The organism is Streptomyces sp. bgisy130, from assembly GCF_057708345.1.
Window position 1 is genome coordinate 54,886 of sequence record NZ_JBYISA010000008.1, and the last position, 229,337, is coordinate 284,222.

203 protein-coding genes, 8 tRNA genes, 2 pseudogenes and 1 riboswitch (2 of these 214 only partly in view) are annotated in these 229,337 nt (G+C 71.2%); of the genes and pseudogenes, 133 read left to right on the forward strand and 80 right to left on the reverse strand.

All coding sequences use genetic code 11. The features are described from left to right. The 4 genes in view from AC3EUV_RS13360 to AC3EUV_RS13375 are tightly spaced (at most 32 nt apart) and all read right to left on the reverse strand, a layout consistent with a single transcriptional unit that may run on beyond the window. Positions 1-547 carry the 5' portion of a hypothetical protein gene (locus AC3EUV_RS13360; RefSeq protein ID WP_435602978.1) on the reverse strand. 851 nt of this gene lie to the left of the window's left edge, so the window shows 547 of its 1,398 coding nt (coding positions 1-547); it begins with the start codon at positions 545-547; its stop codon lies off the left edge, out of view. Beyond that, positions 544-1,353 carry an ABC transporter ATP-binding protein gene (locus AC3EUV_RS13365; protein ID WP_435602979.1) on the reverse strand — a complete coding sequence of 270 codons (810 nt, stop codon included), beginning with the start codon at positions 1,351-1,353 and terminating at the stop codon, positions 544-546. The genes AC3EUV_RS13360 and AC3EUV_RS13365 overlap by 4 nt, the downstream gene beginning before the upstream one ends. A gap of 32 nt (positions 1,354-1,385) precedes the next feature. Then, complete coding sequence (locus AC3EUV_RS13370) at positions 1,386-2,210, reverse strand: zf-HC2 domain-containing protein (RefSeq protein WP_432144916.1); 825 nt, start codon at positions 2,208-2,210, stop codon at positions 1,386-1,388. Next, positions 2,207-2,767 (reverse strand): RNA polymerase sigma factor, encoded by a 561-nt coding sequence (locus AC3EUV_RS13375; protein ID WP_432144917.1) that lies wholly within the window; start codon positions 2,765-2,767, stop codon positions 2,207-2,209. The genes AC3EUV_RS13370 and AC3EUV_RS13375 overlap by 4 nt, the downstream gene beginning before the upstream one ends. Positions 2,768-2,906: 139 nt before the next feature. Between AC3EUV_RS13375 and argC the strand changes: the two genes are divergently transcribed. From argC to AC3EUV_RS13410, 7 genes are all read left to right on the forward strand, one after another. Further along, positions 2,907-3,935, forward strand: coding sequence for an N-acetyl-gamma-glutamyl-phosphate reductase (gene argC / locus AC3EUV_RS13380; protein ID WP_432144918.1), 1,029 nt, complete (start codon positions 2,907-2,909; stop codon positions 3,933-3,935). Positions 3,936-3,999: 64 nt separating this feature from the next. Next, positions 4,000-5,172 carry a bifunctional glutamate N-acetyltransferase/amino-acid acetyltransferase ArgJ gene (gene argJ / locus AC3EUV_RS13385; RefSeq protein WP_435602980.1) on the forward strand — a complete coding sequence of 391 codons (1,173 nt, stop codon included), beginning with the start codon at positions 4,000-4,002 and terminating at the stop codon, positions 5,170-5,172. A 73-nt stretch (positions 5,173-5,245) separates the two neighbouring features. Continuing rightward, positions 5,246-6,184: an acetylglutamate kinase gene (gene argB / locus AC3EUV_RS13390; RefSeq protein WP_432144920.1), complete on the forward strand. Its 939-nt coding sequence runs from the start codon at positions 5,246-5,248 to the stop codon at positions 6,182-6,184. Next, complete coding sequence (locus AC3EUV_RS13395; RefSeq protein WP_435602981.1) at positions 6,181-7,416, forward strand: acetylornithine transaminase; 1,236 nt, start codon at positions 6,181-6,183, stop codon at positions 7,414-7,416. Before argB ends, AC3EUV_RS13395 begins: the two co-directional genes overlap by 4 nt. 8 nt (positions 7,417-7,424) lie before the next feature. Continuing rightward, the gene (locus tag AC3EUV_RS13400; RefSeq protein WP_432144922.1) at positions 7,425-7,967 is read left to right on the forward strand and encodes an arginine repressor; all 543 of its coding nucleotides are present in this window, start codon (positions 7,425-7,427) and stop codon (positions 7,965-7,967) included. A gap of 262 nt (positions 7,968-8,229) precedes the next feature. Beyond that, positions 8,230-9,351, forward strand: coding sequence for a mechanosensitive ion channel family protein (locus AC3EUV_RS13405; RefSeq protein WP_435602982.1), 1,122 nt, complete (start codon positions 8,230-8,232; stop codon positions 9,349-9,351). 144 nt (positions 9,352-9,495) lie between these two features. After that, positions 9,496-9,978, forward strand: coding sequence for an SAM-dependent methyltransferase (locus AC3EUV_RS13410; RefSeq protein ID WP_432144924.1), 483 nt, complete (start codon positions 9,496-9,498; stop codon positions 9,976-9,978). A 105-nt stretch (positions 9,979-10,083) separates the two neighbouring features. On the opposite strand, the gene AC3EUV_RS13415 is transcribed toward AC3EUV_RS13410, so the two are convergent. Next, a tRNA-Pro gene (locus AC3EUV_RS13415) sits at positions 10,084-10,157 on the reverse strand. Between the two features lie 142 nt (positions 10,158-10,299). Between AC3EUV_RS13415 and AC3EUV_RS13420 the strand changes: the two genes are divergently transcribed. The 6 genes from AC3EUV_RS13420 to AC3EUV_RS13445 all read left to right on the forward strand — a co-directional run bounded on the left by AC3EUV_RS13420 (position 10,300) and on the right by AC3EUV_RS13445 (position 18,039). Beyond that, positions 10,300-10,677 (forward strand): DUF488 domain-containing protein, encoded by a 378-nt coding sequence (locus AC3EUV_RS13420; protein ID WP_432144925.1) that lies wholly within the window; start codon positions 10,300-10,302, stop codon positions 10,675-10,677. A gap of 138 nt (positions 10,678-10,815) precedes the next feature. Further along, positions 10,816-12,009 (forward strand): argininosuccinate synthase, encoded by a 1,194-nt coding sequence (locus AC3EUV_RS13425; protein ID WP_432144926.1) that lies wholly within the window; start codon positions 10,816-10,818, stop codon positions 12,007-12,009. 89 nt (positions 12,010-12,098) lie between these two features. Beyond that, positions 12,099-13,541 carry an argininosuccinate lyase gene (argH, locus tag AC3EUV_RS13430; protein ID WP_435602983.1) on the forward strand — a complete coding sequence of 481 codons (1,443 nt, stop codon included), beginning with the start codon at positions 12,099-12,101 and terminating at the stop codon, positions 13,539-13,541. A gap of 117 nt (positions 13,542-13,658) precedes the next feature. Further along, the gene (locus AC3EUV_RS13435) at positions 13,659-14,210 is read left to right on the forward strand and encodes a TetR/AcrR family transcriptional regulator (RefSeq protein WP_387249729.1); all 552 of its coding nucleotides are present in this window, start codon (positions 13,659-13,661) and stop codon (positions 14,208-14,210) included. Then, positions 14,207-15,844 (forward strand): MFS transporter, encoded by a 1,638-nt coding sequence (locus AC3EUV_RS13440; protein ID WP_432144928.1) that lies wholly within the window; start codon positions 14,207-14,209, stop codon positions 15,842-15,844. The genes AC3EUV_RS13435 and AC3EUV_RS13440 overlap by 4 nt, the downstream gene beginning before the upstream one ends. A gap of 224 nt (positions 15,845-16,068) precedes the next feature. Next, a complete protein-coding gene (locus AC3EUV_RS13445) occupies positions 16,069-18,039 on the forward strand; it encodes a bifunctional metallophosphatase/5'-nucleotidase (RefSeq protein ID WP_435602984.1) in 1,971 nt (656 codons plus the stop codon). A 74-nt stretch (positions 18,040-18,113) separates the two neighbouring features. Here the strand turns inward: AC3EUV_RS13445 and AC3EUV_RS13450 are convergent, their stop codons facing one another. Next, the gene (locus AC3EUV_RS13450; RefSeq protein ID WP_086720378.1) at positions 18,114-18,782 is read right to left on the reverse strand and encodes a lysophospholipid acyltransferase family protein; all 669 of its coding nucleotides are present in this window, start codon (positions 18,780-18,782) and stop codon (positions 18,114-18,116) included. A 298-nt stretch (positions 18,783-19,080) separates the two neighbouring features. Between AC3EUV_RS13450 and AC3EUV_RS13455 the strand changes: the two genes are divergently transcribed. After that, positions 19,081-20,217 carry a glycerophosphodiester phosphodiesterase gene (locus AC3EUV_RS13455; RefSeq protein WP_432144930.1) on the forward strand — a complete coding sequence of 379 codons (1,137 nt, stop codon included), beginning with the start codon at positions 19,081-19,083 and terminating at the stop codon, positions 20,215-20,217. Positions 20,218-20,537: 320 nt separating this feature from the next. Further along, positions 20,538-21,053: a GNAT family N-acetyltransferase gene (locus AC3EUV_RS13460; RefSeq protein ID WP_432144931.1), complete on the forward strand. Its 516-nt coding sequence runs from the start codon at positions 20,538-20,540 to the stop codon at positions 21,051-21,053. A gap of 65 nt (positions 21,054-21,118) precedes the next feature. On the opposite strand, the gene AC3EUV_RS13465 is transcribed toward AC3EUV_RS13460, so the two are convergent. From AC3EUV_RS13465 to AC3EUV_RS13475, 3 genes are all read right to left on the reverse strand, one after another. After that, on the reverse strand, positions 21,119-21,850 hold the full coding sequence (locus tag AC3EUV_RS13465; protein ID WP_432144932.1) for an IPT/TIG domain-containing protein: 732 nt from the start codon (positions 21,848-21,850) through the stop codon (positions 21,119-21,121). Positions 21,851-21,980: 130 nt separating this feature from the next. Further along, the gene (locus AC3EUV_RS13470; protein ID WP_432144933.1) at positions 21,981-22,430 is read right to left on the reverse strand and encodes a hypothetical protein; all 450 of its coding nucleotides are present in this window, start codon (positions 22,428-22,430) and stop codon (positions 21,981-21,983) included. Then, positions 22,423-22,791 (reverse strand): hypothetical protein, encoded by a 369-nt coding sequence (locus AC3EUV_RS13475; protein WP_432144934.1) that lies wholly within the window; start codon positions 22,789-22,791, stop codon positions 22,423-22,425. Before AC3EUV_RS13475 ends, AC3EUV_RS13470 begins: the two co-directional genes overlap by 8 nt. A 673-nt stretch (positions 22,792-23,464) precedes the next feature. Between AC3EUV_RS13475 and AC3EUV_RS13480 the strand changes: the two genes are divergently transcribed. The 8 genes from AC3EUV_RS13480 (at position 23,465) to AC3EUV_RS13515 (ending at position 35,272) form a co-directional block, all read left to right on the forward strand. Continuing rightward, positions 23,465-24,559: a methionine ABC transporter ATP-binding protein gene (locus AC3EUV_RS13480; RefSeq protein WP_432144935.1), complete on the forward strand. Its 1,095-nt coding sequence runs from the start codon at positions 23,465-23,467 to the stop codon at positions 24,557-24,559. Continuing rightward, complete coding sequence (locus AC3EUV_RS13485; protein WP_435602985.1) at positions 24,556-25,278, forward strand: methionine ABC transporter permease; 723 nt, start codon at positions 24,556-24,558, stop codon at positions 25,276-25,278. Before AC3EUV_RS13480 ends, AC3EUV_RS13485 begins: the two co-directional genes overlap by 4 nt. A gap of 70 nt (positions 25,279-25,348) precedes the next feature. Beyond that, the gene (locus AC3EUV_RS13490) at positions 25,349-26,230 is read left to right on the forward strand and encodes a MetQ/NlpA family ABC transporter substrate-binding protein (RefSeq protein ID WP_432144937.1); all 882 of its coding nucleotides are present in this window, start codon (positions 25,349-25,351) and stop codon (positions 26,228-26,230) included. Between the two features lie 367 nt (positions 26,231-26,597). Further along, positions 26,598-27,233, forward strand: coding sequence for a GNAT family N-acetyltransferase (locus tag AC3EUV_RS13495; RefSeq protein ID WP_432144938.1), 636 nt, complete (start codon positions 26,598-26,600; stop codon positions 27,231-27,233). A 165-nt stretch (positions 27,234-27,398) separates the two neighbouring features. Beyond that, on the forward strand, positions 27,399-28,619 hold the full coding sequence (gene cbiE, locus AC3EUV_RS13500; RefSeq protein WP_435602986.1) for a precorrin-6y C5,15-methyltransferase (decarboxylating) subunit CbiE: 1,221 nt from the start codon (positions 27,399-27,401) through the stop codon (positions 28,617-28,619). A gap of 236 nt (positions 28,620-28,855) precedes the next feature. Continuing rightward, positions 28,856-33,010: a nicotinate-nucleotide--dimethylbenzimidazole phosphoribosyltransferase gene (cobT, locus tag AC3EUV_RS13505; protein ID WP_435602987.1), complete on the forward strand. Its 4,155-nt coding sequence runs from the start codon at positions 28,856-28,858 to the stop codon at positions 33,008-33,010. A gap of 159 nt (positions 33,011-33,169) precedes the next feature. Then, entirely contained in the window at positions 33,170-34,402 is a 1,233-nt protein-coding gene (cobA, locus tag AC3EUV_RS13510) for a uroporphyrinogen-III C-methyltransferase (RefSeq protein ID WP_435602988.1), read from the forward strand. Positions 34,403-34,456: 54 nt separating this feature from the next. After that, positions 34,457-35,272 carry a TrmH family RNA methyltransferase gene (locus tag AC3EUV_RS13515; protein ID WP_435602989.1) on the forward strand — a complete coding sequence of 272 codons (816 nt, stop codon included), beginning with the start codon at positions 34,457-34,459 and terminating at the stop codon, positions 35,270-35,272. A gap of 178 nt (positions 35,273-35,450) precedes the next feature. Here AC3EUV_RS13515 and AC3EUV_RS13520 read toward each other — a convergent pair whose 3' ends face one another. Next, positions 35,451-36,794 (reverse strand): serine/threonine-protein kinase, encoded by a 1,344-nt coding sequence (locus tag AC3EUV_RS13520; RefSeq protein ID WP_435602990.1) that lies wholly within the window; start codon positions 36,792-36,794, stop codon positions 35,451-35,453. 612 nt (positions 36,795-37,406) lie between these two features. On the opposite strand from AC3EUV_RS13520, the gene AC3EUV_RS13525 reads away from it, so the two are divergent. The 3 genes from AC3EUV_RS13525 to AC3EUV_RS13535 all read left to right on the forward strand — a co-directional run bounded on the left by AC3EUV_RS13525 (position 37,407) and on the right by AC3EUV_RS13535 (position 39,224). Continuing rightward, on the forward strand, positions 37,407-37,616 hold the full coding sequence (locus AC3EUV_RS13525; RefSeq protein WP_042156975.1) for a hypothetical protein: 210 nt from the start codon (positions 37,407-37,409) through the stop codon (positions 37,614-37,616). A gap of 237 nt (positions 37,617-37,853) precedes the next feature. Next, positions 37,854-38,864 (forward strand): phosphotransferase family protein, encoded by a 1,011-nt coding sequence (locus tag AC3EUV_RS13530; RefSeq protein WP_435603069.1) that lies wholly within the window; start codon positions 37,854-37,856, stop codon positions 38,862-38,864. Positions 38,865-38,936: 72 nt separating this feature from the next. Then, the gene (locus AC3EUV_RS13535) at positions 38,937-39,224 is read left to right on the forward strand and encodes a TFIIB-type zinc ribbon-containing protein (protein ID WP_432144945.1); all 288 of its coding nucleotides are present in this window, start codon (positions 38,937-38,939) and stop codon (positions 39,222-39,224) included. A 49-nt stretch (positions 39,225-39,273) separates the two neighbouring features. On the opposite strand, the gene AC3EUV_RS13540 is transcribed toward AC3EUV_RS13535, so the two are convergent. The 5 genes from AC3EUV_RS13540 to AC3EUV_RS13560 form a co-directional block, all read right to left on the reverse strand. Next, positions 39,274-39,345: transfer RNA gene (locus AC3EUV_RS13540), tRNA-Val, on the reverse strand. Positions 39,346-39,380: 35 nt separating this feature from the next. Then, positions 39,381-39,452 (reverse strand) — tRNA-Val (locus AC3EUV_RS13545). Positions 39,453-39,482: 30 nt separating this feature from the next. Then, positions 39,483-39,554: transfer RNA gene (locus tag AC3EUV_RS13550), tRNA-Val, on the reverse strand. 1 nt (position 39,555) lies between these two features. Continuing rightward, positions 39,556-39,629: transfer RNA gene (locus tag AC3EUV_RS13555), tRNA-Cys, on the reverse strand. A 35-nt stretch (positions 39,630-39,664) separates the two neighbouring features. Next, positions 39,665-39,737, reverse strand: a tRNA-Gly gene (locus AC3EUV_RS13560). A 177-nt stretch (positions 39,738-39,914) separates the two neighbouring features. Between AC3EUV_RS13560 and AC3EUV_RS13565 the strand changes: the two genes are divergently transcribed. From AC3EUV_RS13565 to AC3EUV_RS13575, 3 genes are read left to right on the forward strand one after another with little or no spacing between them, the layout of a single operon-like run. Then, the gene (locus AC3EUV_RS13565; RefSeq protein WP_432144946.1) at positions 39,915-40,982 is read left to right on the forward strand and encodes a chorismate-binding protein; all 1,068 of its coding nucleotides are present in this window, start codon (positions 39,915-39,917) and stop codon (positions 40,980-40,982) included. Then, complete coding sequence (locus AC3EUV_RS13570; protein WP_435602991.1) at positions 40,979-41,803, forward strand: aminotransferase class IV; 825 nt, start codon at positions 40,979-40,981, stop codon at positions 41,801-41,803. The genes AC3EUV_RS13565 and AC3EUV_RS13570 overlap by 4 nt, the downstream gene beginning before the upstream one ends. Positions 41,804-41,838: 35 nt before the next feature. After that, positions 41,839-42,669, forward strand: coding sequence for a GNAT family N-acetyltransferase (locus AC3EUV_RS13575; protein ID WP_435602992.1), 831 nt, complete (start codon positions 41,839-41,841; stop codon positions 42,667-42,669). A 32-nt stretch (positions 42,670-42,701) separates the two neighbouring features. Here the strand turns inward: AC3EUV_RS13575 and AC3EUV_RS13580 are convergent, their stop codons facing one another. Then, positions 42,702-43,232, reverse strand: a complete 531-nt coding sequence (locus AC3EUV_RS13580) for a DsbA family protein (RefSeq protein ID WP_432144949.1) — start codon at positions 43,230-43,232, stop codon at positions 42,702-42,704. Between the two features lie 196 nt (positions 43,233-43,428). Here AC3EUV_RS13580 and AC3EUV_RS13585 point away from each other — a divergent pair, with 196 nt between their 5' ends. Continuing rightward, positions 43,429-43,890 (forward strand): hypothetical protein, encoded by a 462-nt coding sequence (locus AC3EUV_RS13585; RefSeq protein ID WP_435602993.1) that lies wholly within the window; start codon positions 43,429-43,431, stop codon positions 43,888-43,890. Positions 43,891-43,958: 68 nt separating this feature from the next. Then, positions 43,959-44,114 carry a hypothetical protein gene (locus AC3EUV_RS13590; protein ID WP_432144951.1) on the forward strand — a complete coding sequence of 52 codons (156 nt, stop codon included), beginning with the start codon at positions 43,959-43,961 and terminating at the stop codon, positions 44,112-44,114. A 21-nt stretch (positions 44,115-44,135) separates the two neighbouring features. Here AC3EUV_RS13590 and AC3EUV_RS13595 read toward each other — a convergent pair whose 3' ends face one another. Then, the gene (locus AC3EUV_RS13595) at positions 44,136-44,702 is read right to left on the reverse strand and encodes a CGNR zinc finger domain-containing protein (protein WP_432144952.1); all 567 of its coding nucleotides are present in this window, start codon (positions 44,700-44,702) and stop codon (positions 44,136-44,138) included. 225 nt (positions 44,703-44,927) lie between these two features. Continuing rightward, positions 44,928-45,341: an SsgA family sporulation/cell division regulator gene (locus tag AC3EUV_RS13600; RefSeq protein ID WP_003959770.1), complete on the reverse strand. Its 414-nt coding sequence runs from the start codon at positions 45,339-45,341 to the stop codon at positions 44,928-44,930. A gap of 189 nt (positions 45,342-45,530) precedes the next feature. Between AC3EUV_RS13600 and AC3EUV_RS13605 the strand changes: the two genes are divergently transcribed. The 4 genes from AC3EUV_RS13605 to AC3EUV_RS13620 all read left to right on the forward strand — a co-directional run bounded on the left by AC3EUV_RS13605 (position 45,531) and on the right by AC3EUV_RS13620 (position 46,849). After that, positions 45,531-45,986 (forward strand): TIGR02611 family protein, encoded by a 456-nt coding sequence (locus AC3EUV_RS13605; RefSeq protein WP_432144953.1) that lies wholly within the window; start codon positions 45,531-45,533, stop codon positions 45,984-45,986. A gap of 54 nt (positions 45,987-46,040) precedes the next feature. Continuing rightward, positions 46,041-46,112: transfer RNA gene (locus tag AC3EUV_RS13610), tRNA-Val, on the forward strand. An 86-nt stretch (positions 46,113-46,198) separates the two neighbouring features. After that, the gene (locus AC3EUV_RS13615) at positions 46,199-46,660 is read left to right on the forward strand and encodes an SRPBCC family protein (RefSeq protein WP_432144954.1); all 462 of its coding nucleotides are present in this window, start codon (positions 46,199-46,201) and stop codon (positions 46,658-46,660) included. 117 nt (positions 46,661-46,777) lie between these two features. Beyond that, positions 46,778-46,849: transfer RNA gene (locus AC3EUV_RS13620), tRNA-Val, on the forward strand. Between the two features lie 114 nt (positions 46,850-46,963). Here the strand turns inward: AC3EUV_RS13620 and AC3EUV_RS13625 are convergent. Further along, positions 46,964-47,689 (reverse strand): exonuclease domain-containing protein, encoded by a 726-nt coding sequence (locus AC3EUV_RS13625; protein ID WP_432144966.1) that lies wholly within the window; start codon positions 47,687-47,689, stop codon positions 46,964-46,966. A 199-nt stretch (positions 47,690-47,888) separates the two neighbouring features. On the opposite strand from AC3EUV_RS13625, the gene AC3EUV_RS13630 reads away from it, so the two are divergent. From AC3EUV_RS13630 to thrS, 3 genes are all read left to right on the forward strand, one after another. Next, on the forward strand, positions 47,889-48,455 hold the full coding sequence (locus tag AC3EUV_RS13630; RefSeq protein WP_435602994.1) for a DUF4365 domain-containing protein: 567 nt from the start codon (positions 47,889-47,891) through the stop codon (positions 48,453-48,455). Continuing rightward, positions 48,455-49,633 carry a hypothetical protein gene (locus AC3EUV_RS13635; RefSeq protein ID WP_435602995.1) on the forward strand — a complete coding sequence of 393 codons (1,179 nt, stop codon included), beginning with the start codon at positions 48,455-48,457 and terminating at the stop codon, positions 49,631-49,633. Before AC3EUV_RS13630 ends, AC3EUV_RS13635 begins: the two co-directional genes overlap by 1 nt. A gap of 112 nt (positions 49,634-49,745) precedes the next feature. Beyond that, complete coding sequence (thrS, locus tag AC3EUV_RS13640) at positions 49,746-51,725, forward strand: threonine--tRNA ligase (RefSeq protein ID WP_435602996.1); 1,980 nt, start codon at positions 49,746-49,748, stop codon at positions 51,723-51,725. A 48-nt stretch (positions 51,726-51,773) separates the two neighbouring features. On the opposite strand, the gene AC3EUV_RS13645 is transcribed toward thrS, so the two are convergent. Beyond that, a complete protein-coding gene (locus AC3EUV_RS13645; protein WP_432144957.1) occupies positions 51,774-52,415 on the reverse strand; it encodes a potassium channel family protein in 642 nt (213 codons plus the stop codon). 67 nt (positions 52,416-52,482) lie between these two features. On the opposite strand from AC3EUV_RS13645, the gene AC3EUV_RS13650 reads away from it, so the two are divergent. The 3 genes from AC3EUV_RS13650 to AC3EUV_RS13660 all read left to right on the forward strand — a co-directional run bounded on the left by AC3EUV_RS13650 (position 52,483) and on the right by AC3EUV_RS13660 (position 55,149). Next, a complete protein-coding gene (locus AC3EUV_RS13650; RefSeq protein ID WP_432144958.1) occupies positions 52,483-53,040 on the forward strand; it encodes an HIT family protein in 558 nt (185 codons plus the stop codon). 103 nt (positions 53,041-53,143) lie between these two features. Further along, positions 53,144-53,944 carry a polysaccharide deacetylase family protein gene (locus AC3EUV_RS13655; RefSeq protein ID WP_432144959.1) on the forward strand — a complete coding sequence of 267 codons (801 nt, stop codon included), beginning with the start codon at positions 53,144-53,146 and terminating at the stop codon, positions 53,942-53,944. Then, the gene (locus AC3EUV_RS13660; RefSeq protein WP_435602997.1) at positions 53,944-55,149 is read left to right on the forward strand and encodes a YncE family protein; all 1,206 of its coding nucleotides are present in this window, start codon (positions 53,944-53,946) and stop codon (positions 55,147-55,149) included. The genes AC3EUV_RS13655 and AC3EUV_RS13660 overlap by 1 nt, the downstream gene beginning before the upstream one ends. A gap of 17 nt (positions 55,150-55,166) precedes the next feature. Here AC3EUV_RS13660 and AC3EUV_RS13665 read toward each other — a convergent pair whose 3' ends face one another. Both AC3EUV_RS13665 and AC3EUV_RS13670 read right to left on the reverse strand, forming a co-directional pair. Next, on the reverse strand, positions 55,167-56,846 hold the full coding sequence (locus tag AC3EUV_RS13665; protein WP_432144961.1) for a hypothetical protein: 1,680 nt from the start codon (positions 56,844-56,846) through the stop codon (positions 55,167-55,169). Positions 56,847-57,030: 184 nt separating this feature from the next. Further along, positions 57,031-59,229 (reverse strand): elongation factor G-like protein EF-G2, encoded by a 2,199-nt coding sequence (locus AC3EUV_RS13670; RefSeq protein ID WP_432144962.1) that lies wholly within the window; start codon positions 59,227-59,229, stop codon positions 57,031-57,033. Between the two features lie 273 nt (positions 59,230-59,502). On the opposite strand from AC3EUV_RS13670, the gene pgsA reads away from it, so the two are divergent. The 15 genes from pgsA to AC3EUV_RS13745 all read left to right on the forward strand — a co-directional run bounded on the left by pgsA (position 59,503) and on the right by AC3EUV_RS13745 (position 75,464). After that, positions 59,503-60,159: a phosphatidylinositol phosphate synthase gene (gene pgsA, locus AC3EUV_RS13675; RefSeq protein WP_168478224.1), complete on the forward strand. Its 657-nt coding sequence runs from the start codon at positions 59,503-59,505 to the stop codon at positions 60,157-60,159. Further along, entirely contained in the window at positions 60,156-61,139 is a 984-nt protein-coding gene (locus AC3EUV_RS13680) for a phosphatidylinositol mannoside acyltransferase (RefSeq protein ID WP_435602998.1), read from the forward strand. Before pgsA ends, AC3EUV_RS13680 begins: the two co-directional genes overlap by 4 nt. After that, on the forward strand, positions 61,136-62,296 hold the full coding sequence (locus tag AC3EUV_RS13685; protein WP_432144964.1) for a glycosyltransferase family 4 protein: 1,161 nt from the start codon (positions 61,136-61,138) through the stop codon (positions 62,294-62,296). Before AC3EUV_RS13680 ends, AC3EUV_RS13685 begins: the two co-directional genes overlap by 4 nt. Positions 62,297-62,756: 460 nt before the next feature. Continuing rightward, on the forward strand, positions 62,757-63,302 hold the full coding sequence (locus AC3EUV_RS13690) for a LemA family protein (protein WP_432141814.1): 546 nt from the start codon (positions 62,757-62,759) through the stop codon (positions 63,300-63,302). A gap of 150 nt (positions 63,303-63,452) precedes the next feature. Beyond that, positions 63,453-64,364, forward strand: a complete 912-nt coding sequence (gene pdxS, locus AC3EUV_RS13695) for a pyridoxal 5'-phosphate synthase lyase subunit PdxS (protein ID WP_042156921.1) — start codon at positions 63,453-63,455, stop codon at positions 64,362-64,364. A gap of 8 nt (positions 64,365-64,372) precedes the next feature. Next, a complete protein-coding gene (gene pdxT, locus AC3EUV_RS13700; RefSeq protein ID WP_042156918.1) occupies positions 64,373-64,966 on the forward strand; it encodes a pyridoxal 5'-phosphate synthase glutaminase subunit PdxT in 594 nt (197 codons plus the stop codon). A gap of 131 nt (positions 64,967-65,097) precedes the next feature. Then, entirely contained in the window at positions 65,098-65,850 is a 753-nt protein-coding gene (locus AC3EUV_RS13705; protein ID WP_042156915.1) for a YebC/PmpR family DNA-binding transcriptional regulator, read from the forward strand. 151 nt (positions 65,851-66,001) lie between these two features. Then, positions 66,002-66,574 carry a crossover junction endodeoxyribonuclease RuvC gene (ruvC, locus tag AC3EUV_RS13710; RefSeq protein WP_085924555.1) on the forward strand — a complete coding sequence of 191 codons (573 nt, stop codon included), beginning with the start codon at positions 66,002-66,004 and terminating at the stop codon, positions 66,572-66,574. After that, positions 66,571-67,191: a Holliday junction branch migration protein RuvA gene (gene ruvA / locus AC3EUV_RS13715; RefSeq protein WP_435602999.1), complete on the forward strand. Its 621-nt coding sequence runs from the start codon at positions 66,571-66,573 to the stop codon at positions 67,189-67,191. The genes ruvC and ruvA overlap by 4 nt, the downstream gene beginning before the upstream one ends. 82 nt (positions 67,192-67,273) lie before the next feature. Then, positions 67,274-68,365 carry a Holliday junction branch migration DNA helicase RuvB gene (gene ruvB / locus AC3EUV_RS13720; protein WP_432141816.1) on the forward strand — a complete coding sequence of 364 codons (1,092 nt, stop codon included), beginning with the start codon at positions 67,274-67,276 and terminating at the stop codon, positions 68,363-68,365. A gap of 162 nt (positions 68,366-68,527) precedes the next feature. Next, entirely contained in the window at positions 68,528-69,064 is a 537-nt protein-coding gene (gene yajC / locus AC3EUV_RS13725; RefSeq protein ID WP_432141817.1) for a preprotein translocase subunit YajC, read from the forward strand. 153 nt (positions 69,065-69,217) lie between these two features. Further along, positions 69,218-71,002, forward strand: coding sequence for a protein translocase subunit SecD (gene secD / locus AC3EUV_RS13730; RefSeq protein ID WP_432141818.1), 1,785 nt, complete (start codon positions 69,218-69,220; stop codon positions 71,000-71,002). A 1-nt stretch (position 71,003) separates the two neighbouring features. Continuing rightward, a complete protein-coding gene (gene secF / locus AC3EUV_RS13735) occupies positions 71,004-72,116 on the forward strand; it encodes a protein translocase subunit SecF (protein ID WP_432141819.1) in 1,113 nt (370 codons plus the stop codon). Further along, the gene (locus tag AC3EUV_RS13740) at positions 72,113-72,661 is read left to right on the forward strand and encodes an adenine phosphoribosyltransferase (protein WP_432141820.1); all 549 of its coding nucleotides are present in this window, start codon (positions 72,113-72,115) and stop codon (positions 72,659-72,661) included. The genes secF and AC3EUV_RS13740 overlap by 4 nt, the downstream gene beginning before the upstream one ends. A gap of 172 nt (positions 72,662-72,833) precedes the next feature. Next, positions 72,834-75,464 carry a RelA/SpoT family protein gene (locus tag AC3EUV_RS13745; protein WP_432141821.1) on the forward strand — a complete coding sequence of 877 codons (2,631 nt, stop codon included), beginning with the start codon at positions 72,834-72,836 and terminating at the stop codon, positions 75,462-75,464. A 75-nt stretch (positions 75,465-75,539) separates the two neighbouring features. Here the strand turns inward: AC3EUV_RS13745 and AC3EUV_RS13750 are convergent, their stop codons facing one another. Both AC3EUV_RS13750 and AC3EUV_RS13755 read right to left on the reverse strand, forming a co-directional pair. Further along, positions 75,540-76,769, reverse strand: coding sequence for a DUF349 domain-containing protein (locus AC3EUV_RS13750; protein WP_435603000.1), 1,230 nt, complete (start codon positions 76,767-76,769; stop codon positions 75,540-75,542). Positions 76,770-77,019: 250 nt separating this feature from the next. Next, positions 77,020-77,847 (reverse strand): peptidylprolyl isomerase, encoded by an 828-nt coding sequence (locus tag AC3EUV_RS13755; protein ID WP_432141823.1) that lies wholly within the window; start codon positions 77,845-77,847, stop codon positions 77,020-77,022. 162 nt (positions 77,848-78,009) lie between these two features. Between AC3EUV_RS13755 and AC3EUV_RS13760 the strand changes: the two genes are divergently transcribed. The 4 genes from AC3EUV_RS13760 to AC3EUV_RS13775 all read left to right on the forward strand — a co-directional run bounded on the left by AC3EUV_RS13760 (position 78,010) and on the right by AC3EUV_RS13775 (position 82,456). Continuing rightward, positions 78,010-78,723, forward strand: coding sequence for an MBL fold metallo-hydrolase (locus AC3EUV_RS13760; protein WP_435603001.1), 714 nt, complete (start codon positions 78,010-78,012; stop codon positions 78,721-78,723). A gap of 11 nt (positions 78,724-78,734) precedes the next feature. After that, entirely contained in the window at positions 78,735-79,997 is a 1,263-nt protein-coding gene (gene hisS, locus AC3EUV_RS13765) for a histidine--tRNA ligase (RefSeq protein WP_435603002.1), read from the forward strand. 359 nt (positions 79,998-80,356) lie between these two features. Next, complete coding sequence (locus AC3EUV_RS13770; RefSeq protein WP_432141826.1) at positions 80,357-80,998, forward strand: vitamin K epoxide reductase family protein; 642 nt, start codon at positions 80,357-80,359, stop codon at positions 80,996-80,998. A gap of 87 nt (positions 80,999-81,085) precedes the next feature. Then, positions 81,086-82,456, forward strand: a complete 1,371-nt coding sequence (locus AC3EUV_RS13775; protein ID WP_432141827.1) for a replication-associated recombination protein A — start codon at positions 81,086-81,088, stop codon at positions 82,454-82,456. 24 nt (positions 82,457-82,480) lie between these two features. Here AC3EUV_RS13775 and AC3EUV_RS13780 read toward each other — a convergent pair whose 3' ends face one another. Then, entirely contained in the window at positions 82,481-83,233 is a 753-nt protein-coding gene (locus tag AC3EUV_RS13780) for a DUF2470 domain-containing protein (protein WP_432141954.1), read from the reverse strand. Between the two features lie 182 nt (positions 83,234-83,415). Here AC3EUV_RS13780 and rpsD point away from each other — a divergent pair, with 182 nt between their 5' ends. Continuing rightward, positions 83,416-84,027: a 30S ribosomal protein S4 gene (rpsD, locus tag AC3EUV_RS13785; protein WP_030987289.1), complete on the forward strand. Its 612-nt coding sequence runs from the start codon at positions 83,416-83,418 to the stop codon at positions 84,025-84,027. Between the two features lie 26 nt (positions 84,028-84,053). Here the strand turns inward: rpsD and AC3EUV_RS13790 are convergent, their stop codons facing one another. Then, the gene (locus AC3EUV_RS13790; RefSeq protein WP_435603003.1) at positions 84,054-86,252 is read right to left on the reverse strand and encodes an ATP-binding protein; all 2,199 of its coding nucleotides are present in this window, start codon (positions 86,250-86,252) and stop codon (positions 84,054-84,056) included. A 179-nt stretch (positions 86,253-86,431) separates the two neighbouring features. Between AC3EUV_RS13790 and AC3EUV_RS13795 the strand changes: the two genes are divergently transcribed. The 14 genes from AC3EUV_RS13795 to nusB all read left to right on the forward strand — a co-directional run bounded on the left by AC3EUV_RS13795 (position 86,432) and on the right by nusB (position 99,818). Further along, positions 86,432-86,866, forward strand: a complete 435-nt coding sequence (locus AC3EUV_RS13795) for a DUF948 domain-containing protein (protein ID WP_432141829.1) — start codon at positions 86,432-86,434, stop codon at positions 86,864-86,866. Between the two features lie 8 nt (positions 86,867-86,874). Further along, entirely contained in the window at positions 86,875-87,219 is a 345-nt protein-coding gene (locus tag AC3EUV_RS13800; RefSeq protein WP_432141830.1) for a DUF6167 family protein, read from the forward strand. After that, positions 87,219-89,888, forward strand: a complete 2,670-nt coding sequence (gene alaS, locus AC3EUV_RS13805; RefSeq protein WP_435603004.1) for an alanine--tRNA ligase — start codon at positions 87,219-87,221, stop codon at positions 89,886-89,888. Before AC3EUV_RS13800 ends, alaS begins: the two co-directional genes overlap by 1 nt. A 14-nt stretch (positions 89,889-89,902) precedes the next feature. Then, positions 89,903-90,367 (forward strand): Holliday junction resolvase RuvX, encoded by a 465-nt coding sequence (gene ruvX, locus AC3EUV_RS13810; RefSeq protein ID WP_018087616.1) that lies wholly within the window; start codon positions 89,903-89,905, stop codon positions 90,365-90,367. A gap of 128 nt (positions 90,368-90,495) precedes the next feature. Beyond that, entirely contained in the window at positions 90,496-92,169 is a 1,674-nt protein-coding gene (gene mltG, locus AC3EUV_RS13815) for an endolytic transglycosylase MltG (RefSeq protein WP_432141832.1), read from the forward strand. Beyond that, on the forward strand, positions 92,166-92,993 hold the full coding sequence (locus AC3EUV_RS13820; RefSeq protein ID WP_432141833.1) for a shikimate dehydrogenase: 828 nt from the start codon (positions 92,166-92,168) through the stop codon (positions 92,991-92,993). Before mltG ends, AC3EUV_RS13820 begins: the two co-directional genes overlap by 4 nt. 147 nt (positions 92,994-93,140) lie before the next feature. After that, positions 93,141-94,325 carry a chorismate synthase gene (gene aroC / locus AC3EUV_RS13825; protein ID WP_432141834.1) on the forward strand — a complete coding sequence of 395 codons (1,185 nt, stop codon included), beginning with the start codon at positions 93,141-93,143 and terminating at the stop codon, positions 94,323-94,325. Continuing rightward, positions 94,322-94,879 carry a shikimate kinase gene (locus tag AC3EUV_RS13830; protein WP_432141835.1) on the forward strand — a complete coding sequence of 186 codons (558 nt, stop codon included), beginning with the start codon at positions 94,322-94,324 and terminating at the stop codon, positions 94,877-94,879. The genes aroC and AC3EUV_RS13830 overlap by 4 nt, the downstream gene beginning before the upstream one ends. After that, positions 94,876-95,967, forward strand: coding sequence for a 3-dehydroquinate synthase (aroB, locus tag AC3EUV_RS13835; protein WP_435603005.1), 1,092 nt, complete (start codon positions 94,876-94,878; stop codon positions 95,965-95,967). Before AC3EUV_RS13830 ends, aroB begins: the two co-directional genes overlap by 4 nt. Then, positions 95,964-96,404, forward strand: a complete 441-nt coding sequence (gene aroQ / locus AC3EUV_RS13840) for a type II 3-dehydroquinate dehydratase (RefSeq protein WP_432141837.1) — start codon at positions 95,964-95,966, stop codon at positions 96,402-96,404. Before aroB ends, aroQ begins: the two co-directional genes overlap by 4 nt. A gap of 253 nt (positions 96,405-96,657) precedes the next feature. Then, positions 96,658-97,575, forward strand: a complete 918-nt coding sequence (locus AC3EUV_RS13845; protein ID WP_435603006.1) for a Pro-rich N-terminal domain-containing protein — start codon at positions 96,658-96,660, stop codon at positions 97,573-97,575. A 69-nt stretch (positions 97,576-97,644) separates the two neighbouring features. Beyond that, positions 97,645-98,751, forward strand: coding sequence for an aminopeptidase P family protein (locus AC3EUV_RS13850; protein WP_432141839.1), 1,107 nt, complete (start codon positions 97,645-97,647; stop codon positions 98,749-98,751). A 66-nt stretch (positions 98,752-98,817) separates the two neighbouring features. Beyond that, entirely contained in the window at positions 98,818-99,384 is a 567-nt protein-coding gene (efp, locus tag AC3EUV_RS13855; RefSeq protein ID WP_006607461.1) for an elongation factor P, read from the forward strand. A gap of 2 nt (positions 99,385-99,386) precedes the next feature. Beyond that, the gene (nusB, locus tag AC3EUV_RS13860) at positions 99,387-99,818 is read left to right on the forward strand and encodes a transcription antitermination factor NusB (RefSeq protein ID WP_432141840.1); all 432 of its coding nucleotides are present in this window, start codon (positions 99,387-99,389) and stop codon (positions 99,816-99,818) included. Between the two features lie 196 nt (positions 99,819-100,014). Here nusB and bldD read toward each other — a convergent pair whose 3' ends face one another. Continuing rightward, positions 100,015-100,515, reverse strand: coding sequence for a transcriptional regulator BldD (gene bldD, locus AC3EUV_RS13865; protein ID WP_018087605.1), 501 nt, complete (start codon positions 100,513-100,515; stop codon positions 100,015-100,017). Positions 100,516-100,736: 221 nt separating this feature from the next. On the opposite strand from bldD, the gene pyrR reads away from it, so the two are divergent. The 14 genes from pyrR to AC3EUV_RS13935 all read left to right on the forward strand — a co-directional run bounded on the left by pyrR (position 100,737) and on the right by AC3EUV_RS13935 (position 117,382). Next, positions 100,737-101,327 (forward strand): bifunctional pyr operon transcriptional regulator/uracil phosphoribosyltransferase PyrR, encoded by a 591-nt coding sequence (gene pyrR, locus AC3EUV_RS13870; protein WP_042156858.1) that lies wholly within the window; start codon positions 100,737-100,739, stop codon positions 101,325-101,327. A gap of 93 nt (positions 101,328-101,420) precedes the next feature. Further along, positions 101,421-102,398, forward strand: coding sequence for an aspartate carbamoyltransferase catalytic subunit (locus AC3EUV_RS13875; RefSeq protein WP_432141841.1), 978 nt, complete (start codon positions 101,421-101,423; stop codon positions 102,396-102,398). A gap of 4 nt (positions 102,399-102,402) precedes the next feature. Then, positions 102,403-103,689: a dihydroorotase gene (locus AC3EUV_RS13880; protein WP_435603007.1), complete on the forward strand. Its 1,287-nt coding sequence runs from the start codon at positions 102,403-102,405 to the stop codon at positions 103,687-103,689. Continuing rightward, positions 103,686-104,297, forward strand: coding sequence for a PH-like domain-containing protein (locus AC3EUV_RS13885; RefSeq protein WP_435603008.1), 612 nt, complete (start codon positions 103,686-103,688; stop codon positions 104,295-104,297). Before AC3EUV_RS13880 ends, AC3EUV_RS13885 begins: the two co-directional genes overlap by 4 nt. Beyond that, positions 104,294-105,436 (forward strand): glutamine-hydrolyzing carbamoyl-phosphate synthase small subunit, encoded by a 1,143-nt coding sequence (gene carA, locus AC3EUV_RS13890; protein ID WP_432141844.1) that lies wholly within the window; start codon positions 104,294-104,296, stop codon positions 105,434-105,436. Before AC3EUV_RS13885 ends, carA begins: the two co-directional genes overlap by 4 nt. Further along, positions 105,429-108,740 (forward strand): carbamoyl-phosphate synthase large subunit, encoded by a 3,312-nt coding sequence (gene carB / locus AC3EUV_RS13895; protein ID WP_435603009.1) that lies wholly within the window; start codon positions 105,429-105,431, stop codon positions 108,738-108,740. The genes carA and carB overlap by 8 nt, the downstream gene beginning before the upstream one ends. Positions 108,741-108,821: 81 nt before the next feature. Continuing rightward, positions 108,822-109,931, forward strand: a complete 1,110-nt coding sequence (locus AC3EUV_RS13900; protein WP_432141955.1) for a quinone-dependent dihydroorotate dehydrogenase — start codon at positions 108,822-108,824, stop codon at positions 109,929-109,931. Continuing rightward, a complete protein-coding gene (pyrF, locus tag AC3EUV_RS13905; RefSeq protein WP_435603010.1) occupies positions 109,928-110,788 on the forward strand; it encodes an orotidine-5'-phosphate decarboxylase in 861 nt (286 codons plus the stop codon). Before AC3EUV_RS13900 ends, pyrF begins: the two co-directional genes overlap by 4 nt. Positions 110,789-111,003: 215 nt before the next feature. Then, the gene (locus AC3EUV_RS13910) at positions 111,004-111,327 is read left to right on the forward strand and encodes an integration host factor (protein WP_006607450.1); all 324 of its coding nucleotides are present in this window, start codon (positions 111,004-111,006) and stop codon (positions 111,325-111,327) included. Between the two features lie 38 nt (positions 111,328-111,365). Further along, complete coding sequence (gene gmk / locus AC3EUV_RS13915; RefSeq protein WP_432141847.1) at positions 111,366-111,986, forward strand: guanylate kinase; 621 nt, start codon at positions 111,366-111,368, stop codon at positions 111,984-111,986. 71 nt (positions 111,987-112,057) lie between these two features. Continuing rightward, positions 112,058-112,330 (forward strand): DNA-directed RNA polymerase subunit omega, encoded by a 273-nt coding sequence (gene rpoZ / locus AC3EUV_RS13920; RefSeq protein ID WP_005319902.1) that lies wholly within the window; start codon positions 112,058-112,060, stop codon positions 112,328-112,330. 104 nt (positions 112,331-112,434) lie between these two features. Further along, on the forward strand, positions 112,435-113,670 hold the full coding sequence (coaBC, locus tag AC3EUV_RS13925; protein ID WP_435603011.1) for a bifunctional phosphopantothenoylcysteine decarboxylase/phosphopantothenate--cysteine ligase CoaBC: 1,236 nt from the start codon (positions 112,435-112,437) through the stop codon (positions 113,668-113,670). Between the two features lie 252 nt (positions 113,671-113,922). Continuing rightward, positions 113,923-115,131, forward strand: coding sequence for a methionine adenosyltransferase (metK, locus tag AC3EUV_RS13930; protein WP_042156834.1), 1,209 nt, complete (start codon positions 113,923-113,925; stop codon positions 115,129-115,131). Positions 115,132-115,243: 112 nt separating this feature from the next. Further along, positions 115,244-117,382: a primosomal protein N' gene (locus AC3EUV_RS13935; RefSeq protein ID WP_432141849.1), complete on the forward strand. Its 2,139-nt coding sequence runs from the start codon at positions 115,244-115,246 to the stop codon at positions 117,380-117,382. A 124-nt stretch (positions 117,383-117,506) separates the two neighbouring features. Here AC3EUV_RS13935 and AC3EUV_RS13940 read toward each other — a convergent pair whose 3' ends face one another. Continuing rightward, positions 117,507-118,061: a hypothetical protein gene (locus tag AC3EUV_RS13940; protein WP_387242838.1), complete on the reverse strand. Its 555-nt coding sequence runs from the start codon at positions 118,059-118,061 to the stop codon at positions 117,507-117,509. 251 nt (positions 118,062-118,312) lie between these two features. Between AC3EUV_RS13940 and fmt the strand changes: the two genes are divergently transcribed. The 9 genes from fmt to AC3EUV_RS13985 all read left to right on the forward strand — a co-directional run bounded on the left by fmt (position 118,313) and on the right by AC3EUV_RS13985 (position 127,954). Further along, the gene (fmt, locus tag AC3EUV_RS13945; RefSeq protein ID WP_432141850.1) at positions 118,313-119,257 is read left to right on the forward strand and encodes a methionyl-tRNA formyltransferase; all 945 of its coding nucleotides are present in this window, start codon (positions 118,313-118,315) and stop codon (positions 119,255-119,257) included. 248 nt (positions 119,258-119,505) lie between these two features. Beyond that, positions 119,506-120,939 carry an RsmB/NOP family class I SAM-dependent RNA methyltransferase gene (locus AC3EUV_RS13950; protein ID WP_432141851.1) on the forward strand — a complete coding sequence of 478 codons (1,434 nt, stop codon included), beginning with the start codon at positions 119,506-119,508 and terminating at the stop codon, positions 120,937-120,939. Between the two features lie 54 nt (positions 120,940-120,993). After that, positions 120,994-121,677, forward strand: coding sequence for a ribulose-phosphate 3-epimerase (gene rpe / locus AC3EUV_RS13955; RefSeq protein ID WP_432141852.1), 684 nt, complete (start codon positions 120,994-120,996; stop codon positions 121,675-121,677). Between the two features lie 219 nt (positions 121,678-121,896). Beyond that, positions 121,897-122,913: a sugar-binding transcriptional regulator gene (locus tag AC3EUV_RS13960; protein WP_432141956.1), complete on the forward strand. Its 1,017-nt coding sequence runs from the start codon at positions 121,897-121,899 to the stop codon at positions 122,911-122,913. A gap of 172 nt (positions 122,914-123,085) precedes the next feature. After that, the gene (locus AC3EUV_RS13965) at positions 123,086-123,553 is read left to right on the forward strand and encodes a guanyl-specific ribonuclease (protein ID WP_432141853.1); all 468 of its coding nucleotides are present in this window, start codon (positions 123,086-123,088) and stop codon (positions 123,551-123,553) included. Further along, positions 123,550-123,993, forward strand: coding sequence for a barstar family protein (locus AC3EUV_RS13970; RefSeq protein ID WP_432141854.1), 444 nt, complete (start codon positions 123,550-123,552; stop codon positions 123,991-123,993). The genes AC3EUV_RS13965 and AC3EUV_RS13970 overlap by 4 nt, the downstream gene beginning before the upstream one ends. 177 nt (positions 123,994-124,170) lie before the next feature. Further along, complete coding sequence (locus AC3EUV_RS13975) at positions 124,171-125,634, forward strand: GuaB1 family IMP dehydrogenase-related protein (RefSeq protein ID WP_432141855.1); 1,464 nt, start codon at positions 124,171-124,173, stop codon at positions 125,632-125,634. A 381-nt stretch (positions 125,635-126,015) separates the two neighbouring features. Then, complete coding sequence (locus AC3EUV_RS13980) at positions 126,016-127,488, forward strand: amino acid permease (protein ID WP_432141957.1); 1,473 nt, start codon at positions 126,016-126,018, stop codon at positions 127,486-127,488. A 10-nt stretch (positions 127,489-127,498) separates the two neighbouring features. Beyond that, a complete protein-coding gene (locus AC3EUV_RS13985; protein WP_432141856.1) occupies positions 127,499-127,954 on the forward strand; it encodes an Lrp/AsnC family transcriptional regulator in 456 nt (151 codons plus the stop codon). Between the two features lie 23 nt (positions 127,955-127,977). On the opposite strand, the gene AC3EUV_RS13990 is transcribed toward AC3EUV_RS13985, so the two are convergent. Further along, positions 127,978-129,138 carry an MFS transporter gene (locus tag AC3EUV_RS13990; protein ID WP_435603012.1) on the reverse strand — a complete coding sequence of 387 codons (1,161 nt, stop codon included), beginning with the start codon at positions 129,136-129,138 and terminating at the stop codon, positions 127,978-127,980. Continuing rightward, positions 129,047-129,427, reverse strand: a pseudogene (locus AC3EUV_RS13995) (MFS transporter); the annotation flags it as partial. The pseudogene AC3EUV_RS13995 and the gene AC3EUV_RS13990, both read right to left, overlap by 92 nt. A gap of 54 nt (positions 129,428-129,481) precedes the next feature. On the opposite strand from AC3EUV_RS13995, the gene AC3EUV_RS14000 reads away from it, so the two are divergent. From AC3EUV_RS14000 to AC3EUV_RS14010, 3 genes are all read left to right on the forward strand, one after another. After that, positions 129,482-130,417, forward strand: coding sequence for a LysR family transcriptional regulator (locus AC3EUV_RS14000; RefSeq protein WP_432141858.1), 936 nt, complete (start codon positions 129,482-129,484; stop codon positions 130,415-130,417). A gap of 300 nt (positions 130,418-130,717) precedes the next feature. Next, positions 130,718-131,533: a carbon-nitrogen hydrolase family protein gene (locus tag AC3EUV_RS14005; RefSeq protein ID WP_432141859.1), complete on the forward strand. Its 816-nt coding sequence runs from the start codon at positions 130,718-130,720 to the stop codon at positions 131,531-131,533. Between the two features lie 93 nt (positions 131,534-131,626). After that, positions 131,627-133,327, forward strand: a complete 1,701-nt coding sequence (locus AC3EUV_RS14010) for a flavin monoamine oxidase family protein (protein WP_432141860.1) — start codon at positions 131,627-131,629, stop codon at positions 133,325-133,327. Between the two features lie 135 nt (positions 133,328-133,462). On the opposite strand, the gene AC3EUV_RS14015 is transcribed toward AC3EUV_RS14010, so the two are convergent. Next, positions 133,463-134,212, reverse strand: a complete 750-nt coding sequence (locus AC3EUV_RS14015) for a DUF5995 family protein (RefSeq protein WP_432141861.1) — start codon at positions 134,210-134,212, stop codon at positions 133,463-133,465. Between the two features lie 195 nt (positions 134,213-134,407). Between AC3EUV_RS14015 and AC3EUV_RS14020 the strand changes: the two genes are divergently transcribed. Further along, positions 134,408-135,793 carry a uracil-xanthine permease family protein gene (locus AC3EUV_RS14020; RefSeq protein WP_435603013.1) on the forward strand — a complete coding sequence of 462 codons (1,386 nt, stop codon included), beginning with the start codon at positions 134,408-134,410 and terminating at the stop codon, positions 135,791-135,793. A 282-nt stretch (positions 135,794-136,075) separates the two neighbouring features. Then, a complete protein-coding gene (locus AC3EUV_RS14025) occupies positions 136,076-137,329 on the forward strand; it encodes an erythromycin esterase family protein (RefSeq protein ID WP_435603014.1) in 1,254 nt (417 codons plus the stop codon). 75 nt (positions 137,330-137,404) lie between these two features. Here the strand turns inward: AC3EUV_RS14025 and AC3EUV_RS14030 are convergent, their stop codons facing one another. Together AC3EUV_RS14030 and AC3EUV_RS14035 are read right to left on the reverse strand one after the other, a co-directional pair. Beyond that, positions 137,405-137,815 (reverse strand): RidA family protein, encoded by a 411-nt coding sequence (locus AC3EUV_RS14030; RefSeq protein ID WP_235464658.1) that lies wholly within the window; start codon positions 137,813-137,815, stop codon positions 137,405-137,407. A gap of 170 nt (positions 137,816-137,985) precedes the next feature. After that, positions 137,986-138,546 (reverse strand): cysteine hydrolase family protein, encoded by a 561-nt coding sequence (locus tag AC3EUV_RS14035; RefSeq protein ID WP_432141864.1) that lies wholly within the window; start codon positions 138,544-138,546, stop codon positions 137,986-137,988. A 229-nt stretch (positions 138,547-138,775) separates the two neighbouring features. Between AC3EUV_RS14035 and AC3EUV_RS14040 the strand changes: the two genes are divergently transcribed. Beyond that, on the forward strand, positions 138,776-139,279 hold the full coding sequence (locus tag AC3EUV_RS14040; RefSeq protein WP_432141865.1) for an acyl-CoA thioesterase: 504 nt from the start codon (positions 138,776-138,778) through the stop codon (positions 139,277-139,279). 105 nt (positions 139,280-139,384) lie between these two features. Here the strand turns inward: AC3EUV_RS14040 and AC3EUV_RS14045 are convergent, their stop codons facing one another. Beyond that, complete coding sequence (locus AC3EUV_RS14045) at positions 139,385-140,614, reverse strand: MFS transporter (protein WP_435603015.1); 1,230 nt, start codon at positions 140,612-140,614, stop codon at positions 139,385-139,387. Positions 140,615-140,684: 70 nt separating this feature from the next. Between AC3EUV_RS14045 and AC3EUV_RS14050 the strand changes: the two genes are divergently transcribed. Beyond that, positions 140,685-142,058 carry an ROK family transcriptional regulator gene (locus AC3EUV_RS14050; RefSeq protein ID WP_432141867.1) on the forward strand — a complete coding sequence of 458 codons (1,374 nt, stop codon included), beginning with the start codon at positions 140,685-140,687 and terminating at the stop codon, positions 142,056-142,058. A 268-nt stretch (positions 142,059-142,326) separates the two neighbouring features. Here AC3EUV_RS14050 and AC3EUV_RS14055 read toward each other — a convergent pair whose 3' ends face one another. After that, positions 142,327-143,097 carry an SDR family oxidoreductase gene (locus AC3EUV_RS14055; RefSeq protein ID WP_432141868.1) on the reverse strand — a complete coding sequence of 257 codons (771 nt, stop codon included), beginning with the start codon at positions 143,095-143,097 and terminating at the stop codon, positions 142,327-142,329. A gap of 173 nt (positions 143,098-143,270) precedes the next feature. Next, positions 143,271-143,401, forward strand: a riboswitch (FMN riboswitch). Between the two features lie 153 nt (positions 143,402-143,554). Here AC3EUV_RS14055 and ribD point away from each other — a divergent pair. From ribD to AC3EUV_RS14105, 10 genes are all read left to right on the forward strand, one after another. Further along, a complete protein-coding gene (ribD, locus tag AC3EUV_RS14060) occupies positions 143,555-144,682 on the forward strand; it encodes a bifunctional diaminohydroxyphosphoribosylaminopyrimidine deaminase/5-amino-6-(5-phosphoribosylamino)uracil reductase RibD (protein WP_432141869.1) in 1,128 nt (375 codons plus the stop codon). Position 144,683: 1 nt separating this feature from the next. Then, on the forward strand, positions 144,684-145,328 hold the full coding sequence (locus tag AC3EUV_RS14065) for a riboflavin synthase (protein ID WP_432141870.1): 645 nt from the start codon (positions 144,684-144,686) through the stop codon (positions 145,326-145,328). After that, positions 145,325-145,978 (forward strand): nicotinamide mononucleotide transporter family protein, encoded by a 654-nt coding sequence (locus AC3EUV_RS14070; RefSeq protein ID WP_387242908.1) that lies wholly within the window; start codon positions 145,325-145,327, stop codon positions 145,976-145,978. The genes AC3EUV_RS14065 and AC3EUV_RS14070 overlap by 4 nt, the downstream gene beginning before the upstream one ends. Next, entirely contained in the window at positions 145,975-147,291 is a 1,317-nt protein-coding gene (locus AC3EUV_RS14075; protein ID WP_432141871.1) for a bifunctional 3,4-dihydroxy-2-butanone-4-phosphate synthase/GTP cyclohydrolase II, read from the forward strand. The genes AC3EUV_RS14070 and AC3EUV_RS14075 overlap by 4 nt, the downstream gene beginning before the upstream one ends. 54 nt (positions 147,292-147,345) lie before the next feature. After that, complete coding sequence (gene ribH, locus AC3EUV_RS14080; protein WP_018087562.1) at positions 147,346-147,831, forward strand: 6,7-dimethyl-8-ribityllumazine synthase; 486 nt, start codon at positions 147,346-147,348, stop codon at positions 147,829-147,831. Between the two features lie 34 nt (positions 147,832-147,865). Further along, complete coding sequence (locus tag AC3EUV_RS14085; protein WP_042157533.1) at positions 147,866-148,138, forward strand: phosphoribosyl-ATP diphosphatase; 273 nt, start codon at positions 147,866-147,868, stop codon at positions 148,136-148,138. Between the two features lie 50 nt (positions 148,139-148,188). Beyond that, the gene (gene hisG, locus AC3EUV_RS14090; RefSeq protein ID WP_435603016.1) at positions 148,189-149,037 is read left to right on the forward strand and encodes an ATP phosphoribosyltransferase; all 849 of its coding nucleotides are present in this window, start codon (positions 148,189-148,191) and stop codon (positions 149,035-149,037) included. 64 nt (positions 149,038-149,101) lie between these two features. Further along, positions 149,102-149,554, forward strand: coding sequence for a PH domain-containing protein (locus AC3EUV_RS14095; protein ID WP_042156779.1), 453 nt, complete (start codon positions 149,102-149,104; stop codon positions 149,552-149,554). Positions 149,555-149,728: 174 nt separating this feature from the next. Continuing rightward, positions 149,729-151,102 carry a hemolysin family protein gene (locus tag AC3EUV_RS14100; protein WP_435603017.1) on the forward strand — a complete coding sequence of 458 codons (1,374 nt, stop codon included), beginning with the start codon at positions 149,729-149,731 and terminating at the stop codon, positions 151,100-151,102. Continuing rightward, positions 151,099-152,229: a hemolysin family protein gene (locus AC3EUV_RS14105; RefSeq protein WP_432141875.1), complete on the forward strand. Its 1,131-nt coding sequence runs from the start codon at positions 151,099-151,101 to the stop codon at positions 152,227-152,229. Before AC3EUV_RS14100 ends, AC3EUV_RS14105 begins: the two co-directional genes overlap by 4 nt. Positions 152,230-152,313: 84 nt before the next feature. On the opposite strand, the gene AC3EUV_RS14110 is transcribed toward AC3EUV_RS14105, so the two are convergent. Beyond that, on the reverse strand, positions 152,314-154,206 hold the full coding sequence (locus AC3EUV_RS14110; RefSeq protein WP_435603018.1) for an AAA family ATPase: 1,893 nt from the start codon (positions 154,204-154,206) through the stop codon (positions 152,314-152,316). A 474-nt stretch (positions 154,207-154,680) separates the two neighbouring features. Then, a complete protein-coding gene (locus AC3EUV_RS14115; RefSeq protein ID WP_435603019.1) occupies positions 154,681-155,265 on the reverse strand; it encodes a uridine kinase family protein in 585 nt (194 codons plus the stop codon). Positions 155,266-155,456: 191 nt separating this feature from the next. Here AC3EUV_RS14115 and AC3EUV_RS14120 point away from each other — a divergent pair, with 191 nt between their 5' ends. The 3 genes from AC3EUV_RS14120 (at position 155,457) to AC3EUV_RS14130 (ending at position 157,934) form a co-directional block, all read left to right on the forward strand. Beyond that, a complete protein-coding gene (locus AC3EUV_RS14120) occupies positions 155,457-156,845 on the forward strand; it encodes a C39 family peptidase (RefSeq protein WP_432141878.1) in 1,389 nt (462 codons plus the stop codon). A gap of 314 nt (positions 156,846-157,159) precedes the next feature. Next, complete coding sequence (locus AC3EUV_RS14125) at positions 157,160-157,429, forward strand: hypothetical protein (RefSeq protein ID WP_435603020.1); 270 nt, start codon at positions 157,160-157,162, stop codon at positions 157,427-157,429. Between the two features lie 307 nt (positions 157,430-157,736). Beyond that, the gene (locus AC3EUV_RS14130) at positions 157,737-157,934 is read left to right on the forward strand and encodes a hypothetical protein (protein WP_435603021.1); all 198 of its coding nucleotides are present in this window, start codon (positions 157,737-157,739) and stop codon (positions 157,932-157,934) included. Positions 157,935-158,149: 215 nt separating this feature from the next. On the opposite strand, the gene AC3EUV_RS14135 is transcribed toward AC3EUV_RS14130, so the two are convergent. The 15 genes and pseudogenes from AC3EUV_RS14135 to AC3EUV_RS14205 form a co-directional block, all read right to left on the reverse strand. Then, positions 158,150-158,380 carry a hypothetical protein gene (locus AC3EUV_RS14135; RefSeq protein WP_435603022.1) on the reverse strand — a complete coding sequence of 77 codons (231 nt, stop codon included), beginning with the start codon at positions 158,378-158,380 and terminating at the stop codon, positions 158,150-158,152. 19 nt (positions 158,381-158,399) lie between these two features. Next, the gene (locus AC3EUV_RS14140) at positions 158,400-158,663 is read right to left on the reverse strand and encodes an Imm49 family immunity protein (RefSeq protein WP_435603070.1); all 264 of its coding nucleotides are present in this window, start codon (positions 158,661-158,663) and stop codon (positions 158,400-158,402) included. Beyond that, a complete protein-coding gene (locus AC3EUV_RS14145) occupies positions 158,660-159,640 on the reverse strand; it encodes a hypothetical protein (RefSeq protein ID WP_435603023.1) in 981 nt (326 codons plus the stop codon). Before AC3EUV_RS14145 ends, AC3EUV_RS14140 begins: the two co-directional genes overlap by 4 nt. Continuing rightward, positions 159,637-162,186 (reverse strand): dermokine domain-containing protein, encoded by a 2,550-nt coding sequence (locus tag AC3EUV_RS14150; RefSeq protein ID WP_435603024.1) that lies wholly within the window; start codon positions 162,184-162,186, stop codon positions 159,637-159,639. The genes AC3EUV_RS14145 and AC3EUV_RS14150 overlap by 4 nt, the downstream gene beginning before the upstream one ends. Beyond that, positions 162,183-162,638 (reverse strand): DUF6507 family protein, encoded by a 456-nt coding sequence (locus AC3EUV_RS14155; RefSeq protein ID WP_435603025.1) that lies wholly within the window; start codon positions 162,636-162,638, stop codon positions 162,183-162,185. The genes AC3EUV_RS14150 and AC3EUV_RS14155 overlap by 4 nt, the downstream gene beginning before the upstream one ends. 126 nt (positions 162,639-162,764) lie before the next feature. Next, positions 162,765-163,076 (reverse strand): pore-forming ESAT-6 family protein, encoded by a 312-nt coding sequence (locus tag AC3EUV_RS14160; RefSeq protein WP_432141884.1) that lies wholly within the window; start codon positions 163,074-163,076, stop codon positions 162,765-162,767. A 48-nt stretch (positions 163,077-163,124) separates the two neighbouring features. Next, positions 163,125-163,457: a hypothetical protein gene (locus AC3EUV_RS14165; protein ID WP_432141885.1), complete on the reverse strand. Its 333-nt coding sequence runs from the start codon at positions 163,455-163,457 to the stop codon at positions 163,125-163,127. A gap of 192 nt (positions 163,458-163,649) precedes the next feature. Beyond that, a complete protein-coding gene (locus tag AC3EUV_RS14170; RefSeq protein ID WP_435603026.1) occupies positions 163,650-165,068 on the reverse strand; it encodes a DUF6177 family protein in 1,419 nt (472 codons plus the stop codon). An 82-nt stretch (positions 165,069-165,150) separates the two neighbouring features. Next, entirely contained in the window at positions 165,151-169,125 is a 3,975-nt protein-coding gene (gene eccCa, locus AC3EUV_RS14175) for a type VII secretion protein EccCa (RefSeq protein ID WP_435603027.1), read from the reverse strand. A 37-nt stretch (positions 169,126-169,162) separates the two neighbouring features. Continuing rightward, positions 169,163-170,401 (reverse strand): MinD/ParA family ATP-binding protein, encoded by a 1,239-nt coding sequence (locus AC3EUV_RS14180; protein WP_435603028.1) that lies wholly within the window; start codon positions 170,399-170,401, stop codon positions 169,163-169,165. A 60-nt stretch (positions 170,402-170,461) separates the two neighbouring features. Continuing rightward, a complete protein-coding gene (gene eccD / locus AC3EUV_RS14185) occupies positions 170,462-171,775 on the reverse strand; it encodes a type VII secretion integral membrane protein EccD (RefSeq protein WP_435603029.1) in 1,314 nt (437 codons plus the stop codon). Between the two features lie 234 nt (positions 171,776-172,009). Next, positions 172,010-172,276: a hypothetical protein gene (locus AC3EUV_RS14190; RefSeq protein ID WP_435603030.1), complete on the reverse strand. Its 267-nt coding sequence runs from the start codon at positions 172,274-172,276 to the stop codon at positions 172,010-172,012. Between the two features lie 591 nt (positions 172,277-172,867). Next, positions 172,868-173,623 (reverse strand): ATP-binding domain-containing protein, encoded by a 756-nt coding sequence (locus AC3EUV_RS14195; RefSeq protein WP_435603071.1) that lies wholly within the window; start codon positions 173,621-173,623, stop codon positions 172,868-172,870. Between the two features lie 3 nt (positions 173,624-173,626). Continuing rightward, positions 173,627-174,025 (reverse strand): annotated as a pseudogene (locus AC3EUV_RS14200) (AAA family ATPase); the annotation flags it as partial. Between the two features lie 80 nt (positions 174,026-174,105). After that, positions 174,106-174,273 (reverse strand): hypothetical protein, encoded by a 168-nt coding sequence (locus AC3EUV_RS14205; protein WP_435603031.1) that lies wholly within the window; start codon positions 174,271-174,273, stop codon positions 174,106-174,108. Positions 174,274-174,376: 103 nt separating this feature from the next. Between AC3EUV_RS14205 and AC3EUV_RS14210 the strand changes: the two genes are divergently transcribed. The 4 genes from AC3EUV_RS14210 to AC3EUV_RS14225 all read left to right on the forward strand — a co-directional run bounded on the left by AC3EUV_RS14210 (position 174,377) and on the right by AC3EUV_RS14225 (position 179,807). Then, positions 174,377-176,527: an ATP-binding protein gene (locus AC3EUV_RS14210; protein WP_435603032.1), complete on the forward strand. Its 2,151-nt coding sequence runs from the start codon at positions 174,377-174,379 to the stop codon at positions 176,525-176,527. Positions 176,528-176,701: 174 nt separating this feature from the next. Next, the gene (locus AC3EUV_RS14215) at positions 176,702-178,021 is read left to right on the forward strand and encodes an SUKH-4 family immunity protein (RefSeq protein WP_435603033.1); all 1,320 of its coding nucleotides are present in this window, start codon (positions 176,702-176,704) and stop codon (positions 178,019-178,021) included. Positions 178,022-178,138: 117 nt separating this feature from the next. Further along, positions 178,139-178,978 (forward strand): hypothetical protein, encoded by an 840-nt coding sequence (locus tag AC3EUV_RS14220; RefSeq protein ID WP_435603034.1) that lies wholly within the window; start codon positions 178,139-178,141, stop codon positions 178,976-178,978. Between the two features lie 412 nt (positions 178,979-179,390). Further along, entirely contained in the window at positions 179,391-179,807 is a 417-nt protein-coding gene (locus AC3EUV_RS14225) for a hypothetical protein (RefSeq protein WP_435603035.1), read from the forward strand. 6 nt (positions 179,808-179,813) lie between these two features. Here the strand turns inward: AC3EUV_RS14225 and AC3EUV_RS14230 are convergent, their stop codons facing one another. From AC3EUV_RS14230 to AC3EUV_RS14265, 8 genes are all read right to left on the reverse strand, one after another. Next, entirely contained in the window at positions 179,814-182,039 is a 2,226-nt protein-coding gene (locus AC3EUV_RS14230) for an SUKH-4 family immunity protein (RefSeq protein ID WP_435603036.1), read from the reverse strand. Positions 182,040-182,097: 58 nt separating this feature from the next. Continuing rightward, positions 182,098-182,367, reverse strand: a complete 270-nt coding sequence (locus AC3EUV_RS14235; protein WP_435603037.1) for a DUF6406 domain-containing protein — start codon at positions 182,365-182,367, stop codon at positions 182,098-182,100. After that, a complete protein-coding gene (locus tag AC3EUV_RS14240; RefSeq protein ID WP_488187965.1) occupies positions 182,364-189,503 on the reverse strand; it encodes a toxin glutamine deamidase domain-containing protein in 7,140 nt (2,379 codons plus the stop codon). Before AC3EUV_RS14240 ends, AC3EUV_RS14235 begins: the two co-directional genes overlap by 4 nt. A 289-nt stretch (positions 189,504-189,792) precedes the next feature. Continuing rightward, a complete protein-coding gene (locus AC3EUV_RS14245) occupies positions 189,793-190,104 on the reverse strand; it encodes a hypothetical protein (protein WP_435603039.1) in 312 nt (103 codons plus the stop codon). A 154-nt stretch (positions 190,105-190,258) separates the two neighbouring features. Continuing rightward, positions 190,259-190,726 carry a hypothetical protein gene (locus AC3EUV_RS14250; protein WP_432141900.1) on the reverse strand — a complete coding sequence of 156 codons (468 nt, stop codon included), beginning with the start codon at positions 190,724-190,726 and terminating at the stop codon, positions 190,259-190,261. 713 nt (positions 190,727-191,439) lie between these two features. Next, a complete protein-coding gene (locus tag AC3EUV_RS14255) occupies positions 191,440-192,612 on the reverse strand; it encodes an FAD-dependent oxidoreductase (RefSeq protein WP_432141901.1) in 1,173 nt (390 codons plus the stop codon). 154 nt (positions 192,613-192,766) lie between these two features. Continuing rightward, complete coding sequence (locus AC3EUV_RS14260) at positions 192,767-193,726, reverse strand: NAD(P)H-dependent flavin oxidoreductase (RefSeq protein WP_435603041.1); 960 nt, start codon at positions 193,724-193,726, stop codon at positions 192,767-192,769. 100 nt (positions 193,727-193,826) lie between these two features. Then, positions 193,827-194,447, reverse strand: a complete 621-nt coding sequence (locus tag AC3EUV_RS14265; RefSeq protein ID WP_435603043.1) for a TetR/AcrR family transcriptional regulator — start codon at positions 194,445-194,447, stop codon at positions 193,827-193,829. A gap of 127 nt (positions 194,448-194,574) precedes the next feature. On the opposite strand from AC3EUV_RS14265, the gene AC3EUV_RS14270 reads away from it, so the two are divergent. Both AC3EUV_RS14270 and AC3EUV_RS14275 read left to right on the forward strand, forming a co-directional pair. Further along, a complete protein-coding gene (locus tag AC3EUV_RS14270) occupies positions 194,575-195,210 on the forward strand; it encodes a DUF2867 domain-containing protein (protein WP_435603044.1) in 636 nt (211 codons plus the stop codon). A 123-nt stretch (positions 195,211-195,333) separates the two neighbouring features. Further along, positions 195,334-195,750, forward strand: a complete 417-nt coding sequence (locus AC3EUV_RS14275) for a DUF6463 family protein (protein ID WP_435603045.1) — start codon at positions 195,334-195,336, stop codon at positions 195,748-195,750. Here AC3EUV_RS14275 and AC3EUV_RS14280 read toward each other — a convergent pair. Then, positions 195,747-196,241 carry a cupin domain-containing protein gene (locus tag AC3EUV_RS14280; RefSeq protein ID WP_432141906.1) on the reverse strand — a complete coding sequence of 165 codons (495 nt, stop codon included), beginning with the start codon at positions 196,239-196,241 and terminating at the stop codon, positions 195,747-195,749. The two genes, AC3EUV_RS14275 and AC3EUV_RS14280, sit on opposite strands and share 4 nt — an antisense overlap. Before the next feature lie 80 nt (positions 196,242-196,321). Between AC3EUV_RS14280 and AC3EUV_RS14285 the strand changes: the two genes are divergently transcribed. Next, a complete protein-coding gene (locus tag AC3EUV_RS14285) occupies positions 196,322-197,176 on the forward strand; it encodes a LysR family transcriptional regulator (RefSeq protein WP_432141907.1) in 855 nt (284 codons plus the stop codon). A 205-nt stretch (positions 197,177-197,381) separates the two neighbouring features. Here the strand turns inward: AC3EUV_RS14285 and AC3EUV_RS14290 are convergent, their stop codons facing one another. Further along, positions 197,382-198,107, reverse strand: coding sequence for an SDR family oxidoreductase (locus AC3EUV_RS14290; RefSeq protein WP_435603046.1), 726 nt, complete (start codon positions 198,105-198,107; stop codon positions 197,382-197,384). A gap of 102 nt (positions 198,108-198,209) precedes the next feature. Here AC3EUV_RS14290 and AC3EUV_RS14295 point away from each other — a divergent pair, with 102 nt between their 5' ends. Next, positions 198,210-199,076, forward strand: a complete 867-nt coding sequence (locus AC3EUV_RS14295) for a LysR family transcriptional regulator (protein WP_435603047.1) — start codon at positions 198,210-198,212, stop codon at positions 199,074-199,076. 78 nt (positions 199,077-199,154) lie between these two features. Then, complete coding sequence (locus tag AC3EUV_RS14300) at positions 199,155-199,883, forward strand: FG-GAP repeat domain-containing protein (protein WP_435603048.1); 729 nt, start codon at positions 199,155-199,157, stop codon at positions 199,881-199,883. 98 nt (positions 199,884-199,981) lie between these two features. Here AC3EUV_RS14300 and AC3EUV_RS14305 read toward each other — a convergent pair whose 3' ends face one another. Next, positions 199,982-200,629 carry a TetR/AcrR family transcriptional regulator gene (locus tag AC3EUV_RS14305; protein WP_432141911.1) on the reverse strand — a complete coding sequence of 216 codons (648 nt, stop codon included), beginning with the start codon at positions 200,627-200,629 and terminating at the stop codon, positions 199,982-199,984. A gap of 145 nt (positions 200,630-200,774) precedes the next feature. Here AC3EUV_RS14305 and AC3EUV_RS14310 point away from each other — a divergent pair, with 145 nt between their 5' ends. From AC3EUV_RS14310 to AC3EUV_RS14320, 3 genes are all read left to right on the forward strand, one after another. Then, positions 200,775-201,404: an MSMEG_1061 family FMN-dependent PPOX-type flavoprotein gene (locus AC3EUV_RS14310; RefSeq protein WP_432141912.1), complete on the forward strand. Its 630-nt coding sequence runs from the start codon at positions 200,775-200,777 to the stop codon at positions 201,402-201,404. Positions 201,405-201,501: 97 nt separating this feature from the next. Next, positions 201,502-202,410, forward strand: coding sequence for a PDR/VanB family oxidoreductase (locus tag AC3EUV_RS14315; protein ID WP_435603049.1), 909 nt, complete (start codon positions 201,502-201,504; stop codon positions 202,408-202,410). 196 nt (positions 202,411-202,606) lie between these two features. Further along, entirely contained in the window at positions 202,607-203,785 is a 1,179-nt protein-coding gene (locus AC3EUV_RS14320) for an acyltransferase family protein (protein WP_435603050.1), read from the forward strand. Positions 203,786-203,938: 153 nt separating this feature from the next. On the opposite strand, the gene AC3EUV_RS14325 is transcribed toward AC3EUV_RS14320, so the two are convergent. From AC3EUV_RS14325 to AC3EUV_RS14360, 8 genes are all read right to left on the reverse strand, one after another. After that, positions 203,939-205,285: an NADase-type glycan-binding domain-containing protein gene (locus AC3EUV_RS14325; protein WP_435603051.1), complete on the reverse strand. Its 1,347-nt coding sequence runs from the start codon at positions 205,283-205,285 to the stop codon at positions 203,939-203,941. Positions 205,286-205,287: 2 nt separating this feature from the next. Further along, a complete protein-coding gene (locus tag AC3EUV_RS14330; protein WP_387246084.1) occupies positions 205,288-205,845 on the reverse strand; it encodes a phage tail protein in 558 nt (185 codons plus the stop codon). Then, positions 205,842-207,851 (reverse strand): putative baseplate assembly protein, encoded by a 2,010-nt coding sequence (locus AC3EUV_RS14335; protein ID WP_432141917.1) that lies wholly within the window; start codon positions 207,849-207,851, stop codon positions 205,842-205,844. Before AC3EUV_RS14335 ends, AC3EUV_RS14330 begins: the two co-directional genes overlap by 4 nt. After that, entirely contained in the window at positions 207,851-208,273 is a 423-nt protein-coding gene (locus AC3EUV_RS14340) for a GPW/gp25 family protein (RefSeq protein ID WP_406474257.1), read from the reverse strand. Before AC3EUV_RS14340 ends, AC3EUV_RS14335 begins: the two co-directional genes overlap by 1 nt. Positions 208,274-208,321: 48 nt before the next feature. Next, complete coding sequence (locus tag AC3EUV_RS14345; protein WP_432141918.1) at positions 208,322-210,241, reverse strand: VgrG-related protein; 1,920 nt, start codon at positions 210,239-210,241, stop codon at positions 208,322-208,324. A 16-nt stretch (positions 210,242-210,257) separates the two neighbouring features. Continuing rightward, positions 210,258-211,040, reverse strand: coding sequence for a CIS tube protein (locus tag AC3EUV_RS14350; RefSeq protein ID WP_432141919.1), 783 nt, complete (start codon positions 211,038-211,040; stop codon positions 210,258-210,260). A 1-nt stretch (position 211,041) separates the two neighbouring features. Beyond that, a complete protein-coding gene (locus tag AC3EUV_RS14355) occupies positions 211,042-211,479 on the reverse strand; it encodes a phage tail protein (protein ID WP_327227577.1) in 438 nt (145 codons plus the stop codon). 117 nt (positions 211,480-211,596) lie between these two features. Continuing rightward, a complete protein-coding gene (locus AC3EUV_RS14360) occupies positions 211,597-211,980 on the reverse strand; it encodes a hypothetical protein (RefSeq protein WP_432141920.1) in 384 nt (127 codons plus the stop codon). Between the two features lie 2,065 nt (positions 211,981-214,045). Between AC3EUV_RS14360 and AC3EUV_RS14365 the strand changes: the two genes are divergently transcribed. Further along, entirely contained in the window at positions 214,046-214,252 is a 207-nt protein-coding gene (locus tag AC3EUV_RS14365) for a hypothetical protein (protein ID WP_432141921.1), read from the forward strand. Between the two features lie 1,004 nt (positions 214,253-215,256). Here AC3EUV_RS14365 and AC3EUV_RS14370 read toward each other — a convergent pair. The 6 genes from AC3EUV_RS14370 to AC3EUV_RS14395 all read right to left on the reverse strand — a co-directional run bounded on the left by AC3EUV_RS14370 (position 215,257) and on the right by AC3EUV_RS14395 (position 221,096). Further along, a complete protein-coding gene (locus AC3EUV_RS14370) occupies positions 215,257-215,415 on the reverse strand; it encodes a DUF6760 family protein (protein ID WP_085927347.1) in 159 nt (52 codons plus the stop codon). Then, on the reverse strand, positions 215,412-215,825 hold the full coding sequence (locus AC3EUV_RS14375; protein WP_362923096.1) for a hypothetical protein: 414 nt from the start codon (positions 215,823-215,825) through the stop codon (positions 215,412-215,414). Before AC3EUV_RS14375 ends, AC3EUV_RS14370 begins: the two co-directional genes overlap by 4 nt. Beyond that, positions 215,825-216,268: a phage tail protein gene (locus AC3EUV_RS14380; RefSeq protein WP_018087540.1), complete on the reverse strand. Its 444-nt coding sequence runs from the start codon at positions 216,266-216,268 to the stop codon at positions 215,825-215,827. Before AC3EUV_RS14380 ends, AC3EUV_RS14375 begins: the two co-directional genes overlap by 1 nt. A gap of 91 nt (positions 216,269-216,359) precedes the next feature. Further along, positions 216,360-217,934: a phage tail sheath family protein gene (locus AC3EUV_RS14385; RefSeq protein ID WP_435603052.1), complete on the reverse strand. Its 1,575-nt coding sequence runs from the start codon at positions 217,932-217,934 to the stop codon at positions 216,360-216,362. 105 nt (positions 217,935-218,039) lie between these two features. After that, positions 218,040-219,764: an eCIS core domain-containing protein gene (locus tag AC3EUV_RS14390; RefSeq protein ID WP_435603053.1), complete on the reverse strand. Its 1,725-nt coding sequence runs from the start codon at positions 219,762-219,764 to the stop codon at positions 218,040-218,042. A 135-nt stretch (positions 219,765-219,899) separates the two neighbouring features. Then, positions 219,900-221,096: a hypothetical protein gene (locus tag AC3EUV_RS14395; RefSeq protein WP_435603054.1), complete on the reverse strand. Its 1,197-nt coding sequence runs from the start codon at positions 221,094-221,096 to the stop codon at positions 219,900-219,902. A 331-nt stretch (positions 221,097-221,427) separates the two neighbouring features. Between AC3EUV_RS14395 and AC3EUV_RS14400 the strand changes: the two genes are divergently transcribed. Continuing rightward, complete coding sequence (locus AC3EUV_RS14400; RefSeq protein ID WP_435603055.1) at positions 221,428-224,397, forward strand: AfsR/SARP family transcriptional regulator; 2,970 nt, start codon at positions 221,428-221,430, stop codon at positions 224,395-224,397. 81 nt (positions 224,398-224,478) lie between these two features. After that, positions 224,479-225,831 carry an RICIN domain-containing protein gene (locus AC3EUV_RS14405; protein ID WP_432141926.1) on the forward strand — a complete coding sequence of 451 codons (1,353 nt, stop codon included), beginning with the start codon at positions 224,479-224,481 and terminating at the stop codon, positions 225,829-225,831. A gap of 52 nt (positions 225,832-225,883) precedes the next feature. Here AC3EUV_RS14405 and AC3EUV_RS14410 read toward each other — a convergent pair whose 3' ends face one another. The 3 genes from AC3EUV_RS14410 to AC3EUV_RS14420 form a co-directional block, all read right to left on the reverse strand. Continuing rightward, positions 225,884-227,944 carry an ATP-binding protein gene (locus AC3EUV_RS14410; RefSeq protein WP_435603056.1) on the reverse strand — a complete coding sequence of 687 codons (2,061 nt, stop codon included), beginning with the start codon at positions 227,942-227,944 and terminating at the stop codon, positions 225,884-225,886. Continuing rightward, the gene (locus AC3EUV_RS14415; RefSeq protein WP_432141928.1) at positions 227,941-228,597 is read right to left on the reverse strand and encodes a Pvc16 family protein; all 657 of its coding nucleotides are present in this window, start codon (positions 228,595-228,597) and stop codon (positions 227,941-227,943) included. Before AC3EUV_RS14415 ends, AC3EUV_RS14410 begins: the two co-directional genes overlap by 4 nt. A gap of 124 nt (positions 228,598-228,721) precedes the next feature. Then, positions 228,722-229,337, reverse strand: partial view of a response regulator transcription factor gene (locus tag AC3EUV_RS14420; protein WP_432141929.1) — the 3' portion only. The gene runs 86 nt beyond the window's last position; 616 of the gene's 702 nt are visible here — the last part of the coding sequence; its start codon lies off the right edge, out of view; it ends in the stop codon at positions 228,722-228,724.

Genomic DNA, 229,337 nt, shown 5'->3' on the forward strand with positions numbered 1-229,337 from the left:
TCTGCTGGAGAAGGGCCGTCAGCAGGAGGAAGGACAAGACCAGGCCCGGCGGGGTGAGCACGGAGGGCAGGGCGCGCGCGACGCCCATGCCGAACACGGCCCCCGCGACGAGGGCCAGCGCCGCCACGAGCGAGATCGGCAGCCAGTCGAGCGGCGTGTAGGTGGTCCGGCCGAGGGCCACCTGGACCCCGCCCACGAGGACCAGGAGGCCGAAGCCCGACGCCAGCGCGAGCGCCATCGCACCGGCCGGCAGCGCCGCACGGCGCCAGGCCGGCCGCGGCACGGTCGTCAGCAGTTCGGCCATCCGCGAGCGGGGTTCGCGCAGCCCGTACACCGCTCCCATACCCACCGCGAGCGGCCACAAGAAGGTCAGCAGGGACCGGGTCCACAGGGCCATGGAGGTCCACTGGGCCGTCCACCCCGCGGTGCCCCTCCACCAGAGCCCGTCGTACAGACAGAAGATCGCCAGGCTGCCGCCCAGGACGACGATGCCGGGCCACGGGGCGACGGAGCGCTTCAGCTCGATGCGCAGCACACGTCCGGTCACCAGGTGCCTCCCCGCTGCCCGGAGTTGCGGAGCAGCGCCGAGTAGCCGCGCTCCAGGGGGCTGTCGCCCGGGAAATCGGTGCTGCCCGCCGCGGCCAGGTCCTCCGGCGTGCCCTGGAAGACGAGCCGGCCGTCGGCGAAGAGCACCACGTCGGAGCAGGCGGCCGCGACGTCCTCGACCAGGTGGGTGGAGACGACCACACAGGTGTCCCGGCCCAGTTCCTGGAGCAGCTCGCGAAAGCGCAGTCGCTGCGCCGGGTCCAGGCCGGCCGTCGGCTCGTCCAGCAGCAGCACCGCGGGGTCGTTGACGATGGCCTGGGCGATGCCGGCCCGCCGCACCATGCCGCCGGACAGGGTCTTCATCCGATGGTCGGCGCGGTCCGCCAGGCCCACCCGTTCCACGGCCCGCTGGACGGCCGCGGGGACGTCCGCCTTCGGGACCTCCTTCAACCAGGCCATGTACTCGACGAACTCGCGCACCGTGAAGCGCTTGTAGTAGCCGAAGTCCTGCGGCAGGTAGCCGATCCGGCGACGCAGGGGCCGGTGGTCGACCATCCTGCCCAGGGAGGTGCCGAGCAGCTCCAGTTCGCCCTCGGTGGGGCGCAGCACGGTGGCCAGCGTCCGGATCAGGGTGGTCTTTCCCGCGCCGTTGGGCCCCAGGAGGCCGTGGGTGCCGATGTCCAGGGAGAGGTCGAGCCCGTCGACGGCCATCTTCTTCCGTCCGACGCGTACTCTCAGGCCACTGGCCCGGATCTGCCAGGCGTAGGTTGTGGGCGCGGTGTCGGCCGCGCTCGTGGTGGGCGTCATGCGGTAGTCCCTTGCGAGGGTCGACGATGGTTTCACAGCGTGGAGTACGCGTTTCTGCGGGCGATCACGGCGCCGGTGCCGAGCGCCAAGAACAGCCCCCACGCGGGCAGTTGGTCCGGCTGGAGGACACGCTCCAGGTCAACGGGGCCGTGGTCGGTGGCCCACGCGAGTACCACGACGACGCCCCAGGCGCCCACCAGCCCGGTGGCGGCGCGGGTCACGCCGACCACGCTGCCCAGCGCCAGGGCGGTGGAGGTGAAGGCCAGGGAGGGCAGCAGCCACTGCGCGGCCGTCATCGTTCCGGTCAGCCATCCCTCCACCAGGAGCGCGGGCAGGACCACCACGAGAACCGCCGCGGTGCGCCGGAGGAGCAGGGGCAGGCCGGCCCGGGCGGTCGAGGCCGTCAGTTCGTGCGCCGGGTCCAGGCCGCGCGACCACGATGCGGCGACACCGCACAGCGGCAGCACGGGCGCGATCGCCAACACGGGAGAGACGCCGCCGAAGAACATCGGCCGCGCGACCGCGTCCAGCAGCAGCGCCATCAGGGCGACGAGGACGGTCATGGCCAACCACGGGGCCATGACCGGCGTCAGCCAGGCAGCGACCCACCTCGGGCGGTGTCGCCGCGAGGGCGCCCTGACGGCCGCGTCCAACTGCGGTTCCAGACCGGCCCGGACGGTGTCGACGAGCGCGGCGATGCCGGGCGCCTCGGTGGCCACCGAGGCCGCCAGGTGGCTCCGGCACGACGCGCAGGTCTCCAGATGGGCCTCCAACGCCCATACCGTGTCCGCGGCCATCGTCGCGTCACCCCGTGCATAGTCGTCGATCAACTGCCTCGACGCGTGTTCCCCGCTCATGTCAGCGCCTCCCGCATCGCGATCCGGGCCCGGCGGGCGCGGGTCTTGACCGTGCCTTCGGGCAGTCTGAGCAGGACGGCGGTCTCCCGGACGGAGAGCCCGTCGAGCACCGTGGCCCGTAGCACTTCCCGGAGTTCCGGTGCCAGCCGCCGCAGGGCGTCGCCGACGTCGCCGCCGACGGTCCCGGCGAGTGCTTCTTCCTCCGCCGCGGGCACCACCGCCCGCTCGGCGGCGGCGACCGGCGGTTCGGCGTGGTGGGCACGGCGCCGGAACGCGTCGACGAGGCGGCGCGCCGCGATCGTCCACAGCCACCCGACGGCCGTCCCGCCGACCGCGCTCCCGGCGAACGCGCCGGCCGCGCGCCACACCGCCAGATAGGTCTCCTGCATGACCTCGGCGACGATCTGTTCGTCCGCGCAGCGGCGGCGCAACCGCACCGCCAGCCACGGCGAGGTGCGCCGGTACAGCTCGTCGAACGCCCCGCGGTCACCTCTGGCCACCAGCCGGACGAGGCGTTCCTCGTCCAGCTCGTCCAGTGCTCTCCTGCGTGATCTCACACCAGCCAGACGCCCGGTGCGGCGCGCAGGTTCTGGATCTACTGTGAGCTGAGTCACAGTTCCCTGCAGGGGACCCGCACCCGGCCATTGCATAAAACTGCTGGATTCCGTATAGTCATGCCATCAAGGAGGAGGGCCCATGACGGTACGAGCGGCAGTGGCCGGTGCGAGCGGATACGCCGGGGGTGAGGTGCTGCGCCTGCTTCTGGGGCACCCGGAGGTGGAGATCGGCGCGCTGACCGGGCACTCCAACGCCGGGCAGCGGCTGGGGGCGCTCCAGCCGCATCTGGCGCCGCTGGCCGACCGGGAGCTCCAGGCGACCACCGCCGAGGTCCTGGCCGGGCACGACGTCGTCTTTCTCGCGCTGCCGCACGGCCAGTCCGCCGCCGTCGCCGAGGAGCTCGGGCCCGGTGTCCTCGTCGTGGACTGCGGTGCCGACTTCCGGCTGAGCGACGCCACGGACTGGGAGGCGTTCTACGGCTCGGACCACGCGGGCACCTGGCCGTACGGGCTGCCGGAGCTGCCCGGGGGGCGCGCCGCGCTCCAGGGGACCCGGCGCATCGCGGTCCCGGGCTGCTACCCCACCGCCGTCTCGCTCGCCCTGTTCCCCGCCTACGCGGACCGGCTCGCCGAGCCCGAGGCCGTGATCGTCGCGGCCACCGGCACCTCCGGCGCGGGCAAGGCCCTCAAGCCGCATCTGCTGGGCTCCGAGGTCATGGGCTCGATGAGCCCGTACGGCGTCGGCGGCGGCCACCGGCACACCCCCGAGATGATCCAGAACCTCAGCGCGGTGGCCGGCGAGCGCATCGGCGTCTCCTTCACCCCGACCCTGGCGCCCATGTCCCGCGGCATCCTCGCCACCTGCTCGGCGAAGGCGAAGCCCGGTGTGGACGCCGCCGCCGTACGGGCCGCGTACGAGAAGGCGCTGGCCGACGAGCCGTTCGTCCAGCTGCTGCCCGAGGGGCAGTGGCCGTCGACCGCCGCCGTGTACGGATCCAACACCGCGCAGATCCAGGTGACCCTCGATGCGGCGGCCGGCCGGATCATCGCGATCAGCGCCCTCGACAACCTCACCAAGGGGACCGCGGGCGGCGCGGTGCAGAGCATGAACATCGCCCTGGGCCTGCCCGAGGGCACGGGGCTCCCGACGACCGGGGTCGCGCCGTGACCCGGGCCGGCACAGGACAGCACGGCGGGACCGGCGGGGCCGGAGAAGCGACGGAGGACGAGCAGTGAGCGTGACGGCAGCACAGGGATTCACGGCGGCGGGCATCGCGGCCGGGATCAAAGCCCCTCTTGCCAATGGCAGCGGCGGGAATCCGGACCTCGCCCTCGTGGTGAACAACGGGCCCCGCCGCGCCGCCGCCGGCGTCTTCACCTCCAACCGCGTCAAGGCGGCGCCGGTCGTCTGGTCCGAGCAGGTCCTCAAGGGCGGCACGGTCTCCGCCGTCATCCTCAACTCCGGCGGCGCCAACGCCTGCACAGGGCCGCTCGGCTTCCAGGACACCCACGCCACCGCGGAGAAGGTCGCCGAGGTGCTCGACGGACACAGCGCCGGCGAGGTGGCGGTCGCCTCCACCGGGCTGATCGGCCTGCGGCTCCCGATGGACAAGCTGCTGCCCGGCGTCGAGCGGGCCGCGGCCCAACTGACCGAGCACGGCGGTGAGAAGGCCGCCATCGCCATCATGACCACCGACAGCGTGCACAAGACCGCGGTCGTCACCAAGGACGGCTGGACCGTCGGCGGTATGGCCAAGGGCGCCGGCATGCTCGCCCCGGGCCTGGCCACCATGCTCGTGGTCCTGACCACCGACGCCGATGTGCCGGCCGCCGGGCTCGACACGGCGCTGCGGGCCGCGACCCGCACCACCTTCGACCGGGTCGACTCCGACGGCTGTATGTCCACCAACGACACGGTGCTGCTGCTCGCCTCCGGCGCCTCCGGCGTCGTCCCGGCCGCCGACGACTTCGCCGAGGCGGTGCGTACGGTCTGCGACGACCTCGCCCGGCAGCTGATCGGGGACGCCGAGGGCGCCAGCAAGGACATCCGCATCGAGGTGATCAACGCCGCGAGCGAGGACGACGCCGTCGAGGTCGGCCGCTCCATCGCCCGTAACAACCTCCTCAAGTGCGCCATCCACGGTGAGGACCCCAACTGGGGCCGGGTGCTCTCCGCCATCGGCACCACGTCCGCCGTCTTCGAGCCCGACCAGCTGAACGTCGCCATCAACGGCGTCTGGGTCTGCAAGAACGGCTCCGTGGGGGAGGACCGCGAGCTGGTCGACATGCGCTACCGGGAGGTCCGCATCACCGCCGACCTCGCCGCCGGCACCGAGTCCGCGGTCATCTGGGCCAACGACCTCACCGCCGACTACGTCCACGAGAACAGCGCGTACTCGTCATGAGTGAGCGGAGCGAGCGAATGATCCAGAGGTGCGTGCTGTGCTCACAGCAGGGCGAGCGAAGCGAGGCCGGCGCATGAGTGCACGGAAGCACACCGCGCTGCCCAAGGCCCGCACCCTCATCGAGGCGCTGCCCTGGCTGACCCGTCACCACGGCAAGACCGTCGTCATCAAGTTCGGCGGAAACGCCATGGTCGACGAGGAGCTCAAGCGCGCCTTCGCCCAGGACGTGGTCTTCCTGCGGCACGCCGGGCTGCGCCCCGTCGTCGTGCACGGCGGCGGCCCGCAGATCAGCGCCCAGCTGGACCTGCTCGGCCTGGAGTCGGAGTTCAAGGGCGGCCTGCGGGTCACCACCCCCGAGGCGATGAACGTCGTACGGATGGTGCTGGCCGGCCAGGTGCAGCGCGAGCTGGTCGGCCTGCTCAACGAGCACGGCCCGCTCGCCGTCGGCATGACCGGCGAGGACGCCCATCTGATGACCGCGACCAAGCACTTCGCCCAGATCGACGGCGAGCGGGTGGACATCGGCCGGGTCGGCGAGATCACCGCCATCGATCCCGGCGCGGTCCAGGCGCTGCTGGACGACGGCCGCATCCCGGTCATCTCCTCCATCGCCCGCAGCAGCGACGAGGAGGACGCCGCCCCCGGGGCCTCGGGGGCCTCCGGTGTCTTCAACGTCAACGCCGACACCGCCGCGGCCGCCCTGGCCGCCGCGCTCGACGCCGAGACGCTGATGGTGCTCACCGACGTCGAGGGCCTCTACGAGGACTGGCCGAACAGCGACGAGGTGATCTCCCGCCTCACCGCCACCGAACTGGAGAAGCTGCTGCCCGACCTGGCCAGCGGCATGGTCCCCAAGATGCGGGGCTGTCTGCACGCCGTCCGCAACGGGGTGCACACCGCCCGGGTCATCGACGGGCGGGTCCAGCACTCGATCCTGCTGGAGATCTTCACCGACGAGGGAATCGGCACGATGGTCGTGCCGGACGCGAACACCATCGAGGGGGCGACATGAGCGACACGGCACACACCCACGGCCCGGCGACCAACGCCGGGCTCACCGGGCGCTGGCAGGGCGCCATGATGGACAACTTCGGCACCCCCCGTATCCCGCTGGTCCGCGGTGAGGGCGTCACCGTGTGGGACGCCGACGGCAAGGAGTACCTCGACTTCCTCGGCGGTATCGCGGTCAACGCCCTCGGGCACGCCCACCCGGCGGTGGTCCGCGCGGTCTCCGACCAGGTCGCCACCCTCGGCCATGTCTCGAACTTCTTCGTCGCCGAGCCCACCGTGGCCCTCGCCGAGCGCCTGCTCGCGCTGGCCGGACGCCCCGGCCGGGTCTACTTCTCCAACTCCGGCGCCGAGGCCAACGAGGCCGCCTTCAAGATCGGCCGGCTGACCGGACGCACCCATATGGTCTCCACCGCCGGCGGCTTCCATGGCCGCACCATGGGCGCCCTCGCGCTCACCGGCCAGCCCGCCAAGCAGGCCCCGTTCGCCCCGCTGCCCGGCGATGTCGACTACGTGCCGTACGGGGACGTGGAGGCCCTGCGCGCCGCCGTCACCACCGACACCGCCTTCGTCATCCTGGAGCCCGTCCAGGGCGAGAACGGCGTCATCGTCCCGCCGCCCGGCTACCTCCAGGCCGCCCGCGAGATCACCGCGGCCACCGGCACCCTGCTCGTCCTCGACGAGATCCAGACCGGCATCGGCCGGACCGGGAACTGGCTGGAATCCCGTGCCCAGGGCGTCGAGGCCGACATCATCACCCTGGCCAAGGGCCTCGGCGGCGGACTGCCGATCGGCGCGACGCTGGCCTTCGGCCGGGCCGCCGAGCTGCTCACGCCCGGTTCGCACGGCTCGACGTTCAGCGGCAACCCGGTCGTCTGCGCCGGCGCGCTCGCCGTCCTGGACACCATCGAGGCGGACGGCATCCTGGAGAACGTCAAGCGCGTCGGCGAGCGGCTGCGTACCGGGACCGAGGCGCTGGGCCACCCTTTGGTCAGCCAGGTCCGCGGCGTGGGGCTGCTCCTGGGTATCGTCTTGACGGAGTCGCTCGCGCCGCAGGTGCAGCAGGCGGCTCAGGACGCGGGCCTCCTGGTGAACGCGGTCGCGCCGGACGTCGTCCGGCTCGCCCCGCCGCTGATCGTCTCCGACGAGGAGGCGGAGGAGTTCCTCCGGAAGCTGCCCGGCGTCCTCAACACGGCCCGCCAAGGGGCCGACGGGGAACGACGAGCCGGAGACTGACGACAACGATGACCGAGCCGCAGGACACCGAGGCGCAGAACGGCGGCCAGGCCGTACCGCAGACCCGCACCGCCCGCCACCGCCGGATCGTGGACATCCTCAACCGGCTGCCGGTCCGCTCCCAGAGCCAGCTCGCCAAGCTGCTCGCCGACGACGGCCTGTCCGTCACCCAGGCGACGCTCTCCCGCGATCTGGACGAACTGGGCGCGGTGAAGATCCGCAACACCGGCGGCGAGCTGATCTACGCGGTGCCCAGCGAGGGCGGCGACCGCAAGCCACGGGCGCCGCTGGGGGAGTCCGCCAAGGAGGAGCGGATGCGCCGCCTCTCCGGCGAACTCCTCATCTCCGCCGAGGCGTCCGCCAACCTCGTGGTCCTGCGCACCCCGCCGGGCGCCGCCCAGTTCCTGGCCTCGGCCATCGACCAGGCCGAACTCCACGACATCCTCGGCACCATCGCCGGCGACGACACCCTGATGCTGATCAGCCGCGACCCGGCGGGCGGCCAGGCACTCGCCGACCATCTGCTGCGGCTGGCGCAGAAGGCGCACTGAGCCCCTCCGCACGCGCTCCCGGGGGCCTTTCGCCGCCCCCGGAGCGCTTCTCCCCACCCCCGGTGGGCGGTTGTGCGGAGCATCCACCCGAGCCACTCTCTCCCCGCCGAACCCCATACGGCAGGATGGCAGTTCGCGCCGGGACGTCCACGGATGTCCCGGCGCCTTCACAGCCCTAGAGATAAGCAGGTGGCATGGTGACGAGACATCACATCCGGCTCATAACACGTCCGCTCCTTCCGGTCGCGGGAGGAGCCGGCCGGTGAACCGCGCTGTGACACTGCACGACCTGATCGTGGCCGGCGCGGCGCTGGCCGCCGGCATCGTGGCCGGCCTGCTGCTGCGGGTGGCCCTGCGATGGCTGGGCAAACACGCGCTCAAAACCCGGTGGAGCGGGGACGACATCCTCGTCGACGCACTGCGGGCCGTGGTGCCCTGGGCGGCGATCACGGGTGGCCTGGCGGCGGCGGCCGCGGCGCTGCCGCTGACGGAGACCGTCGGACACACCGTCAACCGGTCGCTGATGGTGCTGCTCATCCTGGTCGGCACGCTCACCGCGGCCCGGGTCATCACCGGCGTGGTGAAGTCCCTTGCGCAGTCCCGGTCCGGAGTGGCCGGATCGGCCACCATTTTCGCCAACATCACCCGCATCATCGTGCTGGCGATGGGCTTCCTGGTGGTCCTCCAGACCCTGGGCATCTCCATCGCCCCGCTGCTCACTGCGCTCGGCGTGGGCGGCCTCGCGGTCGCCCTGGCGCTCCAGGACACCCTCGCCAACCTCTTCGCGGGCGTGCACATCCTCGCCTCGAAGACCGTGCAGCCCGGTGACTACATCCGGCTCAGCAGTGGTGAGGAGGGCTATGTCGTCGACGTCAACTGGCGTAACACCGTGGTGCGGCAGCTCTCCAACAACCTGGTGATCATCCCCAACACCCAGCTGGCCGGCACCAACATGACCAACTTCACCCGCCCGGAACAGAAGTTGACGATCCTGGTGCAGGTGGGCGTCGCCTATGACAGCGACCTCGGCCATGTCGAGCGGGTCACCATGGAGGTCATCGAGGGCGTGATGAAGGACGTCAACGGCGGTGACCCGGACCATGAACCGGCCGTCCGTTTCCACACCTTCGGCGACTCCCGGATCGGTTTCACGGTGATCCTGGGCGTCGGCGAGTTCAGCGACCAGTACCGGATCAAGCACGAGTTCATCAAGCGTCTGCACCAGCGCTACCGGGACGAGGGCATCCGGATTCCCTCCCCGGCACGCACCGTGGCACTTCAGAAGCCGGACGAGATCGTGATTCCGCATCAGCGCGATCTGTCGGACCGGCGCGACATGTCGGACCAGCGCGATCTGTCGGGCCCGCTGCCTCCGGTGCCGTAGCCGCGCGGCACCACGGCGCCGTGCAGCACCACGGCGCCGTGCGGCGCGCGTACGACGGCGGAGCCCCGGCCCGGTGAAGATCACCGGACCGGGGCTCCGCCGTCGGCCCCACCCCCACCCCACCTTCCGAGGGAGCCCAGCACCGTGTCAGAAGAATTAACCGTCGTGCCCATCGCCCATGTGGTCGGCGGACGCGTGGAACCGACCGATGACTACTGGGGCGCCTCCCGCTCCGTCCTCCGCATCGACCCCGAGCGCTACACCGAGGAATCGGTGGTCGGCCTGGACGCGTTCTCCCATATCGAGGTCGTGTTCCTCTTCCACCTGACCGACCCCGGCGATCTGCCCCCCGAGCTGCGACGGCCCCGGGGCAACCCGGACTGGCCCGTGGGCGGCACGTTCGCCCATCGCAACATGCGGCGGGTGAACCGGCTGGGTGTCTCGCGGTGCCGCCTGGTCGCGGTGGACGGCCTGGACCTCCATGTGGAGGCACTGGACGCGGTGGACGGCACGCCGGTGCTCGACATCAAGCCCTGGTTCAGCGTGATGGGCCCGCAGGGTGCGGTCCATGAGCCGGCCTGGCCGTCGCAGATGCTGGCCGACTACTACTCCACCCCGCCCGCATAGGTTCCCGGGGGAGCCCGGGCCGAGGAGCCCGGGAAACGATCAAGGGCCTTGCTTCAGTGATCCGAAGCAAGGCCCTGACCTGGGCTGAAAGCCCTTACTGCACCGTCGGGACGACAGGATTTGAACCTGCGACCCCTTGACCCCCAGTCAAGTGCGCTACCAAGCTGCGCCACGTCCCGGTGCTCGTGCCGGCCGGAGAACTCCCGGCCGGGGCGTGCAGAAGAAAAATACCCTGTCCCGGGCCATGAATCCAAAGCGGGTGCTCGCAGACGTCCTCCCGGGCTCGCGGCGGGGCCACGGCTGTCATGGTTCGATGGCCTTATGGGTGAAATGTCGGCGAAGAACGACCTCCGGGTGCGCCGGGTGTACGAGCCGCCGGATCCGGCGGACGGGGCGCGGGTGCTGGTCGACCGGCTGTGGCCGCGCGGGCTGTCGAAGGCGGATGCGCAGCTCACCGAGTGGTGCAAGGACGTGGCGCCGTCGTCGGAGCTGCGGCGCTGGTTCCATCACGAGGAACCGCGGTTCGCCGAGTTCGCCGAGCGGTATCGCGCGGAGCTGGCGCGGGAGGAGGTCCGGCCGGCGCTGGACGGGCTGCGGGAGCGGGCCGCGCAGGGGCCGCTGACCCTGCTGACGGCCACCAAGGATGTGTCGGTGAGCCATGTGAACGTGCTGATCGAGGTGCTCCAGGAGGGCTCCTGAGGCTCCGCGCCTGGCGGCTGAGGCTCCGCGCCACGCCGACGACCCGCCGCTGACCTGCGTATTCATCCACGCGTTGACGAAACATACGGTGGAGTGCATACTTATACCCATCAGCGAATGCACCGTAAGGAGAAACCCGTGACCGAGCGCGTCGTACTCGCCTACTCGGGCGGCCTGGACACCTCTGTCTGTATCGGCTGGATCGCCGAGGAGACGGGCGCCGAGGTCATCGCCGTTGCCGTGGACGTCGGCCAGGGCGGCGAGGACCTGGACGTCATCCGCAAGCGTGCGCTCGACTGCGGTGCGGTCGAGGCCGAGGTCGCGGACGCCAAGAACGAGTTCGCCGACGAGTACTGCCTCCCGGCGATCAAGGCCAACGCCCTGTACATGGACCGCTACCCGCTGGTCTCGGCGCTCTCCCGGCCGACCATCGTCAAGCACCTGGTGGCCGCCGCGAAGAAGCACGGCGCCACCACCGTCGCCCACGGCTGCACCGGCAAGGGCAACGACCAGGTCCGCTTCGAGGCCGGTATCTCCTCCCTCGCCCCCGACCTGAAGTGCATCGCCCCGGTCCGCGACTACGCGATGACCCGGGACAAGGCGATCGCGTTCTGTGAGGAGAAGAACCTCCCGATCGCGACCACCAAGAAGTCGCCGTACTCGATCGACCAGAACGTCTTCGGGCGGGCCGTGGAGACCGGCTTCCTGGAGGACATCTGGAACGCGCCGATCGAGGACGTCTACGAGTACACCGAGAACCCGGCGACCCCGCGCGAGGCCGACGAGGTCATCATCACCTTCAAGGAGGGTGTCCCGGTCGCCCTCGACGGCAAGCCCGTCACCGTCCTCCAGGCGATCCAGCAGCTCAACGAGCGGGCCGGCGCCCAGGGCATCGGCCGGATCGACATGGTCGAGGACCGGCTGGTCGGCATCAAGTCCCGTGAGGTGTACGAGGCGCCCGGCGCGATCGCGCTGATCACCGCGCACCAGGAGCTGGAGAACGTCACCGTCGAGCGCGAACTGGCCCGCTACAAGCGGCAGGTCGAGCAGCGCTGGGGCGAGCTGGTCTACGACGGCCTGTGGTTCTCGCCGCTCAAGCGGGCCCTGGAGGGCTTCATCGACGAGGCCAGCCAGGCGGTGTCCGGCGACATCCGGATGACGCTGCACGGCGGCCGCGCGGTCGTCACCGGCCGGAAGTCCGACCAGTCGCTCTACGACTTCAACCTCGCCACGTACGACACCGGCGACACCTTCGACCAGTCGCTCTCCAAGGGCTTCATCGAGCTCTTCGGAATGTCGAGCAAGATCGCGGCCAAGCGCGACCTGGCCTGAGCCCGGCTCGTTACCTTCGTACACCGACCGCCTCCCTGCCTTCGCGGCCGGGAGGCGGTCGTACACCACAGCAGCCTTGAGGAGCAGCAGTGAGCAGCAACAGCGGTGACGTCCGGCTCTGGGGCGGCCGGTTCGCCGACGGCCCGGCAGCGGCGCTGGCCCAGCTGTCGGCGTCCGTCCACTTCGACTGGCGGCTGGCCCCGTACGACATCGCGGGCTCCCGTGCGCACGCCCGGGTGCTCCACAAGGCGGGCCTGCTCACCGAGGACGAGCTGACCCGGATGCTCGCCGGGCTCGACCAGCTCGCCGCGGATGTCGCCGACGGCTCGTTCACCGGCACCGTCGCCGACGAGGACGTGCACACCGCCCTGGAGCGCGGGCTGCTGGAGCGGCTCGGCCCGGACCTCGGCGGCAAGCTGCGGGCCGGCCGGTCGCGTAACGACCAGGTCGCCACGCTCTTCCGGATGTACCTGCGGGACCACGCCCGGATCCTCGGCGGGCTGATCGCCGACCTCCAGGAGGCGCTGGTGGGCCTCGCCGAGACCCACCCGGACGTGGCGATGCCGGGCCGCACCCACCTCCAGCACGCCCAGCCGGTGCTCTTCGCCCACCATGTGCTGGCGCATGTGCAGTCGCTGTCCCGGGACGCGGAGCGGCTGCGGCAGTGGGACGACCGCACCGCCGTCTCCCCGTACGGCTCGGGCGCGCTGGCCGGCTCCTCGCTCGGTCTCGACCCGGAGGCGGTCGCCGCCGACCTCGGCTTCGAGCACGGCTCGGCGGGCAACTCCATCGACGGCACGGCCTCCCGTGACTTCGCCGCCGAATTCGCCTTCATCACGGCGATGATCGGGGTGAACCTCTCCCGGATCGCCGAGGAGATCATCCTCTGGAACACGAAGGAGTTCTCCTTCGTCACGCTCCACGACGCCTTCTCCACCGGCTCGTCGATCATGCCGCAGAAGAAGAACCCGGACATCGCCGAACTGGCGCGGGGCAAGTCGGGGCGCCTCATCGGCAACCTGACCGGGCTGCTGGCCACGCTCAAGGCGCTGCCGCTGGCGTACAACCGTGACCTCCAGGAGGACAAGGAGCCGGTCTTTGACTCCTGCGACCAACTGGAGGTGCTGCTCCCGGCGTTCACCGGGATGATGGCCACCCTGACGGTCAACCGCGAGCGCATGGAGGAGCTGGCCCCGGCCGGCTTCTCGCTGGCCACCGATATCGCGGAGTGGCTGGTCAAGCAGGGTGTGCCGTTCCGGGTGGCGCACGAGGTCGCGGGCGAGTGCGTCAAGGAGTGCGAGGCGCACGGCATCGAGCTGGACCAGCTCACCGATGAGCAGTTCGCGAAGATCTCGCCGCATCTGACCCCCAAGGTCCGCGGCGTGCTCAACGTCCCCGGCGCGCTCGCCTCGCGCAGCGGCCGCGGCGGCACCGCACCCTCGGCGGTGGCGGTCCAGCTCGCCGAGGTGCGGGCCGACCTGGTCACGCAGCAGGAGTGGGCGACGGCCAAGAAGGCCACCGAGCTGGGCTAGTCGGCAGAGGCAGACGATGCGGCCCGCCCCCGGATTGACCGGGGGCGGGCCGCCGTCGTGTGCGTGGGGTGCGTCCCGGATGAGACATTGACGTCTCATTCGGCTAGTGTGTGTCTCATGGCCGTGGACCGTGAACGTGTACTCAAAGAAGCCGCCGCGTTGCTCACGCGGCGGGCTTCGACACCGATGGACGAGATCGCCCGCGCCGCGGGCATCAGCCGCGCGACCCTGCACCGGCACTTCGCCGGGCGGGACGCGCTGATCAGAGCGCTGGAGGACTACGGCATCGCACAGTGCGGGCAGGCGATGGACGCGGCCCGGCTGGACGAGGGGGACGCCGCCGACGCGCTGCGCCGGCTGATCGCCGAAACCGAACCGGTCGCCGCCGTAGTGTCCTTCCTCTTCACCGAGAACCAGCTCTTCGAGGACGGCGAGATCAACGCCGGCTGGGCCGAGCTCGACGCCCGCCTCGCCGCGCTCTTCCGACGCGGCCAGGAAGAGGGCGGCTTCCGGATCGATCTGAGCGCCGCCTGGCTCACCGAGGCGTTCTACGGACTGATCGGCGCCGGCGCCTGGGCCGTGCACGAAGGGCGGGTCGCCCGTAACGACCTTCACCACTCGATCGCCGAGCTGCTGCTCGGCGGCATCCGACGGAGCATGGAGAAATGACCGAGACCATAGCGTCAGGACCGGCGGGCTCGGCCCATGTGGACGACCAGCCCCGGCCGGGCCGCTGGCTCGCACTCGCCGTCCTCGTCCTCGCCGTCCTCCTGGTCGGCGTCGACGCCACGGTCCTCGGCCTCGCCACCCCCTTCCTCAGCGAAGACCTCCAGCCGTCCGGCACGCAGCTGCTGTGGATCGGTGACATCTACTCCTTCGTCATCGCCGGTCTGCTGGTCTCCATGGGCAGCCTCGGCGACCGCATCGGCCGCAAGAAGCTGCTGCTGCTGGGGTCCGTGGGCTTCGGCGCGATGTCGGTGCTCGCCGCGTACGCCACCACGCCCGAGATGATGATCCTGGCCCGGGCACTTCAGGGCGTCGCCGGTGCGACGCTGATGCCGTCCACGCTGGCGCTGATCCGCAACCTCTTCCACGACCCCAAGGAACGCAGTCTGGCCGTCGGCATCTGGGGCGCCATGGCCTCGGCCGGTATGGCCGTGGGACCGGTCCTCGGCGGCTTTCTGCTGGGGCACTTCTGGTGGGGCTCGGTCTTCCTGATCAACCTGCCGGTGATGGCGCTGCTGGTGGCCGTCGGTGCCAAGGTCATCCCGGAGTCCCGCAATCCGGATCCCGGCCCCTGGGACATCCCCAGCGTCCTGCTGGCCCTGGTGGGCATCGTCAGTGTCGTCTACGCCATCAAGGAAGCCGCGGTGCACGGCTACCGCTGGGACATCGCCCTGGCGGCCGTCATCGGTGTGCTCGCCCTGTTCGTGTTCGTCCGCCGGCAGCTCACCCTGCCCTCGCCGCTGCTGAACATGAAGCTCTTTCACCACCGGGGCTTCTCCGGAGCGGTGCTGGCCGATCTGCTGACCATCCTCGGACTGTCCGGGCTGGTCTTCTTCCTCTCCCAGTTCCTCCAGATGGTGCAGCTGCGCTCGCCGCTGAACGCCGGGCTCGTCGAACTCCCGGCGGCGGTCGGCGCGGTGGGCGCCGGTCTGGCCGCCGGCTGGGTCGCCCGGCGGCTGTCGGTACGGCTCGTGGTCGCCGGCGGCCTCGCCGTGGTCGGACTCTCGCTGGTCGGCTGCACCACGCTGCACGCCGACACCGGCACCGCCGCGATGTGCGTCATCCTCTTCGTCGTCGGCGTCGGCGCAGGATTCTCGTTCACCGTCACCGCCGATGTGATCCTCTCCAGCGTGCCCAAGGAGGAGGCGGGCGCCGCCTCCGCGGTCTCCGAGACGGCCTACGAACTGGGCGCCGCGCTCGGCATCGCCCTGCTCGGCTCCATCGTGACCAGCATCTACCGGGGCTTCGCCGTGCCGCCGGGGATCCCGGGAGCCGCCACCGCCGCCGCCCGCGAATCGCTCGGCGGCGCCGTCGAGACGGCCGGCCAACTCCCCGCCGACCAGGGCGCGGCGCTGGTCAGCGCCGCACAGGACTCCTTCGTCGCGGGTGTGGACGTCGCGGCCGGGGTGGGCGCGGTGGTCCTGCTGTCCGCCGCGGGGGCCGCGTGGTTCCTGCTCCGCGGCCAGGAGCTGGCGAGCGGCCCGGCCCCGGCCGGGCCCGCGGAGCTCTCCACGGCCGGCGCGAAGCCGGGGAGCGACTCCGGCCCGGTGGCCGGCGGCCCGGCGGAACGCCCGTAACGCGGTACGGCCGCTCCGCCGGACGGCGGGCACCCACCGCGCCCCAGGGCGTGTCCTGTGGATCACGGTCCCCGCGCGCGCCATGATCCACGGGACACGCCCCGGGGGCGACTGTCCCCCGCCCGTTCACGCCCGGTACGCATCACGGTGACCGGCCGTCCGGAGCGGCTTGCTTGACTCTCCCGTCGTCCCCTCACGGACGGCCCGCTCAGGAGAGTGACGCAGTGCGCGACATCGGACGACGCTCCTTCTTCACCGCCGCGGGGGCCCTGGCCACCGCGAGCGCCATCGGCAGCAACGCCTACGCCACCGGCCACGCCCGCGACGCGGCCACCGCCGACGAATACGTCGACGTCCAGCTCCTCAACATCACCGACCTGCACGGCTATCTCCAGGGCGCCCCGGGCGCCCACTCGATCATCACCGGCGCCGGCGGAAAGACCTACACCGTGGGCGGCGTCGCCTATATGGCCGCCCACCTGGAGCGGTTGCGCGCCGGCCACCGCAACTCCCTCTTCTTCGCCCCCGGCGACCTCTTCTCCGGCTGGGAGTTCGACGCCGCGACCTTCGCCGACGAGCCCACCATCGAGGCGCTCAACGCCATGGGCCTGGACTTCGCCTCGGCCGGCAACCACGAGTTCGACAAGTCCGCGAAGTTCCTCACCGCACACATGGAGGACGGCGACAGCTTCCCCGTCGTCGGCCGCGACGACGCCTTCGTGGACTCCACCGGCCGCCGCTTCCGGGGCGCGAAGTTCCCCTACTACAGCGCCAACACGGTGTGGAACGGGAACGGCGAGCTCGTGCTGCCGCCGTACAACATCGAGTACGTGGACGCCGGCGGCGGCCGCCGGCTGCCGGTCGGCTTCATCCATCTGACCGCCATTGGCACCGAGTCCTTCCCCGGCTCCTACCAGCCGGGACTGCGCACCCTCGACGAGCTGGAGACCGCCAACCGCTGCGCGGCGGAGCTCCGGTCCCGCGGTGTCCGGGCGATCGTGCTCAGCATGCACGACGGCGCGGTGGCCGGCGGCGCCTTCTCCAGCGGCAGCAACCCCTCCGGGCCCGCCTACGAACTGGCGCTGCGCGCCTCCCCGGACATCGACGCCATCGTCACCGGCCACTGGCACACCGCCTTCACGATGATGCTGCCCGACCCCGACGGCGTGCCCCGCCCGTTCGTCGAGGCCGGCTGCTACGGCCAGCTCGTCAACGAGATCAATCTGCGCCTCGACCCCGACACCGGGGCGGTGATCCGGGAGCTGACCACCGCCACCAACCACCCCAACACCCGGGACGTCACACCGGACCCGGAGCTCAAGTCGATCGCCGGCTACTGGGCGGACTACGGCAGCCGGCGCGCCCGCAGCCGTCTCGGCACCCAGACCGCCTCCTTCACCCGGCGGCGCAACGCGGTGGGGGAGAGCACCATGGGCAACCTCGTCGCCGACTGGGCCCTGTGGGCGGGCCGGCAGCCGCTCGACCCGACGGCCGATCCCGCCGACCACCCCAACACCCCCGCGGACCTCGCCGTCATCGCGGTCGCGCCACGCGTCGGCCAGACCGTGATCGCCGGCGATCTGATCCGTAACGAGGAGACGGGCGGCACCGTCACCTTCGCGCAGGCCTGGAACTCCGTCGGCTTCGGCGACCCGATCATGACCGTCACCGTCACCGGCCGGCAGCTCCACGACGCCCTGGAGGAGCAGTGGGCCCCGACCGCCGGCGGCGGCCTCGGCTTCTCCCCGCTGGCCGTCTCCGCCAACGTCCGCTACACCTTCGATGCCGCGGGAGCGGTCGGCCGGCGGGTCGACCCGGCCGAGGTGTTCATCGACGGCACCGCCCTCGACCTCACCCGCCGCTACCGGCTCGCCGCTCCCTCCTACACCCTCATCAACCAGGACGGCTTCAGCGCCTTCACCGGCTTCACCGCACCGGTCCGGCACACCCGTGACTTCGAGAGCTTTGTCTCCTTCGTCCGCGCCAAGAAGCAGCTGGCGCCCGCCCCGTTGAACCGGGTGGCGGTCAAGAACGCGGGGGTGCCCGGCGCCCGCACCGGCACCATCACCCAGCGTCAGCAGCTGCTCCAGCCCGACGGCAGCATGGTGCCGCGGCCCGAGGCGGCCCTGCGTACGGCGCTGACCGGCGGCGCCGAGGGTCAGCGCGCCCCCGGCGGCTTCCGGGTGCCCTGCTGACCCGCCCGCACCGCAGCGGACACGCAACGGGCCCCATCCGGAGAACGGATGGGGCCCGGCGAACGTCGGTCGGGTCAGGCGGCCCTGGCCTTGGTGGCGTAGATGTCGACGTACTCCTGGCCGGACAGCTCCATCACGTCGCTCATCACCTCGTCGGTGACGGCGCGCAGGACATAGCGGTCGCGGTCCATACCGTCGTAGCGGGAGAAGTCCAGCGGCTCACCGAAGCGCACCGTCACCGGCGCGATGTGCGGACGGCCCTTGCCGCCGGGCTGCACCTTGTCGGTGCCGATCATCGCGAACGGGACGACGGGCGCACCGGTCATCAGGGTCAGCCGGGCGATGCCGGTACGGCCGCGGTACAGGCGGCCGTCGGGGGAGCGGGTGCCCTCCGGGTAGATGCCGAAGACGCTGCCCTCCTCCAGGACCCGGCGGCCGGTCATCAGCGCCGCGACCCCGCCGTGCCCGCCGTCGCGGTCGACCGGGATCATGCCGGCGCTGGTGAAGAACCAGGCCATCAGCCGGCCCTTGACGCCCTTGCCGGTGACGTACTCGTCCTTGCCGATGAAGTACACCGGGCGCTTGACCACCAGGCTCAGGAACAGTGAGTCGATGAAGGTGACGTGATTACCGGCCAGGATCACCGGTCCGGTCGCCGGAATGCGCTCCATGCCCTCGACCTTCGGGCGGTACAGGACACGCATGACGAATCCGAGAATCGCCTTCAGCACAATGCGGGACAACGGGCCCTCCGGGTCGTGACTGGTCGATGTCAAGCGCACGCAGAACTCTGCGCAGCCAAGGACCATACTCGCGGGTTACTCCCGCGCGCACATCGGGTTCACGAGGTCGATACGCACAGTTGACGTGTGTTACCACCATCTTCCCCCCGATGTTGTCGTCCGTCTCCCCGGCATGGCCCGTCCGTGCCTACGATCGGCCGGGTTCCGTGGGCCGGTGTGCAACACGCCTCACCGCATGCCGGAAAACACCCGGAAGCACCCGGAAGATCAGCGAATGCCTCAGACAAGGAGCGTGCGCATGCACAAGCGCCAGCAGCCGGGACGGCGGACGGTACTGGGGGCCGCGGCCCTCGGCGCGGGAGCGGCGGTGTTCGGCGGAGCCGGCCAGGCGAGCGCGGCCGGGCGGGCCGGGACGCCCCAGGAACTGCCGGTACCGCTGATCGTCGGCCACCGCGGCGCCAGCGGCTACCGGCCCGAGCACACCTTCGGCTCCTACCAACTCGCCCTGGACATGGGCGCGGACGTCATCGAGCAGGACCTCGTCCCCACCAAGGACGGGCATCTGGTCTGCCGTCACGAGAACGACATCACCGCCACCACCGATGTCTCCGCGCACCCCGAGTTCGCGGACCGCAAGACCACCAAGACCGTGGACGGGGTGAAGCTGACCGGCTGGTTCACCGAGGACTTCACGCTCGCCGAACTCAAGACGCTGCGCGCCAAGGAGCGCATACCGGGCACCCGGCAGCACAACACCCTCTACGACGGGGTGTGGGAGGTACCGACCTTCGAGGAGGTGCTGCGGTGGGCCGAGCGCGAGGGCCGCGAGCGGGGCCGCCGTGTCTGGCTGCACATCGAGACCAAGCACCCCACGTACTTCCGCAAGCTGGGCCTCGGCCTGGAGGAGCGGCTGGCCAAGGCGCTGCGCGCGCACGGCCGGCACCGCAGGAACTCGCCGAACTTCCTTCAGTCCTTCGAGCCCAGCAGCATCCAGCGACTGGACAAGCTCGTCGACTGCCCCAAGGTCGTGCTGCTGTCCACGCTGGACTCCCGGCCCTGGGACTTCACCGAGGCGGGCGACCCGCGCAAGGTCGCCGACCTGATCAAGCCCGAGGGCCTGAAGTGGCTGGCCGGTTTCGCCCAGGGCATCGGGCCGGACCTGACCGTGATCATCCCGCGGGACAAGGACGGCAAGCTCGGCGAGCCCACGTCCGTCGTCAAGGACGCGCATGCCGCCGGACTGGTCCTGCATCCGTATACGGTCCGCAACGAGAACAGCTTCCTGCCGGCCGACTACCGCCGCGGCACCGACCCGAACGCCTACGGTGACGCCCTCGGGGTGTTCAAGGCGTACCTCGGCACCGGAATCGACGGTCTGTTCTCCGACAACCCCGACACCGCGCTGCTGGCCGCCGCGGAGTTCCGCAAGGGCTGACGCCGGCCGCGGACCGCCCTCGCGGCACCGCCCGGCCGCCCGGACCGGCGCCGTCTCCCCGGCATTCTCATCTGAGTTGGGAATGTCACAGGGGAGCTCGGTGCCGGTCCGTTCCGCTTGTCCCGATTGCCTGCGCAGAATGCTCGCGGCGAAGATTGCCGCCGCCCTCCGCCGGGGATTCCGGAAGAGGCGGTGTCAGCACCGCCATGGCGGCGCCCGGTACCCCACGGCGCCGTCGGTCAGGGCACATCGTTCCGGGCGCACCCCTCTCACCCTCAGCGCGCCCGGACCAGCGAACCGAATAGGGGAGGCATACGCGCATGGGCACGAGTGTGACCATCTCTGCGGCGACCGACCAGGACGCCGAGCAGATCCTCAAGCTCCAGTACCTCTGCTACCAGCAGGAAGCCGCGCTGTACGACGACTACGGCATCGAGCCGCTCACCCAGACGCTTCAGGCGCTGCGCGCCGAACTCGGCGAGGGCTGCGTCGTGGTGGCGCGGCTCGGCGAGGAGGTGGTCGGCGCCGTGCGCGGCACGGTCGACGAGGACGGCACCGGGCGGATAGCCAAACTCATCGTGCACCCGCGGATGCAGCGGCACGGCCTGGGCGGACGGCTGCTGGACGCCGTCGAGGGGCGGCTGGCGGCCGAGCGGTCGGCCACCCGCTTCCGCCTGTTCACCGGCCACCGCAGCGAGGGCAATCTGCGGCTCTACCGCAGCCACGGCTATGTGCCCGTGGGCACCGAGCAGCGCACCCCCCGGCTGAACGTGGTCACGCTGGAGAAGGAAGTACCCCAGCCGGCCGGCGCCGGCGAGCTCGTCGCACAGGCATAGCGCGGGAGCGGACCCGCCCCCGGGCGGAGCGGGTCCGCCTCGGGCCGTCCCCGTCGGAGCAGATATCAGAGCAGATAGAGGAAGACCCCGGGTGCCGCGCCGCTGCCGCCCGTGGTGGTGAGCGTGAGGGTGACCGCGCCCGCGGGCTGGCCGGGCGCGACGGCCGCGACCCGGGTGTCGGACAGCACGGCGAACGTGGCCGGGACGCTGCCGAAGGTCACCTCGGTGGTCGTCGCCAGCGCGGTGCCCGTGATGTCGACCAGCGTGCCGCCGGCGGGCAGCCCGGTCGCCGGGCTGAAGTCGGTGACGGTCGGCGCGGCCACGAAACCGAAGGTCCCGGACGCCGTGGCGGTGCCGCCCTGCGCGGTGACGGACAGGGCCACTTCGCCCTCCGCGTGGGCCGGGCTGACGGCCGTGAGCTCACTGTCGGAGAGCACCGTCGGCGTCACGGCGGTGTCCCCGAACAGCACGGACGTGGCGGTGGTGAGGTTGCGTCCGGCGAGGGTGACGGTGCTGCCGCCCGCCAGGGGTCCGGACGCCGGTGAGACATCGAGGATCACCGGGGGGAGGACGTAGTAGAAGGGCACCGGATTGCTGGTGCCTCCCGGCGTGGTCACCGTGGTAGCGACCACACCGGCTCCCGAGGGGGCGACCACCGACACCGAGGTGGGCGAAGTGGCCGTGATGACGGCCGGTTCGGTTCCAAACCGCACCGCCGTGGCCCCGGTGAGACCGGTGCCGGTGAGCGTCGCCGTGAAACCGCCGCCGGTGGAACCCTGGTTCGGACTGATCGGCATCTTCCGCTCCGTTTCCGCGCCGGCGAACCCCTGAACGCCTGTCGGACTCCAGTGAGCCAGGGCGCCCGGCCGGGAGCGAGGCGCGGCCCCGCTCTTCACCCGGATGGCGCAGCTCGCTCACCGGGCGGATTCAGGCCGTCGTTCGCTCCGTACGCGAGCGGCGCAGCCACAGCAGCCCGGTGACGGGCAGGAAGACCGGGATGAAGAGGTAGCCCATGCCGTAGTCGGACCAGACCGTGGCGTCGGGGAACGCGGACGGGTCGAGCAGCGTCCAGGTGCCGATGCCGAACACCCCGAGCAGCTCCAGCGCACAGCAGGCGAATGCGGCCCGGCGGGCGCCCTCGCCACCGCGCACCAGCGAGAAGGTGATGAACCCGTAGACGACCGCGGAGCCCGCCGAGAGGCCGTACGCCAGCGGGGCCCGGTCGAACTGGGCGATGAGCTGGTACAGCGAGCGGGAGGCGGCCGCGACGGTGAAGATGCCGTAGAGCGCGACCAGCAGCCGGCCGGGGCCGGTGCCCAGGGAGCGGCGGGCCGGGCCGGCCTCGGTGGGCTGTGTGGTCCCCGTGGTCTCAGGCACTGCCGCCTCCCCAGATGTCGAACAGCCGCACTTCCAGGACGGCCAGCACCACGGCGCCCGCCGCGACGGTGGCCGAACCCCAGCGGGTGCGCTCCGAGAGCGACATGAAGCCGGTCGCCGGGACAGAGGCGGCGGCCCCGAGCAGATACGAAACGAAGAGCGCGGTGCCCTTGTCCGGCGACACTCCGCGGGACAACTGCACGACGGCGATGACCAGTTGGACGATGCCGAGCAGCGACACCAGGCCCATGCCGATGAAGTGCCAGTCCTTGGTGGGCTGGTCACGGAACGCCGCGAAGCCGCACCAGGCGGCGAGGGCGAGAGCGGTCACCGCGACCGCGATCGTCAGCGCGTCGATCACCGGGGCCTCCGGGCGGCGTGGCCGCGCGCCGTGGGGTTGTGGGGCATGGGGCGATGCTAATCGGCGGCGGGCGAGCGGCCGTGCCCGGCCCCACCGCGGTCCCTGCGCCCGCGCGAGGCGCCCCGGCTCCCAGGCCCGGCTCCCGGGCCCCGGCCACGCGGCCGGGACGCCGACCGTGGCGTTGACCACAGCGCACCGGGCCCCGCGCCGTCCGCCTCTCGCCCCCTCCCTCCGCGCCCTTCCGCATCAGCGCAGGCCACGGACCGGTCGAGGGAGATCGTTTCCGCCGGACGGGGCGCTGTCCACGGGTTGGTCGGTGGTGTCCGCAATTCGGACTGGCTTGATCGGGCCGTACCGCTGTCTGGTTTACTGCCCGCATGACCACGACGAGCTACCGCACCCCTGCGACCGAGGCGTACCAGACGCCCGGTGCTCGTTGCATGTGTCGAATGTGTGACCGCTGAGGGCCCCCGCCTGAGCCTCGCGCCCCGAAGCGAGACCCTGCCATGAGCCGTACGTCGGCCTCCCGACGCCCTCGGCCGCCCCGCGTCACCGGAACCCGGAGCCGGGCCCCGCGCCCGCCGCCGCTCCCTGTTCCCCTCTGCCGCACTCGCAAGAATGCCCCGTGCCCGGCGGGCGAGCCGCCGAGCACTCGACAGTGACGGAATTCCCTGTGATCACCACAACGGGCCTGACCAAGGTCTACCGTTCCGGAGACCGCGAAGTCACCGCCCTGGACGGCGTCGATCTGCACGTCCGCGAAGGAGAGGTGTACGGCGTCATCGGCCAGAGCGGCGCCGGCAAGTCCACCCTCATCCGCTGCCTCAACCTCCTGGAGCGCCCCACCTCCGGCACGGTCACCGTCGCCGGCCAGGAACTGACCTCCATCGCCGGCCGCGGCAAGCGCGCCAGCGCCGGACTGCGCGCCGCCCGCAGCCACATCGGAATGGTCTTCCAGCACTTCAACCTGCTGTCCTCGCGCACCGTGCAGGACAACGTCGAACTGCCGCTGGAGATCCTCAAGGTCGACCGCAAGGAGCGCTCCCGCAAGGCGCTGGAGCTGCTGGACCTGGTCGGCCTCGCCGACAAGGCCAAGGCCTACCCCGCCCAGCTCTCGGGCGGGCAGAAGCAGCGCGTCGGCATCGCCCGCGCGCTGGCCGGCGACCCCAAGGTGCTGCTCTCCGACGAGGCCACCAGCGCCCTGGACCCGGAGACCACCCGCTCCATCCTCCAGCTGCTGCGCGACCTCAACCGCAAGCTGGGCCTGACCATCGTGCTCATCACGCACGAGATGGACGTCGTCAAGACGATCTGCGACTCGGCCGCGCTGATGAAGAACGGCCGCGTCGTCGAGCAGGGCACCGTCGCCGAACTGCTCGCCACCCCCGGCTCCGAGCTGGCCCGGGAGCTGTTCCCGGTCGGCGGTGAGCCCTCCGCCGACGACCGCACCGTCGTCGACATCACCTTCCACGGCTCGGCCGCCACCCGCCCGGTGATCTCCGAGCTGTCCCGCACCTACAACGTCGACATCTCGATCCTCGGCGCCGCCATGGACACCGTCGGCGGCAAGCAGATCGGCCGGATGCGCATCGAGCTGCCCGGTCGCTTCGAGGAGAACGTCGTGCCCATCGGCTTCCTGCGCGAGCAGGGGCTCCAGGTGGACGTGGCGGACGTCGACCCCGCCGCCGCGGCGACCGCCGCCGACCCCGCCGACCGGGCGGCCACCCCGGAGTCCGCCGCCACGCTCCAGAAGGAAGGTGCCAAGTGACCTGGAACGAGATGCAGCCGCTGCTGTACGACCGCACGCTCGACACCCTCTTCATGGTGTGGTGGTCCGCGTTCTACGCGGTGCTCCTCGGCATCCCGGTCGGTGTGCTGCTGCATCTGACCGAGCGCGGCGCCGTCCTCCAGAACATCGTCGTGAACAAGGTGCTCGGCGCGATCACCAACATCGGGCGGTCCTTCCCGTTCCTGATCCTGATCGTGGTGCTGATCCCCTTCACCCGGCTCCTCGTCGGCGTCTCCATCGGCCCGACCGGCGCGGTGGTCCCGCTCGCCATCGCCGCCATCCCGTTCTTTGCGCGGCTGGTGGAGGCCGCCCTGCGCGAGGTCGACCACGGACTGGTCGAGGCCGCCCACGCCATGGGCGGCGGCACCTGGACCATCGTCTTCAAGGTGCTGCTCCCGCAGGCGCTGCCCGCGCTGGTCGCCGGCGTCACCACCCTGGTCATCCAGCTGATCGGCTACTCCGCGATCGCCGGTGCGGTCGGCGGCGGCGGTCTGGGCGACCTCGCCTACACCTACGGCTACCAGCAGTACGAGACCTCCCTGATGATCGCCACCGTGGTGGAACTGATCCTCCTGGTCACCCTCGTCCAGGTGCTCGGTGACCGCATCGTCCGCCGGCTCGCCCAGCGCGGCACCCGTGCCTCCTCCCTGCGCCGTCACCGCACCGAGGAGCCGGCTGCCGTCCCCGAAGCCGCCTGATACCGGAGCCACCCGCTCCACCCAAGAGCCCGGACCCTTTGCCGGGCGGACACCGCACATGAACCCGTGTGTGAACAAGAAAGAGGCACTCTTCGTGCGCAACACCCTCAAGATCTCCGTCGCCATCGCCGCCGCTTCCGCCGTCGCCCTCGGCGCGAGCGCCTGCTCGGCTCCCTCCGACACCACCGCCAGCAGCGACAAGGGCGACAAGAACGCCCCCCTCGTCGTCGCCGCGAGCCCCGCCCCGCACGCCGCCATCCTCGACTTCGTCAAGAACAAGCTGGCGGACAAGGAGGGCCTCAAGCTCGTCGTCAAGCCGTTCAACGACTACAAGATCCCGAACAAGGTCACCGACGACGGCCAGGTCGACGCCAACTTCTTCCAGCACAAGCCGTTCCTCGACACCTTCAACAAGGAGAACGGCACGCACATCGTGCCCGTCCAGAACGTGCTCATCGAGCCGCTCGGCGTCTACTCCAAGAAGATCGACAAGCTCTCGGAGCTCAAGGCCGGCAGCACCGTCTCGGTCCCGAACGACCCCTCCAACGAGGGCCGCGCGCTCAAGCTGCTCGCCGACAACGGCGTGATCACCCTCAAGCCCGGTGTCGGCTCCGAGGCCAAGCTGACCGACGTCAAGGACGACAAGGGCGTCAAGATCACCGAGCTGGAGGCCGCCCAGACCGCGCCGCGCATCGACGACGTCGACGCCGCGATCGTCAACGGCAACTTCGCCATCGGCGCCCACCTCAAGCCCTCCCAGGACGCGCTGGCCCTGGAGAAGACGAAGGACAACCCCTACGCCAACTTCCTCGCCGTCAAGAAGGGCAACGAGAACGACCCGCGGATCAAGAAGCTGGCCAAGCTCCTGAATTCCCCCGAGGTCAAGAAGTTCATCGAGGACAAGTACAAGGACGGCTCGGTCATCCCGGCCTTCGGCCCGGCCAAGAGCTGACCTGCTGGCGGGGAGATTCGCCGCCGGAGTGGTTCGCCGGCGGGGCGGCTTTCCCGCCGGGGCGGTTCCCCGCCGGAGCGGCCTTCCCGCCGTCCCGTTTTTTCCCCGCCGCCCACCCCCCTTCGGGGGGTGGGCGGGTGTAGACACGCAGTCACCCGTGCCCAGGTCACCGGAAGGTGTCCGTCCGCACGGGCGGCCTCGCAGGCCCCGGACGCGCCCGGCGCGCGCCCGGGGCCCACGCGCGTGCACACCCGTACGCCCATGCTGCATGCTGGTGCACTCAAGACGGTCAAGACGGCCCGTGACCTCGCGGTCTCACAGCCCGCGACGGTCCGGACACCACAGTCAACGGCGCGGGAGCAGCGGCATGACATCCACCTTTCCGGACATCTCGATCAGCACGGACCGGTTGGTGCTGCGCCCCTTCGAGGGGGCCGATGTGCCGTCCCTCACCGCGATGATGAACGACGAACTGGTCGCCGCCTGGACCGCGATACCCCAGCCGTACACCGAGGACGCCGCCCGCCGCTGGACGACCGAAAGCGCCCGCGCCGAGCGGACCGCGGGCCACGGGATCGATTTCGCGGTCACCGAGTTCCTCACCCAGCGCCTGGTCGGCGTGGTCCAACTGCGCAACACCGACTGGCGGATCCGTTCCAGCGAGATCAGCTACGTCGTCGCCTCCTGGGCCCGCGGTGAGGGGTACGCCTCCGAGGCCTCGCTCGCCGTCGCCCACTGGCTCTTCCACGACCAGAAGTTCGAACGCATCGAGTTGCGCACCGCCGCCGGCAACACCGCCTCCCAGCAGGTCGCCCAGAAGATCGGCTGCATCAGTGAGGGCGTGCTGCGCAATGCCTTCATAGCCCGCAGCCGCACCGAGGACGGCGGCTGGACGGACATCCGGACCGATCTGATCGTGTGGAGCCTGCTGCCCGAGGACCTCGAAGGGGTCCCCGGCCGCCTGGCGGACGCGAACGGATTCAGTTACCCCGAGTGGAACTGACCACGCCCGCGCTCAGGTCCGTACCGCACGCGGTAGTCTCGGCCTGCCGCGCCTCTGCGCGACCAGTGCGGACCGGCGCACCACAGCGGCACCACCACCGGCCGGCGGCCGTCCTGTCTGCCGCCCCGCCCGCGTAACCACAGCAGCCCCAGGAGACTGACGAGCATGGCCGACCGGGTCACGGTGATCGGATGGGACGGCTCTCCACTGACCGCCGCAGCCCGCTCCGCGCTCGGCGCCGCCACGCTGGTGGCCGGCGCCGCCCACCACCTCGCGCTCCCCGAAGTGCCGCCGAACGCCGAACGGATCCGGCTCGGCAGTGTGAGCCTGGCCGCCCGCCGTATCGCCCAGCACCGCGGCACCGCCGTGGTGCTCGCCGACGGCGACCCCGGCTTCTTCGGTGTCGTCCGCACCCTGCGGGCCCCCGAGCACGGCCTGGAAGTGGAAGTGGTCCCGGCCGTCTCCTCCGTCGCGGCCGCCTTCGCGCAGGCCGGCATGCCCTGGGACGACGCCCAGGTCGTGGTCGCCCACAGCCGCGATCTGCGCCGCGCGGTGAACGTCTGCCGCGCCCACACCAAGGTCGCGGTGCTCACCTCGCCCGGCGCCGGCCCCGCCGAACTCGCCCTGCTGCTCGGCGGCGTCCACCGCACCTTCGTCATCTGCGAGGAACTGGGCACCGAACGGGAGCAGGTGACCGTCCTCACATCCGACAAGGCCGCCGACCATGTCTGGCGTGACCCCAATGTCGTCATTGTCGTCGGCGGTTCGCCCGCCGGTGCCGCGGCGCAGGGCACCGGCTGGATCGCCGGTCACGAGGTCGGCCACCCGACGGGCTCGCGCGGCTGGGGACTTCCGGCGAGCGCGTACGGCGGCGCCCTGGGCGAGGGCGAGTCCGTCCAGCTGCGCACCGCACAACTCGCGCGTCTCGGGCCGCAGGTGGGCGACCTGGTCTGGGACATCGGCGCGGGCAGCGGCGCCGCCGCGGTGGAGACCGCGCGCTTCGGCGCCGCCGTCATCGCGGTCGACGCCGACCCGGACGCCTGTGGACGCACCGCCGCCCTCGCCCGCCGGCACGGCGTCCAACTCCAGGTCGTGCACGGCCGGGCGCCGCAGATCCTGGAGGACCTGCCCGAGCCCGACGTGATCCGGGTCGGCAGCGGGGGAGCGGACGTGCTCACCGCCTGCGCGGCCCGCCGTCCCGAACGGATCGTCACCCACGCGGCCACCCGCGACGAGGCCGAATCGCTCGGCCGGGCGCTGGCCGACGGCGGCTACGAAGTCGAGTGCGCACTGCTCCAGTCCGTGGACCTGGACACTTCCGTCTGGGTCGAACGCGAGCGGTCCGTGGTGTTTCTTCTCAGCGGGTATCGCGTTCCTCACCCGTGACCAGCACGGCAACCCGCGCGAGGTAGGCTGGCGGATCGTTGCGCCGCCGTTCCGCATTCGGCTTCGTGCGCCAATATCCGGAAAATTCTGCGGTTTTGGCCGAATATGAAGCTCTGGAGAGCGGACGTGCCGCGAGGCGTGCTCGCTCGTTCTAGCTATCGGGGCGTCGGCGCGCCCCGGTCGAGCGCGTCGCACGAGCGGTTGGAAGGAGCACTACCAATGGGCGAGGGGTACGCATGACCGACACCGGCCAGGTCCCGGGCGAGGGACAGCCGGAGAACGCAGGCGGACATCCCGGGCAGCCGCAGCCGGCGGCCGCTCCCTCCCCTGCCGACCCCGGACCGACGGAGCTTCCGGGCATGGTGCCCGCCCCGGGCGAATACCCCTACCTCGGCCAGACCGACGGCGTGGTCGCGGACGACGATCTGCTGATGCCCGGCGCCCAGGGCGCCTGGAGCGAGCAGCCCGCGCACCAGCCGCTCCCGCAGCCGCACGAGACCCACCATGGTGCGGACCAGCAGCCCCAGCAGGGCGCGCCGTTCGACGCGGCCGCCCAGGGGGCCACCGGCTACGAGCCGATGCCCGCCCCGGCCGGTGACCACGAGAGCGGCGGCCGGGACTCCGGTTCCGTCGACCTCAGCGCCGTCCGCATCCCCCAGCCCGCGGCCCCGCAGCCGGACCGGGCCCGCGCCGCCGCCCCCGCCACGCCCCCGCGCCGCCCGCTGCACATGGGCCCGCCCGTCCCCGACCCGACCGGCGGTGTGGTCCGTTCACTCGCCGACCGCGGCCCGGCCGAAGCGCCCGCACGGCACGCCGGACCGCCCACGGGCGGCCCCGAATACTTCGACGCCCCGGCCCCGGCCACGCCCGACGTGCCCGGCCCGGCGGCCGACGCCCAGGCCGCCGCCGACCTGCCGTACGCCGAGCAGCACACCGGGGAGGTGGCGGCGGCCGAGCAGACCTTCGCCGCGCCCTCGTACGGTGAGCAGTCCTACGGCGGGCAGTTGAACGCCGAGCAGACCTACGGCGCCGCGGGCCAGGGCCCGTTGCCCGGCCCGCAGCTCGGCGAGATCCCGTCGCAGGTGCCGCAGTGGAACGACGCCGCCGCCCAGGTCCCCGCGGCCCCGCTTGCAGAAACGGTCGCCCCCGAGGCGCCCGTCGCCCCCGCCGAGGCCGTACAGCCCGCCCCGCAGGACGCGGCGCCGCCCGTCGAACAGTCGCTCACGCCGCCGGCCGAGGACGGTGCGCAGGCCGGGGGCGGAGCTCCCGTCGCCGGGACCGCCGCCGAGGCCGGGCAGGAAGCGCAGGCCGTGGTGCCGCTGCCGCCGCAGGACGGCGCTGCGGACGCGGTGACGGATGCGGCAGCGCCCGGTCAGGAGGGAACGGCCCTGCCGGAGGGCGCTGTAGTGGAGGGCGTCGCGCCGGAGGCCGTCATGGCGGATGTTCCCGCTGCGGACGGCGCCGTGGTGGAGGTCCCTTCGCCGGACGTCGCCGCTACGGACGCTTCCGTGCAGAGTGCCGCCGCCGCGGACCTTCCTGTGCAGGATGTCGCCGCGCCGGACGCCCCGGACCAGGACGCCCCCGTGCAGGACGCTCTCGGCCAGGCTCCCGCCCCGGACGCCCAGCAGCCCGAGGCCGTTGCCGCCGAGGCTCCCCAGCAGCCCGCCGACCAGGGCGCGCTCGCCGAGCCCGAGGCGCAGGCCCCGGCACAGCCCGCCGACGTCCCCGCCCCGGCCCCGTCCGACGCGCCCGGCCAAGACTCGGCGCCTGCAGGGGAACAGCCGGTGACCGACGCCCCCGCCGAGGCCCCCCAGGCACCCCGGAACGAGCAGCCCGCCGAGCAGCCCGAGGCCACCACCGAGCCCGTCGCCACCGAGGCCGAGCCGGCCCCCGTTGCCGCCGAGGCCCAGCAGGACCCCGCCGCCCCGGCCGAGCCCCAGCCGGAGCCCGCGGCCGCCACCCCCGCCCCGGACCAGGCCCTCCCGGCCGACGCCAGCGACGCCACCGCCGACGCCCCGGTGGCCGAGCCCGTCGCCCCGCTGTCCGACACCGCCCCCCAGGGCCCCGCCGCCGTACCCGCCACCGACGACGGTGTGCCTCAGGAACAGGCCGTCATAGAGCCGCCCGAGGCGCAGCAGCAGCCGGCCGCCGGACAGCCGCAGCCCGGCACCCCCGCGGACGCCGCGGGGCAGCAGACCGCCGAGGATCCCGCCCCGCAGGACGCGGCGCCGCCCGCCGAACAGCAGCCCGCAGCGGCCGCCCCGGACGACGCCGACAGCCCCGCCGAGCCGAACGCCCTCGCGGCCGAGGCCACCCCCGGCGAGCCCGCCGAGGACGCCGCGCCCGCCGCCGAGCCCGCGGAGGCCACGCCCGACGCCCCCGCCGAGCCGCTCGCCGAAGCCCGGCCCGTCACCGTCCACATCCCGGCCCAGGCGTCCGGCGAGCACACCCCCGTGGACGCCCCGGCCCCGCAGACCGCGGCCCCCGACGCCGAGCCCACCGCCGACGCCGACGAGACGCCCCAGCAGCAGGACGCCGCCGCACTCGTCCAGCTCGGCGAGGGCCAGGACGAGGACGAGGGCGAGGACGGCGACCAGCCGCAGGCGGCGGACCCGCAGGACCCCGCCGCTACGCCCGACGTCGCCGACGGCCTGCTGTCCCCGGCCGCCGGGTACGACGACTCCGAGCGCGCCGCCGTCCACCGCGTGATCCGCGAACGCCGCGACATCCGCAACGGCTTCCGCGGCGACCCAATCCCGCACGATGTGCTGCTGCGCGTCCTGGAGGCCGCCCACACCGCCCCCAGCGTCGGCCACTCCCAGCCCTGGGACTTCGTGGTCATCCGCTCGGACGAGACCCGCGAGAAGATGCACCGGCTCGCGATGGCGCAGCGCGAGGCGTACGCCAAGTCGCTGCCCAAGGCGCGCGCCAAGCAGTTCCGCGAGCTGAAGATCGAGGCGATCCTCGAAACGCCGGTGAACATCGTCGTCACCGCCGACTCCACCCGCGGCGGCCGCCACACCCTCGGCCGCCACACCCAGCCGCAGATGGCCCCGTACTCCTCCGCGCTCGCGGTCGAGAACCTCTGGCTCGCCGCCCGCGCCGAGGGCCTGGGCGTCGGCTGGGTCAGCTTCTTCGACGAGCGGGAGATGGTCCGCGAACTGGGCCTGCCCGAGCACCTCGAAGTCGTCGCCTACCTGTGCATCGGCTATGTCGACGAGTTCCCGGCGGACCCCGAGCTGCTCCAGGCCGGCTGGTCCAAGCGCCGCCCGCTGTCGTGGGTCGTCCACGAGGAGACCTACGGCCGCCGCGCGCTGCCCGGCGAGAGCCCGCACGACCTCCTCCAGGAGACCCTTCAGGGCATCCGCCCGCTGGACGCCAAGGCACTCGGCGAGGCCTGGGAGCGGCAGAAGCGGATGACCAAGCCCGCCGGGGCGCTGGGCATGCTGGAGATCATCTCCGCGCAGCTGTCCGGACTGTCCCGCAAGTGCCCGCCGCCCATCCCGGAGCCGGCCGCCGTCGCGATCTTCGCCGGTGACCACGGTGTGCACGCCCAGGGCGTGACCCCCTGGCCCCAGGAGGTCACCGGCCAGATGGTCGCCAACTTCCTGGGCGGCGGCGCGGTCTGCAACGCCTTCGCCAACCAGGTCGGCGCCGAGGTCTGTGTCGTGGACGTCGGTGTCGCGGGCGATCTCCCCGCCACCCCCGGCCTGCTGCCGCGCAAGGTCCGCGCCGGCACCGCCGACTTCACGGCGGGCCCGGCGATGACCCAGGAGGACGTGCTCAAGGCCATCGAGGTCGGCATCGACACCGCCCGTGACCTCGTCGCGGCCGGCAACAAGGCGCTGCTCACGGGCGAGATGGGCATCGCCAACACCACCACCTCCGCCGCGCTGATCGCCGTCTACACCGGTGTCGACCCGGTCGAGGTCACCGGCCGCGGCACCGGCATCAACGACGAGACCCACGCCCGCAAGGTCGACGTGGTCCGCCGCGCCCTGGAACTGCACCAGCCCGACCCGGCCGACCCCATCGGCGTCCTCGCCGCGATCGGCGGTCTGGAGCACGCCGCCCTCGTCGGCCTGATCCTCGGCGGCGCCTCGCTGCGCACCCCGGTGATCCTCGACGGGGTGAGCGCCGGCGCCGCCGCTCTGGTGGCCCGCGCCATCGCCCCCGAGGCGCTGGCCGCCTGCATCGCCGGCCACCGCAGCGCCGAGCCCGGCCATGTCGCGGCCCTGAACAAGCTGGGCCTGCGCCCGCTGGTCGACCTCGACCTGCGCCTCGGCGAGGGCACCGGCGCCCTGCTCGCACTCCCCGTGGTGCAGAGCGCCGCCCGCGCCATGCACGAGGTCGCCACCTTCGACTCCGCCGGAGTGACGGAGAAGACCTGATCAGGCCCGACCTCCGCATGACCCCCGGCCCGCAGCCCCATAGGCTGTGGGCCGGGGCCGTACCGCCACCCCGGGCCGTACCCCCACCAGCCGCTCCAGAGCCGCAGCGGCTGAGCCGGTCGCCGAACCCGCACCATCCGCACAAGGAGCCGTACCGCCATGGCTGAGCACGTCGCCGAACACGCTGCCTATCCCGTCGGACTGCGGCTGTCCGGCCGCCGGGTGGTTGTCCTGGGCGCCGGCCAGGTCGCCCAGCGCCGGCTCCCGTCCCTCGTCGCCGCCGGCGCCGATGTCCTGCTGATCTCCCCGTCCGCCACCCCGTCCGTCGAGGCGATGGCCGACGCCGGCGAGGTCCGCTGGGAGCGCCGCCGCTACCAGGACGGCGACCTCGACGGCGCCTGGTACGCGCTGATCTCCACCGACGACCCGGAGGCCAACGCCGCCGCGTCCCAGGAGGCCGAGGACCGCCGGGTGTGGTGCGTACGCTCCGACGACGCCGAGGCGGCCACCGCCTGGACCCCGGCCACCGGCCGCAGCGAGGGCGTCACCGTCGCCGTGCTCACCGGCCGCGACCCGCGCCGCTCCGCCGCCGTACGCGACGCGATCGTCGAGGGCCTCCGGGACGGGAGCCTCGCCGCCCCGCACCACCGCCGCCCGCACACCCCGGGCGTCTCCCTGGTCGGCGGCGGCCCCGGCGACCCCGACCTGATCACCGTCCGCGGCCGCCGGCTGCTCGCCGAGGCCGACGTGGTCATCGCCGACCGCCTCGGCCCCCGCGACCTGCTCGCCGAACTCCCGCCGCATGTCGAGGTCATCGACGCCGCGAAGATCCCTTACGGCCGCTTCATGGCCCAGGAGGCCATCAACAACGCGCTGATCGAGCACGCCAAGGCCGGCAAGGCCGTGGTCCGGCTCAAGGGCGGCGACCCGTTCGTCTTCGGCCGCGGCATGGAGGAGGCCCAGGCGCTCGCCGAGGCCGGGATCCCCTGCACGGTCGTTCCCGGTATCTCCAGCACCATCTCGGTGCCCGGCGCCGCCGGTATCCCCGTCACCCACCGCGGCGTGGCCCACGAGTTCACCGTCGTCAGCGGCCATGTCGCCCCCGACGACGAGCGCTCGCTGGTGGACTGGCCGTCGCTCGCCAAGCTCCGCGGCACCCTCGTCGTCCTGATGGGCGTGGAGAACAGCGGCGCCATCGCCGCCAAGCTCATCGCGCACGGCCGCGCCGCCGACACCCCCGCCGCCGTCATCCAGGAGGGCACCACCGCGGCCCAGCGCCGCGTCGACGCCACCCTCGCGACCCTCGGCGAGACCGTACGGGCCGAGGGCGTTCGCCCGCCCGCGGTCATCGTCATCGGTGAGGTCGTAGCCGTCGCCCCGACCCCCAGGTAACCGATCCCCCGACGCGGCATTGGCACCCCGACACCGACAAGGCACTATCTCCCCGTGGCAGAAATCATCACCGTCGACGACCCGGACGACCCGCGGCTGGCCGATTACACCGGCCTGACCGACGTCGAGCTGCGGCGCCGGCGCGAGCCCGCGGAAGGGCTCTTCATCGCCGAGGGCGAGAAGGTCATCCGGCGGGCCCGGCACGCCGGTTACGCGATGCGCTCCATGCTGCTCTCGGCCAAGTGGGTCGACGTCATGCGCGATGTCATCGACGAGGTCCCGGCCCCGGTCTACGCCGTCACCCCGGCCCTCGCCGAGCGGGTGACGGGCTATCACGTGCACCGCGGCGCCCTGGCCTCCATGCAGCGCAAGCCGCTGCCGGCGGCCACCGACCTCCTCGCCGGGACCCGTCGCATCGTGGTTATGGAGGCGGTCAACGACCACACCAACATCGGCGCGATCTTCCGCAGCGCGGCGGCCCTCGGCATGGACGCGGTGCTGCTCTCCCCGGACTGCGCCGATCCGCTCTACCGCCGCTCGGTGAAGGTCTCCATGGGCGCGGTGTTCTCCGTGCCGTACGCCCGCCTGGAGAGCTGGCCCCGGGACCTGGCCGCCGTACGGGAAGCGGGCTTCAAGCTGCTCGCCCTCACCCCGGCCGAGAAGGCCACCGCCATCGACGAGGCCGCCCCGCACACCCTGGAGCGCGCCGCGCTGATGCTGGGCGCCGAGGGCGACGGCCTGAGCACCGGCGCCCTGCGGGCCGCCGACGAATGGGTCCGCATCCCGATGGCACACGGCGTGGACTCCCTCAACGTCGGCGCGGCCGCCGCAGTGGCCTTCTACGCGGTGGCCACCGGCCGATCGGCTTAGTGCTTGACGACCGGCTGAGCGCCTGCCGGACGGCTCAGCGTCTGCCGACCTGGGCTTGGCGCCTGACGACCGGCCGGCGCCTGCCGGAGAGGCTCAGCACCCGCCGACCGGCTCAGCGCCCGCCGGGAATATCCCCCACCCCAACCCCGTTGAGGCCCGTAAGGGGCGCCCGCACCCCCTAGGGGCTCTGTTCCCCCACCCCGTAAGGCCCCGTCACCCCCACGCCTGCGGCCGCCGACGCCGACCGATCCGCCCCGAGTCCGCGGGCCGGCCCCTGACACCCCTGGGCGGCCGCGATACCGAGCGCCACCAGCAGCGTCACCACCACGAACACGATGACGCGCTGCCGCAGCAGCCGGCGGTCGGGGCCCGGCCGGCGCCCGCCCGAGGTCGTCCGCACCGGGGTACGTGAACCGTTTCGCCCCGTGGGCTGCGCGGCCGGGACCCGTCGCCCGTTCCGCCCGCCGGTCCGCGGATTCTTGCCCGCGGCCGAGGCCGGACCGGGCGGCCGGGCCGCCGCGTCCCGCGGGACCGGGGGACGGGAGGGGTGCGGCCGCGGCGAGGAGCTGCCCGCCGTCCGGCGCTCGGTGCGCTGGCGCGCGTACTCCTCGGCCCGCTGCCCCGTTGGCCGCTCCGAGGACCGGCGCTCCCAACCGGCCCCGGCACCGGACCCGTTCTCCAGCGGCCCGCCCGACAGCCCGTGCGCCTCACGGGCCGCGATCTCCTTGAGCCGCAGCGACAGCGACAGCGTGCTGGGTCGGTCCGCCGGGTCCTTGGCCAGGCACGAGGCGAGCAGTGGCGCCAGGGCGTCCGGCACCCCGGCGAGGTGTGCCTCCTCGTGGACCACGCGGTAGAGCATGACCTCCGAACTCCCCTGCCCGAAGGGGGAGTCCGCGGTGCAGGCGTACGCGAGGGTGGCGCCCAGCGCGAAGATGTCCGTCGCCGGGGTCACCGCGGCCCCGCGCACCTGCTCCGGCGCCAGGAAGCCCGGCGAGCCGACGGCCGTACCGACATGGGTCAGCGTGCTGGCGCCGGTCGCCCAGGCGATTCCGAAGTCGATGATCCGCGGGCCCTTGGGCGACAGCAGAATGTTGGACGGCTTCAGATCGCGGTGCACCACGCCCGCGTCATGGACGGCCAGCAGTCCCTCGGACAGCGCGGCCCCGATGGAGGCGACCTCCGCCGGGGACAGCGGCCCCTCCTCGTTGACCTTGTCGTGCAGCGAGGGCCCCGGGACGTACTGCGTGGCGAACCACGGGCGGTCCGCGTCGAGATCGGCCGCGACCAGCCGGGCGGTACAGCCACCGCGGATCCGCCGGGCGGCGGAGACCTCGCGGGCGAACCGCGAGCGGAATTCCTGATCCTCCGCCAGGTCCGGCCGGATCACCTTGAGCGCCACCCGCTGCCCGCGCTTGTCCGAGCCGAGGTAGACCACACCCATCCCGCCCGCGCCGAGCCGGCGGTGCAGCCGGAACGTCCCGACGACACGCGGGTCCTCGCGTCGGAGCCGCATCATCGCCATGTCCGTCCCCTACCTGCGGTGGGGAGCCCCCTCCGCTGCCAACCGTCTGACGTGGCACAGCTTACGGATTGACGGCTCGCTGTGCTGAGAGGCCGCGCATGCGTCGGCCGGTGGATTGACCGGGGCCCCATGCGAACCTCGACGCGCGTGCGCGCTTCTTCCCGGCGGGCGGCCCGCTGTCCCACGTGCGGTCCCAATGATCCGCTGCGGAAGGGGGATTGACGGGATGTAGCGGGATCGGGGCGGGTTGGTGACGGATGCGGGGGATACGGCCGGGGCGTGGGAAGGGGCGGCGGGCCGGGTGTGGTGCGGGGGCGGGACCGCCGTGCGCGGGGGAGTGGCCGGAGTGAGCGAGGTCACTCTCAGGAGTGCCCGGGACGGTCCGTCCGACGGTTCCCCCTGGGGGATGTCCCCAGGTCCTGGGGGGCGTCTCTCCACCCAGAGGAGTACACGGGACGCGGTGAGGTCATCCTCCTGGAGGCCGCCCATTCGGTACGACGGCATGACGCCCGCGGCCGCCCGCGTGCCTAGGGTGGTTTTCAAGCGGCGGGTGGTGCACTCGTCCCCCGAGGTCAGACGCCCGCCGCCCCAGAACACGACGGGAGCGGGACGATGGCGCAGACCTCCGGGCGGAGGGTCCTTCGGGCGCAGGGGCGCAGAGTCCCCGCGGCGCTCGCGGGCCGACAGTCCGCCGGTACCCGCCATCCCCTCGTCGCGGTGGCCATGGTGCTGCCGCTGGCGATCGTTCTCGCCGTGGTCTTCGGCGGCTGGGAAGCCGTGCTGACACAGGCGTCGTCCGTGGTCGGAATGCTGGGGCGCTGAGCGTAGCGCCCCGGTCCCGGGAGAGCGGCCCGGGACGGGGGACCTCCGGCCGAAACCCCGTGGGGACGGGGGGTGCGGCGGACGGCACGACGGCCGGGCATCTGGGGAGATGCCCGGCCTTCGAGCGTTCCGGACCGCGGCCGTCCCGTTCCGCCCGCGCCGCGCGTACGATCCCGGACCGGGCCGCCCATGGCCCGCACCACCACGCACGGCGCCGCGCCGGACCCGGGGGGAACGATGGCCAACTCACTGCTCGACCGTCTGGCCGCGCTGTCCGCGACGGCGCCCCGGGACGGCGCCCCGGCACCCTCCTCCGAGGTGCTCGCCGACCGCCCCGACGGCACGGTCGTCCGCAGCGGCCGTACGGTCGCCAAGGCGCACGCCCCCGACGGCGACCCCCGCGCGCTCGCCGCCCGGCTGCGCATCGCCGCGCACCCCCTCCTGCACGGCATCCTGCTGCCCCCGCTCCCGGTCACCGCCCCCGACGGCTATCTGATCCTGACCGAAGAGGGCCGTGTGCTCACCCGCTGGCCCTACGGCAGTCCGGTTTCGCCCGACGACCCCGACGCCGCCCCCTGGGAGGACGCCGCCCGTCTGCTGGCCCGGCTGCACCGCGTCGACCTGCGCCAACTTCCCGGCCCCGTGCCGCCGATGCGCGGCCCCGCCAAGGCCGCCCGCGCCCTGGCCCGGCTGCGGACCGCACCGGTTGCCGCCGCCGGACCACCGTCCGCTCGCCCTGCACCCGGGGCGCTTTCCGCCGCTGCCGCCGCCGTCGAGCGTGCCTGGGCCACGCTGCCCCCGTGGGCCCGCGGCGAGGCCCCGCCGCCACGGGCCGGCACCCTCTGCCACGGCGATCTGCACCTGGGCCAGCTCGTCCGCCACCCCGCCGACGACGGCCCCTGGCTCCTCATCGACATCGACGACCTCGGCCGGGGCGACGGCGCCTGGGACCTGGCCCGCCCCGCCGCCTGGTTCGCCACCGGCCTGCTGGCCCCGGACCTCTGGACGCGCTTCCTGGCCGCCTACCGCGCGGCCGGCGGCCCCGCCGTGGGACCGGACGGTGATCCCTGGCCCGACCTGGAGCTTCCGGCCCGCGCACTCACCGTGCAGACCGCCGCGCTGGCCGTCGCCAAGGCCGCCACCGCCGGCCGTTCCCTGGACGAGGCCGAGACCGCGTTCGTCGAGGCCTGCGCCCGGATGACGTCTCCGCCGCAGCAGTTGGCGTCCGCCGGCCCCGGCGTAGTCTGAACGCCCCGCTGCCGGGAGGCCGTTCCGGCGGCGCCGCCGCGAGCAGTAGTGGATGACAGGAGTTGAGCGACGATGCAATGCCCCAAGTGCCATGCACCGATGCAGACATACCAGCGCAATGGTGTCCAGATCGAGCAGTGCGCCGGCTGCCGGGGGATATTCCTGGACTACGGGGAGCTGGAGGCGCTGACCCGGCTCGAATCACAGTGGGCCCAGCAGGCCCCGCCGCCACCCGCCCCGCAGGCTTACCCGGCCGCCCCCGCCTGGGGCGCCCCGCAGCACGGCCACCACGGTCATCACGGCCAGCATGGACACCACGGCCATCACCGCGGCTTCGGCCACATGCTCTTCTCCTCCTGAAACACGACCGAGGGCCGGAGCGCAATGCTCCGGCCCTCGGGATCAGGCGTGGACGATACTGGGATTGAACCAGTGACCTCTTCCGTGTCAGGGAAGCGCTCTCCCGCTGAGCTAATCGTCCGCGGGACCACGGATCCCGAAAGATCCGCAGCTGCGTGCGCGATACTGGGATTGAACCAGTGACCTCTTCCGTGTCAGGGAAGCGCTCTCCCGCTGAGCTAATCGCGCGGGACGGACACCCCGTTTCCGGGGATCCAGTGGACGATACTGGGATTGAACCAGTGACCTCTTCCGTGTCAGGGAAGCGCTCTCCCGCTGAGCTAATCGTCCTTGGAGGTGGAGACGGGATTTGAACCCGTGTAGACGGCTTTGCAGGCCGTTGCCTCGCCTCTCGGCCACTCCACCAGGAGTGAGGGGGTTCGGGAAGATCCCCCACATCGAGCGGACGACGAGACTCGAACTCGCGACATCCACCTTGGCAAGGTGGTGCTCTACCAACTGAGCTACGTCCGCAGGTGTCTCTCCCAGACTACGTCCGGGAGCTACTCGGCCTCCGGGGCGCTTGCGCGTCCCGGCGACGTGTTGAACTCTAGCGGATTCCGGGGCCAGTACAAAAACGCGTTTGTGCAGCGTGCGCCGGTGCTCGCTCGGCGCAGGCGGCCCGCGGGCCGCCGCCATAGACTCGCTGACGTGCACGACTTCGCTCCGATGGCACGCTTCGGCGGCCTGATAGCCACTGACCTGCGGGATGTGACCAGCGATCCCGCGGCCCTGGACTCCACGGGCTGGTGGGCGGTCGCCGCCGACTTCGAGGGCACAGTGGTCTGTGCCCGCTTCGGCGACGTCCGGCCGGCCACCGCGGCGGACCGGCCCGCCGCCGACGCCTGGCGGGGCCCCGCGCCCGAGGACTGGACCAGCTCGCTGGACCGGGACGCCTATACCGGCGGTGTGCGGCGCGTCCGTGAACACATCGCGGCCGGTGACGTCTATCAAGTGAATCTCTGCCGGGTGCTGACCGCGCCGCTGCCCGACCCCGGCCGGGCCGATGTCGACGCGCTGTCCGCGGTGCTGGCCCGCGGTAATCCGGCGCCGCACGCGGGCACGATCCGGCTGCCCGGCCACGGCGTGGAGATCGCCAGTGCCTCCCCGGAGCTGTATCTGCGGCGCGACGACCGCATCGTCACCTCCGGCCCCATCAAGGGCACCGGCCGGACCGCCGCGGACCTCTCGGCGAAGGACCGGGCGGAGAACGTGATGATCGTGGACCTGGTCCGCAACGATCTCGGCCGGGTCTGTGCCACCGGAACCGTCACCGTCCCGGCACTGTGCGCCGTCGAGGAACACCCCGGCCTGGTCCACCTCGTCTCCACGGTGCGCGGTGAGCTGGACGGGGCGAACGAGAAGACCGCCTGGGCGGATCTGCTGGGCGCCACCTTCCCGCCCGGGTCGGTGACCGGCGCCCCCAAGTCCAGCGCGCTGCGGATCATCGACGAGCTGGAGACCGCCCCCCGCGGCCCGTACTGCGGAGGCATCGGCTGGGTCGACGCGGACCGCCGCACCGGCGAGCTCGCGGTGGGCATACGGACGTTCTGGGTCGACCGCACCCCGCCGGGCGGCCCGGTGCTGCGTTTCGGCGCCGGCGCGGGGATCATCTGGGACTCCGATCCGGAGCGGGAGTGGGCCGAGACCGAGTTGAAGGCGCGCAGGCTGCTGGCGGTAGCGTCGGGCCTGCATGAGGTGAGTGGAGGACAGCGATGAAGATCTGGCTCGACGGGGCACTACAGGACGCCGAGAGCGCCCGGGTCTCGGTCTTCGACCACGGGCTCACGGTCGGCGACGGAGTCTTCGAGACCATCAAGGCAAGGCGCGGCCGCGCCTTCGCCCTCACCCGTCATCTGGAGCGCCTGACCACCTCCGCCCGCGGGCTCGGGCTGCCCGATCCCGATCTCGACGAGGTACGGCGCGGCTGTGCGGCCGTCATGGCGGCCAACCCGATGGCCCTCGGCCGGCTGCGGCTCACCTACACCGGCGGTGTCTCCCCGCTCGGCTCGGACCGCGGCGATGCCGGTCCCACCCTGGTCATCGCGCTGTCCGAGACCCGGCGCCGCCCCGACACCACCGCCGCCGTCACCGTCCCGTGGACCCGTAACGAACGCGGCGCGCTCGCCGGCCTGAAGACCACGTCGTACGGCGAGAACGTCGTCGCCCTGGCCCGCGCGCGGGAACGGGGCGCGTCCGAGGCGCTGTTCGCCAACACGGTCGGCGCGCTCTGCGAAGGCACCGGCGCCAATGTCTTCGTCGTCCTGGACGGCGAACTGCACACCCCGCCGCTGCACTCCGGCTGCCTGGCGGGCATCACCCGCGCCCTGACCGTCGGCTGGGCCGGCGCCAAGGAGACCGACCTGCCGCTGGACGTCCTGGAGCGGGCCGAGGAGATCTTCCTGACCTCTACGCTGCGCGACGTCCAGGCCGTGACCCGGATCGACGACCGTCAACTCGCCCACGGTCCGGGCCCGGTGACCGCGGAAGCCATGCGGATCTTCGACGAGCAGGCGGCCGCCGACTTCGATCCGCGGTGATGACGCGCCCGCTCATGGGCGAGTAGAAAGTCCTCGTGACCACAACGCTGCGCCCCGCGGGACCGGAAGAACGGCACGACGGCGGGCACCGGGCCCGTGCGTACGACGTCTGTGTCAACAGCCGCCGGGTCGGCGGGATACGGCTGACGACGGATGCCCGGTTCGGCCCGACGGTCGGCCGGATCGCGGAGCTGGCCATCGACGAGCCGGACCGGCACCGGGGCCGCGCCACGGTCGCCGCGCTCGCCGCGGAAGAGGTGCTGCGCGGCTGGCGTTGTCGGCAGATCGAGCTGACCGTCCCGGCCGACGCCGAGGCCGCCGGACGGCTCGCGGCGGCGCTGGGCTACACCGAGCGCAGCCGGATGATGAGCAAGCCCCTCACCGCCGCGCCCCCGCTGCCCGAGGGCAGCGGCGACCGCGCACTGAGCGAGGCGGAGTACCCGGCCTGGCGGGACGCCGCGCTCGCCGAGCACATCCGCACGCAGGTCGGCCAGGGGATGGCCCAAGAACGCGCCGAGGAGGCCGCGGCCGCCGGCCATCGCGCCCTGCTCCCGGAGGGGGCGGAGACTCCCCACCAGGCGCTGCGCGTCCTGGCCCACGGCGGCACGGACGTCGGCAGCATCTGGGTCGCCCTGCGGATGCCGGACCAGCCCGGCGGCTATGTCGTCGATGTGCGGGTCGCCCCCGGACACCGCGGGCAGGGCCACGGCCGCACCCTGATGGGGATCGCCGAGCGGGAGAGCCTCGCGGCGGGCCGCACCAGCCTCGGACTGAACGTCTACGCGGGCAACGCCCCGGCGCTCGGCCTCTACACCTCGCTGGGCTACCGGCCCACCGGGTATCTGCTCTGGAAGCCGATCCTGTGAGCGGGCCCGCGAACGGTCCGTGAGGCCCGGGCTCAGTCCTGTTCGGCCAGCAGCCGGTCGGCGATCTCCTCGATACGGGCGCGCAGCCCCTCCTGGCTCTTGCCGCCGTCCAGCCGCTCGCCGCCGATCACATACGTCGGGGTCCCGGTCACGCCGATGGCCTTGCCCTCGGCCTGGTCCGCGTCGACGATCAGCAGATGCCGCCCGTCGATCAGCGCGGTGTCCAGCTCCTCGGTGTCCAGCCCCAGCTCGCCGGCGACCTTCAGCAGCAGCTTGTCCCCGCGCTTGCCGAGCTCCTCGGTCCGCGCCAGCACCGCCTCGATGTACGGCCAGCCCTGGCCCTGCTCGATGGCCTCCTCGGCGGCCTGTGCGGCGACATAGGCGTGCGGGTGCTTCGGCAGGGGGAAGTGGCGCAGCCGGATGTCCAGCCGGTCGCCGTAGCGCTCCCGCAGCGCCCGCAGGTCCTCCAGGGCGCTGTGGCAGTCCGGGCACTGGAGTTCGCACCACACGTCCAGCACGGGGCGGACGGGACGGGCGGGGGACGGGGTGGTGGCGTCGTTCATGAGAGCCAGTCTTCCAGTCTTCCCACGGCCGGCCCCGCGAGGTACCCCGGTCCGGTGGCCGAACCGGGACCTGGGGAGGAGCCCGACCCCGAGATGTCCCTGATGCCGTACCGGAACATGGCCCCCGCGGGCCGGGACAAGGCAGGATGGAAGGGAGCAGACTGCCTGCTCACCCATCCATCGGCAGGAGGACCGGATGCTGACCTCGACCGTCTGTGCCGCGGTGTCGGCGGCGGGCCTGGGCATCGCCGCGATCACGGCATACCGCAAGCGGTTCCTGGCCGCGACCCGCATCGCCGCCTATTCCCTGATCCCCATCGGCCTGGTGATGACGGGCGTCATCGACTGGCTCGCCGGGATCGTCTTCAAGCCCACGGTCTGGGCCGGCTTCGGCGTGCTCGCCCTCTCGTTCGTGCTGTTCATGACCACCAGGGCGGTGGAGCGCCGCCGGGGCGGGGTCGGCAGCCGTAAGGAGCGCCGGGCCGCGGCGGCCGACCGGCCCGACGCGGTGGCCCCGGCCGCCTCCGCCCCCTCGCTCGGCGCGGGCCGCGCGGCGGCCCAGCCGGCCGCCAAGGGGAAGGCCGCACAGGCCAAGGGCGGCGCCCCCAAGGATGACTTCTCGGACATCGAAGCGATCCTGAAAAAGCACGGGATCTGATGAACTACCGCTGCTGAGGCGTCCATCGGGCGCACTCGGACGATCAGCTGCGTCATGATGCGCGCGAGATGAACGATGAGTGCGCCCTCGCCCAAGACGACGCCCCGTCCCCCCAACGCCGCGGTTGTCTGTTCGCGCTGTCCCAGCCGCCGCTGATGCTCTTCCTCGCCGTGATCGGCTTTCTGCTCCTGCTCGGCGCGGTCCACGACCTCTTCCTCCTGTGAGGCCGGCCGCCGCGCCGCCGCTCAGCCCGCGGCCTCCCGCCGCCGTGCCCGGTAGGCCGCGACATGCAGCCGGTTTCCGCAGGTACGGCTGTCGCAGTAGCGCCGGGAGCGGTTCCGGGAGAGATCGACGAAGGCATGCCGGCAGTCCGGTGCCTCGCAGTGCCGCAGCCGCTCGCGCTCCCCGGCGACGACGAGGAAGGCCAGTGCCATCCCGCCGTCCGCGGCCAGATGATCGGCGACCGACGCGCCCGGCGCGAAGTAGTGGACATGCCAGTTGTACCCGTCGTGATCGGTCAGCTGCGGAGTGGTGCCCGCCGAGGCGACCAGCGAGTTCAGCTGTTCGGCCGCGGTGCGGTCGTCGGCGGCCGCGAAGACCCGGGCGAAGCGCGCGCGGACGGACCGTACGGTGGCCAGGTCGCCCGCACCGAGCGCGCCCACGCCGCTGACGGCGTTGCGCCGGACGAAGTCCTCGAGGGCCGCGAGATCGGTCAGGCTGTCCGGCGCTCCGGGGCCTTCGCCCTCCGGGGCGGTGTTCAGCAGATCGACGACCGCGTCCAGCGCGCACCGGGTGTCATGGGTGATGATCACGGTTCCGCTCCCTGGCAGGGTGGGGCCGGACGGGTACCGCCCCCGGGGGTTGCCGAATGGTCGCCGACTCTAGCGCTTGGAACAAGCTTCAGCGCCGACTCCGCGGTGGGCCCGCGGCGACGACGCCGAAGTGTGCCGTGTGAACTTGTCGGTCCTGCGCCGTCTCCCCGAGTCGGACGAGCGCAAGTGTGAGCGGGTGAGTGCTTTCGGTAACCGGTCTGCGTCTCAGCTCTCCGCGAGGATGTGGGAGAGCTCGGTGTCGAGATCGAAATGCCGGTGCTCCGTACCTGGCGGTACGGCGGCATCGGTCCTTTTGAGGAACGACTCGAGAGCCCGCGCGGGCGCCTCGAGCAGGGCTTCGCCTTCCGGGGAGCTCAGGGCGATGCAGACAACACCCTGACCATGGCTCCGGGACGGCCATACGCGGACGTCTCCGGTGCCCGTGGGCCGGTGCAGGCCCTCGGCGAGGAGGTCGCGGGCGAAAACCCACTCGACGGTCTCCTCGGCTCCGGTATGGAAGGTGGCATGCACGGCATAGGGATCGGCCGTGTCATACCGCAGGCCCGCGGGTACAGGCAGTGAGGACTCGCTCGACACAACGAGGCGCAGGTGCAGCTCGCAGCTGACCGTGGTGTTCATAAGCGCCAGGGCCTTTCGCTCAGTGTGCGCTCGGGGATTCGCACGTCGGCGAAATCGACATGCCACCTACGGTGCCGTTGTAAACCCCTCTGACGGTTTTGTGTGGCTTCAGGTACCTCTTCCGGCGGATTGCGAGATCGTCCCTGGCGGTAATTCCGGCCGGGGGTCGCGTCCGGTAAGTTGGGGGGTATGAATACGCAGAGTAACGGGGGGCTGGGAACGGTGGAGGGGGACGCCGCTCCGGCCGGGAAGCAGGCCGAGGAGCCGGCCGAGAAGCCGCTCGGTTCACGGGCGCCGCACTTCATCAAGCGTTCCCGGCCGCTGCATGTCAGCTGGCAGGTCGGAGTCTTCGTCGTCGGTCTCGCGGTCGTGGTGGCCGGCGTGATCATGCTGCCGCTGCCGGGGCCCGGCTGGCTGGTGATCTTCGGCGGGATGGCGATCTGGGCGACGGAGTTCGTCTGGGCGCAGCTGGTGCTGCGCTGGACCAAGCGCAAGGTCACCGAGGCGGCCCAGCGGGCGCTCGACCCCAAGGTGCGGCGGCGCAACATCATCCTGACCACCATCGGCCTGGTGATCATCGTGGCGGCGCTCGCGGTCTACGTCTGGAAGTTCGGCCTCGCGATGCCGTGGAACGTCTCCGAGTGACCGAGGCATGGTCAGAAGTGCCCGCCGACGTGCGGTAATGTTGGCGGTGCGCCCGGGCGATTAGCTCAGTGGGAGAGCGCTTCGTTCACACCGAAGAGGTCACTGGTTCGAACCCAGTATCGCCCACCCCGGACGAGGGCCCGGAGACATCAAGTCTCCGGGCCCTCGCAGTTGTTGGGCGGGCACCTCGCCAGGGGGCGCACACTGGGATCATGCCCGACTGGTCCCGCCGACTGCACCGCTACCGCTTCCGCAGCGTATGGCTGCTCAATGCCTCGCCGGCCGTCGTCTTCGCCGTCCTCGAACGCGCCGAGGCCTATCCGCAGTGGTGGCCGCAGGTCCGCGAGGTGACCCCGCTCGACGACCGCAGCGGCACCGCCCGGTTCCGTTCCCTGCTGCCGTACGACCTGAGGGTGGTGGCGAGCGAGCGCGTACGGGACCCGGGTGCGGGGGTGCTGGAGATGACGATGCGCGGGGATCTGGCGGGCTGGGCGCGCTGGACGGTGGCGGCCGGGGCCGGCGGCACCCGTGCCGTCTTCGAGCAGGACGTCGAGGTCCGCAAGCCGCTGCTGCGGCGGTTCGCGCTGCTGGGGCGGCCGCTCTTCCTCGCCAATCACGCGCTGATGATGCGGGCCGGGCGGCGTGGGCTGGCGGACTGGCTGGCGCGCGGATGAGGTGCGCCGGCCACCCGGCCGCGGCGGCCCGGGGCCGCCGGGGAACAGGAATTTGATGGAAGCCCCGGGCGGCCTGTATTGTTCTGCTCGTTCGCGAGGGAAACCTCGCCGACACCCGGGCGATTAGCTCAGTGGGAGAGCGCTTCGTTCACACCGAAGAGGTCACTGGTTCGAACCCAGTATCGCCCACCGGGATCGAGAACCGGGCCGCCAAAAAGCGGCCTGGTTCTTTTTGTTGGAAGGGGCCCCCGCGGGAATTCCGCCCGGCGTCTTTGCCGCCCCTGCGGAATTCCTGAGGGCGGATCAGGCCGCCGCCGGGAGTTCGGGACGCAGCGGCCAGTGCGGATCGACGACTTCCGGATTGCCGCTGCGGGCGAACCACGCCTGAAGCCCGCGGGCCTGGGCCGCGTACCAGACGGCCTGGCGGGTGTGCAGCTCCGCCGGATGCAGCCCCTCCAGGCGCTCGGCGAAGCGATGCCCCAGGGCCCGGACGACACGCAGCGCGGCGAGCGCGTCGGCGGCCGCCTCATGGGCGTCGGTCAGCTCGACCTCGTAGTGCGCACACAGGTCGGTGAGCGTACGGCGGCCCTTGCGATAGCGGTCCAGGTGCTTGTCGAGGACGTGCGGGTCCAGGACGCGCAGCGGGTGGCCCCCCAGATAGGTGTTGAGGGAGCTGGCGCGGTGCCGCTTCAACTCGCGCTCCAGGAGGGTGAGATCGAACGGGGCGTTCATCACGACCAGCGGCCGGCCCGCCACCGTCTGGGCGGCCAGGGCGCGCGCGACCTCCTCCAGGACCGGCGCCGGCCAGCGGCCGTGCAGCGCGAGATGGTCGGCCGTCAGGCCGTGTACCGCCGTCGCGGCGTCCGGTATCCCGACGCCCGGGTTGATCAGCCAGCGGGTGATCCGGGGCGCGGAGCGCGGTGTCTCCTGGACCACCAGGGCCGCGGAGACGATGCGATCGCGCTCGACGTCGATCCCGGTGGTCTCGGTGTCGAAGGCGGCAAGCGGACCGTCATACCAGCACGGCATCATCCCAACTCCTCGCGCTCGTACGGGGGATGACACACACGCCATCCGAGCTGGTGATACCCGAGCCGCCGGGGGCTCGAACCGTCTTTGTTTGCGGACCACTTGACGCGGAGACAACCAGAGGGACGGGCCGACGCGATCCGCCTTCTCCCCGTCATCCACCCGCATCGATCGGCACAGCCCGGAAGGCCACTCCGCGATGACGCTCGCGCAGCCCGAACCGGGCGGGCTGCTGCCTCAGCGGACCCCACCGCAGCGCGGCGGACTCGCCACCACCGCCTGCATGGAGACCCTTCAGGTGGGCTATCTCCATGCGGTCGCCGCCGCCTCCGGATGTTCGCTGGCGCAGCCCTTCCCGGACAACGGAATCGACTGGCACGTCAGCCATGGCGCGCCCGGCCACACCGTCGACGACGAGGTCACCATCAAGGTGCAGCTCAAGTGCACCTACCAGACCGCCCCGCGCCCGCCGGGGCCGACGTTCGCCTTCACGCTCGACAACGACCACCTGGTGAAGCTGGCCCGTACGCCCGTCACGGTGCACAAGATCCTGGTCGTGATGCTGGTCCCGCGGACCCAGGAGGACTGGCTGCGGGCCGGCCACGACCGCCTCGAACTGCGGCACTGCTGCTACTGGATCAACCTGGCCGGCCATCCGGTGACCGGCCGGCGCAGGACCACTGTGCGGATCCCCACCGTGCGGATCTTCGACGACCGAGCGCTCTGCGAGATCATGACGCGCGTCGGGGCGGGAGGGAGACCCTGATGTACCGGCCGACCGACGAATATGACGCGCGGCTGCTGGATCCCGCGCAGCTCGACCCGGCGGTGCTCGGCGCGCTGCTGGCCCGGCACGGCTGGCGGCGCCGGGGCGGGGCCGCCGGCCACTACGCCCGGTGGACCCCGCCCGGCGGCGCGGCCGGGACCAGCCTGCTGGTCCCGCACGACCGCCGCTTCCCCGACAGCGGGGAGTTGCTCGCAGAGGCGCTGGCGGCGCTGGCGCAGAGCGCCGCGCCCTCCGCCCGGGAGGTGCTGATGGGGCTGGCGGTGCCCAGCGACGAGGTCCGCTGGGAGCGCGAGGTCCCCGACGGCGGCTCGGGGGCCGCGCACTGGGTGGCGCAGGAGCAGCTGCGCGGGGCGGCCCGCTCGATGCTGCTCGCCGGGGCGCTGGGGACGTACGGCCGGGCCGGCTACTACGGCGCCCGGCACAAACGGCAGGCCGAGGGGTTCCTGAGCCAGGTGCTGGTCGGTCCGGCGGCGGCCGGGCGCCGGGTGACCGCGTTCGTGCCGGTGTCCGGCGGCCGCCGGGCGGTCGCCGGGCTCCAGCGGGCGCTGCACGCGGTCCGTGACGCCACCGACTACCAGCGGGCCACCGGCGGTATGGAGGCCTTCGACGCGGCCGTCGAGCTGGGGGTCTGCCATGAGCTGGCGCAGGCGCTGATCGCCCTGGTGCGGGACGCGGAGGGGGCGCGGATCGCGGTCGAGTGGTCGCCGGCGGCCGGTGCCCCGGCCCGCTGCCCGGCCCGCCCCGAGCCGGTGGAGTTCTCGCCCGGCGATCTGCCCGCGCTCCAGCAGGCCGCCCAGCGCTATGTCCGCGAGGAGCCGTCGCTGCCGGTCCGGGTGACGGGTGCGGTGGTACGGCTGCGCAGGGAGCGGCCCGGCGGCCCCGGCACGGTGCGGCTGCGGGTGATCAGCGGCGCCGATGTGCTCCAGGTCCGGGTCGCGCTGGGGGAGGAGGACTACCGGATCGCCGGGCATGCGCACCTGGTGGGGCTGCCGGTACGGGTGAGCGGGCGGCTGGAGAGCCGCGGCGGCTTCCGGCGGATCACCGGCGGCCGCGATGTCACGCCCGTACAGGTCGACGAGGCGGAGCGGGACCGGCTGCTGAAGTCGCTCCAGGAGAATCTCGACTTCTTCGAGGAGGCGTGCGGCGCGGAGGAATGACACCGTGCGAGCCGGGGGTGGTGAAACCGTTTCGCGGTCGGGTCCGCGGGCTCGGTACGATTCGGCTGCGCAGCAATCGCTGCCGTGAAGAGACAGTAGTCAGGAGAGACCGGTGTCAGACGTCCGTGTGACCATCCAGCGCGATTCCGAGCGGGAAGAACGCGTGGTGACCACGGGGACTACGGCCGCCGACCTCTTCCAGGGCGAGCGCAGCATCGTCGCCGCGCGGGTGGCCGGGGAGCTGAAGGACCTGGCGTACGAGGTCGCCGACGGTGACGCGGTCGAGCCCGTCGAGATCACCTCCGAGGACGGTCTGAACATCCTGCGGCACTCCACCGCGCATGTGATGGCGCAGGCCGTGCAGGAGCTGTTCCCGGAGGCGAAGCTCGGCATCGGCCCGCCCATCAAGGACGGCTTCTACTACGACTTCGACGTCGAGACCCCGTTCCACCCGGACGATCTCAAGCGCATCGAGAAGAAGATGCAGGAGATCCAGAAGCGCGGCCAGAAGTTCGCGCGCCGTGCGGTCAGCGATGACGCCGCCCGCGAGGAGCTGGCCGACGAGCCGTACAAGCTCGAACTGATCGGGCTCAAGGGCTCCGCCGCGGACGCCGCCGAGGGTGCCTCCGCCGAGGTCGGCGCCGGCGAGCTGACCATCTACGACAACCTCGACGCCAAGACCGGCGAGCTGTGCTGGAAGGACCTGTGCCGCGGTCCGCACCTGCCCAGCACCCGCGCCATCCCGGCGTTCAAGCTGATGCGCTCGGCCGCCGCGTACTGGCGCGGCAGCGAGAAGAACAAGCAGCTCCAGCGGATCTACGGCACCGCCTGGCCGACCAAGGACGAGCTCAAGGCGCATCTGGAGTTCCTCGTCGAGGCGGAGAAGCGCGATCACCGCAAGCTGGGCGCGGAGCTGGATCTGTTCTCCGTTCCCGAGGACATCGGCTCGGGGCTGGCGGTCTTCCACCCCAGGGGCGGCATCATCCGCCGGGTCATGGAGGACTACTCCCGCCGGCGGCACGAGGAGTCGGGGTACGAGTTCGTCTACACCCCGCACGCCACCAAGGGGAAGCTGTTCGAGAAGTCGGGCCACCTGGACTGGTACGCCGACGGCATGTACCCGCCCATGCAGCTCGACGAGGGCATCGACTACTACCTCAAGCCCATGAACTGCCCGATGCACAACCTGATCTTCGATGCGCGCGGCCGCTCGTACCGTGAACTGCCGCTGCGCCTCTTCGAGTTCGGGACCGTGTACCGCTACGAGAAGTCGGGTGTGGTGCACGGGCTGACCCGCGCCCGCGGCTTCACCCAGGACGACGCGCACATCTACTGCACCCGGGAGCAGATGGCGGACGAGCTGGACGCCACGCTCACCTTCGTCCTCGACCTGCTGCGCGACTACGGTCTGACCGACTTCTACCTGGAGCTGTCCACCAAGGACCCGGAGAAGTTCGTCGGCTCGGACGAGACCTGGGACGAGGCCACCGAGGTGCTGCGGAAGGTGGCCGAGAAGCAGGGCCTGCCGCTGGTCCCGGACCCGGGCGGCGCCGCGTTCTACGGGCCGAAGATCTCCGTGCAGACCAAGGACGCCATCGGCCGTACCTGGCAGATGTCGACCATCCAGCTGGACTTCAACCTGCCGGAGCGGTTCGACCTGGAGTACACCTCGGCCGACGGCTCCAAGCAGCGCCCCGTCATGATCCACCGCGCGCTGTTCGGCTCCATCGAGCGGTTCTTCGCGGTGCTGCTGGAGCACTACGCGGGTGCGTTCCCGGCCTGGCTGGCGCCGGTCCAGGCGACCTGCATCCCGATCGGTGACGCGCATGTCCCCTACCTCCAGGAGTTCGCCGCCCGGGCGAAGACCAAGGGGCTGCGGATCGACGTGGACTCCTCGTCGGACCGGATGCAGAAGAAGATCAGGAACGCCCAGAAGAGCAAGGTCCCGTTCATGATCATCGCCGGTGACGAGGATGTCGCCCATGGCGCGGTGTCCTTCCGCTACCGCGACGGGTCGCAGAAGAACGGCATTCCGCGCGAGGAGGCGATCGCCGAGCTCCTCGACGTCGTGGAGCGCCGCGTCCAGGTGTGAGCGCCTGAGCAGCCGGCCCCGGAGAGCGAGCGGCTCTCCGGGGCCGCGTCATTTCTCCCCCTCCTGCCGGAAGCGGCGCATCAGGTAAGAGGAGAAGGAGCCCACCACCGCTCCCACCAGTGCCACCCCGACGAACATCAGCCCCACCGCGATCACCCGGCCGCGCGCGGTGACGGGGGTGGCATCGCCGTACCCCGTCGTCGTCAGCGTGGAAGCGGCCCACCACACCGCGTTACCGAAGGTGCGGATGTTCGCATCCGGGGCGGACTGCTCGACGTGGTAGACCGCCAGGCTGGCGGCGTAGCCCAGCAGCAGCGCGGCGAGCCCGGAGTAGGCCATCACCCGCGCCTCCAGGCCGAGGCCGGGAGCCGCCCGGCGCAGCTGCATCCGCTCATGCAGATCGATCATGCGCAGCGGTCGCAGCAGCGGCAGCACGGTCACGATCAGGTCCAGCCAGCGGGTGCGCACGAAGTGCCAGCGGTCCCTGCTGAACGCCAGCCGCGCCAGGTACTCCGCCACGAAAACACCCCAGCTCACGATCGTGAGGGTCTCCCAGAAGAGGTACCAGCCGGGGGAGAGGCCGGGGACCAGGACCCGGATCGAGTAGGAGGCGAGAAAGAGGATCGAGGCGATGAGGAGATACGGCTGTGCGCGCCTCTCCCACTCCTGTAGCCGCGCGTCCGTTTCCACCGGCCCAGCATCGCGGAGCGGGGCAGGGTATCCGCCCCAACGACACGGTGCCAACGGGCGAAGCCATATGCTGGCCCGTATGACAAGCGAGCCGGAGCAGCAGATCGGAGTCGGGACGCAGGACGCCTTCCAGCGCCTGTGGACGCCCCACCGGATGGCCTACATCCAGGGGGAGAACAAGCCGAGCGGCCCGGGGGCCGACGACGGCTGTCCGTTCTGCACGATCCCCGAGAAGTCGGACGAGGACGGCCTCGTGATCGCGCGCGGTGAGCATGTCTACGCGGTGCTGAATCTGTACCCCTACAACGGCGGTCACCTCATGATCGTCCCGTTCCGGCATGTCGCCGACTACCCGGAGCTGGACGGCCCGGAGACCGTGGAGCTGGCGGAGTTCACCAAGCGGGCGATGACCGCGCTGCGTACCGCCTCCGGGGCGCACGGCTTCAATATCGGGATGAACCAGGGCACCGTCGCCGGGGCCGGGATCGCGGCCCATCTCCACCAGCACGTGGTCCCGCGCTGGGGCGGCGACACCAACTTCATGCCGGTGGTCGGCCACACCAAGGTGCTGCCCCAACTCCTCGCCGACACCCGGGCGATGCTCGCGCGCGCCTGGCCCGCCTAGAGACCGGCCGCTCCGCTCCGGAGCGGGCATCCGGGGCGACACGCACCCGGACGAAATCGGATAGATCGCCCTAATTCGGATTAGTTGCCCCTCTAATGGGGTGGTGACTTCCCTAGATCGTCGCTCCGTGCTGCGCGCGGCCGCCTCGGCCGCGGCCGCCGGAGCGCTGGTGACGGGCTGCGACCCGACACGGGACCAGGACCCCGGAGCCGTCCGGTCCCCCGGCGGACCGGGCCCCTCCGGGGCGGGCCACGCCTCGCCCGCCCCGGTGCGCGCCGCCCGGCCGCCGACCCGGGCGCCCGGCCTGCCCGTACAGATCGAACACGGGCCGCGGAACGGCCGGGCGGTCGCACTGACCTTCCACGGCAGGGGCGACCCCAAAATGGCGACCGCACTGCTCGGCGAGGCCGAGCGGGCCGGCGCCAGGCTCACCGTGCTCGCCATCGGCGACTGGCTCGACGAGCAGCCCGCGATGGCCCGCCGGATCCTCGACGGCGGCCATGAGCTGGGCAATCACACGCTGCACCACCGGAACATCTGCGCCCTGCCGGCCACCGCTGCCTACGCCGAGATCAGCGGCTGCGCCGACCGGCTGCGCAAGCTCACCGGGACCATCGGCAGCTGGTTCCGCCCCTCGCAGACCCGGCGGGCCACGCCCCTGGTGACCGAGCTGGCCCGCAGGGCCGGCTATCCGCACGTCCTCTCCTACGACGTGGACTCCCTCGACGCGGACGACCCCGGTGCCGCCGCCGTCCAGCGCACGGTCCTGGACGCGGTCGGGCCGGGCTCGGTCGTGAGCCTCCACCTCGGGCACGCCGGCACGGTGGCCGCGCTGCCCCCGATCCTCGACGGCCTCCGCCGGCGCGGTCTGCGCGCGGTGACGACAACGGAGCTAGTGACCTGATGGCTGACCGGAACCGTACCCACGCCCGTCGGAGCCCGCACGCCCGCCACCGGGCCGCGCTGCTCGCCGTGGTCTGCGCGCTGGTGGCCGCGGGCTGTGGCGGCGGCGACGAGAACGACCGGGCCGCGCACAGCCCGCGGCCGGTCGAGCGCGCACCGCTCAAGGCCGCCAAGCCCGGTCTGCCCGGGATGCCGCCGCTGCTGGACGAGCACGACATCTACGCGGCGGACCGGCCCGGCAGGCTGGCGCCGCAGGTCAAGGACTTCCCCTCGCGGATCTACGTCCCCAACACCGGCTCCGACACGGTCAGCGTCATCGACCCCAAGACCTACAAGGTCATCGAGACCCTTCCGGTCGGCGTCCAGCCGCAGCATGTCGTGCCGTCCTGGGACCTGAAGACGCTCTGGGTCAACAACAACCGGGGGCACGACCTCACTCCGATCGACCCCGCCACCGGCAAGGCCGGCGACCCCGTCAAGGTGCACGACCCGTACAACCTCTACTTCACACCCAACGGGAAGTACGCGGTCGTGATGGCCTCCATGGACCGGCAGTTGGTCTTCCGCGACCCGCACACCATGGAGGTCCGCAAGACGCTCCCGGTCAACTGCGCCGGCGTCAACCACGCCGACTTCTCGCCGGACGGGAAGTACTTCATCGTCTCCTGTGAGTTCTCCGGTGAGCTGCTCAAGGTCGACACCGCGAAGATGAAGGTCATCGGCCAGGAGAAGCTGCCGTTCGAGGGCGCGATGCCACAGGACGTGAAGCTCTCCCCGGACGGCAAGACCTGGTACGTCGCCGACATGATGGCCGACGGCATCTGGGTCCTGAACGGTGACCGCTTCGGCCGGCCCCGGCTCATGGCGACCGGCAAGGGCGCCCACGGCCTCTACGTCAGCCGCGACTCGAAGCACATGTACATCTCCAACCGCGGCGAGGGCTCCATCTCCCTGCTGGACTTCCGGACCGGCAAGCTCGTCGACAAATGGCACATCCGCGGCGGCGGCAGCCCCGACATGGGCGGTCTGTCCACCGACGGCAAGGTGCTGTGGCTGTCCGGCCGCTACAACTCCGAGGTCTATGCGCTGGATACCCGTACGGGCAAGACCCTCGCCAAGATCCCGGTCGGCCAGGGCCCGCACGGGCTTGCGGTCTACCCGCAGCCGGGACGGTACTCCCTGGGGCACACCGGCATCTTCCGCTAGCGGCGTGCCCCCTCGGTCTAGGCGTTGTACTCGTCGGCCTTCTGCGGCTCCACGCCCTGGATCATGCCGCTGAGCACCAGGGAGCGGTTGGTGAAGCGATCGGTGTCCACGCCGTTCTCCTTGAGGACGCTCATCGCGGCGGAGTGGACCGTGCGCAGCACCGGGGTCGCGGCGCGCAGCGCGTCATCGGCCATGAAGCGGTGCCGCCAGGGCTTGTCGGCCCAGACGTGCCGCAGGCCGAACGGCTCGGGCAGGGTCAGCTTGCCGCCGAGGAAGTCCAGGACCGGCGGGAACCACGTCAGCGGGGCGCGGGCGGCGAGCCGGACCACCTCCTGCGGCTCGATGAGCGGCAGCTGCTGGGTCTTGGTCTCCCAGAACTTGACGACCTTGGCGACGTCCTTGGTCTTGGGCTCGGGCTTCGTCGTGAAGAGGCCGTTGACCGGGCCGAGGGCATGGCCGGTCACCTCGATGCGCAGGGTCTCGTGGAGCACAGTGACAGTGATCATGAGGGTGATCACCAACTGGCCGTCCCACAGGACGAACTGGACGCCGAGGTAGTGGCGGTTGCCGCTGCCGAACTGCTGCTCGTTGCAGATCCGCTCTATCTCGTGCCCGCGGATCTGGTACGCCTCCACATGGCTGCCCTCGGGGCGGGAGACCGCGGCGGCCTTCTCAGGGACCGGCGCGACGATCCAGTGGCGTACGGACGGCGTGGGGAAGCCGCCGGTGTGCAGCGGGCTGCGCTCCAGCAGCCGCAGCTTGTCGTGGATCGCCCGGATCACGTCCCAGCTGCGGAACGGGTGGATCTCGCTGCCCTCGTGCGCCGGAATGAGCTCCTCGGCGAGCTGCCAGCTGCCCCAGCGGGTGCCCATGCCGAGTATCCCCTTGGGGCCGGCGTAGAAGACGACATTGCTGCTCTGCTCGGCGGAGATTTTGGCGAGATTCTGGCGGAGGGTCTCGGCGGCGATCTGGTTCGGGTCCTGGGGCACCGCCTCGGGGATCTTCGCGGCCACCCCTCCGCCCTCCAGCAGCCCCTTCCAGGACTCCCGCATGGCCACCGCGGTCTTCTCGCAGATCTGCTTGGCCAGCCACCAGCCGATCACCGGGGCGACGACCATGCCGCGGGCGTACAGCGGCCAGAAGCCGTTGAACGGCAGCTTGATCATGAAGAACACGCCGAGGACGCCGAGCACCGTCAGCAGCACCCCGCCGATCAGGGACAGACCCTTGCCCGCACCGTCCTTGGAGAGCATCTTCCGCAGCTGGAAGACGCCCAGCCACAGCAGCACACCGGGCAGGAACAGCACCCCGAACAGCACCATCAGCAGCGTCAGCTTGGCGTCCCGCTGCTTGCGGATGCGGGTCGCGGACAGACAGTGCTCGACGATGGTCTGCGGCTCGGTCCCGAAGGACTGGATGAGCGCGGCCCGCCCGCCGCCGAGCATCCGCACCTGCACCGCGCGCGCGAACGCCTCGCCGAGATTGGGCGCGAACAGCGACAGCTTGGGCTTCTTGATGGCGGACTTGCCGGAATCCGAGTCGGCCTTGGAGATATCGGCGAGCGGGCTGTCCCGATAGGCGGCCGAGGCCAGCGCCTGGGTCGCCGCCGTCTGCCCGGCGCTCCCCGACAGCGGGACCTGCGCCCCGGGACTGAAGTCAAAGCCGTCTGCCACTACCGCCCCCCACACCGCACGCATCGCATGATGCGGCTCTTCCCGACTTCCGCTGACGGCACACCTGCTGAGAGCCTGTCTTCGAGCCCGTGACCTCGCATCCTGGCATCGAACCCCGTTCAACGGCAGGGCCTCAGCGTACAGCCGCCGTCCCGCCCAGAGGAGTTGAGCAGGACAGCGGCCGCTCCAACGGTTGATCGGCCGTCAACTATGCGCCGTTCTCCGCCTCTTCCCGCCACTTGTCGGCGAGCTGCGCCGGCATCGGCTCATGTCGCAGGTGGACGCGGGAGAACCGCCCGGTGCCGTGCGAGAGGGAGCGCAGATCGATGGCGTACCGGTCGATCTCGATCTCGGGCACCTCGGCGCGCACCACGGTGCGTCCCGCCCCTGACTGTTCGGTGCCCACGACCCGGCCGCGGCGCCCCGACAGATCGCTCATCACCTGGCCGACGAAATCGTCCGGAACCATCACGCTCACCTCGGACACCGGTTCGAGCAGTTCGATCCGGACCTCGCCGGCCGCCTCCCGCAGCGCCAGCGCGCCCGCCGTCTGGAACGCGGCGTCCGAGGAGTCGACGGAGTGCGCCTTGCCGTCCAGCAGCGTGACGCGGATGTCGACGAGCGGATGCCCGGCGGCGACCCCGCGTGCGGCCTGGGTGCGTACGCCCTTCTCCACGGACGGGATGAACTGCCGGGGCACCGCGCCGCCCACGACCTTGTCCACGAACTCGATGCCGGAGCCGCCGGGCAGCGGTTCCACCTCGATCTCGCAGATCGCGAACTGGCCGTGGCCGCCGGACTGTTTCACATGGCGCCCGCGGCCCGCGGCGGGAGCGCCGAAGGTCTCCCGCAGCGACACCTTGTGCGCGACCGTGTCCACCTGGACGCCGTAGCGGGCCCGCAGCCGCTCCAGGGCGACATCGACATGCGCCTCGCCCAGACACCACAGCACCACCTGGTGGGTGTCCTGGTTGTGCTCCAGACACATCGTCGGGTCCTCGGCGACCAGCCGGGCCAGGCCCTGGGAGAGCTTGTCCTCGTCGGCCTTGCTGTGTGCCTGGATGGCGACCGGCAGCAGCGGGTCCGGCATCGTCCAGGGCTCCATCAGCAGCGGGTCGTCCTTGCCGGAGAGGGTGTCCCCGGTCTCGGCCCGGGACAGCTTCGCCACACAGGCCAGATCCCCGGCGATCGCCTTGGACAGCGGGCGCTGCTGCTTGCCGAACGGGGTGGACAGCGCGCCGACCCGCTCGTCGACGTCATGGTCCTCGTGCCCCCGGTCCTGTAGGCCGTGGCCCGAGACATGCACCGTCTCGTCCGGGCGCAGGGTGCCCGAGAAGAGGCGGACGAGCGAGATCCGGCCGACGTACGGGTCGGAGGAGGTCTTGACCACCTCGGCCGCGAGCGGCCCGCCGGGGTCGCAGCTCAGCGCCGGGCGCGGGGCGCCGTCCGGGGTGGTCACCGCCGGCGCCTCGCGCTCCACGGGCGTCGGGAAACCACCGGTGATCAGCTCCAGCAACTCCACGGTGCCCAGCCCCTGCTTGGCGCCCTCGGCGGCCGGGGCTGCGGCCAGCACGGGGTGGAAGGCGCCCCGGGCGACCGCCGTCTCCAGGTCCCCGACGAGTGTCTTGATGTCGATCTCCTCGCCGCCGAGGTAACGGTCCATCAGGGACTCGTCCTCGCTCTCGGCGATGATGCCCTCGATCAGGCGGTTGCGGGCCGCTTCGATCAGCGGCAGCTCGTCCGCCGTCGGTGCGCGTTCGGTGCGCTCGCCGGAGGAGTAGTCGAACACCCGCTGCGAGAGCAGGCCGATCAGACCGTGCACGGGGGCGTGGCCGTCGGCGCCCGGCGTCCCGTAGAGCGGGAGGTACAGGGGGAGGACGGAGTCCGGGTCCTCACCGCCGAGAGCGGAGCGGCAGCGCTCGGTCATCTCGTCGAAATCGGCCCGGGACGCCTCCAGATGCGTGATGACCAGCGCGCGCGGCATTCCCACGGCCGCGCACTCGTCCCAGACCATACGGGTCGCGCCGGCCACGCCATCGGCCGCCGAGACAACGAAAAGGGCCGCGTCCGCGGCGCGCAGACCGGCCCTGAGTTCCCCGACGAAATCGGCGTATCCGGGGGTGTCCAAGATATTGATCTTGACTTCTCCCCAGTCCACCGGGACCAGGGAGAGCTGTACCGAACGTTGCTGCCGGTGTTCGATGTCGTCGTAGTCGGAGAGGCAGCCGCCGTCCTCGACCCGGCCCGCCCTGTTGACCGCGCCGGATGCCAGCGCGAGGGCCTCTACCAGTGTGGTTTTTCCCGAGCCGCTGTGGCCGACCAGCACCACATTGCGCAGGGCCGTGGGCTGGTCGGCCGTTGATGCCCTGCCGGCGGCTCCCGGGTGTGTACTCGACTTCTCGCTCATGTGTCTCGCCTCCAGGTCGACACTTTGCGGTGATTCGAGCTTTCCACCGCGGCCATGCCGCGTCCATACGTGGCACACGGGCCCGGTGCTCCCAAGGGGTCCGGGCGCCCCGGCGGGGCCTGCGGGCGCGTCCGGCGGCGCACACCGGCGGCCCCGAGCCGCGGGACGCACCCCGCGCCGCGATGCGTTCGTGGTGCCCCCTGACCTCCTGGCTACGATGGGCCCGCCGGTGGCCGCTAGACCGCACGGCCCGTATCGACTCCCGGGAAGGCCATGCTGAACAAGTACGCGCGTGCGTTCTTCACGCGTGTTCTCACGCCGTTCGCCGCCCTGCTCATCCGGATCGGCGTCAGCCCGGACGCGGTCACTCTGGTCGGCACCGGGGGCGTGGTGGCCGGCGCCCTGATCTTCTACCCACTGGGCGAGTTCTTCTGGGGCACCGTCGTCATCACCCTGTTCGTCTTCTCCGACCTCGTCGACGGCAACATGGCGCGGCAGCTGGGCCGCTCCAGCCGCTGGGGGGCCTTCCTCGACTCCACCCTCGACCGGGTCGCCGACTCGGCGATCTTCGGCGGGCTCGCCCTGTGGTACGCGGGCCGGGGCGACAGCCTGGTGCTCTGCGGGATGGCGATCTTCTGCCTGGCCAGCGGCCAGGTGGTCTCGTACACCAAGGCCCGCGGGGAGGCCATCGGGCTGCCGGTGGACGTCAACGGCCTGGTGGAGCGCGCCGAGCGGCTGGTCATCACGCTGGTCGCCTGCGGCCTGTCGGGCCTGCACGCCTTCGGGGTGCCCGGCGTCGAGATCCTGCTGCCGATCGCCCTGTGGATCGTCGGCATCGGCAGCGCCGTCACCCTGGGCCAGCGCGTGGTGACGGTACGACGGGAGTCGGCCGAAGCCGACGCCATGGCACAAGGGGGGAACAGCGCATGAGCCCGCGCAGGAACGGCTGGCCGTTGATCGATACGGAGAAGCTGGCGGAGGCGCTCTACGCGCTGGGCTGGAGCACCGTCAAGAAGCTGCCCGAGGGCGTCGCCGTACGGCTCGGCCGCCGGATCGCCGACACCGCCTGGAAGCGCCGCGGCAAGGGCGTCCGCCGCCTGGAGTCGAACCTCGCCCGGGTCGTCCCGGACGCCACACCGCAGCGGCTCGCCGAGCTCTCCCGGGCCGGGATGCGCTCGTACATGCGCTACTGGATGGAGTCCTTCCGGCTGCCGGCCTGGAGCAAGGACCGGATAAGGGCGGGTTTCACCCCCGAGGACGTGCACTACCTGGAGGACGGGCTCAAGAGCGGCCGGGGCGTCATCCTGGCACTGCCCCACATGGGCAACTACGACCTCGCGGGCGCCTGGGTCACCACCAAGCTCGGGGTCCCCTTCACCACCGTCGCCCAGCGCCTCAAGCCGGAAACCCTCTACGACCGCTTCGTCGCCTACCGCGAGGGCCTGGGCATGGAGGTGCTGCCGCACACCGGCGGTACCGCCTTCGGCACGCTCGCCCGGCGGCTGCGGGCCGGCGGGCTGGTCTGCCTGGTCGCGGACCGTGATCTCTCCGCCTCTGGGATAGAGGTCAAGTTCTTCGGCGAGGCCACGAAGATGCCGGCCGGCCCCGCCGTGCTCGCCGCCCAGACCGGCGCCATGCTGCTGCCCGTCACCCTCTGGTACGACGACACCCCCGTCATGCGCGGCCGGGTCCACCCGGAGATCGAGGTCCCCGAGAACGGCACCCGCGCCGAGAAGGCCGCCCAGATGACCCAGGCGCTCGCCGACGCCTTCGCCTCCGGCATCGCCGACCACCCCGAGGACTGGCACATGCTCCAGCGGCTCTGGCTCGCTGACCTGGAACCGCGCGAGCAGCCCGGCGCCCCGGGCGGCACCGAGCCCTCCGGAACCTCCGGAACGGAGTCCGTGTGAAGATCGGCATCGTCTGCCCGTACGCCTGGGACGTCCCCGGCGGCGTGCAGTTCCACATCCGGGACCTGGCCGACCACCTGATCCGTCTCGGCCACGAGGTCTCCGTCCTCGCCCCCGCGGACGACGAGACCCCCCTGCCGCCGTACGTCGTCTCCGCCGGCCGCGCCGTCCCCGTCCCGTACAACGGCTCGGTCGCCCGCCTCAACTTCGGCTTCCTCTCCGCCGCCCGGGTCCGCCGCTGGCTCCAGCACGGCGCCTTCGACGTCATCCACATCCACGAGCCGGCCTCGCCCTCGCTCGGCCTGCTCTCCTGCTGGGCGGCCCAGGGCCCGATCGTGGCGACCTTCCACACCTCCAACCCGCGCTCGCGGGCGATGATCGCCGCGTATCCGATCCTCCAGCCCGCGCTGGAGAAGATCAGCGCACGGATCGCGGTGAGCGAATACGCCCGCCGCACCCTCGTCGAACACCTCGGCGGCGATGCGGTGGTCATCCCCAACGGCGTGGACGTCGACTTCTTCGCCACCGCCGAGCCCAAGGCCGAGTGGCAGGGCCGCACGATCGGCTTCATCGGCCGGATCGACGAGCCGCGCAAGGGCCTGCCGGTCCTGATGAAGGCGCTGCCCACGATCCTCGCCGCGGTACCGGACGCCCGGCTGCTGGTCGCCGGCCGCGGCGACGAGGCGGAGGCCGTCGCGGAGCTGCCCGCCGACCTGCGCTCCCGGGTCGAATTCCTCGGCATGGTCAGCGACGAGGACAAGGCCCGTCTGCTGCGCAGCGTCGACCTCTACGTCGCGCCCAACACGGGCGGCGAATCCTTCGGCATCATCCTCGTGGAGGCCATGTCGGCCGGGGCACCCGTCCTTGCCAGCGACCTGGACGCCTTCGCCCAGGTCCTGGACCAGGGCGAGGCCGGCGAACTCTTCACCAACGAGCAAGCCGATGCGCTTGCCGCTGCGGCTGTGCGACTTCTCGGTGACCCCGCGCGCCTCGCCGAGCTGCGGGAGCGCGGCGCTCGGCACGTACGCCGCTTCGATTGGGCGACTGTTGGCGCCGATATCCTCGCCGTCTACGAGACGGTTACGACCGGTGCGATGTCCGTAGCCACGGACGAGCGAATCGGTCCCCGGGGGCGGCGGCGCGTGGCGAAGGATTGAGCCCCACGTTTTTGTCTTCCCGCCGTGGGCTGCGCCCTTGTCTGCTTCCCACGTTCTTGTCTTTCCCGCCGTGGTGGTTGTTCGCCGTTGCGCCTGCGGCGGGCGGGTCCGCTGCGCGGGGCTGTGGGTGCGGTGACGGACCTCCGGGGCCTGGTGTGTGGACTGCTTCGCTTTACGTCCACACACCAGGCCCCTCCGGCCCGTCCCCTCCCGTTGGGGGAGTTGGTGAAGGTGGGTGGGGGCGTGCCGCCGTAAGCCATAACCGGGCCCTACGAGCCGCACCGGACCACTTAGGGCAGCCCCCACCAACCGATTCCCCTCCCGTCACCGCACCCGACAGCCCCGCGCAGCGGACCCCGCCCGCCGCAGGCGTAACGGCGGGGGCACCGCGCAGCGGGCAACGAACGGAGAGCAACAACCACGGCGGCGAGGCCAAAAACGTGGGATAACGTAACCGACCGTGACCACGCTCATCTGGATCGCCGTCGCGATCGTCCTCATCGGTATCTACCTCAGCTGGACGGCCGGGCGCCTCGACCGCCTGCACGCCCGTATTGACGCGGCCAGGGCGGCGCTCGACGCTCAGCTGTTGCGGCGGGCTTCCGTCGCGCAGGAGGTGGGGACGTCGGGGGTCCTTGATCCGGCCGCTTCGATCGTTCTCTACCAGGCCGCGCACGAGGCGCGGCAGGCCGAGGAGGACCATCGTGAGGTCGCGGAGAGTGAGTTGAGCCAGGCGCTGCGGGCGATCTTCGCGGAGGAGGCGCAGTTGGAGGCCGTACGGGAGGCGCCGGGGGGCGAGCAGTCGGTCGCCGAGCTCACCGCCGCGGTGCGCCGGGTCCCGATGGCGCGGCGGTTTCACAACGACGCCGTACGGGCCGCCCGCGCCGTTCGCCGCCACCGGGTGGTGCGGTATTTTCGGCTGGCCGGTCATGCGCCGTTCCCGCTGGCCTTCGAGATGGATGATGAGCCGCCGGCCGTTCTGGACGATCGCTCGGCCGGGAACTGAGCCCGGCAGCGGGCCAGGAGCGGGGAGCGGGCGGCTGCGACTCCCAGCGGTGACGAGCCACTGACCTCTAATTGGCCCTTTTCCCGGTCCGCTCACAAACGGTTGTGTGAGCGCAGCAGTACAGCCACCCGCACTGAGTGAGGTCAAACCGTGTCCAGCACGCCCACCACGCCCCAGAACCCCGAGACCGGAACCGCGCGCGTCAAGCGCGGGATGGCCGAGCAGCTCAAGGGCGGCGTGATCATGGACGTCGTCACGCCGGAAGAGGCGAAGATCGCCGAGGACGCGGGCGCCGTCGCCGTCATGGCCCTGGAGCGGGTCCCCGCCGATATCCGCAAGGACGGCGGCGTGGCCCGGATGTCGGACCCCGACATGATCGACGGCATCATCAGCGCCGTCTCCATCCCGGTCATGGCCAAGTCCCGGATCGGCCACTTCGTCGAGGCGCAGGTCCTCCAGTCGCTCGGCGTCGACTACATCGACGAGTCCGAGGTCCTCACCCCGGCCGACGAGGTCAACCACTCCGACAAGTGGGCCTTCACCACCCCCTTCGTGTGTGGTGCCACCAACCTGGGCGAGGCGCTGCGCCGGATCGCCGAGGGCGCCGCGATGATCCGTTCCAAGGGCGAGGCCGGCACCGGCAACGTCGTCGAGGCGGTCCGTCACCTGCGTCAGATCAAGGGCGAGATCGCCAAGCTGCGCGGCTGTGACAACAACGAGCTGTTCGCCGCCGCCAAGGAGCTGCGCGCCCCGTACGAGCTGGTCAAGGAGGTCGCCGAGCTCGGCAAGCTGCCGGTCGTGCTGTTCTCCGCCGGTGGTGTCGCCACCCCGGCCGACGCCGCGCTGATGCGTCAGCTCGGTGCCGAGGGCGTCTTCGTCGGCTCCGGCATCTTCAAGTCCGGTGACCCTGCCAAGCGCGCCGCCGCGATCGTGAAGGCCACCACCTTCTACGACGACCCGAAGGTGATCGCGGACGTCTCCCGCAACCTGGGCGAGGCCATGGTCGGCATCAACTGCGACACCCTCCCCGAGGCCGAGCGCTACGCCAACCGCGGCTGGTAGGACACCGGATGAGCACCCCCACCATCGGTGTGCTGGCTCTCCAGGGCGACGTCCGCGAGCACCTCGCCGTGCTCGCCGAGGCGGACGCCCTGGCCCGGCCGGTACGCCGTCCCGAGGAACTGGACGAGATTGACGGCCTGGTCATCCCGGGCGGCGAGTCCACCACGATGTCCAAGCTGGCTGTCGTCTTCGGCATGCTGGAGCCGCTGCGCGCCTTCGTCCGCGCGGGCAAGCCGGTCTACGGCACCTGCGCCGGCATGATCATGGTCGCCGACAAGCTGTTGGACGCCAGGGACGACCAGGAGACGTTCGGCGGCGTCGACATGATCGTGCGCCGTAACGCCTTCGGGCGGCAGAACGAGTCGTTCGAGGCGGCCATCGACGTCGCCGGGATTCCCGGCGGACCGGTCGAGGGCGTCTTCATCCGGGCGCCCTGGGTCGAATCGGTCGGTGGCGCGGTCGAGGTCCTGGCGACGTACGACGGGCACACCGTGGCCGTGCGGCAGGGTAACGTCCTCGCCACGTCTTTCCACCCGGAACTCACCGGCGACCACCGGGTCCACGCCCTGTTCGTGGACATGGTGCGGCGGGCCCGGGACTGATCCCAGGGGCGGGCCACGGCGCTTGAACAGGTCGTGGCCGGGTGACGGCCGGGAGTGACACCGTGTGACCTGGCCCCGGTAGGATCTGAGGCGTTCGTTTCAGACGTTGGTTACGCGAAGGAGACAGGCGGATGTCCGGCCACTCTAAATGGGCTACGACGAAGCACAAGAAGGCCGTGATCGATGCCAAGCGCGGCAAGCTCTTCGCGAAGCTGATCAAGAACATCGAGGTCGCGGCCCGTACCGGCGGCGCCGACCCGGACGGTAACCCCACGCTCTTCGACGCCATTCAGAAGGCCAAGAAGAGCTCGGTCCCCAACAAGAACATCGACTCCGCGGTCAAGCGCGGTGCGGGTCTTGAGGCCGGCGGCGCCGACTACGAGACCATCATGTACGAGGGTTACGGCCCCAACGGTGTCGCGGTACTCATCGAGTGCCTCACCGACAACCGCAACCGTGCCGCCTCGGACGTCCGCGTCGCCATGACCCGCAACGGCGGTTCGATGGCCGACCCGGGTTCGGTGTCGTACCTGTTCAACCGCAAGGGCGTGGTGATCGTCCCCAAGGGCGAACTGTCCGAGGACGACGTCCTGGGCGCGGTCCTGGACGCGGGCGCCGAAGAGGTCAACGACCTCGGCGAGTCCTTCGAGGTGCTCAGCGAGGCCACCGACCTGGTCGCGGTCCGCACGGCCCTCCAGGAGTCCGGCATCGACTACGACTCGGCCGACGCCAACTTCGTCCCGACCATGCAGGTCGAGCTGGAGGAAGAGGGCGCGCGCAAGATCTTCAAGCTGATCGACGCGCTGGAGGACAGCGACGACGTGCAGAACGTCTTCGCCAACTTCGACGTCTCGGACGATGTCATGGCCAAGGTCGACGCCTGACCGGCGCGGCACACTCGGTCGTCTGACGGGCCGGCGGGGACACACCCCGTCGGCCCGTCGGTTTGTCAGTGGCAGCCACTACTGTGCTGATCAGGGGGCATGCGCTTCCGAGGCAGGCACAGTTGACCGATACGGCGAGGGGCGGGGACCGATGAAGGTGCTGGGGGTGGACCCGGGGCTGACACGCTGCGGGGTCGGGGTGGTCGACGGAGTCGCGGGGCGTCCGCTGACGATGGTCGGCGTCGGCGTCGTCCGCACCCCCGCGGACGCCGAGATCGCCCAGCGCCTGGTCGAGATCGAGCGCGGGATAGACGCCTGGCTCGACGAGTACCGCCCCGAATTCGTCGCCGTGGAGCGGGTGTTCAGCCAGCACAACGTCCGTACGGTCATGGGCACCGCCCAGGCCAGCGCGGTCGCCATGCTGTGCGCGGCCCGCCGCGGTCTGCCGGTCGCGCTGCACACACCCAGCGAGGTCAAGGCCGCCGTCACGGGCTCGGGCCGGGCCGACAAGGCCCAGGTCGGCGCGATGGTGACCCGCCTGCTGCGGCTCGACGCACCACCGAAGCCGGCCGACGCCGCCGACGCCCTCGCCCTCGCCATCTGTCACATCTGGCGCGCCCCCGCGGTCAACCGCCTCCAGCAGGCGCATGCCGCGGCCCGCCGCGCCGCCCCCGTCCGCGCTCCCGGCGTCCGCCGGGCGACACCCCAGAAGGGCACCCGATGATCGCCTTCGTCTCCGGCCCGGTCGCGGCCCTGGCACCGGACTCCGCCGTCGTCGAGGTCGGCGGTATCGGCATGGCCGTCCAGTGCACCCCGGACACCCTCTCCGGCCTGCGCGTCGGACAGCAGGCCAAGCTCGCCACCTCCCTCGTCGTCCGCGAGGACTCGCTCACCCTCTACGGCTTCGCCGACGACGACGAGCGGCAGACCTTCGAGCTGCTCCAGACCGCCAGCGGCGTCGGACCCCGGCTCGCCCAGGCGATGCTCGCGGTGCACTCCCCGGACGCCCTGCGGCTGGCCGTCGCCACCGGTGACGAGAAGGCGCTCACCGCCGTACCCGGCATCGGCAAGAAGGGCGCGCAGAAGCTGCTCCTGGAGTTCAAGGACCGGCTGGGGGAGCCGTTGGGCACCGGCCGCGCGGGCGTCGGCAGCGCCGTCACACCCGGCTGGCGCGACCAGCTGCACGCCGCCCTGATCGGCCTCGGCTATGCCACCCGCGAGGCGGACGAAGCGGTCGCCGCGGTCGCCCCGCAGGCCGAGGCGGCCGTCGCCGGCGGCGGAGCGCCCCAGGTGCCGCAGCTGCTCAAGGCCGCCCTCCAGACCCTGAACCGCGCACGGTGACCGCCGCCCTCCGGGCCCTGCGCCCCCGACCGTTCGACCACGCAGGCGGCCCGGCCGCCCCGACCCCGCGAGGCACACCGCAGTGAACTGGGACGACACCGCACCGCCCACCACCGAGGACCCCGCCACGGGCGCGCCCGACCGGCTGGTCGGGGCCGACGCGGACGGTGAGGACACCGCCGTCGAGGCCGCGCTGCGGCCCAAGGACCTCGAGGAATTCGTCGGCCAGGAGCGGGTGCGCGAACAGCTCGACCTGGTGCTGCGCGCCGCCCGCGCCCGCGGCGCCACCGCCGACCACGTCCTGCTGTCCGGGGCGCCGGGCCTCGGCAAGACCACCCTCTCGATGATCATCGCCGCCGAGATGGGCGCCCCGATCCGCATCACCTCCGGCCCCGCCATCCAGCACGCCGGTGATCTCGCCGCGATCCTCTCCTCCCTCCAGGAGGGCGAGGTCCTCTTCCTCGACGAGATCCACCGGATGTCCCGGCCCGCCGAGGAAATGCTCTACATGGCGATGGAGGACTTCCGCGTCGACGTGATCGTCGGCAAGGGCCCGGGCGCCACCGCCATCCCGCTCGAACTCCCCCCGTTCACCCTGGTCGGCGCCACGACCAGGGCCGGTCTGCTGCCGCCCCCGCTGCGCGACCGCTTCGGCTTCACCGCCCATATGGAGTTCTACGCCCCCGCCGAGCTGCAGCGGGTCATCCACCGCTCCGCCGGGCTGCTGGACGTCGACATAGAACCCGAGGGCGCCGCCGAGATCGCCGGCCGCTCCCGCGGTACGCCCCGTATCGCCAACCGGCTGCTGCGCCGGGTCCGCGACTACGCCCAGGTGAAGGCCGACGGCGTGATCACCCGCGAGATCGCCTCCCAGGCCCTCGGGGTCTACGAGGTCGACGCCCGCGGCCTGGACCGCCTCGACCGCGCGGTGCTCACGGCCCTGCTGAAGCTGTTCGGCGGCGGCCCGGTGGGCCTGTCCACCCTCGCGGTCGCGGTGGGGGAGGAGCGGGAGACCGTCGAGGAGGTCGCCGAGCCGTTCCTCGTACGGGAAGGGCTGCTGGCCAGGACCCCCAGGGGCCGGATCGCGACCCCGGCGGCCTGGGACCACCTGGGGCTCGTCCCGCCGCAGCAGCAGGCGGGCGCCGGCGGACAGCAGGGCTTGTTCGGGGCGTGACGGCGCGGGGACTCGCCCGGTCAGGAACTGCGGTGGGATGCTGTGCGTTGTTCCACTGGTGGGGACTCGCCTAGACTCCGCCGATGCCGTTCGTATGGGCGGCATTCCCACCCCCGTATATGAGATCGCGCATCAGCGGTCGTGCGAAGGAATTTCCGTCCCGTGAATATCGTGACTCTCCTCCCCTTCATCGTCCTCATCGGGGCCATGTTCCTGATGACTCGGTCTGCCAAGAAGAAGCAGCAGGCGGCCGCGCAGATGCGCAATGAAATGCAGGCCGGCACCGGCATCCGGACCATCGGTGGCATGTACGCCACCGTCAAGGAAGTCCACGAGGACACCGTCCTCCTGGAGGTCGCGCCCGGCGTGCACGCCATCTACGCCAAGAACGCCATCGGCGCCGTGCTCGCGGACGAGGAGTACAACCGCATCCTGGACGGTGCCGACCCGCTTCACCACGACGAGCCGGTCGTCCCGGACGACGCCTCCTCGCTGACCGGCGACGCCGCCGCGGCCGAGAAGCCCGGCAAGATCGACATGGGCAAGACCGCCGCCCCGGCCGACGCCGAGCCCGCCGCGGACGAGCCCGCTGCCGACGAGGCCAAGGACACCGAGCCCGCCGACGAGGTCAAGGACACCGTCAAGGCGGACACCGACGCCGCGAAGGACGACAAGAAGTCCGGCGACGACGCGAAGTAGTCCACCCCCACGGAACCGCGGAGCACGCGTGGTGTGTCGTGCACCGCGGTTCCGGGACGGTCTAGGCTCCGGCGGGGGCACGTCCCCACAAGACTTCGTGGCCCCTCGGCCGGAAATCCCGGTCCGAGGGGTTGGACAGGGAGATACGAGAAGGTGGCAGCACCGAAGAAGGGCCGCAGGGCGCCCGCGAGCCAGGGGCATCCGGGCCGCACCCTGCTCCTGGTCCTCATCGCCATGGCGGGGCTGATCGGAGGGATGTTCTACTCCGGCACGATGACGCCGCGGCTGGGCATCGACCTGGCAGGCGGCACCAGCTTCACGCTGGCGGCGCAGAGCCAGCCGGGCAAGCCCAACGCGATCAACGAGACCAACATGAATACCGCCGCCGGCATCATGGAGCGGCGGGTCAACGGTCTCGGTGTGTCCGAGGCCGAGGTCCAGACACAGGGCACCGACCACATCATCGTGAACATCCCCAAGGGGACGGACGCGAAGCAGGCCCGCCAGCAGGTCGGCACCACCGCCAAGCTCGGGTTCCGGCCGGTGCTCACCACCACGGCCGGCACCAAGACCCCCGAGCCCAAGCCCAGCCCCTCCAAGGGCGGCGCGAACGGCAAGGACAAGGGCGACAAGGCCGCGGGTGACCCGGCCAAGGACCAGCCTGGCACCCAGCAGAACGCCACGTCCTCGCAGTCGCCGAGCGCCAAGCCGACGACGCAGGGCCGCGCGGTGACGGACGCGCTGAAGAAGGTACCGTCCGCCAAGCCCACCCCCTCCGCCCCGGCCAAGCCCTCCGCCCCCGCGGTACCGCCGACGCCCGGCGCGGACATCCCGCCGGCCCTCCAGAAGCAGCTCAACGCACTGGACTGCTCCAGCAAGCAGAGCCGCGCCACCGCCGGTGAGAAGGCCGCGAACGCCAAGCCGTCCGACCCGGTCGTGGCGTGCAAGGACGACGGCACGCAGAAGTACGCGCTCGGCCCGGTCGGCGTCGAGGGCACGGACGTCAAGGACGCCAAGGCCGTCTTCGACAGCCAGCAGGGCCAGGGCTGGATCGTCCAGATGGACTTCACCTCCGAGGGCGGCAAGAAGTTCGCGGACGTCACCGGCAAGCTGGCCGCCAAGACGCCGCCGCAGAACCAGTTCGGGATCGTGCTGGACGGCGCGGTGGTCTCCGCTCCGTCGGTCAGCAACGCGATCAACGGCGGCAACGCCACGATCTCCGGCGGCTTCACCCAGCAGTCCGCCGAGGACCTCGGCAACATGCTGTCCTACGGCTCCCTGCCGCTCTCCTTCAAGATCGCCGACGAGACCACGGTCACCGCGGCGCTCGGTGGCGAGCAGCTGCACGCCGGTCTGATCGCCGGTGCCATCGGCCTCGCACTGGTCGTGATCTACCTCGTCGCCTACTACCGGGGACTGGCGCTGGTCGCGCTGGCGAGCCTCCTGGTCTCGGCGATCCTGACGTACGCGATCATGACGCTGCTCGGCCCGACCATCGGGTTCGCGCTGAACCTCCCGGCGGTCTGCGGCGCCATCGTGGCGATCGGTATCACCGCCGACTCGTTCATCGTCTACTTCGAACGCATCCGGGACGAGATCCGCGAGGGCCGCACCCTGCGCCCGGCCGTCGAGCGCGGCTGGCCGCGGGCCCGCCGTACGATCCTGGTCTCCGACTTCGTGTCGTTCCTGGCCGCCGCGGTGCTGTTCATCGTCACCGTCGGCAAGGTGAAGGGCTTCGCGTTCACGCTCGGCCTGACCACCGTCCTCGACGTCATCGTGGTCTTCTACTTCACCAAGCCGCTGATGACGATGCTGGCCCGGCGGAAGTTCTTCGCCGACGGGCACCCCTGGTCCGGCCTCGACCCCAAGCGCCTGGGCGCCAAGCCGCCGCTGCGCCGTCGTCGCGGCGCCGCCCCCACCCAGACGAAGGAGGCGTGAGATGTCCAAGCTCGGAAACATCGGCGCCCGGCTCTACCGCGGCGAGGTCGGCTACGACTTCATCGGCAAGCGGAAGATCTGGTACGGCATCTCGATCCTCATCACCATCACGGCCATCGTCGGCCTGGCGGTGCGCGGTCTGCACATGGGCATCGAGTTCTCCGGCGGCGCGGTCTTCACAGCGAAGACCTCCGTCTCCACCTCGGAGGTCCAGCACCAGGCCGAGTCGGCGACGGGCGGCCACCAGGCCCTGGTGCAGAAGCTCGGCGGCGGTTCGGTGCGCATCCAGATCAGCGGTCTGGACACCAAGCAGGCGCTGCCGGTCCAGGAAGAGCTCGCCAAGGACCTGAAGATCCCGGTCCAGGACGTCAACACCCAGTTGGTCGGCCCGAGCTGGGGTGAGGAGATCGCCAACAAGGCCTGGCTGGGCCTGGGGATCTTCATGGTCCTCGTGGTGCTCTATCTGGCGATCGCCTTCGAGTGGCGGATGGCGCTGGCGGCCCTGATCGCGCTGATCCACGACCTCACGATCACGGTCGGCGTCTACGCCCTGGTCGGCTTCGAGGTCACGCCCGGCACGGTCATCGGTCTGCTCACGATCCTCGGTTACTCCCTGTACGACACGGTCGTCGTCTTCGACAGCCTCAAGGAAGCCTCCAAGGACCTCACCAAGCAGAACCGCTTCACGTACGGCGAGGTCGCCAACCGCTCGATCAACAGCACCCTGGTGCGCTCCATCAACACCACGGTCGTGGCGCTGCTCCCGGTCGCCGCTCTGCTGTTCGTTGGCGGCGGTTTCCTGGGCGCGGGCATGCTCAACGACATTTCGCTGGCCCTGTTCGTCGGCCTCGCCGCCGGTGCGTACTCGTCGATCTTCATCGCGACGCCACTGGTCGCCGACCTGAAGAACCGCGAGCCGCAGATCAAGGCATTGGCCAAGCGGGTGAAGGCGAAGCGCGCCGCGGCCGCGGCCAAGGACGCGGGCCAGGAGGACACCGAGGAGCCGGCCCCCGCCGCGGCGGACGCCGAGGACGGTGCCGCGGTCGTCGGCCCGCGCCAACAGCCCGCCTCGCGTAACCGCGGACGCGGCCGTCCCTCGGGCAAGCGCCGATGAGCGCCCCGGCGGAACTGCGTGAGCTTCTGCTCAGCCGGATCACGGACATCCCGGACTACCCGCAGCCGGGGGTGATGTTCAAGGACATCACCCCGCTGCTGGCCGATCCGGCCGCCTTCGGCGCGCTGACCGAGGCGTTCGCCGAGCTGTGCGGGCGGCACCGGGTGGACAAGATCGTGGGCCTGGAGGCGCGCGGGTTCATACTCGCCGCTCCGGTCGCGGTCCGGGCCGGCGTCGGCTTCGTCCCCGTCCGCAAGGCGGGCAAGCTGCCCGGCACGACGCTCGGGCAGGCATACGACCTGGAGTACGGCACGGCCGAGATCGAGATCCACAGCGATGCGCTGGCCCCGGGCGACCGGGTGCTGGTGATCGATGACGTGCTCGCCACCGGCGGGACCGCCGACGCCTCGCTTCAGCTGATCCGCCGGGCGGGCGCCGAGGTCGCGGGCCTGGCCGTGCTGCTGGAGCTCGGCTTCCTGGCCGGGCGGCAGCGGCTGGAGCCGGGTCTCAAGGGCGCTCCGCTGGAGGCCCTGATCACGGTCTGAGCCGGCCGCAGGCAGCAGTTCCGCAGCGGGGGCATCCGGAAGAATCCGGGTGCCCCCGCTGCTGTGTCATGTACGGCCCCATGGCCGCGGGGGAGTCCCGGCCGAGGGGTCGATACCATGGCACCCCGACCCGTTAGAGGTCCTGGGGTCCGGAACCGCCTGAGGAGTGCTCTTGCCAGACGAGGCCCAGCCGCTCTCCCCCGGACTGCGTCCGACGGGATCCGACGCCGCGCGCCCGGACGAGCCGAAGCCCACGGACGTGGCTTCCTCGGACGCGCCCCAGCCCGAGCGGCAGGGTGCGCCCGACGGCACCGCCACGCCCCGGCCGCCGGCCGGCCCGACCTCCGCGTCCCCGGCGCCCGCCGAGCGGCCCCGTACGGCGCCCAAGCCGGGGCCCGCCGCCTCCTCGTCCCAGTCGGCCGCCGCGCCGTCCCGGGCGCCGAAGCCGCCCGCCAAGGCCGACCAGCCTGCCGCCACCAAGCCGCTGCCGCCCGCCCCCGCCGGCCGCTCCGGCTCCCCGAACCGGGTCCGGGCCCGTCTGGCCCGGCTGGGCGTCCAGCGCTCCAGCCCGTACAACCCGGTCCTGGAGCCGCTGCTGCGGGCCGTCCGCGGTAACGACCCCAAGATCGAGACCGCGACGCTGCGGCAGGTCGAGCGGGCCTACCAGGTCGCCGAGCGCTGGCACCGCGGCCAGAAGCGCAAGAGCGGCGACCCTTACATCACCCACCCGCTCGCGGTGACGACCATCCTCGCCGAGCTGGGCATGGACCCGGCCACGCTGATGGCGGGCCTGCTGCACGACACCGTCGAGGACACCGAGTACGGCCTGGACACCCTGCGCCGCGACTTCGGCGACCAGGTCGCGCTGCTGGTCGACGGCGTCACCAAGCTGGACAAGGTCAAGTTCGGCGAGGCCGCGCAGGCCGAGACCGTCCGCAAGATGGTCGTCGCGATGGCCAAGGACCCGCGCGTCCTGGTCATCAAGCTCGCCGACCGGCTGCACAACATGCGCACCATGCGCTACCTCAAGCGGGAGAAGCAGGAGAAGAAGGCCCGCGAGACGCTGGAGATCTACGCTCCGCTCGCCCACCGCCTGGGCATGAACACCATCAAGTGGGAGCTGGAGGACCTCGCCTTCGCGATCCTCTACCCCAAGATGTACGACGAGATCGTGCGGCTGGTCGCCGAGCGGGCGCCCAAGCGGGACGAGTATCTGGCCATAGTGACCGACGAGGTCCAGGCCGATCTGCGGTCCGCGCGCATCAAGGCCACCGTCACGGGGCGGCCCAAGCACTACTACAGCGTCTACCAGAAGATGATCGTGCGCGGCCGCGACTTCGCCGAGATCTACGACCTGGTGGGCATCCGCGTCCTCGTCGATACCGTCCGCGACTGTTACGCCGCGCTCGGCACCATCCACGCGCGATGGAACCCGGTCCCCGGCCGGTTCAAGGACTACATCGCGATGCCGAAGTTCAACATGTACCAGTCGCTGCACACGACCGTCATCGGCCCCAGCGGCAAGCCCGTTGAGCTCCAGATCCGTACGTTCGACATGCACCGCCGCGCCGAGTACGGCATCGCCGCGCACTGGAAGTACAAGCAGGAAGCGGTCGCCGGCGCCTCCAAGATCCGTACGGACGTGCCGAAGCACGCCGGCAAGGGCCAGGACACGGTCAACGACATGGCCTGGCTGCGGCAGTTGCTGGACTGGCAGAAGGAAACCGAGGACCCGGGCGAGTTCCTGGAGTCGCTGCGCTTCGACCTGTCCCGCAACGAGGTCTTCGTCTTCACGCCCAAGGGCGATGTCATAGCGCTGCCGGCCGGTGCCACCCCCGTCGACTTCGCGTACGCGGTGCACACCGAGGTCGGCCACCGGACGATAGGGGCGCGGGTCAACGGGCGCCTCGTCCCGCTCGAATCGACCCTGGACAACGGCGACTTGGTGGAGGTCTTCACCTCCAAGGCGCCGGGCGCCGGACCGTCCCGCGACTGGCTCGGCTTCGTCAAGTCCCCGCGGGCCCGCAACAAGATCCGCGGCTGGTTCTCCAAGGAGCGCCGCGACGAGGCCATCGAGCAGGGCAAGGACTCCATCGCGCGCGCGATGCGCAAGCAGAACCTGCCGATCCAGCGGATTCTGACCGGCGACTCCCTGGTCACCCTCGCGCACGAGATGCGCTACCCCGACATCTCCTCGCTCTACGCCGCCATCGGCGAGGGCCATGTCGCCGCGCAGAGCGTCGTCCAGAAGCTGGTGCAGGCGCTCGGCGGCCAGGACGAGGCCACCGAGGACATCGCCGAGTCGACGCCGATCCGGCCGCGTTCCAAGCGCCGCTCCAGCGCCGACCCCGGGGTGGTCGTCAAGGGCGTCGACGATGTGTGGGTCAAGCTGGCCCGCTGCTGTACGCCGGTGCCGGGCGACCCCATCATCGGCTTCGTCACCCGCGGCAACGGCGTCTCGGTGCACCGCGCCGACTGCGTCAACGTCGACTCGCTGTCCCGGCAGCCGGAGCGGATACTCGACGTCGAATGGGCGCCCACCCAGTCCTCGGTCTTCCTGGTCGCCATCCAGGTCGAGGCGCTGGACCGCTCCCGGCTGCTGTCGGACGTCACCCGCATCCTGTCCGACCAGCACGTCAACATCCTGTCGGCCGCCGTCCAGACCTCCCGCGACCGCGTCGCCACCTCCCGCTTCACCTTCGAGATGGGCGACCCCAAGCACCTGGGTCACGTCCTGAAGGCCGTACGGAGCGTGGAGGGCGTGTACGACGTCTACCGGGTGACGTCGGCCCGGCGGCCGTAGCGGCAGCGGACATACGGAAGGGCCCCGGTACGGAATCTGGAAATCCGTACCGGGGCCCTTCCGTCCGTACGGCTCTCAGCCGCCGAACTCTTCCAGGCCCTTGAGCGCCTGGTCCAGCAGCGCCTTGCGGCCCTCCAGCTCACGGCCGAGCTTGTCGGCCTTGGCGTTGTTGCCCGCCGCCCGCGCCGTGTCGATCTGCTTCTCCAGCTTGTCGACCGCGTCCTGGAGCTGGCCGGTCAGCCCCGCGGCGCGGGCCCGCGCCTCAGGGTTCGTCCGACGCCACTCGCTCTCCTCGGCCTCCTGGATAGCCCGCTCGACGGCGTGCATCCGGCCCTCGATCTTCGGGCGGGCGTCCCGCGGCACATGGCCGATGGCCTCCCACCGCTCATTGATCGAGCGGAACGCGGCCCGCGCGCCCTTCAGGTCCGAGACGGGCAGCAGCTTCTCGGCCTCGACGGCCAGCTCCTCCTTGCGGGTCAGATTCTCCCGCTGCTCGGCGTCGCGCTCCGCGAAGACCTCACCGCGCGCCTGGAAGAAGACGTCCTGGGCGCCGCGGAAGCGGTTCCACAGATCGTCCTCGTGCTCGCGCTGGGCGCGTCCGGCCGCCTTCCAGTCCGCCATCAGCTCGCGGTAGCGGGCCGCGGTGGCCCCCCAGTCCGTCGAGTTCGACAGCGCCTCGGCCTCGGCGACCAGCTTCTCCTTTGCCTTACGGGACTCCTCGCGCTGCGCGTCCAGCGACGCGAAGTGCGCCTTGCGCCGCTTGGAGAACGCCGAGCGGGCGTGCGAGAAGCGGTGCCAGAGCTCGTCGTCCGCCTTGCGGTCGAGCCGCGGCAGGCCCTTCCAGGTGTCGACCAGCGCGCGCAGCCGTTCACCGGCCGCCCGCCACTGCTCACTGGCGGCCAGCTCCTCGGCCTCGGCGACCAGCTTCTCCTTGGCCTCCCGGGCCTCGTGGCTCTGCCGTGCCTTCTGTGCCTTGCGCTCCTCGCGGCGCGAGTCGACGGCCTCGACGAGCTTGTCGAGCCGCTTCTTCAGCGCGTCCAGATCGCCCACCGCGTGGTGTTCGTCGACCTGGGTGCGCAGATGGTCGATCGCGGTCGTGGCGTCCTTCGCCGACAGGTCGGTGGTCTTGACCCGGCGCTCGAGGAGGCCGATCTCGACGACCAGGCCCTCATACTTGCGCTCGAAGTAGGCGAGGGCCTCCTCGGGAGTTCCCGCCTGCCACGATCCGACGACCTGCTCGCCATCGGCGGTACGCACGTACACGGTCCCCGTCTCGTCGACGCGGCCCCATGGGTCGCTGCTCACAGCGCCTCCTCCACATGATGCCGACGAGGGCGTGCGGCCCCCCGGCATCGTCCACAGTTTCTGTCCGGCAGAGCCGCGCCCTGACCGGTCCGACGGGCTGAATTGCGGGTGAGGGTGGCAGCCGTCGGAGCAGGCACCCTACCCAACGCCAATCTAGGCGACCGGCGGTCGGCTGTCCGCATCCAGCACGACCGAAATTCCGCGGTTCGCGTGCCGAGGGCCGCCGTACCGCCCCAGGTCGCCCGGCAGGTCAGGACTTTTTCACGGTTGCCCGGTCGATCACGACGGTGGCGTTCGGCGCGGTGTTGCCGGTCTGCGGGTCCGGCGTCGAACCGGCCTTGGCGATCTTCTTCAGCACGTCCATACCGCCGGTGACGGTGCCGAACGGTGTGTAGTTGGGGGGCAGCTTGCTGTCCTGGTAGACGAGGAAGAACTGGCTGCCGCCGGAGTCGCGGGTCTTGTCGCTCTGCCCGTCGTAGCGGTTGGCCATCGCGACCGTGCCCGCGGGATAGACACCGCCCTTGAGCCGGGGGTCCTTGAGGTTCTCGTCCGGGATGGTGTAGCCGGGCGTGCCCTGCCCGGTGCCCTTCGGGTCGCCGCACTGAAGGACGTAGATGCCCTGGTCGACCAGGCGGTGGCACTTGCTGTGGTCGAAGTAGCCCTGGCCGGCCAGGAAGGCGAAGGAGTTGACGGTGTGCGGCGCCTTGCCGGCGTCCAGCTTCAGCTCGATCGTGCCGCAGGTCGTCGCCAGCTTCGCGGAGTAGGAAGCCGAGGTGTCGACGGACATCGCCGGCTCCTTCTTCCACGTTTTGGTGGACGGCGTGCCCTTGGCGGGCTTGCCGCACGGGTCCGGCGCCTTGGAGGGGGACGGGGCGGCCGCCCGGTCGGCGTTCTTGCCGGAGCCCGCCAGCCCCGTGGTGGCGTAGGCGGTGACGCCGGCGGCCAGGGCGACGGCCATGGCGGACGCGATGACCACATTGCGGCGTTTGGTCTTGCGCTGCGTCGCGGACCGCCGTTGCTGCTGGCGCTCGTACTTCTCCCTGGCGAGCTGCCGCCGCCGCTGATCTCTGCTGACCACCGGTCGTCTCCTTCGTCCGATCACCGATCGCTGTCGTCGCCGTGGCCGTACCGTATACGGGTTCGCTCTGCCGGGAGTCCCGCCGGTAGGCTCTGGAGCTGCCGAGATGTTCCGGGAGCGGTCCCGTGGACCGAACCCCACCACCGACCTTTAAGGACGAACGTGCTGATTGCCGGGTTCCCCGCCGGGGCCTGGGGCACCAATTGCTATTTGGTCGCCCCCGCCGCCGGCGAGGAGTGCGTCATCATCGACCCGGGCCACCAGGCCGCCCAAGGAGTCGAGGACGCGGTCGCAAAGCATCGGCTCAAGCCCGTCGCGGTCGTTCTCACCCATGGCCACCTCGACCATGTCGCCTCCGTGGTCCCGGTGTGCGGCGCGCACGACGTCCCGGCCTGGATCCACCCCGAGGACCGCTTCATGATGAGCGACCCGGAGAAGGCCCTCGGCCGCTCCATCGGTCAGCAGCTCATGGGCGAACTCACCGTGGGGGAGCCGGACGACGTCAAGGAGCTGAGCGACGGTGCCGCCCTGGAACTCGCCGGGATGGAGTTCTCCGTCGCGCACGCCCCGGGCCATACCAAGGGGTCGGTGACGTTCAGGATGCCCGAGCAGGCCGACATTCCGCCGGTCTTCTTCTCTGGCGACCTGCTCTTCGCCGGCTCCATCGGACGCACCGACCTGCCGGGCGGCGACCACGCCGAGATCCTGCAGTCGCTGGCCCGTGTGTGCCTGCCGCTGGAGGACTCGACCGTCGTCCTGTCCGGCCACGGCCCCCAGACCACCATCGGCCGCGAGCGCGCCACCAACCCCTTCCTTCGGGAGGTGGCCGCCGGCCTCGGAGACGGCCTCCGCGCCGCTCCACGACGAGGAATGTGACGAGACCTTCCGTGAGCACCTTCAAGGCCCCCAAGGGCACGTACGACCTGATTCCGCCGCAGTCCGCCACCTATCTCGCGGTGCGCGAGGCGATCGCCGCGCCGCTGAAGAACTCCGGGTACGGCTACGTCGAGACGCCCGGTTTTGAGAACGTCGAGCTGTTCGCGCGCGGTGTCGGTGAGTCCACCGACATCGTGACCAAGGAGATGTACGCCTTCGAGACCAAGGGCGGCGACCAGCTGGCGCTGCGCCCCGAGGGCACCGCGTCCGTGCTGCGCGCCGCACTGGAGGCCAACCTCCACAAGGCGGGCAACCTCCCGGTCAAGCTCTGGTACTCCGGCTCGTACTACCGCTACGAGCGTCCGCAGAAGGGCCGTTACCGTCACTTCTCCCAGGTCGGCGCCGAGGCCATCGGTGCCGAAGACCCGGCGCTGGACGCCGAGTTGATCATCCTGGCCGACCAGGCCTACCGCACGCTGGGGCTGCGGAACTTCCGCATCCTGCTCAACTCCCTGGGCGACCAGGAGTGCCGCCCCGTCTACCGGGCCGCGCTCCAGGACTTCCTGCGCGGCCTGGACCTGGACGAGGACACCCGGCGCCGGGTCGACATCAACCCGCTGCGCGTCCTGGACGACAAGCGCGAGTCCGTGCAGAAGCAGCTCGACGGGGCGCCCAAGCTCCGCGACTACCTCTGCGAGGCCTGCAAGGCGTACCACGAGCAGGTGCGTGAGCTGCTGACCGCGGCGGGCGTGGCCTTCGAGGACGACGAGAAGCTGGTCCGCGGCCTGGACTACTACACCCGTACCACCTTCGAGTTCGTCCACGACGGCCTCGGCTCGCAGTCCGCGGTGGGCGGCGGCGGCCGCTACGACGGCCTCTCGGAGATGATCGGCGGCCCCGCGCTGCCGTCCGTCGGCTGGGCGCTGGGCGTCGACCGTACGGTGCTGGCGCTGGAGGCGGAGGGCGTCACGCTCGACATCCCCGCCGCCACGGCCGTCTACGCGGTACCGCTCGGCGAGGAGGCCCGCCGGGTGCTGTTCGGCGTGGTCACCGAGCTGCGGCGGGCCGGTGTCGCCACCGACTTCGCGTTCGGCGGCAAGGGCCTGAAGAACGCCATGAAGTCCGCCAACCGCTCCGGCGCGCGGCTGGCGCTGGTGGCCGGCGAGCGGGACCTGGCCGAGGGCGTCGTCCAGCTCAAGGACCTGGAGAGCGGTGAGCAGACCGCGGTCGCGCTGGACACCGTGGCCGACGAGGTCCGGCGCACGCTGGGCTGAGGCCGCGGGACGGCGGACCCCAGGGGCCCGGACGGCGATCTGCCGGCCGGGCCCCTCGTGCGTGCCGGGGGCACCGTGCGCGCACGACCCTCCGAGCCGCCGGGCGCCCGGTGTCAACGGCGGCGGTGCCTTCATCCCGGCGAAGGGTTTCCGGCCCGGCCGCACCGGTGGTGGCAGGCGCCGGGCGGGCGGCAGAGGGGGCGGTGGCGCGGCGAATACTGAGAGAACGCTGTGTACGGGCGGCTCTTCTTTATGCTCATCGCACAGTGGGTCATGGTGGAGTTGGGGCAGAATGAACGGCGTGGCCACTCCCGGGCCCGCGCTCAGCCCCGACTCCCAGGGATCGACGGAACGGCGATATGACGACGACAGCGCTTGACGACGTGTCCACCGACGACGACCGCGACAGCGGCACGGGCACCATCGGCTCGGGTCGCGGTTTCGCCGTGCTCCTGGTGATCACCGGCGCGCTGGGTCTGCTGGCGGCCTGGGTCATCACCCTGGACAAGATCGAACTGCTGAAGGACCCGCACTACAAGCCGGCCTGCAGCCTGAACCCGATCATCTCCTGCGGCAACATCATGCAGAGCAAGCAGGCGGAGGTCTTCGGCTTCCCGAACCCGGTCGCCGGGCTGGTCGCCTTCGGCGTGGTCGTCGCGATCGGCGTGGCCCTGCTGGCCGGCGGCCGCTTCCGCCGCTGGTACTGGATCGGGCTGAACATCGGCACGCTGCTCGGCACGGTCTTCTGCATGTGGCTGATGTCCCAGTCGCTCTACGTGATCAACTCGCTCTGCCTGTGGTGCACGCTGACCTGGATGGTCACCATCCTGATGTTCTGGTACACCACCGTGCACAACATCAAGCACGGCATCATCCCGGCCCCCGCGGGGCTGCGCCGGACGGTGCTGGAGTTCCACTGGGTCGTGCCGGTGCTCTGGTACGGCGTGATCGCGCTGCTGATCCTCACCAAGTGGTGGTCGTACTGGAGCAGCCTGATCTGAGGTCCCGCCCGCCGCGTTGTCCGCGCCCCGGCCCCGTCCATGACGGCGGCCGGGGCGTTGTCAGTGGGGTGGCTTAGGCTCGTGATCGTGGAGCCCGACCTGTTCACCGCCGCTGCCGAAGACCGCCAGGAGAAGGACCCCGCGGGGTCCCCGCTCGCCGTCCGGATGCGCCCGCGCACCCTCGATGAAGTCGTGGGCCAGCAGCATCTGCTCAAGCCGGGCTCGCCGCTGCGCCGACTGGTGGGTGAGGGCAACGGCGGGCCGGCCGGGCCGTCCTCGGTGTTCCTGTGGGGGCCGCCCGGCATCGGCAAGACGACCCTGGCGTATGTCGTCAGCCAGGCGACGAACAAGCGCTTCGTGGAGCTCTCGGCGATCACGGCGGGCGTCAAGGAGGTCCGCGCGGTCATCGACGGCGCGCGGCGCGCCTCGGGCGGCTACGGCAAGGAGACCGTCCTCTTCCTCGACGAGATCCACCGCTTCAGCAAGGCCCAGCAGGATTCCCTGCTGCCGGCCGTGGAGAACCGCTGGGTCACCCTGATCGCCGCGACGACCGAGAATCCGTATTTCTCGGTGATCTCGCCGCTGCTGTCCCGCTCCCTGCTGCTGACCCTCGAACCCCTCACGGACGACGATCTGCGCGGGCTGCTGCGGCGCGCGCTGACCGATGCGCGCGGGCTGGCGGGCGCGGTGACCCTCCCCGAGGACACCGAGGGGCATCTGCTGCGGATCGCGGGCGGTGACGCCCGGCGTGCGCTGACGGCCCTGGAGGCCGGTGCCGGTTCCGCGCTGGCCAAGGGCGAGAAGGAGATCACCCTCCAGACGCTGGAGGAGTCCGTCGACCGGGCGGCGGTGAAGTACGACCGGGACGGCGACCAGCACTACGACGTCGCCAGCGCGCTGATCAAGTCCATCCGGGGCTCGGACGTCGACGCCGCGCTGCACTACCTGGCGCGCATGATCGAGGCGGGGGAGGACCCGCGGTTCATCGCCCGCCGGCTGATGATCTCGGCGAGCGAGGACATCGGCCTGGCCGACCCCACGGCCCTGCCGACCGCGGTCGCCGCCGCCCAGGCCGTGGCGATGATCGGCTTCCCCGAGGCGCGGATCACGCTGAGCCAGGCCACCATCGCGCTCGCCCTGGCGCCGAAGTCGAACGCCGCGTATATGGCCATCGACGCCGCCCTGGCGGACGTCCGGGCCGGTCAGGCGGGAGCGGTGCCGCCGCATCTGCGCGACAGCCACTACAAGGGCGCCCAGAAGCTCGGCCACGGCCAGGGCTATCAGTATCCGCACGACCTGCCGGGCGGGATCGCGGCCCAGCAGTACGCGCCGGACGAGGTGCACGGCAAGCGCTATTACGAGCCCACCCGCCATGGTGCGGAGGCGCGTTACGCCGATGTCGTCGAGCGGGTGCGGACGCGGCTGCGCGCCGACTCCGGTGAGAGCGCCGCCGAATAGCCCTCCGCGGGGCGGCGCCCCGTATTACTCGGCCGCCGCCTCGAAGAGCAGATGCATCGCCCGCCGCAGGTCCGCCACGTCCCGTACGGGCTCGGGGAAGTCGAACCGTGCGTCGAAGGTGTGCTGCTCGGCGTCGGTGAAGCGGACCCGCAGCCCGAAGCGGTCCAGGCCGACCGGTACGGCCCGGCCGCGCAGCCCGCAGCCGCCCTCGCGGTCGCCGAGCAGGGCGCACAGCCCGCGTACCTGCTCGCTGTGCGCGGCGTGCAGATGCTGGAGCAGCTCCGCCTCGTGGGCGACCAGCGGATCGGCGGCCGCGTCGGCGAAGTCGTCCGGTTCGACGGACTCGGCGCCCCAGAGATCGTCCACCGCGCCCTCGCCGACCTCCAGGCGCAGCATCATCCAGGCGGCCCGCCCGTACAGCCCCGGTGCGGGGTCCGGCGCAAGCGCCTCGCCGATGCCTAGCAGCTCGCCCACCGGGTGCCGCTCGGCGAGCAGCAGCGCCGCCTCGGCCCGCTGCTCATTGCGGACGGGGGTGAGCCAGCCGGCCACCCAGGCCCGTCCGCGGATGCGGTGGGGCACCGAAACGGGCGCGACATCCGTGATCTCCATCACGGCTGTGAGGTCGTCGTCCTGGGCGTGTGCCGCTGCCCGAGCCGCCGCAGAGTCCCCGGAAACCAGCAACAGCACGTCTCCGTCGGGTGTCACGGTCCGGCAGACCGGTGCCGAGAGGCCGGTCTCGTCGGGGTCCTCGACACCGGGGATGTTCAAAGACGCCATACCATTGGACTCGACGAGGGTTCGTATGCGCTCGGCGGCAGTGGGCTGCTGGGCGTCTTCCACGGGACGCGGCTGACCCGCCTCGGTGCGGTGTGCACTGGGCAGGGGGATCCCAGGTCGAAACATGCGTTCTCCTCGCGCTAAGGTAAGCCTCACCTAACTTACACGGAGGTCCGTTCCACGTGAACCAGTCGCGTCCCAAGGTCAAGAAGTCCCGCGCGCTCGGCATCGCGCTGACGCCGAAGGCCGTCAAGTACTTCGAGGCCCGTCCCTACCCGCCCGGCGAGCACGGCCGTGGCCGCAAGCAGAGCAGTGACTACAAGGTCCGTCTGCTGGAGAAGCAGCGCCTGCGTGCGCAGTACGACATCAGCGAGCGCCAGATGGCGCGTGCCTACGACCGCGCTCGGAAGGTCGAAGGCAAGACCGGCGAAGCGCTGATCATCGAGCTTGAGCGCCGTCTGGACGCGCTCGTCCTGCGTTCGGGCATCGCCCGCACCATCTACCAGGCTCGCCAGATGGTCGTCCACGGCCACATCTCGGTGAACGACCGCAAGGTCGACAAGCCGTCCTTCCGCGTCCGCCCCGGCGACGTCGTGATGGTCCGCGAGCGCAGCCGCGAGAAGCACCCCTTCCAGGTCGCCCGCGAGGGTGGCTACGACACCGACGGTGAGACCCCGCGCTACCTCGAGGTCAACCTGCCGGCTCTGGCGTTCCGTCTCGACCGGGACCCGAACCGCAAGGAGATCCCGGTGATCTGCGACGAGCAGCTCGTCGTCGAGTACTACGCCCGCTAAGCACCACCGCAGGCGCAGCACCACGCTCAGCCCGCCGTCTCCCCGCCGCTCGCGGAGGGGGAGGCGGCGGGCTCGCTCGTTCCCGGCGGCGCGATCCGCACCGGCCGGGGCCGGGCGGGCGCCGGACCCTTGGTCCGCAGCCCTTGCGCCACCGCCGCGTCCAGGCCGAGGCGCTCGCCCCTGCGCCGGGCACGCTCGTAGCGCTCGGCCCCCAGCCGCTGCCGCGCCTGTTCCTCGCACAGCACATGCGGCCGGCGGAAGTGGCGCGAGCCGAACAGCGGCAGCCCCACCGACGGCCAGATCCGCCCCGCGGCGCCCTGGAGCACCGCCGCCGCCTCCGCGTCCCCCTCGCCGAGCGTGACCATCGCCAGCAGTTCGAGCGCCAGCACCACGCCCAGCAGGTCGTGGAAGGTGTGATGGACGGCCAGCGACTCCTCCAGCAGGGCGCGGGCCCGCTCGCCGTCGCCCCGTGACCAGGCCGCGTACCCCAGCACGAACTGGGCGTACGCCCGCGTCCAGCGCTCCCCGTGCTCCGCACACACCTCCACGACGTCCTCGCACAGCCGCACCGCGTCCGCCGGCTCGCCCCGGAAGGCCACCGCCATCGCCAGCTCGACCTGCGCCAGCAGCACGGTGCCGTTGAGCTCGCCGATCTCCCGGTAGCGCCGCAGCGCCCCGCGCAGCAGCTCCTCGGCGCGCGGCATGTCGTCACAGACCAGCGCCAGACAGCCGGTGCGGTGCAGCGCGTACGCGGCCGCGGTGGCGTTGCCGGTCCGCTCGGCCTCGTCCCGGCACTCCTGTAGTGCCCCGAGCGCACCGATGGTGTCCCCCTGGAGCACCGCGACATAGCCGGTCACCCACAGCGCCTTCAGTCGTGCGTCGTCGTGGTCGCTGTCCAGCTCCAGGGCCCGGTCCAGCCAGTGCCGGCCCTCGGATAGCCGGCCGCAGCCCACCCAGTAGAACCACAGGGTGCCCGCCAGGTACTGGCCGAGATGGGTATCGGCGGGGCACTCCAGGCTCTTCTCCAGCGCCACCCGCAGATTGGGCAGCTCGGCCTCGATCCGGGCCGCGATCTCCGCCTGCCGGGAGCTGAACCAGTCCAGTTCGCACCAGGTGGCCAGGCCCAGGTACCAGTCGCGGTGCCGGCGCCGCAGCCGGTCGCCGTCGTGCGTCGCCGCCAGCCAGTCCGCGCCGTAGGCCCGTACGGTGTCCAGCATCCGGTAGCGCACCCCGGCCGCGGTCTCCTCCCGCACCAGCACCGACTGGGCGACCAACTCCGCGATGACATCGAGGAGTTCGTCGGCCGGCAGTTCCGGACATGAGCAGACGTACTCCACCGCCTCCAGGTCGAACTGCCCGGCGAAGACCGACAGCCGCGCCCACAGCAGCCGCTCCCCGGGCGTACACAGCTCATGGCTCCAGCCGATCGCGGTACGCAGCGTCTGGTGGCGCGGCAGGGCACCGCGGCCGGTGCCGGTCAGCAGCCGGAAGCGGTCGTCGAGCCTTTGGAGCACCTGGTCGACGGAGAGCGCGCGCAGCCGCCCAGCGGCCAGCTCCAGCGCGAGCGGAATCCCGTCGAGCCGCGCACAGAGCTCGGTGACCGCGGCCTCGTTGGCCTTCTCGACGGTGAAGGCGCCGAGCACCGCCGCCGCGCGGTCGGCGAACAGGGCGGTCGCGTCGGCGGTGTTCAGCGGCGCCAGCGCCATGTTCTGCTCGCCGGTGAGCCCGAGCGGTCGCCGTCCGGCGGCCAGTACCCGCAGCCCGGGGGCGCGGCGCAGCAGCTCCGCGGTCAGCTCGGCGCAGGCGTCGACCAGGTGCTCGTAGCCGTCCAGGACGAGCAGCAGTTCACGTTCGGCGAGGTGGTCGCAGAGCGCGGCGCGCACCGGGCGGCCGCCGTGGTCGGCCGGCCCCAGCGCCTCGGCGACGGCGTGGTCCAGGAGGTGCGGTTCGCGCAGGGACGCGAGTTCGACCAGCCACACCCCATCGCAGAAGCGATCCTGCAAGATCGCTGAGCCATGGCGGGCGAGACGTGACTTCCCGATGCCGCCGAGGCCGGTGAGCGTCACCAGCCGGGACGATTCCAGCTGCCGTGCCAGCGCGGCCAGTTCGTCGTCGCGGCCGATGAAGCGGTTGATTTCCGCGGGAAGGTTCCCCGTCCTGCCCGGTGCCCGCAGACGCTCGGGGGAAGGGCGGGAGAGGGGACCGGGGCGCGTGAGGCGTCGCATGGCACACGGAGCGTACTCGGCAGGATGCGGACCGTACAATCACGCCGCGGGATTCCCGGGCCGTACGCCCCGCGCGACCGGGAACGGGGTACGGACGGACAGTCACGGCGCGATAAGGTCAAGGTTGCCGTTCGAGCAGGACGAGAACCAGACCAAACCAGTCGGAGAGTGGTGCCAACGTGTCCGGTGGAGAGGTGGCCGGGATCCTCGTGGCCGTCTTCTGGGCGATCCTTGTGTCGTTCCTCGCCCTCGTGCTGGTGAGGCTCGCACAGACGCTCAAGGCGACCACCAAGATGGTGGCCGAGGTGTCCGAGAAGGCCGTGCCGCTCCTCGCCGACGCCTCCGCAACGGTCCGCTCCGCGCACACCCAGCTCGCCCGCGTCGATGCCATCGCCGCCGACGTCCAAGAGGTCACCGCCAACGCCTCCGCGCTCTCCTCGACCGTGTCCTCCGCCTTCGGCGGCCCGCTGGTCAAGGTGGCGGCGTTCGGCTACGGCGTGCGCCGCGCGATCGGCAAGAAGGGCGAACCGGAGCCGAAGCGCACCGTCGTCCCCGGCCGTATCCTGCCCGGCGCCCGCCGCGGCGGGCGCCGCAACCGTCGCTCCAAGGACTGATCACAGCGATGTTCCGCCGCGCATTCTGGTTCACCACCGGCGCCGCCGCCGGCGTGTGGGCCACCAACAAGGTCCACCGCAAGCTGCGCAAGCTACAGCCCGACAGCCTCGCCGCGCAGGCCGCGGACAAGGCCGTCGAGACCGGACACCGGCTGCGCCAATTTGCATTGGACGTACGCACCGGAATGGCGGACCGTGAAGAGCAGCTGCACGACGCCCTGGGGCTCGGTGAGCCGGACGGGGTGCGCGAGCTGCCTGCACCGCGCCGTGCGGTGCTCGAACCGCAGTACCGAACCACGAGAACAACCGGACCTAACGGTCTGACCGGACCGACTGGAAAAGAGGACCACTGATGGAGTCGGCTGAAATCCGCCGCCGCTGGCTGCGCTTCTTCGAGGAGCGCGGGCACACCGTCGTGCCGTCGGCGTCGCTCATCGCGGACGACCCGACGCTGCTGCTCGTCAACGCGGGCATGGTCCCCTTCAAGCCGTACTTCCTCGGTGAGGTCAAGCCGCCCGCCCCGCGCGCCACCAGCGTGCAGAAGTGCGTCCGTACGCCGGACATCGAAGAGGTCGGCAAGACCACCCGGCACGGCACGTTCTTCCAGATGTGCGGCAACTTCTCCTTCGGCGACTACTTCAAGGAAGGCGCCATCAAGTACGCCTGGGAGCTGCTGACCGGCTCCCAGGCCGACGGCGCCTACGGCCTCGACCCGGACAAGCTCTGGATCACCGTCTACCTGGACGACGACGAGGCCGAGCGCATCTGGCACGAGGTCATCGGGGTGCCCAAGGAGCGCATCCAGCGCCTGGGCAAGAAGGAGAACTACTGGTCCATGGGCGTCCCGGGCCCCTGCGGCCCGTGCTCCGAGATCAACTACGACCGCGGCCCGGAGTTCGGCGTCGAGGGCGGCCCGGCCGTCAACGACGAGCGGTATGTGGAGATCTGGAACCTGGTCTTCATGCAGTACGAGCGGGGTGCGGGCACCGGCAAGGAGGACTTCGAGATCCTCGGCGACCTGCCCAGCAAGAACATCGACACCGGTCTCGGCCTCGAGCGCCTGGCGATGATCCTCCAGGACGTCCCGAACATGTACGAGACGGACACCCTGCGCGTCGTCATCGACAAGGCCACCGAGCTCTCCGGTGTGCGCTACGGCGACTCCGACGCCACCGATGTCTCGCTCCGCGTCGTCGCCGACCACATCCGTACGTCCACGATGCTCATCGGCGACGGCGTCACCCCCGGCAACGAGGGCCGTGGCTATGTCCTGCGCCGCATCATGCGCCGCGCCATCCGCAACATGCGGCTGCTCGGCGCGAGCGGACTGGTCATCGGCGAGCTGCTGGACGTGGTCATCAAGACCATGGGCCAGCAGTACCCGGAGCTGCTGGAGGACCGCCGCCGGATCGAGACGGTCGCCCTCGCCGAGGAGGCCGCCTTCGTCAAGACGCTGAAGGCCGGCACCAACATCCTCGACACCGCCGTCACGGACACCAAGTCCGCCGGCTCCTCGGTCCTGCCCGGCGACAAGGCGTTCCTGCTCCACGACACCTGGGGCTTCCCGATCGACCTCACCCTCGAAATGGCCGCCGAGCAGGGCCTTTCGGTGGACGAGGACGGCTTCCGCCGCCTGATGAAGGAGCAGCGGGACCGCGCCAAGGCCGATGCCCAGGCCAAGAAGAGCGGCCACGCCGACCTGTCCGCCTACCGCGCGGTCGCCGACAAGTCCGGCAGCACGGAGTTCACCGGCTACAGCGCCACCGAGGGCGAGTCCGCCATCGTCGGCCTCCTGGTCAACGGCGCCCCGGCCCCTGCCGCCCACGAGGGCGACGAGGTCGAGGTCGTCCTGGACCGCACCCCCTTCTACGCCGAGGGCGGCGGCCAGCTCGCCGATACCGGCCGGATCAAGCTGGACTCCGGCGCCGTCGTCGAGGTCCGTGACGTCCAGCAGCCGGTGCCCGGTGTGACGGTCCACAAGGGCGTCGTCCAGGTCGGCGAGGTGGTGCTCGGCTCGGCCGCGTACGCCACCATCGACGTCAGCCGCCGGCGCGCCATCGCCCGCGCCCACAGCGCCACCCACCTCACCCACCAGGCGCTGCGCGACGCCCTCGGCCCGACGGCCGCGCAGGCCGGCTCGGAGAACTCCCCGGGCCGCTTCCGCTTCGACTTCGGCTCGCCGGCCGCCGTGCCCGGCACGGTGCTGACCGACGTCGAGCAGAAGATCAACGATGTTCTCGCCCGTGAGCTCGATGTGCATGCCGAGGTCATGAGCATGGAGGACGCCAAGAAGCAGGGCGCCATCGCCGAATTCGGTGAGAAGTACGGCGACCGTGTCCGGGTCGTCACCATCGGCGACTTCTCCAAGGAGCTGTGCGGCGGAACCCACGTCCACAACACCGCTCAGCTGGGCCTGGTGAAGCTGCTCGGCGAGTCCTCCATCGGCTCCGGTGTGCGCCGGGTCGAGGCCCTGGTCGGCGTGGACGCCTACCGGTTCCTGGCCCGCGAGCACACCGTCGTCTCCCAGCTCACCGAGCTGGTCAAGGGCCGCCCGGAGGAGCTGCCCGAGAAGATCTCCGGCGTCCTGGCCAAGCTGAAGGACGCCGAGAAGGAGATCGAGAAGTTCCGCGCCGAGAAGGTGCTCCAGGCCGCCGCCGGGCTGGCCGAGGGCGCCAAGGACGTCCGTGGTGTCGCCCTCGCCTCCGGCCAGGTCCCGGACGGCACCTCCGCCGACGACCTGCGCAAGCTCGTCCTCGACGTGCGCGGCCGGATCCAGGGCGACCGCCCCGCCGTGGTGGCCCTGTTCTCCGTCGCCAACGGCCGCCCGGTGACGGTGATCGCCACCAACGAGGCCGCCCGCGAGCGCGGCATCAAGGCCGGTGACCTGGTCCGTACGGCCGCCAAGACGCTCGGCGGCGGTGGCGGCGGCAAGCCGGACGTCGCCCAGGGCGGCGGTCAGAACCCCGCCGCGGTGCCCGAGGCCCTGGAGGCCGTCGAGCGCCTCGTCGCCGAGGCGGCCTGACGCGCGTGAGTGAGATGCGACGCGGCCGGCGTATCGCCGTGGATGTCGGGGACGCCCGTATCGGGGTCGCCTCGTGCGACCCCGACGGGGTCCTCGCCACCCCCGTCGAGACCGTGCCGGGACGTGACGTCCCGTCAGCACACCGTCGGCTCAAGGCGATCGTCGAGGAGTACGAGCCCCTCGAAGTCGTGGTCGGCCTGCCCCGCTCCCTCAGTGGGGGAGAGGGGCCGGCCGCGGCCAAGGTCCGGGCCTTCGCCCAGGAGATGGCCCGGAACATCGCCCCCGTAGGGGTCCGGCTGGTCGACGAGCGGATGTCGACGGTCACCGCCACCCAGGGCCTGCGGGCCTCCGGGGTCCGGAGCAAGAAGGGCCGCTCGGTGGTCGACCAGGCCGCCGCGGTGGTGATCCTCCAGAGCGCGCTGGAGACCGAACGCGTCTCCGGGGAACCCCCGGGCGAGAGCGTCGAAGTGGTCATCTGATCGCGGTACGGTAACGTTCCGCGCGATGTGCGGCGTTCGAACAGCCGCGCGTGCAAGTAGAGGCGGACCGGGTTACAGCAAGCGCACTGCCAGGCCGGAGTGCACCGCCTCTCGGCTCTAGGGGATCGATGACCGAGTATGGCCGGGGCTACGGCTCCGAACCGTGGCATCCCGAGGACCCGCTCTACGGAGACGGTTCCTCCAGAGGCCAGGACCAGCAGCCTCAGTGGGACGGACAGCAGGCCCACCGGTATCCCCAGCAGCAGGCTGACCCGTATGCCCAGCAGCACTACAACGGCGGCTGGGACGGGACGCAGGGCGGGCAGGTGCCCTACGACCCGTACGACCCCTACGGGCAGCAGGCACCGGCCGACCCGTACGGCGGGGCGAACCCCGACTACTACGCCGCTCCCGAGGCCTATCCGCCGCAGCCCCAGCATCCGCGGCAGCAGGCCCAGCAGGGAATGCAGGCTCAGCATCCCCACCAGGGGATGCAGCAGCAACAGCAGTACCAGCAGCATCCGCATCCCCAGCAGCGGGAGCCCTACTACGACGAGGGCACCGCGGCCGGCGACGACTGGCGGGCCGAGCCGGAGCCGCGCGAACCGGAGCCGGAGCATGCGTTCTTCGCGGACCACGGCGATGACGACGACCGCGACGACCACGACCCGCGCGAAGAGGGCCGCGGCGGCCGCGGCAAGAAGAACAAAAAGAACAAACGGCACAGCGGCCGGACTTGCCTGGTCGTCACGCTGTTCTTCGCCGGAGCCGTCGGTGTCGTCGGCTATTTCGGCTATGACTTCATCATGAGCCACTTCGGTTCGGCCCCCGACTACGAGGGCGAAGGAACCGGCGAGGTCCAGGTCGACGTCCCCGAGGGTTCCACGATCCTTCAGATGGGTCTGGCCCTCAAGAAGGCCGGCGTGGTCAAGAGCGCCGACGCGTTCTCCGAGGCGGCCGTCGACAGCAAGAAGGACAAAATCCTTCAGCCCGGGACATATTCCCTGCGCAAGCACATGTCCGCGACCTCGGCCATCGAGCTGATGGTGGACCCCAAAAGCCGCAACGGCCTCACGATCCGTGAAGGGCTGCGCTCCGGCGACGTCTACAAACTCATCGACAAAAAGCTCCACCTCAAGACCGGCACGACCAAGGGCATCGCCAAGACCGACTCCAAGAGCCTCGGCCTGCCCTCGTGGGCCAACAGCTCCGCGAAGATAAAGGACCCGCTGGAGGGGTTCCTTTATCCGTCGACGTACAGCGTCGGGGAAAACACCAAGCCGGCGGCCGTCCTGAAGCAGATGGTGGCGCGGGCGAATCAGGTCTATGAGAAGTACGACCTGGAGGGGAATGCGCGCAAGCTGCACCTCGATTCGCCGACGGAGCTGCTCACCGTCGCCAGCCTCACGCAGGCCGAGGGTAAGTACAAGCACGACTTCGACCGGGTCGCACGGGTCGTCTACAACCGTCTCAAGCCGAACAACACCGAGACCTACGGTCTGCTCGATTTCGACTCGACGGTGAACTACGCCAGGTCCCAGAGCACCCTCGACACCGGCTCCGTCGACGATCTGCGGAACTTCAACGATCCCTACAACACCTACAAGTTCAAGGGACTGCCGCCGGGGCCGATCGGTAACCCGGGTGAAGAGGCGCTGAAGTCGGCGATCCACCCGACCAAGGGCAACTGGTACTACTTCGTCTCGATCAATCCGGAAAAGACGCTGTTCGCTGAGACGAACGAAGAGCACGAACGCAACCGCCGCATTTACCTCAAGGAACAAGAGAAAGCCAAGCAATGAGCACCACCCGTCGGGCTGCGGTTCTCGGCTCCCCGATCGCCCACTCCCTCTCCCCGGTGCTGCACCGTGCCGCGTATGCGGAACTGGGGCTGGAGGACTGGACGTACGACCGCTATGAGGTCGACGAGGCGGCATTGCCCGGTTTTCTCGGGAAGCTCGGCCCCGAGTGGGCGGGCCTGTCGCTGACCATGCCGCTCAAGCGCGCGGTGATTCCGCTGCTCGACGAGGTCAGTGAGGTCGCTGCCTCCGTAGAGGCGGTCAACACGGTGGTCTTCGCCGAGGGCGGCCGGAGCGTCGGCGACAACACCGACATCCCCGGCATGCTCGCCGCGCTGCGTGAGCGTGGCGTGGAGCAGGTCGAGCGGGCGTCGGTCCTGGGGGCCGGGGCCACCGCCTCTTCCGCGCTCGCCGCGCTCGCCCGGATCTGCACCGGCGAGGTCACCGCGTACGTCCGCAGCGCGGCGCGCGCCGACGAGATGCGCGGCTGGGGCGAGCGGCTCGGGGTCACGGTCCGCACCGCCGCCTGGGAGGACGCCGCCGCGGCCTTCGAGGCGCCGCTGACCATCGCCACCACCCCGGCGGGGACCACCGACGCGCTCGCCGCCGCGGTCCCCGACCGGCCCGGCACGCTCTTCGACGTCCTCTACGAGCCCTGGCCGACGGCGCTGGCCACGGCCTGGTCCGACCGCGGCGGCGCCGTGGTCGGCGGCCTCGACCTCCTGGTCCACCAGGCCGTGCTCCAGGTGGAGCGGATGACGGGGCGGTCCCCGGCGCCGCTGGCCGCGATGCGCGCGGCGGGCGAGGCGGCGCTCACCGCCCGCTGACCCTCCGCACCGGGCGCTTCCGTCCGGTCCGTCCCGTACATCCCCGCGCGCCCGGTCCGCACCCTGGACTGGGCGCCGGTCGTCCCGCGCGACGTGGGAGGATCAGGGAGAGACCGTACGCGGATGAGCAGTACATGAGGAGCACCGTTGAGCAGGTTGCGCTGGCTGACGGCGGGGGAGTCGCACGGCCCCGCACTCGTGGCGACGCTGGAGGGCCTTCCGGCCGGCGTGCCGATCACCACGGAGATGGTGGCGGACGCGCTGGCGCGGCGCCGGCTCGGCTATGGCCGCGGTGCCCGGATGAAGTTCGAGCAGGACGAGGTCACCTTCCTGGGCGGGGTGCGGCACGGGCTGTCGATGGGCTCGCCGGTCGCGATCATGGTGGGCAACACGGAGTGGCCCAAGTGGGAGCAGGTGATGGCGGCCGACCCGGTGGACCCGGAGGAGCTCGCCGCGCTGGCCCGTAACGCGCCGCTGACCCGTCCCCGCCCCGGCCACGCCGACCTCGCCGGGATGCAGAAGTACGGCTTCGACGAGGCCCGCCCGGTCCTGGAGCGCGCCTCCGCCCGCGAGACCGCCGCCCGGGTCGCCCTCGGTGCGGTCGCCCGTTCCTTCCTCAAGGAGACGGCCGGCATCGAGATCGTCTCGCACGTCGTCGAGCTCGCCGCGGCCAAGGCCCCGTACGGCGTGTACCCCAAGCCCTCCGACGTCGAGAAGCTGGACGCCGACCCGGTGCGCTGCCTGGACGCGGACGCGAGCAAGGCGATGGTCGCCGAGATCGACCAGGCCCACAAGGACGGCGACACCCTCGGCGGAGTCGTCGAGGTGCTGGCCTACGGCGTGCCGGTGGGCCTCGGCTCGCACGTCCACTGGGACCGGCGTCTGGACGCCCGGCTGGCCGCCGCCCTCATGGGCATCCAGGCCATCAAGGGTGTCGAGGTCGGCGACGGCTTCGACCTGGCGCGGGTGCCGGGCTCGAAGGCCCATGACGAGATCGTCTCCACCGACGACGGGATCAAGCGCAGCTCGGGCCGCTCCGGCGGCACCGAGGGCGGGCTGACCACCGGCGAGCTGCTGCGGGTGCGCGCCGCGATGAAGCCGATCGCGACGGTGCCGAAGGCGCTGGCGACCATCGATGTGACCACCGGCGAGGCGGCCAAGGCGCACCACCAGCGCTCGGACGTCTGCGCCGTGCCGGCCGCCGGCATCGTCGCCGAGGCGATGGTGGCGCTGGTGCTGGCGGACGCGGTGCTGGAGAAGTTCGGCGGCGACAGCGTGCCGGAGACCCGCCGCAATGTGCGGAACTTCCTCGACAACCTGGCGATCAAATGACGTCCCCGGTCGTCGTGCTGATCGGCCCGCCCGGGGCCGGTAAGTCGACGGTGGGCGCACTGCTGGCCGAGCGGCTGGGCGTCGGCTACCGGGACACCGACGCCGATATCGTCGCCACGGCCGGCCGGCCGATCGCCGAGATCTTCATCGACCAGGGCGAGCCGCACTTCCGCGAGCTGGAGCGGGCCGCGGTACGGGACGCGCTCGACGGCCACCCGGGCGTGCTCTCGCTCGGCGGCGGCGCGATCCTCGACGAGGGCACCCGCGAGCTGCTGACCGGACTCCCGGTGGTCTTCCTGGACGTCGAACTCGCGGACGCCGTCAAGCGGGTGGGCCTGGACGCGCCCCGCCCGCTGCTGGCCGTCAATCCGCGCAAGCAGTGGCGCGAGCTGATGGAGCGCCGCCGCCCGCTGTACACCGAGGTCGCGCGCGCCGTGATCGCCACCGGGGAGCGGACCCCCGAGCAGGTCGCCGAGGCGATCCTGGACGCGCTGGAGCTACGCCAGGCCGCGGGAGACGCCCCGCAGGCCGCCCACAGGGAGGAACAGGCATGACGGAGCAGGCCACCCGGATCCAGGTCGGCGGCACGGCGGGCACCGATCCGTATGAGGTGCTCGTCGGGCGGCAGCTGCTCGGTGAGCTCCCCGGCCTGATCGGTGAGGGCGTCAAGCGGGTCGCGGTGCTGCACCCGGAGGCGCTGGCCGCCACCGGCGAGGCGCTGCGCGAGGACCTGGCCTCCCAGGGCTACGAGGCGATCGCCATCCAGCTGCCGAACGCCGAGGAGTCCAAGACCGTCGAGGTCGCGGCGTACTGCTGGAAGGCGCTCGGCCAGACCGGCTTCACCCGCAGCGATGTGATCGTCGGCGTCGGCGGCGGGGCCACCACCGACCTGGCCGGCTTCGTCGCCGCGACCTGGCTGCGCGGGGTGCGCTGGATCGCCGTACCGACCACCGTGCTCGGCATGGTCGACGCGGCGGTCGGCGGCAAGACCGGCATCAACACCGCCGAGGGCAAGAACCTCGTCGGCGCCTTCCACCCGCCGGCCGGGGTGCTCTGCGACCTGGCCGCGCTGGACTCGCTGCCGGTGCACGACTACGTCTCCGGTCTGGCCGAGGTCATCAAGGCCGGCTTCATCGCCGACCCGGCGATCCTCGACCTGATCGAGTCGGACCCCGAGGCCGCCAAGCGCCCGGACGGTGCGCACACCGCCGAGCTGATCGAGCGGGCGATCCGGGTCAAGGCCGAGGTGGTCTCCGCGGACCTCAAGGAGTCCGGACTGCGGGAGATCCTCAACTACGGCCACACCCTCGCGCACGCCATCGAGAAGAACGAGCGCTACAACTGGCGGCACGGCGCGGCCGTCTCCGTCGGCATGGTCTTCGCCGCCGAACTCGGCCGGATCGCCGGCCGCCTGGACGACGCCACCGCCGACCGGCACCGCTCCGTCCTGGAGTCCGTCGGGCTGCCGCTGACCTACCGGGGCGACCAGTGGCCCAAGCTGCTGGAGACCATGAAGGTCGACAAGAAGTCCCGCGGTGACCGGCTCCGCTTCATCGTCCTGGACGGCCTCGCCAAGCCGACCGTCCTGGAGGGCCCGGACCCGGCCATGCTGCTCGCCGCCCACGCGGAGATCGCCTCGTGAGCCGCCGGGTGCTCGTCCTCAACGGGCCCAACCTCGGCCGGCTGGGCTCCCGTGAGCCCGATGTCTACGGCGCCACCTCCTACACCGGCCTGGTCGAGGAGTGCACCAGGCTCGGCAAGGAGCTGGGGTTCGAGGCCGAGGTCCGGGAGACCAACGACGAGGGCGAGATGATCCGCTGGCTGCACGAGGCCGCCGACGGATCGATTCCGGTCATCATCAACCCCGGTGCCTTTACGCACTATTCGTACGGCATGCGGGACGCGGCGGCCCAGCGCACCGCCCCGCTGATCGAGGTGCACATCTCCAACCCGTACGCCCGCGAGGAGTTCCGCCACAATTCGGTCCTCGCGGCCATCGCCAGCGGTACGGTCGCCGGCTTCGGCATCGGCTCCTACCGGCTCGCGCTCCGCGCGCTGGCCGAGGAACTGCGGGACTGACGCCCCCGGGCACGTACGGCGCCCCCGGCCGTCGCCCAGCGAGCGGCGGGGGCAGGAGACCCACCGGCCGTGGCCGGGAGGGTACCGTTCGCAGCAGCACCACCCACGCCGACGGCTGTGGGGCACAACGGCCCCTCCGGGCCGGTGGGTTACCGCACGGGGCGCCGGGCAGCCGAGCCCGGTGTCCGGGCGCCACCCGGCGTGAGCCGGGAGCACCGCACCACGTCGACCGCACGAGACGGAGAGCCACCGGATGCACTACGCAGTGGGGGCTCCGCTGCCACCGCCCCGCGGGCAGGCATCAGGACCCGGGGCATCCATGCACTGGACGCCCCACCCGGGAGGGCACACACCGGCAGGGCCCACACCGGGCGGGCACCATCCGCCCGCCTCGCCGCCGGCCCCTTCGTCTCCGCCGCAGGCCCCCGCCGCTCCGCCGCCGCCCGCGCAGCAGCCAGCCCCCGCCGCCGGCCAGGGCTGGCACGGGCCCGCACCTCAGCAGGCCCCGCCCACCCCGCACAGCACGGACATCACCGGCCATGTGCCGCTGCCCCCGGGTGCCCCGGTGCCGCTGCCCAGCCCGCCCACCGACACCGCCGCGCCGGACGCCGGCCAGGCGGCCGTCGCGGTGCTGCTCATCGGCCCGGCCGGCGCCGGCAAGACCAGCGTGGCGCGCCACTGGGCCGACACCCGGCGGGTGCCGACCGCGCACATCAGCCTCGACGATGTCCGCGAATGGGTCCGCTCGGGCTTTGCCGACCCGCAGTCCGGCTGGAACGACCACTCCGAGGCGCAGTACCGCCTCGCCCGCCGCACCTGCGGCTTCGCGGCCCGCAACTTCCTCGCCAACGGCATCTCCTGCATCCTCGACGACGCTGTCTTCCCCGACCGTCCGGTCGTCGGCCTCGGTGGCTGGAAGCGGCATGTGGGCCCCGGACTGCTGCCGATCGTGCTGCTGCCCGGCCTGGAGATCGTGCTGGAGCGCAACGCCCGGCGGAGCGGCAACCGCCGGCTCTCCGACGAAGAGGTGGCCAGGATCCACGGGCGGATGGCCGGCTGGTACGGCTCCGGTCTGCCGATCATCGACAATTCCCAGCACGACGTCGCCACGACGGTGCGGGTGCTGGACGACGTCGTCGCCCGCAGCATCGCCAGCCCGCCCAACTGGTAGGACGGCAGCGCTCCCCCGGGCGGCTGCGCTCGACCGGCCGCCTCGGGGGAGTCGCCGTACGCTCGTGATATGTCCGAGTTGTACGCGGCCCGACGCACGCGTCTGCGGGACCGCGTAGCCGGGGCCGGAAGCGCCGGCGCACTGGTCTCGCGCCCCGCGAACGTCCGCTACCTCACCGGTTGTGCCCCGCCGGGCGCCGCGCTGCTGCTGGGACCGGTCGACGATGTGCTGCTCTGCGGCAGCCCGCTGAGCGGTGATCCCTCCGAGGGGCGCCCGGCCGAGGACGTACGGGTCTCGGTGCTGCCGACCCGTGGTGGCGACCCGGTCGTGGCGGGCGCCGACCTGGCCGAGAAGGCCGGCGCGGAGCTCCTGGCCGTCGAGGAACACCACCTCACCGTCACCCGGCACCGGGCGCTCTCCCAGGTCGCGCCCCGGCTGCGGCTGACGGATCTGGCCTGCGCGGTCGAGGCGCAGCGGCTGGTCAAGGACGACGACGAGATCGCCTGTCTGCGGATCGCCGCGGAGATCGCCGACCAGGCCCTGGGGGAGCTGCTGGAATCGATCCTGGTCGGCCGTACCGAGCGGCATCTCGCGCTGGAACTGGAGCGCCGGCTGGTCGACCACGGCGCGGACGGCCCGGCCTTCCCCACCTCCGTCGCGACCGGCCCGCACGCCGGCCGCCCCGGGCATCTGCCCACCGACCGGCGGGTCGAGGAGGGCGACTTCCTCAGCGTCGGGCTGGGCGCCAATTACCGCGGCTACCGCTGCGAGATCGGCCGGACCTTCGTCATCGGCACCACGCCCTCGGACTGGCAGATCGAGCTGTACGATCTCGTTTTCGCAGCCCAGCGCGCCGGACGCGAGGCGCTCGCGCCGGGTGTGGAGTGCCGCGAGGTGGACCGGGTGACCCGCCATGTCCTGGATGCCGCGGGGTACGGGGAGCGGCTCGGACCGTGGACCGGGCACGGTGTGGGACTCGAAATCGATGAGGACCCTCAGCTGTCCCCTGCCGCCATGGGTAAACTGGACGCTTGCGTGCCGGTCACCGTCGAGCCGGGGGTTCACATCCCGGGCCGTGGGGGTGTCCGGATCGACGACACACTCGTCGTCCGCCCCGAGGCGGACGGCGGGCCCGAGCTACTCACGATCACGACCAAGGAGCTGCTCGCACTCTGAGCCGTAGGGCTTCGGCGTGCGCCGCTCCGGGGTCCCACCACCTGCAGTCCAGGAGATTCCGCAACCGTGGCATCCACGAACGACCTCAAGAACGGCATGGTGCTCAAGCTCGAAGGCGGCCAGCTCTGGTCCGTCGTCGAGTTCCAGCACGTCAAGCCCGGCAAGGGCCCCGCCTTTGTCCGCACGAAGCTCAAGAACGTGCTGTCCGGCAAGGTGGTGGACAAGACCTTCAACGCCGGCGTGAAGGTCGAGACGGCCACCGTCGACAAGCGCGGCATGCAGTTCTCGTACATGGACGGCGACTACTTCGTCTTCATGGACATGGACACCTACGACCAGCTGCACGTCGACCGCAAGTCGGTCGGTGACGCCGCGAACTACCTCATCGAGGGCTTCGAGGCGGTCGTGGCGCAGCACGAGGGCGAGGTGCTCTATGTCGAGCTCCCCGCCGCGGTCGAGCTGACCATCAAGCACACCGAGCCCGGTGTGCAGGGCGACCGCTCCACCGGCGGCTCCAAGCCCGCCGAGCTGGAGACCGGCCACTCCATCCAGGTGCCGCTCTTCATCACCACCGGTGAGAAGATCAAGGTCGACACCCGCACGGGCGACTACCTCGGCCGGGTGAACAGCTAACCGTGGCTGCCCGCACCAAGGCCCGTAAGCGCGCCTTCCAGATACTCTTCGAGGCCGACCAGCGCGGTGCCGATGTGCAGTCCGTGCTCGCGGACTGGATGCGGCACGCCCGGACCGATCCACGACAGCCGCCGGTGAACGAATACACCCTGGAGCTGGTCGAGGGATACGCGGACCATGTCACCCGCATCGACGAGCTGATCTCCACCTACGCGGTCGACTGGGACCTGGACCGGATGCCGGCGGCCGACCGCAGCATCCTGCGGCTCGGGGCCTACGAACTGCTCTGGGTGGACGAGACGCCGGACGCGGTGGCGATCGACGAAGCCGTGCAGCTCGCCAAGGAGTTCTCCACGGACGACTCCCCGGCCTTCGTCAACGGCCTCCTCGGCCGGCTGAAGGAGCTGAAGCCGAGCCTGCGGCGCGAGGCGTAGCAGGCGGTCGGCAGAGCGTGCGAACGGGCCCGGAGCGAAGGGCAAGGCTCCGGGCCCTTCGCATGCCCGCAGAACGCCGTCAGCGGCCTCGTGGGGCTACCTCGCGGGTAACGCCGGCGCGTCCCGGGAGGCCCCGGAACGCAGAACCGCCGCCCCGGAAGCCCGGAGCGGCGGTACGTTTCTGCGGTGCGAGGGGTCAGAGCTCCTCGTGTGACACGGCACGGCGTGCGTCGGCGTCGAGCACGCCCCAGCTGATCAGCTGCTCGGTCAGCACCGAGGGCGACTGGTCGTAAATGACCGCGAGGGTGCGCAGATCGTCCTGGCGGATCGAGAGCACCTTGCCGTTGTAGTCACCGCGCTGGCTCTGGATGGTGGCGGCGTAGCGCTGAAGCGGGCCGGCCTTCTCCTGCGGGACATGGGCGAGGCGCTCCAGGTCGAGCACCAGCTTCGGCGGCGGCTCGGCCGCTCCACCCGGTGTCGTACCCGGCAGCAACTCCTGCACCGGGACGCCGTAGAAGTCCGCCAGCTCGGCAAGGCGCTGTACGGTCACGGCGCGGTCGCCGCGCTCGTACGAACCCACCACCACGGCCTTCCAGCGGCCCTGGGACTTCTCCTCGACGCCATGGAGAGAAAGGCCCTGCTGGGTGCGGATGGCGCGGAGCTTGGCCCCGAGCTGTTTGGCGTATTCGCTGGACATAAAACTCCCCAGACGGCTCTATCGACATGCGGCTCCGCCGCGGGCTGGTAACTCACTGTGAGGTTACGCAGCGTAATCTGACTTCGTCAAGCGGAACGGGGTAGACCCTCACCCGTCAGGGGTGCCGACGGGCCGTGGCGGGCCCCCTGGTAGCCTTGGGCGCGTAATTCCGACGTCCTTTAAGGTCCGTCCCGTGAGGCGGAGAAGGAGGTCCGTTTCGTATGGACGCAAGCAACTCCGACACGAGGGTTCAGCTCCCCGCGCGGCCGGTGCTCGAAGGCCCGGACATCGCGCGCATGCTCACCCGTATCGCCCACGAGATCGTCGAGCGCGCCAAGGGCGCGGACGATGTGGTGCTCCTGGGCATTCCCACCCGCGGCGTCTTCCTCGCCCGGCGACTGGCCGAGAAGCTCGAAGAGATCACCGGCCGTACGGTCCCGGTCGGCTCGCTCGACATCACGATGTACCGCGACGACCTGCGCCTGGGCCCCGCCCGCACGCTCGCCCGCACGGACATCCCCGCCGACGGCATCGAGGGCCGGGTCGTCCTGCTCGTCGACGACGTCCTCTTCTCCGGGCGCACGATCCGCGCCGCGCTGGACGCGCTGGGCGACATCGGCCGGCCGCGCGCCGTACAGCTGGCGGTCCTGGTCGACCGGGGCCACCGCGAACTGCCGATCCGCGCCGACTACGTGGGCAAGAACCTCCCCACGTCGCTGCGGGAGACGGTCAAGGTCCAGCTCACCGAGGAGGACGGCCGGGACGCCGTGCTGCTCGGCGTGAAGCACACCGCCCCGGCCGGCGAGCGATAGCGCACCGCGCACGGACCCGGTGACCCCGGGCCCGCAGGCATGCCCGCTCAACGGACATTCCCGTACACCTCCTTCACCCACGGAGAACACCGGATGAAGCGTCACCTCATCTCGGCCGCCGACCTCACGCGCGACGACGCCGTCCTGATCCTCGACACCGCCGAGGAGATGGCCCGGGTCGCCGACCGGCCGATCAAGAAGCTCCCCACCCTGCGGGGACGCACGATCTGCAATCTCTTCTTCGAGGACTCCACCCGGACCCGGATCTCCTTCGAGGCCGCCGAGAAGCGGCTCTCCGCGGACGTCATCAACTTCGCCGCCAAGGGGTCCAGCGTCTCCAAGGGAGAGTCCCTCAAGGACACCGCCCAGACCCTGGAGGCGATGGGCGTCGACGCCGTCGTCATACGGCACAGCGCCTCCGGCGCCCCCTACCGGCTCGCCAACTCCGGCTGGATCGACGCTCCCGTCATCAACGCCGGCGACGGCACCCACCAGCACCCCACCCAGGCCCTGCTCGACGCCTTCACCATGCGGCGCCGGCTGACCGGCCCGGACGCCGGGCTCGGCCAGGATCTGAGCGGGCGGCGCATCACCCTCGTCGGGGACGTGCTCCACAGCCGCGTCGCGCGCTCGAACGTCGACCTCCTGCACACCCTCGGCGCCGAGGTCACCCTCGTCGCCCCGCCCACCCTGGTGCCGGTCGGCGTCGAGACCTGGCCGTGCGAGGTGTCCTACGACCTCGACCGGGTCCTGCCGAAGACCGACGCCGTGATGATGCTGCGGGTACAGCGCGAGCGGATGAACGCCGCCTTCTTCCCGACCGAGCGGGAGTACTCGCGCCGCTACGGCCTGGACGGCGAGCGGATGGCGCGGATGCCCGAGCACGCCATCGTGATGCACCCCGGCCCGATGGTCCGCGGCATGGAGATCACCGCCGAGGTCGCCGACTCCGACCGCTGCACGGTCGTCGAGCAGGTGGCCAACGGCGTCTCCGTCCGCATGGCCGTCCTGTATCTGCTGCTCGGCGGCAACGAGCCCGCCGTCACCCACACCCGTACCGAGGAGAAGTAAGTACATGAGCAAGATCCTGATCCGTGGTGCGAAGGTGCTCGGCGGCGAAGCCCAGGACGTCCTGATCGACGGCGAGACCATCGAGGCCGTCGGCGCCGGGCTGTCCGCCGAGGGCGCCGACGTCATCGAGGCCGAGGGCAAGATCCTCCTGCCGGGCCTCGTCGACCTGCACACCCACCTGCGCGAGCCGGGCCGCGAGGACTCCGAGACCGTGCTGACCGGTACCCGGGCGGCTGCCTCCGGTGGCTACACCGCGGTGTTCGCCATGGCCAACACCTTCCCCGTCGCCGACACCGCCGGCGTGGTCGAGCAGGTCTACCGCCTCGGCCAGGAGCACGGCTACTGCGATGTGCAGCCCATCGGTGCCGTCACCGTCGGTCTGGAGGGCAGCAAGCTCGCCGAGCTGGGCGCCATGCACGAGTCCGCCGCCGGGGTCACCGTCTTCTCCGACGACGGCAAGTGCGTGCACGACGCCGTGATCATGCGCCGGGCGCTGGAGTATGTGAAGGCCTTCGGCGGCGTCGTCGCGCAGCACGCCCAGGAGCCGCGGCTCACCGAGGGCGCCCAGATGAACGAGGGCATCGTCTCGGCGGAGCTGGGGCTCGGGGGCTGGCCGGCGGTGGCCGAGGAATCGATCATCGCCCGGGACGTCCTGCTCGCCGAGCACGTGGGCTCGCGGGTGCACATCTGCCACCTGTCGACCGCCGGCTCCGTCGAGATCGTCCGCTGGGCCAAGTCCCGCGGCATCGACGTCACCGCCGAGGTCACGCCGCACCATCTGCTCCTCACCGACGAGATGGTGCGCACCTACAACCCCGTCTACAAGGTCAATCCGCCGCTGCGCACCGAGCGCGACGTGATGGCCCTGCGCGAGGCCCTCGCCGACGGCACGATCGACATCGTCGCCACCGACCACGCCCCGCACCCGCACGAGGACAAGGACTGCGAGTGGGCCGCGGCCGCCATGGGCATGGTGGGTCTGGAGACCGCGCTGTCGGTCGTGCAGCAGACGATGGTCGAGACCGGCCTGCTGACCTGGGCGGCCGTCGCGGACCGGATGTCCTACGCGCCCGCGCGGATCGGGCAGGCCAAGGGCCACGGCCGTCCCGTCTCGGCTGGTGAGCCCGCCAACCTCACGCTGCTCGATTCCGCTTACCGTGGAGAGGTGGACCCCGCGGGCTTCGCCTCCCGCAGCCGCAACACCCCCTACGAGGGCCGTGAGCTGCCGGGACGCGTCACCCACACCTTCCTGCGGGGCCGGGCAACGGTCGTCGACGGGAAGCTGGCGTGACTCCTCCACTGATCCACCTGGCCGAAGCGCAGCAGTCCGCGCCGGTCACCGACTGGGCGGCGCGGATCGCCTGGGTCGTCGGCCTGCTGGTCTTCGTCGTCTTCGTCTACTGGCTGATGCGCCAGGGCTGGAAGTGGCGCGGCACGCTCCAGGGCGATCTGCCCGAGCTGCCGGCCACCCCGGACGACCCCGGCAGGCCCGAGCTGACCCTCAGCGGCCGCTACCACGGCTCCACCACCGCCGGGCAGTGGCTCGACCGGATCGTGGCCCGCGGTCTGGGCACCCGCAGCCGCGTCGAGCTGACCCTGACCGAGCAGGGCCTGGACGTCGTACGGCCGGGCGCCCAGGACTTCTTCGTGCCGGCCGCCGCACTGCGCGGCGCCCGGCTCGACAAGGGCATCGCCAGCAAGGTCCTCCCCGAGGGCGGCCTGCTGATCGTCACCTGGCGGCACGGGGACAAGGACATCGACTCCGGCTTCCGCTCCGACCGGGCGACTGAGCACCCGGCCTGGGTCGAGGCCGTCGACCGGCTGAGCACCACCGAGCACAGCACCACCGAGCACCACACCAGCACCACCGAGCACACCGAAACGGAAGGCGCACGATGACGACCTCCACCAGGGGGACCGCCAAGATCCCCGCCGTACTCGTCCTGGAGGACGGCCGCACCTTCCGCGGCCGCGCCTACGGGTCCGTGGGGGAGACCTTCGGCGAAGCGGTGTTCTCCACCGGCATGACCGGCTACCAGGAGACGCTGACCGACCCCTCGTACCACCGCCAGGTCGTCGTCATGACCGCCCCGCACATCGGCAACACCGGGGTGAACGACGAGGACCCCGAGTCGCAGCGGATCTGGGTCGCGGGCTACGTCGTCCGCGACCCCGCCCGGCTCCCGTCCAACTGGCGCTCGGTGCGCTCCCTGGACGACGAGCTGGTCGCCCAGGGCGTCGTCGGCATCAGCGGCGTCGACACCCGCGCGCTGACCCGGCACCTGCGTGAGCGCGGCGCCATGCGGGTCGGCATCTTCTCCGGCGAGGCGCTGCCCGACGAGGGCACGATGCTGGCCAAGGTGCGCCAGGCCCCCGAGATGCAGGGCGCCGACCTGTCCACGCAGGTCGCCACCAAGGAGTCCTACGTCGTCCCGGCGATCGGTACGAAGAAGTTCACCGTCGCCGCGGTCGACCTGGGCATCAAGGGCATGACCCCGCACCGGATGGCCGAGCGCGGCATCGAGGTGCACGTGCTGCCCGCCACCGCGACCGTCGAGGACATCTACGCGGTGAACCCGGACGGCGTGTTCTTCTCCAACGGCCCCGGTGACCCGGCCACCGCCGACCACCCGGTCTCCGTGATGCGCGGAGTGCTGGAGCGCAAGACGCCGCTGTTCGGCATCTGCTTCGGCAACCAGATCCTGGGCCGCGCCCTGGGCTTCGGCACCTTCAAGCTCAAGTACGGCCACCGCGGCATCAACCAGCCGGTGCAGGACCGTACGACCGGCAAGGTCGAGGTCACCGCGCACAACCACGGTTTCGCCGTCGACGCCCCGCTCGACAAGGTTTCCGACACCCCCTTCGGCCGCGCCGAGGTCTCCCACGTCTGCCTCAACGACAACGTGGTGGAGGGCCTGCACCTCCTCGACCAGCCGGCCTTCAGCGTCCAGTACCACCCCGAAGCAGCAGCGGGTCCGCACGACGCCGCGTACCTCTTCGACCGCTTCGTATCCCTGATGGAGGGCCAGCGTGCCTAAGCGCACCGATATCCAGTCCGTCCTGGTCATCGGCTCCGGCCCGATCGTCATCGGCCAGGCCGCCGAGTTCGACTACTCCGGCACCCAGGCCTGCCGGGTCCTCAAGTCCGAGGGCCTGCGCGTCATCCTGGTGAACTCCAACCCGGCGACGATCATGACCGACCCGGAGATCGCCGACGCGACGTATGTCGAGCCGATCACCCCGGAGTTCGTCGAGAAGATCATCGCCAAGGAGCGCCCCGACGCGCTGCTGCCGACCCTGGGCGGCCAGACCGCGCTGAACACCGCGATCTCGCTGCACGAGTCCGGCACCCTCGACAAGTACGGCGTCGAGCTGATCGGCGCCAACGTCGAGGCGATCAACAAGGGCGAGGACCGCGACCTGTTCAAGGAGGTCGTCAAGGCCGTCCACGCCAAGATCGGCCACGGCGAGTCCGCCCGCTCGGTCATCTGCCACTCCATGGACGACGTCCTGGCCGGTGTCGACGAGCTCGGCGGCTACCCCGTCGTCGTCCGCCCCTCCTTCACCATGGGCGGCGCCGGCTCCGGCTTCGCCCACAACGAGGAGGAGCTGCGCCGGATCGCCGGACAGGGCCTGACGCTCTCGCCGACCACCGAGGTGCTCCTGGAGGAGTCCATCCTCGGCTGGAAGGAGTACGAGCTGGAGCTGATGCGCGACAAGAACGACAACGTCGTGGTCGTCTGCTCCATCGAGAACTTCGACCCGATGGGCGTGCACACCGGCGACTCGATCACCGTCGCCCCGTCGATGACGCTCACCGACCGCGAGTACCAGATCCTGCGGGACATCGGCATCGCGGTGATCCGCGAGGTCGGCGTCGACACCGGAGGCTGCAACATCCAGTTCGCGGTCAACCCCGAGGACGGCCGGGTCATCGTCATCGAGATGAACCCCCGCGTCTCGCGCTCCTCGGCGCTGGCCTCCAAGGCCACCGGCTTCCCGATCGCGAAGATCGCCGCCCGGCTCGCCGTCGGCTACACCCTCGACGAGATCCCCAACGACATCACCGAGAAGACCCCGGCCTCCTTCGAGCCGACTCTCGACTACGTCGTCGTCAAGGTGCCGCGCTTCGCCTTCGAGAAGTTCCCGGCCGCCGACGCCACGCTGACCACGACCATGAAGTCGGTCGGCGAGGCCATGGCCATCGGCCGTAACTTCCCCGAGGCGCTCAACAAGGCCCTGCGCTCCCTGGAGAAGAAGGGCAGCCAGTTCGACTTCGTCTCCGAGCCGGGGGACAAGGCCGCGCTGCTGGAGAAGTCCCAGGTCCCGACCGACGGCCGGATCAACACCGTCATGGCGGCGATCCGGGCCGGTGCCACCGCGCAGGAGGTCTTCGACGCCACGAAGATCGACCCGTGGTTCGTCGACCAGCTCTTCCTCGTCAAGGAGATCGCCGACGAGATCGCCGCGGCCGACAAGCTCGACCCGGAGATCCTCGCGGACGCAAAGCGCTACGGCTTCTCCGACGCCCAGATCGCCGCGATCCGCGGGCTGCGCGAGGACGTCGTCCGCGAGGTCCGGCACTCCCTCGGGGTCCGCCCGGTCTACAAGACGGTCGACACCTGCGCCGCCGAATTCGCCGCGAAGACGCCGTACTTCTACTCCTCCTACGACGAGGAGACCGAGGTCGCCCCGCGCGAGAAGCCGGCCGTGATCATCCTCGGCTCCGGCCCCAACCGCATCGGCCAGGGCATCGAGTTCGACTACTCCTGCGTCCACGCCTCGTTCGCGCTCAGCGACGCCGGCTACGAGACCGTGATGGTCAACTGCAACCCGGAGACCGTCTCGACGGACTACGACACCTCCGACCGTCTGTACTTCGAGCCGCTGACGCTGGAAGACGTCCTGGAGATCGTGCACGCCGAGACCCAGGCCGGTCCGGTCGCCGGTGTCGTCGTCCAGCTCGGCGGGCAGACTCCGCTGGGCCTGGCGCAGGCGCTCAAGGACAACGGCGTGCCGATCGTCGGCACCTCGCCCGAGGCGATCGACCTCGCCGAGGAGCGCGGCGCCTTCGGCCGGGTGCTGACCGAGGCCGGACTGCCGGCCCCCAAGTACGGCACCGCGTTCTCCTTCGCCGAGGCCCAGCAGATCGCCACCGAGATCGGCTACCCGGTCATGGTCCGCCCGTCCTACGTGCTCGGCGGCCGCGGCATGGAGATCGTCTACGACGAGCCCTCGCTGCGGGAGTACCTCACCCGGCACGCCGGTCTGATCGACCGGCACCCGGTCCTCATCGACCGGTTCCTGGACGACGCCATAGAGATCGACGTCGACGCGCTCTACGACGGCCACGAGCTCTACCTCGGCGGCGTCATGGAGCACATCGAGGAAGCCGGTATCCACTCCGGCGACTCCGCCTGCGCGCTGCCCCCGATCACCCTCGGTGGCTTCGACATCAAGCGGCTGCGCGCCTCGACGGAGGCCATCGCCAAGGGCGTCGGCGTCCGCGGACTGATCAACATCCAGTTCGCGATGGCCGGGGACATCCTCTACGTCCTGGAGGCCAACCCCCGCGCCTCCCGTACGGTGCCCTTCACCTCGAAGGCCACCGCCGTACCGCTCGCCAAGGCCGCCGCCCGGATCTCGCTCGGCGCCACCATCGCCGAGCTGCGCGCCGAGGGCATGCTGCCCAAGACGGGCGACGGCGGCACCCTGCCGCTGGACGCGCCGATCTCCGTCAAGGAAGCCGTGATGCCCTGGTCGCGGTTCCGCGACATCCACGGCCGCGGCGTGGACACCATCCTCGGCCCGGAGATGCGCTCCACCGGCGAGGTCATGGGCATCGACTCGGTCTTCGGCACCGCGTACGCCAAGTCCCAGTCCGGCGCCTACGGGGCGCTGCCCACCAAGGGCCGCGCGTTCGTCTCGGTCGCCAACCGGGACAAGCGCTCGATGATCTTCCCGGCCCGTGAGCTGGTCGCCCACGGCTTCGAGCTGCTCGCCACCTCCGGCACCGCCGAGGTGCTGCGCCGCAACGGCATCAACACCACCGTGGTGCGCAAGCAGTCCGAGGGCGAGGGGCCGGACGGTGAGAAGACCATCGTCCAGCTCATCCACGACGGCCAGGTCGACCTGATCGTCAACACCCCCTACGGCACCGGTGGCCGGCTGGACGGCTACGACATCCGTACCGCAGCCGTCGCCCGTGGCGTCCCCTGCCTGACCACGGTCCAGGCGCTGGCCGCCGCCGTACAGGGCATCGAGGCCATGTCCCGCGGAGACGTGGGCGTGCGTTCCCTCCAGGAACACGCCGAACATCTCACCGCGGCCCGCAAGGAGTAGCGGCCGGGAGGGGGACACCGAAACGGTGTCCCCCTCTTCATGAGCCCCCCGTCCCTCCTCGTGCGGAAGGCACCACCGACGATGTACCGCCTCTTCTTCCAACTGATCTTCCAGCGCATGGACCCCGAGAAGGCCCACCACCTGGCCTTCCGCTGGATCCAGCTGGCCGTGCGCCTGCCCGTGCTGCGCACCTTCCTCGCGGCCGCCCTCGCGCCCCGCCACAAGGAGCTGCGCACCGAGGCCCTGGGCCGCCGGATGCACGGCCCCTTCGGCCTGGCCGCCGGCTTCGACAAGAACGCCGTCGCCATCGACGGGATGACCATGCTCGGCTTCGACCATGTCGAGATCGGCACGGTCACCGCGCAGCCGCAGCCCGGCAACCCCAAGAAGCGCCTGTTCCGGCTCGTACCGGACCGCGCGCTGATCAACCGGATGGGCTTCAACAACGACGGCTCCGCGTCCGTGGCGGCCCGCCTGGCGGCCCGTAACCCGGTGTTCCCGGCCACCGTCGGCGTCAACATCGGCAAGACCAAGGTCGTCCCCGAGGCCGAGGCGACCGCCGACTACGTCACCTCCACCGAGCGGCTCGCCCCGCACGCCGACTACCTGGTCGTCAATGTCTCCTCCCCGAACACCCCGGGGCTGCGCAACCTCCAGGCCGTCGAGCATCTGCGCCCGCTGCTGACCGAGGTCCGCGCGGCCGCCGACCGTACGGTCACCGACCGCCGGGTCCCGCTGCTGGTCAAGATCGCCCCGGACCTCGCCGACGCGGACGTGGACGCGGTCGCCGACCTCGCCGTCGAGCTCGGCCTGGACGGGATCATCGCCACCAACACCACCATCGCCCGCGACGGCCTCGGGCTGACCTCCGACCCGAAGCTGACCGCCGAGACCGGCGGACTGTCCGGCGCGCCCGTCAAGGAGCGCTCCCTGGAGGTCCTGCGCCGCCTCTACGCCCGCGTCGGCGACAGGATCACCCTCATCGGCGTCGGCGGCATCGAGAACGCCGAGGACGCCTGGCAGCGCATCCTCGCCGGCGCCACCCTCGTCCAGGGCTACAGCGCCTTCATCTACGAGGGCCCGTTCTGGTGCCGCACGATCCACAAGGGGCTGGCCGCCCGCCTGCGCAACAGCCCCTACGCCACCCTCGCCGACGCGGTCGGCGCCGAGCACAAGAAGGTGACCGGATGACCCGGGAAGCCGTCGCCTACCCGCCGGCCGCCCCCTTCGGCGCGCGCCTGCGGCAGGCCATGGACGAGCGCGGCCCGCTCTGCGTCGGGATCGACCCGCATGCCTCGCTGCTGGCCGACTGGGGCCTGAACGACGATGTCGCGGGCCTGGCCCGCTTCACGCGCACGGTCGTGGAGGCCCTCGGCGAGACGGTCGCCGTCTTCAAGCCGCAGTCCGCGTTCTTCGAGCGCTTCGGCTCGCGCGGCCTGGCCGTCCTGGAGACCGCCGTCGCCGAGGCGCGCGAACGCGGTGCCCTGGTCCTGATGGACGCCAAGCGCGGCGACATCGGCTCCACCATGGCCGCCTACGCGGAGACCTTCCTGCGCAAGGACTCGCCGCTGTTCTCGGACGCGCTGACGGTCTCCCCGTACCTCGGCTACGGCTCGCTCCGGCCGGCCGTCGACCTGGCCCGCGAGAGCGGCGCCGGCCTCTTCGTGCTCGCCCTGACCTCCAACCCGGAGGGCGCGGAGGTCCAGCGGGCGGTGCGCGAGGACGGCAGCACCCTCGCGGCGACGATGCTCGGCCATCTTGCCGCCGAGAACGCCGGCGCCGAGCCGCTGGGTTCCTTCGGCGCGGTCGTCGGCGCCACGCTCGGCGATCTCTCCTCGTTCGATCTGGCGATCAACGGTCCGCTGCTCGCCCCCGGCATCGGCGCACAGGGCGCCACGCCCGCCGACCTGCCGAAGGTCTTCGGAAGCGCCGTGCACAACGTCGTGCCGAGCGTCAGCCGGGGGGTGCTGCGGCACGGTCCGGACCCCGCGGCGCTGCGCGCGGCGGCGGACCGATTCGCCGGCGAAGTGCGCACCGCGCTCGCCTAGGACCCGAAAGACGGGGACTTTGGTCCCGAAATGTCCTGGTCAGCAGAGTCTGACCAGGACTTTTCGTCTGTTCTCGCTGACTCTGGCGCCCTCGGCCGCTAGTCTCCGTCGAGAGCACTGCACGTAAGCGCGTTGCTCGTTGCTCCGCACGTGTGGGGTGACTAGGTTCCACACTGGTCCGTATCCGACAGTTCGACATCCGAGGTGACGTAGGCGTGGCTCTTCCGCCCCTTACCCCTGAACAGCGCGCAGCCGCGCTCGAGAAGGCCGCCGCGGCTCGCCGGGAGCGCGCCGAGGTCAAGAATCGGCTCAAGCACTCCGGTGCTTCCCTCCATGAGGTCATCAAGCAGGGCCAGGAGAACGACGTCATCGGCAAGATGAAGGTCTCCGCCCTCTTGGAGTCCCTGCCGGGCGTCGGCAAGGTCCGCGCCAAGCAGATCATGGAGCGGCTCGGTATCTCCGAGAGCCGCCGAGTCCGGGGGCTCGGCTCCAACCAGATCGCGTCGCTGGAGCGCGAGTTCGGCAGCACCGCTTCCTGAATTTTCCGGCATCACCGGGAAGCTGGAATAATCGCTGCATGAGTTCTGACGTCTCCCGGGGGACGACCCCCGAGCCCCCGGCCAGACAGCCGCGGCTGACCGTGCTCTCCGGCCCCTCCGGGGTCGGCAAGAGCACGGTCGTCGCGCATATGCGCAAGGTCCACCCCGAGGTCTGGCTGTCGGTCTCGGCCACCACCCGCAAGCCGCGGCCCGGGGAGCGGCACGGCATCCATTACTTCTTCGTCGAGGACGAGGAGTTCGACAAGCTCGTCGCCAACGGTGAGCTGCTCGAATGGGCCGAATTCGCGGGCAACCGCTACGGCACCCCCCGCAAGGCGGTGCTGGACCGGCTGGCGGCCGGGGAACCGGTCCTGCTGGAGATCGATCTTCAGGGCGCCCGCCAGGTCCGCGAGTCCATGGCGGAGGCCGAGCTGGTGTTCCTGGCCCCGCCGAGCTGGGACGAGCTGGTCCGCCGGCTCACCGGACGGGGCACCGAGGCGCCGGAGGTCATCGAGCGCCGGCTGGCCGCCGCCAGGGTCGAGCTGGCAGCGGAGAAAGAGTTCGATGTGACGCTTGTCAACACCTCCGTCGAGGACGTCAGCCGCGAGCTGCTAGCCTTGATGCTGAATCGATCCGGGGACCGGAACACCCGCGGCTGACCGCGCAGCTCCCCGGCCGACCAGGACTTCTGCGTTACACCCACGCTTCATCCCCCTTCGGAAGGTAGAGAGTGTCCTCTTCCATCACTGCACCCGAGGGCATCATCAACCCGCCCATTGATGAGCTTCTCGAGGCCACCGATTCGAAGTACAGCCTTGTGATCTACGCTGCCAAGCGCGCGCGTCAGATCAACGCGTACTACTCCCAGCTCGGCGAGGGCCTGCTCGAGTACGTCGGCCCCCTCGTGGACACGCACGTCCACGAGAAGCCCCTCTCGATCGCGCTCCGCGAAATCAACGCGGGTCTGCTGACCTCGGAGGCCATCGAGGGCCCCGCCCAGTAGGCAGCACAGCAGTACCGTTCATCGAGGCCCGGCGGCGTGTCCGCCGGGCCCTTGGTGTGTCATAGGGGCATACGTAGGGACCTAGCCCGGGGAGCGGCGAAGCGATGGACAAGCGGGAGCGGGAGCGGCCCAGGGTCGTCCTGGGGGTCAGCGGCGGGATCGCCGCGTACAAGGCGTGCGAACTGCTGCGGCGGCTGACCGAGTCCGGGCACGACGTACGGGTGGTGCCGACCGCTTCGGCGCTGCACTTCGTCGGGGAGGCCACCTGGGCGGCGCTGTCCGGTAACCCGGCCGGTACCGAGGTCTGGGAGTCCGTCCACGAGGTCCCGCACGTCCGCATCGGCCAGGCCGCCGATCTCGTCGTGGTCGCGCCCGCCACCGCCGACCTGCTGGCCAAGGCCGCACACGGCCTCGCCGACGATCTGCTGACGAACACGCTGCTCACCGCCCGCTGTCCGGTGATCTTCGCGCCCGCGATGCACACCGAAATGTGGGAGAACCCCGCCACCCAGGAGAACGTCGCCACCCTGCGCCGCCGCGGCGCGCTGGTGATCGACCCCGCGGTCGGCCGGCTGACCGGCGTCGACACCGGCAAGGGCCGCTTCCCCGACCCGGCCGAGATCTTCGCGTTCTGCCGCCGGGTGCTGGCCCGCGGCGCACGCGCGAGCGAGCAGGATCTCGCCGGCCGCCATGTCGTGATCAGCGCCGGCGGTACCCGTGAGCCGCTGGATCCCGTCCGCTACCTGGGCAATCGTTCCTCGGGCAAGCAGGGCTACGCGCTGGCCCGTACGGCGGTGGCCCGCGGTGCCCGGGTCACCCTGGTCGCCGGCAACACCGAGCTGCCGGATCCGGCCGGTGTGGACGTGATCCCCGTCGGTACCGCCCGCCAGCTCCGTGAGGAAGTGGTGAAGGCCGCCGCGGACGCCGACGCGGTGGTCATGGCCGCCGCCGTCGCCGATTTCCGCCCCGCCGTCTACGCCTCCGGCAAGATCAAGAAGGTTGAGGGCCAGGAGCCGGAACCCATCGCCCTGGTGCGAAATCCGGACATCCTCGCCGAGCTCTCCGCCGAGCGGGCGCACCCGGGCCAGCTCGTGGTCGGCTTCGCCGCGGAGACCGACGAGGTACTCGCCAACGGACGCGCCAAGCTCGCCCGCAAGGGCTGTGACCTGCTCGTCGTGAATGAGGTCGGGGAGCACAAGGCCTTCGGCTCGGCGGAGAACGAAGCGGTGATCCTCGCGGCCGACGGAACCGAGACCCCGGTGCCGTACGGGCCCAAAGAAACCCTGGCCGACACGGTCTGGGACCTGGTCGCACCCCGCCTGGCCGAGACTCGCCGCTGAAGCGCCGAAGCGGCCCCGGAATCACTCCGTCAGCCCTGCAAAATCGGGCATGTCCCCTTGACCCGGCACATTCTCGAGGTGATCGTCCTAGCGTAAGCCGCGGTGTCCCAGGTCACGGGGGGTCCATAAATCGAGACCGTGTGCCCGAACGCCGCATCCGACCGATAAACTGGCGAGTGGATCGGGCCGAGCGCAGCTCTCGGCCCGTCCGCCAATGATCAGCCAGCAGCCGCTGCAACCCCAGGGAGCGATGTGTCCCGCCGCCTGTTCACCTCGGAATCCGTCACCGAGGGCCACCCAGACAAGATCGCTGACCAGATCAGCGACACCATCCTCGACGCTCTCCTCAAGGAAGACCCGACGTCCCGGGTCGCCGTGGAGACGCTGATCACCACCGGCCTGGTGCATGTGGCCGGCGAGGTGACGACGAAGGCGTACGCCGACATCCCCAACCTCGTCCGCAACAAGATCCTGGACATCGGTTACGACTCGTCCAAGAAGGGCTTCGACGGCGCTTCCTGCGGCGTCTCGGTGTCCATCGGCGCGCAGTCCCCGGACATCGCCCAGGGCGTCGACACCGCGTACGAGAACCGCGTCGAGGGCGATGACGACGAGCTGGACAGGCAGGGCGCCGGCGACCAGGGCCTGATGTTCGGCTACGCCTGCGACGAGACGCCCGAGCTGATGCCGCTCCCGATCAACCTCGCGCACCGGCTCTCCCGCCGGCTGTCCGAGGTCCGCAAGAACGGGACCATCCCCTACCTCCGTCCCGACGGCAAGACCCAGGTCACCATCGAGTACGACGGCCACAAGGCCGTCCGCCTCGACACCGTCGTGGTCTCCTCGCAGCACGCCAGCGACATCGACCTCGACTCGCTGCTCGCGCCCGACATCCGCGAGTTCGTCGTCGAGCACGTCCTCAACCAGCTGGTCGAGGACGGCATCAAGCTGGACACCGACGGCTACCGTCTGCTGGTCAACCCGACCGGGCGCTTCGAGATCGGTGGCCCCATGGGTGACGCCGGTCTGACCGGCCGCAAGATCATCATCGACACCTACGGCGGCATGGCTCGCCACGGTGGCGGCGCCTTCTCCGGCAAGGACCCGTCCAAGGTCGACCGCTCGGCCGCCTACGCGATGCGCTGGGTCGCCAAGAACGTCGTCGCGGCCGGCCTCGCGGCCCGCTGTGAGGTCCAGGTCGCCTACGCGATCGGCAAGGCCGAGCCGGTCGGTCTCTTCGTCGAGACCTTCGGCACCGCCACGGTGGACACCGACAAGATCGAGCAGGCCATCGGCGAGGTCTTCGACCTCCGTCCGGCGGCCATCATCCGCGACCTCGACCTGCTCCGTCCCATCTACGCGGAGACCGCCGCCTACGGCCACTTCGGCCGTGAGCTGGAGGACTTCACGTGGGAGCGCACGGACCGCGTGGAGGCGCTGAAGGCAGCCGCGGGGCTGTAAGTCCCGTAGCGCCCGTGTGAGTGCCACGGCCCCGGACCGCCGAGCGGTCCGGGGCCGTCGGTTGTCCACAGGCCGCCGGGCACTGTCCGTGCGGTCTGCTAAGACTGATGCTGTGAGCAGGGAGAACGGGCGACCGGAGGCGGGGGCGGCGGATGCGGGCGAGCAGTTGGCCCTCATCCGGGAGGCCGTGCGGGAGACCAAGGCGGAGCGGGCCAGACCGCGGACCTGGCGGGGGGCCGAGCTGGCGGCCGAGCTGCCGGTGGCGCGGGTGCTGGTCGACAAGGGGCTGGTGCACCTCGACCGGTATTTCGACTATGCGGTGCCGGCGGCGATGGATCACGAGGCGCAGCCCGGCGTCCGGGTCCGGGTGCGCTTCGGGGCGGGGGAGAAGGGCGGCCGGCGCGAGGGTGGCAAGCTGGTCAGCGGATTCATCGTGGAACGGGTCGCGGAGAGCGACTACCGGGGGGTGCTCGCCCCGGTCGCGCAGGTCCTGTCGTCCGAGCGGGTCCTGACGCCGGAGTTGCTGGCGCTGTGCCGGTCGGTCGCGGACCGCTATGCCGGGACGCTCGCCGATGTGGTGCAGCTGGCGGTGCCGCCCCGCCGGGCGCGCGCGGAGGCCAAGCCGTCGCCCGACCCGCTGCCGCCCAACCCGCCCCCCGAGCCGGGAAGTTGGGAGCGCTATGGCGCCGGCGCCGGATTCCTCGCGGCGCTCACCCGGGGGGACGCGCCACGGGCGGTGTGGACGGCGCTGCCCGGGGCGACCTGGCCGCAGGAGCTGGCGCGGGCGGCGGCCGCGGCGCTGGCCGGCGGGCGCGGTGCGCTGGTGGTGGTGCCGGACGGGCGGGCCGCGGCGCGGGTGGACGCGGCGCTCGGCGAGCTGATCGGCGCCGGCCGGCATGTGCTGCTGACCGCCGACGCCGGGCCCGAGGAGCGCTATCGCCGCTGGCTGGCGGTCAGCCGTGGCGCGGTGCGCGCCGTGGTCGGGACCCGGGCGGCGATGTTCGCGCCGGTCGCCGACCTGGGCCTGGTCGCCCTCTGGGACGACGGCGACGCCAGCCACAGCGATCCGCATGCGCCGCAGCCGCATGCCCGTGAGGTCCTCATCCAGCGGTCGGTCCATGAGCGGGCGGGATTTCTGCTGGGCGGGCTGAGCTGCACGGTCGAGGCGGCCCAGCTGGTCGAGACGGGCTGGGCGCGCCCGCTGACCGCCGAGCGCGAACAGGTCCGGGCCGCGGCGCCGCTGGTGCGTACGGTCGGCGACGGTGACGAGGCGCGGGATGCCGCCGCGCGGGCCGCCCGGCTGCCGACGATGGCCTGGCAGGTGGTGCGGGAGGGCCTTCAGCGTGGACCGGTGCTGATCCAGGTCCCGCGCCGGGGATACGCCCCCCGGCTGGCGTGCGAACGGTGCCGTACCCCCGCGCGCTGCCGGTCCTGCGCGGGCCCGCTGGAGGCGCAGGACGCCGGCGAGCTGTGCTGCGCGTGGTGCGGCCGCCCGGAGCCGGACTGGCACTGCTCCGAGTGCGGCGGCGCGCGGCTGCGGGCGCAGATCGTGGGCGCGCGGCGGACCGCGGAGGAGCTGGGCCGGGTGTTCCCGGCGGTGCCGGTGCGGACCTCGGGGCGGGACCATGTGCTGGCCACGGTGCCCGGTGTCCCCGCGCTCGTGGTGAGCACCCCGGGCGCGGAGCCGGTGGCCGAGGGCGACGGGTATGCGGCCGCGCTGCTGCTGGACGGCTGGGCGCTGCTGGGGCGGCCGGATCTGCGGGCGGGGGAGGAGGCGCTGCGCCGCTGGCTGGGCGCCGCCTCACTGGTCCGCGGGCAGGCGGCGGGTGGCACGGTCGCGGTGATCGCGGAGCCGACGCTGCGGCCGGTGCAGGCGCTGGTGCGCTGGGACCCGGTCGGCCATGCGGTCCGTGAGCTGGCCGAGCGCGCCGAGCTGGGGTTCCCTCCGGTGTCGCGGATGGCCTCCGTGGCCGGCCGCGGCGAGGATGTCACCGAGCTGCTGAGCTCCGCCGAACTCCCGGCGGGCGCCGAGGTGTTGGGGCCCGTACCGCTTCCGGTGCCGGACCCCGCCCGCCCGCGCCGCCCGGGCGACCCGCCGCCTGGCGAGCAGTGGGAGCGTGCGCTGGTGCGGGTCCGCCCCGGCCAGGGCGCGGCCCTCGCCGCCGCGCTCAAGGCGGCCCGCGCGGCCCGGCTGGTCAAGCGGGAGGGGGAGGCCGTACGGGTCCGGATCGATCCGCCCGATCTGGGGTGAGCGTCCGCCGGGGGGCTGTCGCCGTGTCGGCGCCCCGGACATGGCGCCGCCCCGGGACCGAGTGCGGCGTCCCGGGGCGTTGGCGAGCGGCGTGGGGGCGAAGGCGCCCGGTGTCGCGGGTGGTTCAGCCGTTGCGGGGGCCGGGGAAGGCGCCCGGCCGGGCCGGTTCGTCACGGGCGGCCGCGGAGGGCTGGGCGGGCATGGACCGGGCGGCCGGGACGGACGGAGCGCCGGGCAGCCCCGCGGCCACGGTCACCGCACGGGTCGCGGTGGCCTCGGGCGAACGCACCGCCGGCTCGGCGCCGTTGGCCTCCGCGGCGGGCTGGGCCGCGGCTCTGCGGGCACCGTAACGACGGTGTACCGCCTGTTTGGTGACGCCGAGCGCCGAGCCCACCGCGTCCCACGAGAATCCCAGCGATCGGTCGAAGTCGACCGCGGCCGTGACAAGGGTTTCGACGCTGTCCCGCAGTTCCTGGGCAAGGCGCACCGTCGGAGCGGGCGCGCGTCCGTAGACGACGAAGCCCGCGGAGGGGCCCGTGCGTCGGGGCCGGTAGACGTTGCCGAGCTGAGCGGTCAGCGTGCGCAGTGCGTCCACCTGCCGGCGCACCCGCTCGATGTCCCGCACCAGGAGATGCAGGCTGGCGCGCGCCTGGGCGTCGTGGGTTGCGTGGTCGGCCATGAGCAAGCCTCTCGAACCGGCGTGAAATAGGAAGGATGTGTGACGAGCGGGCCGCCAAAGCGGCCCGGCCCGGGTCAATGCTGTTTGACCAACGCGACAGCAGCGGCTCTGGTCACGGTATGGGGGCGTACGAGCTTTCCTACAAGGCGCGGGAAATCGTGTACGCCCCCTCGAACCACCGCCCATGGCCTCCTGCGGGACCCATAGACTGGTGTGTCGTTCCGCTGCGTGTGAGAGGTAGTTCGCCACCCATGAGGCTTGTCTTCGCCGGCACCCCCGAGGTCGCCGTACCCGCCCTCGATGCCCTGATCGCCTCGGACCGGCACGAGGTCGTGGCCGTGGTGACCCGGCCCGACGCCCCCGCCGGACGCGGCCGCCGGCTCGTCGCCAGCCCCGTCGCGGAGCGTGCGGAGGAGGCGGGCATCGAGGTGCTCAAGCCCGCCAAGCCGCGCGACGAGGACTTTCTGGCCCGGCTGCGGGAGATCGCGCCGGACTGCTGCCCGGTGGTCGCCTACGGTGCGCTGCTGCCGAAGGCCGCGCTCGACATCCCCGCCAAGGGGTGGGTCAATCTGCACTTCTCGCTGCTGCCTGCCTGGCGGGGCGCGGCGCCCGTGCAGCACGCGGTGCTTGCAGGGGACGAGGTGACCGGCGCCTCGACCTTCCAGATCGAGACCGGCCTGGACTCCGGCCCGGTCTTCGGCGTGCTGACCGAGGAGGTCCGGCCGACCGACACCAGCGGCGATCTGCTGACCCGGCTGGCGTTCGCCGGTTCCGGGCTGCTGGTGGCGACGATGGACGGCATCGAGGACGGCACGCTCCAGGCGGTGCCGCAGCCGGCCGAGGGCGTCACGCTCGCCCCGAAGATCGAGGTCGAGGACGCGAAGGTGGACTGGGCGGCGCCCGCACTGCGGGTCGACCGGGTGATCCGTGGCTGCGCGCCCGCGCCCGGCGCCTGGACGGTCTTCCGCGGTGAGCGGCTCAAGCTGATGTCGGCCGTCTCCGCGGTGGACCACGCGGAGTTGGGCCTGGCGCCCGGCGAACTCGCTGTCACGAAGAAGGCGGTCCACGTCGGCACGGGCAGCCACCCCGTGGAACTCATCTGGGTCCAGCCGCAGGGCAAGAAGCCGATGAAGGCCGCGGACTGGGCGCGCGGGGTGCGCATCGAAGGCGGGGAGCGGCTGGGGGACAGGCATTAGGGGGCGGGCGAACACATCCCGTAGGGGGTGCGAGCGCCCCCTCGGGGCCACAACGTGACGGGGGCGGGCCGGTATTCCCGAGGGGCGGCCGCCCGCGTCGCCCGCACCGCCCGCGTCGCCCGCACCGCCCGCGTCGCCCGCACCGCCCGCGCCGCCCACTGCACCCCCATCCCTCCCCCGGGGACGCCGCCACCGAGTCCACGTAGGCTGGGAGGGATCCCTCTTCCTGTATCCGGAGCACCTTTTCTGTGAGTCAGCAGCCGCGCCGTCGCCCCAGCAAGCCCTATCGCCGCCCGCAGAAGGACCCGGTCCGGATCCTCGCGTTCGAGGCGCTGCGGGCCGTCGACGAGCGCGACGCCTACGCGAATCTGGTCCTGCCGCCCCTGCTGCGCAAGGCGCGTGAGGGCGGTGACTTCGACGCCCGGGACGCGGCGCTGGCGACGGAGCTGGTGTACGGCTCGCTGCGGTGGCAGGGCACCTATGACGCGATCATCGCGCAGTGCGTGGACCGGCCGCTGCGCGAGGTGGACCCACCGGTCCTGGACGTGCTGACGCTCGGGGCGCACCAGCTGCTCGGCACCCGTATCCCCAGCCACGCCGCGGTCAGCGCCAGCGTCGAACTGGCGCGAGTGGTGCTGGGCGACGGCCGGGCGAAGTTCGTCAACGCGGTGCTGCGCAAGGTCGCGGCCCATGACCTGGACGGGTGGCTGGAGCGGGTCGCCCCGGAGTACGACAAGGACCCCGAGGACCACCTCGGCCTCGTGCATGCGCACCCCCGCTGGATCGTCTCCGCCCTGTGGGACGCGCTCGGCGGCGGCCGGGCCGGCATCGAGGACCTGCTGGAGGCGGACAACGAACGCCCCGAGGTGACCCTGGTCGCCCGGCCCGGCCGGAGCACCGCCGAGGAACTGCTGACGGTGGCCGGCGAGGAGAGCGCGCTCCCCGGGCGCTGGTCCCCGTACGCGGTGCGGCTCGCGGAAGGCGGCGAGCCGGGCGCGCTGGACCCGGTGCGCGAGGGGCGTGCCGGGGTGCAGGACGAGGGCAGTCAGCTCGTCGCCCTGGCGCTGGCGAACGCGCCCGTCGAGGGCCCCGACCGCGCCTGGCTCGACGGCTGCGCCGGCCCCGGCGGCAAGGCGGCGCTGCTGGCGGCGCTCGCCGCGCAGCGCGGCGCCGCCCTGCTGGCGTCGGAGAAGCAGCCGCACCGCGCCCGTCTGGTGGCCCGGGCGCTGGAGGGCAACCCCGGCCCGTACGCGGTCATCGCGGCCGACGGCACCCGCCCCGCCTGGCGGCCCGGCGCCTTCGACCGGGTCCTGGTGGACGTGCCGTGCACCGGCCTGGGCGCGCTGCGCCGCCGCCCGGAGGCCCGCTGGCGCCGCCGCCCCGAGGACCTGGACGGCTTCGCCCCGCTCCAGCGCGAGCTGCTGCGGCAGGCGCTCGCGGCGGTCCGGATCGGCGGCGTCGTCGGCTATGCGACCTGCTCACCGCATCCGGCCGAGACCCGCGCCGTGGTGGACGACGTCTTGAAGGGCCGGGGCGGCGAGCCGTTCGAGACGGAGTGGATCGACGCCCGCCCCCTGATGCCCGGCGTCCCGGCCCTCGGCGACGGCCCGGACGTCCAGCTGTGGCCCCATCTGCACGGCACGGACGCGATGTACCTGGCCCTGCTGCGGCGGGTGGCCTGAGAGACGGCCGTCCCCCCTCCCGGGCCCCCCGGAGCGCACGCCATACTGGGGGGCATGGCCTTGATCAACCCCAGCATTCTGTCCGCGGACTTCGCTCGGCTTGCCGAGGAGGCGAAGGCGGTGGAGGGCGCCGACTGGCTGCACGTCGACGTCATGGACAACCACTTCGTTCCGAACCTGACCCTTGGTGTGCCGGTGGTCGAGTCGCTGAGCAAGGCGACGGACACCCCGCTCGATCTGCATCTGATGATCGAGGACCCGGACCGCTGGGCGCCCCAGTACATCGAGGCCGGGGCCGGTTCCGTGACCTTTCATGTGGAGGCGGCGGCCGCGCCGGTGCGGCTGGCGCGGGAGATCCGGGCCAAGGGGGCACGGGCGTCGATGGCGCTGAAGCCGGCCACGCCGATCGAGCCGTACGAGGATCTGCTGCCCGAGCTCGACATGCTGCTGATCATGACCGTGGAGCCCGGCTTCGGCGGCCAGGCCTTCCTGGACATCATGCTGCCGAAGATCCGCCGCAGCCGTGAGCTGATCTCCCGGCACGGCCTTCAGCTGGCGCTTCAGGTGGACGGCGGGGTCTCCGCGGCCACCATCGAGCGGTGCGCGGAGGCGGGCGCGGATGTGTTCGTCGCGGGCTCCGCGGTGTACGGCGCGGACGATCCGGCGAAGGCGGTCCGGGACCTGCGGGAAAAGGCCGAGACGGCGACCGCGGCGGCGGGCTGGGGCTGCGCGCACTGAATTCCGGAGCGGGGCGCGGGCGGACCGGTCCATTCCGGCCACCGGAATCTCCTCGTGGCGGGGCCGCGGCGCCGCTTGCGCGGGGCGCCACCGAGCGTTCATGAGGGTCGGGGCGCTGATGGTCCCCGTTGCCGCCGGGTTTCTGAAAGGATGAGCAAAGACTCGATCAGATGCGCAAAAGGGGAGAATTTCGTGGTAGCCAGCCGCCCACAGTCCGGAATGGGCCCTGCCGAGCTGGTGCAGGCCGCGGCCATGGCCCGCCGTTTCTATCTTGAGGGCAAGTCGAAGATCCAGATCGCGGAGGAATTCGGCGTCAGCCGGTTCAAGGTCGCGCGGGTGCTGGAGACGGCGCTGGAGCGTGATCTCGTACGGATCGAGATCCGGGTGCCCTCCGAATTGGACGCCGAACGCTCCGACGCCCTGCGGGCCCGCTACGGCCTGCGGCACGCGGTGGTCGTCGAGTCGCCCGCCGACGCTCCCCCCGCCTTCGGCGGCCAGGCCCCGCCCGAGGACGCCGCCGACCCGGAGAACCTCGGCGAGGTCGCGGCCGACCTGCTGGGCGAGCTGGTCGCCGAGGGCGATGTGCTGGGGCTGGCCTGGGGCCGGTCGACCATTCACATGGCCGCCGCGCTGCACCGCCTCCCGCCGTGCACCGTCGTGCAGTTGACCGGTGTCTACGACGCGGGGACCGCCGACCGCGGCTCCGTCGAGGCGGTGCGCCGCGCGGCGGACGTCGCCGGGGGCGAGGCGCACCCGATCTACGCGCCGATGCTGCTGCCCGACTCGGCGACGGCCGAGGCGCTGCGCCGCCAGACCGGGATTGCCCGCGCGTTCGACTACTTCGACAAGGTCACCGTCGCCTGTGTCTCCATCGGCTCCTGGGAGCCGGGCGTCTCGACCGTCTACGACATGCTGTCGGAGCAGGAGCGGGAGCATTACGCCTCGCTGGGTGCCGCCGCCGAGATGTCCGCGCACCTCTTCGATGCCGAGGGCCGCCGGATCGGCCGGGACCTCGGCGAGCGGTGCATCACCGTCGAGGCGGACCGGCTGCGCCGGATCCCGGAGGTCGTCGCCATCGCGGGCGGCGGGCGCAAGGCCGCCGCGATCGGTGCGGTGCTGCGCTCCGGGCTGGTGACGAGCCTGGTCACGGACACCGCCGCCGCCGACCATCTGCTGCTGGAGACCGGCCCGGGGCCGCGCCCCGCACTGGACCGGGCGGACCCTGACGGGGCGTGACGTAGGCCGGAGCCGGAGCCGGACGGGGAGCCGGGCCCGGACATAGAGCCGGAGCGGGGCCCGGAGGCGGCGCCGGGCGGCGGCCCGCGTGAGCCCGGACCGCGCCCCCCGATGGGCCCCGGCCCGCGCTCATCGACGAGCAGCCCGCGCGCCCCTGTGACAGCATCGGCGCATGGTGATCCGCTTCTCCCCGCGCCGCGCCGTCGCCGTCGTCGGCGCGCTGCTCGCCGGGCTGCTCCTGGTGCTGACCGGGTGTGCCACGGGCGGTGGTGCCAACGGGAGTTCGCAGGCGGCGCCGCGGTCCACCGCCACGGCCGTCGACGGTACGCCGCGCGCTTCCGGCGTACCGGACTGGGCGCAGGGCATGCCGGTCGTGCCGGTCGGCGAGCTGCCCTCGCAGGCACGGGACACCCTGCGCCTGATCGACGCCGGCGGTCCCTTCCCGTACGCCCAGGACGGGACGGTCTTCGGCAACCGGGAGCGACTGCTGCCCCGTCAGCCGCGCGGCTACTACCACGAGTACACCGTGCCCACGCCGGGCGCACCGGACCGCGGCGCCCGACGGCTCGTCACCGGTCAGAGCCATGAGACGTACTACACCGAAGATCACTACCGGTCTTTCAAGGCGGTGCTCCGATGACGGCTCCCGTACCCCGGCCGCTCGCCGCGGTGCTCGACGGCAGCACGCCCCCGGGGGTGCTGCCCTGGCCCGCGGAGCGCGCGGTGGCGGACGCGCTGGCCGCCGCCCGGGACGCCGGCTGGACCGGTGCGTCCCTGGATCTCGACGGGGTCGCGGACAAGGCCGCCTTCATGGAGCGGTGTGCCGGGGCGCTGCGGCTGCCGGAGTGGTTCGGCCGCAACTGGGACGCGCTCGCCGACTGCCTCACCGATCTGTCCTGGTGCCCGGCCGGCCGCGGCCGGCTGCTCGTGGTGACGGGCTGGCAGGGATATGCGGCCGCGGCGCCCGATCAGTGGAGCATCGTCGAGGGTGTGCTGGCGGATGCGGTGGGTTACTGGCGGGACACGGACGCCGGACTGGCCGTGATCATGGCCCGGGGGCGGGCCCGGCAGGGCGCCTAGCGGCGGCCGCGGCCGCCCGACCAGCGGCGATGCCACGCGGTCCGCCGCCCGTGCGGAGCATCCCGGCACGGCGGGGACCCACCGGGCGCCGCGAGGGCCCTTGGGGGATCGCACACACGCCCGACAAAGCGCTCGGACAATCATATGACCCCTGGTCAGGGCCCGTATCCTGGCCATATGCGATTCCTGAACCCGAAGAACGGCGCGCTCGAAGAGAGTTCTTCGGTGCCCTACGACCTGACCTACGACGATGTGTTCATGGTGCCCGGACGCTCCGCCGTGGGATCCCGCCAGAGCGTGGACCTGGCCTCGCACGACGGCACCGGGACCACCATCCCGCTCGTGGTCGCCAACATGACGGCGATCGCCGGCCGCCGGATGGCCGAGACCGTGGCCCGCCGTGGCGGCCTGGTCGTCATCCCGCAGGACATCCCGCTCGATGTCGTCACCGACGTCGTGACCTGGGTCAAGCGCCGTCATCTGGTCCTGGACACGCCGATCGTGCTGTCCCCGGTCGCGACCGTGGCCGACGCCCTGGCGCTGCTGCCCAAGCGGGCGCACGGCGCGGGCATCGTCGTCGAGAGCGGCCGCCCGGTCGGCGTCGTCACCGAGCACGACCTGGCCGGGGTGGACCGCTTCACCCAGGTGGCCGAGGTCATGTCCAGGGACCTGCTGGTCCTGGACGCGGACATCGACCCGCGGGAAGCCTTCAACCGCCTCGACGCGGCCAACCGCAAGCTCGCGCCCGCGGTCGACGCGGACGGCATGCTGATCGGCATCCTCACCCGTAAGGGCGCGCTCCGCGCCACCCTGTACACCCCCGCCACCGACGCCGACGAGAAGCTGCGGATCGCGGCCGCGGTCGGCATCAACGGCGATGTGGCCGGCCGGGCCAAGGCCCTGCTGGCGGCCGGTGTGGACACCCTCGTCGTGGACACCGCGCACGGTCACCAGGAGTCGATGATCAGCGCGATCAAGGCGGTCCGGGCGCTGGACCCGCAGGTCCCGATCGTGGCGGGCAACATCGTCTCCGCCGAGGGCGTCCGCGATCTGATCGAGGCCGGCGCGGACATCATCAAGGTCGGCGTCGGACCGGGCGCGATGTGCACCACCCGGATGATGACCGGTGTCGGCCGGCCGCAGTTCTCCGCGGTGCTGGAGTGCGCCGCCGAGGCCAAGAAGTTCGGCAAGCACGTCTGGGCCGACGGCGGTATCCGCCACCCCCGCGATGTCGCCATGGCGCTGGCCGCGGGCGCGTCCAACGTCATGATCGGCTCCTGGTTCGCCGGCACCCTCGAATCGCCCGGTGATCTTCAGCACACCGCCGACGGCCGGCCGTACAAGGAGAGCTTCGGGATGGCCTCGGCCCGTGCGGTGCGCAACCGCACGAGCGACGAGTCGGCCTACGACCGGGCCCGCAAGGGGCTCTTCGAGGAGGGCATCTCCACCTCGCGGATGTTCGTCGACCAGGCGCGCCCCGGCGTCGAGGACCTGATCGACTCGATCATCGCGGGCGTCCGCAGCTCCTGCACTTACGCGGGCGCGGCCTCCCTGGCGGAGTTCGCCGAGAAGGCCGTGGTCGGTGTGCAGAGCGCCGCCGGCTACGCCGAGGGCAAGCCGCTGCACGACAGCTGGAACTGACGCGTCACACGGCCGCTCACCGGCCGTCGCCGCCGCCGCTCAACGGCCCCGCACCGACTCGGTGCGGGGCCGTTCGGCTAAGTGGAACCAGGGGCCCCGGTCGGTGCCAGGCAGCGGAACCCGTACGATCGGGACCTGGCGCGCAACGAACGACCGCCCGCCGCGCCGGTGCGCAACGATCGTGCACTGTTGCGCAAAGAACCTGCATTACGGCAGGTCAGCGGCGGGCCGTAAGGTCAAGCGCTGTACGTGGAGTGGCGGAGACCGCCTGCTCGGCGGTCTCCTGCTGCGGTGTGCTCCGGCATGCCCTTGTACCGACCGCTGCCGGTCGCCGTCATCCGTACCCGTCATCTGATCGGCAGCGATAAAGGAGCCACCCCAGTGTTGGAGCACGGCGCAGCCCCGCCCGCAGGGGACAGCGACCCCCGGCCCCCCTCGTCAGGGGGCCTGGCCACTCGGCTGATGCGGCGCAAGCCCGTCGAGCGGCTGGTCGCCGAGGGCGGCAAGGGCGAGGGGGGAACGCTCCGCCGCTCGATGGGCATGTGGCAGCTGACCATGATCAGCATCGGGGCCACGCTCGGCACCGGCATCTTCGTGGTCCTCGGCGAGGCCGTCCCGGACGCCGGGCCCGCGGTCATCCTCGCCTTCGTGATCGCCGGCGTCACCGCCCTGTTCTCCGCACTGTCCTACGCGGAGCTGGCCGGCAGCATCCCGGTCTCCGGATCCTCGTACTCCTACGCCTATGCCACCCTCGGTGAGCTGGTCGCCTGGGTCTGCGGCTGGTGTCTGATCCTGGAGTACGGCGTCTCGGTCGCGGCCGTCGCCGTGGGCTGGGGCGAGTATCTGAACGAGCTGCTCAGCGGCGTCTTCGGCTTCACCATCCCGGACGCGCTGTCCCAGCCGCCCGGTGACGGCGGCGTCTTCAACCTGCCGGCCCTGCTGGTCGTGCTGCTGGCGATGGTGTTCCTGCTGGGCGGCGCCAAGGAGAGCGCCCGCGCCAACACGATCATGGTCGTCGTCAAGATCGCCGCGCTGCTGCTGTTCTGCGGTGTCGCCATCCAGGGCGTGCGGTCCGGCAACTACGCGAACTTCATGCCGATGGGCATGGCGGGCGTCAGTGCCGCGGGCGCGACCCTGTTCTTCTCGTACATCGGCTTCGACGCCGCCTCCACCGCCGGTGAGGAGGCCAAGGACCCGCAGCGCGACCTGCCGCGCGCGATCATGCTCTCGCTGGTGATCGTCACCGCGCTGTACTGCCTGGTCGCGGCGATCGCCGTGGGCGCGATGCCCTGGCAGAAGTTCGAGGGCTCGGAGGCCGCGCTGGCCGGCATCATGAAGGCGGTCACCGGCCAGAGCTGGTGGGCCGTGCTGCTCGCCTTCGGCGCCGTCATCGCCATCGCCAGCGTCGTGCTGACCGTGCTCTACGGCCAGACCCGCATCCTGTTCGCGATGTCCCGGGACGGGCTGGTGCCGAAGGTGTTCTCCAAGGTGCACCCCAAGAGCGGTGCGCCGCGCGTCAACACCATCATCGTCTCGCTGTTCTGCGGGGTGCTCGCCGCGGCGGTGCCGCTGGGCGAGCTGGCCGACGCCACCAGCATCGGCACCCTGTTCGCCTTCGCGCTGGTCAATGTCGCGGTGATCGTGCTGCGCCGCACCCGGCCCGACATGCCGCGCAGCTTCCGCACCCCGCTCTCGCCGCTCTTCCCGGCGATCGGTTTCCTGCTGTGCGTCTACATGATGGGCAGCCTCGGCGCCGTGACCTGGGTGGTCTTCGGTGTCTGGATGGCCGTGGGCCTTGTGGTCTACTTCGGATACGGCATGCGCCGCTCCCGATTGGCCACCGCAGAGAAGTGATCCACCCGCAGTGCGACTGAACGATCTCGACGAACGCATCGTCCACGCCCTCGCCGAGGACGCCCGCCGCAGCTATGCCGACATCGGCCAGGAGGTCGGGCTGTCCGCACCGGCCGTCAAGCGCCGGGTGGACCGGCTGCGGGCGGACGGCGCGATCACCGGATTCACCGTACGGGTCGATCCGGCCGCGCTCGGCTGGGAGACCGAGGGGTTCATCGAGCTCTACTGCCGCCGCAACACCTCGCCCGAGGCGATCCACCGCGGCCTGTCGCGCTACCCGGAAGTGGCGTCCGCCTCCACCGTCACCGGTGAGGCGGACGCCGTCGTCCAGGTCTTCGCCGCCGACATGCGGCACTTCGAACGGGTGCTGGAGCGGATCGCGGGCGAGCCGTTCGTGGAGCGGACCAAGTCCGTGCTGGTGCTCTCCCCGCTGCTGCGGCGCTACAGCTCGGGCGCGCCGGGCTGACCCACCGCGGGGCGGGCTTTCCTTCAGGACCCGCCGCGCCCGGCCCGGGCGCCGGCCCGCAGACCCCACACCACGGCACCTCCCACCACCAGCACCACACCCGCCGCGATCCGGTAGCCCAGCGCCGTGGCGTCGGCGAACGCGGTGACCGTCGTGGCGCCGTGCCCGGTCCCCGCGGCGAAGCGCACGGACAGCACCGTGCCCACCACGGCGATACCCAGCGCCGCGCCCAACTCCCGCGCCGCGCCCTGGAGTCCCGACCCCATCCCGGCGCGGTGGGCCGGTACGGACGCCACGATCGCATGCGACAGCGTCGGCATCGCCAGCCCCGCACCGGCCGCCATCACCAGCAGAAACGCCAGGTAGCAGAGGTAGGGAGTGCGGGCGTCCGCGGTGGCGAGCAGCAGCAGACCGGCCGCGATCAGCGCCAGTCCCGCACCGACCGTCCTGGCCTCGCCGACCCGCCGCACCCAGCGCAGGCCGTACTTCGTCACCGCCATCATCCCGAGGGCCAGGGGCGCGATGGCGCAGCCCGTCTGGAGGGGCGAGTACGCCTTCACGTACTGGAGGAACTGGGCGTTGACGTAGAACAGCGCGAACATCCCGAAGAAGGTGACGGCGATACCGAGGCTCCCGGCGAGCAGCCGCGGCAGCCGGAACAGCCGGGGGTCCAGCACCGGGTGCGCGGCCCGCAGCCCGTGCCGGACGAACAGCGCGAACACCACCAGCGCCAGGGCGAACGCGCCGGTCACCGTGGTCGAGGCCCAGCCCTGCCCCGGGCCCTCGATGATGCCGAAGAGCAGCGCCGCCGCCCCGAGGACCAGCAGTGCCGAGCCCGGCAGATCGAGCGTCGCGGTCTGCCGGGGGATCCGTGGCGCGGCCGTCGCCACCCAGACCAGCAGGGCCAGGGCGAGGGGCACATACGCCCAGAACAGCCCCTGCCACGGCAGGAATTGCAGGATCAGCGCGCCGCCCGCATTGCCCGCCAGCCCGCCGATCCCGACCGCGGTGCTCCAGGCGGCGACGGCCCCCGGCCCGGCGGTCGGGCGGCGCGGTGTGCAGGAGTACGGACATGGTCGCGGGGACCAGGAGCGCGGCGCCCGCGCCCGAGAGGGCCCGGCCCGCCAGCAGCACCGGCAGCGTGGTCGCCGGCGCGCACAGCAGCGCGCCCGCGGCGAACACACCGAGCCCGGTGAGCAGCACCCCCTTGCGGCCCACCCGGTCGCCGAGCGCACCGGCCGGGATCAACAGCCCCGCGAAGACCAGCACATAGGTGTCGACGATCCACAACAGCTGGGCGGGGGAGGGGTGCAGAGCGCTTGCGGCGATCTTGGGTATCGCCAGGTTCATCGCGGCCACCAGCGACTGCGCCACCAGCACACAGGCGCACATCGCGGCCGTCACCGGGCGCCGCCGGGCGAGCCGGCCGGCGGATGCGGGAGGGGAGTCCGGAGGGGAAACGGTGGAGGTCATGACCGGGACGCTAAGGTCCCGTTCAGTTGACCTCAAATGCAAGGGGCGCACTCCATGATTGCGCGAAACGCAAACATCGACCTCAATCTGCTGACGGCGCTGGACGCCCTGCTCGAAGAGCAGAGTGTGACCGCGGCCGCCGACCGGCTCGGCCTCTCCGGACCGGCCATGAGCCGCGCCCTCGGCCGTATCCGCCGCACGATCGGCGACCCCGTCCTGGTGCGCGCCGGGCGCCATATGGTGCCCACCCCGCGCGCCCTGGAAATCAGGGCCGAGGTGCACCGGCTGGTGGAGGCGGCCCACGGCGTCCTGGCCCCGTCCGCGCCCGCCGACCCGGCCCAGCTGGCCCGGGTGTTCACCCTCTACGCCAACGACCTCTTCGTCACCTCCCTCGGGCCGCGCCTGGTCGCCCGGGTCGCCGAGGAAGCGCCGCAGGTCGTGCTGCGCTTCCTCGGCGAGAGCCATATCGATGTGCCGCTGCTGCGGGACGGCGCCGCGGACCTGGAGCTCGGTGTCATCGACAGCCATGAGCCGGAGATCCGGAGGGAGGAGCTGTTCGTCGACCGCAACGTCGCGGTGGTGCGCGCGGGCCACCCGCTGACCGCCGGGAAACTCACCGCGCGCCGCTTCGCCGACGCGGCACACCTCAATTTCTCCCGCCGCGGCCGGCTGACCGGGCCGGTCGACGCGGCGCTCGCCGCCCGCGGACTGCGGCGCAAGGTGATCGCCACCGTCCCGACCTTCGCCGCGTCGCTGATGATGGTCCGCGACAGCGACGCGGTGGGCCTGACCAGCGAGCGGGCCGGGGTGGCGACGGTCCGCGGGCTGGGCCTGCGCACGCTGCCGATCCCGCTCGAACTGCCGCCGCTGGCCATGGAGATGGCCTGGCACCCGCGCCAGGAGGCCGACGCGGGACACCGCTGGCTGCGCGGGCTGGTACGGGAGACGGTCCAGGAGAGCCTGCGGGACGTGCCGCCCGACGGGGTCTGACCTCCGTACCGTGACCGTCCTCGACCGTACCGTCACCGTCCTCGACCGGTGACCGCCAACCTGACCCCCGGGTGCTCAGGAGCGCGCTGACCCGGGCGCTGACCTGCGGCCCGGCGCGCGCCGAGGCGACGGGCGGGCGGCCGCCCGGGGCCGCTGCGGCGCCGGCGCAACGAATCTCCGCACAGTCCCTTGAACGCGCAATGAATCGTCCATCGGCACGCAACGGTGGCGCCTTGTCCCGGATCACCGGCGGCCCGTACCGTCAATGCGTCCACCCGCACCGTCTCGCCGAGGGGTCCCATGACGTCGCTGCACACCGCCCTGCTCCAGAGTTCGGGCCGGCCCGGCGATGTCGCGCACAATCTGCGGGTGATCGAGGACGCGGCCCGCGCTGCGGCGGCCACCGGCGCCGGACTGCTGGCCTGCCCCGAGCTCTTCCTCACCGGCTATGCCATCGGCGGCGACGTCCACCGCCTCGCGGAGACCGCCGACGGCGCCGGCGCGCAGGCCATCGGGAAGATCGCCGCCGAGCACGGCATCGCGGTGCTCTACGGCTACCCCGAGCGCGCCGCGCAGGACGAGCCCGACAGCGCCGCGGTGTACAACTCCGCGCAGCTCATCGGCCCCACGGGCGAGCGCCTCGCGAACTACCGCAAGACCCATCTCTTCGGCTGCTTCGAGCGCGAATGGTTCACCCCGGGGGAGCGGGCCGTCGTCCAGGCCGAGCTGGCCGGGCTCCGGATCGGCGTGATGATCTGCTACGACGTGGAGTTCCCGGAGAACGTCCGGGCCCATGCGCTGGCCGGCACCGATCTGCTGCTGGTGCCCACCGCGCAGATGCACCCCTTCCAGTTCGTCGCCGAGTCCGTCATCCCGGTCCGCGCCTTCGAGAACCAGATGTATGTCGCGTACGTCAACCGGGTCGGCGCGGAGGGCGAGTTCGAGTTCGTCGGCCTCAGCTGCCTGGCCGGCCCGGACGGTGTGGTCCGCACCCGCGCCGGCCGCACCGAGCAGCTGGTCCGGGCCGAGGTCGACGCCGCCTTCCTGAAGCAGTCCCGCGCGGACAACCCCTATCTGCACGACCGCCGGCCCGAGCTGTACGGCCCGCTGACGTGACCTGACCCCCCGCCCCCCGATCCGCCGCAGGCCGGCCCACCCGGCCTGCGCTGCCCTGCCTGCTGTGCCCTGTCTGCAAGGAGCTCGTCCCCGATGACGTCCACGGTGCCCACCGCCGCCCACCACGCGGATGCCCAGCCGCCGATCACCATGTTCGGCCCGGACTTCCCGTACGCCTACGACGACTTCCTCGCCCACCCGGCGGGCCTCGGCCAGATCCCCGCGACCGAGCACGGCAAGGAGGTCGCGGTCATCGGCGGCGGCCTCTCCGGCATCATCACCGCCTACGAGCTGATGAAGATGGGCCTCAAGCCCGTCGTCTACGAGGCGGACCAGATAGGCGGCCGGCTGCGGACCGTCGGCTTCGAGGGCACCCCGGCCGATGCCGCGGGCCTGACCGCCGAGATGGGCGCGATGCGCTTCCCGCCGTCCTCGACGGCGCTCCAGCACTACATCGACCTGGTGGGCCTGACGACCACGCCGTTCCCCAACCCGCTGGCCGCGGACACCCCGTCGACCGTCGTCGACCTCAAGGGCGAGTCGCACTACGCCCGTACCGTCGAGGACCTCCCCGAGGTCTACCACCAGGTCATGAACGCCTGGAACGCCTGCCTGGAGGAGGGCGCGGACTTCTCCGACATGAACCAGGCGATCCGCGAGCGCGACGTCCCGCGCATCCGCGAGATCTGGGCCCGGCTCGTCGAGAAGCTCGACAACCAGACCTTCTACGGCTACCTCTGCGACTCGACGGCCTTCAAGTCCTTCCGCCACCGGGAGATCTTCGGCCAGGTCGGCTTCGGCACCGGCGGCTGGGACACCGACTTCCCCAACTCCATCCTGGAGATCCTGCGGGTCGTCTACACCGAGGCCGACGACCACCACCGCGGCATCGTCGGCGGCAGCCAGCAGCTGCCGCTGCGCCTGTGGGAGCGCGAGCCAGCGAAGATCGTGCACTGGGCGCCGGGCACCTCGCTGTCGTCGCTGCACGACGGTACGCCCCGGCCCGCGGTCACCCGCCTCAACCGCACCGCGGGCAACCGCATCACCGTCACCGATGCCCACGGCGACATCCGCACCTACGAGGCCGCCGTCTTCACCGCGCAGTCCTGGATGCTGCTGAGCAAGATCGCCTGCGACGACTCGCTCTTCCCCATCGACCACTGGACGGCGATGGAGCGCACCCACTACATGGAGTCCAGCAAGCTCTTCGTCCCCGTCGACCGGCCCTTCTGGCTCGACAAGGACGAGGACACCGGCCGGGACGTCATGTCGATGACGCTGACCGACCGGATGACCCGCGGTACCTACCTGCTCGACAACGGCCCGGACGAGCCCGCCGTCATCTGCCTCTCCTACACCTGGTGCGACGACAGCCTCAAGTGGCTGCCGCTGGAGGCGAACGAGCGGATGGAGGTCATGCTGAAGTCGCTCTCGGAGATCTATCCGAAGGTCGACATCCGCAAGCACATCATCGGCAACCCGGTCACCGTCTCCTGGGAGAACGAGCCGTACTTCATGGGCGCCTTCAAGGCGAACCTGCCCGGCCACTACCGCTACCAGCGACGCCTGTTCACGCACTTCATGCAGGACCGCCTCCCCGAGGACAAGCGCGGCCTCTTCCTGGCGGGCGACGACATCTCCTGGACGGCCGGCTGGGCCGAGGGCGCGGTGCAGACCGCGCTGAACGCGGTGTGGGGCGTGATGCACCACTTCGGCGGCACGACGGACGCCACCAACCCGGGCCCGGGCGATGTCTACGACGAGATCGCACCGGTGGAACTGCCGGAGGACTGAGGCGGGTGGCAGGAGTGGGTCACACCGGGTGATCCACTCCTGCGCCTTCGCCGCACCGCGCGGTGCGGGTAGTGGCAGCCTGCCCGCTCGTACCGCCGGAGCGCGGCGCAGCGGCGGCCCGTGCCGGGTTCGGGATCAGCCCGGCAGCGGAGTCAGCAGCATCCGCCCGACCAGGCCCACCCCGGCATCCAGCCGCTCGGTGAGCTCCTCGGTCACATCCGGCAGCCGGCGTACGCTCCACAGCGCCCGGGCCGCGACCCAGGCACCGTCCCTGGCCTTGTCCAGGCTCCACGACCCGATCAGATGCGTCAGCGGATCGGCGACGTCCAGCACATCGGGGCCGGGCATCAGCAGCTCACGGATCCGCTCCTCCAGGCTCGTCAGCACCCCGCCGACCCGGTCGAAGTCGTGCTCCAGCGCCGCCGGTTCACACTCCAGCGCCCGGCAGGTGTCCAATACGGCCAGCGCCAGATCGTGGCCGATGTGGGCGTTGATCCCGGCCAATGCGAACTGGAGCGGACGCACCCCCGGATGGCGGCGGAGCTGGAAGAGCGGCCGCCAGCAGGCCGGCGGCCGCAGTCCGGCGGCCGCGGCCTCCACCGCGTCGAAGTAACGCCGCGCGAAGCGGATGTCCAGCTCGCCGGCGGCCGCCGGATCCTGGAATGTCCCGTCCCCGAGGCGCCCCGCCACCGCTTCGGTGACGGCCAGGTACACCCCGTTGAAGACGGCCACCCCGTCCTCGGCGGGCAGCCCCGCGGCCAGCGCCCGCATCCGGGCCAGCACCTCCGCCACACCGGGCCCCGCGGCGGTCGGGGGACGGGCGGCGGGTCCCCCGGCCGGGTCCGTACGGCCGCCGGGACCGCCGTATTCCTGAATTGTCGTCATCCACTCAGCGTGACAGGGGAATTGCGGATAGTGAGGTGCACCGGTCGCCGATGACCGGAACGGGGTAATCGACGGCGCGCCCGCTGGTGGCCCACCCGCATTCCCCGCGGCTTCGGTTTGTCCAGACGCAAGTCGTTCGACTATGAATCACCTCGGCTCTGTGACGTGCAGGGCGTCGCAGAGTGGAGAGTGATCATGGCCGGCTTCGGGTGGAAACTGCATGGGGACGGGCGCCATCTGAAGCCCGGCGAGGTGGTCAGGCCCGGCGAACGCCTGACCTGGGGGCGGACGATCGCCCTCGGCGCCCAGCACGTGGTGTCGATGATCGGCGCCTGCTTCGTCGCCCCCGTGCTGATGGGCCTGGACCCCAGCCTCGCCCTCATGGCGTCCGGCGTCGCCACCGCGCTCTTCCTGCTGATGACCCGCGGACGCATCCCCAGCTACCTGGGCTCCTCACTCTCCTTCGTGGGCGTCTCCGTCGTGATCGCGGGCCAGGGTGGTGATGCCGGCACCCTGACGGGCGCGATGCTCGTGGTGGGCGCCTGCCTGGCCGGCTGCGGCATCGCCATTCATGTCGTCGGGGCCCGGGTGATCCACGCGGTGCTCCCGCCGACGGTGACCGGCGCGGTCGTGATGCTGATCGGCTTCAACCTCGCCCCCGTCACGGCCTCCACGTACTGGCCGCAGGACCAGTGGACGGCCCTGGCGACGATGATGTTCACCGGACTCGCGCTCGTCGTGCTCCGGGGCTTCTGGTCGCGGATCGCCATTTTCCTGGGCCTGGTCTTCGGCTACGCCCTGTCCTGGATTCTCGACCGCACCGCGGGAAAGATTCATTCCGTCAATGGCGCGGGCAAGCTCACGGACCACTGGCGCATCGACTTCTCCGACGTCGAAAAGGCCGACTGGATCGGCGTTCCCACCTTTCACGCACCGAATTTCTCCGCCTCCGCGATCCTTGTCGCGCTGCCGGTACTCATCGCGCTGATCGCGGAGAACGCCGGCCACATCAAGGCGGTCGGCGCCATGACCGGTGACCCCCTGGACGACAAAATGGGCGTGGCCATCGTCGCCGACGGCACGGCAACCGTCCTGTCGACCGCGGTGGGCGGCCCCGCCACCACCACCTACGCCGAGAACATCGGCGTCATGGCGGCCACCAGGGTCTACTCCACCGCGGCCTACTGGGCGGCGGCCGGCTTCGCCCTGCTCTTCGGCCTGTGCCCGAAGTTCGGCGCGGTGGTGGCGGCGATCCCCGGCGGGGTGCTGGGCGGTATCACCGTCATCCTGTACGGCATGATCGGCCTGCTGGGCGCCCAGATCTGGGTGCGGAACAAGGTGGACTTCTCGGTCCCCCTGAACCTCATTCCCGCCGCGGCCGGGATCATCATCGCCATCGGCGGCGTCTCGCTGAAGTTCACCGAGAACTTCGAGCTGAGCGGCATCGCGCTGGGCACCCTCACCGTCCTCACCGGCTACCACTCCCTGCGCTGGCTCTCCAGGGTGGCGGGCCGGCCCCGCACGCCCCTCCTCGACGCCGGGACCAGTGAGTACGGGGAGCGTGGCGACGGGGACGACTGATGCCTGCTCGAACGTACCGAGAACCGTGCGGTCGGCAGACCGCGTCGCTGGCAGGAGGTCGCGCCGAGCGTTGGCCGAATACCACCGGACAGGCATGAACGGAGTTGTCGTCATCATGACCGGGCGGGTATTCCGGGCACGGACATCCGGAAGCGCCGTGCGAGACCTTCAGAACACCTTCGCCGCGTGCCCGGAGGCCATGAACGGACACATGCTCAAGTGCGGTAGCACGGGAGGGCGCGCTGCGGCGCCCTCCCGCTGCCCAGGGAGGAGACCACCACCGTGCCCGACGACCTCGTGCGCTGGCTGACCGAGCACGCCAGGCCACTGGGGACGCTGACCCCGGGCGCTCCCCACGACGACCTCGAACCCCTGGGCACCACCCTGCGGGACGTGCGGATCGTCGGCCTGGGCGAATCCACCCACGGCACCCGCGAGTTCTTCCGGCTCAAACACCGCATCGTGGAGTTCCTGGTACGCGAGGCGGGCTTCACCACTCTCGCCCTGGAAGCCAGCGCGTCCGCCACCCGCGCCCTGGACGCCTACGTCCGCCACGGCACCGGGGACCCCGCGCGCCTCATCACCCGCCTGGGCTTCTGGACCTGGCGCACCGAGGAGATGCTCGGCCTCGTCCAGTGGCTGCGCACCCACAACCGTGACCTGCCCGAGGACCGGCAGGTGCGCCTCGTCGGCATGGACCCCCAGCGCTGCACCGACTCCCTCGAAGCGCTCGACAGCTTCCTGTACCAAGTGGCCCCTGAACAGGCCCAGGACGTACCCGAACTGGCGCCACTGGCCCGGGCCCACCCCGCCGCACACCCCGACCCGACACAAGCCCTCCTGCACCGCGCCGGAACCCTCGCCGCCTTCCTGGAGCACCACCACACGGAATTCGCCCGGCACACCACACCCGAGACCGCCGACGAAGCCCTGGAACACGCCCGCATCCTCACCCGCGCCGCCGACCTGGTGACCCGCTCGGCCGACCCGCCCTCCGGCGAGAACAGCGTCTTCGCCGCCCGTGACCGCTACATGGCCGACGCCGTGACGCGGCTCCTCGACGACGACCCCGCCGCGCGCGTCATCGTCTGGGCCCACAACGGCCATATCGCCAAGGGAACTTACGGCGACGGAGTACCCGCACTCGGCAGCCGGCTCCGGGACCGCTACGGTGACGACTACTACGCACTGGCCCTGCTCTTCGGCAACGGCACCTTCCTCGCCCGCCGCGGCCACAGCCTGCACGCCCCGCCCCTCCGCACCCGCATCGGCACCGGAACCCGCACCCTCGAAGCCCGCCTCGCGGCCGCCCTCCCCGGCAACTACTACACCGACCTGCGCACCAACGCCCCCTCCCCGCAAGCCACATCATGGCTGCACACCCCGCACGCCCAACGCAGCTTCGGCGCCGGCGTCCCCCGGCTCACCTACCGCTTCCACGTAGCCCCCCTCGTCCCGGCCGACGACTACGACGGCCTCGCCTTCGTCGCCCGCTCCAGCTGCTCCCGCCTCCTGCCGGCGGCGGGGGAGGGCTGAGCGCCGCGGCTCGGGACGGGGGGAGGTGGCGTGCGCAGCAGGGGCAGGCCGCCCCGGCAAGGACGCTCCGGCGGCTCAGGAATCGAGCACGGCGGCGACGGATTCGATCTCTACCAGCTGGTCGTTGTAGCCGAGCACGGTGACCCCCATCAGCGTGCTGGGCACGTCGTGGTCACCGAACGCGTCCCGGACCACCTCCCACGCCGTCACCAGGTCCTCCTGCCGGGTGGAGGCCACGAGAACGCGGGTGCTGATGACGTCGTGCAGTGACGCACCGGCATCCGCCAGAGCAGTCCGCAGGTTCTCCACGGCCTTGGCCGCCTGCCCCGCGACGTCCCCGATCGCCGCAGTGGAGCCGTCCTCGTTCAGCGGACAGGCACCGGCGAGGAAGATCAGCCGCGACTCGGCCGGGGCGGTGGCCGCATAGGCGTACTCGGCGACATCGGACAGGGATGCGGAGCGAATCAAGGTGACGGCGCGTGGCACGGGCATTCCTTTCGCGGTGGATCCGGGGCGCCTATGACCTTCTCAAGGATCGACTTCGCGGTCGACGCAATTTCCGGGGCGGGGAAGGGGCGAGGCGGAGGTGGCGCGATCTCGCAGGGGGAGGGGATGCCACCTGCGAGACCACGTGAGGCCCGGGCGGCCTCCGGCTACTACGGTGCGATGGCTTGGAGCCAGTCCTCGACCGCGACCACATCTGCCCACTGCGGGAACAGCCGCTCGGTGAGGAACTGGTGGACCTCGGGCTCGGTATCGAGGCAGGCATCGGCCAGTACGGTGAGGCCGAAGTCCTGGTCGTTGGCCTGGCACAGGGTGTGCAGCACCACGCCTCTGGTGGCGATGCCGGTGAGAACCAGGCTGTCGATGTCGCGAGCCCGGAGCACCACGTCGAGGTCACTGCCCGAGAACGCGCTCGCCCGCCTTTTGGTGACCACGATGTCGTCCGGCCGGGGCGCCACATCCTCATGGATCGCCGTGCCGGGGGCGCCCTCGGTGAAGAGGCCCTCCTGCACGAGGGAGGTGAGCACCCTGTTGCGAGGGCTGACTTCAGGATTGCCCGGCCGTAAGCCGATGACCACGTAGATCACCGGGATGCCCGCCGCCCGGGCGCCGTCGATGGCTCTGCGCAGGCGCGGCAGATACCCGGAGCCGTCGTCGGCGATGTCGACGATGTCCTGCTGGACGTCCATCACGAGTAGGGCGCTGTTCGCCATGCTTGTCTACCGTCCGTTCTTGATCGGGGACGAGCGTTCTTGATCGGGAACGAGAGTAAGTCTGGGGAGAGCGCCACGCACGGTCTTCCCCCCTCCAGGCATCCCGGCGAACGGGCAAGCTAAGCAGCCGCTTACCATGGCCCCGGCTCGTCGTACGGGCCTCACCCGTCCCGGCAGCACCCTTCGCACCAACAGTGCCGGTCAGCGCGAGAAACCAGGAGCACCCTTCGTGAGCGTCGAACCCCTTCAGGCCAGCACCGCCCCGTACGGCGAACTGGTGCCCGTCACCGTCCACTTCGACGACCTCGACGCGCTCGGCATGCTCCACAACTCCCGCTATCCGCTGCTCGCCGAGCGGGCCTGGGCGGAGTACTGGCACGGCCAGGGCTTCACCTTCGACGGTGACTGGGCCGCCGCGGGCGATATGTGCAATGTCATCAAGGAGATGAAGGTCTCCTATGAGCGCCCGATGACCCGGCCCGGCCGGTACGCGGCGCACCTCTGGGTCGAGCGCCTCGGTCGCACCGGCCTCACCTACGGCTTCCGGCTCTGCTCGGCCGACGGCACCGAGACCTACGCCCAGGGCCACCGGGTGCTCGTCCGCGTCGACGCGCAGACGCTGCGCCCCACCCCGTGGTCCGACCGCGCCCGCGCCATCGCCGGCCGGCTGCTCCGCCAGGAGGCCGGCGAGGGCACGGGCACCGAGACGGGCAGGGAGGCGGAGGCGGCCTGAGTCTCGCCGGGCCGTGGGAGGGCACGGAGACGCTGGCGGTCTGAGCCCCGCCGGGCCTTGGGCGGGCACTCCTGCTCGGGTGCTTCCGCCATCCAACACCCGCGCTCACGACCTCTCCAGATCCCCGGCCACCGCCGGAGCGCTCCCCGACGCCGTACGACTCGGCGCCCCCAGCACCCGCGCGCCCGCCACCAGCCCGCACGCCAGCGTCGTGACCAGCATGAACGACACCGGCAGTGAGGTCGCTTGGGCGAGACCGCCGATCGCGGACGGGGCGACGAGGCCGGAGGTGTAGGTGATCGTGGCGACGCCCGCGATCGCCTGGCTGGGGGCGGGGCCGCTGCGCGCGGCGGCCGCGAAGGCCAGCGGGACCACCACCGCGATCCCGAGGCCCATCAGGCCGAACCCGCCCATCGCCATGGCCGGGTGCCGCGCCACGACGATCAGCAGACCACCGGCCGTCGCCAGTACGCCGCCGGCCCGCACCGTACGCACCGCACCGAACCGGGCCACCACCTTGTCACCGGCCAGCCGGGCGACCGCCATCGTGCAGGCGAAGGCGGTGGTGGAGGCGGCCGCCAGACCCGCGTCGGTGCCCAGCTCGTCGCGGAGGTAGACCGCCGACCAGTCCAGCCCGGCGCCCTCCGCGAACACCGCGCAGAACCCTATGGCCCCGATGATCAGCGCCGACCTCGGCGGCAGCGCGAAGCGCGGCGGCGGGTGTTCCTCGGGGGTGCTGCGCAGATCCAGTACGCCCTGGCAGGCGAGCGCGCCGAGCAGGGTCAAGACGAGGGCGGCGCCGGTCAGATGGAGCCGGGCGTCCCAGCCGGCGTGCGCGGCGACGGTGCCGGCCGCCGAGCCGAGCAGGGCGCCCGCGCTCCACATCCCGTGCAGCCCCGACATGATCGGTTTGCCGAGCCGGTCCTCGGTCTCCACGCCCAGCGCGTTCATCGCGACGTCCGACATCCCGGAGGCCGCGCCGTACATCAGCAGCGCCGGGAACAGTGCGTAGAGGCCGGGGGAGAGGGCGGGCAGGATCAGCGACAGGGTCCACAGGGCGAGCAGGCCGCGCAGCGCGGTGCGGGCGCCGAAGCGGTGGCTGATCCGGCCGGCCAGCGGCATCGCCAGGGACGCGCCGATCGCCGGGAAGGCGAGGGCCAGGCCGAGTTGGCCCGGTGAGATGGCGGCGTGGTCCTGGATCCAGGGGATGCGGGTCGCGAAGTTGCCGGTGACCGAGCCGTGGATGAGGAACACCGCGGCAATGGACCGGCGCGCCCGGCGCAGCTCGGGGTGGGGGAGTGGGGTGGGGCCGTCGGGAACGCTGATGCCAGCCATGCGCGGTAAATTATCAGGAACCCTGCCTGATAATAAGGCGGTTGATCCGGCCGAATGAAAGACTCCCGCCATGCATGCACCGCGCACGGCAGCGGCCGGCCGCACCGCTTCCCCGACCACGGCCCGGCTGATCAACGATCGGCTGGCGCTCCAACTCCTCCAGTCCGAGGGGCCCTTGACGGCAGGTCAGCTCAAGTCACTGACCGGACTGTCCCGGCCAACCGTGGCGGACCTCGTCGAACGTCTCCAGGAGGCCGGGCTGATCGCCGTGGTCGGCGAGAGCGGTGCGCAGCGGCGCGGGCCCAATGCCCGGCTCTACGGGATCGTCGCCGACCGGGCCCATCTCGTCGGCCTCGATCTGCGGACGCACAGCATCACCGTCGCGGTCGCCGACCTCCTCGGCCGGGTGCGCACCGAACACACCGTCGCCATCGGCCCGGACGGTTCCCCCGACACGGCCGTCGCCACCGCCCTCGCCGCCGTGGAGAAGGCACTCGCCACGGCGGGCGCACCCGCGCCGCACACCATCGCCGTCGGCGCGCCCGGCCTGGTCGACCCCGCCACCGGGCGACTCGCCGACACCGACTGGGCCTCGTCCTGGCACGCCGGGCTGGTCGCCGCGCTGCGCGCACGCACGGGCGTCGCGGTCCTGCTGGAGAACGAGGTCAATCTCGCCGCCATCGCGGAGCAGCGCGACGGCGCGGCCCGCGACCGCGACACCTTCGTCCTGCTCTGGCTCGGCCACGGCACCGGCGCCGCCGTGGTCCTGGACGGCGCGCTACGGCGCGGCGCCTCGGGCGGCACCGGCGAGATCGGCTTCCTGCCGGTCCCCGGCACCGGCGCCCTACCCTCCGCGAGCGGCTGCGACGGCGGCTTCCACTCCCTGGCCGGCTCCGCCGCGATCTGCACCCTCGCGGCGGAACACGGTGTGTCGCCCGGGGGCGTCACTGGGGCGGTGGATGGGACGTATGAGCCGTCGGCCGAGGGCGCCACGGGGGTGGCGGATGGGGCGTACGAGCCGTCGTCCGAGACTGCCGCCGGGCCGGACGGGGCGAACGAGCCATCGTCCGGCGCCGAGGCCGCCGGGCCCACCGAGGGCCCGCCCGCCGAGTCCCTCGTCCGGTCCGCCGTGGCCGCCGGCGACGCCGGTGCCGCCTTCCTCGACGCGCTGGCCGCACGGATCGCCCTCGGCGTGGCGGCCGTGTGCGCCGTACTCGACCCCGGGTGTGTCGTGCTCGGCGGTGAGGTCGGCCGCGGCGGCGGCACCGAGCTCGCCGACCGGGTCACCGGCCATCTGGCCCGGCTCTCCCCGCTGCGTACCGAAGTACGCGCGGGGGCGGTGGGCGGACGGGCGGTACTCCTCGGCGCGGTGCTCGCCGCACGGGACGCCGCACAGAACGACCTGTTCGGAGCCGCGGGCCCGGAGGCGGCTCCCCGTCCCTGAGGTAACCCGTCCGGGGGGTGGGAACAGATCCCGTAGGGGATACGGGCGCCCCTTGCGGGCCACAACGTGCCGGGGGGCGGGGGGTATTCCCGATGAGGGCCGGGGCAGAGGGTATTCCTGAGGAGTGGCAAGGGCCTGGGCGTTCCCGACGAGTGCCGGGCCGACGTTCCCTGACGAGCGTCGGGGCCGGGATTCCCGACGACTGCCGGGACGGGAGGGGATTTCCCGCCGGCCGCCGACACGTGAACGGGCCGGTCTCAGCCGCCTATCAGTTCGCTCCCACCCGCTCCGACAGAAACTCCGCATAAGTCCGCCGGCCCTCCGCATGTTCCGGTGTCAGGTTTCCGCCGCGGCGCAGTGCGGCGGTGGTGGGGCCCGGTAGCCACAGGGGGAGCAGGAGGCGGCGTCGTCCGCCGGCCTCCAGCGTGGACCGTACGAGGTCGCGGGCGGTCAGTACCTCGGGGCCGCCCAGGTCGGGGACCCGGCCGGCCGGTGGGGCGGCCGCCAACTCGGCGAGGCGGGCGGCCACTTCGCGTACGTCGACCGGCTGGACCCGTACCCCGGCCGGTACCGGCAGCACCGGAGACCGGGCGCCCGCCTTGATCAGCTGGAGCACTAGATCGTGGAACTGCGTGGTGCGCAGCACCGTCCAGCCGATGCCGGAGTCCTCGATCAGCCGCTCCACGGCGAGCTTGGTGCGGTAGTAGCCGAGCGGCACCCGGTCCACCCCGACGATCGAGATGTACACCAGGTGCGGGACGCCCGCCGCCTTCGCCGCCTGGACGAGCCGGCCGGCCGCCTCCATGTCGCCGCCGGCCGGTGCCGAGGCGCAGTGCACGACCGTGTCCACACCCGCCAGCGCCTCGGGCAGCCCCGTGCCGTCGCGCAGATCGACCGCGTACGACCGTGGCCGGGGCCGCTCCATGCCGGTGTGCGGCCGCCGGCTCAGTGACCGGACGTCATGGCCGTCGTCGAGCAGCCGGTGCACCAGGGGCCGCCCGAGTGTGCCCGTGCCGCCGGTCACCAGAATTGTCGCCATCGCGGATCAGTCCTTGAGAGGAGAAGGGACGGGTGCGTCCCCGCTATGACGCCCTACGCGCGCCGGGTGTGACACGGACGGCGCGCCGGGGGCTGTGAGGCAGCCCACAGGGCTTCGCCCGCATGGGCCACGACGCGGCGTGGCAGACTGAAGCTGTACTGACATAAAAGCAGCAGCGCACTCCGGGGTCGGTGTAATTCCGAACCGGCGGTAACAGTCCGCGACCCGTCCGCAGCCAGCGGCCGGTTGAGCAGGTGAAATTCCTGCACCGACGGTGAAAGTCCGGATGGGAGGCAGTGCGCGGCGGGCGAGCTTCGGTACACCGCCGTCGGCGGCGCGTCCGGGTATTTTCCCGGACGGTCCGTGTATTTCCGGCCGCGGTGTTTCCGTGGCGTCGTTTCCGCTTCTGTCGTCCAGACAGCCCCGGAGTCCGTGCCCTGAGAGGCAGGAGGACCCGGTGGCCACCGCAGCCCCCGTCGAGATCGCGGCGATGCGCCGAGCCATTGAGCTCGCCGCGCGCGGGCTCGGGCACACCAGCCCCAACCCCGTGGTCGGCTGCGTCGTCCTCGACTCCGCCGGCCGCACGGCGGGCGAGGGCTGGCATCAGCGGGCCGGCGGGCCGCACGCCGAGATCCATGCGCTGCGTGCCGCCGGTGAACGCGCCCGGGGCGGCACCGCACTGGTCACCCTCGAACCCTGCAACCACACCGGCCGCACCGGCCCCTGCGCCCAGGCGCTGATCGACGCCGGGATCGCCCGCGTCGTCTACGCCGTCTCCGACCCCGACCCGACCGCCACCGGCGGCGCGGTCACCCTGGCCGAGGCCGGGATCGACATCGAGGGCGGGCTGCTCGCCGACGAGGCCGCCGCCGGCAACGAAGCCTGGCTGACCTCGGTGCTGCGCCGCCGCCCCTTCGTGCTGTGGAAGTACGCCGCGACCCTCGACGGCCGGATCGCCGCCGCGGACGGCACCAGCCGCTGGATCAGCTCGCCCCAGTCGCGCGCCGATGTGCACCGGCTGCGCGCCGCCGCGGACGCCGTGATCGTCGGCTCCGGCACCGCCCGCGCCGACGACCCGCAGCTCGGCGCCCGGATCAGCGGTTTGTCCGACGACGAGGTCAGCCAGCCGCTGCGGGTCGTCGTCGACTCCGGCGCCACCGCCGTCAAGGCGGGCGCCCGCGTCCTGGACGGCACTGCGCCCACCCTCATCGCGGTCGCCGAGGACGCCGACGCCGGCCACCTCGACGGCCTCGCCCCGATCGTCCGGCTGCCGCGCGCCGCCGACGGGCGCGGACTGCACATCCCGGCACTGCTCCAGGCCCTGTACGAGCGCGAGGTGCGCTCCGTACTGCTCGAAGGGGGCCCCACGCTCGCCGGTGCCTTCCTCGCCGCCCAGGCCGTCGACAAGGTCGTCGGCTACCTCGCGCCGGTACTGCTCGGCGCCGGACCGGCCGCCGTCGGCGACGCCGGAATCACCACCATCGCCCAGGCGTTGCGGCTCGACGTGACCGAGAGCGAACGGCTCGGACCCGACCTGCGCATCACCGCCACCCCCATCCGCCACGCGCTCCACGAGGAGAACTGAAGTGTTCACCGGAATCGTCGAAGAACTGGGTGCGGTCGTCGCCGTCGAGAACCTCGGTGACGCCTCCCGCTTCCGGCTCCGCGGCCCCGTCGTCACCGAGGACGCCAAGCACGGTGACTCGATCGCCGTCAACGGTGTCTGTCTGACCGTCGTGGACACCGCCGACGGTGAGTTCACCGCCGATGTGATGGCCGAGACCCTGAACCGCTCCAGCCTCGGCGCGCTGGCCGCCGGCTCGCGGGTCAACCTGGAGCGCCCGATGGCGCTCGGCGGGCGGCTCGGCGGGCACCTCGTCCAGGGCCATGTCGACGGCACCGGCACGATCCTCGAACGCACCCCCGGCGAACACTGGGAGATCGTCAAGATCGCGCTGCCGGCCGCGCTGTCCCGCTATGTCGTCGAGAAGGGCTCCATCACCGTCGACGGTGTCAGCCTCACCGTCGTCGACGCGGCGGACGACTACTTCACCATCAGCCTCATTCCCACCACCCTCGCCCTGACGACGCTGGGCCTCAAGAAGACCGGCGACCCCGTCAACCTCGAGGTCGATGTCCTCGCCAAGTACGTCGAGCGACTGCTCGGGCGGGGCGCCGGCACCGGCGCGGACCTCAGGGACCTCGAGGAGATCAAGGAGATGGACCGGTGAGCGTCCTCGACACGCTGAACGGCGAGGCCTTCACGGCCTTCGGGCAGCACGTCATCTGGTCGGACATGATCGGCAACACCATCGGTCTGGCCGCGCTGGCGCTCGGCTGGCGGCGCTCCATCTGGACCTGGCCCGCCCAGCTCCTCTCCGGTGTCATCCTCGTCGCCGCCTACGCGTCCGCCCATCTCAGCGGCGGCGTCGGCAAGCAACTCCTCGTCATCGGCGTGGCGTTGTGGGGCTGGCGGCAGTGGCAGCGCGGCCGGCAGCAGGCCCAGGACGGCTCCATCGCCGTGCGCTTCGCCGGCTGGCGCGAGCGCGGCCTGCTGCTCGGCGGCACCGCCGCCGGCACCGCGGCCGTCGGCACCCTCTTCACCCTGATCCCGCAGCTGTCCTGGAACCCCTGGCCGGACGCCTACATCTTCGTCGGCACGCTCGCCGCGATGGTCGCCCAGGCCCGTGGACTGGTCGAGTTCTGGTTCGCCTGGCTGCTGGTCGACGTCGTCGGCGTCCCGCTCGCCTTCAGCAGCGGGCTCGCCTTCTCCGGCCTTGTCTACGTCGTCTATCTCGCCCTCGTCGTGTGGGGCATGCGCGACTGGTGGCTGCGCACCCGCGTCGCCGATCGCACCGTCCTGGAAGGAGCAGCGGCATGACCGCACTACAGAGCTGGTACGACGAGGACGCCGCGGCCCTGGCGCTGGACCCCGTCGCGCAGGCCATCGCCGATATCGCCGCCGGCCGCCCCGTGGTCGTCGTGGACGACGAGAACCGCGAGAACGAGGGCGACCTCGTCATCGCCGCGGAGAAGGCCACCCCCGAGATCATCGCGTTCATGATGAGCGAGTGCCGCGGACTGATCTGCGCCCCCATGGAGGGCCCGGAGCTGGACCGGCTGGAACTCCCGCAGATGGTCGAGCACAACACCGAGTCGATGCGGACCGCCTTCACCGTCTCCGTCGACGCCACCGCGGCGCACGGCGTGACCACCGGCATCTCCGCCGCCGACCGCGCCACCACCCTGCGGCTGCTCGCCGCCGGGGAATCGACCGCCGGGGACTTCGTCCGGCCCGGCCACATCTTCCCGCTGCGCGCCCGGCCCGGCGGCGTGCTGGTCCGCAACGGCCACACCGAAGCCGGCGTCGACCTCGCCCGGCTGGCCGGACTGCGCCCGGCCGCCGCCATCGTGGAGATCGCCGGTGAGGACGGCACGATGCTGCGGCTGCCCGAGCTGGTGCCGTTCGCCCGTAAGCACGGACTGTCGATCATCTCCATCGAGGACCTGATCGCCTACCGGCAGTCGTCCGAGCCCACTGTCCGCCGCGAGGCCGAGACCCGGCTGCCCACCGCCCACGGCGAGTTCACCGCCTACGGCTACCGCTCCACCGTCGACGGCGTCGAACACATCGCGCTGGTCGCCGGGGAGCTCGGCGACGGCGAGGACGTCCTGGTCAGGGTGCACTCCGAGTGCCTGACCGGCGATATCTTCCACTCGCTGCGCTGCGACTGCGGCCCCCAGCTGGAGGCGTCGCAGCGGCGGATCGCCGAGGCCGGACGCGGTGTGGTGATCTACCTCCGCGGCCACGAGGGACGCGGTATCGGGCTGCTGTCCAAGCTGCGCGCCTACGAACTCCAGGAGCGTGGCCGCGACACCCTCGACGCCAACCTCGAACTGGGGCTGCCCGCCGACTCCCGCGACTACGCGGCCGGCGCCCAGATGCTCCAGGACCTCGGAGTGCGCTCGGTGCGCCTGATGACCAACAACCCCGAGAAGACCGCCGCCCTGGTGCGGCACGGCCTGCGGGTCTCCGGCCGGGAGGCGATGCCCGTCCAGGCCGGGGAACACAATCTGCGCTACCTGCGCACCAAGCGGGACCGTATGGGGCACGACCTGCCCTGGCTGGACCCCGGCGCCACCGGAGCGGCCCACGCCGCGCCCGCTTCCGCCACCACCTGCGACAACCAATAACCACCCGGCACCACGTCACCACCAACCGGCACCATCACCCGAACGAGGAGAACCGTGAGCGGCAAGGGCGCACCCGAACTGACCGTGAAGAACTGTGGCGACCTGCGGGTGGCCGTCATCGCGGCGCAGTGGCACCAGCAAGTGATGGACGGCCTCGTGGACGGCGCGCTGCGCGCCCTCACCGAGCTCGGTATCGACGAGCCGACGCTGCTGCGGGTGCCCGGCACCTTCGAGCTGCCGGTCGTCGCCAAGGTCCTGGCCGGCCGCGGCTATGACGCGGTGGTCGCCCTCGGCGTGGTCATCCGGGGCGGCACGCCGCACTTCGACTACGTCTGCCAGGGCGTCACCCAGGGCCTGACCCAGGTCTCGGTGGACACCGGCGTACCGGTCGGCTTCGGCGTGCTGACCTGCGACACCGAGCAGCAGGCCCTGGACCGGGCCGGCCTCGAAGGCTCCACCGAGGACAAGGGCCACGAAGCGGTCACCGCCGCCGTCGCCACCGCCGCGACGCTGCGCACCGTGTCCGAGCCCTGGCGCTGAGGCGAGGGGGCAACCGCGTAGGGTGGTCACCATCATGTCCAAGAAGACGTTCGAGGAGCTCTTCGCCGAGCTCCAGCAGAAGGCCGCCACCGGCGACCCCACCACCTCCCGTACCGCCGAGCTGGTGCAGGCCGGCGTACATACGATCGGCAAGAAGGTCGTCGAGGAGGCCGCCGAGGTCTGGATGGCCGCCGAGTACGAGTCCGACGAGGCCGCCGCCGAGGAGATCTCCCAGCTCCTTTACCACCTCCAGGTCATGATGGTCGCCAAGGGCATCTCCCTCGACGACGTCTACGCCCACCTCTGATCCACCGCACCCCACCCCAACACCCTTCACCTGCAAAGGAACTTGCTCTCATGCTGCGCATCGCTGTCCCCAACAAGGGTTCACTGTCCGAGCCTGCGTCGGCGATGCTCCATGAGGCTGGCTACCGCCAGCGCAAGGACCGCAGGGAACTGGTCCTGGTCGACGCCGAGAACGAGGTCGAGTTCTTCTTCCTCCGCCCGCGCGACATCGCGGTCTACGTGGGGTCCGGCAAGCTCGACATCGGCATCACCGGCCGTGACCTGCTGCTGGACTCCGGCTCGCCGGCCGAGGAGATCCTCCAGCTCGGCTTCGCCGGCTCGACCTTCCGCTACGCCACCCGCCCGGGCACGGCCAAGGGCGTCAGCGAGTTCGGCGGCATGACGATCGCCACCTCGTTCGCCGGCTTGGTCCGCCAGCACCTCGCCGACAACGACGTGGACGCCTCCGTCGTCCACCTCGACGGCGCCGTGGAGACCGCCATCCAGCTCGGCGTCGCCGAGATCATCGCGGATGTCGTGGAGACCGGCACCACCCTGCGCAACGCCGGGCTGGAGATCATCGGCGAGCCGATCATGAAGTCCGAGGCCGTCGTCATCCGCGGCACCGGAGCCCCGGACGACGACCCGAAGGTGCGCCAGTTCCTGCGCCGTATGCAGGGCGTCCTGGTGGCCCGCCGCTACGTGATGATGGACTACGACATCCGGGTCGAGCACGTCGAGAAGGCCGTCGGCCTCACCCCGGGGCTGGAGTCGCCGACCGTCTCCCCGCTGCACCACGAGGGCTGGGTCGCGGTCCGCTCGATGGTCCCGTCCAAGGACGCCCAGCGCATCATGGACGAGCTCTACGACCTCGGCGCCCGCGCGATCCTGACCACCGGCATCCACGCCTGCCGCCTCTGACCCGCGGCCCCGGCCAGCCACCCACCCGCACGCACCGCCTCACCCACGACGGAAGACCGACGACGTGTCCGCGCCCCTGCCCAGCCTGCCGGTGACCTTCCGGCCGACCCGCACCCGGGTCGTCCTGTACTCCGTCGGCCTCGCCCAGCTCGCCGCCCTCACGGCGATCGCGCTGGCACTGCCGAAGCTGAGCGGCGGCGAACGGCTGAGCTTCGTCCTCACCGGACTGCTGGTGCTGGCCGTCCTCCTGCTGCTCGCCCGCCCGAAGGTGGTCGCCCGGCAGGAGGGCGTCACGGTCGTCAACCTCACCACCAAGCGCGAACTGGCCTGGGCGCAGGTCGTCCGGGTCAACCTCCGGGCCGGCGACCCCTGGGTCCATCTCGACCTCGCCGACGGCACCAGCCTGCCCGCCATGGGCATCCAGCCCGGCATCGCCCGGGACCAGGCCATCCGGGACGCCCGTGCGCTGCGCGACCTCACCGAGAAGCATGGTGCTGTCGACCACACGGCCGGGTGAGCCTGCCCTAATCCGGGCCCCGCTGTTTACTCTGTTCTCCGGGGCGCACCCTGCGCCCTGCCCCTCAGTGGGACCACTGCGACCCGAGGAGTGACTCCCTCCGGCAATGGACGGATCGTCCTGTAGTACCTGCGCCGCCCCTCCCCAACCCCCGCATACCACGGAGGCGGCGGCATGACCGGCCCCCTGCTGCTGCTCGCCGCGGCCCTCGTCCTGATCCTGGCCAACGGTTTCTTCGTCGCCGCCGAGTTCGGACTCATCACCGTCGAGAAGGCGGACGCCGAGCGCGCCGCGGCCGACGGCGACCGCCGCGCCCACACCGTCGTCTCCGCCCTCCGGGAACTCTCCTTCCAGCTGTCCGGCACCCAACTGGGCATCACGATCACCTCCTTGGTGGTCGGCATGCTCGCCGAGCCCGCGCTGGCCGAGCTGCTGTCCGGCCCGCTGCTGGCCACCGGCCTGCCCCAGGGCGCGGTGCACGGTACGGCCGTGGTGATCGGCATGCTGCTGGCCTCCGGTGTCCAGATGGTCGTCGGCGAGCTGGTCCCCAAGAACTGGGCGGTCTCCAAGCCGCTGCCCGTCGCCCGCGTCGTGGCCGGCCCGCAGCGGGCCTTCTCCCGCTTCTTCCGCCCGGTGATCACCCTGCTGAACACCGTAGCCAACCACCTGGTGCGCGCCCTGGGCGTGGAGCCGACGGACGAGCTGGCCTCCGCCCGCACCCCCGGCGAACTGGTCTCGCTCGCCCGGCACTCCGCCCGCGCGGGCGCCATCGAGCAGGACACCGCGGACCTGTTCGTGCGCACCCTCTCGCTGGGCGATCTGACGGCGGAGAACGTCATGACGCCGCGCGTGCGGGTGAGCGCCCTCCAGTCCTCCGCGACCGCCGAGGACGTGGTGAACCTCACCCGCGCCACCGGCCTCTCCCGTTTTCCCGTCTACCGCACCCGCCTCGACGAGATCGTCGGGATGGTGCACCTCAAGGACGCACTGGCCATCCCGGCGCACGACCGGCTGCGCACCCCGGCCGGCCGGATCGCGGTACCGCCGCTGCTGGTGCCCGAGACGCTGCCGGTGCAGCCGCTGCTGGAGCGGCTGCGCAGCGAACAGCCGATCGCGGTCGTCGTCGACGAATACGGCGGCACGGCCGGTGTGGTCACCCTGGAGGACATCATCGAAGAGCTGGTCGGCGAGGTCCGCGACGAGCACGACGGCGTGGACCTGCCCGAGCTGGGCCAGGCCCCGCCCGAGGAGGGCCGCCCCGCCTGGGACGCCGACGGCGGCTGCCGGGTGGACACCCTGCGGCGGATCGGCCTGGACGCCCCCGAAGGACCGTACGAGACGGTGGCAGGACTGGTGGCACACATACTCGGCCGGATCCCGGCCCCCGGCGACATCGCGGAACTCGACGGCTGGCGGCTGCGGGTGCGGCTGGTGTCGCACCACCGCGCCGAGCGGATAAGGATCGTACGGACCGCAACCGTCACGGCGCCCGCCGTCCCCGGGGCGCCCCGTGAACCCGTCGTGGTCGGCGCGGAGGTGGCCCGGTGACGCTGGTCCAGCTCCTCTTCGCGGTGCTGCTCGTGCTCGCCAACGGCTTCTTCGTCGGCGCCGAGTTCGCCCTGGTCTCCGTACGCCGCAGCCAGATCGAACCGCTGGCGACCCAGGGCTCCGGCCGGGCCCGGCAGGTGCTGCACGGTCTGGAGAACCTCCCGCAGATGATGGCCGCCGCGCAGTTCGGCATCACCGTCTGCTCGCTGACGCTCGGCGCGGTCGCCGAACCGACCGTCGCCCATCTCCTGGAACCGCTCTTCGCGGCGGTGCACCTCCCCGCCGCCCTGGTCCACCCGCTCGGCTATGTCATCGCCCTGGCGCTGGTGGTCTTCCTCCACCTCGTCATCGGCGAGATGGTCCCCAAGAACCTGGCGATGGCGGCGCCGGAGAAGACCGCCCTGTGGTTCAGCCCCGGCCTGGTCGCCTTCGCGCGGCTGTGCCGCCCGGTCACCGCGCTGCTCGGGGCCTGCGCCCGCGGCGTGCTGCGGCTCTTCCGGGTCGAGCCGAAGGACGAGGTCGAGGCGGTCTTCACCAGCGAGCAGCTGACCCACCTCGTCGAGGACGCGGGGCAGGCGGGCCTGCTGGAGCCGGCCGAACAGGAACAGCTCTCGGACGTGCTGGAACTGGGCAGCCGCCCCGTCACGGATGTCCTCCTCGACCGGGCGGGACTGGTCACCGTCGACCCGACCGTGACGCCCCGCCAGGTGGAGGAGCTGACCGTACGGACCGGCTACTCCCGCTTCCCGGTGTGCGCCCCCGGCGGTGCGTACATGGGCTATCTGCACGTCAAGGACGTCCTGGACCTGGAGGAACGGGACCGCGCGGTACCTCAGCGGATCTGGCATCCGATGACCACGCTGCGCGCCGAGCTGCCCCTGGACGACGCCCTGACGGCGATGCGCCGGGCCGCCTCCCACCTGGCAGCGGTCGCCGACGCCACCGGCCGGGTGCTCGGCCTGGTCGCCCTGGAGGACGTCCTGGAAATGCTGGTCGGCGAGGTCCGCGACCCGGCGCACCGGCGGGCCCCGGCGGCCCGCACCGGCCGCCGGGAGACCGGCGAGCGGGTCAGCGAGCCCCGCGAGGAGGCACAGCTGCCGGCGGAGAACCGGGCGCTGGCGGGCTGAGCGCGCCGCGCCGGGCCGGGGCGCCGGGGGGCTGACGCGCTGTCCCGGGGTGCTGATCGCGGCGGCCGGCCTGGCCCGCGACGGTCAGTACTCCGGCCGCCCCTGCGGATCCGGCCCCCGCCCGGAGAGCACCTCGCCGTAGGCCTGCATCAGATCGGGCAGCCGGAGGGTGACGAGGTCGTCGCGGGTGGGGGTGCCGAGCCAGGTGGCGAGCCGCAGGTCGCGGTAGGCGCAGCTCTTCTCGTACAGGGTGCGCAGGAAGCGGCCGTTGCCCAGCTCATCGATCCAGCCCTGGTCGACGACATGACCGCTGATGCTGCACAGTTCGTCGCGGGCCTCCTCGTCCCAGCGGTCGCCGTTCTCCGCGGCCAGCACCTCACCGATGGCGGTCAGTTCCAGCGGCCGGTAGCTGGGGAAGTCGACGCGGCTGGTGAAGCGGGAGGACAGGCCGGGGTTGGCGGCCAGCAGCCGGTCCATGCCCTCCGGGTAGCCCGCCAGGATGACCACGAGCCGGTCGCGGTTGTCCTCGGCGCGCTTGAGCAGCACCTGAAGTGCCTCGTCGCCGTACGCGTCACCCTTGCTGTAGCCGGAGTTGGAGAGGCTGTACGCCTCGTCGACGAAGAGCACCCCGCCCAGTGCCGAGTCGATCAGCTCATTGGCCTTGACGGCGGTCTGGCCGAGGAACTCGCCGACCAGATCGGACCGCTGGGCCTCCACGAGATGGTCGCCGCCCAGGAGCCCCAGGGCGTAGAAGACCCGCCCCAATATGCGGGCCACGGTCGTCTTGCCGGTGCCGGAGGGCCCGGAGAAGACGAAGTGTCGTTTCGGCGGCTGCACCGGCAGCCCCTGGCTCGCCCGCAGCCGGGCCATCCGCAGCTGGGCCGACAGCGCCCGCACCTGCCGCTTGACCGGCTCCATGCCGACCATCCGCTCCAGCTCGGCCAGCGCCCTCTCCAGCAGCACCGGATCGGCGGGCCCGGCGGGCAGCCGCTCGGCGCCGCGCGGCACCGGGACCGTCGCCTTGACCCGGGCCGCCGCGTCGCCCCCGGCGGGCGCGCCACCCGGTTCGCCCTCCGGCCCGTCCGCCTCGCCGGTCACCAGCAGCTCACGGCCGTCGACCGGATCGAGCGGGGTCAGTGGATCGGGATCGCCGCCGGCCTCCTGGCCGAGGCCCGCCGCGGAGACCGTCGCGAGATCGGAGCCCTCGTCCAGGCCGTCGCCCTCCGCGATGGCGGCGAGCCGCGCCGCGGTGTCCATGAACGCCGGATCGACCCGGTGCACGGCGCGGTAGAGGGGGAGCGCCGCGGCGCTGCGGCCGGTGCCCTCATGGGCGCGGGCGAGCCAGTAGCGCAGCTCCTTGCGCTGCGGCTGCTCGCTGCGGCAGCGCATCAGTGCGGCGGACAGCAGCGGCTCGGCCTGCCCGTACATCTCCAGCCGCACCCGCGCCATACCGCCGAACAGCCCCGCCTCGATGCCCAGCACCGGGTCGGCGAGCAGCGGCTCGGTCTGCCGTACGAGCTGGTCCCAGTCCTTGACGAGATAGGCGCGGCAGGCGTGCAGAAAGCGCACCTGGGGGTCGGTGTCGACCGGTGGGCAGCCGGCCAGCGCCTGGTCCAGCTCGGCGACATGGCGGCCGTCGAGCCAGTGCGAGGCGTGCGCGAGCAGCAGATCGCGGCCGGTCTCCAGCACCGGCTGGACCCACCAGCCCAGCCAGTACCAGGAGTTGAGGGTGCGCCGGTGGCGGGCGCGCATCTCACCGAAGCGGTCGCGGTGCCGGTGCATCCGCAGCAGCGCGATGGAGGTGTCGGCGCGCAGTGCGTGCAGCCCGAGCCAGGCGTCGGCCATCGTCGGATCGAGTCGTACCGCGGCCCGGAACTCCTCCTCGGCCTGCGGATACGCGCCCACGGTGTAGGCGTCGACCGCGCGCAGCCAGGCGAGCTCGGCCGGGGCGGGCGAAGCCTGAGTGCCGAAATCCATCCCGTCCCCCCACAAAGCGTCCCCCGTGCCCCGCCGGGCGTCTGCCCGGCGGCGGCTCCCTAACCGGCATACCGCGGGCGGGAGTTGACCGTCTCCGCGCGCACCTCGGTCCTGGCCTGTGATGGCACGGACTCGCATGGTACCTGCGGGATCGGTGCAGGCCGTAGAGGGCGGTACGGGGCAACAGTGGGCGACCGGGCCGGGCGACGCGGCGCGAAGAATGCGGTGACCCAGGGTGAGGGAGAGTGGGCGCCCGGCGGCGGTGCGGGCCGGTTTCGGACAGAACGAAGCCCCCGATCACGGGGGAACAACCGGGGGCTTCGCATCTGTGGGCGGTCCGTTGAACCGCACATTGAGAACGTAAGTCCTGTACGCCCCCCAGGTCAAGCCGAGTTGAGGTACTCGGCGGGACCCTGTCGGCGTCGCCGGGCGCGTCGACCATGGTCCACTACGGAGCGTGAGAAGCGGGGCCGATCATGGTGTCGCGGAAGGCCCCACGACCACCTCGTACCCCATCTGCCCCTGGTGGACCAGGAAATCGGCAAAGGGGCGCGAAGGATCCGCCGCGAAGTGCGCCTGCTCCGCCGAAATCCAGCCACGCCAGAACGCGGAGAGCCCCGGCCCGTCCCGGAGTTGACCCCTTTCCCAGGAGTGTTCGCGCGTAAGTTCCATCCACAGCAGGCACGCCAGAAACGGCCGTAGCGCCCGTCGGCCAGCGCCCACGCCCTCGACAAGCACCAGCGGCGCGGGCGCCAGCGCACGCTCTTCGGTGAACTCCGCACGCACCCAGTCGTAGACGCCGTAGCGCGCCGTCTCGCCCCGGGACAGCGGCGCGAGGATCTGCGCGTCGAACCGCTCACTCCAGGCGAAGAGTTCCTCATGGGTTGCGAGATCGTCGGTGTGCACCACCGGAACCCCGCCCAGCGCACCGGCCAGCCGCTCGGCGAAGGTGCTTTTGCCCGAGCCGGCGTGCCCGTCCACCGCGATCAGCCGCACCGGACCGCAGGAGGGCGGCACGGTGCGCAGCCGGGCGGCGAGCGAGGCCAGAGCAGGGTCCATTGCGCCAGCGTACGCCGCTGGCCCCACCCCTCCGACGCCAGTGGTCCACACCAATATTGGTGCCGCGACGCGCCCCGCACCGCCTTCCGCAGCAGGCCCGGAACGGGAATAGTTGAGCCACTGCTCAGTCGCCCGCCGCCCGGCCCGACCTCCCCGTCCGCTCGTCTGCATCCCACTGGGGGACCTCCACCATGACCAGCTCCGCACCCCGGCGCACCGTCCTGGCCGCCGCACTCGCCGCCGCGGCGGGTGTCGCCACCCCCTCGGCGCAGGCCGACGCCGCCCGTACGCCCCAAGCGTCCGCGGCCGCCGCCCCGGAAGCCGCCGCGCGCCGATCGAAGAGCCTCGTGGACTATCACGCCTGGACCACCACCACCGACTGGAACAGGGGCCACGCCCAGGGCACCGCCCTCACCCACGGCGCCCGGCCCGGCATCCGCCTCGTCCGCCCGGCCGGCACCCTCGACTACAAGGATCCGCACACCGGCCGGACCACCGCCTGGGAGTACGCCGTCTGGACCTCCCCGGCGCACTCCCTCAAGGTGCCGGCCACCGAGGCCGTCGCCTCCTGGAACGCCCACACCCCGCCCGGCACCTGGATCGCCGTCGAACTGCGCGGCACCTACTCCGACGGCGGCCGCACCCCCTGGTACGTGATGGGCCGCTGGACCGCCGGCGACAGCGACGCCGATATCCGCCGTACCTCCGTCGATGACCAGAAGGACGGCAAGAGCAGCATCTCGACCGACACCTTCGCCATCGACGCCCCCACGAGCGGCCTCCGCCTGACCTCGTACCAGCTCCGCGTCACCCTCCACCGCAGGCCCGGCACCGCCCTGACCCCCACCGTCTGGCGGCTGGGCGCCATGGCCTCGGACCTCCCCGACCGCTTCGAGGTACCGGCATCACGGCCCGGCCGGGTTGGCCGCGAGCTGGTCGTCCCGCACTACTCCCAGGAGATCCACAAGGGCCAGTACCCGGAGTACGACAACGGCGGCGAGGCCTGGTGCAGTCCCACCTCCTCCCAGATGATCATCGAATCCTGGGGCCGGAAGCCCACCCGGGACCAGCTCTCCTGGGTCAATCCCGACTACGCCGACCCCCAGGTCTGCCACGCCGCCCGCCACACCTTCGACTACCAGTACGAAGGCTGCGGCAACTGGCCCTTCAACGCCGCCTACGCCGCCACCTACCGCGACATGCAGGGCCTGGTCACCCGCCTCGCCTCCCTCACAGACGTCGAACGCCTCATCCACGCCGGCATCCCCGTCATCACCTCCCAGTCCTTCCTCAAAACCGAACTCGACGGCGCCGGCTACGGCACCGCCGGCCACCTGATGACCGTCGTCGGCTTCACCAAGACCGGCGACATCATCGCCAACGACCCGGCCTCGCCCGACAACGCGGCGGTCCGGCACGTCTACAAGCGCCGACAGTTCGAGAACATCTGGCTGCGGACGAAGCGGAAGAACGCCGAGGGCAAGGTGGTCGGCGGCAGCGGCGGGGTCTGTTATCTGTACTTCCCGGCTGAGCCGGCAGCAGCTCAGCGACGGGTTCTGGCGGAGCTGGGAATCCGCTGAGCATGTGCACCCCGAAGGTGGCCTCGATGACCTGACGGCTGGGCTCACTGCCGTCGAGGGGGAGGTGGCTGTACTGGTCCACCGTGATCTTGATGGAGCTGTGGCCCGTCCATCGCGAGAGCTCGTGGGCATCCTCACCGTCCGTACCGAGCACGAACTCGGCTACCGGCCGCCCCGGGCGTGCCTTGGCCACCCTGGGTGAGGTGCGTACCCCCAGCCACCCTGCCCGTCGAGCCGGCGCTGGGAGTCGACCTGAGCAGAGCCGATGCTTCGTCCTGACATCCGGCCCGTCGTCCCGGGGAGCTGTGCACGGTATGACCACTGCCGTGGCCAATCGGCTGGTGACCGCCTGGGCTGCCGAAGGCGACCGTGCCGCAGTGCTGACCATCAACGACGGTGATGTTGACTTCAGTTGGTATCACAGCGGAGACGGGGCCTGGCTGACGGTCGACGTTCCGCGGCCGACGGGTCACGTCATGCGCTGGAACCGCCTGCGCTTGACGCCGGGTAACGGAGAGGCATGGAGGGTGAGTTTGAACCCGGGACCGGGCCTCTTCGCCGTCGTAGACGATGAAGCCATTTGATGCCGCTCTCGACGCCACGCGAGCGTTGCAGCCGCATCCTCGTCGTGGATGGACGACCATCTTCCTGGGCTGGTGGAGTCACGAACAAGGGGGTTGACGGCGTGGTCTTGCCTTCGGAGCCAGCGAGTATCCAAGGTGTACGACAACTCCCGGGCGGCGCTGCGCGGTTGACGGAGACCGTGCTGTTGACCTAGCTGCCGAAGACTCCGCTGCTCTTTGGCGAGAACGCCACCTGGGCCAACACGACCTGTCCCAGCTGCCCCTGGCAGGGCTCGTGCTTCTCCATTTCTGTAAGGATAAGGAGCTCTTGGATGCCTTCACGGAGCAGGTGGAAGAACACCTCAGCCGCTATGGGACACCCGTGCTCGGCTGGATTCCTCCTGAGCCCGAGGAAGATCGCTCTCTGCGCAGTGCCGCAACGAAGACCACTCTCGACCGCATGAGCCAAGAGAACCGAGAAGGTGAGATTGCGGCAGCTTCAGCTATCGGTGGCAAACTGTGGTGAAGCCGCAGCGCACGATGCTCTGACATCGCCGACGGGGTGGAGCGGCAAGGGGATCCCTTCTTGCGCTCCACTTTACCGACCGCAGGAGCTCGTGAACCGGATCTGAACTGCGACGACTCATAGGCTACATGTCCGTGACGGGGAGTCGGAGCCGTTTGGCTTTGTTCACGAGAACCGGACTCTCGTGAACAAAGCCAGGCCGTTGCTGTTCGCCGTCATTCCATCGAGACTGTCTGCCGTCGGAGGCAGCGGGCGAACTCGGCAATGACGTAAGAGTCCTTCAGGTCGGTCTTGCCCTGGCCAATCTGCACTTGCAGAAGTGCCTCCTTCAGGGCCGTGCCGAAGACGGCCGGCGACGCATCCAGGCTCCGGACCCTGTCATCGAGCTCTTCGGCCAGGCGCTCCGTGGCGTGCTCATTGACTGCGGGAACGAGGTGTCGTTGCACCCTCGATGTCACGGATCGCTCACCGATCACGTCGGGAACTCGCCCACCCAGGTGCGCTGAGCAGGTGCTTGGGGAGGTACTCCGACTCCACGTCGATGGGCATGTCCGCGTCGTGCGCCACGCAAGCGATCGCCAACGAGGCCAGGGCCACCAGACCGTCGCCGCTCAGGGAGCGGGCCTCGTTCGCGGTCCAGTACTCCTTGTGCCAGGTCGGGGCGTTCGCCAGGGAGTCGGTGAAAGCCTGGTTCCCGTCCCTGGCGGCGTTCCTGTTTTGCTGGATCAGCCTTCACTCGCGAGCTCTCGCAGCCTGTCCAGCTCGATTACGCTAGGCCTGTCGCCATCGGCGAGGCCAGCCAATTCCGTGAGTGCCTGTGAGGGAGACAAGCCCCGGTCGTGTGCAGACCTCAGCCGCTTTAGCCACGAGAGTGAAGCCTTGTACTTCTCCTCGTCATCGAGGTCCCGTGGTTCGAAACTCGCGCCGTTCTCCGCATCGGAGGCCCAGAGGTACCCGAGCACCCCATGCTCGTCTCGCACGGGGACGTACTGGACCTCACCGTCCACTGAGCGCTTGTAGCCGATGTGGCCGAAGCCAGGTGCGTGCCTGAAGTGGCTGTACCGACGAGGAATTTCGAAACTGGCCCATACATCGGACGCGGCGCCGCCTTCATCGATGTAGTTGTCGATACCTGTCTCGGTGGGCTTGCCGAAATAGGTGGGATCGTCTGGGTCGATCTCCGAGTCGAGCGCCTCCGACAGATCACGAAGGGCAGCAGATAGCCGCGGCGCGTTTGCCGCGTAGACGGAGGGCTGGCCGCAGCCCTTGAGGTCGTATGGCATCCAAGCGTCGGAGAACGTCACCAGATCGACACTGACGTAGCCGAGAAGCGTTGCAGCCCCCACGTGGAACAGCTGGTCTTCACGTAGCTCTTCATTACCGTCAATGATGAGCCCAGAGCTCTTGGCGTCAGCGTACACGGACCCGATCTGCCCTGGGCGTAGTGCATCCGTGACCACGCTGGCCAGTTGTTGCGCAGGGTCGGACCATGTGGCGTCGAACTCAAGGTCTCCCTGGAACAGGTAAGTGTTCGGTTTTCCCGCTTCATGGACGGAGACGGATACGTTCGGACTATCGGCCGCAAGGCGATGCCTGGACAGGATTGTGTAGGCGGTCAGCAGTTCATGAAGGCACGCGGCAACTTCGTCTTCGGCTTGCTCATCCCGTCCCCAGGTCCAACGAGCGACAGGCGTACTCGCGATCACAGTGTTCCTTCCGGCATGAACCTACCGTTGGGCGGGATGATCAGAATCCCATCCTCAACCCGAATGATGAACTGGATGTTGGTGTTCCCGTACACATCGGTGAGGCGCTGTTGAGCCCGGAGGGCCTCGTGCTCCGCCATCGTTCCCTTGGTATCGACCACGAAGGTTTTGAAATCGGCACCGGACTCGTCCAGCTGTTTGATATTGTCAAAAATTTTCTTGACGAGCTTCTTCGGGTTCTGAATCTCCTTGAACTGGTAGCCGTGGACACTTCCATCCGCGTCCCGGGCCATCACATCAAGGTCCGTTTTCTCCCCTGTCCGAACTCCGGGCTTGATTTCAACATCACCCTTGATCTCGAAAGAGATGTCGCGGACGCCCATGTCATGCAACGTGTTGGCCAAGCGGAGTTGTTCAATGCCGCCGGACATCTTGTCTGCGTGGCTGAGGCTGGACAATACCTGATCAAAGTTCTCGGCACCCTTGAACCTGCCCGACGTAATGGTGTCGGCGATTTCGCGACCGGCCGGATCTTCGGCCAGGTTAGCCAAGACCTTTTCAAGATCGTTGGGCTTGACCTTGGAGCCCCGCAATTGGTCTCGTATCTGCTGTTCCTGCTCGCCCCCGCGCTCAAAGGGGCCAGATTCCTCATGCGGTCTCTCCCAACCGCTGGCGTCACCAGGGCCATCGCCAAGGGGGTGGTGAGGTCCGGCTGCCGTTCCGCCTCCGAGTCCGTCTCCAGCAGTGCCCGAACCACCTTCAGAGGCACTCGCAGGCGCTGTACGGCCACTGCCAGGCGAGTCTCCTCCGTGACCGACAGTGGATCCATGTTGACCATCGGTACCGGATCCCTCGCTGTGGCCGGCGTTGTGCCCAGCAGGCGTTTCGTGGCTGGCGGAGGGAGCCACAGAGCGGTCGTCAGCCCGGCCACCGGGCAGGTGATCGGCAGCGCCACCCGGAGGGTCGTCGCCGCTCCGCCCGCCGGGGATGTTGTCGCTGGCGCGGGCCGGGTCGGGTATGTCCGAGCCGACGCGTGTGAAGTCGTCGCCCCGTCCGCCGACGCCGGCCGGGACCCGCTGTTCCTGGTGGGCCGGGGTCTCGATCCGTGGGTTGTCCGCGCCTGTGGCGTGTGGGGCGGGCGTGCCCTCGGGGGCGTCTTCGACGCCTTGGAAGAGGCTGCCGTCCGCGTTGTAGAGGTCGCCTCTGGGGACCATGTACTTGCCGTTGAATGGGTTCTTTACCGTCCCCGGTGGGAAGGTGACCGTGTCCTTGGGCAGTTCGATGCTGCCGTCCTGGAGCTTGGTCGCCCCTTCTGGGATGGCGGCGTTCTTGGGCAGTTGGATTGTGCCGTCCGGCATTTCGACGGCGCCTTCGGGCAGGCTGTAGGCGCCCTCGGAGATTTTCGGGGTCTGGACGTGGCCGAGGTCCTTGAGGTGGGCCAGCACGTCGCCGACCTTTGACAGGCCCGCGCCTGCGCCCTTGATGACGTAGGTCATCGGGTCGACGGCGCTGCCCACCTTGCTGACGACGGACAGGCCCTTGGCCAGCGCGCCCGCCTTGCCCGCGCTCTGCACGGCGGCGCCGCCACCGCGGGTGAAGACGGCGGTCACGATGTTGAAGGTGACCGCGCCGGCGGCTCGGGAGCCGTTCGTTTCCCACTGGTCCCAGGCCACGAGAGCCTTGCCGGTATCCAGCACCGCGGTACGCGAGTCCCGCAGCCAGGAGGGGAGCATCTTCCCCGGCGCCATCCAGTAGGCGACGTTCAAACCGGGCGTGGTGGTGATCGCCACTGCGGTGGAGAGCTTGGCCAGACCGAGCCACGCCTCGCCGGCGGCGTCTCCGCCGTGCCCGCCGAACAGGGTGTAAATGCCGTCGATGGTGCCCCCCACGCCGTCGACGATGAAGCCCTTGCCGAAGTCGTAGGCGTGCTCCCACACCTGCCACCAGGGAACGGACTCCTCGACCGCATCGCCCCAGGGAAGGTTCTTGGATGCCTTGAGGGCTTCGGCGTCGTAGCCGTATCCCTTCTGGTGGGAGGCATCGATTGTGTGGAGCGCCTTGCCGCCGGGTACCAGCGCGATGATTTTGGCGTGGCAGTCGCGTTCGGCTTCCTGGAAGGCGGCCCAGACCTCAGCGATCTTGTTGCGGCGGTTGAGGTTCTCGTCGGTCAGGTCGCCGTCTTCGCTCCAGTCGTCTTCGGAGGCCTCGTTGTCGCGGAAATCGGCGGCCTCCTGCTTGAGCTGCTCCAGCCGGTGGATCAGTGGCCTGATCTCACGGGCGTAGGTGCTCAGAGCCCCGGCGATGACATGTATGTCGTCGCTCAGGTCGTGTGCCGTGCGCTCCACCGGTTTGGTGACGCCGAACAGCTGCTCCGCCTCGGGTGCCTTGTAGAAGGCGGCCAGTCCGCCGAAGGACTTGTGGACGTCCGAGCCGGCGGTTTCGATCGTGGAGCCGCCGCGGGAGAGCGCCTTGATCTTGGTTTCGAGGACGTCCAGGTCCCCGGTGAAGACCGGTACCTCGGCCGGATCGACCGGTCCGCCGCTCACTTCTTCTTCCCCCCGAAGTCCTTGAGAGCGTCCAGCCGCACGCTATGGGCGGCGTTCTGGGCGTTCTTGGCCGCTTCCAGATCGCCTTGGACGTATTCATTGGTGGCTTTGACAGCCCCCAGGACGGCGGCCTGGCAGCGATCGGCCATTGCCTTCATGCGCGGCTTGTGTTTCGTTACGTACTCGGCCAGGGCCGCGGCGACCGGCCCCGTCGCCGTCTGCGTGAACAGGGAGGTGGCCGCCGGTCCCAACGGCTTGTTCCTCGGCGCCCACGGCCCGGGCGACAGCGGCGTTCGGGCCTGTGTGCCCGGCACGGCCGTACCCGCTGCCTGAGCCGCCTCCTGGATGTCAGAGAGCAGTGTGGTGAGGGCTTTCCCCAGATCTTCGGCATGTGTGCCGACGACCTTCAACTGGCCCTGCACTCCCTGTGGCTGAATGTCCCATGACGCCATGAACGCCCCCCTGCGTACACGTTTCTTGCACCGGCGCCGCGACCCGCGCGGCGTCGTCCCCCACTGCTGGCAACCCTTCCGCGCACTCCGAAGGATTGCCTTATCTGTCGATGTGCTGAGGCCGGCTCAGCCGATGTTGTCGACCGCGGCCTTCGCGCGTGCGAGCGTCTGGTGCGCGGTGCCGTCGTTCTTCTCCAGCGTCGTCTTCAGCAGCTGGATGATGCTCCTGACCTCCTGCGAGGCGCGGTTCCAGCGCTGTTCCTTGCCGTGGTATTCCTCCGCGACGCCATCCGCGGCGAAGTCCGACATCGCTGCCTTCACCTGCGCGTCGCGCTCCGCGATCACCTGCTCCAGGCGTGCGATCACGGCCTGGATGTTGCCCTGCGCCTCCGCGGACGCACCCGAGTCGTACGAACGACGGTCCATGCCAGCAGCCATCACAATCACTCCCCCTGAGATCTGAGTACTTCTGTCGCAATCGGGCTGTCAGCGGCCCGAGAAGCGGGCCGCGTCGAAGTTCGCCGCCGACATCTGCGACCGGGCGTTGTCGGCCTGCTCCTGGTCGCCCGAGCCGAATGCCGTCTCCATGCCCGACTGACCGCCCACGATCGCGGCCAGCGCACTGTTCAGGGACGCAGTGATCTCGTCCGAGTGCGACTTGAACGAATCGAAGGCCGCCTTGCCCGCACCGTTGAACTTGCCCTCCAACGGCTGTGCTGCCTGCACGAGCTGGCGGATCAACGTTCCCAGTTCCGTGCTCGACCCTTGCGACTTCGACCTCAGGGTCGAGAGCGTCTGTGCCCCCATGTCGAACTTCATCAGGCTCCCCCTGCCGGACTTGACGATCGTATGTACGGTCATGCCTATCAACCGGGGCGTGACCAGTGCAATTCACAATCCCGATGCTAGGGCCAGGGTCTGACAATGGCTCAAAGCGGATAGGTGACTGCCCGCCACTGCATGCGGTGTGCTTCGCGCCAAGGCCCGGCTGCCGGCCCCGACCCGTACAGCTCACTCGCCCTTCAGATGCCGCATCAGGCGTTCGAAGTCCTGCCATCCCGACAGGTCCAACGGGTCACCCGGCAGCGGATAGTACATCGCAGGGCGGGTCTTCGGACCGAGGGGGACAGGCGGCTTGGACAGTGGCGTGTTCCGGGCGCGGTCGCCGGGCATCTGGCGCACCTCCTCCGCGCCGAGCACGAAGGCCAGAGGGACACCGGGCCCCTCGAAGCGGGGCGGAACGGCCAGGTCCCGGCGGGCTTTGCGGACCTGCACGAGCATCGACAGGAGACGGTGGCGGGTGGCGAGCACCTCCGCGACCCTGGGCAGGGACTCCACCGGCGGCTCCTCGTCGGGGCCGTAGCCGAACATCAGCGTGACGTGCTCCTCCACGCCCGCCTTCGTCCGGGTGACGCGCACCGTGGCCAGGCCCGGTCGGTCCGGGGTGCCGACCACCACGAACCAGGTCGGCTCCGGAGCCCGCTCGTAGGCGAGGTCGGTCATCTGGCGTGGCGACCAGGGGAGGTTGGCGGGTTCCGCGGTTCCCCACCCCGCTGGGGGCTCGCCGGTGAGTTCGCGCCATATCGACTCCAGCGCGCCACCGAGGACCAGACGCTCGTCTGCGGGGTGGACCGTGCGGAACGTAAGGGCCAGCTGCTGATCACCCGTGTCCGTGACCTCCTGGTAGGAGGCGGCTACCGGGGTGCGGGGGTCGTCGGCGGTCGCGTCGGCCGCCGCTACCGGTTGGAACATGCCGTCCTGCCAGCGCAGTACGGCTCCGGACTGCCCGTCGTAGTAGCCATCCCTCTCGTCCCGCACGACCCAGCGGGAGGGCCAGTTGCTCAGGCTGTCGCGTACGGCCGGGGAGAGCGTGGTTCCTGGCGGGGTGACGACCTGGAGGCCCAGCTCGGCGCCTGCCGCGGTCTGGATGGCGTCCTGGAGCCAGGCCGTCATGGCGATGACCGGGCGGTCCTGGATGACGACGGCGACCTTGTCGGTCAGGACGTCGACCGCGGGCTGTGCGGCGGCGGGCGTGGGTGCAACGCTCACGCCTTCGGTTTTCACCACGGCCAGGGACTGCGCGGCTTCGGGCGGCCAGGCGGAGCCGTCGGCCAAAGCGGCCAGCCGGGCCGCGAAGGTGCCCGCGAGCCGCTCGGCTTCTTCCACACCGGTGGTCGCGCGGGCCTCTGTCCACCAATACGGAAGCGGCGGCGGGGTAGCTCCGAGCAGCCGCTCGGCCTCGCCCGCGACCTGCACGAGCAGCGGTGCTTCGACGGAGACGAGGGGGCGTCCCTCCTCGTCGCACAGTCGCACGACGGCGCCCTCGCCCGCCGTGTCCACCAGCTTGTCGGGGCCTCCGGAGAGCAGTCCCGCGAGCATGGCCCACGGGTCGGGCATGCGCTGAGTGAGGGCAATGACGTCCTTGGTCATGGGGTCGTCCAGTCCTTCGTCGTTCGGGGCATGGATGCCGTACGTCTCGTGGTCCGCGTGGGCGGGAGAGCTCTCCTCGATGTCACGCGGGGGAGTACACGGTCTGGATCAGGCGGTTGGTCTGGCCCCTGCGGATGAGGACACCGCGGCCCGGCGGCTGCCAGGAGGCGTAGACGCCGGGGAACAGCTGGCCTTCACCGCGGTCGCCGGCCATGAGGAGCGCCGAGGAGCCCGACTCGCGCAGGCCCTGCACCAGGGGCTCGTAGATGCCGCGTGAGGCGCCCGCGACGCGGCGGGTGAGGACGAAGTGGAGGCCGATGTCGACCGCGGAGGGGATGTACGGCAGGAACGCGGCAAGCGGTTCCTGGCCGGCGGTGGTGAGTACGTCGTAGTCGTCGATGAGGACCACGATCCGCGGGCCGCCGCCCCAGCTGCCGGGTTCCAGATCCTCCAGGCGCGCGCTGTCTTCGGGCAGCCGCTTGTCCAATACGCCGGCGATACCCGTGGCCAGGCCCGCGCACAGCTTGGCGTTGTACGCGTAGCCCCCGTTGAACTCTTCGGGGATCGCGCCGCGCAAGCTGCGTCGGGGGTCCATGACGGCGAAGACCAGCTCGTCCTCGCTGTAGCGCTCGATCAGGCCGCCTGCGATGGTCTTCAGGAGATTCGTCTTGCCGCACTCGCTGTCGCCCATGATCAGCAGGTGTTGGTCGTGTTGGAACAGGTCGAGCAGAACGGGTTGGAGGGCCGTCTGGTCCAGGCCGATCGGCACCCGCTGGGGTTCGGCGACCGGACCCGGCAGGAGGTGGGGCTCCAGGAGGTGCGGCAGCACACGCACCGGCTGGGCGACCTCGCCGCTCCAGGTGGCGCGGATCGTCCGGGCCGCGCGCTCCAGCACCGCGCCCAGGTCCGCGGTGTCGGCGAGCGAGTCCGTACGGGGAAGCGCGACCTGCGCGAAGAGCTTGCCGGCGGTCAGGACGCGGCCGGGTTCGTCGGGCGAAAGGGTCACTGCCAGCTTGCTGTCGATGCTGGACTCGCTGGGGTCGTTCAGCCGTAGCTCGACGCGGGTGCCGAAGTTCGACTGGACGGCGATGCGTACGTCGTTCCAGCGGAGCATGCCCGCAACCACGTGGATGCCGTAACCGCCGCCGCGTTGGAGGATGTCGGCGACGGCGTCCTCCAGCTCTTCGAAGTCGTCGCGCAGCGCGCCGAAGCCGTCGATGACGAGCACGATCTCGGCGGAGGCCAGCTGGGGCAGCCGGCCCGCCGCGTGCAGGGTACGCAGCTGATCGACGGAGTCGATGCCGTGTTCGCGGAAGAGTTCCTCCCTGGCCGCGAGCATGTTGCGTACCTCGTCGACGGTGCGGGCCACCCGCTCACGGTCGACGCGGCCCGCGACACCTCCGACGTGCGGCAGGCCCGACAGGGCCGCGAGGCCGCCGCCCACTAGGTCGAGGCCGTAGACGCCGACCTCTTGCGGAGTGTGGGTCAGCGCGAGGGAGAGGGCGAGGGTGCGCAGGAGTGTGGTCTTGCCGGACTGCGGGCCGCCGATGACGGCGGCGTGGCCGCCCGCCATGGTGAGGTCCAGGTACCACTGGCCCTGCCATTGTCTGGCCGGATCGTCGAGCAGACCGAGCGGTACCTCCAGTGGGCCGCGGCGCCCCGCGAGCTGCATCCCGCGCGGGCCGACCTCCAGCGGTCCCGCGACCGTGTCCAGGGTGATCGCTTCGGGCAGCGTGGGCAGCCAGATACGGCGCACCGGACCGGCGGCGTTGGTGAGCTGCTCGACCATCACGCCCAGCTCGGTCGGCCCCATCTCGCGGCGCCGCACCGCAGGCTCCGCGGCGTCCGAATCCTTCGCACCGGTCGTGGTGTTGAAGGTGTCGTAGGGGAGGGCGAGGGGCCCGGTGTCCTCTTCCTCCCCCCGCCGTACGGGGCCGCGGTAGGCGCCCGAGACGTAGGTCGCCTTGAAGCGGTCGTAGTGGCTGGTGTCGACCTTGAGGTAGCCGAAGCCGGGCAGCGGCGGCAGGTGGAAGGCGTCCGTGGTGTCCAGGACCGTACGGGATTCGTCGGCGGAGAAGGTACGCAGACCGAGCCGGTAGGAGAGGTAGGTGTCCAGGCCCTTGAGGTTGCCGCCCTCGATGCGCTGGCTGGACAGCAGCAGGTGCACCCCGATGGAGCGGCCGATGCGGCCGATGGACAGAAACAGGTCGATGAAGTCCGGCTTCGCGGTGAGCAGTTCACCGAACTCGTCGATGACGACGAACAGATGCGGCAGCGGCTCCAGGTCGGGCCGCCGGCCGGCGCGCAGCGCGGTGTAGTCCCCGATGTCGGCGATGTTGCCCGCGTCCTTGAGGACCTGCTGGCGGCGCTTGACCTCGCCGGCGAGGGAGGCGTGGACGCGTTCGACGAGGCCGGCCTGGTTCTCCAGGTTGGTGATGACGCCGGCGACGTGCGGCAGATTCGCGAACGGGGCGAAGGTTGCACCGCCCTTGTAGTCGACGAGGACCAGGGCGAGGTCCTCCGGTGGATGCGTGGCCACCAGAGCGAGGACGAGGGTGCGCAGAAGTTCCGACTTCCCGGAGCCGGTGGCGCCGACGCACAGCCCGTGCGGGCCCATGCCGAGCTCGGAGGACTCCTTCAGGTCAAGGAGCACCGGCTCACGGGAGTCGTTGATGCCGATGGGGACGCGCAGGAAGGCACGTTCACCGCGCGGGGCCCACAGGCGCGACACGTCGAGGTGCGCCATGTCGTCGATGCCGAGCAGGTCGGCGAAGTCGACGGGCCCGGTCAGCGGTGCGTCGGTGAGCGATTCGGCGGACAGGCGCAGCGGCGCCAGCATCCGGGCCAGGCCCTCGGCGAACGGGATGCCGGCCTCGTCCACGGTGCCATGGGCGCTGACCGGCTCCTGCTCGCGCAGATCCTCAATGACCACCTGATCGCCGTCGACGGAAATCCGGACGCCGACCTGTCCGGGCTCCTGGACCCGCTGTTCGAGCAGGTGAAGGACGGTGACGCCCATGTCCCGCAGGCCGACCGCCTCGTCGGGACGCGGCAGCTCGACGGCGTCCTCGCCGTGTCCGTCGGCGACGACGAGCAGCCGGGAGGTCATCGACAGGGCGTCATTGCCGGACAGACCGCGCCGCACCTCTGCCGCATAAGAAGCGCGGCGGCGCAGTTCGGGGCCCAGCAGCCGGGCGAGTTGGGGTGCGGAGGGGGCGATACGGCGAGCGGCGACGGGGCCGTCGAACTGCTCGGTGTCGAGCAGATGCGGCAGCCACTTGGCCCACTCCCAGTCGGCGAGCCGGTCGCCGGGCGCGGCGAGCGCCATCGCCACGTCGTCGGGGGCGTGCAGGGCGGCGGCCTGGACGAGCAGGGCGCGCGCGACGCGCAGGCAGTCCTCGCGGGGGCCGATGACGCTGACGTTGCCGATGCGGTCGAGCGGGACGGTGAGCGGGAGTTCGGTGCCGGTACGGAAGCGGGCCATCAGTGCCGACGCCTCGTTGAGCATGAACCGGTCGGGCGGAGTGAGGACCGACGAGCCCTGCTGAGCGATCTGCAGATCGCGTACGGGCATCTCGCCGGTGCCGACCCGCACACGCAGGAAGTCGCCGTCGACGCGGCGGCGCTCCCAGAGGCGGGCCGGATCGCGCACGATGTCGTAGAGGGCGGCCGGGGGAGGGTTGAGGACATCGTCGTGCTCGCGCCGCCGCCGCTCGTCGTCGGAGAGCTCCTCGCGCAGGTCCTCCAGATAGGCGAGGAACGCCTCGCGCTGGGTGCGGCGGGTGCGCTGGGCCTTGCCACGCTGCGAGAAGACGAGCGCGACGGAGCCGATGACGGTGACGAGGAGGATGATCGCCCCGAGGCCGGCGAACTGGCTGTTACGGACGACCGTCATCATCACGACGGACGACATGACACCGGCGACGGGCAGCAGCGACATGGCGATGTTGCCCGCCTTCCCCTCGGGGAGGTTGGGCGGGGCCTCGATGATGCGTGCGGCGGAGGCGGCCGGGGGCCTGGTGGTCCTGGCCGGGCGGTGGATCAGTCGGGTACTCATCGTCGTCCGTCATTCGCGATCGGGCTTGGCATCTGGGTCAGTGACGCTGCTGGGAGAGGGAGAGCTGGAAGACGTCCGCGGCGAGGCGGGCAGCGGCTTCCCTGGTCGGGTGAGCCAGCAACTCGGTATGGACTCGGCCACCGGCTGCCAAATGCCGGTCATACGGCAGAACCTGGACGCCTACTCCCGTGGACTTGAGCTCCCGCGCCGCCTGGTCGAGGTCGAGTCCCGAGTGGGGCACCAGTTCGGTGAGCACGACGATCGTGCCGGTGATCACCTGACGGGGCAGCTTCTGCATCCACTGGAGCACCGAGTACGTACTGGTGATGCCTTCCGGCGTGGCGGGTGCGGTCAGGACGCGCCCATGGGCGGCGGCGAGTGCAACACGGGCAACTTCGGCGGGCAGTGTCTCGCAGTCGATGACCATCACACCGAAGTAGCGGCGCAGCGCGACCACGGCCCGCTCGTACGCCCGGCTGTCCAGCATGACGCCGATCTGGCCCTGGCTCGCGGGCAGCAGCCAGGCGTTGTCGGGGAGCTGGACGAGATAGCCGGTGACGTCGAGCAGCGACATGTCCGGCTTGACGATGTCCGCGATTTCGCTGGTGGTCCAGCGCAGCGACTCGGCTCCGAGCCGCACCGGCAGCGAGCCGAGGGCCGGGTCGGCCTCCAGGAAGAGGACCGGGTCCTGCCGGTAGTGCGCGTACGTGGTGCCGAGCAGCGCGGCGACGGTCGACTTTCCGGATCCACCCCGGATTGAGGTGACGGCAATCTGTCGGCCGGTCGTCACGGGCTGCTGCAGCACCGCAGCGGTGCGGGTGATCTCGGCGACCTCGCGCGCGGCTGAGGAGGAAAGCGTATGGCGTAGGGCACGTGCGGCACGCGCCGCAAGGGACTCACCGTGCCGCGGCTTGCTGCGCAGCGCGGCGGCCAGGCCGTCGTCCACCACGGGCCGCGAGGGGCAGCTGTGGGGATGGGGGCCCGGGGCGTACGTGGCTGGGGCCTGCTGCTCCTGCCGCTGTTCCGGGTACCCGGTCTGGTGCGGCCAGCCGCCCGGACGACCTGCGTGCTGCTCCTGCCCCTCGTGTGGGGAGCCGGCCTGCCGTGGCGCGACATCGCCATGGGCGGCGTCCGGCACCGGGGTGCCCTGCGCAGGCAATGCGTGGCCCGGCGCGGAAGCGCGGTACGCCTGCCCGCTGGGGCCCTGCGCCCCCTGCTCGGCGCCGCCCCTCAGGTCGCGCAGTACGTCACCCTGCCAGCCGTCTCCGCTCGGCATGCCTGTTCACCCCCCCACTCTGCTGCCCGCCCGCAGCGCCGGCACATCGACTCAGAATCGTCAGAACTGGTTGAGCAGCTGCCCGTACACACCGAACACGCCAAAGGCGAGCGGGAAGAGCCCCACCATGCCGATGGACTCGACCAGATCGCCCATGCGCCGCAGCCGCACCTGAACATGCTCGGGCACCTGCACCGCCAAAACGACCAACGGCAGCACCGCAGCCACACACAGCACAGACAGCGGCCCGACACCCCCTCCATGCTCCATCCACCACGTCACCAGGCGCACCACCAGGCACGACGCAGCAGCCAAGAGCGCAACAACCTCAACGACCAACGGGAACGCTCGCGCCCTCGACACCAGCACCACGACAACGAGGGCTGCCAGCATCACAGTCCATACAGTCGGCTTCTCGGCCAGCGTGAGCAGCCAGCCGGCGGAGGCAGCCGAAACCGCAGTGACGATCGTCGAGAAGGCAAGGCCGCGATGCGTCGCCGCAAGCGCGGTACCTACCTGGTGACGGCTGACAGAGACACCGCCCGAGCGGCGGTCATCGAGCGCGGTGAGCCCCGACGCCATCAATGCAAGCCGCGGCAGCACACCGAGCACCACCAAAGAGAAGACAGCCATCACTGCACCGAGCCGGGTCGGCTCACCCTGAACAGCCGCCACCGTCTCCCACACAAGGGCGATCGCGGCAGTGGTCACCGCACCGACGAGCCCGCCCTTGCCCACCGGAGAGAAGTATCCAAGGAACACAAGTGTCACGACCAGCGCACCCGCCACGGCAGCGAGCCGCGCGGTGCCCGGCCAGCCGAACGCATCGGCAGCCGTCCACGCCGTGAGAACACCAAGCCCGCCGGCCGCGAGCAGGAGCGCCGTCGCCAGTCCCCGGTTTCCCCGTCCGATCTTCGCGACGAGCGCACCAGCTGCCAGGAGCACAGGCGCTACAACTGACAGAGCACCGACCAGGGCGCCAAGCGGGAACTCACGGCGGGCGAGCAGCGCGGCGATCACGGCGAAGACGACCGTTGCCACACCCGCACTGGCCCGGCGCGCAGCAGGACGCCAGCGCCAAGACCGCAGATCGAGGTCGTCAGCCACCTGATCGGTGACGTCGTGCACCACGGGAGCCGGCGGCGCGGAATGCGTCGTCACCAGCCGGAGCACGGCGCCGTCGGCTACCCCGGCCGACGCCAGCGTGCTGTCGTACGACAGGACAGAACCGTCGGCCGTAATCAACTGCCGAGCTAGCGGCCGCGTCGAGGGACGATCGCCCAGCAACGGCAGGACATCCGGGATCAGTTGCCCTATCGGCGTATCGGAGAGCAGGACGACATCGGCCCGGCGTCGCTCGCCGACCAACGTCACTCGGCTCAGTTGCGCTCGGGAACTCGCTGCTCTGTTCACCACTTACCGGAACCTATCATCGCAGGATTGACGACCTCTCAGCTCAACCGGCCATGCCTCTGTGCCGCTGACGTCCCTCCCGACCCCACGTCAGAGGAGGCGGAACACCTCTGCCGTCGCGCAGAGCTCATCGCGTATGTCGTTTGGTACCGCAAAACCTGTCCGAATCCGATCCGTGGAGTCCTGGGATCTCGCCTACTTCGTCGGCTGCCCGTACTGCTGCATCTGACGCTGCTGCTTCTCCTGCTCAGCCTTCTGCGTGGCCAGCGTGTGCTGAAGGAACGACCACCCCACGCACCCCGCGCACAGGACAGCCGTGATCGCGATCCCCGCGAAGACCTTCCCCAGCCGCTCGTCCGCCGTACGCCGCCCCCGCTGCACGCCGAACAGCAAGGCGTCCCGCAACCTGCGTCGCCGTACCGCCACCGACTCCAGCAGCTGACTGTCGTAATCCCGCGCCATTTTCCCGTCCGTCGCCTCAATTCGCCTGCGCGTCAGCCATGTTCGATGAACCTCGACCATGTGCGGTGCTTCGCCGGCAGCCTCCCCGAAGCCCTCCCACATGATGGCCCACTTCTGGGGCTGTCGTGAGCAGGCGACTCGTCGAGCACCTTCATATGCCGTGCTTGTGGCCTGGTGGTGTGTGCGGTACTCGCCTTGGGTCGGCGCGCAGCCGAAAATGCTGACACACGGTCGGTGGTCGCGGCCCCCGCGTCAGCACGGCTCCGAGGCAGAAAGCTCTCGGCCCCCGGCTCACCGAAGAGCCACCTCCTCGTTCATGTAGCCTCCCGTTCGCGAAGTTGTTTTCCAGCCACTGCTCTATCTCGCTAGGCCAGAACCGCAGTTGTTGCCCCACGCGGAAACGGATCGCGGCCTTACCAAACGGCTCCGTAGAACACCATCTGGACCCACGGGCCGTGGTGGTCTCCTCCTGAGAGGAAGTCCACAGCGCTGCAAGGCCCTGTCCAATACCGATGAGGCACCTCCGACCTACACCTTTCGTGTCGACTGGGAGGTGCCCCGCGGCGCCGCAGTTCCTATCGCTGCCGGCGTCTACGGCAGCTGGCGCGTCTTTTGGCGCTTCGGTCGCTTCTCAACAGGGACCAAACCTCGGCGGATCTTCATCAGATGCTCGTCTTTCGTGTTCTCGCGCACTGCGAGACGACTCAGGATTCGATGCTGGGTTTCCGGCGTCCAGAACACTTCGAGACGCTCCCGAGCGCGTGTGATCGCGGTGTAGAAAATGCTGTGGGAGATACTCTCCTCGTTGGCATCCGTGATGACAACCTTTACTGACTCGTACTCAACGCCCTGTGCCTTGTGGATCGATACGGCGTAAGCGATCTGAAACGGCACCATGGTGGTGACAGAGTCATCGTCGCTGTTTCCGCGCTCGAAAACGTCGAACTGGACAGTCGATCCTTCCACCCAGCGCAGACCTGTGAAGAGCACATCGTCCTCAGTAACATCCCGTTCGAGATTCACATCGAAAGTGATACGGCCGGGCTCGCGATCGATCTTTACGATCTTTCCCTTCAGGTTGTTAAAGATGACTGGACTGAACCGATCGGACTCGTTGAAAAGTACTGGATCTCCGACCTTGTATGTGGACTCGCTCCATGTCACGGCCGGATTCGGGTTGCTTGCCTGTAGGAACCGGTTAACGTTGTTGATGCCATATAGGCCGTCATAGTTCAGGCAGAGCACGATCTCGTCGTCGCTTCGATGTTGAAAGAGTGAGTCTCCCAGAACCGCCGAGTAGTCATTCTTGGAGAGCGACTCCTCGATGTGGTCGTCCAGGTTCCGCACCCTGCTCCAAAGTGTGAGAAGGCCCTGATCGGTCATCCTGAAGGGCTCTGTGAGTTCGAATACAGACTCGCTCGGGATGTACGACCGGATGATGCTGAACCAGTTGCCGAACTCGATCGACTCGATCTGGTAGACGTCGCCAACAAGCACGAGCAGATCGAAGGATGCATTCTCAAGTACATCGAGCAGGCTTGCGTTGCTCACGGTGCTGCACTCGTCGATTACCAATACGTCGTACGTTGATCCGAACGACGTACCCTTGCGTACGTGCTTGCTGATCGTGCTGAACTCAATGTTCGGCGCCTGTACTCGTCTCTTTAGGTTGTCGACGGCCGGATTGGTATGCGCCAAAAAGAGCTTTCGCGCGTCCTCGAAGTAGTTCGCGATGTGATTCACCATCGTCGATTTTCCAGCAAGTGCTCAGCTCATGCGCCCGGCCTGGTCATCCGGAGGCCGCAAAGGGCACGTTGCTTGGCGGTTCGCTACGGAAGCGCGTTCACGTCCACCTGGCGCCAGGGCGCCCGGGCGTCGGTTTCGGCGATCAGGTGGTCCTGCGTGGCGGCGGGAAGCGACCGGTCGTCGGTGAGACGGATGTGGGTGCGGGTGATGGTGCCCCAGGTGTCGGCATGGACCTGTGCGTCGGAGATCATCGCCGCTGGGGAGAGTCGTCCGGCTGGAGGATCGCCTCTAGGATGAACGGCGTCCGGTCAACACGATGTGACGGTGCCGGGCGGACAGGACAACGGGGAGACAATGACCAGCCCGACCCAGGCCCCAGAGCAGGCCAACGCCCATGAGCACCACCCCTACATCGGGGGTCGCAATGCCGCGTTGCGCGCGCTCACCGGGTGGCGGATGGAGCGGCCGGGCGCGCCTCGGGTCGTCATCCTGACCGGAAGCCCGGGGACCGGGTGTTCGCGGCTGCTCACGGGGTTCCTGATGCTCTGCGACCCGGAGTATCGCGAGGGGATCGAGCTGGACGCGCTCGATCCGGCGACCGTGCCTCCGGACCTGCCCGCACCCGCCGTGCCGAGCGTCGCCGGGCTGACGGCAGCGCAGATCCTGTGGCTGCTCGCCGATCACTACGGGTTGTCCGCGACCCGCACCGCCGACATCTTCCCCGAACTCGGTCAACTCCCGTCGTCCGGGCGGCCGGTGACGATCGTGGTGCCGGATGTGGATCGGGCCGGTCCGGTGCGGGGGACGGGTGAGCCCGCGCGCGTGGTGCGGGACGTGCTGACGCCCCTCGCCGCCGTCGAGTCCATACGTCTTCTCGCCGACGTGCCCCGGGAGTTCGCCGTCGAGCTCGCCGAGGGCCTGCCGCCCGGCGTGGCCCAGATCATCGACCTCGACGCGCCCGAGTGGGCCGACCCCGAGGGGCTTGTGCTACAGGCCGAGGCGTTGCTCAGCCCCCAATTCGGCGCCCCGGCGCTGCCGTTCACGACTGAGCCTCACGCTCGACGCGTGCTCGCCGAGGCGATCGCCCGGCACGCGGGAGACGGCGCGGGCAGCCGTCTGACCGTGCATCTCGCCGTGCAGTCGATCCTGATGCACCCGGAGGGGTTCGACCCGGAGGAAGCGGACCAACTGCCCGGCAGCGTCGGCGAAGTGCTCGATCTGCACGCCGAGCGACTCGACACCCACCCCCGCACCCTGCGGCAGATACTCGCGCCCCTCGCCCTTGCCGAGGGCGACGGCCTGCCCGTGCACCTGCTGATCCCGCTCGCCTCCGCCGTCGCCGAGCGGGACATGAGCGAGGACATGGCGCGGGGCATGCTGCTCGTCGCCCCCTTCATCCGCCGCATCGAGAGGGACGGCGAAGGGATCCCCGAGGACGAGCGGACGGTCCTCGGATTGCAGCACCCGGGTGTCGGCGAGGCCGTTCGGGCAGGCATTCCGGATGTTCCGGGAGCTCAGGCGCGTATCGCCATGGAATTGCTGGAGGCCGTACCCCATCAGGACTGGGCGAAGGCAGGGGCGTACGTTCGCGATCACATCGCGGGACACACCCTGGAGGCCGGATTGCTCCCCCGGCTCCTCACCGACCCCGGCCTGTTCGCCCACGCCGAGCCGGTGCGGTTGCGCGCCGCGGTGGAGGCCGTACCCCCGGAGCAGCTGGACGCGCCGGCGCGCACATATCTGCGTACGGCCCCGCTGCTCACCCGCACCCAGGCACCCGCCATCTTTCGAGCGGCGCTCCTGGAGACCGCGTTCGTCGAAGACGGACTGCCGGAGTACGCGGCGGTGTTGCGCCGCATAGTGCCCGAGCTTGCCTGGCACACCCTGTGGAGCGTGCCGGTCGCCGGGGTCGACGCAGTGACCGTCGGCAAACTGCCTCCGTCCGCGGCCGCGTCGGACAGCGCCGCGGAGGCTGCTGCGCAGCAGGAGCCTGCGGAGTCGGCCCCGGTCGCCGTCGCCGTGAGCGCGGTGCCTCAAGGCACCCCGGGGGCGAGCCCGTTGAAGGCCGACGATCCCAACACCCCCGCCCTGCTGGTGCAGGACCTCGCCACCGGCTCTGTCATCGATGCCGACCCGACCCAGATCCTGCGCCCCTCGGATGACGAGCGTGCCACGGGGCCACTCGGGCTCAGCCGCGGTGCCGACTATGTACGCGTCTGGCGGCGCGGCGAGCAGAAGGGCGACGAGGAGATCGTCACGACCCTGATCTCCGCCACGCCCTTCACGGGAACCGACCTCTCTCCCGACGGCATCCTCCTCGTCGCCACGGAAAGCGGTGTGAAGGCGCTACAGATCCGCCCGGCGCAGCCCTCTGCCACGACCGTTCGGCGCTCCGTACCCGACCCCCGGGCAGCCGAGCCCGAGCCCGTACCGGCCCCCGAGCCGAAGCCGGAAGCCGCACAGGCTCCACAAGCCCCCGGGCCGGATGCCCACCCGGCCGCCTGACACCCACCCACCGCAGACCGTTAGCCTCGAAGGCTCGAAGGCCCGAAGCCTCTCGAAGGCGCCCGCGTCAGACCGCCTGTATCCAGGCCCACTCGGACGAGGGCCGCGGAGCGCGCCCGGCACCGACCCCGGCCGCATCGGCCCCGTCCGCCCGAAGACTCGAAGGGAGTTCCCGTGATCAGCCAGGAGCAGGCGCTCGCGACCGCCGAGGGGTGGCTCAACCCCGAGGGGCAGGAGCGCCGTGAAGTGCGGATGCAGGAGTTCGATCTGGGCTGGGTGGTGTGGGCCGCGGCCCCGCCGGTCGAGCGTGACCCGGTCACGGGCAAGCGCCGGCCGCCGGCCACGATCGGCCACTCCTGCGGTGTGGTCGACCGCCGCACCGGCGAGCTGAGCACCTGGCCGTCCGTGCCGGTCGAAGAGGTCGTGCGGATGTATCAGCAAAAGCACGGCGGCGGCCAGGAGACCGCGCCGCCCGCGCAGCCGCCGGTCACCGGCCCCGGCAACACCACGGTCATCACCTACGTCGACCCGCGCACCGGCGAGGAGACGAGCCTCTTCAAGAACTCCGCCCCCGGTCTGCCGCACTCCGAGTTCCAGGCCATGGCGGAGATCCAGAGCCTCGGTGTCCCCGCGCAGAACGTGCTCGCGATCCACACCGACCTCAGCTCCAGCCTGCTCCCCGGCGGGTACCCGGGCCGGCTGATCGGCCGTGTCTACCCCCACGCCCGGTTCTCCTGCACGCAGGAGTACGGCCTGCGGGGCGAGGAGCGCGCCGAGGCGATCGCCGGGCTGCTCCAGCACGTCGAGATGGTGCACCAGATCGCGGGACAGCAGCCGCCGCCACGGCCACACCGCGCGCCGGTGCCGACCGACGTCGAGCCGGCCGAGCCGCTCGGCGATGTTGCCCTGGGCCGCGAGCTGACGGAGACCTTCGGCGTTGACGACGTACGTCGCTACGACGCCGACGACGTGGCGGGCACCCCGCTCCCCGAGGCCACCAAGGCCACGCTGACAGGGGCCGGGCTTCCGACCGACATCCCGTTCTTCTTCACGGCCGACAGCCCGGAGGCGGAGCTTCCGGCCGGCCTCTTCGGTAATGCCGCCGCGCATCTGCGCGAGGTCGGCTCCCAGGCGAGCGCCGACTCCCTCGCGTTCCTGGAGGGCCACGTCAGGATCGGCACCGACGGGGTCGCTCTGATCACCGTCCAGTGCACGGGGTCCGATCTGGCGGGTGAGCCGGTCGGCCAGCTCTGGGCCGTCACTCCGGAAAGCGGCGCGGGCCGCCGCGTCAACGCCTCGGTGTCCGCCTTCGCCCGCTCCCTCGCGCTCCTGCACACCACGCGCGAGGAGATGATCGCGCTCGACCCGATCATGGCGGGCAGGGCCGTCGCCGACTTCCAGGATCAGCTTGTCGCCATCGACGCATCGGCCCTGGACGACCCGGGGAACTGGTGGTCGGTGATCGTCGAGCAGATGTGGCACGGGTTGTTCTGATCGACTCCCATCGCCTTGGAGGACGGGACACGCCCTACCACCCGCGGCTCAACGGACGCGCCTGATCGGACGGCGAAAACGGCCGCGACAGCCAAGACGGGGAAGGAGTACCGGACCATGGGCCGGGGCTACGAAGTGGACGGTTACACCGCCGAGCTGGACGACGATTTGCAGGTCGTCTACCGCAATCCCCGCGGCAAGAAGCTTCAGCAGGCACCCGGCCGGCTCGCGGACACCGAAGGCGTACGCCGGCTGTACCGGCTGCGGCGGGCGCTGACCGGGCACCGCAGGCACGCGCGCCTACAGGCCGAAGCCTGGGCCACCGCGGGCACGCGCGTGCCCATGGCCCTCGCCGACTCCGACCCCGTGTGGTGCGAGGCACTCGACGACGCCGGCGTCGAGCCGGCGGCGGACCCGCCCGCACCGGATGCCGACGAGGCGGCGCTGATCGCGCGGACCTACGCCCACCCCGACGACCACACCATGACGCTCCTGCTGAGGGCCCCTTTCGCACGCCATTGGGACGCGCTGGTGGCGTCGCAGGAGGACTGGGCGCTCACGGACACGTTCGCGACCGGCATCCGGGTTCCCGGGGACACGGAACTCACCTTCCCCGAGCGGCTGATGGCGGCGCACCCCGGTCGGGAGCAGGAGGCCCTGGAGGCGGCCTACGCCTTCGGCTGGAGCCTTTGGGGCAGTCCGCTTCTCCACAAGTCCATTCTGGAAGGTGACTTGGCGCACCGGGCCGCGACAGCACCCGGATTCCTCCCCGACTTCCTCGACGAACTCGCCGACATGTGCCTGAAGGCGGGCGGACAGCGCAAGGAGCACGCCACCGGGTACTTCACGCGCGCCAGGAACGCCGAACGCGAGCACCACACCAAGCCCGACGAGCGATGGCTTGACGCCCGATACGCTGCGCGGGCGACACGGACAAGTTCTGGGTCGACGCCCTGAAGGGGAAGGCCCTGGAGCTCCTGGTCGAGCGACGCCCGGAAACGGTGCACGACGTACTGCGGCTGACCCCCGACGACGCGAACAGCACGGAGGACTGGCTGTCGCTGCTCCGACGAAGCGGTGCCCTGGCCTTGTTGACGGGCGAGCGCCCGGGACTCCCCGCCGGTGAGGTGGCCCGCCTGCTGCACGACTGGCTCGCGAGCGAACCGACTCGGCGTGCGCGCAGTGACGAGCTGTACGACCTGGCGGTACGCCTCGCCCCACGCATGGCGGCCGACGCCGTTCCGGTGCGCCTGCCCTGTCCCGCGCCCGACCGCAGGCGGGCCCCCATCCCTACCACCGTCACTATCGGCCGCACCGGGAAGCGGAACTCAACAGCTGGCGCAGCACCCCGGGCATCTGCCGTACGCCCATGGGCCGTGAGGTGCTGTGCGCATGGCTGAACCGCCAACGCGAGCGCCTGCGCGCAGGGCTCGACCTGAACGGGCTCGTGCACCTGCTCGCCCCCTTCGTGCACATCGGCGGCGTTGTCGACGAGCTGCTCAATGACGAGGCGGCGGCACGGGAGTTCGCGTCCGTGGACGTGGTCGCGCTGGTCCTGGCCGACCTTCCGACCGAGGCCGACCATCCAGCGATCGAAGGGCTGATGGCAACGATGCGTCCCGAGGACCTGATCGGCGCCAGGCCCATGCCGGGCTTGGGCACACGGATCGGCGAGACCTTGCCCGACCTGTCGGAGTTGCAGGTCGCCCAGGCTTGGAAGGCGCTCCAGACGGGGGTCAACTGCCAGGAGGGGCTGAGGCGTCTCGTCGCCCGACTCTCCGACTGATCGGTGTCACTCGTTGTGGAGTACGTACGACCAGGCGGGCTGCTCACTGCCCGTCTCGTCGACTTCGGCCAGCGCTCCCAGGACCCAGTAAGTGATCTGTCCCCGCTCGGAGCTGCCTGGAGGAAGGAGGGCACGGGTGCGGAGCCCGGTGACCCACAGCGCGACCATGGTGAGGAAGCTCTCCAGGCTGCGTGCAGCGGGAAGCCCGGCCAGATACTCCTCGTCGGGCCCGGTCGGGACGCGCAGGATGTGTCCGGTGGGCCCGTCGATGACGATTTCGCCTCCCATCCACTTGCCGATCTGGAAGAAAGGCCCGCGTTCCGCCACGGGTTCGACATCACCCGGCCAGCTCACCTCGTCGAAGAGGTCGACTTCCCAATCCCCGTATGGCAGTAGCGCCATGGCGCCCTCGTTCATGTCCGGCAGGCCGAACTCGGTGCAGAGCTCGCGAGTCGGCTGATGGGTCAACTCATCGGGAAATTCCTCGGATTCGGCCTCGTAGATGTCGTCTTCGCTGAAAAGCGCGATCAGGTCTCTGTGGTTCGGGGGAGTGGCATCAATGGGGCGGCTTGGGCCCGCGTCCGCGTAATCCCAGGACAGGGGCTGTTGCCGGGAGCCGAAGGTGTCCGAGGGGACCACGCCGTCCGCTGACTGGATGGCGATCAGCCCCAGGTTGCCCCCGAACACGACGACATTGCCCACGGTCAGTGAGGTGCAGGGAAGCAGGAACGCGTTTTTGCTCCGAGGAGGGGACGACGAGTCGAACAACTCACGGAGGTGTGTGGGATGCCTGGAACGCTCGCCGGCCTGTGAGGCCGATGGGGTCGGTGTCGTAGTCGCCGGGGGAAAGGCCAGGTCCGTGCGATGTTCCTGCGGAATCTCATCCTGCTCCCAGGGACCTGCGACGAGCTCACCCGTCTCCAAGTCCCGGACGGAGACATACGGTTGTGGCGATCCGTCTACGGTACGCTGCTGCAACCCGGCAATGGCGGACCGTCCCTGCCGGCGCACTTCCGCCAGCCTGACGAACCTGCCCGCTTCGAGGAAACGCGCATGGTATCCACCCGGCGGCCGCCAGTGCACCCACTTCGTACGCCAGGGAAGTGAGACACCGGACGAAGCCACGGACGACGCGAATTCGAGATCGTCGCGTGACCAGGCCATCAAATGCAGCCAGGAAGCCCACTCACCCTGACTTTGCGGTACAACTCCCCATCCCCACAAATGAATTGCGTCGGCGGCGGGACTGTTTCCGGGGATGACGAAGCTGCGGCTTCGCGCTGAGTCCATGAGTGCGGTCTGCGGTAGATGGGCCACCGTACGGCCATCGCGCAGGAGTTCTTCGTACGTCCCCGCCTGCACGGCGTGCATGGCGAGCCCAGTGGCCGCGTACAGGCCGATGGCACCGTGCTTGGCCCACCCCTCGGGGTGGCGGAAACCCGGAGCCGAGCGCCTCAGCCAAGCAACCACATACCCATTGACGCGGGAGAGGTCGGCAGATTCGATCTCCCGACGCAAGGTCTCGGCCAGGCCCTCGTCGACGAAGGAAACCCCGAGAGGCCCGAGCCGGAGAATTCCGGACCCTTCCCTGGCGAATCCGGCGAGTTCGTCCTCGGATGCCGCTTCACCGGTCAGCGCGGTGACGAGTTGAGCCCAGACGGGGACGGGTACGAAGCGGGGCTCGGCCAGGGCCAACGCCCGTACAGCAACGGACTGTGTCACCGCCGGCAGAGACTCGACGGCCGCCGCGGACAGCCGAAACACCGCCCTGGGATCCACGCGGGCCGGCAGCAACTCGGGAGCCACATGGACCATCACAGCCAACTTGCCACGCGCCAGCCACGGAAGCGTCAGGGTCACCAACCGCTCGGGCTCGTACGACCGCCGTGTCGGCCCGGCACGATGGGCGTTGACGACCAGCAGCAACCGCTCCTCGGGCCACGAGCCGAGCGCGAAACGCCAGTCGTCCCGCTTGTCCGCGGACAGATCGACTTCGAGCGCGGTGAGGGCCTGCTGCATGATCTGCTCGGCGGTGAGACCGGTGGCGTCGACGACGACACTGCCGGGCAGGTGCTCGTGTGTCTCCCGCATGACAGCCGAGGCGTCATGGCCGTCCGGAGCGACAAGAAAGGCCACCTGGCCGCCGAGTCCACCCTCACGCCACCATGCGCCGACGCGACCGGCGACCTCTTCCTCGGGGATTCCGGGGGTGTCGGTGGTTGGCTCGGGCATGGTCCTCCTCAGTTGCGCGATGACTCCTCGACCCTACGCGTGGTGGGCGGTGGCGGAATCAGGCCGGGGCAGCCGCGACGCGGCGCAGCTCCACGACCCAGTCGTCCTCGCTCGGCCAACCTGTCAAGTCGGCGAGCTGCCACGTCTCGTCGCCCACGGGGAAGGTTTCACCAATGCGGAGGATGTGAGTCTGCTCCTCGGTGGCGAAGGCCACGAGCCGAACCCTGACCGCGGCGTCGGACTCCCTGTAGATGTCGTTCACCGAGAAGCTGGCGTTCCCGAGATTTCGCTGAATTCCTTGCCAGAGGCGAATCGTGTCAGCACTCACTTCTCATCCTCCAAAGATGCGTACTGGTTGCTGCAGTATTTCATGAATTCCTTGATGGTCAGCGGCTCGGGATGGTCCTTGTTGTGTGGGTTGCGCAACTGAATCAGGCCCTTTTCGTCGACCGAGACGATCTCGTAGGCGTGGGAACTCCGGAGGCCCTTCTCCATCTTGTTCTCCACACCCGTTCCCTTGGGGCGGGTACCGATAACGACCGGCCTGCCGCTTTCCGTGAGCTCCCGCAGGTGGGCCAGGACTTGCTTTTCCGGGCTGCGGCCGTGCATATCGTACTGCGTCGGGAAATCGTGGTTCTCCGACGGACGTCCCGTGAGCTGGGCGAGCAGCTCGGCACGGTCGCCCGATGTGGAGCCCTGGGTGATACGGGAGTAGCCCGTCAGCAGATTGCCGTCGAAGTCTTTCTTGCCGGGGAACTGCGACTCGTGCTCGCGCTTCTTGTCGTCCCAGAACTGGTCCAGGCCCGCGATGGCCTTCTCCATGATCGCCGGCCAGGCCACACCCGTGTTGTTGGCGTCGGCGTAGGCGGTGGTGTGGGGGAATTCGCTGTACACGGGTACGTCCGGGGTGACACGCACGGTCAGGATGCGGCCGGTCGGAGCCTGGTTGCCGTAGTTGTTGCGCCGCACCTCGTGGAGACGGACCTCGTAATTGCCGTCCTCCGTCTCCCGGATCATGTCCTGGAGGAGATCCGGGTACCTGCTCGCGAGGGCGCCCAAGGTGGCGATGATGCCGCAGTCGCCGATGGCACCCTGCTGCGTCTGCTCACGCGACGGAGGCCCGTCGAACAGCGGCGCGCGCGTCCCGTCGGGACGGTCCAGCGGAGTGCCGTAACGGTCGGGCTGGAACTCCGCCGGCTTCTTGTGGTTGCCGAAGCGCGGCTGGTCCACCTCAGTGGTGATCTCGGTGGGCTCGGCCGGGCCCGACTGGGTCAGGGACTGCCAGAGCTGCTTGAACCGGCCTCGCTTTTCCGGCTGGTTGTCCGAGGCGGGGGAGCCCTCGCGAGGCTCGTCGGCGGATGGGTTCGGGGCGCCGGCCTGCTCGCCCGCCCCCGTGGCGGCGGGGGTGGTGGGGCGCGGGGTCTCGCCCACGCCCGCGAGTGGGGTCTGCGTCTGCGAAACGTCGCGGTTCGAGTGCTGTGAGGCCGCCGGCGCGGATGTTCCGTTGTCCGCAGTTCCGTTGTCCGCAGTTCCGTTGTCCGCAGTTCCCTTGCCCGCAGTGCCGTTGCCCGCAGTGCCGTTGCCCGCAGTGCCGTTGCCCGCAGTGCCGTTGTCCGCAGGGGAGTTGACGCTCGCGGGGCCTGCCGATGGTGTGCGCTCGCTATCGGTCGGGTTGGTGGTCGGCGTGCCGGTGGAGTCCGCCGGGGGACGGCGGTCTGTGCCTGCGGGGTCGGTCGGGGGACGGCGGTCTGTGCCTGCCGGGTCCGATGGGGGTGTGCGGTTGGGGTCCGTGGGATGGGACGGGCCCGACTGAGGCGCCTGGGTGGGCGGTGTGTTCTGGTCGGGCGTGGGGGCCGGCGGTGTGTTCTGGCCCGGATTCGCCAGCGTCTGTGTCAATTGATCGACGAAGTTCAGGTGCTGCTGGATCTCCTGGTCCATGAGTTTGCGGTTGGGCGTCTTGTAGCCGTCCAATTCCTTCTTGATCTCGGCGTCGGTCTTGCCCTGGTCCCGCCGGGCGGCGCGCTCCTGCTCCAGCAACTCCTTGCGCTGAGGGTCGACCCGGTACGTCGTGCTGTAGTACACGGGCACCCCGTCCATCGCGTCGGAGTCGCGAATGGTCTTGGAGCAGTCCGCATGCCCGGACATGTCCTTGCGCAGACCGCAAGGCTCCCGCTCGGTGTACAGACCGGCGATCTTGTACTTGGGCTTCCCCTCGGGTTCCCTGCTGTTGTTGAGCTGGTCGACCCACTCCAGGATGTGACTTTCCGAGTGCCGTGGACGCACGGCATCCGAGGCGGCCGGGACCGAGGAGTCGATGATGTAGTGGCTCTCGCCGCGCTCGTCGACGACCTCCACCACCGCGTAGTTCTTGTCGGAGAAGTCCGGGGAGTTGCGCTCCGTCTCGTCCAACAGATCCCTGAGGTCCTGCGGGGCGTTGTCCTTGGGGCGAGCCGAGGCTTCCCGTCGGGTGGATGCCACGGACTCGTGATGGTCGTGCGCCGGGTCGATCTTCTGACGCTTCTTGGGCGGGGCGTCGGCGTACGGATCGTTGTTGGGCGCGGGTTCCGGGCTCGCGCCCACCGCGTTGTTCGCGTGGAAGGAGTGGCTCATCCGGCCCAAGGTCGCTAGCGCGGCGTACCGGTCACCGTCGTTCATCTGCGACCACGCCGGGTCGAGATGACGGCGCAGATCGCTGTCCTTGAAGTTGGTCGCCGGCATCGAGACGTTGTCCCGGTGCGCCCGCAGCGTCTCTTTGTGCTCCTTCTTCGCCTCCGCCAAGGCGTTCTTGGCGTCGTACAGTCTCTGCTCGGCAGCCGCCCGCCCTGCCTGATCGGCCTTCTTCAGCGCCCTCTTGGCGCTGCCGGTCTCCTTCTCGGCGTCGTCAAGAGCCTGCTTGGCGTCGCGGACGTGCTGTGCGGACTCTGCATGCTGCTGCCGTCGATCCAGGGACTCCTGCAGCAGATTGTGCAAGGGGGAGGGGGAGGTGGGCGGGTTGCCCTGGAGCTCGGCCCAGGCCCGCATCTGCTGCTGGACCGGCGCCAGATCAATCCGCCGTACCGCGTGCTCCCGCCGGAGATCCTGCTGTGATTGATCCGGAGGGAGGTTGGCATGCTGCTGGTGCGGGGCTTCCGGGTTGGGGAGGCTCTGGTTGCGCCGCTTGCGAGTGGCTTCCGCGCTGGGGTCGTTGGACCCAGGGGTCGCACCGGCCGGGCGCTGGGGCGATGTGTGGTCCGTACCGGCAGGTGTGGGCTGGTTCTGGTTCTGGTTCTGGCTCTGGTGCTGCGTGGTGGGCTGGTTGGTGGTCTGGATGGGGCGACGGTTGGCGTCCAACGGGATCGCGAAGACGCCGTTGTTGCCGCTGTGGAGCGGGGTGGTGCTGCTCTGGCCCGTCTGCGGGTCGGCGTAGACGATCTGGCCGTTGTGGTTGACCACGTTCCAGGCGTGGGCACGGCCGTCGGCGTTCTGGGTGATGATCACGGCCTGTGAGCCGTGGCCCTCGTTGAGGAGGGCGGTCTCCAGGTTGTTGTACGCGTCGCGGCCGTCGCCGAAGTCGTCGAACTCGGCGCCCAGGGCGTCCTCGATACGGTCGCGGCCGTTGGGCTCGGGAGTATCGGCGGGGGTGCCGTCCTCATGCGGGCTGCGGCGGGCGGCGACCGTGGGGTTGCCCGCGTACGACTCGACGAACGCCAGCGATCCGTCCGGGCAGTTGATGTCGCGACCGGACTCGTCGGGGTTCTGGCCGCGCAGATCGTTGACCCAGGTGCCCTCGCGCGGGTCAGGGGCCTGCTGGAACGAGCCGTCCTCGTTGCGCGGGAAGCGCTCTTGCTGCGCACGGTTGTCGGCGTCGGTGGGGTCGTCGTAGCCATCCGGCGGACCGGAGGGGCGCGTGGCGGTGGACGGGAAGACCGGTTCCCTCGACTCCGGTTGCTGGTTGGTGTCGTGAGGGTCCTGGGTTTCCTGTGTGTCCTGGGATTCCTGGCTGTCGTGGGTGTCCTCGGAATCCTGAGGGGCTTGGGATTCCTGGCTGTCCTGCGTGTCCGTCGTGTCCTGCGCGTTGTCGGGCTGCGGGCTGTCCTGGTCCGTCGCGTCCGAGTCCTGGGTCGCTTCCGGGCCCTGGGTCGCTTCCGGGTCCCGGTCCGTGGTGGAGTCCGTGTTCGGGGCGGTCTCGGATACCTGGTCCGGGTTGGACTTCGGGGGGGTGTTCGTGTCCGGAGTGTTCTGGGTGGACGGTTGAGGCGTCGACGGGGTCAGGAAGTACGGAGTGATCGGATTCCGGTTGGCATCCAGCGGGGTGTAGAAGACCTCTTGGGCGCCCAGGTGAATCGGATTCTCGCTGACGACGCCTGTTTGCGCGTCGACGAACAGGATCTGGCCGTTGTGGTTCACCGCGGCGAAGGCATGGCCGCCACCGCCGGGCCAGTTGACGCCGATCACGGCTGCCGACCCATGCCCGGCCTGCGACAGCTCGTGGGCGATGCGCGCGTACGGGTGGGGATGGTCGTTGCCCGCATACGTGCTGGGTGCGCCGGCCCAACGCGCCTGGTTGTCGACCGAGTCGCGCTCCGCGGAGAAGGTGTTCAGGCTGCCGTCCGCATTGAGGTCCAAGGTGCGCGGAGCGGACACCGTCGGGCGGCCGAACCATGTCTCGAGGAACGAGCGGGTGCAGTCGGCGCAGTTGTTGGACCGGCCGGGCACCCCCACGCCGCCGTCGTTCTGCAGACGGGCCCAGTTTCCCTGACGCGGGTCCGCGTACACCTGCGGGGTGCCGTCGGGGTTCCTCGGGTGGGCGTTCTCAAGGTCCTGCTGATGGGCGGGGTCGGGTGTGGTCAGTCCCTCGAACGGGACGTTCAGGTCGTTGCGGATGTCCGAAAGGTTGTCTGCCTGGGGCGGAGGCGGAGGCGCCGTGGGTTGCTGGGGCGCGCTGTCGTCAGCGGGGGGCTGGTTCTGATCGGGTGCCTGGTGGGTGGCGTCCGGCTGTTGATTGTCCGGCTGTTGGTTGTCCGGCTGTTGGTTGTTCGGCTGTTGGTTGTTCGGTGCCGGCATCCCCTGGTCGTTCGGCGTGGGAGTGGGGGACTCGGCCGGTGACTGCTGGTCCGTCGGATAGTTCGTCTGGTCCGTCGGACGGTTCGTCGGCTGATCGCCGCGCGGCGGCGTGGTCGGGCGGCTCGGTGTCTCGGTGCGCGGCGTCTGGGTGCGCGGCGGCGATGCGGGACGGTTCTGCTGGGTGTCCCGCGACGGCGTCGTGGGCCTGGTGCCCGGCTGTTCCGCGCGCGGCGTCGTGGCGCTGGGCGTGGTGGCCCGCGGTGTCCTCGTGGAGTTGCCTGCCGCCGGCGCCTGCATCGGGATCGGGCCGGCCGCCGGTGGTGGCATGGCACCTGGGGGCGACGTTGATGGTGTCGCGGACGACGGGGCCGCTTGCTGCGGGGTGCCCGCCTCACCTGGCTGCGTACCGGGGACCGGGGGCGCCGCCGTGGCGACGCTGCCCATGAGGTCCATGTTGTCGTCGTGCGGGCTTTGCGAGGTCGGTGTTGACGGTGTCGGCGCGTGGCCCTGACCAGGGCTGGGGTGTGCGGTGGGCGTGTTGCCGGGCATGGCACCGCTCGGCATGGAGACGCGGCCGCTGCCCTGGCTCTGGTTGTCGTTGTTGTTGCCGTCGTGGGAGTCGCCCGGCATTTGGCCCTGGGCCGGTGCGGGCATGGTGGTGGCCGAGTCGCGGTCGACCTGGTGCACGCCCGGTTCGGGGCGGGAGTTGTCGGGAGCCGGGGCCGGTGCGGCCTCGGGACGGTCTGTCTCCGGCGGCGGGGACGGCATGGGCGCGGGCTCGGTGTTGCGCGGGTCCGGGATCGACGCGCCCTGCTCCGGGGTGTGGACGTCGACGCCTTCCGGGCGGCTCGGGCGAGCGCTGTCCGCAGTGGTGTCCGGCGCCGGGGAGCCATCGACATCCGGCGTGGTGCCCGGGCCCTCGATGGGCGAGGAGTGGGAGGGCATGGACGGCTCGTTGCCCGGTGCCGTGGTCGACGGGGCGTCCGGTGTGCGGTCCGGACGGGCGGAGTCGGGGGCTGTGTCGGGGGCGGAGTCGGGGGCCGGTCCGCCCTGGGCATCCGGCCTCGTCGTGGTGGGCGGCGTGGACGAGTCCGGAGACGAGTCGGGGGTGGACGAGTCGTCGCCCAGAGGACGACCGATGCTCTCCTGGTAGGCCTGGGTGCCCACGTCGAAGGGGCTGGGCGAGTCGGAGCCACGGCTTGGTGCGGGCGAGGACGACGAGGCGCTCGACGAGTCCGGGCTGCCGGCGCTGTCCGTGCTGCTGTTGGACGGCGTACTCGAGGAAGAGGAGGGCGTACTCGAAGCCGACGGGCCATCGGACGACGAGGACGGGCTCGACGACGAGGACGGGCTTGACGAAGAGCTGTCCGAACCGCTCGACGGGGACGAGGACGACGGACCGCCGATATCCGGTGCCCTGCGCCCGGAGTCGCCGCTGCTCGAACTCGGCGAACTACTGGAACTCGGGGAGTCGCTCGATGAACTGCCCCCGTTCGATGATGAGGTGGACGAGTTGGGCGAGTTGGACGCGCTCGGCGAGTTCGACGAATTGGAGGAGCTGGGGGAGTTGCTGGACGAACTGCTGTCGCTGGACGACGAGTCGTTGGAACTGCTGTCGTTCGACGACGAATCGTTGGAGTTCGACGAGCTGTCGTTGCCGGAGTCCGACGACCCGTCGCCGCCGTCGTGTCCGCTGTTGGTCAGTCCGTGGCGGGCGCCATGCCCCGCGCGGGAGCCGGCGCCGTCGCGCAGGGACTCGCCGAAGGTGGAACCGGAATTCTTCAGGGCGTCCTTGCCCTCTTCGTAACCCTTCTTGGCGGTGCGTCCCAGGTCATAGCCCGACTGCTTGCCGAAGTTCTGCTCGACGGTCTGGGCGACCAGGTCAGTGACCATGGCTTCCAGAGCGGAGACAAAGGGTTCCTTGGCGGTCTCCAACACCGCCTGCAAGAGCTGTTGGGCTATCTCCTTGAGGAGTTTGCGCAGGATCATCCGTGTGGCGGCGGCCGCGCCTATCGCACCGAGTTCGGACAGACCCAGGGTGAAGGGAGCGGCGGCCTGGGCCGCGGCGATCTCGATCGCCAGGATGATCAACTGGGCGATCACCGCCACTTTTAGCCCGATGATGAGCATCGCCGCGGCGTCCATGCAGATGGCGATCAGCTCGGCGCCCTGGCGGGCGTCGTCGAAGTAGCCCGAGCCGTCGGCGAACTTGTCCCAGGTCTTGCTGAAGCCCTCGATGGAATCGCCGGCGTTCTCGGCGAGGACGTTGCCGGCGGCGCTCATGCCACGGGCCTGGAGGGCCTCCACATCGGCGGCGAACTGGCGCCAGGTATTGGCGCACTCCATCATCTTGTCTTCGTTGCCTGTGGGCCATTCGAAGCCACACATCTCGAGAACCCACTCAAGTGCGTTCGGCAGCATCAAAGCCACGACGAAGACCCCCGTTATCGCCCATGTAGTTCTTGTTGTTCCGGCCCTGTGGTGGGCCGACCGGCCCCCTCTGCCTCACCGCCGGCGGAAGGGCCTTGATTCTCTGCTGCTGCCGAAGGCGCCATTAGGAGCCTCGTGAGTGTTCAACCGGCTTGGGTCAGCGCAGAGCCATGCCCATGCCAGAGCTTACCTAGCGGCCTTTCTGGTCCCTGAACTCCGGTGCGTCACAGTGCGCTAGTAGACATCCGGTCCAGAGCCATCCAGCCCTCAGGCGGCCGCCCTAGTGATTGGGCCGGCGCAGGCTGCGGTATAGCTCGATCGCTGAGTCCGGCGGAAAGTTGGGGACATAGGTGACGGCTCCATCGCTTTTGGAGATCACCATGTGACTGCCACCCAACGGCGCCTGAGTGCCGGGCGGCGGTGGGGGCATGACTGCGTGGATGAGGAAGCCGATGTCGAACTCCGTCACGTACAACGGCGCTGGGTTTCCTGCCGGATCCAATACTTCGAATCGGGCGCGAGCGGCAGCCAATGCCTCTTCGGCAGTGGTGGGGATGGGCTGTACCGGATCCGGCGCGTCGGGATGCGACACGGACTCTCTCCTGTCAGTGAAGGGGCGGCTGGGCTGTGGGTCAGGCGGGGTCATGCGCTTGGACTCGGTCTTGGTGCGGGGCGGTCGGCCGTCGGGGTGGCGGCCCTGCAACCCCGCTGTACGGTCGCCACACGCCCCCGTGGTGCGGGCCGTGTTACTTGCTCACGGACTTCAGAATCCGCACCTCGCCGCCGAACTGGTTCTCCGGCTTCTGTTCCTTGACCAGAGCGTCGTTGAAGTCCTCGTTCTCCTCGTGGTTCTTCGCCATCCGCTCCAACGCCTTGCCGATTTCGTTGAGCTTGGTGGCAAGGTGCTCCATCGAGTCCGTCATGCCGTCGCGTAGTCCTTCGTAGACCACGCCGAACTTCTCGCCGAGCTCGTCGTCACCCCACGGTGGGGTGCCTTCCTTGTCGCTGAAGGTGGTCAGGCCCTTCCAGGCGTCCTGGGCGACACTCGAGAACGTCGTCTCCTTCGGCGCTCCGCCTCCGCCGCCACCGTCACCCTGCGCGGCCAGGCCGTTCTTCAGCTTGGTGGTCGCCTGGTAGAAATCCCTGCCGATGTCGGAGAAGTTCTTCCCCTCGGTCTTCAGCGTCTGCGGATTGCTCTGGAATCCGTCGCCCATAACTGCGCCCCCGTTCACCAACCGGCGTCATCGAGATGCCGGTTCACATCCGTTTCATATCCGTGTCAGCGTACCCAGAGGCACCGACAAGCCCTCAGCCCCTGGATTTCGCAGTGCTGTCCCAGGAGCGTCCGGCCGATACCCTTCCGAGATAAAGCGCTCGCCGTGTTCGGGGGTAGCCGATGTCGAACTCGCCCACCCGTAACGGCGTCTGGGTGCCGTCAGGCCCGGTGGCTACCGAAGAAGGGGCGGGCCATTTCGAGGCCCTCCCCATCGTTCGCCGGCAGGCGGTGCGCCGGCGAGCCGGCCCGAGCCTCCGTGGGCACGGGCCCGTGGTCCGTATCCGGCCCCGGGACGCTTCCCCGCCTGTTGGTCACGAGAACCCCCTTCGAGCCCAGAGGGCCCTTCGCGCACACCGAACGCGGCTTTCGCACTCGCTACAGCCTGCTACAACTTTTGACGAGCTTATCCAGCCGACCGTTTGGACCGTCACCCCGGGTGCATCCGCGCACCGCTCGCCGCGCTCCCACTCCTCGCCCGCCCCAGTCCTGTCCCCATCCGGTGTCGGCCTCGAACCCGCGCACATTCCGTTCCCGACGCAACCTTGGCCAATGGGGAACAACCAGGAACGGGCGTCGAAAACAGGGCCCCGGCAGCGCGGCCGCCCGGGTTTCTCGTGCCGGAGCCGGGTGATGGGCTGGTGGACCCGCTGCTCAGTCCGCGTTGCCGGTGGCGGCGTTCATATCGCGGTGCCAGTCCAACTGGGCGGCGAGAGTGTCGTCGCCGGGGCGTTGCGGGGGCGGTCCGCCGGCGGGGCGGGAAGGGGGGCGGGTGCCGCGGGAGATTTCTCCGCTGGTGGTGATGTTGTGCTCCACGCGGGGGCGGCGGCACGTTTCGTAGAGGGCGAGGGCACTGTCCGGATCGGGGGTGTCCCGTAGGGACTTGGCGAGGATGACCGCGTCCTCCAGCGCCATCGAGGCCCCTTGCCCGGTCGCCGGTGAGGCCGCATGTGCCGCATCACCGATGATCAGGGCCCGTCCCGAACGCCAGGGGGTGCCGGGCGGGATCTCGGTGGCGTTGGTGGCCATGAGGTCGTCGGTGGCGGCCGCGACGATGTCCGCGGCGGGGGTGGCGTCCTTGCTCAGCGTCGCGACGAGTTGTTCCCGCCAGCGGGAGGGTGTGGGGCGGGCGAGTTGGTCGGCGGGGACGGCGTCTCCGCCGACGCGGGCGAACCAGTACGTCTCCCCGTCCGGCGAAACGGCGTAGCCGAAGGCGGCGGAGCTGCCCCGCACCATGGTGATGTGGCCGGTGTCCTCTGTCACCGGGGCGCTGCGCGTGTAGCCGTAGAAGACGCTCTGCCCGGCGTAGACGGGTTCCACGCCGGGCGCTATCGAGCGCCGGACGGCCGAGCTCAGGCCGTCCGCGCCGACGAGCAGATCGCCGGTCGCGACGCCGCCGTCGGCGAACCGCGCGCTCACCCCGTCCGGACCGTTCTCGACGGACACCAGCCGCGCACCGTGCGACAGCCGGATTCCCCGACGCACGACCTCGGCCTGAAGCGCGGCGCTCAACTCGCCCCGGCGCAGGCACCGGTAGCGCAGAAGCGCGTCCTCGGCCTCGCCCAGCGGCACATGGGCTACCTCACCACCCTGGTCGTCGAGCACGCGCATCGAGCGCAGCGGGAAGCCGAGCGCGGTGACCACATCCGAGGCATCGAGCTGTGCCAGTGCGCGCATCCCGTTGCTCGCCAGGGTCAGGAACGCCCCTATGTCCTCGGCCGTGTCGGGGTGCGCCTCATGCACGGTGACGTCCAATCCCGCCTTGTGCAGGGCCAGCGCGGTTGCCGTACCGGCGATCCCGCCACCGATGACCAGAATGTGTGTCACGTACCCGTCCGCTCTGTTGCGTTGGTCCCCTCGGGCGTTCAGTTCCATGATGCACCCGGGCACGGGACCTGGTGGGGCCGTCCCACGCAGCCGACTCCACGACACCGGTCTCTCCGATGACGGCAGGCCGCAGGAACGGTGTCTACGGTTCGGGTCAGTTGCCTACTGCTCGGGTCAGGGCGACCTGTGCCTGGGCGGCCATGGCGGTGACCAGGTCTTCTGCCGAGGGCCGGTCGTCGATGAGGTCGACGGCCTCGCCCGCCCAGACCGGCAGCGGCGGCACGGCGCCGCGGGCCACGTCGTCTTCGTACGCCTGGCGGGCCTCAGGGTCCGCGGCGAGCTCGGTCTCCCGGCCGCGCCAGCGGTCGAGGTACGGGTGGCCGAGTGTGCGAGCGGGGTATTTCGACGGCCACCGTGAGCCGCGCGCGATGTCCAGCACGGTGCTGCGCTCGGTGTCCTGGCCCCGCCCGTCGACAATGGCCTGGCTGATCGAGGGGGTGACCAGGGACTCGGTGGTGGCCTGGAAGCGGGTGCCGATGAGTGCTCCGGCGGCGCCCAGTGCGAGAGCCGCGGCCACCCCGCGCCCATCGGCGATCCCGCCCGCCGCCAGCACCGGCACCGGACCTACGAGATCCACCACCGCGGGCACGAACGGCAAGGTGGACCGGCCGCGCACGGATCCGTGCCCGCCGCTCTCGATTCCCTGAGCCACGATCACATCGGCGCCCAGGTCCACGGCCTGTTTGGCCTCCTCCAGGTCAGTGACCTGGAGGATCAGCAGAGCCCCGGCCCGGCGGACATGCTCCGTGTACGGGCTCGGATCACCGAAGGACAGCATCACGGCGGTGGGGCCATAGCTCAACGCCAGCTCCACGGCGGCGAGATCGATTCCCCAGGTCAGGAATCCGATACCCCAGGGTCCTTCGGTACGGGAGACGATCGGCACCTCGCGTGCCAGCCACTCCGGATCCCCGTAGGCGCTACCGAGAATCCCGAATCCGCCACCGCGGGAAACTGCTGCGGCCAGTGCCCCACCGGCCGACCCGCCCATCGGCGCCAGCGCGATCGGGTGCCGCACACCGAGCAACTCCGTGAATGCCGTCGTTAAAGTCATGTTCGCATCATGCCGCCAATGTTCGATCAGCAGAACCCAGCGCAGCGGCGGGCCTTTGGGGCTCTGGTGGTGCCTTCGGCCCCCGTGCCCCGGCCCGCCCCTACCGCTCGTCTTCGACGGCCTGGAGCGGGCCGATGAGGGCGAGTGCCGCGTCGAGAAGTGTGTCGGTCAGGTCGGGGAGTTGGCCGGGGGATTCGGACAGCAGGAACAGCCAGGCGAAGACGGGGCCGACCAGCAGGGCGTTGAGGGTGGCCGGGTCGGGGCGGGTGGGGAGTTCGCCGCGTGCGGTCGCGCGGTCCAGGATTTCCGTGAGGGTCCGGCGCTGGGCTCCCAGGTACCTCTCTTCGAACCGGTCGCGTAGTGCGGGGTCGGCGTGGACATCGGCCAGCAGGCCGGGGACCGTTCCCTGCGGCGGAAGGGTCAGGCTGTCCGCGATCTCGGCGAGCACGGCGGCCAGGTCGGCGCGGAGCGATCCGGAGTCGGGTGCCACGGCCAGGAACTGATCCGGCAGCAGCACGTCAAAGATCATCTCTTGTTTGGTGGCGTGGCGCCGGTAGATCGCCGCCTTGCCCACGCCGGCCCGCGCGGCCACCTCGGCCATCGTGAGTCGGGTGTATCCCACTTCGGACAGCAGCTCTCGGACGGCGGAGGCGATGGCGTCGTCGACGCGGCTGTCTCGGGGGCGGCCCCCCTGGTTGCGAGCTTGCTCTCGAACGGACATGGGTGCATCATACGGAACTGTGAGTATCGAAACCAATGGTTCCGTAACTCGGGCCCGTCCGTGTCTACGGCGCGCCGGCGGGTCCCGGCCCAACCGGCAGGGCTCACCGGCTCGGAAGGAATGACCGATGCGCATCCCGAAAGCCGCCCACACCGCACGGCCGTGGCGGATCCATGAGTTCACGCAGGACTTCCGGGTCGAGGACGTGTGGTCCTTCCGCGCGCCCGACGCGGGGCCCGACGACTTCCCCGTGATGGCCGAAGCGCTGAAGACGGCGTACGACACCCGGAAGGATCCCGCCGCGGTCCGCTTCCTGTTCGCGGTGCGCTGGAAGCTCGGCGCCCTGCTCGGCTGGGACACCCCACGGGCGGGCCTGGGTGGGCGGGTCGTCTCGCTGTGCGACCGCCTGCCGCGCGACCTCGCCCGGACCGCGATCGACGCCGCCCCCTGCACCGACCCGTTCACCGAGGTGTACCAGCTCGACAACGAGGCGGCCCGCGAACTGGCCAACAAAACCGTCCACACCGTCATGCACCTGGGCTGGGTGCCGACCGGCGACGGCGGATACGCACTGCGCATGGCGGCCCTGGTCAAGGCCAACGGACGGTTCGGGCGGCTCTACATGGCCGTCATCGCACCGTTCCGGTACCTCATCGTCTACCCGGCACTGACCCGCCGATGGGAACGTGCCTGGCTCGACCACGGCCGCCCGCGGCGGCACGGCGGAGGCGCCGCGGGCGGAGATACCGCCGGCCCGGCTTGACCACCCCAACCACGGCCGAACGACAACCGCGTGAGGTCGCGCGACGCCACATCCGCGCGACTCCACATCAGCGCCACTTCACATCCGCGCGACCTCACATCCATCACAGACCGGAGGATTCAGATGATCAAATGGGGCGCTTGGCTCCTGGTGTTCCTCGGAGCCGCGCACACGGTCTCCGCCTTAACGGTGGAGGGAGCGGCACGCTACGCGGGGGAGTGGTTCAGCGGGGCTCTGTGGCACGAAGGCTTCTCCGATATGAGCCCGGCCAACAGCGCGCTCTGGCTGTCTCTGGAGAGCTTCGGCCCGCCGCTCATCGTGGTCGGCCTGATCGTCCTGTGGCTGGACCGCCGCGGCATCACTCCACCGCCGTTCCTCGCGTGGACGCTGGGGATCTGGTGCGTGGTGGACGCCGTCATCCTCATCACCACGCCCTGGCCGCTCGCCCTGCTCGCGAGCATCCTGCTGGGGGCCGGAGGCCGCCGCGCCGCCGGCCGCGCCAACTCCGCGCCGCACGCCGACGCGACGAAGACTTCCTAGGCGAAGTCGGCGGCGGGCTCGGTGGCGTAACGGCTCATCACCTGGATACTCGCCTCGGGGGTCAGCGCCCGGCCGCCGGCGAACGTCTCCTCCAGGTCCCGGAAGTACTGCACGTACAGGTCCGGTGTGAAGGTGCTCAGCATGACGGCCGGATGGTCGGTCGTGTTGGCGAAGGTGTGCGGGGCTCCGGGTGGGACCATCACGAGCGTGCCCGCGGTCGCGTCGTAGTCCTTCTCGCCCACGGTGAACCGCACGGTGCCGGAGATGATGTAGAAACCCTCGTCGTGCTGGGCATGGCGGTGCTGGGGCGGTCCGGGCGTATGCGGCGCGAGGACGGACTCGGCGAGGCCGAGGCGGTGCCCGGTGTTGCTGCCGTCTTCCAGGACCCGCATGCGCGTGGTGCCCAGGAGGAGTATCTCGCCGTCGCTCGGACCGACCACCGATACGGCGGGGTCGGGCATCGGCTCAAGGGTCTTCGGTTCGTCAGTCATGCGCCCATTCCACTGCCGGGGCGAGGCGACGGTCCAAGACCTGTTCCGTGACCTCGATACCGAGCGGGTATCGTCGCAGCATGGAGCTACGCACACTGCGTTACTTCGTCGCGGTGGCCGAGGAACTCCACTTCGGCCGGGCCGCCGCCCGGCTGCACATGAGCCAGCCGCCGCTGAGCCGGGCGATCAAGCAGCTGGAGACCGAGGCCGGCGCCGCGCTGTTCGACCGGTCGTCCGCCGGTGTCACGCTGACTCCGGTGGGGGCGGTGCTGCTCGAAGAGGCGCGCTCGCTGCTCGACCAGGCCGACCGGGTACGCGAACGCGTGGCCGCGGCGGCCGGCGCCGCGACCCTCACCGTCGGCATGCTGGGCGACAGCGCCGACCCGGGCGCATCCCGGCTGGCCGGCGCCTTCCACCGGCTGCACCCGAGGGTGGAGGTCCGCATCCGCGAGGCCGACCTGACCGATCCCACCTGCGGGCTGCACGCCGGACTGGTCGATGTCGCCCTGACCCGCGGCCCCTTTGACGAGACCGGGCTGACCGTGCACGCGCTGCGCGCCGACCCGGTGGGAGCACTGCTGCGCGCCGACGATCCGCTGGCCCGCCGCGGCAGTCTGACGCCGAGCGACCTGGCCGATCGCCGCTGGTTCCGGTTTCCGGAGGGCACCGATCCGCTCTGGCAGGCGTACTGGCACGGCGGGGAACCTCGTGAGGGCCCGGTGGTGCGTGCCGTCCAGGAATGCCAGCAGGCCGTTCTCTGGAACGGCACGGTTGGCATGACCCTCCTGCACCACGAGCCGGCCGCGGGGCTCACGGTGGTGCCGCTCATCGATATGCCGCCGAGCCGCGTGGTCGTGGCATGGAACGAGGGCGACGACACGAATCCACTGATCCGGTCGTTCGTCCGGACCGCGATCGCCGCCTATCAGCGCTGAGCAAGGTGAAGTACGCGAGCGGGAATTCGCTGATGTCTCACAAGAGGAGACCGGCGGGCGAGGCGCCGGGACGGTGCGGAGCGGGGTACCCACGTGGTGGTGCCTGCCGGTTGGCCCGGCAGGCACCACCACGCCGCTGGCCGCATGAGCTTGCGCAAGCCCTGGCGATCGATGCTGCGTTGAGGTCATGCACCGACCATGCGGGTCACCACGGCACCTCGCCCTCGTCGTCGAAGAAGCTGCCGGTCGGGCCGTCGTCGGGCAGGGTCGCGAGTCGGAGCGCGGTCGCCGCGCCCTGTTCCGGGGTGCGGAAGCCGCGGAAGCCGTTGAGGTCGGTGGCGCAGTAGCCGGGGCAGGCGGCGTTGATCAGGATGTTGGTGTCGCTGAGCTCCTTGGCGTACTGGACGGTGACGGCGTTGAGGAAGGTCTTCGACGGCGGGTACGCGACGGCGATCGGGCCCGTGTCGGTGCCGGGAGTGGTCTGCCGGGTGAGGGAGCCGACGCCGCTGGACATGTTCACGATCCGTGGCGAGGACGAGCGGCGCAGCAACGGCAGCATCGCGTTGGTCACGCGGATGACGCCGATCACGTTGGTCTCCACGGCGGCCCGCACCGTCGTCACATCGACCGTGGTGGGCAGCTGCGCCGGATTGCCGGTGATGCCGGCGTTGTTGATCAGCACGTCGAGTCGTCCGGCGCTGTCCTCGATCAGCCGGGCGGCGTCGGCCACGCTCGCGTCGTCGGTCACGTCGAGCGGTACGCCGAAGGCGTCGACACCGGCCGCCCGCAGCTTCGCCACGGCGGTCTCGCGCCGCTCCTGGTCCCGGGCGCCGACCCCGACCCGCCAGCCCAGGGTGCCCAGTCCGGCCGCGATCTCGTACCCAATGCCCTTGTTCGCGCCAGTCACCAGCGCGATGGTCTGTTCGCTCATACGGCGATCCTGTCCGGGCCTGGCGGGAGCGGGCCAACACCGATTGGGTGGGCAGCGATACCGCGCGGGTATCGATCCAGGTGGGAGCAGTAGCATGTCGGCGTGGAGACAAGGGAGTTGCAGTACTTCGTCGCCGTCGCCGAGGAGCTGCACTTCGGGCGGGCGGCGCAGCGGCTCGGGATCGCGCAGCCCCCGCTGTCGCGGGCGATCCAGCAGCTCGAACGGCGGCTCGGAGCGGCGCTGCTGGAGCGCACCAGCCGCGCGGTCACCCTGACGGAGGCCGGGGCGGTGCTCCTGCGGGAGGCCCGGGCGGCGCTCGACGCGGTCGAGGCCGCCGAACGCCGCACCCGCCGCGCTGCGCTCGCCGCGACCGGCCGGCCCGGCGTGGTCCTTGCCACGAAGGCCGGCGCGTCCAGCGAACTGCTGGCGGAACTGCTCGCCGTCTACGCCGCCGAACCCGATGCGGTCACCGTCGATCTGCTCCTGTGCGGCATCGGCGAACAGGAACGGATGCTGCGCGACGGCCGGGCCGATGTGGCTCTGCTGCATCTGCCGTTCGACGCGGTGGCCGGCTTCGACACCGAAGAGCTCTGCACGGAGCGGCAGGTGGTGATTCTGCCGGCCGGGCATCCCCTCGCCGGCCGGGCCCATGTGCGGACGGCCGACGTCACCGGGCTGCCCGACCTGCCGCTGCCGCGCTGGCCCGGCCGCGACGGTACCTACCCGGACGGCCCCGGTCCGCAGGCCCGGGATCATGCGCAGCTGTTCCAGCTGATCGCGCTCGGCCGCACGTGCTGGATCGCACCGGAGTCGTGCCGGACCCAACTGCGCGAGGGTCTCGCCGCCGTGCCGGTGCTGGACGCGCCGCCGGTCACGACGGTGATCGCCTGGCCCCCGCACAGCCGGTCCCGGGCCGTCGCGGGGCTCGTCCGGGCGGCGACGTCCCGTTCACACGTCACGGTTGTGTAATACAGCGATCCGGGCATCAACGTGCCGGGAGCTGACGGCATCTCACCTCGCAGCAACGAACGACATGAGGAGCTGAAGATGCTGCACAAGCGCTTACGTCTGATCGCCGTGCCGGTCGCGGCTGTCGCCCTGCCCCTGACCATCGCCGGTTTCCCGGCCCAGGCGGCCGACGCGGCACCGTCCGGCAAGGGAGCCGCGGCGACGGCCCCGTGCCTGGCCGATGCCACCACGCTGCTCGGCGACCTCGACGGCGACGGTCACCGGGACAAGATCAGCAACCCCGGCCTCACCGGTACCAGGATGACGGTCCAGTGGGGGACCGCGAACGGTTCGTTCGGTACCAAGCACGCCGTCAGCGCCCTTCTCGGCGCGAAGAAGGGGGAGGTCGCGACCGCCGCGGTCGCCGACTTCCAGCGGGACGGCAAACTGGACATGGTCGTCAACCTCGTCACGCCGGCCGACGGGGACGACCCCTCGACGGCGCGCCTCGCGGAATACCGCCCCGGGCCGCTCAAGCGGTCGAATCTGGGCTCCGCCAAGGCCCGGCACTCCGACATCGGTGACCACGGTGAGGCGCAGCAGCTGCGGATCGCCAACTACGGGGGCGACGTGTACCCGGACCTTGCGATCCTCAACAACTCCGGTGACGGGGGGCTGGACCGGGATGTGCGCCTGACGAAGCCGGGCAGCGGTCCGGGGAGCTATCACTACGAACTCCAGGTGAAGTACGGCGAGTTCGGGACCACGCCGGAGCCGCCGTCGATGCCCGGCGACGGCTGGAAGCACTTCTACAAGCCCTGCTCCTGACCACAACTCCCGGCACCGGACCGCTGTCCGCAGGCCGGGCTGAGCCGGACCGGGCCGCTCTCCTCGATCACGAGGGGAGCGGCTCCCTTTTCACGCGCCTACGAGGCTGCGGTTCCCTGCCCCCGCGGTCCGCCCGTGAGGTAGCGGGTGACCATGGTGACCAGCTCGTTCTCCAGGCGGGCGGGGTCCAGCGGGTCGGGCGCCGCGATGAGTTGGTGGACGAGCAGTTCGACCGTGGAGACGACGAGCCGGGTGGCGACGTACAGGTCGTCGACCCGGCTCTCCGGATGGTTCTCGATCAGCTTGCGGACATAGGCGGTCCGCGCCTGCTGGTACTGGGACATCTTTGCCAGCAACTCCTGGGAACGCGGCGCCTGTTCGATCATGACGCGGAGGAGCTGCGGGTCGTCCAGGTGGTTCGCGATCGAGAGACGCACATAGCCACGGATGACGTCTTCGAGGGGGCGGAGCGGCCCCTTGTCCGGTTGGCCCGCGGTGGCGGCCATTCCCGCGTCCAGATGCCGGGTCAGCAGCTCCATCAGGATGGCGTCCTTGTTCGGGTAGTACTGGTACAGCGAGCCGATGGAGATCCGTGCCTGCTCGGCGATCCGGTTGGTGGTCCCGGCGGCGTAGCCGTACTCCGCGAAAACGTGAGCAGCGGCCGCGAGAATCCGCTGCCGGGTGAGCTCGGCACGGGCCTGACGGGGCTCTTTACGTGGCCGGAGTCCGCCTCGTCCGGACGTCATGGCACCTCCTTGACAGCGCTGCGAATGCGAGTAGCGCAAGACCTGAGCAATTGCTCACAATAGTGACATGACCTGCGGCGAAGCGGTACGTCGTGCTCCGCTGCGCGGTCGTCTGTCCGTCCTTGCGATCCGGAAAGGAGCCCCCGTGACACAGACCAGCGCACGCCCCCGGCGGGTCTCGCCCGCCGATGTCCGTGCCCGGCTCGGCGAGCCCGAGGAGATGATCAAAGCCAAGATCCTCGACCGTATAGACGAGCACTTCCACCGCTTCATCGCCCACTCCCCCTTCCTGACGATGGCCACGGCGGACGCGGCGGGCCGCGCCGACTGCTCGCCCCGCGGCGACTATCCGGGGTTCGTGAAGGTCCTGGACGCGCACACGCTCGCCATCCCCGACCGGCCCGGCAACAAGATCGCCGACTCCTTCCGCAACCTCGCCGAGAACGACGGGATCGGGCTGGTCTTCCTGATCCCCGGACTGCCCGAGATGCTCCGCGTCAACGGCAGCGCCTACCCCACCGACGAGCCCGATGTGCTCGCCCGGATGCGGACCGAGGCGCGCGAGCCGGAGCTCGCCCTCGTCGTGGACGTCGCCGAGGTGTACTTCCACTGCGGGCGCGCGCTCCTCCGCTCCCGCCTCTGGGACCCCGCGAGCCAGGCCCTCGCCGACGAGCTCCCGTCGCCCGGCGAGATGGTCACGGCTCAGGCCGGTCTCGACCTCGCCCCGGCCGTCATCGACGACGCCCTCGCAGAGGCCTACCGCAAGCTCTACTGACCCCGGCGATCGGCCTGCCCGCACCACCCGGTGTGCCCCGCCCCCCCGGTCTGCCCCGACCACCCGGCCTGCAACAGGACTTCCCATAGGACGTGCCATGCAACAAACCGTCGTCGACCGCATCGACCCGGTCGCCGAAGACACCGTCGCCCTCCTCCTGCGCGCCACTACGGGCCCACTGGCGCCCTGGGAGCCCGGAGCCCATATCGACCTGGCGCTGCCGAACTGGCTCACCCGGCAGTACTCGCTGTGCGGCGACCCGGCCGACCGGGAGTCCTACCGCGTCGCCGTACGCCACGAACGCCTCAGCCGGGGCGGCTCGGAGTATGTCCACCGGTTCCTGCGCCGGGGCCGCCCCCTTGAGGTGTCCCTCCCGCGCAACCACTTCCCGCTCGTCCCCGCGCCCGCCTACCTCTTCCTCGCGGGCGGTATCGGTATCACCGCCGTCCTGCCGATGCTGCGCGCGGCGGCCGGGGCGGGCGTCCCCGCCTCCCTCGTGTACGTGGGGCGGTCGGCCGCGACCATGCCGTTCGCCGGGGAACTGCGGGCCTCGTACGGCGAGCGGGTCCGGATCGTCGCCACCGAGAAGCAGGGCCGGCCGGACCTCGCGGCCCTGGCAGCGGGGTTGGCCCCCGGCGCGCTGGTCTACTGCTGCGGCCCCGCCTCGATGCTCGCGGCGGCGGAGGCCGCGTTTCCGGCCGAACGGCTGCGCGCGGAACGGTTCCGCCCGGCGGCCAGGACGTTCGGCCCCACAACGGAGTTCGAGGCGGTGTGCGCGCGGTCGGCCCGTACGGTCCGGGTGCCGGCCGACGAGACACTGCTCGACGCCCTGGCACACGCCGGGCACCCGCTCCCGTCGGGATGCCGCGAAGGCGTCTGCGGAAGCTGTGAACTCACCGTCCTCGACGGCGAACCCGAGCACCGCGACGACATCGGCGCCCGTGCGGGCCGGATGTACGCCTGTGTCTCCCGCGCGCTGACCCCGCGCCTCGTCCTGGACCTCTGATACGGCACAGGGCCGTGTGTGGACCGTGCGGCAGAGGTCCGCTCGTGATCCCGACTGAGTCCATCGCGAGCCGCAAGGGCCGCTGCACAGCTGCGGGTGGTACCACGGGTGTACGACGCACTCACGGGTTCCTTGCAGCCTGCGAGCCACTTCCGACACGGAGCGTTCCTGACCCGAGCGCTTGGGGGGTTGCACGATGGCCGAGCGCCGCTCGGGGCACCGGCTTGCCGCACTCGACGGGCTGCGGCTGCTGGCCGCGCTGATGGTGGTCTTCTACCACTACGCCGCCCTCGCCCGGCCGTGGGGCCAGGCCACGGACACCATCTTCCCCACCGCACACCAGGTGGCCCAGTACGGGTGGCTCGGGGTGGAGGTCTTCTTCCTGATCAGTGGCTTCGTCATCTGCCGGAGCGTGTGGGGCCGCACGGTGGGGGAGTTCGCTGCCTCCCGGCTCGCGCGGCTGTTCCCCGCCTATTGGGCCGGCATCCTGCTCACCGTGGTGGTCGTGAAGACCTGGCCGGAGGTCGCTTCGCCGCGCGGCTGGGACACCGTGATCACCAACCTGACCATGCTTCAGGGCGGGGACGGCACCCCCGACGTCGACCCGGTGTACTGGACGCTCTTCGTGGAGCTCAAGTTCTACCTGATCACGGCGGTGGTCATGCTGTTCGGCGTCACCTATCGCAACTGCCTGATCCTGTGCGGGGTGTGGACCGCGGCCGCGGCCCTCGCGCCGGTCCTGAAGACCCCCTTGATCACCGAGTTCGCGATGCCGCAGTACGCACCGTTCTTCATCGCGGGCATCGCCTTCTCCCTCATGTGCCGCCACCGGCCCAACGCGGTCCTGTGGGCGCTCGTGATCCTGCAACTGCTGCTCGCCCAGCGCTATATCGACGACCGCCTGGCCGTCAACCTCGGCGCGGCCGCCGCGGACGCCCTGCCCACCTGGCCGGCCCGCCTCGTCATCCTGGCCGCCTTCGCCCTCATCGGCGCGCTCGCGCTCGGCGCCTGCGACCGGATCCAGGGAAGGTGGCTCACCACCGCGGGAGCGCTCACCTACCCCCTCTACCTCATCCACCTCAATATCGGCATGACCCTCATCCATCACTTCCGGGGACGCGTCCCCGCCCCGGCCCTGGTGGCCTCGGTGACCGCGCTCATGGTGGCCCTCGCCTGGCTGATCCACCGCCTCGTCGAACGCCCCCTGGGAAGGTGGCTCCGCTCCACCCTGCGCCGGGGCATCGACGATGTCCGCCGGCAGGTCCCACCGCACCGCAGACCCGGCCGGCGCCCCGCACCGCATCCGCTCACCGTGTCCGACACGGTGCAGAACGAGCGGACGACGCCCACCGCCCGCACATACGAGTCGGCCTGAGCGGTGCCGGGGCCGGTCCGGCGGGGGCCCGGCCGCATTGTGCAGGCCCTTCGCCGCGTCCGGGCGGGGCTTCACCCGCTCGCCCGGACGGCTGCTGCGGGGGCGCCGAGCACACCTCCCCCGCAGCAGCTCAGGCCCGCAGGCCCGTCCCCGTCAGCTGTTCATCGAACGGCCGAAGAACTCCAGTGCGGCGATGGCTACTTGCTTGTCGCCCGCGGTGCCGTATGCGGAGCGCAGCACCAGCCGTACGGTCGTCGCGTTCCGTACCGCCACATCGATTTTCTGCACCCCGCCGTCATTGATCCGGGCGTGTGAGAGGTGCCGCTTGCCCGCGGAGTCGGTCACGATCAGGTCGAACTCATGCGGACGGGCCGGGTCCGCGGCCTGCGGGGTGCGTGCGGAGGCGCCGGGGGTGATCAGGATGTTGAGCAGATCGGTGGGCTGGCCGAAGGCGGCCTCCACGTACTGGCCGCCCGAGTTGCCCGCATAGCCGGTGCCCCACCAGGTGTTGGAGTAGCCGTCGAACGCGAGCTTCGCGTCGTGGCCGGGGCCGGAGTGCGAGGCCTTCCAGGTGGTGGCGGGCACCGGGACGCGCTTGGCGAAGCGGTCCTGCACGGCCTGCGCGGCCGGCGGCCCGCCGATGATCCCGCCGACCACGACGCCCGCGATCACCGCCGCCACCACCGCCCGGGCGATCCACTTGGCGCGGCCGCGGTCCAGGCGCGGCCGCTGCCCGGCGTACGGGCCGTCGGCGGTCTCGCGGGTGGTCTCGACGAGGGGGAGGGCGCAGCTCCGGCAGAAGTGCCGGCCCGGCGCGTTGAGCACTCCGCAGCTCCGGCACGGTGCGCCGTTCTCGGGCTGGGGAGCCGCCTCCGGCGTACGGACCCGGGGCCGGGGCGCGTCCGGACGGCCCGGCAGCACGCTGCCGGGCGCCTCGGGGGGCGGAGTGGCGGAGGTGCCCGGTACGGGGACGAGGAGGGCGCGGATTCCGGTTTCGGAGACGCCTTGTTCGCCGGCCGGGCGGGGGGCGGCCGGGCCGGGCCGGCTCTCCCCGCTGTCCTGGCCGGCCTGGCCCGTCTGACCGGCTTGGCCGTCCCCGCCGGACCGGGGCCGGCCCGTGTCTTCTTGGTGCGGGGCGGAGGACGGGAGTGGGGTGGTCGGTTCGCCGTTGGCGTCCGGCTTCGGGGCGGCGGCCGGGCCGGTGCCGCCGGTGTGCCCGGTGGCGGGCGCGGGCGCGGGAGTGGCAGCGGGGGGTGTCGTGGGAGGCGTGGTGCCGGCGGGCCGGCCGGTGGGGGCCGGGGTGCCCGCGCGGTCGGCGGGGGCCGGGACGTTCGGGGCGGGGGTTCCGGGCGCCGGAGGGGCCGCGGCGGCCGGACGCCCGTCCGCCGTGGACGCCGGCCGGTCCCAGCGCAGGAAGGCTCCGCAGGAGTCGCAGAAGGACTGGTCCGTCTGGGGTGCGGGGGAGCCGCAGTCGGGGCAGGTGGTGTGGTCGCTGGGCATGGTCAGGTTCCTTCAGGGGTGGGCAGGTGGGTCACCTCGGCCGCGAAGGGGAGGTGTGCGGGACAGGCCGCTGCGACGACGGCGTGCAGACGGTGCGGGTCGACGGCGGCGGGGTCGCGGACCCGCAGGGTCACCCGCAGGCCGGGGTGCGGCGAGCCCGGGAAGGCACCGAGGGGCCGCGCGGACCAGGTCGCGCCGCCGCTCTCGATGATCTCCGGGCGTACTCCGAACGCCAGCTGGACGGCGTCCGACAGGCCGCGCCGGGTGCCGCGTACCCGGTGCAGCGAGACGGCCGTGGCCACCGCGCGGCGGCGGGTGGCCAGCGGCTCCGTCCCGTCGAGTTCGGTGCCGACCCAGGTGGTCAGCCAGTCGACGAAGTCCTCGGGGGCGAGCGCGGGCGTGAAGTAGCTCTCCAGACAGTCCAGGACGTTGAAGAGGGGGGCGAGGACGACATCGAGGCCCTCGACGAAGCGCTGGGCGAAGTCGTCGTCGGCGTAGACGGCGGGGAGTTGCCCGCCCAGTGGATGCGGGGACGTCATCCCCGCCGTGGTGCCCCTCATCGGGCCTCGATCACGCGGACGCGGTGGTCGAAGGGGAACAGGAGCGCGGAGCGGGCGAGTTCGATGCGGTCGGTGGCGTCGCCGCGGCGGCCGGTGAGCGGGTCGGCGGGGTGCAGCAGGACCTCGTCGACGAGTTCCACACCCGGTACGCGCTGGAGCGCCGCGAAGATCTCCCCGGAGCGCAGCGGGCGGCCGAAGGGCCAGCCGTCGCCGTGGGCGCCGCCGGTCAGCGGGTCGAGGTAGGCGTAGAGCGCGTCCAGGGCCTCGGCCCGTACGCGGTCGGCCCGCGCCGCCCGGAAGGAGTGCAGCGTGGCGACGACCGTGACGCCTTGGTAGAAGGGCGGGCCGACCGCGAGGCGGGTGCCCACCGGGCGGCGCTCGTCGAGGAACTGGGTGACGCGGCCCAGGAGTTCCTTCCCCGGCACCAGCTGCTCGAAGCGGAGCCGGCCGCCGCGGTCGGGGACGGCCTGCGGGACGACCAGGACCCGGACCGCGTTCTCGCCGGTCCGGCCGGTCCGCCCGGCCTCGGGGCCCTGCGCGCTCGCGGCGGCCGTCGCGGGCTCGGCCGGATCGACCGCGAGACAGGCGATCCGGGCGGCCTCGGGGGCCGCGCGCCGGGCCAGTTCCTCGTAGTCGCGGGCCGTCACGGCCCGTTCCTGCGCGCGCAGCGTGATCGGCGCGCGGACCTTCGCCTCCTGCACCGTCTCGCCGTCGACCCCGCCGCGCGCCGCCTCCCGGTTCTCCACCCGCGCCACGTACGGGATGGAGCTGCGCAGCGCCTGGATCGCACCGCGCGCCACATTGCCCGTCCGGCCGCCGCCGGTGCGGTAGGACGGGACCCGGATCACCGAACCCTTGGCCGGTACGGCCCCGAACTGCCTTATGGAGCCGTCCGGTTCGCGCACCGAAGGGCCGAAGGCGATCTCACCGGTGGCCTCCTCCAGCGTGATGTGCCGGTCGTGCGGACCGGAGGCCGCGAAGTCGGAGACGACCTGCCACTCCTGCCAGCCGTCGCCGTCCGAGACCTCCAGCCGCAGCGGCGGGCGGTCGGCGACGACGGGCGCGTGGACCAGGCGCATCCGCTGGCCGGGCACGCCCGCGGACTCCCCGAGCAGCTCGTCCTTGACCACGACGGCGTGCGCCACCGCCGTCGTGCCCCCGATGGTGAACGCGGAGGCGGACCGTACGGTCGGTGAGGCGCTGTAGAACGGCTGGCCGGGCGCGGCTTCGACGACCCGGCAGCGCAGCCAGGCGGCATCCGTCCGGCCGACGCGTGAGCCGGTGTGCCCGGCCGGGATGAGCAGGACGACCTCGCCGGGCCGGTTGAGGCCGCCGGTGGAGTCCTCCGCGACCTCGCACTCCGCCCATCCGTCGGCGGTCCATGCCTCCCAGAGCAGCGGCGGCTGACGCGGGTCGACGCCGACCCCGTCCACCCGGCTGTCCAGCTGCAATACGGCCGCGCAGCGCGGCACCGCCGCCGACAGCCCGAACAGGAGGGTGTCGCCCGGCTGCGGGGCCGCCGAGAAGACGGACACATCGTTGCCGCCGAAGATGTCCTGGCCGCAGTCCTCGGGGGTGGTCCCCACCTCCTGCCGCAGTACGGCGGCCAGTTCGCAGGGCACGACGGTCAGATCGTCCTCGGTGGCGAAGACCACCGCCTCCTCGGTCTCGGTCCGGCCGGTGGCCACCTCCGTGCCCGCGGGCAGCACGACCGGCTCGGGCTGCGGGGCGGAGAGCCAGAAGGTGACATCGGCGCGGGCGGCGGAGGGCGGGAAGAGGGTGACGCCCAGCAGGTCGAGAAAGGCCAGATGGTTCTTCTCCGGCACCCGGTTGAGCCGGTAGACGATCTGGTCGGCCATGTGCGCGACGGCCTCGATGAGGGTCACGCCCGGGTCCGAGACATTGTGGTCGGTCCACTCGGGGCAGCGCTGCTGGATATAGCGCTTGGCGTCGTCGACGAACTGCTGAAAGCGGCGGTCGTCGAGATGGGGTGCGGGCAGGGCCATCAGGCTTCGCTTTCGGTGGACGGTGATTCCGTGGACGGGATCACGTAGAAGGGGAAGACGAGGCTGCGCGGGTTGTTGGTGCCGCGCACGCTGTAGCGCACATCGATGAACAGCACGGACGGCTCGTCGGGCGCCGGGGTCACCTCGACGTCCTGGACCTCGATGCGCGGCTCCCAGCGGTCGAGCGAGTACCGCACCTCGTAGCGGATGCGGCCGGCCGTCGCCTCGTTGACCGGCGCGAAGACCATGTCGTGCACGGCACAGCCGAATTCCGGCCGCATCGGCCGCTCGCCGGGCGCGGTGGCGAGGACGAGCCGGATGGACTCCTCGATCTCCCGCTCCCGGCGGGCCAGTGCGATCCCGCCGCCCGCGTCGGTACGCAGCGGGAAGGCCCAGCCCGCACCGACGAACTGTTCACTCATGTCCGGTGCCCCCCTTGAGATGCATGTCCCTCAACTTCCTCACGCCCCCTAGAACGGAATGCCGTTGCGCAGGACGGCAGGTGCGTTCAGCGTGACCGTGGCCGGCGAGTTGATGGCTGCCGCGGCGCCCGCGTTGACGGCCACCGCGCCGACCGCGCTGACGGAGACCGCGCCGACAGAGTTGACGGCCACCGCGCCGGCCGACTTGAGGCTGATCGCGCCGGTCGCGTTGATGTCCGCCACGGCGCCCGCCATGACGCCGAACTTCGCGCCCGCCTTGATGTCGACCGCCCCGCCGGCGCTCATCGTCAGCGAGCCGCCCGCGATCAGCGACAGGTTGCCGCCCGCCTTGATGCTCACGTTCCGGGTCCCGGTGATGGAGACGGAACCGTCGCTGCGGATGGTGACCTGGGTGCGCGTCTGGTCCAGGTGGACGGTGAGCCGGCCGTTGCCGGTCTGGAGCCTGATGCCGCTCTTCATCCGGGACTTGGCGTCGACGAGCTCGACGGTGTGGCCGCTGCGCGAGGCGAGGGAGCGCCAGTTGATCCGGCCGCTGGTCGGATCCACCGGCTGGAGCCCGTCCGTGTTGGGCGTCGGCTTGTCGCGGCCGTTGTACAGCCCGGCAAGGACGTACGGATGCTCCAGCGAGCCGCGGTCGAAGGCGCACAGCACCTCGTCGCCGACCTCCGGCAGGATCAGTCCGCCGCCCCGTACGCCGCCCAGCTGCGCGACCCGGCACCAGTCGCTCTCGTAGGTGTCCGACAGCCAGGGGAAGCGCAGCCGGACCCGGCCCAGCTTCAGCGGGTCCTTGGCATTGCTGACCAGCGCCATGGCCACGCCCGGCATGGGCGGCGCGGCGTCCGCACCGCCGGACGCGAGCCCGTACAGCGAACGGAACTGCCGACCCGACACGGTCAGCCAGGTGGTGAACTGCCGCCCGGACTCGAAGACATGGCGGACGCCGGTGGCCGTGTACTTCCCCTCGAAGGGGAAACCCGCGCCCTTGAGCGCGACGGGCTGCCCCGGCTTCAGCTTCGGATTCCCGGTGACCGCCACCTCCAGCTCGGCGAAGGAGCCCGCCACATCGTCGGCAAGGGCACGCGCGGCATGGGTGACCTGGGCCTGGGTGGTGAACGGCGTGTCCGTCGCGGTCAGTTCGGCCTTCCCGAACGGTTTGCTGAGCGCCGAGGGGGCGATGTCCGCGACGATGTCCTTGCTCGTCGTGGCCGGGGACTGGGCGGACAGCGCACGCTTGGCCCGCATATCCCAGCCGCGCGCGCCCGCCTTGTCGACCTGCCCGGCGGCGGTGACCGCGATCCGGCTGTGCAGCGCGTTGTGGCCGAACTCCAGGACGTACGGGCTCTGCGCGGCCGGTGTGCTGTCGGCGGGCGCGGACGCCGCCGGGGTGAGCTTGCCGAACTGGAGCTTGCCCTGCGGGTCGAAGGAGAGATGGACGTCGTTCTCCTGGGCGAGGCGGGTCAGGAAGTCCCAGTCGGTGATATTGGGCTGGGTGGCCAGCTCGTAGACGGTGCGGGTGGGCTCCACCTTGCCGAGGGAGAGCTTGTTGAGGCCGGCGATCCGGCGCACGATGTCGCTCGCGGTCATATTGGGGTAGCCCGCCACGCGCCGGTTGCGCAGCAGCCGGTGCCCCGGGTCGTAGCCCCGCACGACCAGGTACTTGCCGCTGGCGTCCGCGTCCACTTCGAGGGCGGTGACCTCGCCGGTGACCATGGGTGTGCCGCGCTGCCCGTCCGTGAACGGCGACAGCACCGCCTTCGCGCCGACCTTGATCTGCGGAAACGTCTTGAGGATGTCTGACCCCGAGTCACTGAAGGTGAGCTCGAAGGCGGACGGCACATTGACGCTCGCGTCCACCCAGCCCGCGATGAGCAGGGCGGCGAGCTTGTCGGGCAGCGGCGAGCCGCCGATCACGGCATGCAGGACGCTGGTGTACGTCTTCTCACTCATCGGATGCTCTCGCTGGTCATCGGGCGGATTCGTGGGCAGGGGGACGGTGCGCCGAAGGGCTTCGGCTGCCGTCTTCGGGAGGGTCTTCGTCGGCGGCGGGCAGCAGCAGCTCCGTGCCCGGCCGCAGCCGCATCGGGTCGTCGATCTCGTTCGCCTCCGCGATCAGCCGCCAGCGGGTCGCGTCCCCGTACTCCCGCCAGGCCAGCGAGGCGAGCGAGTCCCCGGCGACCGTGCGGTGGATACGGCGGGCGGAGAGCGCGCCGGAGGTGGGGTTCTGCCCCTTGGTGGGCATCGCCACCTCGGTCAGGGACAGCGTGCAGGTGGCGCGGATCGGTTCGCCGGTCGGGTTGAAGAGGGTGTAGGTGGCACTGACGCTCGTCACATACGCCACGAACTGCACCGTGTTGAACGAACCCCACGAAAACCGCACCCAAGGCGGCGAAGGACGCTTGGAGTTGACGCTCTGCGCCGTCACCTCGCAGCAGGACAGCAGCAGTTCGATCTGCTTCTGCACCTTCCCGGAATTCGGGGTGCCGGAGGCGTCCAGGAACACCTCCAGCTGGAGCGTGGCGGGCCGGGTGCCGGTGAACTTGGGCGGCGCGCCCCGCATGTAGGCGACCGCGGCCTGGGTGTGCCACTCCGCCTCCCGCCCGAGCTGCAACTGGGTCGGATTGAACTGGAACTCCACCTCACCGATGCGCCCGCCGATGGAGCCGCCGAGGTCGGTGGGCGGCTGATGGATCGCGAGGGCGGCCCGTACGAGGCTCGCGCCCGCCTTCCCGCCGGTCGGTGCGGCCACCTCAGGCACCTCCCGCGTCGGTGAACCCGTGGTGCGCGATCTCCAGCGTCTCGGTCGCCACCCCCGGGCTGGCCGGGTCCAGACTCGGCCCCTGCCAGCGCACCGGAAGCACCTCCACCAGCCCCCACTGCGCGACGATCGAGCCGTCGGCGCGCAGCGCGGCGATCTGTGCGGTCGGCCGGCTGATGCCGGTGGCGAGCGACGAGATCCAGGCGGCCACCCGCGAGGTGTCGGCGGTGAGCGGGCGGGTCAGACGGATCGTGGAGAACGTCACGCGGGTGGGCAACTGCCAGACGAAACCGTTGTTGCCGCCCTCCTGCCGCTGCTCCACCTCCACCTCGGAGGCCAGGCCGTCACAGCCGTTGAACAGGCCGAGGTCCTGGCCGTCGATGGTCAGCTTGAAGAAGACGGTGGAACCGGGGTCCTGGGCCTGAGGCATGGTCGGTGGTTCTTTCGGGTGAGGTGGCGGTGGTCGGGCTGGAGGGGGGTGGGTCGGGCTGGGGATCTGGACGGGGGACGGGCTGGGGATCTGGACGGGGATGGGGCCGGGCGCGGGTCAGCGGCCGTGGTCGCGCAGTCGGCCGATGCGTTCGCGATCCCCGCGCAACTCGGCTCGGAGCAGCCGCGAGAGCGGCGTCACCAGCCGCCGGGCGAGGGCGTCGAGGGCGGCGGGGTCGGTGGGGGTGGTGGGCTCGGTGGGGGTTGGGGTGGAGGTGGATGGGGTGGTGGGGGTGGTCTTCGGGGTGGCTTCTGTGGGGGTGTTGGGGGTGCGTTGGATGGGGCGGGCGGTTGTGGGTGGGGTGGGGCTGGGGGGTTTGGCTGGTGTGGCTGACCGTTGGTGTGTGGGTGGGGTGGGGGAGGTGAGCGGCTGGGGGGCGGCCGGGGTTGGGGCCGGTGACGGGGCTCCGGGAGCGGTGGGTGCGCGCTGCACTACGGGCATGGCGGGGGCGGTGGGGGCCGTGTGGACCGTGTGAGACGAGGTGAGTGAGGGGCTCGGGGGCCGTGTGGATGTCGGGGCACCGGGAGCGGTCGGACCGGGCTGCCCCATGGGCATGCCGAGGGCGGCGGGTGCGGTGCGGACCGTGCGTGCGGGGCTCGATGGCCGTGTGGGTGTCGGCGCGGATGCCGGCTTCTGTAGCGCGACGGCTGGGACAGCTGCCGCTCGTCGGGACGCCGGTCCCGCTGCGCCGGCGGGACTCTCCGGGCTCGCCGCGCTCGTCGCGGGGCGAAGGGGGACGGCGGGTGGGGCCTGCACGCTGGAGCGCTGCACCGGTGCCGGGCCGGCGGCCTCCGCCGCGTGGCCGGTGGGCCGTTGCCGGACACCTGGATCCAGCGCACGCGCGGACGCGAGGGGCGCGCGACGGGCGATGGGGGGAGCGGTGACGGCAGGGCGGGGAGTGGTGCTGGTTGTCAGCGGTTGGTTCGGAGGTGCTTGATTCGTCGGTCGGTGGCTCGTCTGTGCAGGGGAGTCCTGTGGGTGAGATTGCGGGGTGCGGGACTCCGGCGTGCGGGATTGCGGGGTACCGGAGGGCGACGGGTGGGATTCCCGTGGGTGGAGCTGCGGCTTACGGGATTCCGGGGTGTGGCTCTCTGGTGTACGGCTTTCCGGCGTGCGCGTAGTCGGCAACGGGGCTACGGGGGTGGGGCGTTCGAGGCCCTTGGCCGAGCGCTGCAATGGGGCCGGGGTCGCGGACGGGGTTCCCGGGGTGGCGATCGGCGTTTGGGACGAGGCCGGCGTCGGGATCGGTGAGGGGGCCGGCGGCGTCAGGGGTGCCTGTGCCTGTGCCTGTGCCTGTGCCTGTGCCGGTGTCGGCGTAGGCGTGGGCGTGGGCGTCGGTGCAGCAGCCTCGCGACGGACCGCGGTGGACTCCGTAGGTGCGCCGATCAGTGGCTTTCGTTGGATCGCGGGTCGCGAGGGCTGCCCGCGGTCCGGCGTGCGACCTTCATCGGCCGGTGGCTGGGCGGGCCGGGCGTCGGCCGCAACGTCCTTGGCCGGGGTACCGGTCTCCGTGCTCGGGAGCAGCGGAGCGCCAAGTCCGAGGCGCTGGGGGCCTGTTGCCGCAGTCTTTCGCGCAGGCCGCTGGGCGGCTTGCTTCACGGCTCGCTGGACCGGGCGGCGCGCTCGGTCGCCGTCGCCCGTGGCCGGGCTCGCGGCCGGGCTCGCAGCGGGGCTCGGCGCCGCGCTCGGGGCTGTGCGATCACTGGCGACGGCGCCGTCCGCCTGCGGGGGCGTGCTCTTGGGCGAGGACGTACGCGAAACCGGTCGCGGGTTCGTGGCAGGGTTCGTGGCAGGGTTCGCGCCTGGTGCGGTGCCTGGCGTCAGCGGGGTCGCGTCCTTACTCGGCGCCGGGCCGGTGCCCGGTACGGCGTCCGTGGCCGGGCCGGTCTTCGGCGTGCTGCTCTGGTTCGGGGCGATCGGCTTGCGTGGGCCGACCGCCCGCCGCTGGACGACCCGGTGGGGGGTGTCAGGTCGTACAGCGGCGGGGGCCGGTGCCGCACCCTCGCTCGCCGGTTCGGCGGCAGCGGTGCGGGATGGGGGAGAGACAAGGGGCGCCGCTTCCGGAGGCGTGGTGGCCGACGGCGCTGCTTTTTCGGTGCGCTGCAAGGGAGTGTTGGTCGGGGTGGGGGCGGTGGTGCTGCTCCCCGCCTGCGACGTGGTGGCCGGCCGCAGCCGACGCGGCGGCATCGCGACCTTGCCGGCCGAGGTGAGCGGGGACCGCGCGCCCACGGGCTTCCGTACGGGCCTGGCCACGGGCAGGGCTGAGGGGAGGCCGGCAGCCCCACGCGATGCGGAGCGAGCGGCCTCACCGCCACCACCGTGCGCGGCCTCGCCGTCGTGTGCAGCCTTGCCACCGGGCACGGCCGTGGTGCCAGGCGCGCCCTCGGCACTGGGCGCGACTTCGGCACCCGGCGCGACCGTCCCACCCCTGCGCGCCCCGCCATCACCGCTGCCCGACGGCTTGGCCACCGCCGACCTCTGCTTACTCCACAGACTGCCCGACGGCATGGCAGACGGAGTGGTGGACGGCGTGACAGATGGCGAGTTGGACGCGGAGTTGGACGGAGCGACGAACGGCCTGCCGGACGGCCCGCTCGCCGAGGCGACCGGAGGCGTGCCCGGCGAATCGGCCGACGCGGCGCTGGGCGTTGCGCTCGGCGCGTCGTTCCGCGAGGTGTTCGCGGACGTCCTCCCGCCCCCCGAAGCCGATTGACGTGGAGCGCGCGCGGCAGCCGTCGGGATACCTGCCGCCCCCGGCGCCGCCGCCCGCTGTACGGCCGCCGCATCCCGGGCCTCCGCCGGACCCGCATCCCCGATCAGCGGACGCACCGCATCCCGGCTCTCCATGGGCACCGCACCACGGGTCTCCCCACGCGCCGCACCTCGCGTCTCCGCACGCCCGGCAGCCGGGCTCTCCGCACGCGCGGCACCCGGGCTCTCCGAACGTGTCGGACCGCGGCTCTCCCCACCTGTGGCACCCGGCTTCGCCGCACCAGCGGCATCCGGCGTCCCGGTACGCGGCGCCCCCGGCGCCGCCGCCCGCTGTACGGCGGCCGGCCCCCGAGCCCCGGCGCGTGCTGCATCCCGGGCTTCGGTACGCGAGGCATCCGGCGCACCCGGTACACCCGCCGCCGCCACCCGCTGCACAGCGGCACCACCCCGACCCCCGGTCCGTGCCGAATCCCGACCCCCGGTCCGTGCCGAACCCCGGGCCCCAGTACGTGCCGAGCCCCGGCCCTCCGTTCGCACCCCAGCCGAACTCTCCGCCCGCGCCGCACCCCCGCCCTGAGCCTCGACACGCCCCCCGACGCCCAGCAGCCCGGCCCCCTCGCTCCCGCCAGGCGCCTCGTCCTCCCGCCCCGCGACCGGAAGTCGCAGGGCCGGGAGTGCGAGGTCGGCCGGGCGGCCGGTGACCGGCACCAGGGCGTCGCGCAGCACGCCACCGGGGGCGGTGGCGTGGACGTCATGACCCAGTTCCCCTCCGAAGGAGGGGTTGCGGTGCGCGCTCAGCGACGCGGCGAAGCCGGGCTCCGCGACCGGGCGCGGCGTGCCCAGGACCCGCTGGATGGGGGGCACGGCGGCCCAGCCGCCGGCGCCGCCGCCGTCCGCGCTCCCGGCAGCGGTCTCCGCGGCCGCCCCGGCCTCAGGCCCTTGCGCAGGGTGCGAACCCTCGGCACCCCGCGACTTCCGCCGCCACCTGAACAACCCCATCCTCCGTCACTGCTTCCCTTCAGCCCGCTCCACCAGGGCGGCGATCTGTGACACGTACGCGCGCCGGTCGGCGTGTTCGAGGTCGAGGATGTCGTCGATGCCCCAGTGGAAGTGGTAGGCGAGATAGGCGACTTCCTCTTCGATACGCCCGGTCGCGTACGTCACGATTCCCCCAGGCGGCTCCCGGCCAGCTCCACTTCGAAGGGCTCCTCGCAGTGCGGGCAGGACACCGCGGCGCGGGTGTGCCCCTCCGCGTTGATCTGCCGGTAGAAGTCCTGAAGAAAGGCCAGGTCGGAGGCGAACATGTTCTCCACCGTCCCGTCGTGCACGGATGCGAGCGTGCCGAGCCGGGTGATGACCCGGCCCAGCAGCACGACCGAGAGATATGCCGGGTTCTCGCGCACCCGCACATCCCGCAGCGGGATCAGTTCGTCCCGTGCCGTCGCGAGCCGCATCGCACCGTTCCGGTGCACGGTCCCGGACTCGTCCACGAATCCGCGTGGCAGCTCGAACTCGAATTCCGTACGCAACGGCTCGCGTTGCTGTTGCGCCCCCGCCGGGCCCTCGCGCCGCATTACTCGATGACCAGCTCTTCGAAGACGATGGTGACCTGCTCGGTCAGCGCGGCGGCGTCGCCCGCCTTGACCCCGCTGGTCTCGACCTTGCTGCACCACGCATTGCGCATGTTGTAACGCTTCACGGGGTTGTTCTGGTAGTCCATCATCATGATGGTGGCGTTCTTACGGGCCGAACCCATATCGCCCGCGATGGACTTGTTGATCCACTCGCTGAACGCGCCGCTCTGCGTCATACCGCGAGTCACGGTGCATTCGCCGGCCTTCTTCGTGCCGGGCATCTTCTTCACGACGGGCTTGCCGTCCGCCGAGACCTGCTGGTATTCGATGACGTCCTGCTCCATGGTCAGTCCGCTGACCTCCTGGAGGTATTCGACCATCACGCCGTCGATCTGGAGGCCGAAATTGTGTGAGGTGAGGGCATCACCGGGCTGAAGGGACAAGGTGGTTCACTCCTGTGGTGAGAAGAAAAGTGCTGACGGGGAGAGGGAATGAGGAGGGAGAGGGGGGCTGGGCCCGGATTCAGGTGTGTGCTTACTCCTCCAGCTCCCCGCCGCCGCCCGAGAACTGGGCCAGCCGGAAGACCACGAATTCGGCGGGCTTGACCGGCGCGATGCCGATCTCGCACACGACCCGGCCCAGGTCGACGGACTCGACGGGGTTGGTCTCCGCGTCACACTTCACATAGAACGCGTCCTCGGGGCGCTGCCCGAACAGCGCGCCCGAGCGCCACTCATTCACCAGGAACGCCGAGATGTTGCGCCGGATACGGGCCCACAGTGCCGCGTCGTTCGGCTCGAAAACCACCCACTGGGTGCCGATGAGAATCGACTCCTCCAGGTAGTTGAAGTAGCGCCGCACGTTCAGGTAGCGCCAGGCCGGGTCGGAGGCCATGGTCCGCGCGCCCCAGACCCGGATGCCGCGGCCGGGGAAGGCCCGGATGCAGTTCACGCCGACCGGGTTGAGCAGATCCTGCTCGCCGCGGGTGATCTGGAGCTCCAGGTCGACGGCGCCGCGGACGATCTCGTTGGCCGGGGCCTTGTGGACGCCGCGCTCGGAGTCGTTACGGGCCCACACGCCGGCCATGTGGCCCGACGGCGGGATGGTGCGGGTCTGGCCGGTGGCCGGGTCGAATGCCTTGATCCACGGGTAGTAGAGCGCGGCGTAGCGGGAGTCGTAGCCCGCGATCTCCTGGCGCCACTTGCGGATGTCGCGGGCGTTGAGGGCCGGCGGCGGGTCCAGGACCGCCATCCGGTCGCCCATCAGCTCGCAGTGCGAGATGAGGCCCAGCTGGACGGCCTTGACCTGCTCCAGGTCGATCAGGCCCTGCTGGTAGGCGGCCATCAGGTCGGGCACGGCCACCATGTTGACCTCGTCGAGCGCCTCCAGGCCGCCGAAGCCGGTGCGGTCGGCGGAGTCGCCGATGAACTGGCCGGAGGCGATCCGCTCGACCGCGCCGTTCCCGGCGGGCGTCGCGGGCGCGGCGGTGGGCGGGGCCAGCGCGACCTGCTGCGCGTCCGGCTTCGTCAGTTGCGCGGCCGGGGCGGCCTCTTCGATGACGATCGTCTTGGAACGCTGCTTCACCTGCGTGACGACATAGTTCCGCGAGCTCTTCTTCGCGCTGACGTCGAAGCTCTCGACGACCTTGTCGCCGTCCTTGACGTTCAGCTTGAACCGGTCGGCACCGCCCTCGCCCTCGACGTCCTGCACCTCGACGGTGAGTGCCCCGGCGGAACCGGCCGCGATCGCCGAGACCTTGAAGGCCCCGAGCGCGCTCGGCTCACCGGCGGTCAGCGCCCTGGGCGCCTCCGGGGCCGCGGCGGTCTGCTGCGCTCCGTCGTCGTCGGACCCGCCGACCCGTACGACATACGCCGCCGTGCCGCCGTTGTTGAAGAACCCGTAGACGGAGTGCGCGAGGTAGTACCCGTCCGTGAACTCGCCGAAGGCGGCCACGTACTGGGACCAGTTCGTCACCAGGGTCGGCTCATTGAGCGGACCGGTGGGAGCGAGACCGACAAAGGCCGCCACCGATGTCCCGACCCCTTCAATGGGCCGCGATCCGCTGGCGACTTCCTCGACATAGACGCCGGGGGACAGGTAGGTGGGCATCTTCTGTTACTCCCTGGATAGGCGAACCGGCCGGTTCGATTGCTTCTCGTGCGGTGTGCTGACGTGCGATGTGCTGACGATGAAAGGCAGTGCGGGCGATGAGGGTCAGGGCATCGCGTACTCGAAGGTGGAGGCGAAGGAGCTCATCGAGGTGGCGGCGATCTTGTCGCACCCCTTGTAGAACTCTTCCGCGTCGTTCGGGTCGAAGTCGTTGGCGGAGACCAGCTGAGCGAGTGCCTGGTATTCGTTGATCGCCCGCTTCTTGAAGTCCCCGTCGCTCTGGTCCACGTCCGTATCGCGGTGGAATTGCGAGTCCTTGGAGCCGCCGGTGGCGGAGTTCCCCTTGGCCTTGGCGAAGATGGCGTACCGGTTGAGGGCCTCGTGCAGTGTGCCGGCCTCGCCGGTGACGACCTGGTTGAAGGCGGCGATCGCCACGGTCGGGTTGGCGGCGGCCCGGCGGAATTCGGCGCCCTGAATGATGGCGACCACCTTGGTGCAGTATTTGCGGCCGTCCTCGCTCATGCCATCGAAGTCATATCCCGGCTCGGTCAGGGCCCGGATGAAATGCTTGGCGAGTTCCTTGTCGGACAGGCCGCTGCTGTTCGCGGCGCGTTCGAAGAGCGCGTCGTACTCGCCTTCCTGGGGGCCGCCCAGGACGAAGTTTCCGGTATGGCCGATGGAGTAGGCGTTGCCGGTCGGCTTGTGCTTGAACGGGTTCACCATCTTCTGGCGGTCGCGGAACCCGTCGAGATCCTGTTCCGTCCCGCGCAGCGACAGCCGCCGGCGGACCTCGGCGAGGCGGTGGATCTGCTCGGTCTCGGAGATCTTCGCCCCCGCGTGCTCCGGATTCGAGGCACCGGTCTTGATGGCGGTGGGGACCACCGGAGGAAGGTGAGCCGCCGCTGCCGCGCGGACCCGCTTCTCGGCGAAGTCCAGGAGATCCTCGTACGAGCCGTACCGCCCGAAGTCCTGCTCCTCGCCCGCCATCTTGACGAGTTCGTTGCGGATCTTGGTTTTGAAGTCGTCGTCCCAGCGGGCATGGCGCGCCTTGCCCTTGGCGATCAGCGCTTCGACGGGAAGGACATCGTCAGCGGTCTGAACGGTCTTGTTCGCGATTTTGAACGTCCGCTGCACGGGATGATGCCCGCCCGCGGTGCCGTGGGCCGGGGCGGGCGCGGGGTCGGCCGTCCGCTGCACCTCTGCCGACAGCACCCGGCTCGCGGTGGCCTCCGCCTCCCGCTCGAACCGGTCGGACGGATCGCTCACCTTCGTCCCGTCGCCGCGGTCGGTGCCCGCGACCGGGCCGTTGCGCTGCTGGATGACGTGGGTCAGTTCATGCGCCAGCATGTGGCGGCCCGACGCGGAGGAGGCGTCGTAGCGGCCGCGCTGGAAGACGATGTGCGAACCGGAGGTGTACGCATGGGCCTGGACGGCCTCGGCCGACTCATGGGCGGAGGCGTCGGTGTGCACCCGCACGTCGGAGAAGTCCGCGCCCAGGCGGGTCTCCATGTCGGCGCGGACCGGCTCGTCGAGGGGGCGGCCGGGCGCGCGCAGGACATCGTGGACGGCCGAGCGCTGCACGGCGGGCGGTGCGCCGTGTCCGCAGCCGGGGCCGTGCCGGTGCTGCTCCTGCCCGGCCAGGGCAGCCGAGAACGCCGCGTTGCCCACGGCCCGTTGGAGGGCGGCGGCCGCCTCCGGCGTGAGCCGCTCCGCCTCGCCGGCCGCCGTCTGACGGGCCGCGTCGGAGGCCGGGGAGGGCGTCATACGGGCGGGCTGCGCCGCCGCCGGGCGTGCGTTCCCCGAGCCCGGCTGCCGATCCTGTGCCCGCACGTCGTTCCTCCCCCATCACCCTGCTGATCACTACGGGCCGTCTCTGCGCCCTACGTTTTCAACCCTGGCGGACGGGCGGCCCCGGCTGTAGAGACGAACGGGCGCCGTCGGGGGCAGAGCGCACTGCCCGTTCGGTCACGTGGGCGGCGCCGTCCGTGCTGCGTACGCCAGGTTCTGGGCGCGGATGACGGTGTCGAAGGACTGGTCGCTCCCGGCCCGGCCGTACAGCGCGAAATAGCCGAGGGACTTGCCGTGCTGCACTGCGCTGGTGCGGTCGGCGGCGGCCTCGTACGTGAGGGTGTCGGAGCCGTCGCGGAGGATGACGGCGGCGAAGTGGTTCGCCCAGCCGTCCGGGGCCGCTGCGGTCAGGTCGACGTAGTGGTTCTCACCGACGGCGGGTGCGTCACGCCGCACGCTGAGCCCGCCGTCCGCCGGCCTGCCGATGAGCTGGGCCGCCGCTGCCTGGCAGTCATTGGGGAGCGTGATGAGCAGCTCCTGCACCTGGGCCTCCTGGTTCTCCACGGCGGGCAGGCAGGCGAGGAACTCGGAGGTCAGGCCCGGCATGAGGACGGCGAGGTCGGTCAGCCCCTCCCGGCCCGCGCGCTCCGGGTAGGGGAAATGCGCGGCGACCCAGCCACCGCCCATCGTGGCCACCGCCAGCTTCATGGCCTCGGCCCGCAGCCCGTCGACGGTGGAGCTGCGCGGTTCGGTCCGTGCCTGGCGCGCCGCCACGATGCGCCGGGTGAGGGCCACGAGCTGCCGGACTTCCGGGGGGTCGGTCAGGGACCGCAGGTAGGCCGCACGCTTGTCGTCGCGCTGGGCCCCGGTGTCCCCGCGTACGGGCTCATGGCCGGCTCCCTCCGGATTGCGGCCCGCGGCCCGTACGGCGGCCTCCGCCCTGGCCGCGTCCTTGTAGACGGGCAGCACCCGGTACAGGGTGCGCTCACCGACCTGCACCGCCGCCCCGCGCTCCAGGGTGATCGGCACCCGGTCCTGGGAATCGAGGCTGTGCGCGGCGGCGGCGATCATGTCCGCGTCGGCGTATGCCTCCTGCCGGCCCCGGAGGGCGATACCGCCCTGTGTGGAGACCTTGTCGAAGCCGTGCGCGGCCTCTCCCTCCGCGTACCGCTGCACCTGCTGTGGCTCTCTTGCCTGCTCCGGGGCCAGCGCGCGGGCGACCGCCGCATTGCCCGCGGTCCGTTGAAGGGTGCGCAGCGCATCCGGCCCATGGGTGGACAGAGCCGATGCGGGGGTGCGGGGGCGCTCGGGTCCTCGGGTCGCGGTGCGCGGCGCCGATTCCCCTCCCGTGGCCCGCCGTTCGTGTGCGTGCACGAGGGCTCCGTTCTGGCGGCCGGTGATTCGTTGGTCCGTGGGCCGTCCTGAGGGGCCCGTCGCCCGACCCAGGTGGCCCCACGCCGATTTTCGGCCGCAGCGCCGGTCGTCTCCAGAGGCGGAAGGGGAGCCGAACGGGCAGCACGTTTGCCCTGCCGGACATCGATGTGCAGTGGGAACGCTGGTGAGGGCCGGTGAGAAGCCCCGATGGCCGGAGAAAAAGGGGGGAATGGGCGTTGGGTCAATATCAGACGTTTTCCTGGAATCGGGGTCCGCGCGCTGGGCTACGTTTGGTACGGCCGGTACATCAGTGCTGGTCCGAAGGGGTGGCGTGGCAGGTCGACAGGGGCAGGGGAGCGAGCTGGCGGTGCACTGCGACGCGAACGAGCCGTCCTGCGCGAAGCGGGCGGGCAGCCCGGACCGGGCCGGCCGGCTGCGGTTTCAGGTGCTCGGCCCGGTGCGGGCCTGGCGCGGAGACCGTCCGCTGCCGCTCGGCCCGCCACAGCAGCGCGCCGTCCTGGCGATGCTGCTGCTGCACGCCGGACGGCCGGTGTCCGTACCGCAGTTGGTGGACGCGCTGTGGGACGAGCGGCCGCCGCCGCGGGCGGTGGGCACCGTCCGGACGTATATCTCCCGGCTGCGCGGCCTGTTGGAGCCGGAGCGTGCGCCCCGGCAGCACGCACAGCTGCTGGTGTCGTCGGGCGGCGGCTACGCATTACGGGTCCCCGGCGCGGCGCTGGACGCGGCCGGCTTCGAGGAGCGGCTGGGCACCGCCCGCCGGTTGCGGGGTGCGGGCGACACCGCGGGCGCGTATGAGCAGCTGAGGGGTGCGCTGGCGCTCCCGGAGGGGGTGGCGCTGGCCGGACTGCCCGGACCGTACGCACAGCGGCAGCGCGACCGGCTCACCGAACTGTGCGTCACCGCCCAGGAGGAACTCTTCGACTGCGGGCTGGAGTCGGGCGGGCAGACCGGTCCGCCGGGCCCCTCGATAGCCGGACTGCGGGCCTTCGCCGCCGAGCATCCCCTACGGGAACGCACCCAGGCCCTGCTGATGCTGGCCCTGCACCGCGCGGGCCGCCGGGCGGAGGCCCTCGCGGTCTACGCGGCCACCCGCCGCACCCTCGACGCCGAACTCGGCACCGGGCCGGGGGCTCAACTCCGGGCGGCCTACGAGGAGTTGCGGGAGCGGCCCAAGGGGTATGGGCGTGGGGGCGGGGCTGGGATCGGTCCTGGGACCGGGTCTGGGGCCGGGTCTGGGGCCGGGCATGTTTCCGGTCCCGACGGCGACCGCGCCCGTCCCGACGACAGCCGTGACCACCGCCCCCGCCCACCCCACCCCACCCCGAACGCCTCGTCCATCGCCCCGCCCTCGCCCATACCGGCTCAGCTCCCGCCCGACATCGCCGACTTCACGGGGCGTACGGAGGCCGTCGGACACCTGGTCTCGGCGCTGCGCGGGGCGGCCGGTGGGCGGGCGCCGGTGGTGGCCACGCTCAGTGGGCTCGGCGGAGTCGGCAAGACCGCGCTCGCGCTGCATGTGGCGCATGCCGTACGGGCCCGCTTCCCCGACGGGCAGCTGTATGTGGACCTGAAGGGCACCGGCCGTGCTCCGGCGGACAGCGGAGCCGTGCTGACGCACTTCCTGCGCGCGCTCGGTGTCGCGGAGGGCGCCGTACCGGACGGGCTGGAGCAGAAGTCCGCCCTGTACCGCTCGCTGATCGCCGGCCGCAGGGTCCTCGTACTCCTCGACAACGCCCGCGACAGCGCACAGGTGCGGCCGCTGCTGCCCGGGGCGGCGGGGTGCGCGGTGCTGGTCACCGGCCGGGCGCGGACGCTCGCGCTGCCCGGCGCCGGCCGGGTCGACGTGGAGGTGATGGACGAAGCGGAGGCGCTGGGGCTGCTCGGCGCGATCGTGGGGACGGAGCGGGCGGCCGCCGAGCCCGCGGCCGCCCGCGAACTGGTCGCCGCCTGCGGCGGGTTGCCGCTCGCCGTACGCATCGCCGCCGCCCGACTGGCGTCCCGGCCGGCCTGGGCCCTGGCCGACCTCGTGGCCCGGCTGAGCGAGCGGCGGCGGCTGGACGAGCTGCGGGTGGGCGACCTGGGCGTGGCAGCGACCTTCCGGGCCGGCTACGAGGCGCTCGGCCCCGGCCTTGCCCATGCCTTCCGGGCCCTCGCCCTGGGCAGCATGCCGACTTTCTGCCGGGCTGCCGCGGCCGCACTGCTGGACACCACCGACGACGCGGCGGAGGCGGCGGTCGAGGCGCTGGTCGACGCCGGGCTCGTGGAGGCGCACGGCGACGACGGCTACCGCTACCACGATCTGGTCGGGCTGTTCGCCCGGCGGCTCGGCGAACGCCAGGACAGTCCTGCCGAGCGGGAGGCGGCACGGCACCGCTTCTTCGACCACGTACGGGCCACCGTCCTGACCGCGGCGCGGCTGATCAGGCCGTCCTGCGCCGCGCCGGATCTGCGAAGCCGTCCTGACAGCCCTGACAGCCCTGACAGCCCTGACAGCCCTGACAGCCCTGACAGCCCTGACCGCCCGGGCCGTGCGCTCGCCGATGCCGACGCCGCGCGCGCGTGGCTGCACGCTGCGCACCCGCGGCTGTACGCGGCCGTGGAGCGGGCCCTGGACGCGACCCCCGGACTGCTGGGCCCCACCGTGGAGCTCCTCACCGCCTGGTCGTATGCGCTCCGGAACACCGGGCGCCACCACGCGCTCGAACCGCTGATCCGCCGCGCCCTGGACACCGCCCGGCGGCACGGCGACCACATGGCCGCGGCGCGTGCCCGGCGTTTGCTCCGGGTTCCGCGGGCCCGCACCGGGACGTACGGACAGGCGGTGTGCGCACTGCCGGAGAGCCTGCGGCCGGTCCCTGCGCCCCTGCTCAGTGCCAAGGACGCACACGAACTGGCCCTCGTGCTCGCGGCGAGAAGCCCGGAACACACCGGGCGGGGGCGGAAGTCGGCGGTCCCTCGCCGGCAGGCGCTGACCTGGGCCCGGCGCGCTTGCGGCGCACCGGGCGGGGGCGGCCGGGCGGGGGCGGCTCCGGAGTGTGCGGCGCGGGCCGTCAACATCGAACGGGAGCTGGGCGGTGCCTTCTCCCGGGGGCGGTCGCGCGCCGCCCGTGACCGTGCGGTGCCGAGGCCCGATGAGTCCGGCCGGGGCCCGCCCCGCCCCGCTCTCGGCCCGGGTGGTGCCGGCACGGTGCCGCGCGGCCGAGGTGGCGAACGGTGTCCGGCTGCTGCACGGCCTCCCAGGGGTGGCCGGCGGGGCGGATTGCGGTGCAAGGAGCCATAAGGACATCCCACTCTGCCCCCGGCTCTGCCCTTCCGCACGCTGACCCGGACCCGGCGCAGCCGGTTGACTGCACTGGTGAGCATGTGGACTTCACTGGAACCGGCTTCGATCACCGTCGACCCCGGTTCCGTCGCGAGGGTAAGGCTGCGGGTACGCAACACGGGCGACACCGTGGAGGAGTACCGGCTGCGGCCGGCCGGCGACGCAGCGGGCTGGACACGGGTGGAGCCGGATGTGCTGCGGCTGTATCCCGGTGCCGAGGGCACGGCGCAGGTCGAGTTCGCGCCTCCGCGTACGCCGGACGCCGTAGCGGGGCCGACGCCGTTCGGCATCCGCGTCGAGCCGACGGAGCACCCGGAGATCCGTGATGTCGTCGAGGGACAGCTCACGGTGGGGCCGTTCTCCGAACTCCGCTGCGAACTCGTCCCGTTGACCGTACGCGGCCGCTGGCGCACCAAGGCCGCGGTCGCCGTCGACAACCTCGGCAACCAGCCGCTGACGGTGTCCCTCTCCGGCCGCGAGAACGGTGACGCCCTCACCGTCGAGCCCGAGCCGACATCGGTCCAGGTCGCGCCGGGCCGGGCCGCCTTCACCCGCGTCAATATCCGGCCGGGCACAGTGAGCTGGGTCGGCGGGGTCAACAAGCACCCGTTCACCGTCTCCGTGCAGCGTGCCGGAGTCCCGGAGCCGACCGAGCTGCACGGCACCTACCTCCAGCCGTCCGTGCTGCCGCGCTGGGCGATGGCGGTGCTGTCGCTGCTGCTCGTGGCGGCGATCGCCTTCGTGGCCCTGTGGTTCAGAGCCGCGCCCAAGCTGACCTCCAGCGCGCGGGAGAAGGCCGGCGCGTCCCACAAGCTGCCGCAGAAGGAAGAGAAGCCGACCGCGCCGGCCCCGTCCAAGGAGCCGGAGGAGAAGCCCGAGGAGAAGCCGGAGGAACAGCCCGAGGAGCCGGCCGGCGGCGACGAACCGAAGGACGAGGGGCCGGCGCAGCAGACCATCAAGTCCGGCGCCAACGGTGGCTGGTACCTCCAGGCCAACGGGGGCGGTCAGGAGGACGGCACGCAGATCGGCCAGAGCCCCACATGGACGGAGGATCAGTTCGGCCGCAACCAGTGGTGGATCATCCACCACTACCCCGAGGACAACACGGTCTCCCTGGAGCCGGGCAGTTCCCCGGGCGGCGTTGCCCAGCTGAAGCCGAACACCAACGAGGTCGAGCTCATGAAGGCCGACCCGGAGCAACTGGCCTCGGGCCAGCTGCCGCCCCATCAGAAGTGGCGGCTGGTGGACACGGGCAACGGCCTCACCCGCATCGTCAACGTGAGCAACGACGAATGCCTGACCGACATGCAGAACGACAAGGGCGCGGTGTCCGGCAAGTGTGCCGACGGGCCCTTCGACCGGCAGGACTGGAAGATCGCCGAAGGGCAGTGACGCGGGCCGGGGCCGGCGGGCATCCCGCCGGGCCCCGGCCGCACCCGGACCCTCAGTCCCACAACGGCGAAGCGTCCGGCACCAGCCGCCCCATCTTGCGGTACTCGCGCCGGGCCCCGGCCCGGACGTCCTCGGCCGACACCGCCTCGCCGCGCCCCGCCGCGAGATAGCCCGCGGTCACCGCGGCCGACCGGATCGCCCCGCCGGACAGCTCGTACTCCTTGGCGCAGACATCGAGAGCGAGGTCGTCCGCGCAGGGGGTGGCCGCCAGACAGGAACGCCACAGGGCGATCCGCTGCTCGGCGTCCGGGAACGGGAAGTCGACCACCAGATCCAGCCGCCGGGTGAACGCCTCGTCGATGTTGGCCCGCAGATTGGTGGTCAGGACGGCGATCCCGTCGAACGCCTCCAGCCGCTGGAGCAGATACGCGCTCTCCAGATTCGCGTACCGGTCGTGTGAGCTCTTGACCTCCGAGCGTTTGCCGAAGACGGCGTCCGCCTCGTCGAAGAGCAGCACGGCATCGGTGCGGTCGGCCTCGGAGAAGATCCGCTCCAGGTTCTTCTCGGTCTCCCCGATGTACTTGTCCACCACCGCGGACAGCTCCACCACATAGAGGTCCAGGCCCAGTTCTCCGGCCACGACCTCCGCGGAGAGCGTCTTTCCGGTGCCGGATTCCCCGGCGAACAGGGCCACCACGCCTCTGCCGCGCCCGCCACCGGTACGCAGCCGCCACTCGCCCAGCACCTTCTCCCGGTGCCGCGCCCGCTGCACCAGTTCGTGCAGCAGCGTCAGCGGTTCGGGCGGCAGGACGAGCCCGTCGAAGCCGACGGCGGGCCGGACACGGCGGGCGTGCCGGTCCAGCAGCGGCGCGGACTGCTGACGCGCGCTGTGCTGGACATGGGCGGCGGTCACCGGCGTTCCGTCGAAGGCGGCGAGAGCGGTGGCCGCACGGGCCGCCCGGCGGATCTGCGCGGCACCCAGCCGGTACGGCGCCACGGCCGCGGCCAGGTCGAAGCCCTCGTCCACGACGCCGAGTTCGGTGCTCCAGACCTCGCCCGCCGCCGCCCCGGCGTCCGGTGCGTCCAGCGCGAACAGCCCGGAATCCGGGGCCCAGCCCGGGTCGTACGGCTCGCTCCCGAAGAAGACCACCGGCACGTCCCGGCCCGCCAGCGCCCGGACGAGCCCGTCCGGCCGCTCCGGCAGCGGCCCGACAACGACCGCGGCCCGCCGAAGCCGGGCCTCCCGCAGCAGCGCGCCCGTGAGGCCCGTCCCGTCGCCGCGGTGGCCGTCCGGCCGGTAGCGCAGCACCGGCAGACCGGCGTGCCGCAGCCCGTCGGTCACCGGTCCGGCGGCGGTACCGGGCCTTTGCTCCCGCAGATGTACGGCGAGCGGCCGCTCCCTCGCGAGGACGGCGAGCCGCCCGGCGAACGTCTCGACCCCGGTGCGGGCATCGCGTCCCGTACGGCCGGCGGCCGGCCGTTCCGCCGTCAGCAACTCCACCTCACCCGCGCCGAGTTCCGGATCGAGACCGTCGTCCCCCAGCAGGTGGGCCACCACCCGCTCCGGCACCCGCAGCGCCCGCCCCGGCAGCGGCCGGTCCTCGTCCTCGATGACGAGCAGCCCACCGGCCGGCAGCGGCGCGGCGGGGTGGAAGCGGGCGCGGGCTCCGGGCTCGTACGGGCCGGTGCCCGCGAGATCCAGCGCCAGCGCGACCGTGGCCCGGCGCCGCCCGACATCGTCGTTGAGGTAGCCGTACAGCGGCTCGAAGCCCCGGTCCACATCGGGCGCCAGCGCGGCCAGGAGGATATGCAGGTCCAGGGCCGACAGCCCGAACCGCCCGGCGAGCGCGACCGATCGGTCGGATGACTCGTCAGCCGGCTCGCCCGTGGACGCCTGATCCGTCGCAGATGTCTCCGGCTGAGCCTCGATCGGCGGCCGCGCGGCCAGCCGTCGGGCCGTCTCCGGGGTCACATACAGGCCGCGCAGCGGGTCCGCAGCCGTGGGATCGTCGGCGCTGCGCCGCTCGACCAGCCCGGCCACCCGCTCCCGCAGCCCCGCCAGCCGGGTCAGCAGGGTGCCGCCGGGGGTGTCGCCCGCCGTGGTGCCCGTCACCGTTCCTCCCCGCTGGCCTGCGCGGGCGAGGCACCCGGAGCGGACCGGAGCATCCGAGGCTGGGAGTCGCCGGGGACACCGTCGATTCCGCGGACGACCGTGACCGCGCCCTCCGTGACCGGCGGCGCCACCTCGTACGACGGCGAGACCGGGAAGGGCACGGTGACCACCACGTCGAGGGACGGCTTGAGTTCGCCGCCGAGTGCCGACCAGATGTCGGCGATCGAGCGGGACTCGGGCGGGGGCACGGCGACGGTGAGCGGAATACTCACCTCCAGCCCGCGGAGCGCGTCCGGCAGCGCGGCCGCCGGCAGGATCTCGTGCGAGAGCAGGCACCCCAGCGTGGCGGACAGCAGCCGGTGTTCGTCCTCCGGGCGGGTGGTCCATGCCGTGACCAGGTAGGACAGCCGGAACCAGCGGTTCGGCTGACGCCGGCGCACGACCACCCCGGCGGCGTCCCGTTCCGCGATCGTGCCGCGCTCGCGGCGGGCGACGTCCTCGCGGATGTCGTAGAGATACGCATTGAGCGTGGGGGCGTTGCGCCGCGCCGCCCAGTCGCGGGTCGGCGCCTCGAACGCGACGTCTCCGGTGCCGTCCGGCAACACCCCGCCGCGCAGCACCCGCCGGATCGCCTCATCGACTTCGTGCATCATGCGCGTTCCCCCGCCCGGCGGTCCGCCGCTCCCTGTGCCCACTCCGTCACCGCTGTACCCCTTGCTCTTGCACTCGCACCTGTCCCCGCGTCCGCGCCCGTATCCGTGCCTGCTGCCGTCCCCATCAGATGTAGCCCTCCCGCAGCGCGTAGGCGACGGCGTGTGCGCGGTTGTGCAGCTGGAGCCGCGTCATCAGGGCGTGCAGGATGTTCTTGACGGTGCGTTCGGAGTAGGCCAACTTTTCGGAGATCTGCCGGGTGTCCAGCCCCTCGGCGATCAGCCGCAGCACATCGACCTCGCGCGGCGCCATCCCGAGCGTCGGTACGAACCCGACGGAGGGCGAGGTCGCCACCGACCGCCGCAGCTGCCCCACCTGGGTGAGCAGCGTGCTGATCAGGTCCGGCGGCAGGTCGCCCTCGCCGCGCGCCGCGCTCTGTACCGCCCGCAACAGCCGCTGCGGGGTGGCCTGATGACGCCACAGGATGGCCCGTACGCCGTACTCCACGGCCGTCATCAGCTCCGGCTCGCGCAGATCCCGGGCGATGAGCACGACGCGCTGCTCGCCGCCCCGTACGAGCCGTCTCAGTTCGGCCGCGGCCAGATCGTCGAACCGGTCGATGGGCATGATCGCCACGGTCCCGACCGCTTCCCCGCCGTTGTCTTTCGCTCTGCCACGTTCCGCCTGCTCCGTCCGCTCCCTGACCGCCGTTCCGGTCTGGTTCTGGACAAGCTCGACGGTG

Bases quoted from the DNA above. Each gene is read 5' to 3' on its own strand.
- AC3EUV_RS13875 (WP_432141841.1), top strand. From the start codon at position 101,421: ATGAAGCGTCACCTCATCTCGGCCGCCGACCTCACGCGCGACGACGCC.
- mltG (WP_432141832.1), top strand. From the start codon at position 90,496: ATGACCGAGTATGGCCGGGGCTACGGCTCCGAACCGTGGCATCCCGAG.
- AC3EUV_RS14240 (WP_488187965.1), bottom strand. From the start codon at position 189,503: ATGCTGCCGAACGCACTTGAGTGGGTTCTCGAGATGTGTGGCTTCGAA.
- AC3EUV_RS14165 (WP_432141885.1), bottom strand. From the start codon at position 163,457: ATGAAGTTCGACATGGGGGCACAGACGCTCTCGACCCTGAGGTCGAAG.
- AC3EUV_RS13420 (WP_432144925.1), top strand. From the start codon at position 10,300: ATGGGTGAAATGTCGGCGAAGAACGACCTCCGGGTGCGCCGGGTGTAC.
- AC3EUV_RS14270 (WP_435603044.1), top strand. From the start codon at position 194,575: ATGCGCATCCCGAAAGCCGCCCACACCGCACGGCCGTGGCGGATCCAT.
- AC3EUV_RS13625 (WP_432144966.1), bottom strand. From the start codon at position 47,689: ATGCCGTGCTGGTATGACGGTCCGCTTGCCGCCTTCGACACCGAGACC.
- eccCa (WP_435603027.1), bottom strand. From the start codon at position 169,125: ATGAGTACCCGACTGATCCACCGCCCGGCCAGGACCACCAGGCCCCCG.
- AC3EUV_RS13535 (WP_432144945.1), top strand. From the start codon at position 38,937: ATGCAATGCCCCAAGTGCCATGCACCGATGCAGACATACCAGCGCAAT.
- AC3EUV_RS14190 (WP_435603030.1), bottom strand. From the start codon at position 172,276: ATGGCGCGGGATTACGACAGTCAGCTGCTGGAGTCGGTGGCGGTACGG.
- AC3EUV_RS13605 (WP_432144953.1), top strand. From the start codon at position 45,531: ATGAATACGCAGAGTAACGGGGGGCTGGGAACGGTGGAGGGGGACGCC.
- AC3EUV_RS14325 (WP_435603051.1), bottom strand. From the start codon at position 205,285: ATGCCCAGCGACCACACCACCTGCCCCGACTGCGGCTCCCCCGCACCC.
- AC3EUV_RS14180 (WP_435603028.1), bottom strand. From the start codon at position 170,401: ATGCCGAGCGGAGACGGCTGGCAGGGTGACGTACTGCGCGACCTGAGG.
- cbiE (WP_435602986.1), top strand. From the start codon at position 27,399: ATGGCCGACCGGGTCACGGTGATCGGATGGGACGGCTCTCCACTGACC.
- AC3EUV_RS14415 (WP_432141928.1), bottom strand. From the start codon at position 228,597: ATGATGCACGAAGTCGATGAGGCGATCCGGCGGGTGCTGCGCGGCGGG.
- hisG (WP_435603016.1), top strand. From the start codon at position 148,189: ATGCTGCGCATCGCTGTCCCCAACAAGGGTTCACTGTCCGAGCCTGCG.
- AC3EUV_RS14045 (WP_435603015.1), bottom strand. From the start codon at position 140,614: ATGGCTGGCATCAGCGTTCCCGACGGCCCCACCCCACTCCCCCACCCC.
- gmk (WP_432141847.1), top strand. From the start codon at position 111,366: ATGAGTTCTGACGTCTCCCGGGGGACGACCCCCGAGCCCCCGGCCAGA.
- AC3EUV_RS14340 (WP_406474257.1), bottom strand. From the start codon at position 208,273: ATGAGTGAACAGTTCGTCGGTGCGGGCTGGGCCTTCCCGCTGCGTACC.
- AC3EUV_RS14365 (WP_432141921.1), top strand. From the start codon at position 214,046: ATGGCAGACGGAGTGGTGGACGGCGTGACAGATGGCGAGTTGGACGCG.
- AC3EUV_RS13530 (WP_435603069.1), top strand. From the start codon at position 37,854: ATGGCCAACTCACTGCTCGACCGTCTGGCCGCGCTGTCCGCGACGGCG.
- secF (WP_432141819.1), top strand. From the start codon at position 71,004: ATGTCCAAGCTCGGAAACATCGGCGCCCGGCTCTACCGCGGCGAGGTC.
- AC3EUV_RS13965 (WP_432141853.1), top strand. From the start codon at position 123,086: ATGGTGATCCGCTTCTCCCCGCGCCGCGCCGTCGCCGTCGTCGGCGCG.
- AC3EUV_RS13790 (WP_435603003.1), bottom strand. From the start codon at position 86,252: ATGCGACGCCTCACGCGCCCCGGTCCCCTCTCCCGCCCTTCCCCCGAG.
- pdxT (WP_042156918.1), top strand. From the start codon at position 64,373: ATGAGCACCCCCACCATCGGTGTGCTGGCTCTCCAGGGCGACGTCCGC.
- AC3EUV_RS13365 (WP_435602979.1), bottom strand. From the start codon at position 1,353: ATGACGCCCACCACGAGCGCGGCCGACACCGCGCCCACAACCTACGCC.
- AC3EUV_RS13440 (WP_432144928.1), top strand. From the start codon at position 14,207: ATGACCGAGACCATAGCGTCAGGACCGGCGGGCTCGGCCCATGTGGAC.
- AC3EUV_RS14100 (WP_435603017.1), top strand. From the start codon at position 149,729: ATGACCGGCCCCCTGCTGCTGCTCGCCGCGGCCCTCGTCCTGATCCTG.
- AC3EUV_RS13680 (WP_435602998.1), top strand. From the start codon at position 60,156: ATGAGCCCGCGCAGGAACGGCTGGCCGTTGATCGATACGGAGAAGCTG.
- AC3EUV_RS14005 (WP_432141859.1), top strand. From the start codon at position 130,718: ATGACGTCGCTGCACACCGCCCTGCTCCAGAGTTCGGGCCGGCCCGGC.
- AC3EUV_RS13580 (WP_432144949.1), bottom strand. From the start codon at position 43,232: ATGAACGACGCCACCACCCCGTCCCCCGCCCGTCCCGTCCGCCCCGTG.
- AC3EUV_RS14020 (WP_435603013.1), top strand. From the start codon at position 134,408: ATGGCCGGCTTCGGGTGGAAACTGCATGGGGACGGGCGCCATCTGAAG.
- AC3EUV_RS14285 (WP_432141907.1), top strand. From the start codon at position 196,322: ATGGAGCTACGCACACTGCGTTACTTCGTCGCGGTGGCCGAGGAACTC.
- AC3EUV_RS14300 (WP_435603048.1), top strand. From the start codon at position 199,155: ATGCTGCACAAGCGCTTACGTCTGATCGCCGTGCCGGTCGCGGCTGTC.
- AC3EUV_RS14315 (WP_435603049.1), top strand. From the start codon at position 201,502: ATGCAACAAACCGTCGTCGACCGCATCGACCCGGTCGCCGAAGACACC.
- AC3EUV_RS14225 (WP_435603035.1), top strand. From the start codon at position 179,391: ATGGGCCGTGAGGTGCTGTGCGCATGGCTGAACCGCCAACGCGAGCGC.
- AC3EUV_RS14000 (WP_432141858.1), top strand. From the start codon at position 129,482: ATGATTGCGCGAAACGCAAACATCGACCTCAATCTGCTGACGGCGCTG.
- AC3EUV_RS14360 (WP_432141920.1), bottom strand. From the start codon at position 211,980: ATGCCCGTAGTGCAGCGCGCACCCACCGCTCCCGGAGCCCCGTCACCG.
- bldD (WP_018087605.1), bottom strand. From the start codon at position 100,515: ATGTCCAGCGAATACGCCAAACAGCTCGGGGCCAAGCTCCGCGCCATC.
- AC3EUV_RS14220 (WP_435603034.1), top strand. From the start codon at position 178,139: ATGGGCCGGGGCTACGAAGTGGACGGTTACACCGCCGAGCTGGACGAC.
- AC3EUV_RS14305 (WP_432141911.1), bottom strand. From the start codon at position 200,629: ATGACGTCCGGACGAGGCGGACTCCGGCCACGTAAAGAGCCCCGTCAG.
- argC (WP_432144918.1), top strand. From the start codon at position 2,907: ATGACGGTACGAGCGGCAGTGGCCGGTGCGAGCGGATACGCCGGGGGT.
- AC3EUV_RS14385 (WP_435603052.1), bottom strand. From the start codon at position 217,934: ATGCCCACCTACCTGTCCCCCGGCGTCTATGTCGAGGAAGTCGCCAGC.
- AC3EUV_RS13740 (WP_432141820.1), top strand. From the start codon at position 72,113: ATGAGCGCCCCGGCGGAACTGCGTGAGCTTCTGCTCAGCCGGATCACG.
- argB (WP_432144920.1), top strand. From the start codon at position 5,246: ATGAGTGCACGGAAGCACACCGCGCTGCCCAAGGCCCGCACCCTCATC.
- AC3EUV_RS14260 (WP_435603041.1), bottom strand. From the start codon at position 193,726: ATGACTTTAACGACGGCATTCACGGAGTTGCTCGGTGTGCGGCACCCG.
- AC3EUV_RS14155 (WP_435603025.1), bottom strand. From the start codon at position 162,638: ATGGCGTCATGGGACATTCAGCCACAGGGAGTGCAGGGCCAGTTGAAG.
- AC3EUV_RS13820 (WP_432141833.1), top strand. From the start codon at position 92,166: ATGAGCACCACCCGTCGGGCTGCGGTTCTCGGCTCCCCGATCGCCCAC.
- AC3EUV_RS14120 (WP_432141878.1), top strand. From the start codon at position 155,457: ATGACCAGCTCCGCACCCCGGCGCACCGTCCTGGCCGCCGCACTCGCC.
- AC3EUV_RS14405 (WP_432141926.1), top strand. From the start codon at position 224,479: ATGTGGACTTCACTGGAACCGGCTTCGATCACCGTCGACCCCGGTTCC.
- AC3EUV_RS14115 (WP_435603019.1), bottom strand. From the start codon at position 155,265: ATGGACCCTGCTCTGGCCTCGCTCGCCGCCCGGCTGCGCACCGTGCCG.
- AC3EUV_RS13770 (WP_432141826.1), top strand. From the start codon at position 80,357: ATGACGACGACAGCGCTTGACGACGTGTCCACCGACGACGACCGCGAC.
- AC3EUV_RS13455 (WP_432144930.1), top strand. From the start codon at position 19,081: ATGCACAAGCGCCAGCAGCCGGGACGGCGGACGGTACTGGGGGCCGCG.
- AC3EUV_RS14320 (WP_435603050.1), top strand. From the start codon at position 202,607: ATGGCCGAGCGCCGCTCGGGGCACCGGCTTGCCGCACTCGACGGGCTG.
- AC3EUV_RS13650 (WP_432144958.1), top strand. From the start codon at position 52,483: ATGCTGGCCCGTATGACAAGCGAGCCGGAGCAGCAGATCGGAGTCGGG.
- pgsA (WP_168478224.1), top strand. From the start codon at position 59,503: ATGCTGAACAAGTACGCGCGTGCGTTCTTCACGCGTGTTCTCACGCCG.
- AC3EUV_RS13370 (WP_432144916.1), bottom strand. From the start codon at position 2,210: ATGAGCGGGGAACACGCGTCGAGGCAGTTGATCGACGACTATGCACGG.
- ruvA (WP_435602999.1), top strand. From the start codon at position 66,571: ATGATCGCCTTCGTCTCCGGCCCGGTCGCGGCCCTGGCACCGGACTCC.
- cobA (WP_435602988.1), top strand. From the start codon at position 33,170: ATGGCTGAGCACGTCGCCGAACACGCTGCCTATCCCGTCGGACTGCGG.
- rpe (WP_432141852.1), top strand. From the start codon at position 120,994: ATGGCCTTGATCAACCCCAGCATTCTGTCCGCGGACTTCGCTCGGCTT.
- AC3EUV_RS14355 (WP_327227577.1), bottom strand. From the start codon at position 211,479: ATGCCTCAGGCCCAGGACCCCGGTTCCACCGTCTTCTTCAAGCTGACC.
- AC3EUV_RS14055 (WP_432141868.1), bottom strand. From the start codon at position 143,097: ATGGCGACAATTCTGGTGACCGGCGGCACGGGCACACTCGGGCGGCCC.
- AC3EUV_RS13435 (WP_387249729.1), top strand. From the start codon at position 13,659: ATGGCCGTGGACCGTGAACGTGTACTCAAAGAAGCCGCCGCGTTGCTC.
- AC3EUV_RS13975 (WP_432141855.1), top strand. From the start codon at position 124,171: ATGCGATTCCTGAACCCGAAGAACGGCGCGCTCGAAGAGAGTTCTTCG.
- AC3EUV_RS13395 (WP_435602981.1), top strand. From the start codon at position 6,181: ATGAGCGACACGGCACACACCCACGGCCCGGCGACCAACGCCGGGCTC.
- AC3EUV_RS14290 (WP_435603046.1), bottom strand. From the start codon at position 198,107: ATGAGCGAACAGACCATCGCGCTGGTGACTGGCGCGAACAAGGGCATT.
- AC3EUV_RS14015 (WP_432141861.1), bottom strand. From the start codon at position 134,212: ATGACGACAATTCAGGAATACGGCGGTCCCGGCGGCCGTACGGACCCG.
- cobT (WP_435602987.1), top strand. From the start codon at position 28,856: ATGACCGACACCGGCCAGGTCCCGGGCGAGGGACAGCCGGAGAACGCA.
- AC3EUV_RS13845 (WP_435603006.1), top strand. From the start codon at position 96,658: ATGCACTACGCAGTGGGGGCTCCGCTGCCACCGCCCCGCGGGCAGGCA.
- AC3EUV_RS13940 (WP_387242838.1), bottom strand. From the start codon at position 118,061: ATGGCCGACCACGCAACCCACGACGCCCAGGCGCGCGCCAGCCTGCAT.
- AC3EUV_RS13600 (WP_003959770.1), bottom strand. From the start codon at position 45,341: ATGAACACCACGGTCAGCTGCGAGCTGCACCTGCGCCTCGTTGTGTCG.
- AC3EUV_RS13880 (WP_435603007.1), top strand. From the start codon at position 102,403: ATGAGCAAGATCCTGATCCGTGGTGCGAAGGTGCTCGGCGGCGAAGCC.
- ruvX (WP_018087616.1), top strand. From the start codon at position 89,903: ATGCGACGCGGCCGGCGTATCGCCGTGGATGTCGGGGACGCCCGTATC.
- AC3EUV_RS13585 (WP_435602993.1), top strand. From the start codon at position 43,429: ATGCTGACCTCGACCGTCTGTGCCGCGGTGTCGGCGGCGGGCCTGGGC.
- AC3EUV_RS13780 (WP_432141954.1), bottom strand. From the start codon at position 83,233: ATGGCGTCTTTGAACATCCCCGGTGTCGAGGACCCCGACGAGACCGGC.
- AC3EUV_RS13635 (WP_435602995.1), top strand. From the start codon at position 48,455: ATGTACCGGCCGACCGACGAATATGACGCGCGGCTGCTGGATCCCGCG.
- AC3EUV_RS13850 (WP_432141839.1), top strand. From the start codon at position 97,645: ATGTCCGAGTTGTACGCGGCCCGACGCACGCGTCTGCGGGACCGCGTA.
- carA (WP_432141844.1), top strand. From the start codon at position 104,294: ATGACGACCTCCACCAGGGGGACCGCCAAGATCCCCGCCGTACTCGTC.
- alaS (WP_435603004.1), top strand. From the start codon at position 87,219: ATGGAGTCGGCTGAAATCCGCCGCCGCTGGCTGCGCTTCTTCGAGGAG.
- AC3EUV_RS14010 (WP_432141860.1), top strand. From the start codon at position 131,627: ATGACGTCCACGGTGCCCACCGCCGCCCACCACGCGGATGCCCAGCCG.
- AC3EUV_RS14265 (WP_435603043.1), bottom strand. From the start codon at position 194,447: ATGTCCGTTCGAGAGCAAGCTCGCAACCAGGGGGGCCGCCCCCGAGAC.
- AC3EUV_RS13670 (WP_432144962.1), bottom strand. From the start codon at position 59,229: ATGAGCGAGAAGTCGAGTACACACCCGGGAGCCGCCGGCAGGGCATCA.
- AC3EUV_RS14170 (WP_435603026.1), bottom strand. From the start codon at position 165,068: ATGACCAAGGACGTCATTGCCCTCACTCAGCGCATGCCCGACCCGTGG.
- AC3EUV_RS13660 (WP_435602997.1), top strand. From the start codon at position 53,944: ATGGCTGACCGGAACCGTACCCACGCCCGTCGGAGCCCGCACGCCCGC.
- aroB (WP_435603005.1), top strand. From the start codon at position 94,876: ATGACGGAGCAGGCCACCCGGATCCAGGTCGGCGGCACGGCGGGCACC.
- AC3EUV_RS14160 (WP_432141884.1), bottom strand. From the start codon at position 163,076: ATGGCTGCTGGCATGGACCGTCGTTCGTACGACTCGGGTGCGTCCGCG.
- AC3EUV_RS13615 (WP_432144954.1), top strand. From the start codon at position 46,199: ATGCCCGACTGGTCCCGCCGACTGCACCGCTACCGCTTCCGCAGCGTA.
- AC3EUV_RS13830 (WP_432141835.1), top strand. From the start codon at position 94,322: ATGACGTCCCCGGTCGTCGTGCTGATCGGCCCGCCCGGGGCCGGTAAG.
- pyrR (WP_042156858.1), top strand. From the start codon at position 100,737: ATGGACGCAAGCAACTCCGACACGAGGGTTCAGCTCCCCGCGCGGCCG.
- AC3EUV_RS14035 (WP_432141864.1), bottom strand. From the start codon at position 138,546: ATGGCGAACAGCGCCCTACTCGTGATGGACGTCCAGCAGGACATCGTC.
- AC3EUV_RS14085 (WP_042157533.1), top strand. From the start codon at position 147,866: ATGTCCAAGAAGACGTTCGAGGAGCTCTTCGCCGAGCTCCAGCAGAAG.
- ruvC (WP_085924555.1), top strand. From the start codon at position 66,002: ATGAAGGTGCTGGGGGTGGACCCGGGGCTGACACGCTGCGGGGTCGGG.
- pyrF (WP_435603010.1), top strand. From the start codon at position 109,928: ATGACCCGGGAAGCCGTCGCCTACCCGCCGGCCGCCCCCTTCGGCGCG.
- AC3EUV_RS14125 (WP_435603020.1), top strand. From the start codon at position 157,160: ATGACCACTGCCGTGGCCAATCGGCTGGTGACCGCCTGGGCTGCCGAA.
- AC3EUV_RS14250 (WP_432141900.1), bottom strand. From the start codon at position 190,726: ATGGGCGACGGATTCCAGAGCAATCCGCAGACGCTGAAGACCGAGGGG.
- AC3EUV_RS13960 (WP_432141956.1), top strand. From the start codon at position 121,897: ATGGGCCCTGCCGAGCTGGTGCAGGCCGCGGCCATGGCCCGCCGTTTC.
- AC3EUV_RS14330 (WP_387246084.1), bottom strand. From the start codon at position 205,845: ATGAGGGGCACCACGGCGGGGATGACGTCCCCGCATCCACTGGGCGGG.
- AC3EUV_RS13525 (WP_042156975.1), top strand. From the start codon at position 37,407: ATGGCGCAGACCTCCGGGCGGAGGGTCCTTCGGGCGCAGGGGCGCAGA.
- AC3EUV_RS13520 (WP_435602990.1), bottom strand. From the start codon at position 36,794: ATGGCGATGATGCGGCTCCGACGCGAGGACCCGCGTGTCGTCGGGACG.
- AC3EUV_RS13665 (WP_432144961.1), bottom strand. From the start codon at position 56,846: ATGCGTGCGGTGTGGGGGGCGGTAGTGGCAGACGGCTTTGACTTCAGT.
- AC3EUV_RS13630 (WP_435602994.1), top strand. From the start codon at position 47,889: ATGACGCTCGCGCAGCCCGAACCGGGCGGGCTGCTGCCTCAGCGGACC.
- AC3EUV_RS13800 (WP_432141830.1), top strand. From the start codon at position 86,875: ATGTTCCGCCGCGCATTCTGGTTCACCACCGGCGCCGCCGCCGGCGTG.
- AC3EUV_RS14335 (WP_432141917.1), bottom strand. From the start codon at position 207,851: ATGGCCCTGCCCGCACCCCATCTCGACGACCGCCGCTTTCAGCAGTTC.
- AC3EUV_RS14050 (WP_432141867.1), top strand. From the start codon at position 140,685: ATGCATGCACCGCGCACGGCAGCGGCCGGCCGCACCGCTTCCCCGACC.
- AC3EUV_RS13705 (WP_042156915.1), top strand. From the start codon at position 65,098: ATGTCCGGCCACTCTAAATGGGCTACGACGAAGCACAAGAAGGCCGTG.
- AC3EUV_RS13400 (WP_432144922.1), top strand. From the start codon at position 7,425: ATGACCGAGCCGCAGGACACCGAGGCGCAGAACGGCGGCCAGGCCGTA.
- AC3EUV_RS14345 (WP_432141918.1), bottom strand. From the start codon at position 210,241: ATGAGTGAGAAGACGTACACCAGCGTCCTGCATGCCGTGATCGGCGGC.
- AC3EUV_RS14375 (WP_362923096.1), bottom strand. From the start codon at position 215,825: ATGCGGCGCGAGGGCCCGGCGGGGGCGCAACAGCAACGCGAGCCGTTG.
- AC3EUV_RS14280 (WP_432141906.1), bottom strand. From the start codon at position 196,241: ATGACTGACGAACCGAAGACCCTTGAGCCGATGCCCGACCCCGCCGTA.
- AC3EUV_RS14205 (WP_435603031.1), bottom strand. From the start codon at position 174,273: ATGATCTCCGACGCACAGGTCCATGCCGACACCTGGGGCACCATCACC.
- AC3EUV_RS13970 (WP_432141854.1), top strand. From the start codon at position 123,550: ATGACGGCTCCCGTACCCCGGCCGCTCGCCGCGGTGCTCGACGGCAGC.
- fmt (WP_432141850.1), top strand. From the start codon at position 118,313: ATGAGGCTTGTCTTCGCCGGCACCCCCGAGGTCGCCGTACCCGCCCTC.
- AC3EUV_RS14210 (WP_435603032.1), top strand. From the start codon at position 174,377: ATGACCAGCCCGACCCAGGCCCCAGAGCAGGCCAACGCCCATGAGCAC.
- AC3EUV_RS14230 (WP_435603036.1), bottom strand. From the start codon at position 182,039: ATGCCCGAGCCAACCACCGACACCCCCGGAATCCCCGAGGAAGAGGTC.
- AC3EUV_RS13460 (WP_432144931.1), top strand. From the start codon at position 20,538: ATGGGCACGAGTGTGACCATCTCTGCGGCGACCGACCAGGACGCCGAG.
- AC3EUV_RS14275 (WP_435603045.1), top strand. From the start codon at position 195,334: ATGATCAAATGGGGCGCTTGGCTCCTGGTGTTCCTCGGAGCCGCGCAC.
- AC3EUV_RS13570 (WP_435602991.1), top strand. From the start codon at position 40,979: ATGAAGATCTGGCTCGACGGGGCACTACAGGACGCCGAGAGCGCCCGG.
- AC3EUV_RS13495 (WP_432144938.1), top strand. From the start codon at position 26,598: ATGACATCCACCTTTCCGGACATCTCGATCAGCACGGACCGGTTGGTG.
- AC3EUV_RS14075 (WP_432141871.1), top strand. From the start codon at position 145,975: ATGACCGCACTACAGAGCTGGTACGACGAGGACGCCGCGGCCCTGGCG.
- AC3EUV_RS13590 (WP_432144951.1), top strand. From the start codon at position 43,959: ATGAACGATGAGTGCGCCCTCGCCCAAGACGACGCCCCGTCCCCCCAA.
- AC3EUV_RS14110 (WP_435603018.1), bottom strand. From the start codon at position 154,206: ATGGATTTCGGCACTCAGGCTTCGCCCGCCCCGGCCGAGCTCGCCTGG.
- AC3EUV_RS13900 (WP_432141955.1), top strand. From the start codon at position 108,822: ATGTACCGCCTCTTCTTCCAACTGATCTTCCAGCGCATGGACCCCGAG.
- AC3EUV_RS13465 (WP_432144932.1), bottom strand. From the start codon at position 21,850: ATGCCGATCAGTCCGAACCAGGGTTCCACCGGCGGCGGTTTCACGGCG.
- coaBC (WP_435603011.1), top strand. From the start codon at position 112,435: ATGGACAAGCGGGAGCGGGAGCGGCCCAGGGTCGTCCTGGGGGTCAGC.